The 230,686-nt window shown below is 67.5% G+C and carries 187 protein-coding genes, 5 tRNA genes, 3 pseudogenes and 2 riboswitches (2 of these 197 running past the window's edge); of the genes and pseudogenes, 72 read left to right on the top strand and 123 right to left on the bottom strand.

The window, feature by feature from the left end; all coding sequences use genetic code 11:
* The 4 genes in view from ACJJV6_RS14930 to ACJJV6_RS14915 are tightly spaced (at most 42 nt apart) and all read left to right on the top strand, a layout consistent with a single transcriptional unit that may run on beyond the window.
* A protein-coding gene (locus tag ACJJV6_RS14930) for a LytTR family DNA-binding domain-containing protein (protein ID WP_009357878.1) crosses the window boundary here: on the top strand, nucleotides 1-681 show its 3' portion. Its footprint begins 36 nt before the window's first position; only the last 681 of its 717 coding nucleotides appear in the window; its start codon lies beyond the left edge, outside the window; the stop codon is at nucleotides 679-681.
* Nucleotides 678-1,028 carry a hypothetical protein gene (locus tag ACJJV6_RS14925; protein WP_009357879.1) on the top strand — a complete coding sequence of 117 codons (351 nt, stop codon included), beginning with the start codon at nucleotides 678-680 and terminating at the stop codon, nucleotides 1,026-1,028. The genes ACJJV6_RS14930 and ACJJV6_RS14925 overlap by 4 nt, the downstream gene beginning before the upstream one ends.
* A 42-nt stretch (nucleotides 1,029-1,070) precedes the next feature.
* The gene (locus tag ACJJV6_RS14920) at nucleotides 1,071-2,537 is read left to right on the top strand and encodes a cation acetate symporter (protein WP_009357880.1); all 1,467 of its coding nucleotides are present in this window, start codon (nucleotides 1,071-1,073) and stop codon (nucleotides 2,535-2,537) included.
* An 18-nt stretch (nucleotides 2,538-2,555) separates the two neighbouring features.
* Complete coding sequence (locus ACJJV6_RS14915) at nucleotides 2,556-3,245, top strand: hypothetical protein (RefSeq protein ID WP_035752671.1); 690 nt, start codon at nucleotides 2,556-2,558, stop codon at nucleotides 3,243-3,245.
* Nucleotides 3,246-3,264: 19 nt separating this feature from the next.
* Here ACJJV6_RS14915 and ACJJV6_RS14910 read toward each other — a convergent pair whose 3' ends face one another.
* The 6 genes from ACJJV6_RS14910 to rpsB all read right to left on the bottom strand — a co-directional run bounded on the left by ACJJV6_RS14910 (nucleotide 3,265) and on the right by rpsB (nucleotide 8,220).
* On the bottom strand, nucleotides 3,265-3,849 hold the full coding sequence (locus ACJJV6_RS14910) for a DivIVA domain-containing protein (protein ID WP_035752651.1): 585 nt from the start codon (nucleotides 3,847-3,849) through the stop codon (nucleotides 3,265-3,267).
* Nucleotides 3,850-3,924: 75 nt separating this feature from the next.
* A complete protein-coding gene (locus ACJJV6_RS14905) occupies nucleotides 3,925-4,848 on the bottom strand; it encodes a phosphatidate cytidylyltransferase (protein WP_009357883.1) in 924 nt (307 codons plus the stop codon).
* Nucleotides 4,848-5,405, bottom strand: a complete 558-nt coding sequence (gene frr / locus ACJJV6_RS14900; protein ID WP_009357884.1) for a ribosome recycling factor — start codon at nucleotides 5,403-5,405, stop codon at nucleotides 4,848-4,850. The genes ACJJV6_RS14905 and frr overlap by 1 nt, the downstream gene beginning before the upstream one ends.
* Before the next feature lie 127 nt (nucleotides 5,406-5,532).
* Nucleotides 5,533-6,270, bottom strand: coding sequence for a UMP kinase (gene pyrH / locus ACJJV6_RS14895; RefSeq protein WP_009357885.1), 738 nt, complete (start codon nucleotides 6,268-6,270; stop codon nucleotides 5,533-5,535).
* A gap of 134 nt (nucleotides 6,271-6,404) precedes the next feature.
* Nucleotides 6,405-7,241 (bottom strand): translation elongation factor Ts, encoded by an 837-nt coding sequence (gene tsf / locus ACJJV6_RS14890; RefSeq protein WP_133349998.1) that lies wholly within the window; start codon nucleotides 7,239-7,241, stop codon nucleotides 6,405-6,407.
* A 127-nt stretch (nucleotides 7,242-7,368) separates the two neighbouring features.
* On the bottom strand, nucleotides 7,369-8,220 hold the full coding sequence (rpsB, locus tag ACJJV6_RS14885) for a 30S ribosomal protein S2 (RefSeq protein WP_009357887.1): 852 nt from the start codon (nucleotides 8,218-8,220) through the stop codon (nucleotides 7,369-7,371).
* A 449-nt stretch (nucleotides 8,221-8,669) separates the two neighbouring features.
* On the opposite strand from rpsB, the gene ACJJV6_RS14880 reads away from it, so the two are divergent.
* Entirely contained in the window at nucleotides 8,670-9,248 is a 579-nt protein-coding gene (locus ACJJV6_RS14880; protein WP_009357888.1) for a M23 family metallopeptidase, read from the top strand.
* A 46-nt stretch (nucleotides 9,249-9,294) separates the two neighbouring features.
* On the opposite strand, the gene ACJJV6_RS14875 is transcribed toward ACJJV6_RS14880, so the two are convergent.
* The 6 genes from ACJJV6_RS14875 to ACJJV6_RS14850 form a co-directional block, all read right to left on the bottom strand.
* Nucleotides 9,295-10,485 (bottom strand): acyl-CoA dehydrogenase family protein, encoded by a 1,191-nt coding sequence (locus tag ACJJV6_RS14875; protein ID WP_407709325.1) that lies wholly within the window; start codon nucleotides 10,483-10,485, stop codon nucleotides 9,295-9,297.
* 138 nt (nucleotides 10,486-10,623) lie between these two features.
* A tRNA-Ile gene (locus ACJJV6_RS14870) sits at nucleotides 10,624-10,697 on the bottom strand.
* Nucleotides 10,698-10,770: 73 nt separating this feature from the next.
* A complete protein-coding gene (locus ACJJV6_RS14865; protein WP_407709324.1) occupies nucleotides 10,771-11,967 on the bottom strand; it encodes a glycosyltransferase in 1,197 nt (398 codons plus the stop codon).
* Nucleotides 11,968-12,072: 105 nt separating this feature from the next.
* Entirely contained in the window at nucleotides 12,073-12,981 is a 909-nt protein-coding gene (locus ACJJV6_RS14860; protein ID WP_009357891.1) for a DMT family transporter, read from the bottom strand.
* On the bottom strand, nucleotides 12,981-13,604 hold the full coding sequence (locus tag ACJJV6_RS14855; RefSeq protein ID WP_407709323.1) for a CDP-alcohol phosphatidyltransferase family protein: 624 nt from the start codon (nucleotides 13,602-13,604) through the stop codon (nucleotides 12,981-12,983). Before ACJJV6_RS14855 ends, ACJJV6_RS14860 begins: the two co-directional genes overlap by 1 nt.
* An 80-nt stretch (nucleotides 13,605-13,684) precedes the next feature.
* The gene (locus tag ACJJV6_RS14850) at nucleotides 13,685-14,539 is read right to left on the bottom strand and encodes a phage holin family protein (RefSeq protein ID WP_407709322.1); all 855 of its coding nucleotides are present in this window, start codon (nucleotides 14,537-14,539) and stop codon (nucleotides 13,685-13,687) included.
* Nucleotides 14,540-14,714: 175 nt separating this feature from the next.
* Between ACJJV6_RS14850 and ACJJV6_RS14845 the strand changes: the two genes are divergently transcribed.
* The 3 genes from ACJJV6_RS14845 to ACJJV6_RS14835 all read left to right on the top strand — a co-directional run bounded on the left by ACJJV6_RS14845 (nucleotide 14,715) and on the right by ACJJV6_RS14835 (nucleotide 16,663).
* Nucleotides 14,715-15,938: a multidrug effflux MFS transporter gene (locus tag ACJJV6_RS14845; protein ID WP_133350012.1), complete on the top strand. Its 1,224-nt coding sequence runs from the start codon at nucleotides 14,715-14,717 to the stop codon at nucleotides 15,936-15,938.
* Nucleotides 15,939-15,993: 55 nt separating this feature from the next.
* A complete protein-coding gene (locus ACJJV6_RS14840; protein WP_009357894.1) occupies nucleotides 15,994-16,185 on the top strand; it encodes a hypothetical protein in 192 nt (63 codons plus the stop codon).
* 70 nt (nucleotides 16,186-16,255) lie between these two features.
* The gene (locus ACJJV6_RS14835) at nucleotides 16,256-16,663 is read left to right on the top strand and encodes a hypothetical protein (protein WP_133350014.1); all 408 of its coding nucleotides are present in this window, start codon (nucleotides 16,256-16,258) and stop codon (nucleotides 16,661-16,663) included.
* A 52-nt stretch (nucleotides 16,664-16,715) separates the two neighbouring features.
* Here ACJJV6_RS14835 and ACJJV6_RS14830 read toward each other — a convergent pair.
* The 6 genes from ACJJV6_RS14830 to ACJJV6_RS14805 form a co-directional block, all read right to left on the bottom strand.
* Nucleotides 16,716-16,788: transfer RNA gene (locus ACJJV6_RS14830), tRNA-Asn, on the bottom strand.
* A gap of 146 nt (nucleotides 16,789-16,934) precedes the next feature.
* Nucleotides 16,935-17,007 (bottom strand) — tRNA-Asn (locus tag ACJJV6_RS14825).
* A 77-nt stretch (nucleotides 17,008-17,084) separates the two neighbouring features.
* Complete coding sequence (gene dnaG / locus ACJJV6_RS14820) at nucleotides 17,085-19,010, bottom strand: DNA primase (protein ID WP_407709321.1); 1,926 nt, start codon at nucleotides 19,008-19,010, stop codon at nucleotides 17,085-17,087.
* 82 nt (nucleotides 19,011-19,092) lie between these two features.
* A complete protein-coding gene (locus ACJJV6_RS14815) occupies nucleotides 19,093-20,391 on the bottom strand; it encodes a deoxyguanosinetriphosphate triphosphohydrolase (protein ID WP_407710512.1) in 1,299 nt (432 codons plus the stop codon).
* Between the two features lie 7 nt (nucleotides 20,392-20,398).
* Nucleotides 20,399-21,580, bottom strand: coding sequence for a tRNA dihydrouridine synthase DusB (gene dusB, locus ACJJV6_RS14810; protein ID WP_407709320.1), 1,182 nt, complete (start codon nucleotides 21,578-21,580; stop codon nucleotides 20,399-20,401).
* A gap of 65 nt (nucleotides 21,581-21,645) precedes the next feature.
* Nucleotides 21,646-23,031, bottom strand: a complete 1,386-nt coding sequence (locus ACJJV6_RS14805) for a YibE/F family protein (RefSeq protein WP_407709319.1) — start codon at nucleotides 23,029-23,031, stop codon at nucleotides 21,646-21,648.
* Between the two features lie 186 nt (nucleotides 23,032-23,217).
* Here ACJJV6_RS14805 and ACJJV6_RS14800 point away from each other — a divergent pair, with 186 nt between their 5' ends.
* On the top strand, nucleotides 23,218-23,997 hold the full coding sequence (locus ACJJV6_RS14800; protein WP_407709318.1) for an alpha/beta hydrolase: 780 nt from the start codon (nucleotides 23,218-23,220) through the stop codon (nucleotides 23,995-23,997).
* A gap of 57 nt (nucleotides 23,998-24,054) precedes the next feature.
* The gene (locus tag ACJJV6_RS14795; RefSeq protein WP_407709317.1) at nucleotides 24,055-24,882 is read left to right on the top strand and encodes a lysophospholipid acyltransferase family protein; all 828 of its coding nucleotides are present in this window, start codon (nucleotides 24,055-24,057) and stop codon (nucleotides 24,880-24,882) included.
* Between the two features lie 66 nt (nucleotides 24,883-24,948).
* Here ACJJV6_RS14795 and ACJJV6_RS14790 read toward each other — a convergent pair whose 3' ends face one another.
* The 3 genes from ACJJV6_RS14790 to ACJJV6_RS14780 all read right to left on the bottom strand — a co-directional run bounded on the left by ACJJV6_RS14790 (nucleotide 24,949) and on the right by ACJJV6_RS14780 (nucleotide 28,497).
* Nucleotides 24,949-25,983, bottom strand: coding sequence for a GNAT family N-acetyltransferase (locus tag ACJJV6_RS14790; RefSeq protein ID WP_407709316.1), 1,035 nt, complete (start codon nucleotides 25,981-25,983; stop codon nucleotides 24,949-24,951).
* A 2-nt stretch (nucleotides 25,984-25,985) separates the two neighbouring features.
* Entirely contained in the window at nucleotides 25,986-27,371 is a 1,386-nt protein-coding gene (locus tag ACJJV6_RS14785) for a glycine--tRNA ligase (RefSeq protein ID WP_009359370.1), read from the bottom strand.
* 130 nt (nucleotides 27,372-27,501) lie between these two features.
* On the bottom strand, nucleotides 27,502-28,497 hold the full coding sequence (locus ACJJV6_RS14780) for a DMT family transporter (RefSeq protein ID WP_407709315.1): 996 nt from the start codon (nucleotides 28,495-28,497) through the stop codon (nucleotides 27,502-27,504).
* Nucleotides 28,498-28,529: 32 nt separating this feature from the next.
* Here ACJJV6_RS14780 and ACJJV6_RS14775 point away from each other — a divergent pair, with 32 nt between their 5' ends.
* Nucleotides 28,530-28,760 carry an RNA-binding S4 domain-containing protein gene (locus ACJJV6_RS14775; protein ID WP_407709314.1) on the top strand — a complete coding sequence of 77 codons (231 nt, stop codon included), beginning with the start codon at nucleotides 28,530-28,532 and terminating at the stop codon, nucleotides 28,758-28,760.
* A 58-nt stretch (nucleotides 28,761-28,818) separates the two neighbouring features.
* Here the strand turns inward: ACJJV6_RS14775 and ACJJV6_RS14770 are convergent, their stop codons facing one another.
* Entirely contained in the window at nucleotides 28,819-29,469 is a 651-nt protein-coding gene (locus ACJJV6_RS14770; RefSeq protein WP_009359373.1) for an alpha/beta hydrolase, read from the bottom strand.
* Nucleotides 29,470-29,547: 78 nt separating this feature from the next.
* On the opposite strand from ACJJV6_RS14770, the gene ACJJV6_RS14765 reads away from it, so the two are divergent.
* From ACJJV6_RS14765 to ACJJV6_RS14755, 3 genes are read left to right on the top strand one after another with little or no spacing between them, the layout of a single operon-like run.
* Complete coding sequence (locus tag ACJJV6_RS14765; protein WP_354175505.1) at nucleotides 29,548-30,420, top strand: SGNH/GDSL hydrolase family protein; 873 nt, start codon at nucleotides 29,548-29,550, stop codon at nucleotides 30,418-30,420.
* 46 nt (nucleotides 30,421-30,466) lie between these two features.
* Nucleotides 30,467-31,645, top strand: coding sequence for a winged helix DNA-binding domain-containing protein (locus ACJJV6_RS14760; protein WP_407709313.1), 1,179 nt, complete (start codon nucleotides 30,467-30,469; stop codon nucleotides 31,643-31,645).
* Between the two features lie 22 nt (nucleotides 31,646-31,667).
* Nucleotides 31,668-32,174 (top strand): hypothetical protein, encoded by a 507-nt coding sequence (locus tag ACJJV6_RS14755; RefSeq protein WP_407710511.1) that lies wholly within the window; start codon nucleotides 31,668-31,670, stop codon nucleotides 32,172-32,174.
* A gap of 3 nt (nucleotides 32,175-32,177) precedes the next feature.
* Here the strand turns inward: ACJJV6_RS14755 and ACJJV6_RS14750 are convergent, their stop codons facing one another.
* Both ACJJV6_RS14750 and mmsB read right to left on the bottom strand, forming a co-directional pair.
* Nucleotides 32,178-33,662: a CoA-acylating methylmalonate-semialdehyde dehydrogenase gene (locus ACJJV6_RS14750; protein ID WP_009359376.1), complete on the bottom strand. Its 1,485-nt coding sequence runs from the start codon at nucleotides 33,660-33,662 to the stop codon at nucleotides 32,178-32,180.
* Nucleotides 33,663-33,697: 35 nt separating this feature from the next.
* The gene (gene mmsB, locus ACJJV6_RS14745) at nucleotides 33,698-34,600 is read right to left on the bottom strand and encodes a 3-hydroxyisobutyrate dehydrogenase (RefSeq protein WP_009359377.1); all 903 of its coding nucleotides are present in this window, start codon (nucleotides 34,598-34,600) and stop codon (nucleotides 33,698-33,700) included.
* A gap of 140 nt (nucleotides 34,601-34,740) precedes the next feature.
* Between mmsB and ACJJV6_RS14740 the strand changes: the two genes are divergently transcribed.
* A complete protein-coding gene (locus ACJJV6_RS14740) occupies nucleotides 34,741-35,640 on the top strand; it encodes a LysR family transcriptional regulator (protein ID WP_407709312.1) in 900 nt (299 codons plus the stop codon).
* Between the two features lie 23 nt (nucleotides 35,641-35,663).
* On the opposite strand, the gene ACJJV6_RS14735 is transcribed toward ACJJV6_RS14740, so the two are convergent.
* From ACJJV6_RS14735 to ACJJV6_RS14720, 4 genes are all read right to left on the bottom strand, one after another.
* Nucleotides 35,664-36,782 carry an alcohol dehydrogenase catalytic domain-containing protein gene (locus ACJJV6_RS14735; protein WP_009359379.1) on the bottom strand — a complete coding sequence of 373 codons (1,119 nt, stop codon included), beginning with the start codon at nucleotides 36,780-36,782 and terminating at the stop codon, nucleotides 35,664-35,666.
* 100 nt (nucleotides 36,783-36,882) lie between these two features.
* Nucleotides 36,883-38,265, bottom strand: coding sequence for an MFS transporter (locus ACJJV6_RS14730; RefSeq protein WP_133350042.1), 1,383 nt, complete (start codon nucleotides 38,263-38,265; stop codon nucleotides 36,883-36,885).
* A 213-nt stretch (nucleotides 38,266-38,478) separates the two neighbouring features.
* Complete coding sequence (locus ACJJV6_RS14725; RefSeq protein WP_407709311.1) at nucleotides 38,479-39,594, bottom strand: homoserine O-acetyltransferase; 1,116 nt, start codon at nucleotides 39,592-39,594, stop codon at nucleotides 38,479-38,481.
* Between the two features lie 12 nt (nucleotides 39,595-39,606).
* Nucleotides 39,607-39,723, bottom strand: a riboswitch (SAM riboswitch).
* 152 nt (nucleotides 39,724-39,875) lie between these two features.
* Nucleotides 39,876-41,201 (bottom strand): bifunctional o-acetylhomoserine/o-acetylserine sulfhydrylase, encoded by a 1,326-nt coding sequence (locus tag ACJJV6_RS14720; RefSeq protein ID WP_009359381.1) that lies wholly within the window; start codon nucleotides 41,199-41,201, stop codon nucleotides 39,876-39,878.
* Nucleotides 41,202-41,243: 42 nt separating this feature from the next.
* A riboswitch (SAM riboswitch) is annotated at nucleotides 41,244-41,359 on the bottom strand.
* Between the two features lie 167 nt (nucleotides 41,360-41,526).
* On the opposite strand from ACJJV6_RS14720, the gene ACJJV6_RS14715 reads away from it, so the two are divergent.
* Together ACJJV6_RS14715 and ACJJV6_RS14710 are read left to right on the top strand one after the other, a co-directional pair.
* Nucleotides 41,527-42,165 (top strand): VOC family protein, encoded by a 639-nt coding sequence (locus ACJJV6_RS14715; RefSeq protein WP_407709310.1) that lies wholly within the window; start codon nucleotides 41,527-41,529, stop codon nucleotides 42,163-42,165.
* Between the two features lie 312 nt (nucleotides 42,166-42,477).
* Nucleotides 42,478-44,634 (top strand): HNH endonuclease signature motif containing protein, encoded by a 2,157-nt coding sequence (locus tag ACJJV6_RS14710; RefSeq protein WP_407709309.1) that lies wholly within the window; start codon nucleotides 42,478-42,480, stop codon nucleotides 44,632-44,634.
* Between the two features lie 3 nt (nucleotides 44,635-44,637).
* On the opposite strand, the gene ACJJV6_RS14705 is transcribed toward ACJJV6_RS14710, so the two are convergent.
* The 6 genes from ACJJV6_RS14705 to tdh all read right to left on the bottom strand — a co-directional run bounded on the left by ACJJV6_RS14705 (nucleotide 44,638) and on the right by tdh (nucleotide 51,027).
* Nucleotides 44,638-45,417: a CPBP family intramembrane glutamic endopeptidase gene (locus ACJJV6_RS14705; RefSeq protein WP_009359557.1), complete on the bottom strand. Its 780-nt coding sequence runs from the start codon at nucleotides 45,415-45,417 to the stop codon at nucleotides 44,638-44,640.
* An 84-nt stretch (nucleotides 45,418-45,501) separates the two neighbouring features.
* Nucleotides 45,502-46,290, bottom strand: coding sequence for a DeoR/GlpR family DNA-binding transcription regulator (locus ACJJV6_RS14700; RefSeq protein ID WP_009359556.1), 789 nt, complete (start codon nucleotides 46,288-46,290; stop codon nucleotides 45,502-45,504).
* Between the two features lie 97 nt (nucleotides 46,291-46,387).
* Nucleotides 46,388-47,599, bottom strand: a complete 1,212-nt coding sequence (hutI, locus tag ACJJV6_RS14695; protein WP_407709308.1) for an imidazolonepropionase — start codon at nucleotides 47,597-47,599, stop codon at nucleotides 46,388-46,390.
* A gap of 11 nt (nucleotides 47,600-47,610) precedes the next feature.
* On the bottom strand, nucleotides 47,611-48,717 hold the full coding sequence (locus ACJJV6_RS14690) for an NAD(P)/FAD-dependent oxidoreductase (RefSeq protein WP_407709307.1): 1,107 nt from the start codon (nucleotides 48,715-48,717) through the stop codon (nucleotides 47,611-47,613).
* A gap of 55 nt (nucleotides 48,718-48,772) precedes the next feature.
* Nucleotides 48,773-49,969 carry a glycine C-acetyltransferase gene (locus ACJJV6_RS14685; RefSeq protein WP_407709306.1) on the bottom strand — a complete coding sequence of 399 codons (1,197 nt, stop codon included), beginning with the start codon at nucleotides 49,967-49,969 and terminating at the stop codon, nucleotides 48,773-48,775.
* Nucleotides 49,970-49,980: 11 nt separating this feature from the next.
* Nucleotides 49,981-51,027, bottom strand: a complete 1,047-nt coding sequence (gene tdh, locus ACJJV6_RS14680) for an L-threonine 3-dehydrogenase (protein ID WP_407709305.1) — start codon at nucleotides 51,025-51,027, stop codon at nucleotides 49,981-49,983.
* Between the two features lie 132 nt (nucleotides 51,028-51,159).
* Here tdh and ACJJV6_RS14675 point away from each other — a divergent pair, with 132 nt between their 5' ends.
* Complete coding sequence (locus ACJJV6_RS14675; RefSeq protein ID WP_407709304.1) at nucleotides 51,160-52,071, top strand: LysR family transcriptional regulator; 912 nt, start codon at nucleotides 51,160-51,162, stop codon at nucleotides 52,069-52,071.
* A 14-nt stretch (nucleotides 52,072-52,085) separates the two neighbouring features.
* Here the strand turns inward: ACJJV6_RS14675 and ACJJV6_RS14670 are convergent, their stop codons facing one another.
* The 5 genes from ACJJV6_RS14670 to ACJJV6_RS14650 form a co-directional block, all read right to left on the bottom strand.
* Entirely contained in the window at nucleotides 52,086-52,715 is a 630-nt protein-coding gene (locus tag ACJJV6_RS14670; RefSeq protein ID WP_407709303.1) for a hypothetical protein, read from the bottom strand.
* A gap of 202 nt (nucleotides 52,716-52,917) precedes the next feature.
* Nucleotides 52,918-54,426 carry an Asp-tRNA(Asn)/Glu-tRNA(Gln) amidotransferase subunit GatB gene (gatB, locus tag ACJJV6_RS14665; protein ID WP_354175497.1) on the bottom strand — a complete coding sequence of 503 codons (1,509 nt, stop codon included), beginning with the start codon at nucleotides 54,424-54,426 and terminating at the stop codon, nucleotides 52,918-52,920.
* Nucleotides 54,426-56,000, bottom strand: a complete 1,575-nt coding sequence (gene gatA / locus ACJJV6_RS14660; protein WP_354175495.1) for an Asp-tRNA(Asn)/Glu-tRNA(Gln) amidotransferase subunit GatA — start codon at nucleotides 55,998-56,000, stop codon at nucleotides 54,426-54,428. Before gatA ends, gatB begins: the two co-directional genes overlap by 1 nt.
* Before the next feature lie 3 nt (nucleotides 56,001-56,003).
* Nucleotides 56,004-56,300: an Asp-tRNA(Asn)/Glu-tRNA(Gln) amidotransferase subunit GatC gene (gatC, locus tag ACJJV6_RS14655; RefSeq protein ID WP_009359679.1), complete on the bottom strand. Its 297-nt coding sequence runs from the start codon at nucleotides 56,298-56,300 to the stop codon at nucleotides 56,004-56,006.
* A 145-nt stretch (nucleotides 56,301-56,445) separates the two neighbouring features.
* Nucleotides 56,446-57,948: a CitMHS family transporter gene (locus ACJJV6_RS14650; RefSeq protein ID WP_407709302.1), complete on the bottom strand. Its 1,503-nt coding sequence runs from the start codon at nucleotides 57,946-57,948 to the stop codon at nucleotides 56,446-56,448.
* A 202-nt stretch (nucleotides 57,949-58,150) separates the two neighbouring features.
* On the opposite strand from ACJJV6_RS14650, the gene ACJJV6_RS14645 reads away from it, so the two are divergent.
* Together ACJJV6_RS14645 and ACJJV6_RS14640 are read left to right on the top strand one after the other, a co-directional pair.
* On the top strand, nucleotides 58,151-59,971 hold the full coding sequence (locus ACJJV6_RS14645) for an ATP-binding protein (RefSeq protein ID WP_009359466.1): 1,821 nt from the start codon (nucleotides 58,151-58,153) through the stop codon (nucleotides 59,969-59,971).
* Complete coding sequence (locus ACJJV6_RS14640) at nucleotides 59,964-60,629, top strand: response regulator (RefSeq protein ID WP_009359465.1); 666 nt, start codon at nucleotides 59,964-59,966, stop codon at nucleotides 60,627-60,629. Before ACJJV6_RS14645 ends, ACJJV6_RS14640 begins: the two co-directional genes overlap by 8 nt.
* Nucleotides 60,630-60,636: 7 nt before the next feature.
* On the opposite strand, the gene ACJJV6_RS14635 is transcribed toward ACJJV6_RS14640, so the two are convergent.
* From ACJJV6_RS14635 to ACJJV6_RS14530, 22 genes and pseudogenes are all read right to left on the bottom strand, one after another.
* Nucleotides 60,637-61,020: a RidA family protein gene (locus ACJJV6_RS14635; protein ID WP_009359464.1), complete on the bottom strand. Its 384-nt coding sequence runs from the start codon at nucleotides 61,018-61,020 to the stop codon at nucleotides 60,637-60,639.
* 49 nt (nucleotides 61,021-61,069) lie between these two features.
* Nucleotides 61,070-61,573, bottom strand: coding sequence for a GNAT family N-acetyltransferase (locus ACJJV6_RS14630; RefSeq protein WP_407709301.1), 504 nt, complete (start codon nucleotides 61,571-61,573; stop codon nucleotides 61,070-61,072).
* 201 nt (nucleotides 61,574-61,774) lie between these two features.
* Complete coding sequence (locus ACJJV6_RS14625; RefSeq protein ID WP_009359462.1) at nucleotides 61,775-62,584, bottom strand: inositol monophosphatase family protein; 810 nt, start codon at nucleotides 62,582-62,584, stop codon at nucleotides 61,775-61,777.
* A complete protein-coding gene (gene ligA, locus ACJJV6_RS14620) occupies nucleotides 62,581-64,869 on the bottom strand; it encodes an NAD-dependent DNA ligase LigA (protein WP_407709300.1) in 2,289 nt (762 codons plus the stop codon). Before ligA ends, ACJJV6_RS14625 begins: the two co-directional genes overlap by 4 nt.
* 37 nt (nucleotides 64,870-64,906) lie before the next feature.
* Complete coding sequence (locus ACJJV6_RS14615; RefSeq protein ID WP_407709299.1) at nucleotides 64,907-65,527, bottom strand: hypothetical protein; 621 nt, start codon at nucleotides 65,525-65,527, stop codon at nucleotides 64,907-64,909.
* A gap of 142 nt (nucleotides 65,528-65,669) precedes the next feature.
* Nucleotides 65,670-66,284 carry a hypothetical protein gene (locus ACJJV6_RS14610; RefSeq protein ID WP_407709298.1) on the bottom strand — a complete coding sequence of 205 codons (615 nt, stop codon included), beginning with the start codon at nucleotides 66,282-66,284 and terminating at the stop codon, nucleotides 65,670-65,672.
* Nucleotides 66,285-66,403: 119 nt separating this feature from the next.
* A complete protein-coding gene (locus ACJJV6_RS14605) occupies nucleotides 66,404-70,849 on the bottom strand; it encodes an FtsK/SpoIIIE domain-containing protein (protein WP_407709297.1) in 4,446 nt (1,481 codons plus the stop codon).
* Nucleotides 70,846-71,550, bottom strand: coding sequence for a hypothetical protein (locus ACJJV6_RS14600; protein ID WP_009359457.1), 705 nt, complete (start codon nucleotides 71,548-71,550; stop codon nucleotides 70,846-70,848). The genes ACJJV6_RS14605 and ACJJV6_RS14600 overlap by 4 nt, the downstream gene beginning before the upstream one ends.
* Nucleotides 71,551-71,611: 61 nt before the next feature.
* A complete protein-coding gene (locus ACJJV6_RS14595; RefSeq protein ID WP_407709296.1) occupies nucleotides 71,612-73,336 on the bottom strand; it encodes a serine/threonine-protein kinase in 1,725 nt (574 codons plus the stop codon).
* On the bottom strand, nucleotides 73,333-75,252 hold the full coding sequence (locus ACJJV6_RS14590) for an FHA domain-containing protein (RefSeq protein ID WP_407709295.1): 1,920 nt from the start codon (nucleotides 75,250-75,252) through the stop codon (nucleotides 73,333-73,335). Before ACJJV6_RS14590 ends, ACJJV6_RS14595 begins: the two co-directional genes overlap by 4 nt.
* Nucleotides 75,239-76,183, bottom strand: coding sequence for a PP2C family protein-serine/threonine phosphatase (locus ACJJV6_RS14585; protein WP_407709294.1), 945 nt, complete (start codon nucleotides 76,181-76,183; stop codon nucleotides 75,239-75,241). Before ACJJV6_RS14585 ends, ACJJV6_RS14590 begins: the two co-directional genes overlap by 14 nt.
* Nucleotides 76,180-77,457, bottom strand: a complete 1,278-nt coding sequence (locus ACJJV6_RS14580) for an RDD family protein (protein WP_407710510.1) — start codon at nucleotides 77,455-77,457, stop codon at nucleotides 76,180-76,182. Before ACJJV6_RS14580 ends, ACJJV6_RS14585 begins: the two co-directional genes overlap by 4 nt.
* 243 nt (nucleotides 77,458-77,700) lie before the next feature.
* Nucleotides 77,701-77,766 (bottom strand): annotated as a pseudogene (locus ACJJV6_RS14575) (zinc-ribbon domain-containing protein); the annotation flags it as partial.
* Between the two features lie 11 nt (nucleotides 77,767-77,777).
* The gene (locus ACJJV6_RS14570) at nucleotides 77,778-80,348 is read right to left on the bottom strand and encodes a transglutaminase domain-containing protein (protein ID WP_407709293.1); all 2,571 of its coding nucleotides are present in this window, start codon (nucleotides 80,346-80,348) and stop codon (nucleotides 77,778-77,780) included.
* Nucleotides 80,345-81,667: a DUF58 domain-containing protein gene (locus ACJJV6_RS14565; RefSeq protein WP_407709292.1), complete on the bottom strand. Its 1,323-nt coding sequence runs from the start codon at nucleotides 81,665-81,667 to the stop codon at nucleotides 80,345-80,347. The genes ACJJV6_RS14570 and ACJJV6_RS14565 overlap by 4 nt, the downstream gene beginning before the upstream one ends.
* Before the next feature lie 58 nt (nucleotides 81,668-81,725).
* Nucleotides 81,726-82,697 carry a MoxR family ATPase gene (locus ACJJV6_RS14560; RefSeq protein WP_009356297.1) on the bottom strand — a complete coding sequence of 324 codons (972 nt, stop codon included), beginning with the start codon at nucleotides 82,695-82,697 and terminating at the stop codon, nucleotides 81,726-81,728.
* 78 nt (nucleotides 82,698-82,775) lie between these two features.
* Nucleotides 82,776-88,886 carry an Ig-like domain-containing protein gene (locus ACJJV6_RS14555; protein ID WP_407709291.1) on the bottom strand — a complete coding sequence of 2,037 codons (6,111 nt, stop codon included), beginning with the start codon at nucleotides 88,884-88,886 and terminating at the stop codon, nucleotides 82,776-82,778.
* Nucleotides 88,887-89,040: 154 nt separating this feature from the next.
* Complete coding sequence (locus ACJJV6_RS14550) at nucleotides 89,041-95,208, bottom strand: Ig-like domain-containing protein (protein WP_407709290.1); 6,168 nt, start codon at nucleotides 95,206-95,208, stop codon at nucleotides 89,041-89,043.
* 117 nt (nucleotides 95,209-95,325) lie between these two features.
* Nucleotides 95,326-96,450, bottom strand: a complete 1,125-nt coding sequence (locus tag ACJJV6_RS14545; protein WP_133350094.1) for an adenylate/guanylate cyclase domain-containing protein — start codon at nucleotides 96,448-96,450, stop codon at nucleotides 95,326-95,328.
* A pseudogene (locus ACJJV6_RS14540) lies at nucleotides 96,440-97,040 on the bottom strand (PH domain-containing protein). Before ACJJV6_RS14540 ends, ACJJV6_RS14545 begins: the two are co-directional and overlap by 11 nt.
* On the bottom strand, nucleotides 97,033-97,941 hold the full coding sequence (locus ACJJV6_RS14535; RefSeq protein WP_009356294.1) for a biotin--[acetyl-CoA-carboxylase] ligase: 909 nt from the start codon (nucleotides 97,939-97,941) through the stop codon (nucleotides 97,033-97,035). Before ACJJV6_RS14535 ends, ACJJV6_RS14540 begins: the two are co-directional and overlap by 8 nt.
* An 89-nt stretch (nucleotides 97,942-98,030) precedes the next feature.
* Nucleotides 98,031-98,918 (bottom strand): SDR family oxidoreductase, encoded by an 888-nt coding sequence (locus ACJJV6_RS14530; protein ID WP_407709289.1) that lies wholly within the window; start codon nucleotides 98,916-98,918, stop codon nucleotides 98,031-98,033.
* Between the two features lie 226 nt (nucleotides 98,919-99,144).
* Here ACJJV6_RS14530 and ACJJV6_RS14525 point away from each other — a divergent pair, with 226 nt between their 5' ends.
* The 4 genes from ACJJV6_RS14525 (at nucleotide 99,145) to ACJJV6_RS14510 (ending at nucleotide 104,355) form a co-directional block, all read left to right on the top strand.
* Nucleotides 99,145-100,728 (top strand): acyl-CoA carboxylase subunit beta, encoded by a 1,584-nt coding sequence (locus ACJJV6_RS14525; protein ID WP_009356292.1) that lies wholly within the window; start codon nucleotides 99,145-99,147, stop codon nucleotides 100,726-100,728.
* Nucleotides 100,725-100,973: an acyl-CoA carboxylase subunit epsilon gene (locus ACJJV6_RS14520; RefSeq protein WP_009356291.1), complete on the top strand. Its 249-nt coding sequence runs from the start codon at nucleotides 100,725-100,727 to the stop codon at nucleotides 100,971-100,973. The genes ACJJV6_RS14525 and ACJJV6_RS14520 overlap by 4 nt, the downstream gene beginning before the upstream one ends.
* 63 nt (nucleotides 100,974-101,036) lie before the next feature.
* Nucleotides 101,037-102,728, top strand: coding sequence for a DUF885 domain-containing protein (locus ACJJV6_RS14515; RefSeq protein WP_407709288.1), 1,692 nt, complete (start codon nucleotides 101,037-101,039; stop codon nucleotides 102,726-102,728).
* A gap of 178 nt (nucleotides 102,729-102,906) precedes the next feature.
* The gene (locus ACJJV6_RS14510; protein ID WP_407709287.1) at nucleotides 102,907-104,355 is read left to right on the top strand and encodes a dicarboxylate/amino acid:cation symporter; all 1,449 of its coding nucleotides are present in this window, start codon (nucleotides 102,907-102,909) and stop codon (nucleotides 104,353-104,355) included.
* A gap of 96 nt (nucleotides 104,356-104,451) precedes the next feature.
* Here ACJJV6_RS14510 and ACJJV6_RS14505 read toward each other — a convergent pair whose 3' ends face one another.
* A complete protein-coding gene (locus tag ACJJV6_RS14505; protein WP_035751576.1) occupies nucleotides 104,452-105,006 on the bottom strand; it encodes a hypothetical protein in 555 nt (184 codons plus the stop codon).
* 161 nt (nucleotides 105,007-105,167) lie between these two features.
* Here ACJJV6_RS14505 and ACJJV6_RS14500 point away from each other — a divergent pair, with 161 nt between their 5' ends.
* From ACJJV6_RS14500 to ACJJV6_RS14475, 6 genes are all read left to right on the top strand, one after another.
* Nucleotides 105,168-105,839 (top strand): TetR/AcrR family transcriptional regulator, encoded by a 672-nt coding sequence (locus tag ACJJV6_RS14500; RefSeq protein WP_407709286.1) that lies wholly within the window; start codon nucleotides 105,168-105,170, stop codon nucleotides 105,837-105,839.
* Between the two features lie 16 nt (nucleotides 105,840-105,855).
* Nucleotides 105,856-108,390, top strand: coding sequence for an MMPL family transporter (locus ACJJV6_RS14495; protein WP_407709285.1), 2,535 nt, complete (start codon nucleotides 105,856-105,858; stop codon nucleotides 108,388-108,390).
* Between the two features lie 9 nt (nucleotides 108,391-108,399).
* Nucleotides 108,400-109,047: a Maf family protein gene (locus tag ACJJV6_RS14490; protein WP_407709284.1), complete on the top strand. Its 648-nt coding sequence runs from the start codon at nucleotides 108,400-108,402 to the stop codon at nucleotides 109,045-109,047.
* 130 nt (nucleotides 109,048-109,177) lie between these two features.
* Entirely contained in the window at nucleotides 109,178-110,986 is a 1,809-nt protein-coding gene (locus tag ACJJV6_RS14485) for a biotin carboxylase N-terminal domain-containing protein (RefSeq protein ID WP_133350112.1), read from the top strand.
* A 15-nt stretch (nucleotides 110,987-111,001) separates the two neighbouring features.
* Nucleotides 111,002-111,442, top strand: coding sequence for a YybH family protein (locus tag ACJJV6_RS14480; protein WP_407709283.1), 441 nt, complete (start codon nucleotides 111,002-111,004; stop codon nucleotides 111,440-111,442).
* A gap of 31 nt (nucleotides 111,443-111,473) precedes the next feature.
* A complete protein-coding gene (locus ACJJV6_RS14475) occupies nucleotides 111,474-112,205 on the top strand; it encodes a glutamine amidotransferase (RefSeq protein WP_407709282.1) in 732 nt (243 codons plus the stop codon).
* Nucleotides 112,206-112,343: 138 nt separating this feature from the next.
* On the opposite strand, the gene ACJJV6_RS14470 is transcribed toward ACJJV6_RS14475, so the two are convergent.
* On the bottom strand, nucleotides 112,344-113,756 hold the full coding sequence (locus tag ACJJV6_RS14470) for an MFS transporter (RefSeq protein WP_407709281.1): 1,413 nt from the start codon (nucleotides 113,754-113,756) through the stop codon (nucleotides 112,344-112,346).
* 278 nt (nucleotides 113,757-114,034) lie between these two features.
* On the opposite strand from ACJJV6_RS14470, the gene ACJJV6_RS14465 reads away from it, so the two are divergent.
* The 4 genes from ACJJV6_RS14465 to ACJJV6_RS14450 all read left to right on the top strand — a co-directional run bounded on the left by ACJJV6_RS14465 (nucleotide 114,035) and on the right by ACJJV6_RS14450 (nucleotide 119,745).
* Nucleotides 114,035-115,504 (top strand): MFS transporter, encoded by a 1,470-nt coding sequence (locus tag ACJJV6_RS14465; protein WP_133350120.1) that lies wholly within the window; start codon nucleotides 114,035-114,037, stop codon nucleotides 115,502-115,504.
* Between the two features lies 1 nt (nucleotide 115,505).
* Nucleotides 115,506-117,731 carry a molybdopterin oxidoreductase family protein gene (locus ACJJV6_RS14460; protein ID WP_407709280.1) on the top strand — a complete coding sequence of 742 codons (2,226 nt, stop codon included), beginning with the start codon at nucleotides 115,506-115,508 and terminating at the stop codon, nucleotides 117,729-117,731.
* Nucleotides 117,728-119,290, top strand: coding sequence for an FAD-dependent oxidoreductase (locus ACJJV6_RS14455; RefSeq protein ID WP_407709279.1), 1,563 nt, complete (start codon nucleotides 117,728-117,730; stop codon nucleotides 119,288-119,290). Before ACJJV6_RS14460 ends, ACJJV6_RS14455 begins: the two co-directional genes overlap by 4 nt.
* A 140-nt stretch (nucleotides 119,291-119,430) precedes the next feature.
* Nucleotides 119,431-119,745, top strand: a complete 315-nt coding sequence (locus ACJJV6_RS14450; RefSeq protein WP_009356282.1) for a hypothetical protein — start codon at nucleotides 119,431-119,433, stop codon at nucleotides 119,743-119,745.
* A 49-nt stretch (nucleotides 119,746-119,794) separates the two neighbouring features.
* On the opposite strand, the gene ACJJV6_RS14445 is transcribed toward ACJJV6_RS14450, so the two are convergent.
* The 3 genes from ACJJV6_RS14445 to ACJJV6_RS14435 form a co-directional block, all read right to left on the bottom strand.
* On the bottom strand, nucleotides 119,795-119,980 hold the full coding sequence (locus ACJJV6_RS14445) for a PspC domain-containing protein (protein ID WP_133350128.1): 186 nt from the start codon (nucleotides 119,978-119,980) through the stop codon (nucleotides 119,795-119,797).
* A gap of 8 nt (nucleotides 119,981-119,988) precedes the next feature.
* Complete coding sequence (locus tag ACJJV6_RS14440) at nucleotides 119,989-120,246, bottom strand: hypothetical protein (RefSeq protein ID WP_009356280.1); 258 nt, start codon at nucleotides 120,244-120,246, stop codon at nucleotides 119,989-119,991.
* 136 nt (nucleotides 120,247-120,382) lie between these two features.
* Nucleotides 120,383-121,798 carry an NAD(P)H-quinone dehydrogenase gene (locus ACJJV6_RS14435; RefSeq protein WP_009356279.1) on the bottom strand — a complete coding sequence of 472 codons (1,416 nt, stop codon included), beginning with the start codon at nucleotides 121,796-121,798 and terminating at the stop codon, nucleotides 120,383-120,385.
* Nucleotides 121,799-121,901: 103 nt separating this feature from the next.
* Here ACJJV6_RS14435 and ACJJV6_RS14430 point away from each other — a divergent pair, with 103 nt between their 5' ends.
* A complete protein-coding gene (locus tag ACJJV6_RS14430; protein ID WP_009356278.1) occupies nucleotides 121,902-122,720 on the top strand; it encodes a purine-nucleoside phosphorylase in 819 nt (272 codons plus the stop codon).
* Nucleotides 122,721-122,788: 68 nt separating this feature from the next.
* Complete coding sequence (locus ACJJV6_RS14425; protein ID WP_407709278.1) at nucleotides 122,789-124,540, top strand: phospho-sugar mutase; 1,752 nt, start codon at nucleotides 122,789-122,791, stop codon at nucleotides 124,538-124,540.
* Between the two features lie 63 nt (nucleotides 124,541-124,603).
* Here the strand turns inward: ACJJV6_RS14425 and nirD are convergent, their stop codons facing one another.
* Nucleotides 124,604-124,990 carry a nitrite reductase small subunit NirD gene (gene nirD, locus ACJJV6_RS14420; protein ID WP_009356276.1) on the bottom strand — a complete coding sequence of 129 codons (387 nt, stop codon included), beginning with the start codon at nucleotides 124,988-124,990 and terminating at the stop codon, nucleotides 124,604-124,606.
* A 269-nt stretch (nucleotides 124,991-125,259) separates the two neighbouring features.
* Between nirD and nirB the strand changes: the two genes are divergently transcribed.
* The 6 genes from nirB to ACJJV6_RS14390 all read left to right on the top strand — a co-directional run bounded on the left by nirB (nucleotide 125,260) and on the right by ACJJV6_RS14390 (nucleotide 132,308).
* Nucleotides 125,260-127,890 (top strand): nitrite reductase large subunit NirB, encoded by a 2,631-nt coding sequence (gene nirB, locus ACJJV6_RS14415; RefSeq protein ID WP_009356275.1) that lies wholly within the window; start codon nucleotides 125,260-125,262, stop codon nucleotides 127,888-127,890.
* A gap of 2 nt (nucleotides 127,891-127,892) precedes the next feature.
* Nucleotides 127,893-128,927, top strand: coding sequence for a uroporphyrinogen-III C-methyltransferase (gene cobA / locus ACJJV6_RS14410; protein ID WP_407709277.1), 1,035 nt, complete (start codon nucleotides 127,893-127,895; stop codon nucleotides 128,925-128,927).
* Between the two features lie 14 nt (nucleotides 128,928-128,941).
* A complete protein-coding gene (locus ACJJV6_RS14405; RefSeq protein WP_009356274.1) occupies nucleotides 128,942-130,090 on the top strand; it encodes a uroporphyrinogen-III synthase in 1,149 nt (382 codons plus the stop codon).
* Nucleotides 130,091-130,301: 211 nt separating this feature from the next.
* Entirely contained in the window at nucleotides 130,302-131,159 is an 858-nt protein-coding gene (locus tag ACJJV6_RS14400; RefSeq protein ID WP_009356273.1) for an FAD-dependent oxidoreductase, read from the top strand.
* 116 nt (nucleotides 131,160-131,275) lie between these two features.
* A complete protein-coding gene (gene deoC, locus ACJJV6_RS14395; RefSeq protein ID WP_009356272.1) occupies nucleotides 131,276-131,992 on the top strand; it encodes a deoxyribose-phosphate aldolase in 717 nt (238 codons plus the stop codon).
* Nucleotides 131,993-132,047: 55 nt separating this feature from the next.
* Nucleotides 132,048-132,308 carry a hypothetical protein gene (locus tag ACJJV6_RS14390; protein ID WP_133350138.1) on the top strand — a complete coding sequence of 87 codons (261 nt, stop codon included), beginning with the start codon at nucleotides 132,048-132,050 and terminating at the stop codon, nucleotides 132,306-132,308.
* 55 nt (nucleotides 132,309-132,363) lie between these two features.
* Here ACJJV6_RS14390 and ACJJV6_RS14385 read toward each other — a convergent pair whose 3' ends face one another.
* A complete protein-coding gene (locus ACJJV6_RS14385; RefSeq protein ID WP_009356270.1) occupies nucleotides 132,364-133,176 on the bottom strand; it encodes a metal-dependent hydrolase in 813 nt (270 codons plus the stop codon).
* 6 nt (nucleotides 133,177-133,182) lie between these two features.
* The gene (mfd, locus tag ACJJV6_RS14380; protein ID WP_407709276.1) at nucleotides 133,183-136,872 is read right to left on the bottom strand and encodes a transcription-repair coupling factor; all 3,690 of its coding nucleotides are present in this window, start codon (nucleotides 136,870-136,872) and stop codon (nucleotides 133,183-133,185) included.
* A gap of 261 nt (nucleotides 136,873-137,133) precedes the next feature.
* Between mfd and ACJJV6_RS14375 the strand changes: the two genes are divergently transcribed.
* Genes ACJJV6_RS14375 through ACJJV6_RS14365 form a run of 3 tightly spaced genes read left to right on the top strand, consistent with a single transcriptional unit; the run spans nucleotide 137,134 to nucleotide 139,407 of the window.
* Nucleotides 137,134-138,639, top strand: coding sequence for an SDR family oxidoreductase (locus tag ACJJV6_RS14375; RefSeq protein WP_407709275.1), 1,506 nt, complete (start codon nucleotides 137,134-137,136; stop codon nucleotides 138,637-138,639).
* 44 nt (nucleotides 138,640-138,683) lie between these two features.
* Nucleotides 138,684-139,181, top strand: coding sequence for a DUF2505 domain-containing protein (locus tag ACJJV6_RS14370; protein WP_009356268.1), 498 nt, complete (start codon nucleotides 138,684-138,686; stop codon nucleotides 139,179-139,181).
* A gap of 4 nt (nucleotides 139,182-139,185) precedes the next feature.
* A complete protein-coding gene (locus tag ACJJV6_RS14365; RefSeq protein ID WP_407709274.1) occupies nucleotides 139,186-139,407 on the top strand; it encodes an SCO4848 family membrane protein in 222 nt (73 codons plus the stop codon).
* A gap of 66 nt (nucleotides 139,408-139,473) precedes the next feature.
* Here ACJJV6_RS14365 and sufU read toward each other — a convergent pair whose 3' ends face one another.
* The 9 genes from sufU to ACJJV6_RS14320 form a co-directional block, all read right to left on the bottom strand.
* Nucleotides 139,474-139,923, bottom strand: coding sequence for a Fe-S cluster assembly sulfur transfer protein SufU (gene sufU, locus ACJJV6_RS14360; RefSeq protein WP_407709273.1), 450 nt, complete (start codon nucleotides 139,921-139,923; stop codon nucleotides 139,474-139,476).
* 21 nt (nucleotides 139,924-139,944) lie between these two features.
* Nucleotides 139,945-141,270: a SufS family cysteine desulfurase gene (locus ACJJV6_RS14355; protein ID WP_009356265.1), complete on the bottom strand. Its 1,326-nt coding sequence runs from the start codon at nucleotides 141,268-141,270 to the stop codon at nucleotides 139,945-139,947.
* A 487-nt stretch (nucleotides 141,271-141,757) separates the two neighbouring features.
* The gene (locus tag ACJJV6_RS14350; RefSeq protein ID WP_407710509.1) at nucleotides 141,758-144,415 is read right to left on the bottom strand and encodes a LuxR C-terminal-related transcriptional regulator; all 2,658 of its coding nucleotides are present in this window, start codon (nucleotides 144,413-144,415) and stop codon (nucleotides 141,758-141,760) included.
* Complete coding sequence (locus ACJJV6_RS14345; RefSeq protein ID WP_407709272.1) at nucleotides 144,402-147,137, bottom strand: LuxR C-terminal-related transcriptional regulator; 2,736 nt, start codon at nucleotides 147,135-147,137, stop codon at nucleotides 144,402-144,404. The genes ACJJV6_RS14350 and ACJJV6_RS14345 overlap by 14 nt, the downstream gene beginning before the upstream one ends.
* Nucleotides 147,138-147,258: 121 nt before the next feature.
* A complete protein-coding gene (pth, locus tag ACJJV6_RS14340) occupies nucleotides 147,259-147,849 on the bottom strand; it encodes an aminoacyl-tRNA hydrolase (RefSeq protein ID WP_407709271.1) in 591 nt (196 codons plus the stop codon).
* Between the two features lie 109 nt (nucleotides 147,850-147,958).
* Entirely contained in the window at nucleotides 147,959-148,576 is a 618-nt protein-coding gene (locus ACJJV6_RS14335; RefSeq protein ID WP_009356262.1) for a 50S ribosomal protein L25/general stress protein Ctc, read from the bottom strand.
* A gap of 302 nt (nucleotides 148,577-148,878) precedes the next feature.
* A complete protein-coding gene (locus ACJJV6_RS14330) occupies nucleotides 148,879-149,859 on the bottom strand; it encodes a ribose-phosphate diphosphokinase (protein ID WP_009356261.1) in 981 nt (326 codons plus the stop codon).
* Nucleotides 149,860-149,861: 2 nt separating this feature from the next.
* The gene (glmU, locus tag ACJJV6_RS14325; RefSeq protein ID WP_407709270.1) at nucleotides 149,862-151,340 is read right to left on the bottom strand and encodes a bifunctional UDP-N-acetylglucosamine diphosphorylase/glucosamine-1-phosphate N-acetyltransferase GlmU; all 1,479 of its coding nucleotides are present in this window, start codon (nucleotides 151,338-151,340) and stop codon (nucleotides 149,862-149,864) included.
* Nucleotides 151,341-151,441: 101 nt separating this feature from the next.
* Nucleotides 151,442-151,513: transfer RNA gene (locus ACJJV6_RS14320), tRNA-Gln, on the bottom strand.
* Nucleotides 151,514-151,647: 134 nt separating this feature from the next.
* Here ACJJV6_RS14320 and ACJJV6_RS14315 point away from each other — a divergent pair.
* Complete coding sequence (locus ACJJV6_RS14315; RefSeq protein ID WP_407709269.1) at nucleotides 151,648-152,274, top strand: TetR/AcrR family transcriptional regulator; 627 nt, start codon at nucleotides 151,648-151,650, stop codon at nucleotides 152,272-152,274.
* A gap of 157 nt (nucleotides 152,275-152,431) precedes the next feature.
* On the opposite strand, the gene ACJJV6_RS14310 is transcribed toward ACJJV6_RS14315, so the two are convergent.
* From ACJJV6_RS14310 to ACJJV6_RS14290, 5 genes are all read right to left on the bottom strand, one after another.
* On the bottom strand, nucleotides 152,432-154,261 hold the full coding sequence (locus tag ACJJV6_RS14310) for an ABC-F family ATP-binding cassette domain-containing protein (RefSeq protein WP_009356258.1): 1,830 nt from the start codon (nucleotides 154,259-154,261) through the stop codon (nucleotides 152,432-152,434).
* A gap of 40 nt (nucleotides 154,262-154,301) precedes the next feature.
* Entirely contained in the window at nucleotides 154,302-155,267 is a 966-nt protein-coding gene (locus ACJJV6_RS14305; protein ID WP_009356257.1) for a 4-(cytidine 5'-diphospho)-2-C-methyl-D-erythritol kinase, read from the bottom strand.
* Nucleotides 155,264-156,136, bottom strand: a complete 873-nt coding sequence (gene rsmA / locus ACJJV6_RS14300) for a 16S rRNA (adenine(1518)-N(6)/adenine(1519)-N(6))-dimethyltransferase RsmA (protein ID WP_407709268.1) — start codon at nucleotides 156,134-156,136, stop codon at nucleotides 155,264-155,266. The genes ACJJV6_RS14305 and rsmA overlap by 4 nt, the downstream gene beginning before the upstream one ends.
* Nucleotides 156,137-156,290: 154 nt before the next feature.
* Nucleotides 156,291-157,457, bottom strand: coding sequence for a ubiquitin-like domain-containing protein (locus ACJJV6_RS14295; protein ID WP_407709267.1), 1,167 nt, complete (start codon nucleotides 157,455-157,457; stop codon nucleotides 156,291-156,293).
* 282 nt (nucleotides 157,458-157,739) lie between these two features.
* Entirely contained in the window at nucleotides 157,740-158,645 is a 906-nt protein-coding gene (locus tag ACJJV6_RS14290) for a TatD family hydrolase (protein ID WP_407709266.1), read from the bottom strand.
* 163 nt (nucleotides 158,646-158,808) lie between these two features.
* On the opposite strand from ACJJV6_RS14290, the gene ACJJV6_RS14285 reads away from it, so the two are divergent.
* From ACJJV6_RS14285 to ACJJV6_RS14275, 3 genes are read left to right on the top strand one after another with little or no spacing between them, the layout of a single operon-like run.
* A complete protein-coding gene (locus ACJJV6_RS14285) occupies nucleotides 158,809-159,930 on the top strand; it encodes a MoxR family ATPase (protein WP_009356254.1) in 1,122 nt (373 codons plus the stop codon).
* Between the two features lie 8 nt (nucleotides 159,931-159,938).
* Nucleotides 159,939-161,405 (top strand): DUF58 domain-containing protein, encoded by a 1,467-nt coding sequence (locus ACJJV6_RS14280; protein ID WP_407709265.1) that lies wholly within the window; start codon nucleotides 159,939-159,941, stop codon nucleotides 161,403-161,405.
* Nucleotides 161,402-163,873, top strand: a complete 2,472-nt coding sequence (locus ACJJV6_RS14275; protein ID WP_009356252.1) for a DUF3488 and transglutaminase-like domain-containing protein — start codon at nucleotides 161,402-161,404, stop codon at nucleotides 163,871-163,873. Before ACJJV6_RS14280 ends, ACJJV6_RS14275 begins: the two co-directional genes overlap by 4 nt.
* Nucleotides 163,874-163,933: 60 nt before the next feature.
* Here ACJJV6_RS14275 and ACJJV6_RS14270 read toward each other — a convergent pair whose 3' ends face one another.
* Together ACJJV6_RS14270 and rsmI are read right to left on the bottom strand one after the other, a co-directional pair.
* Nucleotides 163,934-165,433: an NAD-dependent succinate-semialdehyde dehydrogenase gene (locus ACJJV6_RS14270; RefSeq protein WP_009356251.1), complete on the bottom strand. Its 1,500-nt coding sequence runs from the start codon at nucleotides 165,431-165,433 to the stop codon at nucleotides 163,934-163,936.
* A 185-nt stretch (nucleotides 165,434-165,618) separates the two neighbouring features.
* Complete coding sequence (gene rsmI / locus ACJJV6_RS14265) at nucleotides 165,619-166,494, bottom strand: 16S rRNA (cytidine(1402)-2'-O)-methyltransferase (RefSeq protein ID WP_009356250.1); 876 nt, start codon at nucleotides 166,492-166,494, stop codon at nucleotides 165,619-165,621.
* 53 nt (nucleotides 166,495-166,547) lie between these two features.
* Here rsmI and ACJJV6_RS14260 point away from each other — a divergent pair, with 53 nt between their 5' ends.
* Together ACJJV6_RS14260 and ACJJV6_RS14255 are read left to right on the top strand one after the other, a co-directional pair.
* The gene (locus ACJJV6_RS14260; RefSeq protein WP_407709264.1) at nucleotides 166,548-168,299 is read left to right on the top strand and encodes a dolichyl-phosphate-mannose--protein mannosyltransferase; all 1,752 of its coding nucleotides are present in this window, start codon (nucleotides 166,548-166,550) and stop codon (nucleotides 168,297-168,299) included.
* Nucleotides 168,300-168,365: 66 nt separating this feature from the next.
* On the top strand, nucleotides 168,366-170,195 hold the full coding sequence (locus ACJJV6_RS14255; RefSeq protein WP_407709263.1) for an AMP-dependent synthetase/ligase: 1,830 nt from the start codon (nucleotides 168,366-168,368) through the stop codon (nucleotides 170,193-170,195).
* On the opposite strand, the gene ACJJV6_RS14250 is transcribed toward ACJJV6_RS14255, so the two are convergent.
* Together ACJJV6_RS14250 and ACJJV6_RS14245 are read right to left on the bottom strand one after the other, a co-directional pair.
* A complete protein-coding gene (locus tag ACJJV6_RS14250) occupies nucleotides 170,186-171,370 on the bottom strand; it encodes a TIGR01906 family membrane protein (protein ID WP_407709262.1) in 1,185 nt (394 codons plus the stop codon). The two genes, ACJJV6_RS14255 and ACJJV6_RS14250, sit on opposite strands and share 10 nt — an antisense overlap.
* 127 nt (nucleotides 171,371-171,497) lie before the next feature.
* Nucleotides 171,498-172,490 carry a stage II sporulation protein M gene (locus ACJJV6_RS14245; RefSeq protein WP_200859116.1) on the bottom strand — a complete coding sequence of 331 codons (993 nt, stop codon included), beginning with the start codon at nucleotides 172,488-172,490 and terminating at the stop codon, nucleotides 171,498-171,500.
* 69 nt (nucleotides 172,491-172,559) lie between these two features.
* Here ACJJV6_RS14245 and ACJJV6_RS14240 point away from each other — a divergent pair, with 69 nt between their 5' ends.
* Entirely contained in the window at nucleotides 172,560-173,360 is an 801-nt protein-coding gene (locus ACJJV6_RS14240) for an RDD family protein (RefSeq protein WP_407710508.1), read from the top strand.
* A gap of 2 nt (nucleotides 173,361-173,362) precedes the next feature.
* On the opposite strand, the gene ACJJV6_RS14235 is transcribed toward ACJJV6_RS14240, so the two are convergent.
* The 4 genes from ACJJV6_RS14235 to ACJJV6_RS14220 all read right to left on the bottom strand — a co-directional run bounded on the left by ACJJV6_RS14235 (nucleotide 173,363) and on the right by ACJJV6_RS14220 (nucleotide 176,960).
* Nucleotides 173,363-174,601: an Ig-like domain-containing protein gene (locus ACJJV6_RS14235; RefSeq protein WP_407709261.1), complete on the bottom strand. Its 1,239-nt coding sequence runs from the start codon at nucleotides 174,599-174,601 to the stop codon at nucleotides 173,363-173,365.
* Between the two features lie 63 nt (nucleotides 174,602-174,664).
* Nucleotides 174,665-176,143 (bottom strand): adenosylhomocysteinase, encoded by a 1,479-nt coding sequence (gene ahcY / locus ACJJV6_RS14230; protein ID WP_133351011.1) that lies wholly within the window; start codon nucleotides 176,141-176,143, stop codon nucleotides 174,665-174,667.
* A gap of 99 nt (nucleotides 176,144-176,242) precedes the next feature.
* A complete protein-coding gene (locus tag ACJJV6_RS14225) occupies nucleotides 176,243-176,491 on the bottom strand; it encodes a Trm112 family protein (protein ID WP_009356243.1) in 249 nt (82 codons plus the stop codon).
* 79 nt (nucleotides 176,492-176,570) lie between these two features.
* Nucleotides 176,571-176,960, bottom strand: coding sequence for a DUF3499 domain-containing protein (locus tag ACJJV6_RS14220; protein ID WP_035751569.1), 390 nt, complete (start codon nucleotides 176,958-176,960; stop codon nucleotides 176,571-176,573).
* 119 nt (nucleotides 176,961-177,079) lie between these two features.
* On the opposite strand from ACJJV6_RS14220, the gene ACJJV6_RS14215 reads away from it, so the two are divergent.
* Entirely contained in the window at nucleotides 177,080-177,592 is a 513-nt protein-coding gene (locus ACJJV6_RS14215) for a metallopeptidase family protein (protein ID WP_354175457.1), read from the top strand.
* A gap of 58 nt (nucleotides 177,593-177,650) precedes the next feature.
* Here the strand turns inward: ACJJV6_RS14215 and ACJJV6_RS14210 are convergent, their stop codons facing one another.
* The 3 genes from ACJJV6_RS14210 to ACJJV6_RS14200 are packed head-to-tail and all read right to left on the bottom strand — an operon-like array spanning nucleotide 177,651 to nucleotide 183,212.
* Nucleotides 177,651-179,297, bottom strand: a complete 1,647-nt coding sequence (locus tag ACJJV6_RS14210) for a DUF5719 family protein (protein WP_407709260.1) — start codon at nucleotides 179,295-179,297, stop codon at nucleotides 177,651-177,653.
* Nucleotides 179,290-182,649, bottom strand: coding sequence for a glycosyltransferase (locus ACJJV6_RS14205; RefSeq protein WP_407709259.1), 3,360 nt, complete (start codon nucleotides 182,647-182,649; stop codon nucleotides 179,290-179,292). The genes ACJJV6_RS14210 and ACJJV6_RS14205 overlap by 8 nt, the downstream gene beginning before the upstream one ends.
* 29 nt (nucleotides 182,650-182,678) lie before the next feature.
* Complete coding sequence (locus ACJJV6_RS14200; RefSeq protein ID WP_009356239.1) at nucleotides 182,679-183,212, bottom strand: WhiB family transcriptional regulator; 534 nt, start codon at nucleotides 183,210-183,212, stop codon at nucleotides 182,679-182,681.
* Between the two features lie 388 nt (nucleotides 183,213-183,600).
* Between ACJJV6_RS14200 and ACJJV6_RS14195 the strand changes: the two genes are divergently transcribed.
* Nucleotides 183,601-184,299, top strand: a complete 699-nt coding sequence (locus tag ACJJV6_RS14195; RefSeq protein WP_009356238.1) for a TIGR03089 family protein — start codon at nucleotides 183,601-183,603, stop codon at nucleotides 184,297-184,299.
* A gap of 20 nt (nucleotides 184,300-184,319) precedes the next feature.
* On the opposite strand, the gene ACJJV6_RS14190 is transcribed toward ACJJV6_RS14195, so the two are convergent.
* Entirely contained in the window at nucleotides 184,320-184,877 is a 558-nt protein-coding gene (locus ACJJV6_RS14190; protein WP_035751567.1) for a GtrA family protein, read from the bottom strand.
* 174 nt (nucleotides 184,878-185,051) lie between these two features.
* On the opposite strand from ACJJV6_RS14190, the gene ACJJV6_RS14185 reads away from it, so the two are divergent.
* From ACJJV6_RS14185 to manA, 4 genes are read left to right on the top strand one after another with little or no spacing between them, the layout of a single operon-like run.
* Nucleotides 185,052-186,248 (top strand): 5-(carboxyamino)imidazole ribonucleotide synthase, encoded by a 1,197-nt coding sequence (locus ACJJV6_RS14185; protein WP_407709258.1) that lies wholly within the window; start codon nucleotides 185,052-185,054, stop codon nucleotides 186,246-186,248.
* Nucleotides 186,245-186,817 (top strand): 5-(carboxyamino)imidazole ribonucleotide mutase, encoded by a 573-nt coding sequence (gene purE / locus ACJJV6_RS14180; protein ID WP_009356236.1) that lies wholly within the window; start codon nucleotides 186,245-186,247, stop codon nucleotides 186,815-186,817. Before ACJJV6_RS14185 ends, purE begins: the two co-directional genes overlap by 4 nt.
* Before the next feature lie 10 nt (nucleotides 186,818-186,827).
* On the top strand, nucleotides 186,828-188,474 hold the full coding sequence (locus ACJJV6_RS14175) for an LCP family protein (protein WP_407709257.1): 1,647 nt from the start codon (nucleotides 186,828-186,830) through the stop codon (nucleotides 188,472-188,474).
* A 36-nt stretch (nucleotides 188,475-188,510) separates the two neighbouring features.
* On the top strand, nucleotides 188,511-189,761 hold the full coding sequence (gene manA / locus ACJJV6_RS14170) for a mannose-6-phosphate isomerase, class I (protein ID WP_407709256.1): 1,251 nt from the start codon (nucleotides 188,511-188,513) through the stop codon (nucleotides 189,759-189,761).
* Here manA and ACJJV6_RS14165 read toward each other — a convergent pair.
* A complete protein-coding gene (locus tag ACJJV6_RS14165) occupies nucleotides 189,758-190,798 on the bottom strand; it encodes a lipid II:glycine glycyltransferase FemX (RefSeq protein WP_407709255.1) in 1,041 nt (346 codons plus the stop codon). The genes manA and ACJJV6_RS14165 overlap by 4 nt on opposite strands.
* A gap of 80 nt (nucleotides 190,799-190,878) precedes the next feature.
* Nucleotides 190,879-191,901 (bottom strand): class II fructose-bisphosphatase, encoded by a 1,023-nt coding sequence (gene glpX / locus ACJJV6_RS14160; RefSeq protein WP_200859118.1) that lies wholly within the window; start codon nucleotides 191,899-191,901, stop codon nucleotides 190,879-190,881.
* Between the two features lie 224 nt (nucleotides 191,902-192,125).
* Between glpX and ACJJV6_RS14155 the strand changes: the two genes are divergently transcribed.
* The 3 genes from ACJJV6_RS14155 (at nucleotide 192,126) to ACJJV6_RS14145 (ending at nucleotide 194,945) form a co-directional block, all read left to right on the top strand.
* The gene (locus ACJJV6_RS14155; RefSeq protein WP_407710507.1) at nucleotides 192,126-192,806 is read left to right on the top strand and encodes a DUF4245 domain-containing protein; all 681 of its coding nucleotides are present in this window, start codon (nucleotides 192,126-192,128) and stop codon (nucleotides 192,804-192,806) included.
* Nucleotides 192,807-192,815: 9 nt separating this feature from the next.
* Nucleotides 192,816-193,430, top strand: a complete 615-nt coding sequence (locus ACJJV6_RS14150) for a carbonic anhydrase (protein ID WP_009356230.1) — start codon at nucleotides 192,816-192,818, stop codon at nucleotides 193,428-193,430.
* Between the two features lie 87 nt (nucleotides 193,431-193,517).
* Nucleotides 193,518-194,945 (top strand): class II fumarate hydratase, encoded by a 1,428-nt coding sequence (locus ACJJV6_RS14145; protein ID WP_407709254.1) that lies wholly within the window; start codon nucleotides 193,518-193,520, stop codon nucleotides 194,943-194,945.
* Nucleotides 194,946-195,126: 181 nt separating this feature from the next.
* On the opposite strand, the gene ACJJV6_RS14140 is transcribed toward ACJJV6_RS14145, so the two are convergent.
* Together ACJJV6_RS14140 and ACJJV6_RS14135 are read right to left on the bottom strand one after the other, a co-directional pair.
* Nucleotides 195,127-195,597, bottom strand: coding sequence for an NUDIX hydrolase (locus ACJJV6_RS14140; protein WP_407709253.1), 471 nt, complete (start codon nucleotides 195,595-195,597; stop codon nucleotides 195,127-195,129).
* Between the two features lie 24 nt (nucleotides 195,598-195,621).
* Complete coding sequence (locus ACJJV6_RS14135; protein WP_035751564.1) at nucleotides 195,622-196,164, bottom strand: A24 family peptidase; 543 nt, start codon at nucleotides 196,162-196,164, stop codon at nucleotides 195,622-195,624.
* Nucleotides 196,165-196,223: 59 nt separating this feature from the next.
* Between ACJJV6_RS14135 and ACJJV6_RS14130 the strand changes: the two genes are divergently transcribed.
* Nucleotides 196,224-197,018, top strand: coding sequence for a hypothetical protein (locus ACJJV6_RS14130; RefSeq protein WP_407709252.1), 795 nt, complete (start codon nucleotides 196,224-196,226; stop codon nucleotides 197,016-197,018).
* Between the two features lie 41 nt (nucleotides 197,019-197,059).
* Nucleotides 197,060-197,701: pseudogene (locus ACJJV6_RS14125) on the top strand (GNAT family N-acetyltransferase); the annotation flags it as partial.
* Nucleotides 197,702-197,919: 218 nt separating this feature from the next.
* Here the strand turns inward: ACJJV6_RS14125 and ACJJV6_RS14120 are convergent.
* A complete protein-coding gene (locus ACJJV6_RS14120; protein ID WP_035751562.1) occupies nucleotides 197,920-199,338 on the bottom strand; it encodes a PhoH family protein in 1,419 nt (472 codons plus the stop codon).
* Between the two features lie 238 nt (nucleotides 199,339-199,576).
* Nucleotides 199,577-200,338 carry an isoprenyl transferase gene (locus ACJJV6_RS14115; RefSeq protein WP_009356222.1) on the bottom strand — a complete coding sequence of 254 codons (762 nt, stop codon included), beginning with the start codon at nucleotides 200,336-200,338 and terminating at the stop codon, nucleotides 199,577-199,579.
* A gap of 152 nt (nucleotides 200,339-200,490) precedes the next feature.
* On the opposite strand from ACJJV6_RS14115, the gene ACJJV6_RS14110 reads away from it, so the two are divergent.
* On the top strand, nucleotides 200,491-201,234 hold the full coding sequence (locus tag ACJJV6_RS14110; RefSeq protein WP_407709251.1) for a hemolysin III family protein: 744 nt from the start codon (nucleotides 200,491-200,493) through the stop codon (nucleotides 201,232-201,234).
* 69 nt (nucleotides 201,235-201,303) lie between these two features.
* Here the strand turns inward: ACJJV6_RS14110 and ACJJV6_RS14105 are convergent, their stop codons facing one another.
* Nucleotides 201,304-201,639, bottom strand: coding sequence for a hypothetical protein (locus tag ACJJV6_RS14105; protein ID WP_407709250.1), 336 nt, complete (start codon nucleotides 201,637-201,639; stop codon nucleotides 201,304-201,306).
* A gap of 90 nt (nucleotides 201,640-201,729) precedes the next feature.
* The gene (gene mca, locus ACJJV6_RS14100) at nucleotides 201,730-202,635 is read right to left on the bottom strand and encodes a mycothiol conjugate amidase Mca (protein WP_133351043.1); all 906 of its coding nucleotides are present in this window, start codon (nucleotides 202,633-202,635) and stop codon (nucleotides 201,730-201,732) included.
* Between the two features lie 112 nt (nucleotides 202,636-202,747).
* On the opposite strand from mca, the gene ACJJV6_RS14095 reads away from it, so the two are divergent.
* Nucleotides 202,748-203,206: a DUF4307 domain-containing protein gene (locus ACJJV6_RS14095; protein WP_035751560.1), complete on the top strand. Its 459-nt coding sequence runs from the start codon at nucleotides 202,748-202,750 to the stop codon at nucleotides 203,204-203,206.
* A 151-nt stretch (nucleotides 203,207-203,357) separates the two neighbouring features.
* Entirely contained in the window at nucleotides 203,358-203,852 is a 495-nt protein-coding gene (greA, locus tag ACJJV6_RS14090; RefSeq protein WP_009356217.1) for a transcription elongation factor GreA, read from the top strand.
* Between the two features lie 72 nt (nucleotides 203,853-203,924).
* Here the strand turns inward: greA and ACJJV6_RS14085 are convergent, their stop codons facing one another.
* From ACJJV6_RS14085 to ACJJV6_RS14070, 4 genes are read right to left on the bottom strand one after another with little or no spacing between them, the layout of a single operon-like run.
* Nucleotides 203,925-204,536 carry a rhomboid family intramembrane serine protease gene (locus ACJJV6_RS14085; RefSeq protein ID WP_009356216.1) on the bottom strand — a complete coding sequence of 204 codons (612 nt, stop codon included), beginning with the start codon at nucleotides 204,534-204,536 and terminating at the stop codon, nucleotides 203,925-203,927.
* Nucleotides 204,537-204,544: 8 nt separating this feature from the next.
* Nucleotides 204,545-205,783 carry a threonine ammonia-lyase gene (gene ilvA / locus ACJJV6_RS14080; protein WP_133351045.1) on the bottom strand — a complete coding sequence of 413 codons (1,239 nt, stop codon included), beginning with the start codon at nucleotides 205,781-205,783 and terminating at the stop codon, nucleotides 204,545-204,547.
* Nucleotides 205,784-205,786: 3 nt separating this feature from the next.
* On the bottom strand, nucleotides 205,787-207,115 hold the full coding sequence (locus ACJJV6_RS14075; RefSeq protein WP_407709249.1) for an AI-2E family transporter: 1,329 nt from the start codon (nucleotides 207,113-207,115) through the stop codon (nucleotides 205,787-205,789).
* A 39-nt stretch (nucleotides 207,116-207,154) separates the two neighbouring features.
* On the bottom strand, nucleotides 207,155-208,114 hold the full coding sequence (locus ACJJV6_RS14070; RefSeq protein WP_407709248.1) for an aldose 1-epimerase family protein: 960 nt from the start codon (nucleotides 208,112-208,114) through the stop codon (nucleotides 207,155-207,157).
* A 99-nt stretch (nucleotides 208,115-208,213) separates the two neighbouring features.
* On the opposite strand from ACJJV6_RS14070, the gene galT reads away from it, so the two are divergent.
* A complete protein-coding gene (gene galT, locus ACJJV6_RS14065; protein ID WP_407709247.1) occupies nucleotides 208,214-209,368 on the top strand; it encodes a galactose-1-phosphate uridylyltransferase in 1,155 nt (384 codons plus the stop codon).
* Nucleotides 209,365-210,552, top strand: a complete 1,188-nt coding sequence (galK, locus tag ACJJV6_RS14060; protein WP_407709246.1) for a galactokinase — start codon at nucleotides 209,365-209,367, stop codon at nucleotides 210,550-210,552. Before galT ends, galK begins: the two co-directional genes overlap by 4 nt.
* A gap of 101 nt (nucleotides 210,553-210,653) precedes the next feature.
* On the opposite strand, the gene ACJJV6_RS14055 is transcribed toward galK, so the two are convergent.
* Nucleotides 210,654-211,541 (bottom strand): Bax inhibitor-1/YccA family protein, encoded by an 888-nt coding sequence (locus ACJJV6_RS14055; protein WP_407709245.1) that lies wholly within the window; start codon nucleotides 211,539-211,541, stop codon nucleotides 210,654-210,656.
* A 481-nt stretch (nucleotides 211,542-212,022) separates the two neighbouring features.
* On the opposite strand from ACJJV6_RS14055, the gene ACJJV6_RS14050 reads away from it, so the two are divergent.
* The 4 genes from ACJJV6_RS14050 to ACJJV6_RS14035 are packed head-to-tail and all read left to right on the top strand — an operon-like array spanning nucleotide 212,023 to nucleotide 216,121.
* Nucleotides 212,023-213,306: a branched-chain amino acid ABC transporter permease gene (locus tag ACJJV6_RS14050; protein ID WP_009356211.1), complete on the top strand. Its 1,284-nt coding sequence runs from the start codon at nucleotides 212,023-212,025 to the stop codon at nucleotides 213,304-213,306.
* A 9-nt stretch (nucleotides 213,307-213,315) separates the two neighbouring features.
* Nucleotides 213,316-214,284: a branched-chain amino acid ABC transporter permease gene (locus ACJJV6_RS14045; protein WP_133351053.1), complete on the top strand. Its 969-nt coding sequence runs from the start codon at nucleotides 213,316-213,318 to the stop codon at nucleotides 214,282-214,284.
* On the top strand, nucleotides 214,281-215,348 hold the full coding sequence (locus ACJJV6_RS14040) for an ABC transporter ATP-binding protein (RefSeq protein WP_009356209.1): 1,068 nt from the start codon (nucleotides 214,281-214,283) through the stop codon (nucleotides 215,346-215,348). Before ACJJV6_RS14045 ends, ACJJV6_RS14040 begins: the two co-directional genes overlap by 4 nt.
* Nucleotides 215,345-216,121, top strand: coding sequence for an ABC transporter ATP-binding protein (locus ACJJV6_RS14035; protein ID WP_133351057.1), 777 nt, complete (start codon nucleotides 215,345-215,347; stop codon nucleotides 216,119-216,121). Before ACJJV6_RS14040 ends, ACJJV6_RS14035 begins: the two co-directional genes overlap by 4 nt.
* 70 nt (nucleotides 216,122-216,191) lie before the next feature.
* Here ACJJV6_RS14035 and ACJJV6_RS14030 read toward each other — a convergent pair whose 3' ends face one another.
* The 15 genes from ACJJV6_RS14030 to ACJJV6_RS13960 all read right to left on the bottom strand — a co-directional run.
* Complete coding sequence (locus tag ACJJV6_RS14030) at nucleotides 216,192-217,547, bottom strand: ABC transporter substrate-binding protein (protein WP_009356208.1); 1,356 nt, start codon at nucleotides 217,545-217,547, stop codon at nucleotides 216,192-216,194.
* Between the two features lie 218 nt (nucleotides 217,548-217,765).
* Nucleotides 217,766-217,839 (bottom strand) — tRNA-Leu (locus ACJJV6_RS14025).
* A 20-nt stretch (nucleotides 217,840-217,859) separates the two neighbouring features.
* Nucleotides 217,860-218,804: an N-acetyltransferase gene (locus ACJJV6_RS14020; RefSeq protein WP_407709244.1), complete on the bottom strand. Its 945-nt coding sequence runs from the start codon at nucleotides 218,802-218,804 to the stop codon at nucleotides 217,860-217,862.
* Nucleotides 218,805-218,942: 138 nt separating this feature from the next.
* A complete protein-coding gene (locus ACJJV6_RS14015) occupies nucleotides 218,943-220,421 on the bottom strand; it encodes an FAD-dependent oxidoreductase (protein ID WP_354175442.1) in 1,479 nt (492 codons plus the stop codon).
* Between the two features lie 59 nt (nucleotides 220,422-220,480).
* Entirely contained in the window at nucleotides 220,481-221,857 is a 1,377-nt protein-coding gene (locus ACJJV6_RS14010) for a S8 family serine peptidase (RefSeq protein WP_407709243.1), read from the bottom strand.
* Between the two features lie 6 nt (nucleotides 221,858-221,863).
* Nucleotides 221,864-222,811 (bottom strand): exopolyphosphatase, encoded by a 948-nt coding sequence (locus tag ACJJV6_RS14005; protein ID WP_407709242.1) that lies wholly within the window; start codon nucleotides 222,809-222,811, stop codon nucleotides 221,864-221,866.
* Entirely contained in the window at nucleotides 222,808-223,479 is a 672-nt protein-coding gene (locus tag ACJJV6_RS14000) for a DUF501 domain-containing protein (RefSeq protein WP_407709241.1), read from the bottom strand. Before ACJJV6_RS14000 ends, ACJJV6_RS14005 begins: the two co-directional genes overlap by 4 nt.
* Nucleotides 223,480-223,507: 28 nt before the next feature.
* Entirely contained in the window at nucleotides 223,508-224,167 is a 660-nt protein-coding gene (locus ACJJV6_RS13995) for a septum formation initiator family protein (RefSeq protein WP_407709240.1), read from the bottom strand.
* Nucleotides 224,168-224,321: 154 nt separating this feature from the next.
* Nucleotides 224,322-225,602: a phosphopyruvate hydratase gene (gene eno, locus ACJJV6_RS13990; protein ID WP_009358042.1), complete on the bottom strand. Its 1,281-nt coding sequence runs from the start codon at nucleotides 225,600-225,602 to the stop codon at nucleotides 224,322-224,324.
* A gap of 91 nt (nucleotides 225,603-225,693) precedes the next feature.
* Nucleotides 225,694-226,305 carry a MazG nucleotide pyrophosphohydrolase domain-containing protein gene (locus ACJJV6_RS13985; protein WP_407710506.1) on the bottom strand — a complete coding sequence of 204 codons (612 nt, stop codon included), beginning with the start codon at nucleotides 226,303-226,305 and terminating at the stop codon, nucleotides 225,694-225,696.
* A 73-nt stretch (nucleotides 226,306-226,378) separates the two neighbouring features.
* Nucleotides 226,379-227,509 (bottom strand): adenosine deaminase, encoded by a 1,131-nt coding sequence (locus ACJJV6_RS13980; protein ID WP_407709239.1) that lies wholly within the window; start codon nucleotides 227,507-227,509, stop codon nucleotides 226,379-226,381.
* Between the two features lie 74 nt (nucleotides 227,510-227,583).
* Nucleotides 227,584-228,306 carry a DedA family protein gene (locus ACJJV6_RS13975; protein ID WP_133351079.1) on the bottom strand — a complete coding sequence of 241 codons (723 nt, stop codon included), beginning with the start codon at nucleotides 228,304-228,306 and terminating at the stop codon, nucleotides 227,584-227,586.
* 124 nt (nucleotides 228,307-228,430) lie between these two features.
* On the bottom strand, nucleotides 228,431-229,060 hold the full coding sequence (locus tag ACJJV6_RS13970) for a DedA family protein (RefSeq protein ID WP_407709238.1): 630 nt from the start codon (nucleotides 229,058-229,060) through the stop codon (nucleotides 228,431-228,433).
* 6 nt (nucleotides 229,061-229,066) lie between these two features.
* Nucleotides 229,067-230,383, bottom strand: coding sequence for a thymidine phosphorylase (locus ACJJV6_RS13965; protein WP_407709237.1), 1,317 nt, complete (start codon nucleotides 230,381-230,383; stop codon nucleotides 229,067-229,069).
* On the bottom strand, nucleotides 230,376-230,686 hold the 3' portion of the coding sequence (locus tag ACJJV6_RS13960; RefSeq protein ID WP_133351083.1) for a cytidine deaminase. Its footprint extends 109 nt past the window's final position; the window shows 311 of its 420 coding nt (coding positions 110-420); its start codon lies off the right edge, out of view; it ends in the stop codon at nucleotides 230,376-230,378. The genes ACJJV6_RS13965 and ACJJV6_RS13960 overlap by 8 nt, the downstream gene beginning before the upstream one ends.

The following is a 230,686-nucleotide window of genomic DNA, read 5'->3' as shown; positions in this document are numbered from 1 at the left end:
GCCTTGGAAGAACTCGCGTTCCTGCTGGGCAGGGACGGCCGGATCGGCAAAATCCTCCGCGCGACATCCGGGACCGAAGCCCTCCGGGCCCTGTCCACCGGGTCAGTGGACGCCGTCTTCCTGGACATCCACATGCCGGCGGTCTCCGGGCTGGACATCGCCCGCGCCATTTCCAGGAGCAGCAACCCGCCGGCGGTGGTGTTTGTCACCGCTGACGAGGAACATGCCCTCGCGGCCTTCGAACTCGCCGCAGTCGACTATCTCCTCAAGCCCATCCGGGCGGAGCGCCTGGCCCGTTCGGTGGGCCGGATCGCAGAGCTGCGCGACGGCGGCGGCTCGCCGGAGATGATCACCGTGGACCAGGGCGGATCCACCAAAATGATCAGGCGCGACGACGTCACGTACGTGCAGGCGCAGGGAGACTACGCCCGGCTCCACACAGCCGACGCCAGCTACCTCATCCGGGTTCCGCTGGCCGATCTTGAGCAGCAGTGGGCGGAAGCCGGTTTCATCCGCACGCACCGTTCCTACCTGGTATCGCTCAAGCACGTCGCCTCCATGAAGCTCGCGGCCGACGGTCCCTGCGTCATGGTGGCAGGTGCCAGCCTTCCCATCAGCAGGCGCCACCTGCCCCTGGTGCGGGAAAAGCTGGAGGCCACCCGGATCAGGCCCAGCGCATGACCAGGGTCCGCGTGACAGCTCCCGCCACCGCCGCCCGGGCCACCCAGGAGAGCCGCGAAGCCGCCCTGGAATCGGACGTTGGCCAGGTCTTCGTCCGGTCCCTGATCAGGTCGCAGCTGCGGCTGGCGCTGGTGGTGGCCTTCGGCTTCCTGCTGATCCTTGCCGCATTTCCGCTGCTCCTGGCAACAGTTCCGGGCCTGGCCGAAGCCCGCATCGCGGGCATCCCGTTCGCCTGGCTCCTGCTGGGGGCCGGCATCTACCCGGTGATCGGGCTCAGTGCGTGGCTGTACATCCGGACGGCCGCCCGCAACGAGGCCCGCTACCGGGACCTGGCCGGTGACCAGTGAGCGCGGTCATCGTGCCGGCGGGCGGGGACAGGTGACGCGGCAGTGAACCCCGGCGTGGCAATCACCGCACTGGCCGTGGTTTCCGTGGCCACAGCTGTGATCGGCTTCTACGGCCTGCGGATTTCCCGCACCACGGGGGACTTCTATGTGGCGTCGCGGACGGTGCGCCCTTGGTGGAACGCCTCGGCCATCGGCGGCGAATACCTGTCCGCAGCGAGTTTCCTTGGTGTGGCCGGCCTCATCCTGCTGTCCGGCACCGACGCGTTGTGGTTTCCGGTGGGATACACGGCGGGGTACCTGATGCTGCTGCTGTTCGTCGCGGCGCCGCTGCGGCGCTCCGGCGCGTATACGATCCCCGATTTCACCGAGGCCAGGCTGGACTCCCGGGCCGTCCGGAAGGTCACCAGCCTGGTGGTGGTGCTTGTGGGCTGGCTGTACATCGTCCCGCAGCTGCAGGGCGCCGCCCTGACCATCCGGATCACCACCGGCCTGCCGTCGTGGGTTGGCTCCGTGGCCGTGGTGGTGGTCGTCTGCCTCACCGTGGTGGCGGGCGGAATGCGGTCCATCACCTTCGTCCAGGCTTTCCAGTACTGGCTGAAGCTGACAGCCCTGGCGGTGCCCGTGCTGTTCATCGTGTTCATGCTGGCCGGCAGCGGCACCCCCGAACTGTCGCCGCCGGCTGTGAATCCCACCGGTGCGCCTCCCGCCGGGCTCTACCAGGGTGTGTCCCTGATGGTGGCGCTGCTGTTCGGCACGCTGGGGCTGCCGCACGTGCTGGTCCGGTTCTACACCAACCCGGACGGGCAGTCCGCACGGCGGACCACCCTGATCGTCCTGGGGCTGCTGTCCGTCTTCTACCTGTTTCCCACCGCCTGCGGCCTGGTGGCGCGGATGTTCGCCCCGGACCTGGCACGTTCCGGCCAGGCCGACGCAGTGGTGCTCCTGCTCCCGGGGAAACTGGTGGGCGGGACGGCCGGCGAGCTGCTCTCGGCGCTGGTGGTGGCAGGCGCGTTCGCCGCGTTCCTGTCCACCACATCGGGCCTGGTGGTCTCCCTCGCCGGCGTCATCAGCCAGGACGTCCTGGGCGCCGGCGTCAACGGATTCCGGCTCGCGGCGGTGGTGTCCGCCGTCGTGCCGCTGGGATTTGCCTTTCTGACCGATTCCTTCACCCTCGCCGGCAGCGTCGGCCTGGTCTTCGCCTTTACCGCCTCCACCGTGTGTCCCGTCCTGCTCCTGGGGATCTGGTGGCGGGGCCTGACCGACGCCGGTGCCATCGCCGGGATGGTGACCGGCGGGCTCCTGTGCGGCGGGGCCATGATCACCAGCGCGGTGGCAGGGGCCGGGAATACCCCGGGATGGCTGGCGCAGCCGGCGGCGTGGAGCGTTCCCGCAGCCTTCGCCGTGATGGTGGTGGTTTCACTCGCCACGGCCGGGCGGGTGCCGCAGACCATGGCACGGGTCATGACCCGCCTCCACACCCCGGAGCGGCCGCTGGCCACGGAACGCTGATGGGTGGACAATGACGCCATGTCCACCGACGGCGGAAGTCCGTTAGGCCGGCAGGAGCCGGTGCCTCCGGCTGTGCGGGCGCAACTGCTCGCCACTGAGCACTGGGGGCTGCTGGCATCCCGCAGCACCACCCAGAGCGAGGTGCTGACCCGGATCAGCATGTTCCTCACCTTTACCTCGGCCAGCATCGTCAGTGTGGCCCTCGTGGGCCAGGCCACCAGGTTTTCGGAGGCGTTCGTCCTGCTGGCCGTGGTTGTCCTCTTCATTGACGTGGCGATGGGCCTGCTCACCCAGGTGCGGGTGATGAACGTCGGCAACGAAGACCTCATGTACGTGACCGCGATGAACAGGCTGCGGGCTGCCTACGTTGACCTCGACCCCGGCGTGGCGCCGTACCTCCTGGCGGCACACCACGACGACGAGGCAGGCTCGGCGCGCACGTACTTCTTCTTCGGAAACCGCAGTGCGCTCAGCCACGTGGCCGGGAGCAGCATGATCTTCATGACCACCGCCAACGCGGCCCTGATCGCCATCCTGTCCGGCCTGCTGCTTACGTTGTTCGGGGCGGGGATGACCGCGGCGATCATCGTGGGAGCAGTGTGTGGCGTCGCGTTCGTGGCTGCCTGGTCCGTCTACGGCTACCGCAGCTACGCCGGAATCTGGCGCAGGTTCGCGCCGCTGTCCCCCACCCCGCCGGGCGAAAGCTGAGCCCTGGTGGCCCGGCCGGTCAGTCGATGGCGGCCATCAGTTCCACAACGCGGTCCAGGAACGCATCCACCTGGGCTTCCTCGTAGCCTTCGCGGCCGACGGCGGGCCGGAATACCGCGCGGCGGACACTGTCCACGCTCAGCGGCTTGTCCTGCTCCAGGTACGCCACGAGTTCCCGGCAAAGGCGGTCCACGTCTGCAGTGTTGTAGCTGCGCGCCTTCTTTTTGGCGGGGCGCCGGAAACGCTCGCCGTCGGGCCGGTGCAGCCGCCCGCGGAGGATTCCGGAGAGGTTCCCGATCTCCCGCAGCCAGGCTTCCTCGCCCTGGGCTGCAATCAGTTCGTCCCGTTCCCGCCGGGCGAAGGCGTCCTCGAGCCGGTCCAGGGCAGCATCCACCACGGCGGCCGAGTAGCCGCCCTTGACCGGGTCAAAGGAGACGGCGCGGACGTCGGCGCTGTTGACCGGATGGGTTGCGGCTTCGGGGGTTTCCAGGGATACCCGCGCGCGCTGCAGGAACTGGTCCACCTGCCGGGCGTTGTATCCGTACTCGCCGCGCTGCACGCGCTCAAAGGACCCGGGGATCTGCCGATGAATGTCCAATGCCACTGTGATTCCTTCAATGCTCTTCGGCCGGAGCGCCGCTGCACCAGTTTAGGGGTGCCGGTCCGGCCGGGGTGTGTGTCAGGCTCCGGCGACCAGTCCGTAGAGGACAAAGACCACCGGCGATGCAAACACGATGGAGTCGAGCCTGTCCATGACTCCACCATGGCCGGGCAGGATGCTGCTCATGTCCTTGACGCCCAGTTCGCGCTTGACCATGGATTCGGCGAGGTCGCCGGCGGTGGATGCGGCCACGGTACCGACTGCCAGCACCACCCCCACCCACCAGGGCTTGTCGAGGATGAACAGGCAGGCCAGGATGCCGATGAGCATGGCGCCGCCCACGGAGCCGGCGAACCCCTCCCAGGACTTCTTCGGGCTGATCTTGGGCGCCATGGGATGCTTTCCCAGGGATGCGCCCACGAGGTAGCCGAAGGTGTCGTTGGACACGACCAGCAGGAGCATCACCGCAATCTGCCAGGCGCCTTCGGGAATGGTCCCCCCGGGCCAGAGCCCCAGCGGGGAGGCCCCGCCGGTGGCGTGCAGCGGCAGCGCGGCAAAGCTGATGAAGAACGGGACCCAGCCCAGGGTGAAGACGCCGGCGAAAATACTGTTGGCCGAGCCTGCGGCGCTTTCGATGGACCGCCACAGGAGCACGGCCACGGAACTGAGCAGCATGCCGAACAGCAGGCTTTCGATGCCGCCGAAGTAGGCCACGAACGGCATGGCCACCGTGCCGGTCATCACCGGGACGATGGGCATCCTTGTTCCGTTGGCTTCAAGCGCCCGGTAGATTTCCCAGACGCCGAAGACGGCGAAGGCCGTGGTGACGGCAACGAAGGCGAGCGGGAGGAACAGCAGTCCGCCCAGCACCGCAAAGAGCATGGCAAGGCCCACCACGACGGCGGCCGGCAGGTTACGGCCGGCCTTCGGCGTCGGATTGCTCCTGGGCTGCTTCCCCCGTGTGCGTGCCCGTGGTGCGGGGGCCTGATCTGCCTGGCCCATCAGACTTCGAGCAGCTCTGCTTCCTTGCGCTTCAGCAGCTCGTCGATGCCATCCACGTGGGCCTTGGTGATGCTGTCCAGTTCCTTCTCGGCGCGGGTGCCTTCGTCCTCGCCGGCCTCGCCGTCCTTGACCAGCCGGTCCAGGGTTTCCTTGGCCTTGCGGCGGATGTTGCGGATGGAGATCTTTGCGTCTTCGCCCTTGGTCTTGACGATCTTGACGTATTCCTTGCGGCGTTCCTTGGTCAGTTCCGGAATGGTGATCCGGATGACGTTGCCGTCGTTGGACGGGTTGGCGCCGACCTCCGAATCGCTGAGCGCGCGTTCGATATCGCGCATCGCGGTCTTGTCGAACGGGGTGATCAGGATGGTCCGTGCATCCGGGATGGCGAACGAAGCCAGCTGCTGCAGCGGCGTGGGGGAACCGTAGTAGTCCACCAGGACCTTGTTGTAGAGGCCCGGGTTGGCCCGGCCGGTGCGGACAGCGGCGAAGTCTTCCTTGGCCACTTCTACAGCCTTGTCCATCTTCTCTTCGGCTTCGAGCAAGGTTTCTTCTATCACGGTCTCTCCTGACGGTTGTGGTGCAGTCCGGGGCGCCGGCTCCGTGCACGTGGTTCTCGGTTGCTGTTTCCGTCCCCCGCCCGGAAAGGCAGGGGGCGGAACTGTCCTGAAAACATCCTAGCCGCAGCTAGGCAGTGACCAGCGTGCCCAGCTTTTCGCCGAGGATGGCACGGGTGACGTTGCCTTCACCTTCCATGCCGAAGACCACCATGGAGAGGTTGTTGTCCTTGCACATGGTCATGGCCGTCTGGTCCATGACGCGGATGTCGCGGCGGAGCGCGTCGTCGTAGCTGAGGGTTTCGAGCCGCTCGGCAGAAGGGTCCTTCTTGGGGTCGGCCGTGTAGACGGCGTCCACTCCGCTCTTGGCCATCAGGACGACGTCGGCGTGCACTTCGAGCGCGCGCTGCGCGGCCACGGTATCGGTGGAGAAGTAGGGCAGGCCGGCTCCGGCGCCGAAGATCACCACGCGGCCCTTTTCCATGTGCCGGATGGCGCGGCGGGGAATGTAGGCCTCGGCTACCTGGCCCATGGTGATGGCGCTCTGGACACGCGTCTCCACGCCGGCCTGCTCGAGGAAATCCTGGAGCGCCAGGCAGTTCATGACGGTTCCCAGCATGCCCATGTAGTCGGCGCGGGAGCGGTCCATGCCGCTCTGGGACAGCTCTGCCCCGCGGAAGAAGTTGCCGCCGCCAACCACGATGGCCACTTCAACCTCGGGGACGGCCGCCGCGATCTGTTTGGCGACGTCGCGGACGGTTTCCGGGTCGACGCCCAGTTTCCCGCCGCCGAAGACCTCGCCGGAAAGCTTCAGGAGGACCCGGCGCCTGCTTTTCTCTGGCTGGATTACAGTGTTGACGGCTTCCATGATGCCTTCCCGTTGATGACTCTGAAAAAAGGTTATCCTGCCGGCACCAAAGGCCGGTACCGGCGGCGTTTCGCACAGATTGCGTGCATGCAAAAGGGGCGGCCACCGAAGTGGCCACCCCCTTGCAGTTTCGACTAGGAGCCGACGCGGAAACGCGTGAACGCGGTTCCCTTGACACCGGCCTCTTCGAGGACCTGTGCCACGGACTTCTTGGCGTCCTTCGCGAATGCCTGGTCAACCAGGACCTCGCCCTTGTAGAAGCCGGTCACGCGGCCTTCCACGATCTTGGTGAGGGCGGCTTCCGGCTTGCCTTCGGCCTTGGCGGTTTCTTCGGCGATGCGGCGCTCGGACTCCACCAGCTCGGACGGAACGTCCTCGCGGGTCAGGTAGTTCGGGGCCATCGCGGCGATGTGCACGGCAACGTCGTGGGCGGCGGTGGCAGCGGCTTCGCCTTCACCGTCGACTGCGAACAGCACGCCAACCTGGGCGGGCAGGTCCTTGGAGGTCTTGTGCAGGTAAGCGTCGACCGTGGCACCCTCAACGCGGGAGATGCGGCGGACAACAACCTTCTCGCCCAGGACGGCGCCTTCTTCGACGACGACCTCGGACAGCGGCTTGCCGTCGACCTCGGTGGCGAGCAGGGTCTCCAGGTCGGCAGCGCCGGACTCGACGGCAACGGCCAGGACCTTGTCAGCCAGCTGGATGAACTTGTCAGCCTTGGCAACGAAGTCGGTCTCGCAGTTGACCTCGATCATGACGCCGACGCCGTTGCTGACCTTGGCAGCAACGAGGCCTTCGGCGGTGGAGCGGCCTTCACGCTTGGTGGCGCCCTTGAGGCCCTTGATGCGGATGATTTCGATGGCCTTCTCGGCGTCGCCGTTGGCTTCGTCAAGAGCCTTCTTGACGTCCATCATGCCGGCGCCGGTGCGCTCGCGCAGGGCCTTGATGTCCGCGGCAGTGTAGTTCGCCATGTGAACCCCTCTGTCTAGAAATTTGTTGTGGTGTACGGACCGACAGGACGGCTGCCCATTTTCATGGGCGGCCATCCTGTCAGCAGCTCCGGCTGCAGGCAGCGCGGAGAATCCGGATTTAGTTGTCTTACTTGGCGTCGTCGGCGGGAGCCTCGGCAGCAGCCGGAGCTTCAGCTTCTTCGGCCGCGGCAGGGGCAGCAGCCTCTTCGGCCTTGCTGCCTTCGAGGAGCTCGCGCTCCCACTCGGCCAGCGGCTCTTCCGGAGCTTCGGCAGCACCCGAGCCGCGGTTGTTGCGGGCGATGAGGCCCTCGGCAACAGCGTCGGCAACAACGCGGGTCAGGAGGTTCACGGAGCGGATGGCGTCGTCGTTGCCCGGGATCGGGAAGTCGACTTCGTCCGGATCGCAGTTGGTGTCCAGGATGGCCACAACCGGGATGTTCAGCTTCTTGGCCTCGTCAACGGCGAGGTGTTCCTTCTTGGTGTCCACGACCCAGAGCAGGGACGGTGCCTTGGTCAGGTTGCGGATACCGCCGAGGTTGGACTCGAGCTTGGTGAGCTCGCGCTTGAGGAGCAGCAGCTCCTTCTTGGTGTACGCGGAACCGGCGACGTCGTCGAAGTCGATCTCTTCGAGTTCCTTCATGCGCTGGATGCGCTTGGCGACGGTCTGGAAGTTGGTCAGCATACCGCCGAGCCAGCGCTGGTTGACGTAGGGCTGGCCAACGCGGGTTGCCTGCTCGGCAATTGCTTCCTGGGCCTGCTTCTTGGTGCCGACGAAGAGCACGGTACCGCCGTGGGCAACAGTGGCCTTGACGAACTCGTAGGCGCGGTCGATGTAGGACAGCGACTGCTGCAGGTCGATGATGTAGATGCCGTTGCGCTCGGTGAAGATGAAGCGCTTCATCTTCGGGTTCCAACGGCGGGTCTGGTGTCCAAAGTGGACGCCGCTGTCAAGCAGCTGGCGCATGGTTACGACGGGCATGCCGACGCTCCTTCCGGCAGGTCATTCATGAGAGAGCCCTCAGGCTTCTTACCCTGCCAATAGTTGACGGTTGATTTAGCGTGGCCCGGTTCGGGCCGTGCTCCTGGCATCCATCACGCTTCCCATCCGCGCCGGAGGGCACGGACCGCAGGAGGCATGATCCGCCAAAGGCTGGGCCGGGGCTTTCACCTTGTGGAGGGCTGGATGCGCGTAGTCAGCTGCCGCTCCCCCACACTCCTGAATGGGGCGTGCCGACGCAATCCGGACAGGCAAATGCACCGCAGGGGTGATCCACTGGTACGGGAAGCGTTGAGGGCGCAGCAAACTGCTCCACCAAGTGTACTACAGGGACCCGCTTCCGCCGGACAGGGGCGGCCCGCAGGAACGGCTTATCCACATAGGTCCCGCCACGCCTGCCCGCCCCGCTTTTCCGGGCGCATGCTGGCCAGATGAAACCCCAGCTCCTCCTGGCCGCACTGCTGATGCTCCCCGCTTCGGTGGGGTCCGCAGCACAGCCCCCGCCGTTCAGCCCCGGTTCCCCCTCGACTGCGCTGGGGACGATTGCGGAGACGACGACGGCCGGGGGCATTGGCCCCGATGTCGCCGCACCCTCCTGGCAGTGGCCGCTGGCTCCCCGGCCGCGTGTGCTGCGGGCTTTCGATCCTCCCCCGAAGCCATGGTTGAGCGGACACAGGGGCGTGGACCTCGGGGCAGCGCACGACGGCGCGGCGGTCACCTCCCCGGCGGCCGGTACGGTCAGCTTCGTGGGCGTCGTGGTTGACCGCCCGGTGATCACCATCGACCACGGGAACGGGCTTCGCAGCAGCTTCGAACCCGTGGCGAGCACCTTGGCTGCCGGGGCCGCAGTGGGTGCCGGCCAGGTTGTCGGCACGGCGCTTCCCGGCCATTGCGGAACTGCAGCCTGCATCCATTGGGGCGTGCGCCGCGGCGACGCCTACGTCAATCCCCTGCAGTTTGTCACGGATATGAGGCCTTCCATCCTCCTGCCCCTGGGCGCCCCACCCTAGCGCCTCCGGGTCACGCAAAGGCGACCGGCCATGGAAAGCAGCCGGGTCAGACGATGGCGGAAATGCCGGTGACGGCCCGGCCGGTGACCAGCGTGTTGATTTCTGCGGTTCCCTCGTAGGAGTAGATGGCCTCGGCGTCGGCAAAGATCTTCGCCATTCCGTAGTCCGTCACGATCCCGTTGCCTCCCAGGATGCTGCGGCCGATGGCCACGCTGTCACGCATCCGCTCTGTGGTGAAGGCCTTGGCCAGCGCGGACTGCTCGTCCCTGGCCATGCCTGCGTCTTCCAGCTGGGAGAGCCGGACCATCATTCCCATGGAGCTGACGGCGTTGCCCAGGATCGTGACCAGCTGGCTCTGTACCAGCTGGAAGGATGCCAGCGGCCGGCCGAACTGGTGCCGCTCCACCGCGTAGCGCCGGGCGACGTCGAAGGCTGCCAGCTGCTGGCCCACCGCCTGCCAGGCAACCCCGAGGCGGGTGACCTTGAGGACCTTGTTGACGTCGCGGAAACTGTTGGCGTGCTCCAGCTTGAAGAAGTCGGGCACCACCACGTTGTCCAGGGTGATGTCGGCGTTTTGGACGGTGCGGAGGGAGATCTTGTTCTCAATTTTTTCGGCGCTGAACCCGGGGAGCGAGGTGTCCACCAGGAAGCCCTTGACCTGGTTGTCATCCACGTCGCGGGCGTAGAGAACCACCCAGTCGGAGAAGGTGGCGTTGCCGATCCAGCGCTTGGCACCGTTGAGGATCCAGCTGCCGCCGTCCTGCCGCGCGGTGGTCCGCGTACCGCCTGCCACGTCGCTGCCGCCCAGCGGCTCGGTGAGCCCGAAGGCTCCGATCTTCTTCATGGCGTAGATATCGGGAAGCCACGCGTCCTTCTGTTCCTGCGAGGCGAGGGTTTCGATGGACCCGGTAAAGAGCCCGTCGTGGACGCCCATGAAGGTGGCGATGGAGGCGTCGGCGCGGGTTACTTCGGCGTGGAGCAGGCCGGCGAACAGGTTGGAGCAGCCCTGCCGCCGGACCGGGCTGACCAGGTCAATCTCGGCGAGCTTGGGAATGAGGTCCATCGGGAACTCGCCCCGGTTCCAGAAGTCCACGGCGATAGGCCGCACTTCCCGGGCCAGGAAGTCCCGGACTTCGGCCAGCCGGTCCTGTTCCTTGGCGGTGAGCAGCTGCTCAAAGGCGAAGAAGTCGCCGTCGGCGTAGGGAAGGTCAAAGGGGTCTGCAGCAGGCGTGGACATGGTTGCCCTCCAGGTGTTCAGCGGCCGGTACTCTCCGAAGCGGAGCGGGATAAGTTACTGGTCAGTAACATACCGCACATTGGGCGCTTAACAAAGGAAACCGCGGCCGACGTGGATCGTCGGCCGCGGTTTCTGGAGTAGGGCTACTCGGACTTGAACCGAGGACCTTAGGATTATGAGTCCCGCGCTCTAACCAGCTGAGCTATAGCCCCGTGCTGCCCGGCCGCAGCGAAAACGAACTGCGGCGGCAGGGCAAAAACACTCTAGCAAAACCCGGGCGCGGTTTTAGACCACCTTGTCCTCATAGCTGGCGCCACGGTAGAGGTCCTCGAAGGTCTGCAGGGTGCCCTGGATGCTGTGGGGTTCCACCATCGCCCGGCTGGCCTTGCCCATGGCCTGCTGCTGGTCCTTGGGCAGCTGGAGGATCTGGGTGATCTTCTTGGCCAGGTCATCGCTGTCGTTGGGGGTGAAGAGGTAGCCGTTCTCGCCGTCGCGCACCAGGTGCGGCAGCGCCATGGCGTCCGCCAGAACAACCGGGGTGGAGGCGGACATGGCCTCGAGGGTCACCAGCGACTGCAGCTCGGCAGTGCCCGGCATGCAGAAAAGGTCTGCCTTGATGTAGGCCTTCCGCAGGTCCTCGTCGCTGACCAGGCCCAGGAACTTCACCCGGCTGCCCAGGCCCAGCCGCTGCACGAGTTCCTCCAGGGCGGTCCGGACCTCGCCGCTGCCCACGATCTCCAGGTGCACGTTCAGTTCCGCCGGGGTCTTGCCGATGGCCCGGATGAGGACGTCGACGTGTTTCTCTTCCGCGAGCCTGCCGGCGAACATGACGGTGGGGTACGGGTGCGGTTCGATCACCTCGCCGGGCTGCAGCTCATAGGCTGCGGAGTCGATGCCGTTGGACAGCGGCAGGACTTTGCGGAGGAACGCATGCTCGTGCATGGCCTTGGCCGCCAGCGGCGTGGGGGTGGTAATCACATCCGCCTGGCCCATCACCTTGCCCATGTCCTTCCAGGAGATGCGGCCGATGATGTCCTTGAACCACTGCGGGAACGGCAGGAAGGGGTTGAGGTTTTCCGGCATGAAGTGGTTGGTGGCCACGATCCGCACACCGCGCTTCACAGCCTCGTACAGGACGTGCTCACCGATCATGTAGTGGCTCTGGATGTGGACCACGTCCGGCTTCACGCGGTCGAACAGCAGGCTGATTTCCTTCTTGATTTCCCAGGGAAAGCAGATGCGGAAGTATTCATGGGTGGGGGCGGCGTGGGAGCGCAGGCGGTGCACCGTGGCCTCGTCACGGAATTCCGTGTAGCTCTTGCCCTTGCTGTCCCGGCAGGCCAGCACGTGCACGTTGTGGCCCCGGCCTGTCATGCCCTTGGCCAGGCGGTAGCCGAACTGGGCTGCGCCATTGATATGGGGCGGATAGGTGTCCGCGGCGATCAGGATGGTCAGTGGCGGCTGGTCGGCTGGCGTGGTCACGTGGAAAGCTCCTGATGGTCACGGTGCGGACAGCGATGACTGGCAGCACGGCTGGCCCGGCGTGGTTGTACCCGGCTTCGTGGACTTGCTGGATCGGTGGACGGTCTAGTGTGAGGGCCTGCCCGCGGTCTTCCGCGCGTCCTTCTTGCGCTTGGTGACCTCGGGGTGGTGGCGGGAAAGGGCGATAACCCCAACGATAGCAAGGGAAGCGGCGGTTCCCATGGCAATTGCCATAACGGCGTGCACATCCGGCCGGAGTTCGCCGAGGATAACAATGCCGATGGCAATGCCCACGATGGGGTCGATCACAGTCAGCCCGGCGATCACCAGGTCCGGCGGCCCGGTGGAGTATGCGCTTTGGACGAACCAGGACCCCAGTCCGCCGGCGGCGATAATCGCGACCACCGAATACCAGGGCACGTTCAGCAGGAACAGCCCGTTGGGATCCAGCAGGTGCTTGCCGATGATCCGGGTCAGCACCGCCACGAATCCGAACAGCACACCGGCTCCCAGGATGTACACGAAAGCGTTCATCCGGTGCCGGAACATGACCGCCAGGGTGCCGAACAGTCCCACGGCCAGCGCCAGCAGCAGCACGATGGTGAGCTCGTCCTCCACGCTGACATGGTGGTTTTCCTGGGTGACGGTGACCGCCAGCAGGACGAAGAGCGCGGACCCGGTGACGCAGGCGGTGATGGCCACCACCGTGGCGCGGTTGATGGTGAGGTCCTGGTCGCGGGCGTTGACGATGGTGGTGATCACCAGGGCAATGGCCCCGATGGGCTGCACGACGGTCAGCGGGGCGGAGACGAGGGCGACGGCGTTCATCGCCATGCCGGCCCCGAGCAGCAGGAGCCCGAAGACCCAGCGGGGGTTCCGCAGCAGGCGGAGGAAGCCGTTGGAACTCAATGCCAGGCCGCCGGTGTCCGCCTTGACGGCGCTGCCCTGGCGCTGGGCACCGAGGGCGAGGCAGAAGGCGCCGAGAACCGCGAGGGCGACGGCCACCCAGACCATCAGGCGGTCCCGTCGTCGTGGCTGCTGCGCGCCCTGCCCTTGCGGAGCATTGCCCAGAAGTAGTTGTAGGCGGCAATCCAGTGGCCCAGCAGGCCCAGGCCCAGCACGATCCAGGCGGCAATAAACAGCCCGTCAGAGAACCCGGTCTCCAGCCGGGAGAGGAGCAGCATCGGCGTCCCCAGCAGCAGCAGCCCCGTGCGGACCTTCCCCACCACGCTGACGGGAAGGTCCGGGTGGCCGTGGAAGAGGGAGAGGGTCAGGACCAGCAGGACGGCGTCCGGAACCACCAGCGCGGCCAGGTAGAGCCAGTGCACGACGCCGGCAATCACCAGGGTGACGGCGACGGCGATCATGGCGAGGCGGTCGGCGATCGGGTCCAGGACGCGACCCAATTTCGACGCCTGGTCAAACCGGCGGGCCACATAGCCGTCTATCCAGTCGGTTCCTGCCATCACGGCAAGGACCACCACTCCGGCACCGTATTCCTTCTGCGCCAGGACCAGCCAGATGAAGAGCGGAACGCCCATGAACCGCACCACGGTGAGCAGGTTGGGGATGGTGAAGACCACGTCGTGGTCCACCTGCGGGCGGCCGGGACGGGAGCCGGCACCAATGAACTTCACCCGTCCCCCTTCCTTCCTGCTGCCTGGTTGGCGCGGTCTTTTCGTGGCCGGCGGGCACGCCGGCGCCCGGCTGCCGAATGCTAGTAAGTCCGGATCAGCTTCCGGAGCAGGACCAGCAGCACTGTCCCGGCGGCAGCCAGGGCCGCCAGCGGCTTCCAGCGTTTTTGCAGTCTCCCGGTGGAGCCGGAGAGCGCGGCCAGCCGTGCACCGGCGGCGTCCTTCGCGCGGAGGGCGAGGACCTGGCCCTGCCGGACCTTGCCTTGGGCTGCGGCGAGCAGGTACTGCGCCTGCGTCTTGACGTCCAGCTCGCTGCCGAGCTCGTCGCGGACCTCGGTGAGGTGGTGGCGGCGCTGGTTGAGGCGGCGCGCCAGCTCCGGTTCGGAAGCGTGCGGGAATTCCTTGTCGTGCTCTGCCGCCTTCGCCGCCTTCTCGGCCTTGGCCTTGGCGGCGGCCTGCTCCTTGGCGGCCTTGGCAGCCTTTGCCTCGGGGCTGTCCGGGTCGAGGACCGCGGCGTTGAAGGCGGAGCCTTCCTTGGCGACACCGACGTCGTGCCTGATGCCCCGGATGGTTTCTTCCGGAAGCAGGGGCATGGCCTTCTTGAACTTGCGCAGCCCGATGAGGCCGCCGATGAGGGCTATGAGCAGGAACGCCGCGGAGACCAGCAAGGCTGCCAGCCAGGCGGGCATGATGGTGGCCAAACCCATGATGGCCGCGACGATGAGCCCGACCACCAGGAAGGACAGGAAAACCAGTGCAACGGCGAAGAAGGCGGCAGCGACGCCCACCTGGACGCCTTTGCGCTTGAGCTCGAACTTGGCGAAGGCGATCTCGTCGTTCAGCTGGCGCGGGGCCAGCCGGAAGAGGAGTTTTAGCGTCCTGGGCAGCGCGGTGATGCGCAATCCGGGGCTGGTGCCCCCGCTGTGACGTCCGCTCATCGGTTCCGCCTTACTGGTTTTGTTCGATCCGGCTTCCGTGTCCTGCAGGAAAGTGCTCGGCACAGTCCCCGGCACAAAACTATCATTCAGGTTCAGGGCGAACTTTCGGGGCTTGCCGGGCGGCGCGGCCTACAACGCTGAAAATCACTGCCCGCCGGGCCTAGGATTGACATCCGTGACCACTCCCTCCAATCCGGGCGATTTGCTGAGCCGACGCCGGAAGCTTCTGTACATCCTCCTTCTCGGTGCGCTGACGGCCCTGGGTCCGTTCACGATCGACCTCTACCTGCCGGCGTTTCCCGCCTTGGAGGCGAGCCTGGGGGTTACCGAGGCGCAGGTCCAGCTGACCCTGGCCGGGACGACCGTGGGCTTTGCCTTCGGGCAGCTGGTGGTGGGACCGTTCAGCGACAAGTTCGGCCGGAGGTATCCGCTCATCCTGGCCACGGCCCTGCACATCGCCGCGTCGCTGGGAGCGGCCCTGTCCACGGACATCACCACACTGGGCATCTTCCGGGTGCTGATGGGCGTCGGCGCTGCCGGCGGCGGCGTGGTTGCGATGGCCATGGTGCGTGACCTCTTCTCCGGGTATGCCATGGTGCGGATGTTCTCCCGGATGAGCCTGGTCAACGGCCTGGCACCGATCCTGGCACCGGTCATCGGATCGCAGCTGCTGCTGGTGATGGAGTGGCCCGGGATCTTCGTCTTCCTTGCCTCCTACGGCACCCTGGTCATCATCGCCGCGCTGTTCCTGGTCCGCGAGACCCTCCCCCCGGAAAAGCGCGGCCAGAGCGGCATGACCGTCCGGCAGCGTTACCGCGTGCTCTTCAGCGACCGGATCTTCGTGGGCCTGCTCATGGTGGCGGGGCTGAATTTCGGCGGGCTCTTCACGTACCTCTCCGCTTCACCCTTCCTGTTCCAGGACGTGTTCGGGTTCTCCGCGCAGGAATACGGCCTGCTGTTCGGCATCAACTCCCTGGGCATCGTGGCCGGGGTGCAAACCAGCTCCCGCCTCATCCGCCGGGTGCCCCCGCAATGGATCCTGGCCGGAGCCACGGCCTGGCTGTTCCTCATGGCCATGCTGATCGTGCTGTTCGACCAGCTGGGCTTTGGCCTGTGGGGCGTCATGGTGCCGCTGTGGTTCTACATCATGGGCACCGGATTCATGTTCCCCTGCGTCCAGGTCCTGGCGCTTGCCGGCCACGCCTCCCAGGCAGGCACCGCGGCGTCCCTGCTGGGTGCAGCCACCTTCATGATGGCCGGCCTCATTTCGCCGGTGGTGGGCTGGCTGGGCATCACCAGTGCCACGCCCATGGGGGCTGTGCAGGCCGCCTGTATCCTGCTGGCCATCGCGGCCCTCTGGCTGGTGGTCCGCCCGCGCACGGTACCCTCAATCCACTGAAGCACTCCATGGACTGCACCTCCGGCCAGTCCGGCCAGGTACCGGGAAGGAAGCCATGACCCGCACACCGCACCGCAACGGCCGCGGGCTCTTCCTCGGCGTGGTGCTGGGCGCCGTCGTGGGCTATTTCGCGGGGCGTGCCCTCGGCAACCCCGCCATGGGCATCGCGCTCGGCGCGGTGGCCGGCGCGGCACTGCTGTACCGCGTCAACCCGGGGCCCTGGCGCCGGGACCGTGACCGGCCTTAGCCCGCAGCCACCGGAGCGCCACCTGCCCGGCATCTGCCCCGCTGCGCCCCTCCCGCGATAAAATGTGTCCGTGCCCAGCTGGCAGGATCAACCGCCGCTTCCGGCCACATGGCAACGGTGCGACGCCGGGATCCTGCCATTGTGGTGGGAGCGGCTGTGCGCCCAGATGGGACAGCAGTCGGCCGCCCTGTACGCCGCCGGACTCTTTACCGAGGACCGCCGCCGGCCGATCGCCCAATGGTTCAACCCCGCGTTCAAGGCGGCCCTGCTGGTGGCCCCGGAAACCTCCCCGGAATGGCCCGTGCAGCGGTTCGGAATCTTCTACGCGCCGCCGGACGCAGGAGTTGTGCGGATCCACTCGGCCCCGCACGAATGGAGCCCGCGGCAGCCGCGCCGGTCCCCCACGGAAAAGGAAGCCTTCGAGGCCGCCATCGCCGAGGCCGAGAGGTTCCTGCAGGTGGAAATGGATTTCGTCTGACATAAAAAAGTCCCCGTCCTTCCAGCTGGAAGGACGGGGACTTTTTGGTGAGCTCCTCCTGCTGGACTTGAACCAGCAACCCTTCGATTAACAGTCGAATGCTCTGCCAATTGAGCTAAGGAGGAATGAAGCAGGTATGACATTAGCAAAGGTGCCCGGCGAAAGTGAAATCGGCGGATTTCCGCGGCAGAACGGGCTGCTCCCGGACGCACGGCAACCCGCCGGGGCAACAAAAATCCCCGCTCCGGAAGACCGGAACGGGGATTGGAAGCTCCTCCTGCTGGACTTGAACCAGCAACCCTTCGATTAACAGTCGAATGCTCTGCCAATTGAGCTAAGGAGGAATGAAGCGGGTATTAGCCTAGCAAACACTCCGCCGGGAAACGAAATCGGGGAACCGGACCTCTGCCAGGCGGGCGGGCTACGCCTCGGCGCGCAGGGCCCGGCGTTCCATTTCCAGCATCAGCAGTTCCCGGTTGAGCCGCTGGTAGGTTTCCGGATCCGACGCCGGATCCAGCCGCTGCAGCTGGCCCATCTTGTCCGCCTTGACCCGGGTGATCTGCAGCTCGAACAGGCGGGACAGGATGTCCCGGCAGTACTTCTGCACCGCTTCCTCCGTGCTCGCGGGCAATGGCACCACAGCCAGCTCGGATACCAGCGGCCGCAGCGGTTCCGGCACCTCATGCATCACGTGCTCCACCCACCGCACGGGATCAACCACCAGGCCCGGCCCGGTGGCCCGCATGGCGTCGTGGACGGCCTGGAACGCAGGGGTGGCGAACCTGGCAGCCGCGAACCGGTCCCACACGCCTCCTTCCAGCAGGGACGGCATCTGGAGCGCCACCTCGAGCGCCTGGCGCTCCATGGAGGCCACGGGGTCCCGGGGGTCCGGCCGGTGGTAGGACGGCACGGCGCCCGACGGCGGCCCGGCAGCCACGCCTGGTCCCCCGGCTGGAGCCGGCACGGCCTGCTGGCCCTGGGGCTGCGGGCCGGGTGCGGGCGGGCGTCCGGCATCGCCACGCTTGACCGCTGCATTCACGAGCCGCAGCACCTCGTTCGGGTCCGGCATGCCCAGCCAGCCGGTGAGCGCCTGGCAGTAGCCGGTCCGGGTGGAAGTGTCCCGGATAGCCGCCACCACGGGCACGGAGGCTTTCAGGCCCTGCACGCGGCCTTCCACGGTGTCCAGGTTGAACTGCTTCAGCGTGGCGCGGATGGCGAATTCGAACAGCGGCCGGCGGGACTGCACCAGCGCGTGCACCGCTTCATCACCCTTGCTTTGGCGCAGGTCGCAGGGGTCGGCGCCGCTGGGCTCCACGGCCACGTAGGTCTGGGCGGTGAAGCGCTGGTCTTCCTCGAAGGCCCGCAGTGCGGCCTTCTGGCCGGCGGCGTCACCGTCGAAGCAGAAGATCACCTCTCCCCCGGAGCCGTCATCGGACAGCAGCCGGCGGGCAATCTTGATGTGTTCGGTGCCGAAGGCGGTGCCGCAGGTGGCCACCGCCGTCGTGATTCCTGCCAGGTGGCATGCCATGACATCGGTGTAACCCTCCACCACCACCAGCTGCCGGTCCTTGGCTATGCTGCGTTTGCCGAGGTCGATGCCGTAGAGGACCTGGGACTTCTTGTACAGCGCCGTTTCCGGGGTGTTGAGGTACTTGGGCCCCTGGTCGTCCTCGTAGAGCCTGCGGGCACCGAAGCCGATGGTGTCGCCGGCGATGTCCCGGATGGGCCAGATCAGGCGGCCACGGAAACGGTCGTAAATCCCCCGGTTCCCTTCGGAAAACATGCCCGTCAGCTTCAGCTCGGCGTCGGTGAAGCCGCGCCCGCGCAGGTGTTTGAGGAGCGCGTCCCAGCCTTGCGGGGCGTAGCCGCAGCCGAAGTGCTCCGCCGCCGCGCGGTCAAAGCCGCGGCCGTGCAGGAAGGTCCGGGCCTCAGCCGCCCCCGGAGTCAGCAACTGGGCGCGGAAGAATTCGTCCGCGATCTTGTGGGCGTCCAGCAGCCGCTGCCGGCGGCCCACTTCCTCCCGGTTGGGGCCGGTGCCGCCGTCCTCGTACCGCAGCTCGTAGCCGATGCGGGCCGCGAGTTTCTCGACGGCCTCCTGGAACGAGCTGTGGTCCTGCTTCTGGACGAAGGCGATGACGTCGCCGTCCTCGCCGCAGCCGAAGCAGTGGTAGCGGCCCACCTGGGGCCGGACGGTGAAGGACGGCGAGCGCTCGTCATGGAACGGGCACAGGCCCTTGAAGGTCCCCAGCCCGGCGCCCTTGAGCGTGACGTAGCCGTCAACAACTTCCTTGATGTCCGTGCGCTGGCGTACTTCGTCAATATCTTCGCGTTTGATCAGGCCGGCCACAGGGTAATCCTAGTGTCGGGGTACGACGGCGGCCGGCAGGCCGAGACGAACGTCACCACAGCGTTCATCACCACAGCGTTCATCACCACAGGGACGGCAGGCTCCCCACCAGGCGCTCGTACATGGCCAGGGCCGAACCGTCCGTCAGCGACGCCACCTGGTCGATGACCACGCGGAGCCGGGCGCCGTCGTCGGCTGCGTCCCGCCAGTCGGCGGCGAACATCGGTTCCAGGTGCCGGTCCCCCGTGGCGCTGAGCGCGGTGACGAGGGCGTGCAGCACCTCCCGCTGCCGCTCGTAGATGGGCTGCCGGTGCTCGGTGGTCATCACGAACGTGGTGGCCAGGCCCTTCATGACGGCGATCTCCATGACCGTTTCGTCCGGGACCATGAGCTGGGCGCCGTAGCGGGTGAGCCTGCCCGGTCCGTACACGGCGCGGGTGGTTTCCAGCGCGCTCTGGCAGAACCGGCCAATCAGCTGGCTGGTCATGTTCTTCAGGGCGGCCATGGACTTGCGGCTGCCGTCAGCCTCCCGGACCCACACGTCCGTGGCCTCGAGCCGGGCCAGGGCGGCATCAATTGCCGCGGGGTCGTTGTGGGGCAGGTACCACTGCTTGGCGTAGCCCACCACCCGGGCGCGGTGGTCCGGGTTGTCCATCCAGCGGAGCTGGAAGTGCCCGGCCACGATGGCGTCCTCCACGTCGTGGACGGAATAGGAGATGTCGTCCGCGAGGTCCATGACCTGCGCTTCCAGGCAGGAGCGGCGCTCGGGTGCGCCCTGGCGGATCCAGTTGAAGATGGGAAGGTCATCCTCGTAGGCACCGAACTTGCTGGTGCGCTGGCCGTGGATGACCGGGGCTTCCAGCGCGGACCACGGGTACTTGGCGGCCGCGTCCAGGCTGGCGCGGGTGAGGTTCAGTCCGGCCGGCTGTCCATCCGCGGTCAGCACCTTGGGCTCGAGGCGGGTCAGGAGCCGGAGGGTCTGGGCATTGCCCTCGAAGCCGCCGATGGCATGCGCCACCTCGTTGAGAGCCGACTCGCCGTTGTGCCCGAACGGCGGATGGCCCAGGTCGTGGCTCAGGCATGCGGTGTCAACCACATCGGGATCGCAGCCCAGGGCGCGGCCCAGTTCACGGCCCACCTGGGCCACTTCCAGGCTGTGCGTCAGGCGGGTCCGGACAAAGTCGTCGGTGTCCGGTGCCACCACCTGCGTCTTGGCCCCCAGCCGGCGCAGGGCGGAGGAATGCAGGACGCGGGCACGGTCGCGCTCGAAGTCGGAGCGGTACGTGCTCTTGGGCGGTTCCTCCACCCAGCGGGCGGAATCGTCGGCGTCGTAGGCGGCGCCCGGCACGGCGGCAGGCACGGGCAGGGGACTCTCGGCCACGGGAGTTTCAGCCACCGGAAACGTCCAGCTCCGCGGCGGCGATGTCCTGCGACTGTGCGTCGTTGAGCGCCCGCGAGTCCAGCCAGTCCTTGGGCAGCGCCGGCTTCTTCGGTGATCCTGCGCGGCCGCGCGGGCCCTCGGAATCGACGCCGGGATAGGGCACCTCAGGGTCAAGCTCGTCCAGGAGCGAGCGCAGGACCTCAAGCGTCGGCACCGTGGCGAGCTTGGCGCGCAGGTCCCCGCCCACCGGGTACCCCTTGAAGTACCAGGCCATATGCTTGCGGATCTCCCGGAGGGCCTTGTACTCGTCGCCGCCGAAGGTTTCGATCATGAGCTGTGCGTGGCGGTATACGCCGTCGGCCACCTGGCGCAGGTTGGGCCGGTGGCGCTCGTCGCTGCCCTCGAACGCGGCCTGCAGGTCACCGAACAGCCACGGCCGGCCCTGGCAGCCGCGGCCCACCACCACGCCGTCCACGCCGGTTTCGCGGACCATCCGGACGGCGTCCTCCGCGGACCAGATGTCCCCGTTGCCGAGCACGGGGATGTCCGGCAGGGCTTCGCGGAGCCGGGCGATGGCGGACCAGTCCGCCTGGCCGGAATAGAACTGGGCGGCGGTGCGGCCATGGAGCGCGACGGCGGCGACGCCGGAATCGCGCGCGATCCGGCCGGCGTCGAGGTAGGTGAGGTGGTCGTCGTCGATGCCCTTGCGCATCTTGATGGTCAGCGGGACGTTGCCCTTGGCGGCTTCCTTGACAGCGGTCTGCACGATCGAGGTGAAGAGGTCGATCTTCCAGGGCAGGGCCGAACCCCCGCCGCGCCTGGTGACTTTCGGGACGGGGCAGCCGAAGTTCAGGTCGATGTGGTCGGCACGGTCCTCTTCCACCAGCATCCGCACCGCGGCGCCCACGGTGACGGGGTCCACACCGTACAGCTGGACTGACCGGACCTTCTCGTCGTCGTCGTGGGAGATGATCCGGAGGGATTCGGGGGTCCGTTCGACCAGTGCGCGGGAGGTGACCATCTCCGCGACGTACATGCCGCCGCCGTACTCACGGCAGAGCCTGCGGAACGCGGAGTTGGTGATGCCGGCCATGGGCGCCAGGATCACCGGCGTGTCCACGGTGATGGGACCCAGCTTCAGGGGCGGGAGTTCCAGCTTGGGGGCGGGAGGAGTTGCTGCAACAGTCACCTTTCCATTGTTGCAAAGGCGGGCAAATCGGCTCCCCCGACGCCTTCAACCGCCGCCGGCAGCGGTCAGCCCCTGTCCGCCGCCCGCCGGCCGCGGCGCGTCGTTGGCGCCCCGTTATCCCCTTCGGCGCCGTCCATCCCGTCAGCGGCGCGCCTGGTCCGCCCTTCAAGTGCCGCGGCCGCGAGCGAACCAGTGTCGTCGACGTCGTCCGCCAGTTGCCGGCCGCCGTCGGCTGTCCCCGGTCCCGGCACCGGGGTTTCGGTTATTCCGGCGGCGGGCGCCGCGGGCCGGACGCCGGTCGCCTTGACCACCAGGACAGCGATCAGGGTGGTGACCGGGATGGCCAGGACAAGGCCGATGGAGCCCACCAGGGTGCGGATCACTTCCTCGGAAAGTTCGGCGCTGGTGAGTGTCTCCCCCAGCGGCCGGTCGTAGAGCATCACGATGATGAGGATGGGCAGCGCCGCGCCCGCGTAGGCAAACGCGATGGTGTACACCGTGGAGGCGATGTGGTCGCGGCCGATCCGCATGGCGGAGGTGAACAGCTTGCGTGCACTGCTGGCCGGCGCGAGTTCATAGAGCTCCCACACCGCGGACGACTGGGTAATGGTCACGTCGTTGAGCACGCCCAGGCCGGAGATGATGAGCCCGCACAGGATCACACCGGTGATGGAAATGTTGGACGACGTGTTCACCAGGGTGGTGGCATCGTGGTTGCCCACCCCGGCCAGGTTGGCGGCATCCGTGGCCCAGGCCGCCAGCAGTGCCGTAATGCCAAGGCCGAAGATGGTCCCCAGCAGCGCCGTGGACGTCCGGGCCGAGAATCCGTGGGCAAAGTACAGGACCCCGATCATGATCACCGTGGACCCCACCAGCGCCAGCAGCAGCGGCGGCTTGCCTTCAACCAGGCCGGGAAGCATGAAGCTGGCCAGGACGAAGTAAGCGCCAACCAGCCCGATCAGGGCCCTCAGGCCCCGCCAGCGTGCGACGGCGATGACCACCACCGCGTAGAGCAGTGCCAGCAGGACAATGGGCAGGGTGCGGACGAAGTCCACGAAGATGTAGGCCGGGGCGCCCTGCGAGGACGCCGCGCCCTGCGCGTTGGACAGGTTCAGGTAGCGGATCTGGTCCCCCGCCTTGACCCCGTGCGACTTGGCGACATCCGGGTTGATGACCACCTTGACCGGGCTTCCGCCCTTGTCCGGCTCAGTGTAGGCGAAGGTGCAGTCTGAGCCCTGCTGCCCCGGATTCTGCTGTGTTTGGCCTTGCTGTGTTGGGCCTTGCTGTGTTGGGCCCTGCTGTGTTGGGCCCTGTTGGGCCGCCCCCTGCATGCAGTTCTCGGTCACCACGCTTTGGATGGTGCCGGTATCGAACGTCACGCCCGGGGCCGCGGAGTACGGGTTGGCCAGGGAAATGCCTTCCTTGCTTCCCGAAGGCCAGAGCATCGCCATGCCCGCAAGTGTCAGCAGGGTGATGGGAATCAAGACCGCCGCCAGGATCCTGTTGGCTTTCCGCCGGGCAGCCATCGCCTCCGGCGTCGGCTCCGAATGACCTTGGGAAGCGTGGGAGTGTCCGGCGCCCATCAGCAGTGAAACCTCATACGTTGAACTCTACGTCCGGCACCGTAGGGTTGATAAATGGATCAGTGGGAGGTACCAGGAGTGGCCAACCGAAGCACCGATGACACCAGTGGGCAGGCGGCCGGAAGCGGTCCTGAGCCCGTCCACCAGGCCGTGCTGGGCGTCCTGGAAGCATCCGGGCCCACCCGGGGCGTTGCCCTGGTGCTGCATGGCGGCAAGTCCCACAGCCGGGAGCCGGTGGAGGCCCGGCACCTGAGTCCTGCGCGGATGGTGCCGTTCGCCAGGCACCTGCACCGGGCGGGACGGAAACACGGCCTGGCCGTATGGTCGCTGCGGAACAGCGTCCGCGGCTGGAACGGGCCGGACATGGCTCCGCTGCAGGACGCCCGCTGGGCCCTGCGGCAGATCGAGGAGCAGCATCCTGGGGTGCCCGTCTACCTGCTGGGCCATTCAATGGGCGGGCTGACGGCTGTCTGCGCGGCGGACCATCCGCAGGTGGAGGCCGTGGTGGCCCTGGCGCCGTGGCTCAGCCCGCAGACTCCCGTGGTCAACGTGGCGGGCAGGAAGGTCCTGATTGTGCACGGCACCAACGACCGCTGGACCAGCCCTTCCCAGTCGCTGGCGTTTGCGCGGCGGGCCTCTGCGGAAGCGGCCAGCATGCAGTACGTGGCGCTGCAGGGAGCAGGGCACTTCATGCTCCGGAAGGTCCGCCTTTGGCAGACCCTTGCCACCGGTTTCGTCATCAAGTCCTTCAGCGAGGGCACCGGCGCGGAGGTCCGGCCGTCCCGCGCCTTCAGCGAACTGTTGCCGGAATCGTCGGTCCAGGTCACCCTGTGACCCCGGTCCCGGTACCAGCAGCCTGACGTTTGCCTGACCCCTCCAAAGGAACCCCGCATGCCCTGGCGTCCCCCACCCAGCGACCGGTTTTACCGCTTCCTGGTGCGCACCGGCCTGTTCCTCCGGTGGGCCCTGCAGGTCAGGATCATCACTTCCGGAACGGAGCATCTGCCGGGCCCCGGACCGCATCACGGCGCTTCCCGCGCGGTGGTCCCGGGAGGCGGGGCCGTCTTCGCCATCACCCATTTCGGCTACCTGGACTTTGCCGCGGCGGAGCTCCTGCTGTGGAAACGCGAACGCGGCCAGCTGCGGTTCCTGATCCACCAGGGCGCCGCGGACCACTGGCTTGCGGGGCCGGCCATTGCAGCATCCGGGCATGTGGTGGTGGGCTACGCGGAACGCTCCGGCGCCTACGACAATGCGGTGGCCAGGCTGCGGGCCGGCGAATACCTTGCCGTGTTCCCGGAGGCAGGGGTGAGCCGGAGCTTCGTGGTCCGTGAATGCAGGACCGGCGCAGTCCGGATGGCGGCGGAAGCAGGCGTCCCGGTCATACCGGTCTCGGTGTGGGGAACGCATCGGCTGCTGACGCGGGGGCGCGGGTTTTCGCTCCGGCGGGGCTGGCGGGCACCGGTCCGGGTCCACGTGGGTGCGCCGCTGCGGTTTCCGCCGGACGTGGACGCAGAGCGCGAAACCCTGCTGCTCCGGCGCCTGCTCCAGGCCGGCGTGGACCGGTGCATCGCGGACTTTCCGCTGGCACCGGAGCCGGGTGCCTGGTGGATGCCCTCGCACCTGGGCGGCGGTGCGCCGTCGGAAGCCGAGCGGCAGGCGCTGGACGCCGGCGACGCAGCCCGCGGCCGCCGTCGTGGGCGCCGCAGCGCCGGCTGACCCGCACCTCGGCAGCGCGGAACTGCGCCGCGAGCTTTGGCTGCGGGGTCAGCCGCGCTGGCGGGGTCAGTCCGAGACGACGAGCGTTTCGGCTGCCGCGAGGCGCGCCTTGCCACTCTCCAGGAGGGGTTCGACGGCGGCGCGCAGGGCCGTCATGGAGTCGTCCAGTTCCAGCATGACCGGGTGCTGGTATGCGATCAGCGCAAGGATGTCGCGCACCGCCTCGGCAGCGTCACCGGCATCAAGGGCCGGCTCATGGCCGACAAACACGTCGGTGGGAGCCTCCGCTGGTGCCGGCTCCGGCTCCTGCCCGGGTTCCGGCGTGGCCGGTGCCGCATAGCTCACGGCGAAGGCCCGGATCCGGCCCTTCTTTCCCGGCGCGACTCCTGCACCGAAGGCCGACTCCGGCTGCGCCCGCAGCACGATGGCGCCGTGGGCGCCGGTGAGCTCGTCCAGGAACAGCTTCTGAACCTGCCCCACGGACAGCACGCCGGGCGAATCCCAGCCGTGGATGGACGTGTAGTACCTGCCCACAACGTCCGTCAGCTCCACGGATCCGGTGGCCAGGTCCATCACCACGTCGGATCCGGCGTTCTCGCCGCTGACCGGCCGTCCGCCGTAGTCCTTCTCCGGAAAGACGGGAAGCCGAAGGGCACCCGGCTCCACGATGACCAGCCGGGACCGCTGGATGGGCGACAGCCCGGCCGCCTCCGCGAAGGCCGCACCGGGGGTGCCGGGCTCCACCTTGGCGCGCAGCTTCGTCACGCCCGACGGCGCGTGTTCGGCTTCCCGCCGCAGCATGGCCAGCAGGCTGGCACCGATGCCGGCGCGCCGGTGGTCCCGGGCCACCTCGATGTAGGTCCACAGCCGCTCGGGGTGCAGCGAGGCTTCGTAGACGACGCCGGCCGCCACGGGGATGCCGACGCCGTCAAGAACGTCCTCGGCCACGATGCAGCGGCGCCACGGGGTGCCGGCTCCCCCGTTGGAGGAGACCGCGAGGGCGCCGCGGAACTGGCGGGCCTGAGCGGTTTCCGGGCCACCCCAGATCTCCAGGAGCGCCAGGTCGTCGCCTTCGCGCCATTCGCGGTATTCGATGGCCATGGCTAGGCCCCGATCAGGCGTGCGGCCAGGTAGCCCTCCACCTTGTCCAGGGAGACGCGTTCCTGGCTCATGGTGTCCCGTTCGCGGATGGTCACTGCCTGGTCCTCGAGGGTGTCGAAGTCGACGGTGATGCAGAACGGGGTGCCGATCTCGTCCTGGCGGCGGTAGCGGCGGCCGATGGCGCCGGCGTCATCGAAGTCGATGTTCCAGTTCTTCCGCAGCTGGGCGCCCAGGTCCTTGGCCTTCGGGGACAGGTCCTCGTTGCGGCTCAGCGGCAGCACGGCGGCCTTGACCGGGGCCAGGCGCGGGTCAAGCTTAAGGACGGTGCGGACGTCCACGCCGCCCTTGGCATTGGGGGCCTCGTCCTCGGTGTAGGCATCAATCAGGAAGGCCATGAAGGACCGGGTGAGCCCGGCGGCGGGCTCGATCACGTACGGGGTGTACCGCTCGTTGGTGGCCTGGTTGAAGTAGCTCAGGTCCGTGCCGGACGCCTTGGCATGGGTGGAGAGGTCAAAGTCGGTGCGGTTGGCAATGCCTTCCAGCTCGCCCCACTCCGAGCCCTGGAAGCCGAAGCGGTACTCGATGTCCGTGGTGCCCTTGGAGTAGTGGCTGAGCTTCTCCTGCGGGTGCTCGAAGAAGCGGAGGTTCTCCTCGCGGATGCCCAGGCCGGTGTACCAGGCCATGCGCTCCTTCATCCAGTACTGGTGCCATTCCTCGTCCGTGCCGGGCTCGACGAAGAACTCCATTTCCATCTGCTCGAACTCGCGGGTGCGGAAGATGAAGTTGCCCGGGGTGATCTCGTTGCGGAAGGACTTGCCGATCTGGCCGATGCCGAACGGCGGCTTCTTGCGGGACGTGGTGAGCACGTTGTTGAAGTTCACGAAGATGCCCTGGGCGGTTTCCGGGCGGAGGTAGTGCAGGCCTTCCTCGCTGGCCACGGGGCCCAGGAAGGTCTTGAGCAGGCCGGAGAATTCCTGCGGCTCGGTCCATTCGCCGCGGGTGCCGCAGTTGGCGCAGGCAATGTCCTTGAGGCCGTTTTCGGCAGGACGGCCCTTCTTTTCCTCGTACTCTTCCTCGAGGTGGTCCGCGCGGTAGCGCTTGTGGCAGGACAGGCACTCCACCAGCGGGTCGGAGAAGACCTCCACGTGGCCGGACGCTTCCCATACCTGGCGGGGCAGGATGACGGAGGAGTCCAGGCCCACCACGTCCTCGCGGCCGCGGACCACGGACTGCCACCACTGGCGCTTGATGTTTTCCTTCAACTCGGCGCCAAGGGGCCCGTAATCCCAGGCAGAACGCGAACCTCCGTAGATTTCACCGGCCTGGAACACGAAGCCCCTCCGCTTGGAGAGGGAGATGACCTGGTCGAGAACGGATTTTGCTGCCATGGGGGTAACTCCAATTTCTACCGGGCCGCTGGGTGCGGTCCGCGTTATTCAGGCCCCGGGCAACACCAGAGGTATGGCACGTCCGGCGGCCGGGCGGGGCGGATGAAGGGATGCGAAAAAGCTGCGTGTCCTAGCCTACCGGCCGCCGCCCGCGGAGCGCGCCCCGCGGCCACGGCAGGGTAGCGAGGATGATGGCGCCCAGGGTCAGCACGGTGCCCAGGACGGTGGCCGGTGCCACCACGCTGCCGGGGGCCGGCAGCACCACGTCGAGTGCGAGGGACCCGAGCAGCTGGCCGGCGATCATGCCCAGCCCGGTCACCAGCACGCCCAGGCTCCTGACCAGCAGCGCGCCCAGCCCGATGAAGACGCAGCCCATGGGCCCGCCCAGGTAGTACCACCACTCCCCCGGCAGCGGATTGCCCGGGCCCGCCACCAGCAGCTTGACGCCGAGCGCCGCCCAGAGCACCAGGCTGCCCGCCACGAAGTTGACCAGCGTGGCCGCGATGGGTGTTCCGTAGTGCATGGTGGCGGTCCCGTTCATGGCCTGCTGGAAGCTCATCAGGAACCCTGCCGCCACGGGGAGCAGGAGGGGAAGGAGAAGTCCGGCCGGGCCGCCGTCGCCGGTTGCACCGGAGCCGGCGAAGCGGGGCGATACAGCCCAGGCGACGGAGGCGATGGTCAGCACGCAGCCGATGATCCGGATGCCGGTGACCGGCTTCTTTCCGGCCGGGCCGAGGCCCAGCCGGTCCACGAGGAGCCCGCTCACCGTCTGCCCGGTGACAGTGGCCACCGTGAACAGGGCCACGCCCAGGAGGCCCACCGTGAAGGACTGGGCGAAGACAAAGAGCGCGCCGATGCCCCCGGCCAGGACGTAGATGCGGGGAAACGCCCTGGACCGGACCGCGGGAAGGATCCGGGCCAGTCCGGCGCGGCCGCGCGGCAGGAGGAGCGAGATGAGGATCATGACCAGCAGGCCTGTGCTGAAACTCACTACGGCGGCGGCAATGCCGTCATCAAGGCGCGCCCCGAGTGCACCGTTGATCCGGCCCTGGACCGGGATGGCAAGGCCGGCGCCCACCGCCAGCGGAAGGCCTGCGAGGACAGGCAGGCGGGAGGTGGAGGTCATTGAATCCACCTTACGTCAGGCATTATTGCTCTATGAGCAACCCCGTTGAGGACGTCCCCATCCGCGACAGCATGATCCGCCTGGGCCAGCTGCTGAAGCTTGCCAACCTCGTGGAGGACGGCGTGGAGGCCACCGAGCTGATCAAGAACGGGCTGGTCAAAGTCAACGGCGAGATCGATGACCGGCGCGGCCGCCAGCTGCGCAACGGCGACACCGTCACGGTGAACAACCAGACCATACGGGTCGTCGCACCGGAGGCCTGAGGCGCCGGAACGGCAGCAGAGGTGGCGGCGTAGAAGCCGCCGCCCGCCGTCGTACGCCTTACTTCTTCAGGACCTCGTGGGTGAGGAACTCGCCGACGTGCCCGATTTCCTGCTGGTTGATGCCGTGCCACATGCCGGTGTACAGCACCTTGGTCAGCTTGACGTGCTTGCGGACCCACGCCATGGTGAAGTCGATCTTGTCCGGGGTGATGACCGGGTCCTGCTGGTCGCGGCCCCAGAACATGGGCACGGTGCCGTCCAGTTCATCGTCCCGGAAGGTGGGGTCGCCGTCGGCGTCCACCACGAAGCCTGACAGGCCGACGACGGCTGCGAAGTCCGTGGGCCGCTGCCGCAGGAGGGTGGTGGCCATGGCCATGCCCATCGAGAAGCCAAGAAGCGTCACCGACGGGTGCCCCACCCGGATGGCGTCGATCCACTCCAGGACGTAGGCAGAGGCCGCCTTGACCCGCTCCAGGGAGTAGTCGATGGACGCGGTGAGCGGGAACCAGGTGAAGCCGGGGCCCATGGCGATGGGCGCGCGCACGGAGGCGACGGCGAAGTCCCCCGGCAGCAGGTCCGCGAGGCTCAGCAGGTCCTGCTCGTTGGCGCCGTAACCGTGCAGCAGCACCAGCAGCGGCTTCCCGTCACGCTGGTCCTCAGGGTGGGACCACAGGACAACAGGGGCAGGAAATACTTCGGCTTCAGTCATGGTTTCCATTCTTACAGGTAGCCGAACGGAGCAAACCTACGTTCGCGTAGCCAGCAGGCCGGAAGGCAGGATAGGACCGTGACCGACGCAAGTGCCATCCAGACTCCGCCCGCACACGCCGGATCCCACCCCTGGACCCGGTATGTGGCCATGGGTGATTCCTTTACCGAGGGCATCGGCGACCCCGAACCCTCCAGTCCTGGTGGCTACCGCGGCTGGGCCGACCGGGTGGCGGAGGAGCTGGGGCGCAGCCAGCCGGACTTTGCCTACGCCAACCTGGCTGTCCGCGGCAGGCTGCTGCAGCAGATCGTGGACCAGCAGCTGGCCCCGTGCCTGGCGCTGAAGCCGGACCTCGTCACCCTGTCCGCCGGCGGCAACGACCTGATCCGGCCCGGCGGCGATCCCGACGCCCTGGCGGAGAAGCTCGATTCCGTGGTCCAGATCCTGGCCATGGGCGGCGCCACCGTTGTCCTCTTTAATGGCCCTGATACGGGTTCCTCGGTGCTCGGCCGGATCCGGAGCAAGGTGGCCATCTACAACGAGAACCTGCGCACCGTCGCGGCTCGGCACGACGCCATCATTGCGGACATGTGGTCCCTCCGGCAGCTCAGCGACCCCCAGATGTGGGACCAGGACCGCCTGCACTTCTCACCACTCGGCCACCACACCATTGCGGCGATGGTGCTGGACGCCCTGAACGTGGAGCACGGCCTGGAACCGCTCCAGCCCAAGCCGCTTCCGCCCCGGTCGTGGCGGGAGGCGCGGTCCGGGGACCTGGTGTGGGCGCGCGAATACTTCGTCCCGTGGGTGCTGCGCCGGCTGCGGCAGCAGTCCTCCGGTGACGGCATCACCGCCAAGCGTCCGACGCCGGGTCCCGTCTTCGGCCCGGGCGTCCCCCTGGGCTCCGGCGAGGGGCCGCCGGGAAACACCGGGGCAGCCCTGCGGTCATAGGGCCGGGAAGACCGATCCCGACGGCGGCCAGTCCAAGGCGGTGGGCATGGAACCTGATGAGGTGGTGCGGCTAAGGCTGCAGGCCCAAATGCTCCGCGAGCCGCGCGCAGGGTCCCCCGGGACGGCCCTCCGCAGGCTCCTGGCGGTGCAGGCACAGGAGTTTCCCTATGCCCGCTGGAGCCTGGCTCAGCGCGTCTCGTCCACCGGACGTGCCGCTGTAACGGCCGCAGACATCGAGCAGGCCGTGGCCGACGGGACGGTCCTGCGCACCCACATCCTCCGGCCCACCTGGCACTTCGTGCACCGCGAGGACCTGCGCTGGCTTTCGGCCCTCTCCGCCCCGCGGCTCCACGGGCTCAATGCCTTAACGTACCGGCGCACCGGGATCGACGCCGCCACGGCCGGCCGGACAGCCGAAGTGCTGGCCGGCGCTGTCGCCGGCGGCAACCACCTGACCCGCGAGCAACTCGCCGAAAAGCTGCTGGCGGCCGGCTTCGAGGCCAGTGGACTGCGGCTTGCCTACATCATCATGCAGGCCGAGGTCAGCGGCATCCTGACCAGCGGGACACCTGTCCGCAGCCCGGGCGGGGCGCTCAAACAGACCTACGCCCTCTTCGACGAACGGGTTCCGGCCGGTCCGCAGCCGGCACCGGACCGGGAGGAAGCCCTGGCTGAACTCGCCTTCCGCTATTTCACCAGCCGCGGCCCTGCCACGGCCAAGGACTGCGCCGGCTGGTCGGGACTGACGGTGACGGACGTCCGGAAGGGGGTGCGACTGGCCAGGGAGGCACGGCCCAATGCGCTGGCCGCAACGATGATTGACGGCGTCGAGCATTATTTCGCGGCCGACGGCGCGGATCCGGGGAGTCAGGCCGGCGGGACTCCGGCTCCGGGACCGCGGATCGACCTGGTCCAGTGCTACGACGAATACATCATGGGCTACTTCGCCACCCGGCACTATATGGGCGGCGGCGCCCCTGCCTTTCCCGCCGCCGGCGAGCCCATCCACGTGGTGCTGCTGGATGGCCGGGCGGCAGGCTCGTGGCGGCACCGGCTGCTTCCGGACCGCTGCGAACTGGATATCCGCCTGCATGATCCCGCCGCTGCCACCACTGGATCACCGCTGGCCACCGCAGTCCAGGAAGCCGTGGACCGGTACGCCGCCTTCACCGGGCTCCCGGCCGTCCGGGTACCGTCCGGGACTAAGCTTGAAGGACACACATGAGAGGCGCAGCACCGTGAGCAACATGTTTTTCTGGATCATCATCCTGTCACTCCTGATCCCGGTGGCCATGCGGATGTACCGGAAATCGGTGGCCCGCCGGAACTACGACCAAAGCTTCCCCGGCCGCTACCCCGAACAGTTCCCCGGCGCAGGGCCGTTCCCGGGTTCCGGGCAGTTTCCCGGCTCCGCCGGTCCGCAGAGCAAGCAGCCCCGTGACGGCTACACCCAGCAGGACTACTTCGCGGGCGGGTTCCGCCAGCTGGACCGGCCGCAGCCGCTGGACAACCCGCAGCCCTTGGACAACCCGCAGCCGTTCCCCAACCAGCAACCGCTGCCCAACCAGTACGGCCAGCCGCCGGCGCAGCAGCCCGCCCCTGAACAGCCGGCTGCGCCCGCCACTCCCCCGCCGCCGTCGGCACCGCAGGGGTTCCGGGCCCGCAAGCTCGCGGAACTGGACCAGCAGTACAGCAACGGCGAACTGTCCATGGAGGAGTACATGGTCCGCCGCGGCGAGATCATGAACGGCTAGGAGTCAGTCCACCTGCGGGAATCCGAGATCGACCACCGAGGTGGACGGGTCGGGCCACCTGGTGGTCACCACCTTTCCGCGCGTGTAGAACCGGATGCTGTCCGGACCGTACATGTGGGTGTCGCCGAACAGGGAGTTCTTCCAGCCGCCGAACGAGAAGGTACCCACCGGCACGGGGATGGGCACGTTGACACCCACCATCCCCGCCTCAACGTCGAACTCGAACTGCCGCGCCGCACCGCCGTCGCGCGTGAAGATGGCGGTACCGTTGCCGAACTCGTTTTCATTGACCAGCCGCACGGCGTCGCTGTAGCTCTCCGCCCGGACCACGGACAGGACGGGGCCGAAGATCTCGTCGTCGTAGACCTTCATGCCCGGCTTGACGTGGTCTATCAGGCTGACGCCGAGGAAGAAGCCGTCCGAGTCAAACTGCTGCTCCCGGCCGTCCACCACCACGCTGGCGCCTTCGCTTTCCGCTCCGGCCACATAGGAGGCCACACGGTCGCGGTGTTCTGCGGTGATCAGCGGCCCCATCTGTGAGGACGGGTCCGTGCCGGGACCGATCTTCAGGTCCGCCATCCGGCTCTTGATGGCTGCCACGAGGTCGTCGGCGATGTTGCCCACCGCCACCAGGACGCTGACCGCCATGCACCGCTCGCCTGCCGAGCCATACGCGGCGGACACCGCAGCGTCGGCGGCCATGTCCAGGTCGGCGTCGGGCAGGACCACCATGTGGTTCTTTGCACCGCCGAGCGCCTGGACACGCTTGCCATGATCCGCAGCGCGCTTGTAGATGGACTGGGCAATGGGGGTGGAACCTACGAAGCTGACGGCCTTCACGTCACGGTGCTCCAGCAGGACGTCCACCGCTTCCTTGTCGCCCTGGACCACGTTCAGCACCCCGGGAGGCAGGCCTGCCTCCGCGAAGACCTCCGCAATGAACACAGCTGATGAGGGATCCTTCTCGCTCGGTTTGAGCAGGACCGTGTTGCCGCAGGCGAGCGCGCTGCCGATCATCCACAGGGGAACCATCGCGGGGAAGTTGAACGGCGTGATGCACGCCACCACTCCGACGGGCTGGCGGACGGAGTGCACGTCCACCCCGCCCGAGACCTGCTCGGAGTGCTCGCCCTTGAGCATGTGGGACAGCCCGGTGGCGAACTCGATGTTCTCCAGGCCGCGGGAAATCTCGCCTTCGGCGTCGGACAGCACCTTGCCGTGTTCGCTGGTAAGGATCGCGGCCAGCTCCGGCTTGCGCTTGGTCAGGATTTCGCGGACCTTGAAGAAGATCCCGCTGCGCCGGGCCAGGCTGGTGGCCCGCCAGCCGGGAAGTGCCGCCTTTGCTGCCGCAATGGCTTCCTCCACCCGGGCGCCGGACGCGAGCACCACCTGCTTTTCCTGCCGGCCGGTGGCGGGGTTGAAGACGGGGCCAAAGCGCTCTGCGTCGGTGATCCGCTGGCCGTTGATGATGTGGGGAATGGTCTGCATGGATGCCTCTTTCGAAATGGTCGTCGTGCGGGGTGTCAGTCAGCGGTGCGGAGCGAGCCGTCCACCAGCTTGATGATCATGGAGCAGTCCTTGCCGGCCTCCCCCGCATCGACGAGGCGCTGGAAGAGCTGCTGCACGTGCCTGCCGATCTCCAGCGGGGTGCCGGTGTCCTCGGCGGCACTGATGGCCAGGCCAATGTCCTTGTTGGCCAGTTCCGTCGTGAACGTGGGCGCGAACCCGTTGTTCGAGGCGGCGGTGTCCACCACGCCCGGGACCGGGTACCAGGTGCGCAGGGCCCAGCTGTCCCCGGATGAAACAGAGGCAATGTCCCAGAAGACCTGCTTGTCGAGGCCGAGCCGGTCCGCCAGCACCGCCCCCTCGGCCGTTGACGCCAGGTTGATGAACAGCATGAGGTTGTTGCAGATCTTGGCTGCCTGGCCTGTCGTGGCGCCGCCGGTGGGGATGATGTTGGCGGCCATCGGCCGGATGTACTCCGTGGCATCCGCCACCGCACCATCCTCGCCGCCGACCATGAACGTCAGCGTCCCGGCCTTCGCCCCGCTCATGCCGCCCGAGACCGGCGCGTCGACGAACCGGAAGCCGGCGGCAGCAGCGGCGTCGTGCAGTTCCTGCGCCGAGGCGATGTCGATGGTGGAGGAATCCACCAGCAGGGTGCGGGTGTCTGCGTGGGCAAGGACGCCGTCCGCGCCGAGGTAGACGGCCCTGGCGTGCTCGCCCTTGGGGAGCATGGTGAAGACGGCGTCGGCTCCCTCCACTGCCTCGGCAATGCTGCCGGCAGGCTTGACCCCGCCGGCTTCAGCCGCGGCGAGGGCTGCCTGGTTGAGGTCGAAGCCGCGCACCTCATGTCCGGCCTTTGCCAGGTTCACTGACATGGACCCGCCCATGTTCCCCAGTCCAATCCATCCGATTACTGCCATCGCCCAGGCTCCTTTGCTCTGTGGCCGGCCGCCATGGCCGGAACGTCCAGTGACTACCGTCACATGCTGCTAGAGTGCAATCAAGGGGAAAAATCACAGACGGTATGTGCATTCATGCACATCGACGGAAGGTTTCACCAGTGGCCCGGCTTCCCAGCCCAGACGACCTGCTGATTCTCCTGACCGTGGCACGGCTGGGACGGTTCAACGCCGTCGCCGAGAGCCTGGGAACCACGCACACCACCATTTCGCGGCGCATCCTTGCCCTGGACCGGCAGCTGGGCGGCAGGACGCTGGAACGGAGCCCGCACGGCTGGGAACTGACCGATCTGGGAGCCTCGGCAGTGGCCGCCGCCGAGGCCATCGAGGAGACACTGGGTTCACTTGCCGGCACCATCGGCCAGGAACGGGATGCGCTGTCCGGCATGGTCCGGATCAGCACGTCGGACGGTTTTGGTGCCGAATTTGTGGCCCCGGCACTGGTCCGCCTCCAGCAGCGCCATCCCCTGCTGAATATCGAGATGCTCAGCGCAACCCGCAAGGTCAGCCGCAACCGGTCCGGGGTGGACCTGGAAGTGGTGGTGGGCGGAACCGACGTCAGCAACGCCCAGACGATCTTCCTCACCAACTACTACCTCAGGCTTTACGCCAGCCCCGCCTATGCGGCCCGGCACGGACTGCCGGAAACGCCCGACGGCGTGGGGCAGCACGGCTTCGTGTCCTACGTTGAATCCGCCTTGCAGGTGGCAGAGCTCGGCCACCGGTCCTCGCAGTTGCCCGCGCCGAAATCCAGCTTCCAGGCCACGAGCATCTTCGCCCAGGTGGAGGCGGTACGCAGGGGCGCCGGCATCGGGCTGCTCCCCAATTTCATGGTGGCGCGCGACTCCGGGTTCGTCCCCGTCCTTCCGCACGATTTCGAGCGCCAGCTTCCCATTTGGGCAGTGGCGCGGCCGGAGTCGATGCGGTCCGCACGCGTCCAGGCGGTTATTGCCGCGCTCAAGGAAGAGGTGGCGGCGCGGCAGGACCTGCTGGCCGCCTGAACGCTGCCGCGGCGCGGCAGCATTCAGGGACGGAAGAGCCTGCGCACTACCTTTCCTGCCGCCAGGGCGTCCAGGCCTTCGTTGATCTCGGCGAGCGGGCGCGTGTCCGAGTGCAGCAGTTCGACCGGCAGCCGGCCGTCCCGCCAGTACTCCAGGTAGCGCGGGATGTCCCGGTCCGGGACGGCATCGCCCATGTACGAGCCGAGCAGCCGCTTGCCCGCACCGGCGAACTGCAGGGCCGGAACCACCAGTTCCGCCGACGGGTGCGGCAGTCCCACCGAAACCACGGCGCCGCCCCTGGCCACCAGTTCCAGGCAGGAGGCGATGACACGGGCAGAGCCCACGGCCTCCACGGCAACGTCCACCCCGTCCCCGGCGGCCCCTGCAATCAGCCCGGCTGCTTCCTCTGGAGTACCGGCAGCGCTGGCACCGCAGTCGAGGGCCAGCTGGTGCTTGCCGGGGTTCGGATCGATGGCGATGATCGAGGCAGCGCGGGCAATGCGGGCGGCCATGACTGCCGAAAGGCCGACGGCGCCGAGGCCAAACACGGCAACTGATTGCCCGCCGTCGACCTGTGCCGTGTTGAACACCGCTCCCATGCCCGTCAGCACAGCGCAGCCGAACATCGCGGCAACCGTGTCCGGAATGTCGTCGTCGACCACCACTACCGATTCGCGCGCCACCACCGCATAGTCTGCAAAGGCCGAAACGCCAAGGTGGTGGTTGATGCGCTCCCCTGACCGGGTCCGCAGCAGAGCCTCACCGTGCAGGAGGTCGCCGGACCCGTTGACGTCGGCAGCGCGGTGGCACAGGGCGGGCCGGCCTGCCCGGCACGCACGGCAGTCGCCACAGCTGGGAACAAAGACCAGCACCACGTGGTCGCCCGGGGAGACGTCCGTGACGCCGTCGCCCACCGAGACCACCCTGCCCACCGCCTCATGCCCGAGCGCCATCGGCAGGGGCCGGACGCGTGAACCGTCCACGACGGAGAGGTCGGAGTGGCACAGGCTCGAATAGGTGATGGAGATTCCCAGCTCGCCCGCCCGGGGCTCGGGCCGTTCCAGCTCCTCCACGGTCAGGGGGCGCGCCTCGGAGTAACTGGTTCCCGCAGGAACGGTGTTGTAAAGGACAGCGGCTCGCATGAAGGTTCCTTGCTGTGGTTATGGGGTGGTGGTCATGCGGCTGCCCGGACCCGGAATCCGGGCCCGGGCAGCTGCCTAGCCTGTAGTGCCTGGCTGCGTCCTACTTCTTGCTGGCAGCCAGGAGGTCCGCGGTGCCCTTGGCGTCCGCGGCATCGACGTCGTGCAGTGAAATACCCCTGGTCTCCTTGAGGAAGAGCACGGACACAGCCGTCACGACGCAGGCGGCAAGGAGGTAGAGGGCTACCGGAAGGGACGACTTGAAGTTGCCCAGCAGGGCGGTGGCGATGATCGGAGCCAGCGAGCCGGCAACGATCGAAGTCACCTGGTAGCCCAGGGACACGCCGGAGTAGCGCATCCGGGTGGGGAACATCTCGGCCATGATGGACGGCTGGCCGGCGTACATCAGCGCGTGGAAGAGCAGGCCGATGGTGATGGCGGCCAGGATGACCATGTCGTTGGCTGTGTCCATCATGGGGAAGGCGAAGAAGCCCCAGGTTCCGCCGAGGATGGCGCCCGCCATGTAGACGGGCCGCCGCCCGAAGGCGTCGGAGAGCTTGCCGACCAGCGGGACGGCGCAGAAGTGGATGAAGTGCGCCACCAGCAGCAGGAGCAGGATCCGCGAGGTGTCCGTCTGGACGACCACCTTCAGGTACGTGATGGAGAACGTGACCACCAGGTAGTAAAGGATGTTTTCGGCGAACCGGAGGCCCATGGCGGTGAAGACGCCGCGAGGGTAGCGGCGGAAGACTTCGGCAACGCCGTAGCCCTTCTTTTCCGCAGTGACTTCCTTCCGGGCTTCGATGAAGATCGGAGCGTCCTGGACCTTGGTGCGGATGTAGTAGCCGATGATGACGATGACGGCGGACAGCCAGAACGCCACGCGCCAGCCCCAGCCGAGGAAGGCTTCCTGCGACAGGGTCGAGGACAGGGTGAACAGGACGCCCGTGGCCAGCAGGTTGCCCATGGGAACAGCGGACTGCGGCCAGCTGGCCCAGAAGCCGCGCGAGTGGCTGGGGCTGTGCTCTGCCACCAGCAGCACGGCGCCGCCCCATTCACCGCCGACCGCGAAGCCCTGCACGAACCGCAGGAAGACCAGCAGCGCCGGTGCCCAGTAGCCGATTTGGGCGAAGGTGGGCAGGCAGCCCATGAGGAACGTGGCAACGCCCACCATGATGATGCTCAACTGGAGGAGCTGCTTGCGGCCGAACTTGTCCCCAAAGTGGCCAAAGACAATTCCGCCGATAGGCCGGGCAACGAAGCCCACGGCGTAGGTGACGAAAGCGGCAATAATGCCGTCCAGTTCCGTGCCCGAATTGGGGAAGAACGTTTTGCCGAACACCAGTGTGGCGGCAGAGGCGTAGAGGAAGAACTCATACCATTCCACCACCGTGCCGGCCATAGAGGCCGTGACGACTTTCTTCAGCCCTGAGGCCTTGACGTCGGTTTCCTCAAGCCGCCCTGCGGCGGAGTGTTCCGTACTCATGAATGAACTCCTTTGGCGTCTCCGTCGACACCACAATGGGACCGGATGGCGGCTTTGTGATTTGCATAACAAAACCGCAGGTTCACACGAGTATTGCTTGGTACAGCCGGGAGCTCAACGCCGAATAGTGCAGAAAGCATCTGCAAAAATGCACACTTGGCGCGGCGGCACACCGCGTGCCACGGCGTGAAAGCGCCCGGGCTGCGCAGTGGTTCAGGGCAGGAGGTGCTGGCGGAGCTGGTTCCCGAGCTGACCGATTTCCGTCAGGAAGCCATCGTGGCCGATCGGCGCCTGGATCAGGTGCACGTCCACGTCCCCCGGCAATGCCCGTGCCAGTTCCTGCGACTGGGACGGGAAGTAGAGCCGGTCCGAGTCGACGGCCGCGATGAAGAACCGGGCCTCGGAGCGGGCCAGCGTCTCGGCCAGCGTTCCGCGCCCCCTGCAGACGTCGTGGCTCATCAGCGCCTCGGTGATGGCGATGTAGCTGTTGGCGTCGAAGCGCTGGACCAGCTTGTTGCCCTGGTGGTCCAGGTAGCTCTCCACCTGGTAGCGGCCGCGGGCCGACAGGCAGTCAGCCTGCAGCGGCGATTCGGGGGCCTGCGGCTCCCGGCCGAACCTGCCCTCCAGTTCGGCGGCGGAGCGGTAGGTGATGTGGGCAATGCGCCGCGCAAGGGCTAGGCCTTCCTCGGGGAACGGCCCGCCGTAGTAGTCGCCGCCGTTGAATTTGGGGTCCTGGCGGATGGCGAGGGTCTGGGCCTGGGCAAACGCGATTTGCTCAGCCGTGCTGGCGGCGCCGACCGAAATCACGGCGCAGCGCTTTACCCGCTCCGGATAGGTGACGGCCCATTCCAGGGCGCGGGCACCGCCCATGGAACCGCCGAGGACCGCGTACCAGCTGGTGATTCCAAGCTGGTCCGCCAGCCGGGACTCCGCCACAGTGCTGTCCCGCAGCGTCACCAGGGGGAAGCGGGAACCCCACGGCGTCCCGTCCGGGGCGGGCGACGACGGCCCGGTGGACCCGTAGCAGCCGCCCACGATGTTGATGGACACCACGAAGAACCGGTCCGTGTCCACGGGGGCGCCGGGACCGGCGAGCTGTTCCCACCAGCCGGGTTCGTCGCTGTCGCCGCGGGTGACGTGGGTGCTGCCGGTCAGGGCGTGCTCGATCAGGATGGCGTTGCTGCCGTCCGCGTTGAGCGTGCCCCACGTTTCGTAGGCGAGCGTGACGTCCGGCAGGTAGCCGCCGGCTTCCAGTTCCAGGCCCCCGATTGAGGCGTAACGGACAATTCCGTGCTCGGGAACGGTGGTACGGGTGACGGTAACCGTCATGGCAAGACCTCTTCTACGCGCTTGCCCACCGGCGGAATGACCGGCAGGCCAGGTCTTCACCCGGGGCACCCCACCGCGGAAGGAGGGTTGCCGGCCAGCAAGCCGGGGCTGTCACTGGCACTCATGACCTGGTTCGAGTGTACGAAACACCACCCGCCCCGGGCCAAGAGTGTGACTGGTTGTGACTTCCCCGGACGTGCGCACCCGGCCGGCCCCCGCCGTCGGGCGTTGCTCCCGGCCTTGCCTCCCGGACCGTGCGCTCAGCTCCCCGGGCCGTGCGCTCAGGCGCCTGAGGCCTCCTTTGCCGCGCGGAAGCCGGCCTCGAGGTCGGCGAGGATGTCGTCGATGTGCTCCAGGCCCACGGAGAGGCGGACCAGTCCCGGGGCGACGCCGGCCGCGGCCTGCTGCTCCGGGGACAGCTGGCTGTGCGTGGTCGACGCCGGGTGGATGACCAGCGAGCGGACGTCGCCGATGTTGGCAACGTGGGAGTGCAGTTCCAGGGCGTCCACGAACCGCTTGCCCGCCTCTGCGCCGCCGGCCAGGTTGAAGGCGACGATCGCGCCGGTGCCCCTGGGGCCGTACTTGCGGCCGCGCTCATACCAGGGGCTGGAGGGCAGCCCGGCGTAGGCGACGGATTCGACGTCGTCCCGTGCTTCCAGCCACCGCGCAACCTCCTGGGCGTTGGCCACATGGCGCTCCACGCGCAGGCTCAGGGTCTCCAGTCCCTGCGAGATCAGGAAGGCGTTGAAGGGCGAAACGGCCGAACCGAGGTCACGCAGGAGCTGGACCCGGGCCTTGAGGATGTAGGACAGGTTGGCTCCCAGTGCTCCGCCTTCCCCCAGGTCGCGGCCGTACACGAGGCCGTTGTAGGTGGGGTCCGGGGTGTTGAAGCCGGGAAAGCGTTCCGGGTCCTTGCTGAAGTCGAACTTGCCTGAATCGACGATGACGCCGGCGATCGCTGCGCCGTGGCCGCCCAGGTACTTGGTGGCCGAGTGGACCACGATGTCCGCGCCCCATTCCAGCGGCCGGATCAGGTACGGCGTGGACAGCGTGTTGTCCACGATCAGTGGTACGCCGGCCTCATGGGCGGTCCGGGAGACGCCTTCGATGTCCAGCACGTCCTGTCGCGGGTTGGACACCACCTCGGCAAAGAACAGCTTGGTGTTGGGCTGGACCGCCTCGCGCCAGTGGTCCAGGTTGTCCGGGTCCGCCACGAAGGTGACGGAGATGCCGAACTTCTTCAGGGTGTGGGCAAACAGGTTGTAGGTGCCGCCGTAAAGGCTGGGGCTGGCCACGATGTGGTCACCGGCCTCGGCGATGTTCAGGACGGCGAACGTCTCTGCCGCCTGCCCCGAGCTGAGGAGGAGCGCGGCGAGGCCCCCTTCAAGGCTGGCGATCCGCTGCTCCACGGCGTCCTGGGTCGGGTTGCCGATGCGCGTATAGATCGGGGCAAGCTCGGCGAGGGCGAAGCGGTTCGCGGCGCTCTCGGCGCTGGGAAAGACGAAGGAGGTGGTCTGGTAGATAGGCAGGGCGCGGGCGCCGGTGGCAGCATCCGGTTCCTGGCCGACGTGGATCTGGCGGGTTTCGAAGGACCATCCGTTGGACATTCAAGGCTCCTTTGACTGGGCCCGGCATGCTGGAAGCACCACGGGCCGCGCTTGCCATCCGGCCTTTTGCCGGACGGCCAGGTCCTCACCCGGGGCACCCCACCGCGGATGGAGGGTTGCCGGCCAGCGAGCCGGGGCTGTTGCTGGCACTCATGACCTGGGCCCAGTGTAGGAGTGCGCCCGGCCGGGCGGACACCATTGTGACGAACATGGTCCTGGGCCGCTTTCCGCCCGTGGAGCAGGTTTCGAGGGGTGCTGAAATCGAAAAATCCCAGTAAGGGTACCCTTAGCTGAGAGCCCGATCACAAAGTGCCAAGATGATGGCATGCGCATGGATCACGTCTCTTACGCCTGTGAACACGATGGCCTCGCGGCCACCACCGAACGTATTTCTTCTGCCCTCGGCGTTGAGGCAGTGAAGGGCGGGGTACACCCCCGGTTCGGTACCCGGAATATGATCATCCCGCTCGCGGGACACAAATACCTTGAGGTCGTGGAGGTCCTGGACCACCCGGCGTCGGACAAGGCTCCCTTTGGACAGGCCGTGCGGGCCCGCTCCGCAGCGGGCGGCGGCTGGATGGGCTGGTGCGTCGAAGTTGACGACCTTGCTCCCTTCGAGGAACGCCTGGGACGGGCCGCCGTCAATGGCAACCGCAAGTTCCCCGACGGCCGCGAGCTGGTGTGGAAGCAGATTGGAATCCTGGGCCTCATCGCCGATCCTCAGGTGCCCTACATGCTGAAGTGGGAGGGCGATCCGTCGCTCCACCCGTCTAACGCCTACGAGAGCAACATCAAGATGAGCTGCCTGACCATCGCCGGCTCGGCCTCCCGGGTTACCGAATGGCTGGGCGAGCCGGTGGAAAAGCCGCTGGAGGATGTTGCCGTTGAGTGGGTTGCCCCGCACGGTACGCCCGGCATCCTCTCAGTGACCTTCGAAACCCAAAACGGAGCGGTCACCATCTGACCTTCCCCTGACCGGGCATTTGGCCCGAGCGGGCTTCGGCCGCCATCAGGATGTGACAACGGCGTCACCTCCTGATGGCGGCCGAAGTTGTTTACCCCGCGGGTGTTGTTTTCCCGTGGCTTAGGTCTTTTGGCATCAGCCACTCAAAATGTCACACCCTCCCGCGATGATTCTTGTATGGGAAACGGCATGGGCAGCGGAGCTAAGAGGAAGGCGCTGTTTCCTGCCATCGCGGCTCCCGGCGCCGGGCAGGGAGAAGCATGCGGAACAGCTCCAGCGCAAATTGTCAGTGCCTCCCGCGATGATGTGGGTATGGGAAACGTCTCAGGGACAGCAGCGGCGATGGAAGGCTTTTATGCCACCGCGGCCGCGCTGAATGGGCTGTTCCTTGAGGAAGAAGCCTTGAAGACCGTGCATGCCAATAGAGATGCGGACGGAACCGGGGTTGATGTTCTCGGCCGACTGTATGAGCTTCGGTTGGAACGGCTTGGCCTGGAATCCAAGCTTGAGGCACAAACCACCGCACTCAAGGCCAGGGACGCTGCCCAGTGCCTTGACCTGCAGCAGGCCATGACCCCGCCCGATGCCTCCGCCCACGACCGCACGTTCACGGAAATATCAACAGTGGAAGAAATCGCCGGAGTCCTGACCATCAGCTCCGGAGCAGCAGGGGCATTCATCACCCAGTCCCGTCGGGTCTGCGCCCTCCCCTCGGTCTACGGGAACCTGTCTTCCGGGGCGTTGTCGTGGCAGGGCGCCAGGATCATCGCCGACGAAACCGAGGCCCTGGACCACCCCGCCGCCGTAGCCTTGGCGGACCACTTCCTGGACCCGGACGCGCCGAACCCGGCCCGCGGCTGCCCCGCCGCGAACCTTGTGCCGTCCCGGCTGCGGGCCAAGGTCCGCGCCTGGCGCGAACGCCACCACCCCGAATCCATCGAAAAACGCCACACCAAATCCGCAGCCGACCGGCGGGTCGAATTCACCCCCGACCGCGACGGCATGGCCTGGTTCGCGATCTATATGCGGGCAGACTGCGCGTTGGCGGCCTGGAACAAAACTACAGCCATCGCCCGCGGCCTCCAGGGCCCCAACGAAACCCGCACTCTTTCCCAAATCAGGGCCGATGAAGTCGCCCGACGCCTCCTCACCCCCGCCCAAGCCATAACTACCACCACAGACGCCAGCACCGGCACCGGCTCCGGCTCCGGCTCCGGCTCCGGTCCGAGCATGGCCTCCCCGGCCGGCGGCGGGGACACGGAAGGCACCGGTGGACAACGCGGCAGCCAACCCGGCACCATCAACGCTGCAGCCGGCGACGGCAACAGCCACCCCGGCACCGGCGATCAGGTTCAAGGCGCCGCGGAGGACCAGTTCCCTGATGAATTCCTCGGGCTCGCCACCCTCTTCGGATCCGACGAACCAGCAGCGGACCCCGGCATCCCGGACAGCACTCACCTCGAAACCAACGATCACATCGACGCAACCAGTAACCCCGGCACCAAAGACAACAGCACCGGCGACACCTGCAGCCAAGCGGGAACCAGCATCACCACCGCGTCCCCCGGCGCAACCAGCCCCGGAGCCGGGAAAGTCCCCACACCCCGCACCGACGTCCTCGTCACCGTCCCCGTGTTCGCCCTGCTCGGCCTAACTGACGAACCGGCCACCCTGGACGGCTACGGCCCAATCCCCGCGTCCATGGCCCGTAAACTCCTCGCCGACGGAGCAGAGTCCTTCACCCGCGTCCTCATCGACCCGCGCGACGGAGCACCCCTGGAAATCGGCCGCACCAGCTACCGGCTCACCAAAGCCATGAAACAAGCCCTGACCCTCCGCGACGGCAAATGCACCTTCCCCGGCTGCAACAACAACGCCTTGGACAACGAAGCCGACCACCTCCAGGCCTGGCAACACGGCGGAACAACCGGACTCAGCAACCTGGCACAACTCTGCCCGAAGCACCACCGCCTCAAACACAACAGCGGCTGGACACCCACCCAAGCAACGGAAACCGAACCACCCGGCTGGAAATCACCCACCGGCCGCCAATACTCCAGCGAACAACCTGACCGCAAACCAACCATCTGGCCGGACAACGTCCTGGTTCAGGAAATCAACACCGTGCCGCACCTAAAGGGACAAACTGGAGCAGATGACTCCCCCGCCGAGGCATGGTGCCCTCCGGAATGGCTGGAATCAGCACCACCCTGTGCCAAACCACCATGGGAAGAACCACCCTGGGAAGAACCGCCCTGTGAAGAACCGGGGGACGACAACCTCATCGACGCCGACGACATCGCACCCTACGACCCCGTATGGGACGACTTCTACGCCATGCCCATCGTCCTCCCACCGGACCCGGAAAAGGACCTGACCCTCAGCGGCTGGGCCTTTAGCGATTGGGCCCTCAGCGACCCTGCACTTAGCGGTCCGGCCCGGAGTGACTCAGCCCTGCTCCGTACGTAGCCGCTACCCCAGCCCCACGGCCCGGCCGAAGAGGCTGAAGCCGACAAATGCCACGATATCCAAAAGCGCGTGGGCAATAACAAGGGGCATAACCCGCTTGGTCCGGGTGTACAGCCAGGCAAACACGATGCCCATCACCACATTGCCGATAAAGGGACCGAAGCCCTGGTACAGGTGGTAGGTGCCGCGAAGGAGCGAACTCGCCGCGATCGACAGCGGAACGCTCCAGCCGAACTTGCCGAAACGGTTCATCAGGTACCCCACCACGATGACCTCCTCCACCACCGCATGCCGGAGGGCGGACAGGATGAGCACCGGCACGGTCCACCAGTAGGCATCCAGCGCACTGGGGATGATGGCGGTGGTGATGCCTAGGGCCCTGCCCGCGGCATAAAGGCCCAGGGAGGGAATTCCAATCAGGGCCGCAAGCCCCAACCCCTGCAGCAGGTCCTTCCCGGGGCGGGCGAAATTGAAGCCGAGCTTCCGGAAGGCAGAGCCCGGATTGCCGCCGTCATCCGTTGCCGCCTGCCGCTGGTCCGTCAGGAAGTAGATCACCAGCAGCACCGGCACCAGGGCGAACATGATGTCCAGCAGCTGGTACGTCAGGTCAAAGTACTCACGCGTGCTCTGGGAACGGTTGAGTGTCGAGGTCCCCTCGGCAAGCGGAGCACGGGTCATCTTGTCCAGCAGCTGCACCACGGAGTACACGGCGGACTGCCCAAGCGAGAGGCCCAGGACGATCCAGACTTCGACCTTCAGACGACGGCGGGAGGGAACCAGCATGTACCCATCTTGCCTGCAGTTTCTGGATCCTGTCTGATTGCCTGAACGCCGGCCGCCCCAGCTGCGCACAGTCAGCCAGGGCCGCTACGCAGGCGCGACGATAACTTCCGTGCCCTTGGCTTCGAAGGCAGCCTTGTCCTTCGGCGAGATGCCTGCGTCCGTTATGAGCCGGGTGAAGTGATAGCCGTCCATGGTGGCAAAGGCACGCACGCCCACCTTGGAGGAGTCGGCAATGACATAGGACACCCGTGCGCGGCTGGCCAGCAGGGCGTTGACCGACGCCTCACCCTCGCCGGTATTGGTGGGCCCCACTTCCGGGTCGATGCCGTTGACGCCGATGAAAGCGATGTCGAGCACAACCTTCTGCATGATGATGTCCGTGTATGGGCCCACCAGTTCGTAAGACCGCGGATTGAGGATGCCGCCGGTGACCATCACCTTGATGTTGGGCCGCACCGCCAGCTGGCCCGCGATGTTGATGGCGTTGGTGACCACCGTCAGGGTGGGCTGGTTCGACGGTGCGTTCAGGTCCTCGCGGGTGGCGAGGATCTGGGCGAGGGCCGTGCTGGTGGTGCCGCCGCAGAGCCCGATCACTGCGCCGGGCCTGATCAGGGCGGAGGCGGCCTGGGCAATCTGCTCCTTGGCCTCGGCGTGGTCGTCGCGGTTGTAGCGGCCGGGAAGATCGTACGCCAGGGCACCGGTGGTGGCTCCGCCGCGGGTACGGGTGAGAAGCCGGCGCTTGGCCAGGCTGTCCAGGTCCCGCCGCGCCGTTGCCGGCGATACCCCGAGGGTGCTGACAATCTCGTCGACTTCCACCTGGCCGGTCCTGGCCAGCAGGTCGAGAATGGCGGTCAGTCGGTCGGTGCGGGTCATGCAGGGCCTCTCAAGACAACAGCCACCGCTTCGGATGACGCTTTCTGATCATAACAGACCCTAAACAATCAACTAACGTCATCTAGTGTCGAGTGGCCTATCGTTCCCGCACTCCGGCCCGCCACACAGCGTACGTCAACGGCATCCCGGGACGGTAGGCGAGGTGGGTGGCCGAGGGCGCGTTGAGCATGTGCAGGTCCGCGCGGTGTCGGACGGCGATGGAGCCCACCGCGCGTTCGCCGTCGGCATCCCTGCCGGCTTCCCTGCGCAGGGCCAGCGCACCGCCGTAAGTCGCGGCCCGTACTGCTTCGTGCACGCTGAGATGCATCTGCAGGACAGCGGTGGAAACGCAGAACGCCATGGAACTTGTATAGGACGTCCCCGGGTTGCAGTTGGAGGCGAGCGCCACCTGGACGCCGGCGTCCAGCAGCGCGCGCGCCGGGGCCAGCGGCTGGCGGGTGGAGAGGTCGCAGGCGGGCAGGCAGGTTGCCACCGTACCCCGTTCCCCGGTTCCGCGGGCTGCGTCCCAGCCGGACCAGGTTCCGGCCAGGGCCTCCACGTCCCCGGCGGAAAGGTAGTTCACGTGGTCCACGCTGGCCGCCCCGAGCTCCACCGCCAGCTGGACCCCGGGGCCCTCACCGAGCTGGTTGCCGTGCACCCGCAGCCCCAGGCCGGCGTCCCGGCAGGCCAACAATACCCTGCGGGACTGTTCCGCCGTGAAGGCTCCTTCCTCGCAGAACACGTCTGCCCACTGCACAAAAGGGCGGACCGCAGCCAGCATGGGGCCGCACACCAGGTCCGTGTAGGCTTCCGGATCCTGGCCCGCGGGAACCAGGTGGGCGCCGAGGTAGGTCACCTGGTCCGCCGCAGTGGAGGCGATCCGGGCGCTGCGGGCCTCGTGCTCCACGTCCAGCCCGTAGCCGGTCTTGGTTTCAAGGTAAGTGGTTCCCTGCGAGACCGCTTCCGCCACCCTGCCCAATGCCAGGCGGGTGAGGTCGAAGTCAGAGGTGGCGCGGGTGGCGTTCATGGTGACGGCGATGCCGCCGGCAGCATACTGCTCCCCTGCCATGCGCGCCTCGAACTCGGCCGTCCGGTCGCCGGCAAACAGCAGGTGCGTGTGCGAATCCACCCAGCCCGGAAGGACGGCCCGCCCGCCAGCGTCGACGGCGTCGTCGGCTGCGGGCGCATCGACAGCCGGCCCGATCCAGGCAATGCGCTCCCCCTCGATCACTACCGCCGCGTCTTTCAGGACCCGGTGTTCCAGGTCCTGGGTCATCAGCTCGGCAATGTTCGTGATCAGGGTGCTCATGCAACCATTCTTCAGCGCCGGATGGACCAACGCGTGGCTGCCAGGGCCTGTGCTGTCCGGGATACCGGACCTGCTGCGCCGGCCCCGGCCTGGCCGGCAAGGATCTGCTCCGCCGCCAGTTCGGCCATGGCCGAGGACGTTTGGAACCCGTAGCCGCCCTGCCCGGCGAGCCAGTAGAAGCCGGGCGCCTCGGCGTCGAAGCCCGCCACCGGAACCCCGTCGGCCGCTTCGGTACGGAGCCCGGTCCAGGCCCGGCGCACCGCCGTGATACCGAGGGTGGTCACGGTGTTCAGCAGCTCCACCAGGCGTTCGACGTCGCCCGGCCTGGGGCGGGCATCCTCGGGCCCGCTGGGCACCGCCTCCGACGGCGAAATCAGGACGTCGTTCCCCTCCCGCCGGAAGTAAAACGTGTTGTCGGCGGCCGCCACCATGGGGCACCCCTCAGGCAGGGGACGTTCGACGGCGGCAATCGCCGCGGTGCGCCGGTACGGCTGCAGGCCCAGCTTCTCCACGCCGCTGATGACGGCGAGCTCGTCGGCCCAGGCTCCGGCGGCATTGACCAGCACGCCCGCCTGGAAGGCTTCCGTGCCCGCGCCGATTTCCCAGCCGGACCCGAGCCGCTGCGCGGAATGGACCCGGGCACCGGTATAGATATCCGCCCCGGCGGCCACTGCCCGCTGCCGGTGGTCGTCCAGCAGCAGCGGGGCATTGGAACCGAACGATCCGGTGTCCAGGCCCGCGGCGGCAAACGACTCCGGAACCAGCGCCGGGCAGAGCTCCAGCGCTTCGGCATGGGTGATGGGCTTCATGGAGCCGCTGGCCTCCGCCGCCACGCCGGCCTCGCTGCCGACCAGCATAAAGCTCCGCGGCGTGAGCACCGGCTCCGGCAGCTCGGCATCCCGGGCGGCGATCAGCTCCAGCGTCCTGGCGGTGAGCTCCTGGACCACCGGCGGGCCGTAGCTGGGAATAAGCTGCCGGGCCGACCGGGAGGACGTGTGGTACGCCAGCTCCTGCTCGGCCTCCACCAGTGCCACGCTGCATTTGCCCGCCAGCGCGGACGCCAGGGACAGTCCGGCGATGCCGCCGCCCACAATCAGGACATCGTAGTGTGCTGCCATGCGTCCATCCTTGCAGAGTTGCTGCGGAAAGGGCGGGCCGGAAACAACGGCCGGATCAGGCTGCCACCTCGGTGCGGCTGGCGACGAAGGCCTGAACGCACGCCTCGACGTCGTCCGCGGAGTGTGCGGCCGAAAGCTGCACCCGGATGCGGGCGGCACCGCGCGGCACCACCGGGAAGCTGAACGCAGTGACGAAGACGCCATGCTGCAGCATCCGGTCAGCCACCTTGGCGGCCAGGACGGCGTCGCCGAACATGACCGGGACGATGGCGTGCTCGCCGGCCAGCAGGTCGAAGCCTTCCTCCGTCATCCGGCGCCGGAACAGCGCGGCATTGTCGAAAAGCTGCCGCCGCAGGTCCGCCGAGTTCTCCACCAGGTCCAGTGCCTTGATGGTGGCGGCGACGATGGCAGGAGCCAGCGAATTGGAAAAGAGGTACGGCCGGGCCTTCTGCCGCAGCATGGCCACGATCTCGGCGCGCCCGGAGACGTAGCCGCCGGAGGCCCCGCCCAGCGCCTTGCCGAAGGTGCCCGTGTAGATGTCCACCCGGTGCGAAACGCCGGCATGTTCCGGTGTTCCCGCGCCGGTGGCGCCCATGAAGCCGACGGCGTGCGAATCGTCCACCATCACCAGCGCGCCGTGCTGTTCGGCGAGGTCGCAAATGGCCTCCAGCGGGGCGAGGTAGCCGTCCATGGAGAACACGCCGTCGGTGACGATGATCTTCCGGCGGGCGTCCTTCGCCTCCACGAGTTTCGCCTCAAGGTCCGCCATGTCCTGGTTGGCGTAGCGGTACCGCCGGGCCTTGCACAGCCGGATGCCGTCAATGATGGAGGCGTGGTTGAGCGCGTCCGAAATGACCGCGTCCTCGGCACCGAACAGGGACTCGAAAACACCGCCGTTGGCGTCGAAGCAGCTGGAGAACAGGATGGTGTCCTCGGTTCCGAGGAACCGGGAGACGCGGCCTTCGAGTTCCAGGTGCAGGTCCTGCGTGCCGCAGATGAACCGTACGCTGGCCATGCCGAAGCCGCGCTCATCCATGGCCGCCTTGGCCTCGCTGATGATGTCCGGATGGTCCGCAAGGCCCAGGTAGTTGTTCGCGCAGAAGTTCAGGACGTCCGCGCCCGGTGAGCCGATCTGCCCGGCGGTGATGTGGCTTGACTGGGGTGACCTGATGCTGCGCTCCGTCTTGTAGAGCCCTGCGGTGCGGATGTCCTCCAGCTCGCTGCTGAGCTGGTCCTTGATGGAGGTATACATGATGGTGATCCTTAGAGTCGGGTCCAGTCGAGGACAACTTTGCCGCCGCTGCCGCTGCGGGCCAGGTCGAAGCCCTTCTCCCAGTCCGATGCGGGGAGCGTGTCCGTGACCACGGCGGAGATCCCCGCGTGGAGGACCGGGTTGGAGGAGAGCATGGCGCTCATGGCGTACCAGGTTTCGTACATCTCCCGGCCGTAGATGCCCTTGAGCGTGAGCATGTGGGTGACCACCTTGCCCCAGTCGATGGTGATGTCCTGGCTGGGCAGGCCCAGCATCGCAATCCGGCCGCCGTGGTTCATGTTGTCGATCATCTCCGGCAGGGCGGTGGGGTGTCCGGACATTTCCATGCCGATGTCGAAGCCCTCGCGCATGCCCAGTTCACGCTGGGCGTCGCGGACGCGGGTGGTGGAGACGTCGATGGCAAGGTCGGCGCCGAGCCGTCGGGCCAGGTCCAGCCGGGGCCGCGAGACGTCTGTGATGGCGATCTTGCGGGCACCGGCGTGGCGGGCGACGGCGATGGCCATGAGCCCGATGGGCCCGGCGCCGGTGATGAGCACATCCTCGCCCACCAGCGGGAAACTCAGGGCGGTGTGCACCGCGTTGCCGAAGGGATCGAAGATGGCGCCGAGTTCGGGCGTGACCGACGGATCATGGTGGACCCAGACGTTGGTTTCCGGGATCACCACGTACTCGGCGAACGCCCCGTCACGCTGCACGCCCACGCTGACGGTGTGGATGCACATCTGCCGGCGCCCGGCGCGGCAGTTACGGCAGATGCCGCAGACAATGTGGCCTTCACCGGATACCCGGTCACCCACTTTGACGTCCCGGACATCCCCTCCGGTCTCCACAACCTCGCCGTAGAACTCGTGGCCCGGTATCAGGGGAGCTTCGATGATCCCCTGGGCCCAGGCGTCCCAGGACTGGATGTGGAGGTCCGTGCCGCAGATGCCGGTGGTCATGACGCGGATCTTCACGTCGTCCGGACCCACCGTGGGCTCCGGGCGGTCCACCAGCTCGAATCCGGCCTGGGGGCCGGCCTTGTAGAGAGCCTTCATCGGCTTCCTCACTCTTGGTTGTCACATCGTTGGCAGGTGCTGCCCTCCCCATTACAGCCCCGGAAACCGTTTAGCACAATCGGCCTTTCCTCAATCGACGATGTAGCTTTTGCTAATGCTTAGACTGGGTCCATGGAGATCCACCAGCTTGAGATCCTTCGCGAGCTCGGCGCGCTGGGCAGCGTCAAGGCTGTGGCCGACACCTTGATGGTCACCCCGTCCGCCGTCTCCCAGCAACTGGCCCTGCTCCAGCGCACGGTGGAGGTTCCGCTGACCCGGAAGGAGGGCCGGAACCTGGTGCTCACCGAGGCGGGCCAGGTCCTTGCGGACGCGGGCGCCGCCGTCGTCAGCGCGATGGCCGAGGCAAAGAGCGCCATCGGCACCTACCACGGCTCCCCCGCCGGGCGGGTGACCCTGAGCGGCTTCCACAGCGCTGGCCAAGCGGTCTTCGCACCCCTGGCGAGGATGCTGGACGAGCCGGGACGCCCGCGGGTGGAACTGTCCGACGAGGACGTGGCCCAGCAGGACTTCCCTGCCCTGACCGCCCGCTACGACCTGGTCCTGGCCCACCGGATGGACCACAGCCCCCGCTGGCCGGACGAACGGGTCACCGTGATCCCGCTCGCGCACGAGCCGCTGGACGTCGCGCTTCCGGCCGGGCATCCGCTCGCGCAGAAGCGGGCGGTGGCCGCGGACGACGTCGCCGGTGAAGCTTGGGTGACCAGCCATGCCGGCTACTCCCCCGCGGACGTGCTGTCCGCCGTCGCTGCCGTGTCCAGCCGGGAACTGAACATCGTCCACCGCATCAATGACTACTCCACCGTGGCGGCCCTGGTGGCCGCCGGCGGTGTGGTGGGGCTGCTGCCCAGGTATACGGCCCGGCCCGTCCTGAATCCGGACATCGTCCTGCGTCCGCTCGAGGGCATCAGCACCCGGCGGCGGATCGACCTGCTGGCACGACCGGAAAACCTCAAGCGCCGGTCGGTGAGGATGGTGTGCGAGGCGCTGCAGGAGATCATGGCGGGGCTGGTGGAGCAGGGCTGATCCTCCGGGCCGGGCTATTGTGATTGCCCTCTGGCGTGCCCGTGGCCCATGCCGTTCCCTCTGCCCAGCCCGAGCCCGGGCACATCCCCGGCACCTTCGGCAATCCGCACGGCCGTGGCCTGGTCCCCGCTCTTCACCCCGGAGATCCGGACTTCTTCACCGGGGGTGATGTCCGCAATGGTTCCGTCGCCGGGCCGGACCAGCTTGCCGTCCTCGCCTGTTGCCGGCGCCTTGGTGATGCGCGTTTCGGCGTTGACGGCGTAGGACCGGCTGAAGCCGTCCTCACTCGTGACGGTGATGGACGTTTCGCTGACGGCCTCCACCGTGCCGCGCTGCTCCACAATGGTCTGGAACGTGCCGTCGGCGTTCTTCACCACGCTTTCGCTGTGCTGCAACTGCGGCCGCTGGGACTTATCCGGCTTGCCGGGCTTCCCGGGTTTGGCGGACTTGTCCGGCTTGCCCGGCTTGTCCTGCTTTTTCTCCTGCCCGGGCGCGGACTGGCCTGGCGCGGACTGCGACGGCGATGGCGAGGGGAACGGTGAGTCGGCGGACCACGCGATGGCGGCCCCCGTCCCGCTCAAGGCAAGGGCGACCGCCCCCGCAATGAAGGCCTTCCGGATCCGTGGCTGATCCTGCAGTGGCATCGCGGCCCCTTTCGCGTCGCTGTCCGGGGCCTGCGTCCGGCGGCCTCCGTGCGCTCAAGTGTAGGACCGGCCCCGCCGGGTGTGAACGCGTACTTTCCGCCGCCCACTACCTGAGTACTTAAAAGCAAAACCGGGCAGTGTCCCTTGCCGTGATGCAATGCAACGGCAGGGGGCACTACCCGGTTGTAGGGGTGCTCGGCAGTTAGACGGTGACGCCCAGCTTCTCGAGGATCAGCTCGCGGACGCGTCCGGCGTCGGCCTGGCCGCGGGTGGCCTTCATGACCCCGCCCACGATGGCGCCGATGGCCTGGACCTTGCCGCCGCGGATCTTGTCGGCGACGTCGGGCTGCGCGGCGAGGGCGGCGTCGATGGCTTCCAGCAGGGGCCCGTCGTCGGACACGACGGCGAGGCCGCGCTTCTCGACGATCTCCGCCGGGGTGCCTTCACCGGCAAGCACGCCGTCCAGCACCTGGGACGCCATCTTGTTGTTGATCTTGCCGTCCTCCACCATGCGGGCGAGCTCCACGATGGTGGCGGGCTGGACGCCCAGCTGGCCGGGGTCCACGTCGGCGGCCTTGGCGCGGCCCACGATTTCGCCCATCCACCACTTGCGCGCCACGGAGGCGCTGGCGCCGGCGGCGATGGTTTCCTCGATCTCGTCCAGGACACCGGCATTCACCACGTCGCGGAATTCAAGGTCCGAGTAGCCCCAGCTGGCCTTGAGCCGCTTGCGGCGCTCGGCCGGCGGCTCCGGCAGGGTGGCGCGGAGCTCCTCCACCCATTCGCGGGAGGCGACCACCGGAACCAGGTCCGGTTCCGGGAAGTAGCGGTAATCGTCGGCGTCGGACTTGGCCCGGCCGGATGTGGTGGTGCGGGTGTCCTCATGCCAGTGGCGGGTTTCCTGGATGACCGGCTCACCGGAGTCCAGGACCGCCGCGTGGCGCTGGATCTCGTAGCGGACGGCGTGTTCGACGGCGCGCAGCGAGTTCACGTTCTTCGTCTCGGAGCGGATGCCGAAGCGTTCGCGGCCGTGCGGGCGGAGCGAGACGTTGGCATCGCAGCGCACGTTGCCGCGTTCCATCCGGGCGTCGGAAACGCCGAGGTTCTTCACGATCTCGCGGACCGCCGCGACGTAGGCCTTGGCGAGTTCGGGGGCGCGGGAACCGGCGCCCTGGATCGGCTTGGTGACGATCTCCACCAGCGGGACGCCGGCACGGTTGTAGTCCACCAGGGAGAAGTCGGCGCCCTGGATGCGGCCGGTGGCCCCGCCCATGTGGGTCAGCTTGCCGGCATCCTCCTCCATGTGCGCGCGTTCGATTTCCACGCGGAACACGGTGCCGTCCTCGAGTTCGACGTCCAGGTAGCCGTCGTACGCGATGGGTTCGTCGTACTGCGAGGTCTGGAAGTTCTTGGGGGTGTCCGGGTAGAAGTAGTTCTTCCGGGCAAAGCGGCAGCTCTCGGCGATCTTGCAGTTGAGCGCCAGGCCGATCTTGATGGAGGACTCGACCGCCGTCTTGTTCACCACCGGCAGGACGCCGGGCATGCCGAGGTCCACCTCGTTGACGTTGGTGTTGGGCTCGTCACCGAAGACGTTGGGCGCGGAGGAGAACATCTTGGTCTTGGTGTTGAGCTCCACGTGGACCTCGAACCCCAGGACGGGATCGTACTTCTCCATGGCCTCTTCGAAGCTGAGGATTGCGTCGGTGGTCATTATTTTGCCTCCTGGGTTTCGAGGGCCGCGGTACCGGCAAGGTCGGGGGCCTGGGCAAGCAGCGGACCGCCCCACTTGGCCTCGAGCAGGGATTCCAGGACGGCGCCCACGCGGTACAGGCGGGCGTCCTCCCTGGCGGGTGCGAGCAGCTGGATGCCCACGGGCAGCCCGTCCTCGTCCGCCAGGCCGCCGGGCAGCGACAGGCCCGGCACGCCGGCCAGGTTGGCCGGGATGGTGGCGACGTCGTTCAGGTACATGGCCAGCGGATCGTCCAGCTTCTCGCCGAGGCGGAAGGCCGTGGTGGGCGCCGTGGGGGAAATCAGGACGTCGGCCACGGTGAACGCGGCGTCGAAGTCCCGCTGCACCAGGGTGCGGACCTTCTGCGCGGAGCCGTAGTAGGCGTCGTAGTAGCCGGCGCTCAGGGCGTAGGTGCCCAGGATGATGCGTCGCTTGACCTCGTCGCCGAAGCCTGCGGCACGGGTGGCACCCATGACGCGTTCGATGGTCATGGGACCGTCCTCGGGCAGGACGCGCAGGCCGTAGCGGACGCCGTCGAACTTCGCGAGGTTGGAGGACGCCTCGGACGGCATGATGAGGTAGTAGGCACCCAGGGCGTACTGGAAGTTGGGGCATGAAACCTCGACGATTTCCGCTCCGGCTTCACGCAGCAGCTCCAGGGAATCGTTGAAGCGGTTCTCAACGCCGGCCTGGTAGCCCTCGCCGTGCAGTTCCTTGATGATGCCGATCCGCAGGCCTTCGACGTTGCCGGTCTTCGCGGCGGCAACAAGGTCGGCCAGCGGGTCGGGCAACGAGGTGGAATCGCGGGCGTCGTGCCCGCCGATGACCTGGTGCAGGAGTGCCGAGTCCAGGACCGTCCGGGATACCGGGCCGATCTGGTCCAGCGAGGAGGCCATGGCGATGGCACCGTAACGGGAGACGCTGCCGTAGGTGGGCTTGACGCCAACGGTTCCGGTGACGGCGCCGGGCTGGCGGATGGATCCGCCGGTGTCCGTGCCGAGGGCCAGGGGCGCCTCGAAGGCAGCGACGGCGGCAGCGGACCCGCCGCCGGAGCCGCCGGGGATGCGGTCCAGGTCCCACGGGTTGCGGGTGGGGCCGTAGGCCGAGTGCTCCGTGGAGGAGCCCATGGCGAATTCATCCAGGTTGGTCTTGCCCAGGATCGGCATCTTCGCGGCGCGCAGGCGCTCCACGACGGTGGCGTCGTACGGGCTGTGCCAGCCCTCGAGGATCTTGGAGCCCGCCGTGGTGGGCTGGCCGATGGTGACGATGAGGTCCTTGACCGCGATGGGCACGCCGGCCAGGTAGTGGAGGGCCTCGGCCTCCGGGCCGCCGGCGGCGCGGATGGCATCCACTTCGGCTGCGACGGCGAGCGCTTCCTCGGCGTTGATGTGCAGGTACGCGTTGACGCCGCGTTCGCCGCCGTCCACTTCGGCGATCCGGTCCAGGTGCGCCTGGACGACGTCGACGGCCGTAACTTCGCGGGCGCGCAGCTTCTCGGCCAGCTGGGCGGCGGAGAGCCGGATCAGGGTGGCGGCGCTGGTGTTCTGTTCAGTCATTGTTTAGTCCTCATCCAGGATTGCCGGAACCTTGAAACGGTTGTCGTCGGAATCCGGAGCACCGGAGAGTGCCTGTTCCGCCGTGAAGGTGTGGCCCACAACGTCCTCGCGGAAAACGTTGCTCAGCGGGATGGGGTGGGACGTGGCCGGCACGTCGTCTCCGGCGGCTTCACTGACCGACTTGATCGCATCAACGATGACGGCGAGTTCTCCGGCCATCCTGTCCAGCTCATGAGCACTCATCTCGATGTGAGCGAGCCGCGCGAGATGCGCAACGTCGTCACGGTTGATCGCAGCCATGGATCTCCCCTGCAAAGTTCGGATTGGTTTCCGATCCATTCTAGTGGGCAAACAAAGATGCCCGTCTGACGACCCCCAGCGGGCGTCAGACGGGCACCTTTATGCCGGGGTCCCTGCCGAGGCAGTGACCGCAGGCAGCTACAGACTAACCGATACCGATGGCTCCAGTCAGCATCCCGATTCCCAGCATGACCAGGGACACCACGGCGCTGCGCCACAGTACCTTCTTGTGGTGGTCGCCCAGGTCCACCTTGGCCAGGGACACCAGCAGCAGGATGGCCGGAACCAGCGGGCTCTGCATGTGGAACGGCTGGCCGGTGATGGAGGCGCGGGCCATTTCGGCGGCGCTGATGCCGTAGTGCGCGGCGGTCTCGCTGAGGACGGGCAGCACGCCGAAGTAGAAGGCGTCATTGCTCATGAAGAACGTCATGGGGATGCTGAGGACGCCGGTGATGACGGCCATGAACGGGCCCATGCTGGACGGGATGATCTGCACCAGCCAGGCGGACATGGCTTCCACCATGCCGGTGCCGGTCAGCACGCCGGTGAGGACGGAGGCGGCCATGACCATGCTGACGACGGCGACGATGGACGGGGCGTGGGCCACCAGCTGGGTGCCCTGGTCCTTGACCTTGGGGAAGTTCACCAGCAGGGCGATGGCGGAGCCCACCATGAAGACGTAGGGCAGCGGGACGAGGTCGGCGATGAGCATGCCCATGACGGCGACCGTGAGGGCCAGGTTGAACCAGAACAGCTTGGGGCGCAGGGTGCTGCGGTTGGGGTCCAGGGCGGTGTCCGCCATGGCCGTGTCGCTGTCGTCCACCAGGTCTTCGGGCCGGTCCAGCACCGCCACGGATGAACCTTCCGGGGAAAGGCCGCCGGTGGCGGGGGCTGCTCCGCCAGGCGCGGTGACGCCGGGGGTGCCGCCGGTGCGTCCGCGGCCGGTTCCGGAACCGCCGCCCGCGGAGCCGGCGGAAGCGCCGCCGTCGAACTTCTCGGCAGTATCCGGGACGCCCCAGATTTCAGGCTGGGTGGCGCGGAGCCGGTTGCGCTCCTGCAGGCCGAGGAGCCAGGCAAAGGCGAGGACCACGGCAACGCCGGCGATCAGTGACGGAAGCATGGGGACGAAGACGTCGTTGACGTCGATTTCCAGTGCGGTGGCGGCACGGGCGGTGGGGCCGCCCCAGGGAACGATGTTCATGGTGCCGTTGGCGAGGCCGGCCACGCAGGTGAGGACCACCGGGCTCATCTTGAGACGCAGGTAGATGGGCAGCATGGCTGCGGTGGTGAGGATGAACGTGGTGGAGCCGTCGCCGTCCAGGGACACGGCGGCTGCCAGCAGGGCGGTGCCCAGCACAACCTTGGCGGGATCGTTGCCCAGCTTGCGGAGGATGAACTTCACCAGCGGGTCGAACAGTCCGACGTCGATCATCAGGCCGAAGTAGATGATGGCGAACATCAGCAGCGCCGCGGTGGAGGTCATGGACTTCATGGAATCCAGGACCATGTCCCCGATGCCCAGCCCGGCACCGGCGAAAAGACCGAAAACGGTGGGGACGATGATCAGCGCCAGCACTGGCGTCAACTTTTTCGTCATGATCAGCACCATGAATACCGCGATCATGGCGAATCCAAGTATTACCAGCACAGCCGGCTCCTTCTTGTGAACGGCACCACAGCGTTGTGATGCGTGCTACAGACTGTAGGGTGGCCGCCGTCACGGCAGTGCCTTTGGCTCAATTGATTGGCATACTGCTTATTGGGAGCATTTTGCTCATTCTGCTCACAGGCTGCCGCCACTGGTTCCGGTAGCCCCTGAGGGCACCGACAGCCCGTCATCAAGGAGGATCATGCAGCGTTCCGCGCCCCGCCCGCCGCTGCGGTTCTCCACCCAGACGCTGCTGCTGCAGGTGGCCGTGGTGCTGCTGGTGGTCCTGCTCAGCGCCGCCGTCCATGCGTGGCTGACCTATGACAGGGTGGGCAGCGAGGCCGAGAACCAGGCGCTGACCCTTGCCCGGACCGTCGCCTCGGACCCCTCGGTCCGGGCCGACGTGCAGGCCATCAGTGCGCGGGAGGGCACTCCCCCGCCTGCCGAACTCGCGGCCGGGCCCCTGATGCAGGCGGCCGAGGCCGCGCGGACCAGGACCGGAGCCTTGTTCGTGGTGATCACCGATGAGACGGGCCTGCGGCTGGCGCATCCCGAACCGGAGCGGCTCGGCGGGAAGGTCAGCACCGACCCCTCGGAAGCCCTGGCCGGACGCGAGGTCACCACCCGGAACACGGGGACGCTGGGCCCGTCCGCCGGAGCCAAGGTGCCCGTGTACGCGCCGGGCAGCTCCGCCGTCGTGGGCGAAGTCAGCGTGGGGTACTCGATGGAGACGGTAGGGCAGAGCGTGGCCCGGGACATCGGCCCCGTGGCCGGGACGGCGGCGGGTGCCCTGCTGGCCGGCGTGCTGGGCTCCTTCCTGCTGCGCCGCCGGCTGCAGCGGCTGACGCTGGGCCTGGAACCGGAGGAGATCAGCACGCTGGTCCACGACCAGGTGGCGGTGCTGCAGGGCGTGGACGACGGCGTCATCGGCGTGAGTGCCGACGGCCGGATCAGCGTGTTCAACGCCGCCGCGCAGCGCCTCCTCGACCTGCCCGACCTGACCGGCGGGCGCTGGGAGGACGCCCCCGTCCCGGACCAGGTGAAGTCCCTGACCAGGCCCGGCACCGCAGGCAGCGACGCCCTGGAAGTCGTGGCGGGCGGGCGGGTGCTGGTGGCCAATGCCCGCAAGGCCCTGCACCGGCGGGAGGACCTTGGCTGGGTGGTGATGCTCCGCGACCGCACCGAACTGCAGGAACTCACCCGCCAGCTGGACGCCGTGGGCACCATGTCGACGGCGCTGCGCGCGCAGCGCCACGAGTTCGCCAACCAGCTGCACACGCTGGCCGGGTTCATGAGCATCGGCCAGCACCGGCAGGCGCGCGAGTACCTGGCGCAGCTTGCCGCCACCGGCCCCCTCACTTTCCCGGTGGAGCAGGCCGAGCTCCTGCAGGACCCCTACCTCCAGGCGTTCGTGGGTGCCAAGGGCGTGGAGGCCGAGGAACGGGGCGTGGCCCTGCGGATCGGCCCCGAAACCCTGGTCCGCGGGCACGTCACGGAGGCGCAGGACGTCACCACCGTGCTGGGCAACCTGATCGACAACGCGGTGAACGCGGCGGTGGCCGGCGCCGCAACGGAACGCTGGGTGGAGGTGGAGGTGCTGGACGAGCCGGGCGGCGACGGCGGCACCCTCCACATCGTGGTCGCGGACTCTGGCGACGGGCTGGCGGAAGGGACGGACGCGGAGGCGATCTTCGCGGAAGGCTTCAGCACGGCGTCCGGGCCGCTGGCCCGGAACGGCAGCGGCGGACAGGGGTTTGGGCTGGCCCTGGCGCGCCAGCTGGCCCGGCGCCGCGGCGGGGACGTCAGGGTGCTGGACCGGGGCAGGCAGGGCGGGCCGGGGGCGGTCTTCATGGCCACCCTGCCGCGTACCACCGCGGGAAGCGCGGAGGCATCGGGAACTTTGGGGACACCAGGAACTTTGGGGACACAGGGAAGTTTGGGGACACCAGGAACTTTGGGGACAGCGCGCAGCGATACAGCGCCGCGAAGCGCGGAGATGAAGGGAGACAACAACGATGGCTGAGGATTTCCGGGTCCTGATCGTGGACGACGACTTCCATGTGGCCAAGCTCCACGCCGCGTACGTGGACTCGGTGGCCGGGTTCCTGGCGTTGGCGCCGGTGGGCACGGCGTCCCTGGCGCTGCAGGCCATCCACAGCCTGCGGCCCGACCTGGTGCTGCTGGATGTCTACCTGCCGGACGCCTCCGGCCTGGACCTGCTGCAGCAGCTCGACGTCGATACCGTCATGCTCAGCGCCGCCTCGGATGCCCTGTCCGTCCGGACGGCCTTCCGCCGCGGCGCGCTGGGATACCTGCTGAAGCCGTTCACTGCTGACGCCCTGTCGCAGCAGCTGCGGTCCTACGCCCGGTACCGCCGGCTGCTCTCCGCCCCGGGGGCACTGGACCAGGACGCGGTGGAACGCGCCAAGAGGTCACTGATCCCCGGGGACGTGACGCCGTCGGCGAAACCGCGCTCAGCCACTGAGGCGGCCGTACTGGAGTCCCTGGTTCCCGGCGAGCAGTATTCGGCAGCCGAAGTGGCCAGCCGGGTGGGCGTTTCCCGGGCCACCGCGCAACGCTACCTGTCATCGCTGGCCGACGACGGCGCCGTCGATATCCAGCTTCGGTACGGGAGCACGGGCAGGCCGGAGCACCGCTACGGCCTGCCCGCCGCGCCCTAGATTTTTCCTAGCTGGCGCTCTTCTGGGCCACGAGCTCGATTTCGACGAGCATCTTGGGGTCCAGGAACGGCAGCACATGCACCAGGGACAGGGTGGGGCGGATCTCGCCGAACACTTCGCCGTGGGCGCGGCCTGCCTCTTCCCACTTGCTGATGTCCGTCAGGTAGAGCTTGGACTGGACGACGTCCTCAAAGCTGAACCCGGCGTCGGCCAGGACCTTGCCGAGCTTCTGCAGGATGAACTGGGTCTGCGTGTAGAAGTCATCGCCCACGATGCCGTCCTCGCCGCTGGCAGCGGTGGCCGAGATGTACAGGGTGTTGTCCACCTGGACGGCGCGGGAGTAGCCGAGCGTCTGTTCCCAGACGGAACCGGTGCCGAAGGTTTTGCGCATGGTGGGGCCTTTCAAATGCCGGAATGGGGTCGGCACCACTGTAGGGCTGCTACAGGTCCAGCCGGTAAACCAGCAGCTTTGTGTCGGTTCCGGGGACGAACCAGTCACGCTCCGGCACCCGGCGGAACCCGGCTTTGCGGTACAGTCCGTGCGCGCTCTCCCATGTCTCCCCCGTGGTGAGGGCGACGCCGGTAATCCCGGGCAGGGACCGGGCGTGGTTGATGATGGCATCCACCATGGCCTTCCCGGCTCCGCTGCGCTGCACGGCGGGGTCCACCACCAGCATGCGGAACTCGAGCTCATCCGGCAGCGCGATGTCCGCGTACGGTTCGCCGGCGGTGGCCAGCGTCACCGATCCCACCACCTCGCTGTTCCGCTCCGCCACCCAGATGGTGGCCTGCCCGGCGCGCAGCGCAACATCCTGGATCTTGCGCATGTACGGGTGTTCGGCGTCGTCGAAGTAGCCCGCTGCGAGGTAGGAATCGCGCGTAATGCGGGCAACGGCGTCGTAATCGGCCTCGACGGCGGCACGGATGGTGATCTGCGGTAGCACCCGTCAATGGTAGTGGCGGCTGCCGCTTCCCCGGCCCGAAAGGGCGCTTTCCGTGACTGAACTATCACTACCAACTATCACTACCGGCGGAAGCCGGGCTGCCGGGCCGCCTGCCCGGTCCGCCTAGAGCGGGAACCTGCCGGGCCGCCTGCCCGGGTCCGCCTAGAGCGGGAACTTGCCGGGCCGCCTGCCCGGGTCCGCCTAGAGCGGGAACTTGCCGGACAGCTCCAGGCCGGCGGCGCAGGTCCAGGCGTCCAGCCGTTCGGCATCCGAGGGACCGCCGTCGAGCGGACTGGCCAGCCGCGGCCGACGCACCCAACAGCCGGCTTCTTCCGCGATGAGCGCACCGGCGGAGAAATCGTGCTCGTTGAGCCCGCGCTCGCCGTAGGCGTCATGGGTGCCGTCGGCCACCATGCACAGGTCCAGGGCGGCCGAACCCAACCGCCGGACGTCCGCGAACCCGTCCATGAGGCCTGCCAGCGCGGTGGCCTGGTCGGCGCGGACCGCAGGATCGTAGCTGAAGCCGGTGGCCAGGATCTGCCCCTTCCGGCCGGGGACCGGCCCCTCCAGCCGGGTGACCCTGCCGCCCTCCTCCAGCCAGGCGCCCTGGCCGCGGGAGGCGTAGTAGGTGCGGCCCAGCGCCGGGGCGTTGACCACGCCGGCCAGCCACGCGCCGTCGGCGTCGGCAACCGCCACCGACGTGGCGTAGTAGACGATGTTGCGGATGAAGTTGGTGGTGCCGTCCAGTGGATCGATGGACCAGCGGTAGCCGCTGGGCGCCTCGGGCCGGGTGGTTCCGTGTTCCTCGCCGGTGATGCTGTCGTTCGGGCGGGACGCTTGGATGACCCCGCGGACGGCGTTCTCGGCAGCGACGTCGAACGCGGTGACCCAGTCCCCCGCGGCGCCCTTGTTGCTGGGAGCCAGGGTGTCCCCGTTCCTGGCGGCAAGCACCTCGGCTCCGGCCGCGGCGGCGGCCTTTGCCACGGCCAGAAGTTCTGCAGGGGTGGTCATGCCGTTGCCTCCACGGTGTCCTCGTCGGTTTCCGTCCCTGCCGGCGCCCCCGCACCATCACCTGCCAACGCGTCAGGGCCGCCTTCCAGCAGTTGCCGGAAGCCGTCCTCGTCAAGCACCGGAATCCCGAGCTGTTCGGCCTTGTCCAGCTTGGTGCCGGCGCTTTCGCCGGCCACCAGGTAGCTGGTGTTCTTCGACACCGAGCCTGCTGCCTTGCCGCCCCGGACCAGGATGGCTTCCTTGGCCTCGTCCCGGCTGAAATTGGGCAGGGACCCGGTGACCACCACAGTGAGGCCCTCGAGGGTGCGCGGGGTGGATTCGTCGCGTTCGTCCGCCATCCGGACTCCTGCCGCAGCCCAGCGGTCCACGATCTCCCGGTGCCAGTCCTCCGCGAACCATTCCTTGAGCGCCGCGGCGATGGTGGGCCCGACGCCGTCCACGTGGGCAAGGTCCTCCTCGGAGGCTGCCCGGATGCCGTCCATGGTGCCGAAGGCCTGCGCGAGCGCCCGTGAAGCCCGCGGCCCCACGTGCCGGATGGACAGCGCCACCAGGACGCGCCAGAGCGGCTGGGCCTTTGCCTTTTCCAGTTCCTTGAACAGCTTTTCAGTGGTGGCCGTGGGCTTGGACGGCGACTTGGCCGTGCCCTTGCTGTAGAAGTACGGCACCAGTTCGTATTCGCCGGTGCCCACACCCTTGGAGCGCTTCTCGCGGCGGATCTTCACCGGGGCGAGGTCTTCCGGGGCCAGGTCGAACAGGCCTGCCTCGGAGGTGAGCGGTGGAACCTCCGGCTCGGCCGGCTGTGTCAGCGCTATGGCGGCCTCCCAGCCAAGCGCCTCGATATCGAACGCGCCGCGGCCGGCGAGGTGGAACACCCGCTCACGGAGCTGGGAAGGGCAGGATTTCGCGTTGGGGCAGCGGATGTCCACGTCGCCCTCCTTGGCCGGGGCCAGGGGCGTGCCGCAGGAGGGGCATTCGGTGGGCATCACGAAGTCCCGCACAGGTGGGTCCTGCTGGTCTCGCAGGGCCAGGACCGGGCCGACTATTTCCGGAATGACGTCCCCGGCCTTGCGGAGGATGACAATGTCGCCGATCTTCACGCCCTTGGCCTTGACCACGTCCTGGTTGTGCAGGGTGGCCATCTCCACGGTGGAGCCGGCAACCTTGACCGGCTCCATCATGCCGAAGGGGGTCACCCGGCCCGTGCGGCCGACGTTGACCTGGATGTCCAGGAGCTTGGTGTGCACTTCTTCCGGCGGGTACTTGTAGGCCACGGCCCAGCGCGGCACGCGGGTGGTGTAGCCGAGGGCCCGCTGGGTGGCGAAGTGGTCCACCTTGATGACGATGCCGTCGATCTCGTGGAGCAGTTTGTGGCGCTGGGCGCCGTACTTTTCGATGAACGCCAGGACGTCCGCGCGGCTTTCCAGCACCTCGAAGTAGGGGCTGACGGGCAGGCCCCAGCCCTTGAGCAGGTCATACGTTTCGGACTGGCTGCGGGCTTCAAGCCCCTCGCGGGCGCCGATGCCGTGGACGAACATCTTCAGCGGGCGCTTGGCGGTTTCGGCCGGGTCCTTCTGGCGGAGCGACCCGGCGGCGGCGTTGCGCGGGTTGGCCAGCGGCGCCTTGCCCGCCTCGATCAGTGCCTCGTTGAATTCCGCGAACTCCTTGGACGGGATGAACACCTCGCCGCGGACTTCCATCTCTGCCGGGAAGCCCCCGCCCTCAAGCTGCTGCGGGATTTCCTTGATGGTGAGCACGTTGTGGGTGATGTCTTCGCCGGTTGTTCCGTCGCCGCGGGTGGCTGCCCGGACCAGTTTCCCGTCCCGGTACAGCAGGTTGACGGCCAGGCCGTCGATCTTGAGTTCGGTGAGCCAGGCGGCCCTGGCCGCGCCGTCGCCAAGCTTTTCGATACTTGCCTCCGCCCTGTTCAGCCAGGCTTCGAGCTCATCGATGGAAAAGACGTCTTCCAGGCTGTACATGCGCTGCAGGTGCTCGACTGCCGCGAAAGCGGCGGACACCTCGCCGCCCACTTCCTGGGTGGGTGAATCGTTGGCGACCAGTTCGGGGTGGAGCGCCTCAATCTCCTCGAGGCGGCGGAAGAGGGTATCAAACTCGGCGTCCGATACCAGGGGCGCGTCCTCCTGGTAATAGGCGAACCGGTACTTCCGGACGAGGTCCGCCAGGTTCTCGTATTCCTCGCGGAGGGAGTCCGAAGGGATGGCGTCCGGGCTGCCGGGGCTGCTGTTCCTGGGGGCTGTCTTTTCTGCGGGGCCTGGTCCTGTGCTCACAGACCTATCTTGCCTTACACGTGTGACAGGACGCCGGTTAGTGCGCCCGGAGGCGGGTCCTGCCCCACCAGATGAAGGCCGCACCGCCTGCTCCCATCAGTAGGGTACCGGCTGCGATGGGAAGCAGCTCGGGACCTCCGGCGCCGGGTCCGGCGGCCGGGGTTATGCCGGCTGCCCGGGTTGCGGTGGCAGACCGGGTGATGGGCGTATTCCAGTCCGGCGCTCCGGACGCCACGGCCGGCGCCGCGGAGCCGGTGACCGCGGCGGCAGTTTCTGTGACTGCTCCCTCCGGTGCCGCGTCTTCGGTTGCATCCGTCCCGGAGGACACGGCGGCCTGCGCCGCAGTGGCCGGGGATGCAGCGGGTTGTTGGGGCCCGGCGGGTGCTTCCGCAGCGGGATTTCCCGGCTGCGCAGGGGCCTCGGCCGGAGCTTGGGTGGGGCGTTCATCGCCGGTGGGCTCCGGCCTGCCGCCGCCCAGGACGGGCAGGCACACAAGGCCGCAGTCTTCGGCCGGGGCGTCCGTTCCCGGTGTGGTGGCAGGCGATGGTTCGGGGGAATCGGCACCTGCCGGTCCTGCCGGGAAGAGGATGGCCATGGCCAGGACTAATGCCGCTGCGGTGGTGGACACAACGCGGAGGGCCGGGAAAGTCGGGGTCATTGCTACCTTTCGATGCGCGCAGTCCCCCACCGCGGCTTTTCTGGTGTCCCCGGCAGTCTTCTACAGCCGGACCCGGGGCCGCAAATCCGCGCTCTGCCCTGGACTGTGCCCGGGCGGCCGCCCGCCTGCTGCCCGGCAGGTGTCAGTGCGCGCGGACGCGGTTCCTGCCCCACCAGGCGAATGCTCCCCCGCCGGCGCCCACCAGGAGCACTCCGGCCGCGACGGCCGGGAGGTTGGCACCGTCGGACCCTGCGCCCTGCCGGGTGACAGCGGCTGCCTGGGTGGCTTTCGCGGACCGGGTGACGGGCGTGTTCCAGTTTGAGGACGACGACGGCGTGCCGCTTGAGGGGGCCGTGGCGGACGGAGTGGCTGACGCCCCGGTTTCCGTTGGCCCGGCTGCCGGCTCGGCCGGCATCAGTTCCACGGAGGCAGTGGGGGCCGCAGGGTTCGCGGCCGGCGTGGAGGGGGCTGCGGTACGGGGCGCGGCTGGCGCCGCGGGATCGGGTGCGGCCGTTTCCGAGGGATCGTCCTCGGGCTTGGCCGTCCGGGTGGGGCGCGCTTCCGGGGTCCAGGTTTCTGTGGGTTCCTGCGCACATTCCTGTCCGCAGCCGGGGGCAGTGGTGGAGGTTTCCGAGCCTGTCGGTTCGGGGGATTCTGCCAGTGCTGCGCCCCCTGTGGGCAGCGTTATCGAGAGTGCCAGCACGGCTGCGGTGGCTGTTGCCGAGGCGGCGCGGATCAGCGGAGTGGACGGGGTCATGGATACCTTTCGGTGCGCGCAGTCCCCCGTCTGCGGCTTTCTGGTCTCCCAGCAGTCTTCTACAACACGCCGGAAGGCCGCAAATCCATCGAATGTGCGGCCCTCCTGCGTAAGGCGTGCTAGTCGCGGTTTTCCGGCGGCAGCGCCACCTGGATTTTGCGGGCTTTTCCACGTCCCACCACGTAGCCCCTGCCGGGGATGAATTCCGGGCTGACCCGGCCCAGGGAGGTGTTCAGGAGGCTGTCGCCCTCAATGTCGCCCGGGTTGAGGAGCAGGCCCCGCCGGCCGGATTTGAACGGCTGGGCGAGCTGCCAGGCGGAGGACCAGGTGGACGTTTCGGATTCGCCCACCACCCACTGGTCAGCCTTGATGGAGGCTGTGACCAGCTGGGCAACGCCTGATTCGGCGAGCGTGTCCGTGAATTCGGTCAGCCCCTCGATGAAGATGGCCAGCCTGCCCGGATTGCCGGAGGAATGCTCCACCAGCTCCTCCACCACCTCGGCCAGGTCGTCGGGTCCCACGACGGACCGGTTCCACAGGGGCAGCGATGCGACGGCGGAGCGCCGCGATCCGAGGTAGATCAGCTCGGTATCCGGATTGGACCGGCGGAGGGCGTAGGCCAGGGTGACCAACGCCACGGTCCGGCCGGCGCCGGGAGGACCTGCCAGCAGCAACGGCCCCCGGGCCATGACCGCCGCCGGCTCCAGGGTTTCGTCGTCGACGCCGATGACGGGCATGTCGGGACCGCCGGCCGGCAGGACGTCCAGGTCCACCTGTTCGGGGAGCCGTTCGATGCCGGGTGCGGTGTCCAGGCCCTGGCGCAGCATTGCCTCGCTGAGCTTGTGCACCTCGCGCGCCTGCAGGGCGAGGTTGGAGTTCCCGCCGAGCACGGCCAGCTGGACCTCCAGCCCGTCCAGCAGTCCGCGGCCCGGGGGCGAGCCGGCATTGAGGACGTCGCGCGGCACGTCCATGGAGATGTAGTCGTCCTCGGAGGACAGGCGCAGGACCAGGCGGCGCTGGATGGAGGCAAGCAGGGACGCCGGCACCGAGTTGGGCCGGTCTCCGGTGACCACCAGGTGGATGCCCAGGGTACGGCCGTCGGTGGCCAACTGCAGGAAAATGTCCCACAGCCCGGACAGTTTGCTGTGTTCGTAGGCTTCCCGGAAGGCGGACATGCCATCCACCAGGACGAAGATCCGCTTTTCGTCGGGCCGGTTGGCCAGCCTGCGGTACTCCACGATGGTGGAGGCCCGGACTTCGGCGAAACGGGCAGAGCGCTGCTCCGCGATGTCGCGCAAAAGGCGCAGCAGCCTGCCCACGCGTTCCACGTCGTCGCCGTCGATGACTTCGCCCACATGGGGCAGTTCTTCCAGCATGCTCAGCCCGGACGAGCCGCAGTCGATGCCGTACACATGGACGGGCCCGCCCCGCGGCGTCACCGCGGCGGCGATGGCGATCCCGCGGAGGGCGGCCGACTTTCCGGAACCGCCCGTCCCGTAGATGGCCATGTTGCCGTCCTTGTCCGGCTCGTAGAAGACCGTGGGCTGGTCCTGCCGGGCGGGGTCGTCGGCCACGCCGAGCAGCAGGCGTTCATCGGTGCGCGGGTTGGGCAGCCTGGAGAAGTCGTAGGTCTTGGCCAGTTCGTCCAGCCACGGCTTCCGCGGCGGCCGGATGCCCAGGGTGCCGGCCGCCCGGACAATGTTCGCGGTCATCCGGGCGATGTCGTTCGGCCCCGCGGGTTCGGCCACCACCGGCTTTTCCGGGGCGGGCGGTTCCCAGCTGGGTCCGGACCCGAACGCCATTTCGACGATGTCGATCTGGGGCCGCTGAGGTTTGTCGGTGGTCCAGCCGCCGGCGTAGCCGGTCTGGAAACCCTGGATCCGGCCCGGGCCGGTCTTTGCGGCGCCGCGGCCGGGGATGCCGGGGTCGAAGTAGGCGGCGTCGGGGACGCCGAGGATGTCGGTGGCGTCGTCCTCGTCGGCCATGCGCAGGGCCACGCGGAGGTTGGTGTTGGCCCGCAGGCTGTCCTTGATCACGCCGGCGGGCCGCTGGGTGGCCAGGATGAGGTGCAGGCCGAGGGACCGTCCGCGCGCGGCAACGTCCACCACGCCGTCCACGAACTCGGGAACGTCGTTGGCGAGCGCCGCGAATTCGTCGACGATGATGATGAGGTACGGCGGAGCCTCGGGGTCTGCCTCGCGCTGCAGCGCGAGCAGGTCCTTCGCCTTTTTCCGGTTGAGGAGCTGCTCCCGGTAGTGCAGTTCGGCGCGGAGGGACGTCAGGGCGCGGCGCACCAGGTGCGGCGAGAGGTCCGTGACCAGCCCCACCGTGTGCGGAAGGTTGATGCAGTCCGCGAAGGCGGCGCCGCCCTTGTAGTCCACGAACAGGAAGCTGACGCGGTCCGGGCTGTAGGCGGCCGCCATGCCCATGACCCAGGACTGCAGGAACTCGGACTTGCCGGCGCCGGTGGTGCCGCCCACCAGGGCGTGCGGGCCCTCGTTCTTCAGGTCCAGGTAGAGCGGCTCGACGCCCTTGGAACCCACCAGGGCGCGGAGTGTGCCGTTGTCCTTGCGGTTGGCCACGGCGGTGGCGTGGACGGAGTTGTTCTCGGTCCAGCGTTCGGCGACGGCCTGGGGGTTGTCCAGGAAGTCCTTGCCGATCAGGGTGGCGTAGGAGACGGCCCTTGGGAGGTCGGAGTCGTCGTTGACGGGCTTGCCCACATCCAGGACGGGGGCGAGCATCCTGGCCAGCTGCCCGGCGAGTTCGGCGTCCACGCTTTCGCAGCTGACGGGGTAGGTGTGCCGGCCGAGGCGGACCTGCCCGGTGGTGGTGCCGTGGTCGCCGTCCACCACCATGAAGTCGCGGCAGGCCGCCGGAAGGGCCTGGATGTCCGTGGCCACCCAGAGCACGTGGACGCCGGAGTCCGGTCCGCGCTCGGCGAGCCGGGTGAGGCGGCCCCGGTCCACGGGCGCGTCGTCCTCGACGATCACCAGCACGGACGGCAGGACCGGCGCGTCCACCTCGTGTTTGGCCGGATCCACGTCCGGCCGCAGGTCCGGGCCGGAGCGCCTGGCGGCGGCTTCCCGCGCGTCGAGCAGGTCCTCAAGGCGGGCCAGGAGCGAGGACCCGCCCGCGGACCCTGCGGCCAGGTGGTCGCCGGAGAGCGGACTGTGGCCGGAACCAACGTGGGGCAGCCACTGGAGCCAGTTCCAGCGTTCCCGCGACTGGGCGGAGGTGATGGCGGTCAGGATGACTTCCGCCGGCGAATGGAGGCCCACCAGCTGGAGCACCATGCCGCGGGCAACATCGTCCACCAGGCCGCGGGCGCCGGCGATGCCCAGGGACCCGGAGGTACGCAGCTGGGACACCACCGGGACGCCCTCGATGTCCCGGAACTGCTTCAGGCAGTCCTGGATCTCCCGCGTGTACTCCACCTCGGTGTCGTTGTTGGACGGCTCCTCCAGCTGCAGGCGCGAGGGCGCCGTCCCCATGCCGAACCTCAGTCCCAGGAATGAGGCATGCTCCGGGCGGTGGGTCCACAGCAGCGGGCCCAGTTTGTAGATGGCGTCCACGGTGTCGCTGACCGAGGGCGCCTCTTGGAGCCGGACGGCGCGTTCCACCTTCTGCAGCTCGGTGATGTCCTCACGGAATGCCGCCATCGAGGCCCGGAAATGCTTGAGCCCGTCCTTGCGGAGGCGCCGGTTGCGCATCTTCTGGTCGACGTAGTGGCCCACGATGAACAGCGGCATCATCAGCATGAACGCCACTGAGAGGGCGTTGCGCGTCACGGCGAAGATGACCGCGCCCATCATCAGCGGGGCGATCAGCATGATGTACGGGAAGGGCTGGTCCTCCGGGCGTTTCGGCCCGGCCGGCACCACCCGCTTGGGTTCCTCGAACCGGGGCACCACGCGCGGTGAGCGGTTGAAGTCCACCATGGGCGACGTCGGCGCTGCCGCATGGTTGTGGCCCAGCGGAACCACCGTCACGGTGGTGTCGCCCAGGGTGACGGTGTCCGAGGAGTTCAGGGTTGCGCGGGTGACGGGGAGCCCGTCCATCAGGAGCCCGTTGGCGGAGTTGGTGTCAACGATCTCCACGCCCTCGCCCACGGTGATGCGGGCGTGGCGTTTGGAGGTGAGGGGATCCGTGAGCCGGATGTCCACGTCCCGGTCCCTGCCGATGTAGCTGGTGCCGGTGGGCAGCGGGAATTCCCGTCCGACGTCGGGCCCCGACAGCACGCGCAGGGTCGCCGCGGCGGGGCCGCGGCTGGTTCCGGGTTCGTGGAACTGTTCGCTCACCTGGGCCAGCGAAACGACGGAGCCGGGGCGCAGGCCGGATTCGAGGAGGTTGTCCGTGCGGGTCAGGACATTGCCGCTGATCCCGGCGCCCACGAATGCCTCGTCGATGCGCAGGGACAGGTTGTCCGGTGCGGGGGTGCCCTTGCGCTCCGGGTCCGCGGCCCACAGCACCGCGGCGATGTCCGCCACGGTGGCGAGGCCGTCCACGGTGACGGCAAGGTCCTTGGCCTCGGCCGGCTCGCGGCGGAGGGTCAGCCGGATCCTCATCCTTCGTCCACGCCCCTCATCTTCTCCAGGAGGTAGAGGTCGTCAGGCGTCACCAGGTGCGAGGTCACGGCATGCTCCACCAGCCGGGCGCGGCGGTTGGTGGCGAGCTTGCCGCCGCCGCCGCGCAGCCCCGCCACGCCCACGCGGTCAAGTTTGTCGCACACGTTGTCCAGCTTCCGGTTGAAACGCGTCAGTGCCCAGCCCAGGGTCTTGGCTGCCGCAGCCGACGACGGGATGGCGCTGAAGCCCGTGCCTTCCCGGCGGAGCATGGGTTCGGCGAGCGCCACGATGAGGGCCTTCTGGGAATCGGTGAACACCACCGGCCCGATGGTGGTGTCGCCGCTGACGCCGCCCTCGCGCGCCTCCTGGCGGAAGGACGGGGTTTTCAGGTGCACGGCGAACTCGTAGGTGGTGGGTCCGGCCGTGAAGATGATGTTGGTATGGCTGAACACCAGCGGGATCCTGGCCCCGGGCGAAAGCCACGCCTGCATGCCGCCGGAGGCATCCGCCACTGTGGCGGACAGCATGCTGCCCACGTTACTCAGCCACCAGATGCCGTCGTAGCGGGCCACCTGCAGGAACTGCCGGTGCAGGTACGGGTTGTCGTCGACTTCCAAATCGCCTTCGCGGCCGATGTTGAAAACGTCCTCGTCCGACGGTTCGTACCATTCCCCACAGAAATCTATTGCTAGATCCCCCATGTTCCGTGTCTCCTTCCGGGCAGTCCCCGCGTGAACAGGATCGCCGGTCCGTTGTGCCGGGTCATTTGTTGATGCAGGCGATGGAGTCATCCTCCAGCGGGGAGAATGCCCCGTCGCTGCGGACGATCATCACCTGGAGGCAGGTGGGCACGGCAGGATTGAGGGCCACCTGGACAGTGGTCCCCGTGGTGGCCTGGTACTCGCTGCTCTCCCCCACCGCGTAGACACGCCACTTATACGTGTCGCCGTCCTTGGGCTGCGGGTTCTCCCAGGTGAACGTTGCTTTCCCTTCGGCGTCCACCACTCCCTTGAGGCCTGCGACATCCGGCACGGTGCCGTTGTCCAGGGCGTCCGCCGGCGGCTTGCTGGCCTGCTGGGTCTCGGCCGCCCGGGGCGTTTCCGGGGCGGCGTTGGCCACCACCAGGCCCACGACGGCGGCCAGGGCAAGCAGGGTGCCCCCGGAAATGGCCAGCCAGAGGTTGCGCCTGCCGTGGTCGGGAGCCTGTGCCGCTGTAGGGTCGTCCGCTCCGGGCGGCGGCGTGGCCGCCCGCTGGATAGTGGCGTCGGCTGCACCCGTGTAGCCGGCCTCCGCAGCATGGGCGGGCGGGGCTGCCGGGCCGGTGTGGTCCTGGTTGCCGCGCAGGACCGTGGCCTGCGCCCAGTCCTGCGGGCCGCCGTCGGGCGCTGCGGCGGTGCCTGTCCCGGCACCGGAGCGAGTCCCGGCGGCGGTGGAAAAATGCTGCCGGGCAGCGGTGGCGGCAGCATCGGGGACCGGTCCGGCGGAAGCGGGCTGGGGCCGGGTGCGTGCCGGGAAGGTGGGCGCGCTGCCCGTCCGTTCCGGGTCGATGGCGGCGATGCTCCGGACCCGCGTCTCCTCGACGCCTTCGTCCGGATGGCTGTCCTCCTGGTGCGGCTCCTCGAGTACCTCGAAGGGAGTCACGGACAGGTTCAGCTCGGCCTGGATGCGCTGCAGGGCCAGGGCGAACGCGTGCGCCGACGAGTAGCGGGACTGCGGCGACTTGGCCATGGCTGTGGCGAGGGCAAGCTCCAGCGATTCCGGAACATCCGCCCGGCCGAGGCGGGGCAGGGGGATGTTGCTGATCCTGTTGATCAGCTCCCGCTGGGAGTTGTCCGCCCCGGGCAACACGAAGGGCGACCGGCCGGCCAGGAGCGTGTACAGCGTGGCGCCCAGGGCCCAGACGTCCACCATCACCCCGTCCACGCTGCCGTCCCTGAACTGCTCCGGCGGGGACCACGGGATGGACATGCCCGAATCGTCGTCGGAATCCCCGGCCAGGGTGCCCGAGATGCCGAAGTCGGTGAGCGCGGGCCGGTTGTAGTCCGTCACCAGGATATTGGCGGGCTTGATGTCGCGGTGCGCGATGCCGGCGCGGTGGGCTGTCTCGACGGCGGATGCCACCTGGATGCCGACGGCCAGGACCTCGTCCACGCTGAACCGCTGCCGGCGGTAGCGGACGTCCAGGCTGGGCCGGGAGCAATACTCCATGGCCAGGTAGGAGTGCCCGTCATCGGTCACTTCCGCCTCGAAGATGGTGACGATGTAGGGGTGCGAGGACAGCTGGGCCATCAGGTTGGCCTCGGACTCGAAGCGGCGGCGCGCGCCTTCGGTCTTCAGGTCCGAGACGAGCACCTTGACGGCGACCTTCCGGCGGGGCCGGTCCTGCTCGTAGAGGTAGACGTCGGAGAACCCGCCGGAGCCGAGCAGGCTGATGTACGTGAACCCCGGGATGCGGGGCGGCGGCGCTACAGGCCGTTTGGAACTCAAGGAATCTCCTCAAAACGCAACGAGATGTTGTCGCCGAGCTCGGCGATGTCGCCGTCCAGCAGGATGGCCATCTCGTTCTGGGCAAGGCGCCGCGGCGGCTGGCCCTCCCGGACCAGGACGGTGCCGTTGGTGGCCTTCAGGTCGCAGAGCATGACGTGCCAGCCCTCCAGGCGGACCTCCACGTGGGAACGGGAGATGTCGCCGCCGGGGCTTGCCACCTGCACCAGGCGGGGCATGACGCCGCCCTGCACCCGGGACACCGACGGCTGGCGGCCGATCACCAGGGATTGGTCCAGGTCCAGCAGTTCGCCCGTGGACATCCGGACCCGGCCCAGCCGGGGACGCGCCACCTGCACGGCATCCGGCAGCAGCACCGCACCGCAGGCCGAGCACTGGGCGCGGGTGGGCGGATTCGCGTGGCCGTGGCCGCACACCCGGGCCAGCACCATGGGACCGTCCGGCTCCTTACCCTCGGCATCCTCCACCGGCATGGCTGGCGCAGGCCGGGCCGCAGTGCCGGCGAGGCTGCTCTTCATGACTGTCTGGCCGTCGTGGTCGCCGTCGAAGCCGGCCCCGGCGGCCTCCGGGGCATCCCCGGCCGGTCCGGGTGCGGACGATGGCGGGACTGCGCCGAAAACGGGCGCCGGCGCCACAGCAGACCCGGCGTCCGGGGTCCGCCACGGTACGGAGTCGATCAGGACGCCGCCTGGGACAGGATGAACCGGGACGGGAGGAACCTGGACAGGAATAACCGGGACGGGAGGAACAGGGGCGGGAGGACCAGGGGCAGGCGGGGGTGGAGCAGGCTCCGCAGGGCCAATCCCGGCGGTTTCCAAGGAAGGACGGCCGGCAACCGGACCCAAGGCGGGCGCCAGGGCGGGTCCGTTCCCGGCGTGTTCCTCCTCCGGGTCCTCCCGCACGGCGGCATCCTCGATGTTCCGCATCACGGTGCGCTCCCACAGATGGTCGTAGGAACTGGTGTGGTCGGTGGCAGGCGCGGACGCCGGCATTCCCGCTGGTTCCTGGCCGGAGTCCGGCCCTTCCAGGGGGTCCGACTCATCGTCAATCACGCCAAGGACCGTTTCCGAGGACACTCCCTGGTCCGGAAGGATTGTCACATCGGGATCGATGGGGTCAGGGTCGACGCGGTCAAGACTGACGGGGTCAAGATTGACGGGGTCAAGGTTGATGGACCCAGGGTCGACGCGGCCAAGGTTGATGGGTTCAGGGTTGATGGACCCAGTGTCAGCCGGTTCAGGGTCAGCCTGCTCAGGGTCGACGGCGGCCGGGGCCGGTTCGTCAGTGACAACCGGCTCGGCGGCTACCGGCTCACTGTCGGCAGGTTCTTCGACAACCGGTTCGGCGGCGGCGGGCGCGGGAACATCCTTGATGGTCTGCCGCACATCCGCGTTGCCGTCCGGGTCCACCACAAGGGCCGTCGCGGAGGTCCCGGTGGCGAGGGCCGGCTGGTCCGCCCCCAGCCCCAGGCTCAGCGACTGCAGCAGGACCACACCTTCGCGCAGCGGGAGTTCAGGCAGGCCGGCGGCCCCGGCACCGGGAATGGTGAGGGTGCAGGGTCCCGGCAGCGCGAAGCGGCGCTCGGTCCAGGTGGTGACATCGCGCCCGTCGAGTTCCACCGGCCCCTGCGGCTGGCTGACGGTGAGGTCCAGCCCGCCGCGGAGGAAAACCCGCAGGGACCCGTTGAAGTCCAGGATTCCGAAGGAGGGGATGCTGGCCAGTGACCCGCCCGAGCTGCTGGTGACGGCGTGGAGCACTTCGTGGACCTCGGGACCGTCCGCCAGCAGGTCCCAGAGGGCCCCGGCGAGGGCAGGCGGGGTGTCGGGACCCAGGAGGACAGCGGTGCCGGAACGGACAACGCCGAACCAGGAACCCGGGATGTAGCTAGTGCCGGCCATCGTGGCGTTCCCCTCCGTCAGCCGCATCCTGTCCTTCACCGGTGTTCGTGGCCGGCGCGGTGTCCGTCTGGGGTGCGGGTGCCTGGTCCCGCGGGAGTGTCACTTCGTCCTCTGCCGCGGTGTCGTGCCGGGGCGCGGTGGTGGCGGCACCGGCGTCGTTCAGGACGTTCCGGGCGTCCACCACGATCACCGTGACGTTGTCCCGGCCGCCGTTGCGCAGGGCTGCCTGGATGAGGGCATCCACCGCATCCTGGGGCTGGCCTGCGGTGCTGAGGATGCGGTGGATGTGTTCGTCGCCCAGTTCGGAGGTGAGCCCGTCGGAGCACACGAGGATCCGGTCCCCCTCCTCGACAGGAAGGAGCCAGTAGTCGGCCTCGGTCTCGTCGCCTGTGCCCAGGGCGCGGGTGACCACGTGGCGGCGCGGGTGGACAGTGGCCTGCTGGGGCGTGATCTCCCCCGCATCTACCAGTTCCTGGACCTCGGAGTGGTCAACGCTGATCTGCTCGAATCGGCCCTGGCTGAGCCGGTACGTCCGTGAGTCCCCGATGTTCATCACCAGCCAGTACGGCACACCCATCTGCTCCACGACGACGGCACCTGTCAGGGTGGTGCCGGCACGGGCGCCGGTGGCTTCGCGGATGGAGAGGTCGGCGTGGACCAGGTATTGCTGGAGGACCGCGGCAGTGGCCGTCCGCTCGCCGGTGGTCAGCTGGGGCATGGCGGCCAGGGCACGCACGCAGATGCCGCTGGCGATCTCGCCGGCTTCATGGCCGCCCATTCCGTCCGCCACGGCGAAAACGGGGTCGGAGGCGATGTAGGAATCCTCATTCAGCTCCCTGCGGAGTCCCCGGTCCGTCCCGTAACCGACGGTTAAGGTAAGGCCCCGTCCCGGTTGCATGGTTGAGGAATCGCTGGCGGGCTGTTGGTTCATGCCTGTCCTAGGTAAAAGGTTCGGTCTCCAAAATGGACGCTGGAGCCGGGGGTAACAAAGCTGGGGACGCCCGGCACCAGTGCCGTGCGGTGTCCGTCGGGGGTGGTCACGGCGCTGCCGTTCGTTGAATTCCGGTCCGTGACCCAGATCCCGGCTCCGTCCGTGAGCAGGTGCAGGTGCGTCTTGGAAATGGAGCGGCCGGGGTCGTCGACGGCGAGCAGCTGGGCGTGCTGTTCCCCCGCCTGGCCCACGGGGTTGCGGCCCACCAGGACGTTGCGGTCCAGCTGGAAGTCACGACCGTCGTCGAGCCGGATCCGCAGGACCGCCACGGGCGCGGGGCCGGAGGCACCGGGGCGCACCTGGGTGCGTTCGACGTCGTCGTCTAGGGAGGGCGGCACCTGGCCCTCGGCGGGCGGCGCGAAGGACGCCGGGGTGGTGTACGGCATGGTCTGCGAGGGCAGCGTCTGGAAAGGCGGAGCCTGGGCCGGCGTCGGAGTTTGTGGAGCCACAGTCTGCCGAGGCGGAGCCTGGGCCGGCGTCGTCTGCGGAGGCAGTCCCGGACCGGAATCGCGCTGGGCCTGCAGCGGCGCCTGCGCATTGATGATCTTGGGGGTCGCGGCACCCGCAACCGGGGAAAGCACCGGCTGCACGGGCGGCAGGTCCAGCGGCGCGAAACTGTAGGGGCCCTGGATGCCGCCGGTGGTGATGGGGTCGCGGCCTGCCTTCACGTCAAAGGCAAGTGTCTTGGCCACGGCGTCATGCCAGCCCCGCAGCCCGCCGTTCTTGTCCCAGCTGTTCGAGACCACCACTGTCACGGCCCAGCCGGCGCCCGCAAGCAGCAGCGGCCCGAGGATGAAGAGGGCAGCGCCGAACCATTGGAAGACCACCACCAGGATGGCCGCGAGGACCGCCAGGAGGATGCCCGCCCCAGTGATGAGGCCGCGCAGGAAGACAGCACCCGCACCGGGTGCGTAGCCGTCGTTATCAGCGCTGCGGATGCCCATCAGCAGGTTTCCCGGCGTTTTCCCGGTCCGGGCCTCCAGGCCCATGACCACCAGCAGGTAGGCCAGGGTCAGCGCCAGCCCGATGCCGCCGAACAACACCAGCGACGCCGTGTCGTAGGTGATGAAGCCGCCGCTGCGGGTACGGGTGATGCCGGCGAAACCGACGGCGAACGTCACCACCAGGACGACCAGCGGCGGGAGCCAGTCGATGACGGCGGCGCCAAGCCGCTTGCCCGCCGTGGCAGGAACCAGCTGAAGGTTTGTTGCCATTCCCGTTCCTCCCCCTGGAGCGGCCCCCACCTGCCCGGTGGAACCGCCGGCGCTCCCCAGCCCCGTGCCCGCGATGCCCGCGGCCTGCTGTGCCGGGGGCGTTTGTACTACCGGGATAGTACCGGGAATCGCCGGCACATGCGCGGCGGGCAGCCCGGTCCTGGGGTCGATGGCCCCGCTGGAACCGTTGGCCCCTCCATGGTCCTGGTTGTGGCGGCTGCGCGCCGCACGGTTGGGAAGGGGCGCCCCGCAGGCGGTGCAGAACGCCGCCCCGGTGCGGACTGTTTGCTGGCAGCGCGGGCAACGCACGGGATCGGAGGTCACTGCTGCTTGGGTCCTTGTGTTGGAGGGATGTCTGTCGGGGACGGGCCTGTTGGGGGTGCTGCGGTGTCAGGCTGGTCCGGTCCGTTGCCGGCGGCGGACGGGCGGCGCCCCGGCAGCTTCAGGGCGGGCAGTGCCAGCCGGGTGCCGCGCAGGCTCAGGAGAGTCCGGGCGTCAGCGAGGAGCGACCGCGGCGAGAACCGTGCCTGCTGCCGCCGCCAGAATCCAACGGTGGCAGTCATTTCCTTCAGCGAGCCGTCCACGATGGTCCAGTATTCCCTGACTTCTTCCTCCGTAGGCTGGCCCGCACCGAAGATCGAGGCGTCCGCGCGCCGCGCGAGCATGGCGGTGGTCCCTTTGCTGGCCGGGAACGCCTCGGCGAGCACGGCCGCGCTCTCGCGGCGGGTGGAGCGGGTATCGACGGCGGCGCCCATGTCGGTGGCAAGGCTCACCACCTCGCTCCATCCTCCGCCCACCCGCTGGGCGGGGTGGCCGTCGCGGAAGCGCGCTTTCCGCCGTCGTGATTTCAGCAGGGCGATCAGCAGCAGCGGCAGCGCCAGGATGGACAGCGGAATCAGGGCAACGCCCAGCGCACCCAGGAGGGCGCCCCAGAACAGCCACGGGTTGTTCTTCTTCTGGTCAGCGTCCAGGGCGTCGGGCGAGGAGTCCGGCGGCAGGTCGGCCGGCTCCTGCGGCGGGGGTGGCGGCTGCAGCACCTGCGGCTTGGGCTTGGACTTGTTCTCCGGGTCCGGCGGAATGGGAACGTTGTCCTTGGGCGGGGTGGGATCGAAGCTGACCCAGCCCACGCGCTCAAAGGCCACTTCCACCCAGGCGTGGACGTTCTTGCCGGTGATCTTGACTTCGCCGGCGCCGTTTTCCGGGCTGGTGGGATCCGGGTAGAAGCCCATCACCACGCGGGACGGGATGCCCAGGTGGCGGAGCATCAGGGACATGGCAACGGCGTACTGCTCATCGTCGCCAAGCATCTGCTTGGCGGTCAGCAGGTTCCGGATCCGGGCCGAACCGTGGCCCGAGACGCTTGGCAGCTGTCCTTCGCTGACCAGGCCGTTACTGAAGGCACCGGTCTTCTGGAAATGGGCTTCGATCTGCCGGACCCGGTCGATGGCCGTGGGCGCGTCCGCGGACAGGTCGTTCGCCTGGGACGCCACCACCGGGGGGACCTCGAGGGCGTCGGGCATGGACATTTTGGCGAAGTCGTACTGCGTCAGCTGCCCGTGTTCCAGCTTGACGGGGTCGGATACCTGGACACTGTAGGAATCGCCCCGGGTCAGGCCGTTGGTGGTGACGGCGGTATCCGTGCCGGAGTTGAAGTACAGTCCGGACGCGGCCGCCGAGGCCCCCTCATCGAAGCTCAAGCCGGTGGTTTTCCGGCCGCCGGGGACAAAGAAGCCCTGGTATTCCTCGATGGTGATGTCAATGGCGTAGTCCCTGGTGGGAACGGTGCCGGAGGTGTCCGCAAGGGTGTTGATGGACTCGGTGTCGCCCACCTTGCTGAAGTTGCCGGAGCCGTTGGGATCCATGGTGTAGTTGGTGCCATTGAAGGCGTCCAGGGCACCCAGCCGCACCCTGCCGTCGCGCGGCAGGCCCCTGACCACGAAGAGCGTGTCGTCCTTCTTGTCCTTGACGTAGGTCCGGAAGCTGGCCAGCGGCGTGATGTAGTCCTTGGGGTCGAACGGCGGCACCACAACGTTGCGGAGCACTTTCCGTTCATTGCCGGCGGACACCAGCGGCGCGGACAGGGCGGTGACGGCGACACTGACGGCGATGACGCCCGCGGCCATGCCCAGCCGGCGGATCCTGGCGCGCCGGGTGGCGGAGGAATCGGCCTGCGGGTTGTTGACCGCAACCCTGCGGGTGCTGTTCCGCCGCAGGGCGTCCCGCCGGAAGGTTGCCCAGGCGATGCCCAGGACCGTGAGGCCGATGCCGCGCTCGAGGGTGAGGAAGGCGGCGTTGGTGCTGAACGCGATGCCGGTGACGAAGAGGACCAGGACGGGCAGGAGCGGGAAGTAGGGGCTCCGAACCCGCCAGGTCAGGACCGCAGCCACGAGGGCGGTGATCAGCGAACTGAGGAAGGGGACGATGAGCACCCCGCCGGCAGTTCCCACCGGAACGCCGACCGTGAGCATGTCCTTCCAGGCGAAAACGATGCCCAACAGCAGGATCCGCAGCGAATCCAGGGTGGGAACGAATCCGGCGATGGCGGAGTCGGGGACGGCCAGCAGCGTACCGAAGATGAGGTACGCCCCAAGGGCCAGGGCCGTGGTGATCAGCAGCCCGAGCCGCAGGTGTGCGTTGGCAGCGCCGATGGCCAGGCCCAGGACGATGCCGCCAAAGCCCGACAGCAGGTAGTAGGGGTCGCCGCCGAAGCTGAGCCCAAAACCGAGCAGGCCCAGCCCGAGCAGGACGGTGAGCGCGCCGGCGTCGAGCACGAAATGCCAGCGCGGCTGGCCGTCGGCGAAGGCGGACTCCTCCCGGGTGGGCGCCGCCGCGCGGCGGGATGTCCTGCGGGGCCCGTGGGTTGGAGAGGTTCTGCCCGGTGCGGAGCTCATGCTGCCGCCTTTCTCAGCACGATGGCAAGGTCGGCCAGGTCGCCAAGCGTCAGCACGGTCAGGTCCGCGATGTTGGCCCTGCTGGGAGCGGCGCCTGCTTCCACCCGGACGGCGAGGCTGCGCACGCCGGGCGGAACGGATACGGCGGCGGAGCGGAGCTGCGTGGCGGTCACGTTGCTGCCCACCACGAAGAACGTCACGGAGGCATTGGGCACGGTGTCGGCGAGGGTCCTGGCGAGGTCGACGGCGGTGCGGCGCATGGGTGCGCCCACGATCCTGGTCATGTCGTCCAGCATGTTGCGGCCCGTTTCGCAGCGGAGGGGGCCTTTTTGGGTGATGATGTCCAGCTCCCGCTGTTCCCGGATGGCCTGGCGGCCGATGGAGGCGGCCGCGGAGATAGCCATTTCGAACTCGGTTTCGGAGGCGTATTCGTCCGTGTTGATGGACAGCGAGATGGCGAGGTGGGCCCGCCTGGTCTCTTCGAACTGGCGCACCATGAGCTTGTTGGTACGGGCCGTGGTCTTCCAGTGGATGTGCCGCCGGTCATCCCCGGGCACGTAGTCGCGCAGGGCATGGAAGGACACATCCGCGCTGGACAGGTCGGTGGTGGGCATGCCCTCGAGGTCGCGGATGAAGCCTGCGGCGGAACCGGCCAGGGCAACCGTGCGCGGATGGACGAAGAGGTCCTCCGGTTCTGTCCACAGGACCTGGCGGCGCAGCAGGTGCAGGGGGTCCGCCCGGACCGACCGCACGGGCCCGACGACGATCACGGCGCGTCGGGCGGTGGGGATGGTGAACAGATCCTCATGGACCTGCCCGGGCTTCATCCGGGGCAGGTGGAACACGGCGGTGGCATTGCCCACGGGCAGTTCCAGGGCGGCCGGCAGCAGGGGGCGGGCGGAGGTGTTGGACACCGCGATGCTGCCCACGGCGCTGTCCCCTACCGCCACGCGGGTGCGCGCGAGGTCCAGCACAACCCCGTAGGACGAGCGGCCAAGGATGAAGCCGACTGCAACCACGAACATGACGAACGCCGCGATGGCCGCCGCCTTGGCCTCCTGCCAGCCGAAGGCCTGCCCGGTCACCCACAGCAGGACAGCGGCGGCCAGCACGGACCAGCCCAGGATGCTGACCACCGAGAGGACCGGCCAGGCGTATTTCAGCCAGACGCCGCGTGCCCTCCGCCAGGCCGGGGCAAGGGCCAAGGCGGCCGTGCTGCTGGCCTCAGCCCAGACGGCGGAGGGGTGGAGGCGGGCGTTCCTGGCGAAGGGTTGCTTCAGACGCTCCGCGAGCCGGATCAACGGGGTGCCGCTGGACATATGTGTGCCTTCGTTATGTTGCGCTGTTTAAGGGTGCTGCGGGACGGGCCGGCGCCGGTCAGGCGTTGGTGCGCTGCTGCGGCGCGGCGACGTCTGCGAGGATCCGGGTGAGGACCGCCTCGGCCGTGGCGCCGGAGAACTCCGCCTCCGGGTCCATGACGAAGCGGTGGGTCCACACCACCGGGGCCAGTTCCTTGATGTCGTCCGGAAGGACGAAGTTCCTGCCCTGGGATGCGGCCCAGACCTTGGCTGCACGCACCATGGCGAGCGCTCCGCGCACCGAGACGCCCAGCCGGGTTTCGGGCGCGCTGCGGGTTTCCTCGCAGAGCCGGGAGATGTATTCCAGGACGGCCGTGTCCACATGCGCGGTGGCGGCGAGGTCGGCCATGTCGGCGACGGCCTGGGTGGTGATCACTGCCGGCAGTTCCTTGGACCGGTCCTTGACGTTGGACCCGGCCAGCAGCCGCACGGTGGACGCGTGGTCCGGGTAGCCGATGGAGGTTTTGATCAGGAAGCGGTCCAGCTGGGCCTCGGGGAGGCGGTAGGTTCCCGCCTGCTCAATGGGGTTCTGCGTCGCCATCACCATGAACGGCCGCCCGGCTGAGTAGGTGACGCCGTCCACGGTGACCCGGGATTCCTCCATGACCTCCAAGAGCGCGGACTGGGTTTTGGGCGAGGCGCGGTTGATTTCGTCGGCGAGGACGATGTTGTTGAAGATCGGGCCCTTGTGGAACTCGAATTTCTGCGTCTTCTGGTCGTAGATGGTCACACCGGTGACGTCCGAGGGCAGCAGGTCGGGGGTGAACTGGATGCGGTTGTTCGAGCCCTGCACGGTGGCGGCGAGGGCGCGCGCCAGGGAGGTCTTGCCCGTGCCGGGCGCATCCTCGAACAGGACGTGTCCCTCGGCGAGCATCGCCGTGAACGTCAGCCTGATGACGTGCTCCTTGCCGAGGACGGCCTGGCCCACGTTGGCAACGAGTTTTTCGAACGTGTCGGCAAACCAGGCGGCCTGCTCGGTGGTCATGGTCATGGGTGGCTCTTCCTCTTCCTGGATTCAAGGTCTTTTGCGGGGCCGGTCCGGCCCCGCTGCTGTGGTGGCGGCGCCGGACTAGCGGTTGGGCATCCCGGCAGGCGGGTTGCAGCCGAGGCTGGAGGTATCGCAGCGGATCCAATTGCCGGCCGCCATGCCGGAGGTCAGGTGGTACCAGATGCCGCTGGGGTTGTTCGAGGTCTTGTACCAGACCTGGTAGCGGTCGGTCGTGGAGGCGGCACCGGCATCAAGCCATTTGCCCTCACCGGTGCACTGGGACGGGTTGCCTGCCACGTAGCTGTCCGTTCCCTTGCGGGGTTCGGTGCAGCTGCGGACCGGGGTGGCCGTGATGTTCCACGAGGTTGGCGGCGGCGGTGTGGGGTCGGCGCCGGACCTGGATGTCACTGGTCCGCCAATGGCACCGTTCACAATGGTCACCGCGCGCACGCGGAGCTGGCGGGCCTGGTCCCAGCCGCCGGCGGAACGGTCGTAGCGGTTCACCTTGCCCACGTTGATCCAGCCTCCTCCCTCGTAGCTGACCTCGTAGTGGCTCAGCGGCCGGCCGTTGGTATTGGGGTCGTTCCAGGTCCAGTGGACCTCGCCGTCGCCCTTGGCTGACGTGCGTCCGTCGATATTGGGGGCGTTCGCCGGTCCGTAGGGGTTGCCGGCGCCAATGGCCTTGGCGTCGCCGGACATGCTGTTCTTGGTGGACGTGGCGATGATGGTGACCGTGATGTCCCTGCCGTTGGTCAGGCCGCCGATGGTTCCTCCCCCGGCATTGATTGGCCCGCTCCTGCCGTCGGCGTTGTAGGAGTAGGTGATTTCAGCCGGGGTGGAGCCGTTGCGCTGGGCATCCGTCAAGGGAGTGAACGTTACTTCCAGCTGTCCGCTGGTGCCCGTGGCCTTCACGGTTCCGCCGTTCACCTGGCCGGGTTTACCCGCAGCCCGGACAGCTGCCGACGGCGCGCTGGTTCCGCTGGTGCCTGCCTTGTTGGTGGCGGAGACCGTGAAGGTGTAGTTGGTCTCCGAGTTGTCCACCGTGACGTTCTGCATGGTGTCCGCCACCTGCTGGGTGGCCACCACGGCACCGCCGCGGAGCGTGGTCAGGGTGTACGCGGAGACTGCGTCGCCGTTGTTGTTGGGCGCCGTCCAGGAAACCCTCATCTGGCTTTGGCTGCCCACCGGCTGGACCTGCACGGCGGTGGGTGCCGCGGGGGTGGCCGGCACCCCCGCCGGCACCTCGGCTGCCGAATAGGGGCTCCATTCTGATGGTTCCTTGGCGTCGTTGCGGGCCAGGACCCGGACTTTGTAGGAAACCCCGTTCTGCAGGCCCTTCCAGACGTAGCTCACGGCGGTCAGGTTCTGGACCTGGGCGTTCTGGCCGGCGGGCGGCGGTGAAATCTCCAGGTCATATGATTTGACCGGCGAGCCCTTGCTGGCAGGCGCCGCCCAGTTGATGGACAGCTCCTTGTCGCCGAACTTCAGCTGCGGCGCGAGCGGAGTATCCGGCTTGACGTCCGGGCGGACCTCCGCGGAGGCCGGTGAACGGTCCGACTCGCCAAACTCGTTGGTGGCCGTGACCTGGAAGTGGTACTTCGTGTTGTTGGTCAGGCCGTTGAGCGTGCAGGTGTTGGCGGGGCAGTCCTGCTGGAAGCCGCCCTCGCCGTACACCGTGTACTTCGTGATTGCCGAGCCCCGGTCTGCAGGTGCCGTCCAGGTCAGGAGCGCGGTCTGGTCCCCCACGCTTTGTGCCTGTGGCGTTGCGGGGGCCTGGGGCTTGTCCTTCACCGTGAGCCGGACCCGTGCAGTAGCCTGCCGGGACGTATCCCCCGTCTTGTCCGCCACCGTGTAGGAGACCACCATGGTGCCGGTGAAGCCCGGGGCGGGGGTCACCACCACGGAATCACCGTTGACGTCCACGTTGCCGCTGCCGGTTTCGGTGCCGGCGGCGATGATCTTCAGCGGCGTTTCCGGGAACGGGTTGGCGTCGTTCGCCAGCACATTGACCGTGACCGGCTTGCCCGCCGCCGCGTTCGGCTCCAGGTCGTCGTTGGCCACCGGCTTGGGCCGGTTGGAGGCCGTGACCGCGAGCTGGTACGTGGCAGTTGCCTCCAGTCCGCGGGGGTCCCTTGCCTTGACCTGCAGGGCGCCGCTGGTGCCAGTGCCGCTGGAATCGGTTGCGGACACCTTCAATGTCCGGCCCTCGATGCTGGCGTTGAAGCCCGCGGGAGCTCCGCCCACCAGCTCATACTTCATCTTCTCGACGTCGTCCTGGTCAGGATCCGAGGTCAGCTTGCCCAGGTCGGTGCTGGCTGAGTCGCCCTTGGGAACATCCAGGGAAGCGCCCAGGAGCTCCGGCGGGTTGTTGCGGTTGGGGTCAGGCAGCACCTTGGTGCGGATGCTGAGGGTGGACTTCAGGCCCGCCGGGTCGTCCGGTCCGGTGCCGTCCGTGACTTCGAAGGTCAGCGAACCAGGTCCCACGTAATCGGTGCCGGCCGTGTACTTCAGTCCGTCGCCGTCGCCGGTCATGGGGTTGCTGCCGTCGGAGCCGATCAGCTTGATCCTGTCGGCCTGGGTCAGGCGGGGTGAGCGGCCCTCACGGACCTTCACCCATTCGTCCAGGTCCACGTCCACGGACTGGCCGGCGATGACCTCCAGGACTTCGTCCTTGGCCAGGGTGGGCACCTGCTGGCCGAGGCCGGGAACCCAGATGACCGCGGTGGACTGCTGTCCGTCCACGTCCTCGACCGTGTAGGGGATGAGCTGCGGCTGCTCGGTGAGGTCCACGATCATGTTGCCGTCGGCACCCGGCCTCGCCGTGGCTGCCTCGGTGCTGATCTTCAGGTTCTCGCCCACGCCGTCGGGGTCTTCGTCGTTTTTCAGGACGGGAACGTCGACGGCGGTCTTGCCCATGGTCTGGGCGGAGGTCACCCTGTCGTCGCGGGCGATGGGGGCCTTGAGCGGCACTTCGGGGTCCACCACCACGCGGATGGTTGCCTGGGCGGAGGCGTCCCTGTCGTCGGCGATGGTGTAGCGGACGTTGACCGTGCCGGCCTCGCCCGGGGCCATGAGCAGGATCCGGCCGCTCGCTTTGCTGACGCTGGCCTGCAGGGCCGGGTCCGCCTCCATGCCGTCCGTGAGGATCCGGATCAGGTCGCCGTCGGGGTCGGTGTCGTTGCCGGTGGCGTCGACGGCGATCTGCCGGCCGGGGCGGACGCGCACCTCGTCGTCGACGGGGGTGGGTTTCTGGTTCACCTCGCCGCGGGGTGCGATGCCCACCGTGACCGTTCCGGTGTTGACAGCTCCCTGGCGGTCCACCACCTTGTAGCGGAAGGTGTCGGTTCCGGCGCCGTCACCGGCCGCCGTGAAATCAATGAAGTTGCTGCCCACCGTGGCGGTGCCCATGGCCGGCGTGCTGTCGATGCCCGTGAGCTGGACGGAATCGCCGTCGGGATCGATGCCGTCCAGGGGGACGGGGATGCGCACGGTACCGGATGCCACCACGCGGGCGGTGAGGTTGCGCGGCTGGGGCCGGGTGTTCTCGGCGCCTTCCAGCGGAAGGATGTGGATGGTCACCGCGGCAGCGCTTTTCTGGCCCTGCGGGTCCACGGCGTTGTAGATGGCGCGCACCGTCTTGGGCTGGCTGCCGGCAATGAAGCGCAGGGTATTTTCGGAGACGAAGCTCTTGCCGTCCACGGGATCGACGCCCTGCGGCAGGACCGGGTCAACGGTGAGTTCCTGGCCTTGCGGGTGGGTGTCGTTGTCCAGCACCGGGATGGTCACCACATCGTTGACGCGGACATTGACCTCGTCCGGTTTGGGCTGCGGAGCCTCCACGACGGCCGGGGCCGGGACGGGGACCACGGACACGCTGCCCGTGGCGGACTTCCTGCCGTTGGACATGGTGTATTCGAAGAGGATGGGGTCCTTGGTGCCGAGGATGTCCGTGATCCGCAGGACGCTGTGGTTGATCACGCTGACCGATGCTGTGGAGTTTTCCGGCAGCTTGACGGACTGCAGCACCAGGACGCCGCCGGAGGGGTCGGAGTCGTTGGCGAGCGGGTCCAGCAGGACGCTGCCGCCCGTGGGCATCAGGGCCACGTCGTGGACTGCCACCGGGTTGCCTGCCTCGTCCCCGGATTCCACGTCCACGCGGATCAGCCCCTGGCTGCTTTGCGGCCCGTTGCTGGCGATGTAGGTCAGGTAGACGGGCCCCGGCGTGGTGCTGCGGAAGGTGAGGGTGCCGCCATCGGTGACGGGTCCCAGATCCGCGGGACCGTTTGCCTCGACCTGGGCGAGCCGGAGGGCACCGCCGTTGGGGTCGACGTCGTTCTTCAACGGGGAAACCACCAGGTCCTGGCCGACGACTGCCGTGACGTGGTCTGCGTTGACCACGGGGGCCAGCGCGCCCGGCGGCTGGACGTTGATGATGACCTTGCCGGTCACCGTTGCCCGGCCGTCCCAGATGGTGACCTCCACCGTCTTCTTGCCGGCTGTGGCGCCCGAGTCCTGGAACGTCAGGAGGCCGTCGCGGCGGACTTTGACCTGGTCCTGGTCGTTGTCTGCCCTGGCGTCCAGGAGGACCAGGTCGTCGCCGTCCGGGTCGATCCAGTCCGTGAGGATGTTCTGGCTGACGGTCTTGCCCTGTTCAACCAGCATGGTGGTGTCGTCGCCGCGCTTGAACTGCGGCGGCTTGTTCTCGTCTGCGCCCACCACGTTGAGGGTGACCTGGCCGCCGGCAGAGAGGCCGCGCCCATCGGAGGCGTTGTAGTTGAACGTCTCAGTGCCGGGCCTGGCGTCAGCAGGCACCGAGATCTGGAATGCGGTGCCGCCGTAGATGTTTTCGAGGGTGCCCGCCTGCGGGCCGGAGTCGGACAGGGCCGCGGTAAGCACGTCGCCGTCGGGGTCCGAATCGTTGTCCAGGACGCTGAGGATGGTGGTGCGTCCGGGACGCACGCCGACGGCGTCGGGCTTGGTTTCCGGCGGACGGTTCGGCTTGGTGCGGTCCGGCAGGACGTTGATGGTGTTGTTGTCCGCGGACTCCTGGTCCTGTTCGTCGGACTCGTTCTTGGGCGGGACGACGTCGTCCCAGTTGTTGACCAGCTGCATGTTCTGGTTGACCAGCCACACGTTGCCGGAGTTCACGTCGTTGAGGACCACCAGGTCCCGGTTCACCCGGAACACGTACGACGGCGACGCACTGGCCTTGGGCACGTCCACGTTCTTGTCATCACCGTCGTTGAGGCAGTCGCGCACGTACTTGTTCGCGCCCGACCACGCCGCATGCAAGCACCCGCCCAACTGGACGGGGGCAGCCGGCACGCCCTCGCCGTCGAACGTCACCGTCTTCGCGGTGCCGCCGTCCAGCGGCTGCTTCAACAAGGCCTTCTGGGTGGCAACGGCAACAAAATCACTGCCCGGGCCCGTCTGCTGCAGCTTCGCATCCCGTGCGTTGTCCAGCTGCAGCCGCTTACCGCCCGGCAGGAACAGGCTCCCCGCCGCCGCATCCAACAGCACCGGCCGGTCCCCCACCACCGTGATCTGCAGGTCCCCCGCGCCCTTCAGGGCATCCCAGGTCTCGGACTCGGACGACGTGACAGCCCCGTTCGCGTCCACTCCGGTGACCGTCACCGTGCCGGCCTCCGGGTCCGCAGAATAGATCCGGTCATCGGCACCCACCGCGGACACCGTGCCCTCCGAACCCACCAGCACAGGCTCGGACGCTTCCTCATCAAATCCGTTGATCGTGGACGGCGATACCGCCCACACCTTGCCCGACGCCGCATCCGTCACGGAAATGACCTCGGAACCAAAACTCACATCCGCAGCCCCCGGCAACTGCTTGTCCCCGCCCAGGCGCATGTTCGCCGGCGAGACCTGGTTAAGCGTCGAACCCGTCTCATCATCAACAAACACATCCCCGGCATCCTGGAGAATGTCGAACGTCGTCGACGCCGGCGTCACCGCACCGTCCAAGACCCGCGACGGATAATTCAACCGCCCCACCGCGTTCTTGGACTTCGACACCACCCAGACGCCGCCGTCGTTCAACTCCACCTCGGTGGTCTTGAACCCCGGATAGAGCACGGCACCGGTCACCACGACGGCCACGGCGGCACCAAAAGCGGTACCGTTGACGATCTTCTTGTGGCGCCGTTTGAGCCCAAGTTTCCCCAGCAGACTTGTCACAGCGTAAATTCCCTCGAATTGATGCGGTGGCCCCCAGGCCGGCACATGGAAGAACCCGGTATCGGACTCTCTCTTCCCCGGGAAAGCCTACCCAACGCGTTAGCTAGCCGCGATGGGTAGGCCTCCCCTACGGCCGGGACGTGCCATCCACTCCTCAGCACAGCGGAATTCCGTGGGAGTAGGGCTGGCCCAGCTGTGAGTGCCCGGCCACCATGTAGAAGCCGACGTTGCGGTTGGATCCCGGTTCGATCCGGTAGAACGGCTGGTCCGGGGTGTTGGTCCATTGGTCATTCATCATCACGTAGCAGCGGACAACGATCCGCTCGCCGGTGTTGACGTAAAACCACGGCGGTGTATCCCCGTTATTGATGCCTTGGCAGTCGAAGTACGGCGCGGGCCGGTAACTGGCCTTGCCATACTCGAACGTGCATGTCCGGACCAGGTCGGTGCCCTTGACGACGGTTGTGATCCATTCCCCCTGCGCACCCGACTTTGCGGACGCCGACACAACACCGCTCTCGGTGCCAAGCGAGTTAACCGTCTTAACGTCGATCCGGTGGGACTCGTTGAAGGCGCCCGTATTGATGACCCTGCTGCCGGACGCCGCGACCCGTTCCCACCCGCCGCCGTCGATGCTGATCAGCGTGGAGGCAACATCGTTCGTCGCGGTGGAAGGAGAGGCCCAACTCAAGGTCAGCGACTTCTGGTTCATGGCGCCGTCCTGGCCGGAAGCAGACGGCGTACCCGGAGAACCGTAAGGTGTGGCTGTTGACCCGGCGCTGGCATCGGAGCTCGGGGCCACCGTGGAGTGGGCAATGACCGTGATGGTGGTGGCCGTCCCGTTGGCGAAACCTCCAACGCTCTGGCCGGGCCTGATCGGGCCACGCTGTCCGGTGCTTGAGTTGTAGCTGTAGCTGACCTCGCCGCGGGCCGAACCGTTCCGTTCGGCTGCCGACAGCTCACGGAAGTTGATGGTCACCTGGCGGCCCGCTCCCCCCGTGTCGGCAGGAGTCGCACTGACGCCGGAGACCTGGCTCAGCTTGCCGGTGGCACGCCGTGGTGCCGATGGCTGGCTGGTTGGCCCTTTCCCGGCTTTGTTTTCGGCCTGTACCGTGAAGGTGTACCCGGATTCGGAGTTGTTGGCGGTGAAGTTGGCAGTACGCACGGTACCGGCGACAACTTGGGTTTGCGGCGCCACGCCTCCTCCGCTCATTGTCACGTAGTAGTTCCTGATGGCGTCACCGTTAGTGCCCGGCTCGGACCAATCCACCCGCAACTGGTTGGTGGTCCCCACGGCGGACGCCACCGCCGACGTGGGAGCGGCCGGAGCCGCGGGAACACCGGCGGGGTTGTCCTCACTGGAGTAGAGGCCCCAGTCGGAGGGTCCAAGTTCGTTGACTGCCTGGACGCGGACTTTATACCGGACACCGTTGGTCAAGCCCGGCCAGGTGTAGCTCAGGCCGGCTACATCGTTTTTTACCGCGATGCCGCTGGAGGGAGGCGGTGAGATCTCCAGGTTGTAGCTCTTCACCGCTGAGCCCTCGGTCCTTGCCGGCGCCCAGCTGACCTCCATGTTCTTGTCGCCTGCCTTGACGGTGGGCGCATCCGGCGCTGACGGCTTTTCGTCCGGCCGGATCTCATTGGAGGCTGGTGACGATTCGGATTCGCCCACTTCATTAGTCGCCGTGACGGTGAAGACATATTTGAGGTCGTTCGTCAGGCCCGTCAAGGTGCAGGTGGTGGTGGGGCATTCCTGGCTGAATCCGCTGGAGCGCACCGTGTATTTGGTGATTTGTGAACCGTTGTCCGACGGTGGCGCCCATTTGAGCACGGCGGTCCGGCTACGGACATCGGTAGCTGTGGGGGCTGAAGGCGCGTCAGGTTTGTCACGTACTGTAACCCTGACCCTCCCGTTTACCTGTCTGGACGGATCGTCCGTCTTGTCAGCGATGGTGTAGCGAAGGACCATCACCCCCTTGAAGCCGTCCGCGGGCGTAAAGGTGATCGCGTCACCGTTGATGGCCGGCTGCCCGGCCGCTGAGCCCGTTTCCACCGCAACCGAGACGATTTTGAGCGGGGCGTCGCTGAAGGGATTGAAGTCGTTTGCCAGGACGTTGACGGTTTCGGTCCGGCCAGCGTTGCCCTTCTCGATCACGTCCTCGTTGGCGGTGGGAAGAGGCCTGATTGAAGCGACGACGGTGGCAGTGATGGCTGCCCTGACCGGTCCGGAACGGCCATCGGTGACCTTCAAAGGGATGGTGCCCTGGCGCCCGGATGCTGTGCCCGGTTCTGCCCTGACCTTTAGGGCCTGTCCCTCGACTGCAGCCGAAAACCCGTCCGGCAGCGCCCCGTCAATATCGAACCTGAGCTTATCCTGGTCTCCAGGGTCCACGTCCTTGGCGAGGTTGCCCAGCTCCAGGATGGCAGTTTCCGCCACTGGTACCTGCAGGTCGGAGCCACTGAAAGTGGGCACATGGTTGGCGTTCGGGTCAGGTATCACTTTGGTGATGATTGTCAGAGTGGACTTCAGGCCCTGGGGATCCTCCGGGCCTGAGCCGTCCGTGACTTCGAAGGTCACGGAGCCCGGACCCACGTAGTCTGGCAGGGCCGCATAGCGAAGCTCGTCCCCGTTGCCTCCAATGACGTTTCCGGGCTCAGCGCCCTGCACCCTGACCTTGTCGGCCTGGGTTATCTGCGGAGTACGGCCGTCCCGCACACGGACGAAGTCGCGCAGCTGTATGGTTTCTTCCTTGCCGGCCATGACCTCAAGAACGTCGCTCCGGGCCAGGCTCGGATGCTGCTCGCCCTGCCCGGGCACCCAGATGACGGCCGTGGCGCTCTGCCCGTCGACGTCGGTGACGGTGTAGGGAATCAGCTGTTCTGCCGGCGCGAGGGTGACCACCACATTGCCGTCTGCTCCCACCCGGGCGTTGGAGTTGCGGTCCGGCAGGCTGATTTCGAGGTCGGCAGCAACCCCATCCGGATCGGAGTCATTCTTAAGGGCAGGAACGTCCACAGCAGACTTGCCGAGCGTCTCTGCCGGGGTCACGACGTCGTCTTTGGCCACCGGAGCCTGGAGCGGGGCGTCCGGACTCACCCGGACGCGGATGACCGCACTGCCTTGGGCCTTCTTGTCGTCCTGAATCGTATAGCCGACGCTTTCATTGGCGGCGGCCCCGGGAGCCGTGAGCAGCACTTTGCCGCCGTCGGCCGTCCCAACGCGTAGCTCAGGCCGGGCCTCGAAGGCGTCGGCCACCAGGCCGATCTGGTCTCCGTCAGGGTCAGCGTCGTTGCCAAGGACCTCCACGGCTACGGTGCGTCCGGGACGGACATCCACAGCATCATCCACCGCGATCGGTTTCTGGTTGTTTGCCGCCGCCGGGGCAATTCCCACGATCACGGTGCCAGTGTTTTCAGCGCCGATACGGTCCCGGACCCGGTACGTGAAAGTGTCGGTGCCGGCGGCGGTGCCGGTGGCTGTGAACTCCAGGTATCCGTCCCTTACCAATGCGGTGCCCATGCCGGGGGCCTTGTCCACACCAATCAGCTGCACAGAGTCACCATCGGAATCGATGCCGTCCAGAGGAACGGGAACGCGGACTGCCATGCCGGCGATTACCCGGGCCGTGAGGTTTCTTGGCTCGGGCCGAGTGTTCCGTTCGTCGTCCCGGGCGCGTATTCGGATGGTCACTTGTTGGGAGTCTGACTGCCCGGATTCGTTGGTGACCTTGTAAATCGCGTAGACCGTCTTGGGTGTCCCGCCCGCCATGAAACGGAGGGTGTTGCCCGAACGGAAGAGCCTGCCGTCGGCTTCATCGGGCCCTTGCGCCAGTTCCGGTTCAAGGGTGAGCCCGCCTCCGTTGGGGTCCGTATCATTTTCGAGGACTGGAATAGTGACCACGTCACCCGTCCGCACGGACACCTCGTCCGGTTTGGCCTGTGGTGCCTGGAGCTTGGCCGGTGCGGGCACCACCAGGACGGCAATGTCGCCGCTGGCCGACGCTTTGCCGTTCGAAGTCATGTACTTGATGTTGAGCTGGCCTTGGGCCCGGACGTCGTTGATCCGGACCACCGAATGGTCCAGCACTGAAACAATGACGGGCTCCCCGTCTGCTGTGGTGACGGACTGGACCACCAGAACGCCTCCCGAGGGGTCCGAATCATTGCCGAGGACGTCCACCAGCACGCTGCCGCCGCTGGGCAGCAGGGCCGTGTCCCGGACTGCCACGGGCGCACCGTCGCCGTTGCCGGGGACAACGTCCACGCGGACGAGCTGCTGTGCGCTGGCAGGACCGTTCGTCACGAGATAGGACAAGTAGTGCGTACCCGGGCTGGCGGAACTGAACGTGAAGGTTTGCTGGTCCGCGCCCATGGTTGCTGTGGAGTTCCCATCCGGTGTCACCTGGGCCAGCCGGAGCCCGCCACCCTGGGGATCCAGGTCGTTCTTCAGCGGTGCGATGACGGTATCTACGCCCGCGACGGCCACGATGTGGTCGGCGTTGGCAACCGGGGGCAGCGCTCCGGGCGGACGGATATCAACAGTCACCCGGCCTTCGGTGGTGGACTGGCCGTCAGAGACCGTAACCGTGACAGTCTTGCGTCCCGGTTCAGAGCCGAAGTCCTGAAAGCTGAGGAGCCCGTCCAGGCGCACTTTGACCTGGTCGCGGGGGTCACTGCCGGTGGCGCCCACTACGTAGAGGTCGTCGCCGTCGGGATCGGTCCAGTCGGGAAGGATGTTCTGGGAAATCGTCTTGCCGGATTGCAGTACCAGAGTGGTGTTGCGGTTCGGCTTCTGCCGCGGGGCAGAGTTTTCCCCCGGCGGAATGATGTTGAGAGTGACGCCGGACGACGCTGAGAGGCCGCGGCCGTCGTCCACCGTGTACTGGAAGGTCTCAGAACCCGTCCTGTCCGCGGGCACTGTCACCTGGAAGCCGGTCGCACCGTAGATGGGAGCCAGCGCCCCCGACTTGATGGGCTCCGCCCGGACCGTCAGGATGTCGCCGTCGGCATCGCTGTCGTTGTCCAGAACGGGCAGGATGACCGTCCTTCCGGCGCGGACACCGAATGTATCCGGGTTTGCCACCGGCGGCGTGTTGGGTTTGGTGCGGTCCGGCAACACCGTTTGCTGGAGCTCGTCGGCGGAGTCCTTATCAGCGTCGTCGGACGTTTCCTTGGGCGGGATGACGTCGTCCCAGTTGTTGACCAGCTGCATGTTCTGGTTGACCAGCCACACGTTGCCGGAGTTCACGTCGTTGAGGACCACCAGGTCCCGGTTCACCCGGAACACGTACGACGGCGACGCACTGGCCTTGGGCACGTCCACGTTCTTGTCATCACCGTCGTTGAGGCAGTCACGGACATACTTGTTCGCGCCCGACCACGCCGCATGCAAGCACCCGCCCAACTGGACGGGGGCAGCCGGCACGCCCTCGCCGTCGAACGTCACCGTCTTCGCGGTGCCGCCGTCCAGCGGCTGCTTCAACAAGGCCTTCTGGGTGGCAACGGCAACAAAATCACTGCCCGGGCCCGTCTGCTGCAGCTTCGCATCCCGTGCGTTGTCCAGCTGCAGCCGCTTACCGCCCGGCAGGAACAGGCTCCCCGCCGCCGCATCCAACAGCACCGGCCGGTCCCCCACCACCGTGATCTGCAGGTCCCCCGCGCCCTTCAGGGCATCCCAGGTCTCGGACTCGGACGACGTGACAGCCCCGTTCGCGTCCACTCCGGTGACCGTCACCGTGCCGGCCTCCGGGTCCGCAGAATAGATCCGGTCATCGGCACCCACCGCGGACACCGTGCCCTCCGAACCCACCAGCACAGGCTCGGACGCTTCCTCATCAAATCCGTTGATCGTGGACGGCGATACCGCCCACACCTTGCCCGACGCCGCATCCGTCACGGAAATGACCTCGGAACCAAAACTCACATCCGCGGCCCCCGGCAACTGTTTGTCCCCGCCCAGGCGCATGTTCGCCGGCGAGACCTGGTTAAGCGTCGAACCCGTCTCATCATCAACAAACACATCCCCGGCATCCTGGAGAATGTCGAACGTCGTCGACGCCGGCGTCACCGCACCGTCCAAGACCCGCGACGGATAATTCAACCGCCCCACCGCGTTCTTGGACTTCGACACCACCCAGACGCCGCCGTCGTTCAACTCCACCTCGGTGGTCTTGAACCCCGGATAGATAACAGCCCCTACAACCAGGAGGGTGAGGGCAATGCTGAAGATGGTGCCGGTAAAGAGGCGGGAACGGACGAGATGCCTGCTGAACGGTACGGCGGAGGATGCAGTTTTGGCGCGGGCATGTCCGCGAAAATTCATGGAAAACTTCCCCCAGTATAGTCCGGCGCCTGCCGGGCTTCCGGCCATGCGGCAGCAGGGCACAACTAATATAGCCCGTAAGGCCAACAAATGGATAAACTCCCGGTGAACCGGCAGTTAGTCGAGCACCAGCCCCTTGCCCAGCCCGCGGGTCAGCCGCACGGGCCTGATCTCGCCAAAGCCGCGGACGTTCTCCGGCGGCTGGGGAACCAGCACGAAACGCTCGTCGTGCTCAAGGGCGGAAGCGGTCATGGAGTCCACGAGCACGGTGCCGGGATCTGCGAGGGTTGTCAGGCGTGCGGCAAGGTTGACGGTGGGCCCGTAGATGTCGCCGAGCCGGGACAGGATCCGGCCCCAGACCATGGCCACCCGGGCCTCGGGAAGGATCTCATCCTCCGTGAACGCCTGGGCGAGGGCCAGCGAGATTTCTGCGCCGGCGGCAGGTGTTTCGGCGATGTACAGGACTTCGTCCCCCACCGTCTTCACCAGCCGGCCGCCGCCGACGGAGATGATCTCGGCGCACTTGTTCTCAAACCGCTGGACCAGGCGCGCCAGGGTCTTCTCGTTCATCCGGCGGGACAGGCTGGTGTAGGAAACGAGGTCGGCGAAGCCAACGGCACGGGCCAGCGGCAGCGGCGCGTCATCCTCGTCACCCTCCCGGCCCTCTTCGCTGGCCTGCAGGCCGGCCTCGGCGCGCACGGCGAGCCGCTGGACGCCGGCGTTGAGCTGGCGCCGCCAGGAGTAGACCAGCACTTCCTCAAGGGCGTCCACCAGGGCGGGAAGTTCGTTGACCAGCCGTTTACGGGCCACTGCGTCGGTGACGCCCTGTTCGTGGACCATGTCCTCCACGAGCGCCTCGATCTGCCACACCACCATCCGGTCCGTCATCTGGCCGATGGCCCGGGTGACGGAAATGGCGGCTTCCTCGGTGAGCTTGCCGGCGCGGACCAGGTCCACGACGGTGGACAGGGCCGCCTGGTCACGTTCGGTGAAGGCGACGTCCTCGTCGCCGAAGTTCGGAAAGCCGAGGGCGCGCCAAAGCTTGCGTGCGGACAGCAGGGACAGCCCGGCGCCGGCGGCCACTTCACGGCGGCGGAGCTTGCGTTCCCCGCCCAGCAGCCGGGCTTCGAGCGCCTTCATGGCGAGTCGCTCCGCGGACATGGTGCCGGTGGCCGGGTTCGGGTCCGTGGCGGGCGGCAGCGTTATGGGTTCGACGCGTTCCTGCTGGTCCTCATCGGTCATCCCGTCCACCTTCATCTCATGTCCCACGGCAAAGCTTCGGCGGGGTAGTGCGTTGCGCCGCCCGGCTGGGCATCACCTTCGTCCGGCAATTCCCCGATGGCATCGAGGATGAATTCCCTGAACCGGGCAACCTCCGGCACGTCCTGAAATGTGACCACGCCCTGGTACCCGGTTTCCAAGGATATATTCCCCGAGCGAAGGAGGCGTTGCAGCACCGTTTCGTGGACGGTCAGGTTGCGGATCCAGGCCAGGTCCACCTGCTGGTCACGCCGCTTGAGCCGGCCGTACCTTGCCACCATCCTGCGGCTGGTCAGGGTGTAGCGCGTGCCGTGCCAGCGCAGCAGGCGGGGCAGGCAATAGCCCAGCCACACCCAGGCCACGGCACCGGCGCAGGCAGCCACCAGCCAGGGAGTCCACTGGGGAGTGAGGAACGGCACATAACGGCGGGCCTCGCCCCGGATAATCCAGGCGGAAGCAAACGCGGCAAGCGCGGGTGACACAACGAAGGCGAGCGCGGCTCCTGCCAGCTTCCTCGGCTGCGGGCGTGTGGTGACAATCACCTGCTCGCCCGGTGCGAGGTCTTTACGCATAGCCGCCTTGGCCGGCGTCGCCAGGGGACGTCCAGGGGCGCAGGTGCACCACGTCCCCGGCGGTCACCACGTGCTCCCGGGAGTCCTTGTCCACCACCAGCAGCGAGCCGTAGTCGTCCAGCCGCGAGGCATGCCCGATGATTTCGTGGTCTCCGGGCAGCTGCGCCCTGACCTGCTTGCCCAGGGTGGCCATCACGGCTTCCACGCGCTTGTGCAGGGACGGCCCGCCGGCCATTCCCGCCGCCGGATCGCCGTCGGCATTGCAGAAACTGCGGTACAGCACAGCGAAATGCGACAGGTAGCTTTTCAGGAGCAGGGTCCGGTCCGTGGTGCGGGCACCTTCCAGGGCAACGGAGGTGGCAGTGGGAACCGGCAGCTCGCCCTCGCGCAGTGTGACGTTCAGGCCCGTACCGAGGATGACCGGCGGCACCGACCCGTCCCCCATGGGACCAAGCTGGGCCAGGATGCCCGCGATCTTGCGGCCCCGGACCAGGACGTCGTTGGGCCACTTGAGTTCGGCGGGAAGGCCGGCGGTTTCCAGCAGGGTCTCCCGCAGGGCAAGCGCGGCGATGAGCGAGAGCCAGGAATAGCTGTGCGTGGGAAGCGGCCTGCCGTCGGCATTGACGGGCCGCAGGACCACCGACACGGAGATGGAACTCAGCGGCGGCGCCTCCCAATGCCTGTCCAGGCGTCCCCTGGCCGCTGTCTGGTATTCCGCGGTCAGGACCGACATGTCCGGCCAGGCCTGGGGTTCCACGGTGACTGCCCGGAGGAGGTCCGCGTTGGTGGAACCCGTGGAGTCAACCACCTCCATCCGGGGAATCCCGGTGGCGGACAGGAAGCGCTGGTCATCCAGGTCCCAGCGGTTGAGGGGGGTGCCCGGGTTATGCGCGTCATCCATGCCTAAATCCTAGCGAGCCAAACGCGCCCGGGAGCAGCGCGGCGCAAACGTCCGCGGCGCGCGCCACGTCCGCTGGACCAGCCCGGCGGCTAGAGGAAGATATCCGGAACCAGCTGGTCCTCGGGCGCGCCGAGGCTGTAGGGGCTGAAATCGCTGACCCCCGCGGCCGCCAGGACCTCCTCATCCGTGTAGAAATTGCCGCTCGGCGAGCCACCTGCGCCCAGGCTGCCGCCGGTGAGGATGGCGTGGGCGGCGTCCGCCATGATGGCCGGTCCCCGGGCTGCCTGGACCATCACTTCGCCGTGGGGCATGTTCCGGATGGCGGCTGTGTCTATGAGTGTGCAGGGCCAGAGCGAATTCACCCGGATCCCGTCGCCCTTCAGCTCTTCGGCAAGCCCCAGGGTGGTAAGGCTCATGCCGTACTTGGCCATGGTGTAGGCCAGGTGTTTACCTGCCCAGAAGGGGTTGAGGTTCAGGGGCGGCGAAAGGGTGAGGATCTGGCCCTGCCCAGACGCACGCAGCGCCGGCAGCGCCAGCTTGGAGAGCAGGAACGTGCCGCGGACGTTGATGTCCTGCATGAGGTCGTACTTTTTCATGTCCACGTCATCAGTCCGCGAAAGGTCGATGGCGGAGGCGTTGTTAATGACGACGTCGATGCCGCCAAACCTTTCGACGGCGGCCGCAACCGCACGGGCAACATCCTCGTCGCGGCGCACGTCCCCCACCAGGGGCAGGGCCTGGCCGCCTGCCGCCTCCAGCTCCCGGGCAGCCGTGTGGACCGTGCCGGCGAGCTTTGGGTGCGGTTCCCCGGTCTTCGCCATCAGGACGATATTGGCGCCGTCCCGGGCGGCGCGGACGGCGATGGCGAGGCCAATGCCGCGGCTTCCGCCGGAGATGAGGACCGTCTGTCCCTGAAGCGAACCCGAAGCGCGATAGGGGCTTGGGATGGCATGCGCAGCGTCATTGCTCGAAGTCATCTGCCTACTGTAACCCAGTCAAGTTACCGGTGAGTAACATAGTGGTGCGGCTGGAGGCACGGCAGAAAATTGTAGGTTCCCTACAGCTGCGGGCGCACAAAGCGTCACTAGACTTTCCTGCAGGGTTCGTCCTTTGTGTGGAAGCTACTTAAGCTCCGCCCCGGCGCAGCCCGCCAGAGACCAGAGCGCCACGAAACAAAATCTGCAACAGAGCCGGAGATACCTGATGAGCCACGATCTGACCACGACAGCGGGAAAGATAGCCGATTTCCGCGACCGCCAGGCCCGTGCCGAACAGCCCTCCGGCCCCGAAGCCATCGAGAAGCAGCACGCACGCGGCAAGAACACGGCCCGCGAACGCATCGGCCTCCTGCTGGACGAGGACTCGTTCGTGGAGTTCGACGCGCTGGCCGTGCACCGCTCCACGGCATTCGGCATGGAGAAGAAGAAGCCCCTGGGCGACGGCCTGGTGTCGGGCTACGGCACCGTGGACGGCCGCCTCGTGGCCGTCTACAGCCAGGATTTCTCCGTCTACGGCGGCTCCCTGAGCCAGGTCAACGGCGAAAAGATCGTCAAGGTGCAGGAGTTCGCCCTGCGGAACGGCTGCCCCGTGGTGGGCATCCTGGACGGCGGCGGCGCCCGCATCCAGGAAGGCGTCGCCTCGCTGGCCATGTTCGCGGACATCTTCCGCAACAACGTCCACGCCTCGGGCGTTGTCCCGCAGATCTCGATGATCATGGGGCCCTCCGCCGGCGGCGCGGCCTACTCCCCCGCCCTCACGGACTACGTGGTGATGGTGGACAAGACCTCGCACATGTTCATCACCGGCCCCGACGTCATCAAGACGGTCACGGGCGAAGACGTGGACATGGAGACCCTGGGCGGCGCCCGCCAGCACAACGCCACCACCGGCACCTCCACCTACCTGGCCTCGGACGAAAGCGATGCGATCGAGTTCGTCCGTGAGCTGCTGGACTTCCTGCCCTCCAACAACCTTTCCGAGGCCCCGGTGGCGGACCACCAGCAGGAGCTGGAGATCGACGACGACGACCTCGCCCTCGACACGCTGGTCCCGGACTCCGCCAACCAGCCCTACGACATGCGCACCGTGATCGAGCAGATCGTGGACGACGGCCACTTCCTGGAAATGCAGGCACTCTACGCACCGAACGTCATGATCGGCTACGGCCGGGTTGAAGGCCACACGGTGGGCATCGTTGCCAACCAGCCGCTGCAGTTCGCCGGAACGCTGGACATCGCGGCCTCGGAGAAGGCGGCCCGCTTTGTCCGCCACTGCGACGCCTTCAACATCCCGATCATCACCCTCGTGGACGTCCCGGGCTTCCTCCCCGGCAAGGACCAGGAATTCCAGGGCATCATCCGGCGCGGCGCCAAGCTGCTCTACGCCTACGCCGAGGCCACCGTTCCCAAGCTCACCGTCATCACCCGCAAGGCCTACGGCGGCGCCTACATCGTGATGGGCTCCAAGAAGCTCGGCGCCGACCTGAACCTTGCCTGGCCCACCGCCCAGATCGGCGTGATGGGCGCCCAGGGCGCCGTCAACATCCTTTACCGCCGCGACCTCGCCGCGGTCGCGGAGGCGGGCGGCGACGTGGAGGCGCGCCGGGCCGAGGTCATCCGGCAGTACGAGGAGGAACTCCTCAACCCGTACCAGGCGGCCGAGCTCGGCTACGTCGACGCCGTCATCGCACCCTCCGATACGCGGGTGCAGATTATCAAGGGGCTCCGCGCGCTGCGTGACAAACGCGCCAGCCTCCCCGCCAAGAAGCACGGAAACATCCCGCTGTGAACAGGGAGAACCCGGTGGTTGAGCCTGTCGAAACCCCTGAACCGCCCGCCGCGCCCCTGTTTTCGGTGGTCAAGGGCCAGCCGGACGCCGAGGAACTGGCGGCGCTGACCGCCGTCGTCCTCGCCCTCGGGGGATCGGCACCTGCTCCGGCGCGCACGCCCTCGGTCCGGCACTGGGTGCGGCGGCAGCAGCTGCGGCTCGCTCCGACGCCGGGGCCCGGCGCCTGGAAACGCAGCCGGGGCTGATCGGCCCGCGGCACTGCCAACCCGGTGCTTTGCTAAGCCCCGGACCCCCGTTAGTCTCGGGAGGTGACTACCGAGACCGCTCCTGCCGCCCGTCCGCAGACCCGCATTGATGCCGTGGCGGATGCCTACACCGACACGCTCGTCAGCCTGAACCCGTCGCTGGCCACCACCCTGGGCGTACCGGGGCATGAGACGGAATTCCAGGACTTCTCGCCCGCAGGGATCGCGGGATTCGCGGAGGCAGCCCGGAAGGCCCTGTCCGACCTGGAAGGCCTGGAGCCCCAGGATGAGGTGGACACCGTCACGCTGGACGCGATGCAGGAGCGGCTCGGCCTGCAGCTTCTGATCCACGCGTCCGGCTGGGACTACGCCGACCTTAACAACATCGCCTCGCCCGCCCAGGACATCCGGTCCATTTTCGACCTGATGCCCACGGCGACGGAACAGGACTGGGCGAACATCGCCGGCCGCGCGCACAACGTGCCCGGCGCCATCGAGGGCTACATCGAATCCCTGCGGTCCGCCCGCGACGCCGGCCGGGTCGCCGCCGCCCGCCAGGTGAAGATCGTTATCGACCAGGCCACCAGGTACGCAGCGGCCGACGGCTTCTTCGCCAAGCTTGCCGGCGGCGCCGCCACGGCAGCCGGCCCGCTGGGAACTGAGGTGCGGCAAAAGCTCGACGCCGGTTCGACCGCCGCCCGCGGCGCCTACATCCGGCTCGTAGAATTCCTCCGCGATGAACTGCTTCCTGCCGCCCCGCAAAAAGACGCCGTTGGCCGGGCACGCTATGCCCTCGCCTCCAGGGCCTTCCTCGGCGCCGTCGTGGACCTGGACGAAACGTATGCCTGGGGCGTGCAGGAACTGGACCGCATCATCGCCGAGCAGGAAGAAGTGGCCGCCGCCATCAAGCCGGGTGCGGGCATTGCCGAGGCGAAGGAGATCCTCAACAGCGACCCTGCCCGCCGGCTCAAAGGCACTGAGGCGCTGAGGGAATGGATGCAGGAGCTCTCGGACAAGGCGGTGGCCGAACTCGCCGGCGTGCACTTCGACATTCCGGACGTCATGAAGAAGCTGGAGTGCCTGATCGCACCCACGGACGAGGGCGGCATCTACTACACCGGCCCTTCCGATGACTTCAGCAGGCCCGGCCGGATGTGGTGGTCGGTGCCGGCCGGCGAGGACTCCTTCACCACCTGGGCTGAAACCACCACCGTCTACCACGAGGGCGTTCCGGGCCACCACCTCCAGGTCGCCACTGCCACCTACCGGCGTGAACTGCTGAACAAATGGCGGCGCAACATCTGCTGGACATCCGGCCATGGCGAAGGGTGGGCACTCTACGCGGAACGGCTGATGCAGGAACTGGGCTACCTCAACGATCCCGGCGACCACATGGGGATGCTGGACATGCAGCGGATGCGCGCGGCACGCGTGGTGTTCGACATCGGCGTCCACCTGGAACTGGCCATGCCGGCACGCTGGGGGTCGGGGACCTGGACACCGGAGAAGGGGTACGGCTTCCTGAAGCAGAACCTGGCCATCAGCGAGGGACAACTCGACTTCGAGTTCGCCCGGTACCTTGGCTGGCCGGGCCAGGCCCCCTCCTACAAGGTGGGGCAGCGGCTCTGGGAGCAGATCCGCGCCGAGCTGGAGGCCCGCCCGGGATTCAACCTTAAGGACTTCCACACCCGTGCCCTGAATGTCGGTTCCGTGGGACTGGACACCCTGAGGCGCGCCCTGCTCACCGGTGATTGAGCTTGTCGGAATCCGGTGCCGGAGGAGATATATGCCACATCCCGGCCGGGAATAAGTAACAATACGCCTCTAAACCCCTGATTTTGCGCGGAAGATGAGACACGCAAGCAAAAGATGGCGCGTAATATTTCTCAACATGCTTTAGACGTGGTATGTGCGGTGGACCTAGCGTATTCGGGTGAGCACATCGACCCGCCCCTCAGATACCGCAGGAAAGACCGGCTTCCAGCTCCCCAAGTGGGCTGGTTCATTCGGCTTCCAGATCATCGCCGCCCTCATCGTCGGCCTCGGACTCGGCCTGCTGGCCAAGTACACCGGCAGCACCAAGGCCGCTCCCAACGGCCTGGGCGCCACGCTGCAGACCATTGGCTCAAGCTATGTCTCCCTGCTGCAGACCGCCGTCGTTCCACTGATCTTCACCGCAGTCGTCAGCTCCATCTCCAACCTGCGCCAGGTGTCCAACGCCGCGAAGCTCGCGTGGAACACCCTGCTCTGGTTCGCCATCACCTCGCTGATTGCCGTGCTGATCGGCATCGGCCTGGGCGTGCTCCTGCAGCCGGGCGCCAACACCGGGATCACCGAGGAGGCGAAGTACTCCGGCAAGTCGGGTGACTGGTGGTCCTTCCTCATCGGGCTGTTCCCCAAGAACTTCCTGGGCCTGGGGGCCACCTCCACGGTGGCTGAATCCGGCGCCGTTACCACGTCCGTCAGCTTCAACGTCCTGCAGATCCTGGTGATCGCGATCGCCGTCGGCGTGGCCGCGCTCAAGGTGGGCAAGGCGGCAGAACCCTTCCTGAACCTGAACGCCTCCGCCCTGGCCGTGATCCAGAAGGTGCTGTGGTGGATCATCCGCATCGCTCCCCTGGGCACCGTCGGACTCATCGGCAACGCCGTCGCCGTCTACGGCTGGGACACCATCGGCTCGCTGGGCAAATTCACCGCCGCCATCTACCTGGGCCTGGCCCTGGTGCTCTTCGTGGTGTACCCCGTCCTGGTCCGCACCCACGGGCTCTCCATCAAGCAGTATTTCTCGGGTGTCTGGCCGGCAGTCCAGCTCGCCTTCGTGTCCCGTTCCTCCGTAGGCACCCTGCCGCTGACGCAGCGGGTCACCGAGCGCAGCCTGGGCGTCCCCCGCGGCTACGCCTCCTTCGCCGTGCCGCTGGGCGCCACCACCAAGATGGACGGCTGCGCCGCCATTTACCCGGCCATCGCCGCCATCTTCGTGGCGCAGTTCTTTGGCATCCAGCTCGACTTCAGCCAGTACCTGCTGATCGCCCTGGTTTCCGTCCTGGGCTCGGCGGCCACTGCCGGAACCACCGGCGCCGTGGTGATGCTGACGCTGACCCTTTCCACGCTGGGACTGCCGCTGGCCGGCGTCGGCCTCCTGCTGGCCATCGACCCCATCCTGGACATGGGCCGCACCGCGGTGAACGTGGCAGGCCAGGCGCTGGTTCCCACCATCGTGGCCAAGCGCCAGGGCATCCTGGACGAGGCGCTGTACAACGCGCCGCGCAACGGCACCCCGTTCGTGGATGACAGCGACGCCGCCGCTCCGTCCGCCGGCACCCCGTCTGACGGAACCAGCACGGACACCGCTCCGCGCGAGCTGCAGGGTGCCAAGGCCTAAGCGCCGGGTGTGATCAAAGGAAGTCCCCGGGAAGAAGAATCCCCGGGGACTTCCTTTTTGCTATGCCGTTCCCGTCATGCCCTGCCGGGCTCCCGGTCAGTGCCTGCCGCCGCCGATCACACCGCTTTCCACGGCTTTGGTGACGGCGTCGGCTTCGGCCTGGGTCAGCTTGCCGTCCGCCACGGCCTGGTCCAGCCGCGACTTCAGCGCCGCGGCCCTCTCCGCCTGCTTCTCGCTGCGCAGCTCCTCCAGCGCGGCGGTCACCTTGGACTCTTCGATGCCCAGTGCTTCCGCCAGGGATGTGGCCAGGGCCGCGTCCCGGGCGGCAGCGTCAGGCTTCTCCCCGTCCGCCGGCGGCGTGGAAGGCTTGTTGGCTTCGCGGAAGGCCTGAAGCGCCTCCGTCACCCTGGCCTCCTCCACGCCAAGCTTTTCGGCCAGGGCGGAAGCCTGCGCGACGCCGCGCTCACCGCCCCGGCCGCCGTGCTTGCCCATGCCGCCGCCGGTGCTGCCGTCCGGAGTGGCGCTGGAACTCACGCTGGGGCTGGGCGCGGGCGTGGTTGTTGCGGAGGCCATGCCGGCCACTCCGATGCCGGCGCCAAGAGCCAGCGCCGTGGCTGACAAGCCTAGGGTCATTTTCTTCGTGCGTGACATTTCTTGTCTCCTGGATCCGCCGTCGTGGGACGGCTGCTGTGTTCGCCTCATTCAGGCATACCAAGCATCGGAAAGCAGGTTCTGTGCAGGCTGTCGGCAACCTTTCATTCAGCTGTGAAAGTAAGTTGCCCGGAGTGCAAACTTGCACGTAGTGTAAGAACATGACTGCTGCCACTCCGACAACCGCTGAACCGGGCGCACCTCCGTCCCGGCGGGAACTCAACAAGGCCGCAACGCGCCAGGCGATCACCGACGCCGCGCTTGGCCTCCTGCGCGCCAACGGTCCGGGCAATTTCACCGCCGAAGACATCGCCGAGGCCGCCGGAATCTCGCGGCGAACGTTCTTCAACTACTTCAGCAGCACGGACGCCGCCCTCGCCTCCATCACGCACGCCTTCCTGGACAACGCCATCCAGCAGCTGAGGCTGCGGCCCGCGGACGAACCCGTCCTTGATTCAGCCCAGGCGGCCCTGATGGCCCTCGCGGATCCGAAGGCCATCGCACCCCTTGCCGAGCTGTTCACGCTGACCCAGCAGAGCCCACTCATGTCGCACACCGAGCTTGAGGCCTGGGACCACTGCAGGGCGCAGGTCTTCGCCATCACCCGCGAGCGGGTGGGTGGCCGGCGCGGCGGGCAGGATGACCTGTACATCCACGCTCTTGCGGGCTCCGTCATCTCCTGCGGCAAGGCGGCTTTGGAGGTCTGGTTCAGCCGCCGCGGCCCGGACCTCTCCCCCGCGTCCCTCGCCGAGCTGCGCCAGCTGCTCATCGATGCCATGGCCCTGCTGGGCGCCGGCTTCAACGCTTCCCCGTCAGACTCCCGTTCCTCCTGATCAGATCGGTTCCCTCATGGCACTGTTCCTCTACCGCCTTGGCAAGTTCTCCTACCGCCGGCGCTGGCTGGTCATCGCATTGTGGCTGGCCGCCTTGGTGGCTGTCGGCGGTTCAGCCGCGGCCTTCCACGGCACCCTTTCCAACAACTTCCAGATCCCCGGCACGGAAACCCAGCGGATCGCGGACAAGCTGAAAGAGGACCTGCCCTCGGCCTCCGGCGGCTCCGCCACTATTGTCTTTGAAGCCCCGGAGGGCGGCTTCACGGACGAGGGCCGGGCCGCCGTCACCGGCGTGCTGCAGAAGCTCGAGACCCTGCCGGACGTCCGCGGGACCGTGGACCCCTTCGCCACACAGGCCCAGGTGGACCAGGCAGGACAGGCCATCTCCGACGGCCAGCAGCAGCTCGCCGCCGGGCAGGCGCAGCTGGACGCCTCCCGCGCCACACTCGAGGCCGGCAAGGCACAGCTCGCGGCGGCCGAGCAGCAGTTGGCCGCGGCTGGCGCCCCCGCAGCCCTGGTGGAAGCCCAGCTGGGGCAGCAGAAAGCGGAGCTGGCGGCGGGCGAGGCCCGGCTGCAGGCCGGCCAGCAGGAGCTTGATGCAAACAAGGCGAAGCTGGAACTGGGCAAGCGCCAGGCCGAGGCATCGTCCGCCATCCGGTTCGTGTCCGGGGACGGCCGGGCCGCCGTCGCGCAAGTGCAGTTCAACACCTCCATCAACGGGCTGAGCCCCGAAACCCGGCAGCAGGTGCAGGACATCGCCCACGAGACGTCCGCCGCCGGCGTCACCGCACTGGCCAGCAAGGAAATCACCGAGGATATCTCCGAACTCTTCGGCGCCGCCGAGATCATCGGCATCGCCGTGGCGGCCCTGGTGCTGATCATCATGCTCGGAACGCTGGTGGCGGCCGGCCTGCCCCTGCTTATGGCCGTGGTGGGCGTTGGCGTCGGCGTCGGCACCACCTTCGCGCTGTCCGGCCTCTTCGACATGAGCTCCATCTCGCCCATGCTGGCCCTCATGCTTGGCCTGGCCGTGGGCATCGACTACTCGCTGTTCATCGTGAACCGGCACCGTACCCAGCTCCTGGCCGGGATGGACCCCGAGGAGTCGGTGGCACGCGCCACGGGCACGTCCGGCAACGCCGTGGTGTTTGCCGGGCTTACGGTCATCATCGCCCTCGCAGCCCTGGTGGTTCCCGGGCTGCCGTTCCTCACGGTGATGGGCCTCGCGGCCGCCGGCACCGTAGCGGTCGCTGTCCTCGTGGCCATCACCCTCACCCCGGCCATGCTGTCCCTGATAGGCCGCCGGATCATTTCCCGGCGGGCCTGGGCCAAGGCAGAGGCCCATAACGCCGAGCCCGGGCACGAAGCAGCGGACGAGGCGGCCGACCGTGAACGCAGCACGCACGGCTGGGGCGGCCTGGTCACCCGGCATCCGGTGCTGGCACTGCTCGCCGGCGTGCTCCTGCTGGGAACCCTTGCCCTGCCCGCTGCGCAGCTGCAGCTTGCCCTGCCCGACGGCGGTTCGGAGCCCGTGGAGTCCGAGGCCTACCAGGCCTACGACCTGACGGCCCGGAGCTTCGGCGAAGGCGTCACCGGCCCCATCGTGGCCGTGGGCGAGTTCCCCGCCAACCTTGACGAGGCCCAGGCGCAGGCCCTGCAGTTCGACGTCGCGGACAAACTGCGCGAGGTCGAGAACGTGGTGGCCGCCGTGCCCGTCGCGCTCAGCGAGGACCGCCGGACGGCCGTCTTCCAGGTCATCCCCGAGGAAGGCCCCGCCAGCGCAAGCACCGTCAAGGTGGTTTCCGAACTGCGCGGCCTGAACGATGAGATCCAGGCGGAGTACGACGTGGCCATGGGCCTGACCGGCCAGACCGCCGGCAACATCGACGTCTCCACCAAGCTCGGCGAGGCCCTGCCGCCCTACCTGGCAATCGTCGTCGGACTGTCCCTGATCCTGCTGCTGCTCGTGTTCCGCTCCATCGTGGTGCCGCTGCTCGCCACCGGCGGGTTCCTGCTCTCCCTCGCCGCGGCCTTCGGCGCAGTGGTGGCCGTGTACCAGTGGGGGTGGCTGGGAAGCGTGTTCGACGTGGCCAACCCCGGGGCGGTCCTGAGCTTCCTGCCCATCATCCTGATCGGTGTCCTGTTCGGCCTGGCGATGGACTACCAGGTGTTCATCGCATCCGGCATGCGCGAGGCCTACATGCACGGCTCATCCGCGAAGGAGGCAGTGCGGGTGGGATTCCGGCACGCCGCAGCGGTGGTCACGGCCGCCGCGATCATCATGGTGAGCGTGTTCGCCGGCTTCATTTTCAGCCACCTCACCATGGTGCGGCCGCTCGGCTTTGCCATGGCCTTCGGTGTACTCCTCGACGCCTTCGTGGTCCGCATGACCATCGTCCCGGCGGTCATGTACCTGCTGGGCGAAAAGTCCTGGTGGCTGCCCCGCTGGCTGGACCGGATCCTGCCGGACGTGGACGTTGAGGGGGCCAAACTGGTGAAGCCGGGCAGCGGCCACCCCAAGCACGCCAAAGCGGCCGAGCCGGTCCACTAGGCTTTATCCGTGGTCCGCCTGATTCTCGCCTCCCAGTCCCCCGCCCGCACCAAGCTCCTGGCCGAGGCCGGCATCCAGCATTCCGTCCTGGTCTCCGACGTGGACGAGGCCGCCGTCCAGGCCCGCTACGGCGTCACCGACCCGCACGATACGGCCTTGCTGCTGGCCCGGGCCAAGGCCGAAGCCGTGGCGGCGCTGCCCGAAGCCGAGGGGGCCTTGGTCCTCGGCTGCGACTCGGTCTTCGAGTTTGACGGCGAGGCACACGGCAAGCCATACACGGCGGACATCGCGCGCGAGCGGATGCTCCGGATGAGCGGCAACGCGGGGGTCCTGCATACCGGGCACTGGCTGGTGGACTGCCGGGACACGGACGGGGACGACGACGGCGGGGAGCCCGGCTCGGGTGCCACGCTGGGGGCGGTTGCCTCCGCGGCAGTCGCCTTCATGGAGATGGATCCTGAGGAGATCGAGGCATACATCGCCACCGGCGAGCCCCTGCACTGCGCGGGTTCGTTCACCATTGACGGCCTGGGCGGGGCGTTCATCCGCAAGGTGGACGGGGACCCGCACGCCGTCGTCGGGCTGTCCGTATCCACGCTCCGGGGCCTGCTCGCCTCCGCGAACGTCCGCATCACCGATCTCTGGCCCGCGCCATAAACCATCACCAATTCGAAGCATCTTGTAGCTTCCCTACAAAGCCGTCCCGGTTTACACGCGGATTCCGCAAGTAATATCGGCGAAACCTCCAAAAGCGCGCTAGGGTTCCTGAAGGAAAGAAGGAGACGCCTTGTCAGCAAATTTGGAGCAGTCCGCAGGAACCACGCAGTCGACCCTCACAAAGGTGCTGATCGCAAACCGCGGAGAAATCGCCGTCCGCATCATCCGCGCCGCCCGCGATGAAGGCATCGCGTCCGTGGCCGTGTATGCCGACCCGGACCGCGATGCCCTGCACGTCCGCCTCGCTGACGAGGCCTATGCCCTGGGCGGCAACACCGCGGCCGAGTCCTACCTGGTGATGGACAAGATCATTGACGCCGCCCGGCAGTCCGGCGCGGACGCCATCCACCCCGGCTACGGTTTCCTGGCCGAAAACGCCCAGTTCGCCGCGCGCGTGATCGAAGCGGGCATCACCTGGATCGGGCCGTCCCCGGAGGCCATCTCCGCCCTCGGCGACAAGGTCCAGGCCCGGCACATCGCCGAAAAGGTTGGCGCTCCCCTGGTTCCCGGCACCGCCGATCCCGTGGAATCCGCCGAAGAGATCCTGGCCTTCGTGGACCGGCACGGACTTCCCGTGGCCATCAAGGCGGCCTTCGGCGGCGGCGGCCGCGGCATCAAGGTGGCTCGTACCCGCGAGGAGATCCCCGAACTCTACGAGTCAGCAGTCCGCGAAGCCACTGCCGCCTTCGGCCGTGGCGAGTGCTTCATTGAGCGCTTCCTCGACGCGCCCCGCCACGTTGAGACCCAGTGCCTTGCCGACGCCCACGGCAACGTAGTGGTGGTTTCCACCCGCGACTGCTCGCTGCAGCGCCGCAACCAGAAACTCGTGGAGGAAGCGCCTGCCCCGTTCCTGACGGAGGACCAGAACCGCCGGCTCTACGAATCCTCCAAGGCGATCCTCAAGGAAGCCGGCTACCTCGGCGCCGGAACCTGTGAGTTCCTGGTTGGCCAGGACGGCACCATCTCCTTCCTCGAAGTGAACACCCGGCTCCAGGTGGAGCACTGCGTCTCCGAAGAGGTCACCGGCATCGACCTGGTCCGCGAGCAGTTCCGGCTGGCCCGCGGCGAGGAGCTCGGCTACGGCGACCCCGAGGTCCGCGGCCACTCGTTCGAGTTCCGCATCACCGGCGAAGACCCGGGCCGCAACTTCATGCCCGCCCCGGGAACCGTGCGCGTTTTGAAGAACCCCACCGGCCCCGGCGTCCGCATCGATTCCGGCATCGAACAGGGTGACGTGATCAGCGGCAACTTCGACTCCATGCTGTCCAAGCTGATTGTCACCGGCGCCAGCCGGCCGCAGGCCCTGCAGCGCGCCCGCCGGGCCCTGGAGGAGATGGTGGTGGAGGGCATCCCCACCGTCATCCCGTTCGACCTGGCAGTGGTTTCCGATCCCGCGTTCGCCCCGGCAGAGGGACCGTTCAAGGTCCACACCCGCTGGATCGAGACGGAATTCACCAACAACCTCCCGGCCTGGACCCCTGACGGCACCGCCGAGGGCGAAGCCGCGGAGGACCGCCAGCGGGTGGTGGTCGAGGTGGGCGGCAAGCGCCTCGAAGTTGTGCTGCCCGCGTCGCTGGCGTCGGCAGGCGCAGGAGCGGCGGTGGCATCCAAGCCTGCCAAGTCCAAGAAGCGGTCCCGCTCCGGCGGCCCGGCCGCCGCGACCGGCAACGCCCTCGCCTCCCCCATGCAGGGCACCATCGTGAAGGTGGCGGTGACCGACGGCGACATCGTGGTGGAGGGCGACCTGGTGGTGGTCCTGGAGGCCATGAAGATGGAACAGCCGCTGACCGCGCACCGCTCCGGCACCATCACGGGCCTCACGGCAGCAGCCGGCGAAACGGTCAGTGCCGGGGCCGTCATCGCCATCATCGAAGACTAGCCGCCGGAGGCAACCATGCTCGCACCCAGCTTTCAGGAAGAAGTGGACCGCTACCACGCCGCGGTTCCCGAGATCACCCGGGGCAACCCGGAACCCATCAAGGAGCTGTACTCGCGGCTCGACGACGTCACCCTGGCCAATCCCTTTGGCGGCATCGCCAGGGGCTGGGCGCAGGTGGAGGCACGGCTCGACCAGGCCGCACGGCAGTTCCAGGACGGCGAAATGCTCGGTTTCGACACCATCACGTCCTACAAGGCCAGCAACACGGCATTCCTGGTGGAAACCGAACACTTCCGTGCCCGCCTGGACGGCGCCGGCGTCGCCGAGGAGTTCGCGCTCCGGGTGACCAGCGTTTTCCGCCGCGAGGAAGGCTACTGGAAGCTGGTGCACCGGCACGCCGACCCGGCTGCCAGGCCGCAGTCGCGCCGCTCCCTGAGCCAGCCGGCCAGCGGCTGACAGCGGGCGCGCAGCAAGGCACACTTAGCAGATGCTGCCATTCCTGCTGCTCGCGTCCAGGGCCGAAGATGCCGCGGCGGAGGACGAGTACGCCGCCTACCTCCGGTACGGCGGCCTGGAACCGCAGGAACTCCACCGGATCCGGCTGGAGGCGGCGCCCATGCCCAGCCTTGACTTCTCCCGCTACTCCGGCGTCATTGTGGGCGGCAGCCCGTTTACGTCCAGTGACCCGCCGGCGGAGAAGACTGCCGTGCAGCACCGGGTGGAACGTGAGCTTTCCGGGCTGCTGGATGAGCTGGTGGCGCGGGACTTCCCCTTCCTGGGTGCGTGCTACGGCGTCGGGACCCTGGGCAGGCACCAGGGCGCGGTCATCGACAGGACCTATGGCGAACCGCTGGGCGGGGTGGAGATTGAACTGACCGAAGCCGGGCTGGCGGACCCGCTGCTCGAGGGCATGCCGCAGAGCTTTCCGGCGTTCACGGGGCACAAGGAAGCCTGCACCGTCCTGCCGCCGCACGCCGTGCTGCTCGCGCGTTCCGCCGCGTGCCCGGTCCACATGTTCCGCATCCGCAAGAACCTGTACGCCACCCAGTTCCATCCGGAGCTGGACGTGGAGGGGCTCATCACCCGGATCGACATCTACCGGCATGCCGGCTACTTCCCGCCGGAATCGGCAGAGGAGCTGATGGACAAGGCCCGGCAGTACACAGTTACGGAACCCATGAAGATCCTGCGGAACTTCGTGGCCCGCTACGCCCGGTAAGCAGCACACCCGCCGTCGTGCATTCCTGCCCGGTTACTGCCCGCCCGGACGCAAAAGTGCCCGGCGCATTCCCCTGTTGGCGGGGAACGCGCCGGGCACTTCAGCCACTCACCGGGCTGGAACGCACGGGACGGGATATCAGGCCACGTTGTTCTCGTAGTCCACGTCGCGGGTTTCCTTGCTCACGAACAGGGCGACGAGCGTGAGCACGGCCATGGCGGTCAGGTAGACGCCCACCAGGACGGGGCTGCCGTCCGCGGCTTCCCACAGCGCGACGGCGATGAAGGGGGCCACCGCTGCGCCGAGGATGCTGGAGAAGTTGTAGCTGACCGCGGACCCGGTGTACCGGACGTTGGTGGGGAACAATTCGGGCAGCAGCGCACCCATGGGACCGAACGTGAGGCCCATCAGGGAGAACCCGATGACCAGCAGCGCCATGGTGCCGACGAACCCGCCGCTGAAGAGCGGGACGAACAGAAGGCCGAACACGAAGATCCCGCCCGTAACCGCCAGCAGCATCTTGCGGCGGCCGTACTTCTCAGCCAGCGGTCCGGAGACGAGCGTGAAGATGCCGAAGAACACGACGCCGGCGATCAGCATCCAGAGGAAGTCGTTGCGGGTGTAGCCCAGGCCGGGGACAAAGGCGGCGGCCGCGGCTTCGGTCATCGGCTTGCCGGCCTTCTCCGCGGCGGCGCGGGCAGCCTCCAGGCTGGCCGGACGGGTGCCGTAGGTCAGGGTGAACGTGGTCATCAGGTAGAAGAGCACGTAGGTGGCGAGCATGATGAACGTTCCCAGGATCAGCTGGCGCCAGCTGGACTTGAACACGCGGCCCAGGGGAAGCTTTGCCACCTCGTTGGATTCGATCACCTTGGTGAAGGCGGGGGTTTCGATCAGCTTCAGGCGGACGTACAGCCCGATGATCACCATGATGGCGCTGAGCAGGAACGGCACCCGCCAGCCCCAGGCCATGAAGTCAGCCGGGGACAATGCGTAGCTGAACACCAGGAAGATCACGTTCGCGATGATGAAGCCGATGGGCGCCCCCAGCTGGGGGAAGGTTCCGTAGATTGCACGCTTGTTCGCCGGTGCGTTCTCGGTGGCCAGGAGGGCCGCGCCGCTCCATTCGCCGCCCAGGGCCAGGCCCTGCGCAAACCGCATGACCACCAGCAGGGCGGGAGCCCAGAATGCCCAGCCGGGCACCAGCGCCGTGGGCAGGCAGCCGATCAGGAAGGTGGCGATGCCCATGGTGAGCAGTGAGGCAACCAGGGTGCCCTTGCGGCCGAACTTGTCGCCGAAGTGGCCGAAGACAATCGAGCCCAGCGGCCGGGCGATGAATGCGACGCCGAAGACGGCGAAGGAGCTCAGGAGCTGGGTGGTCTCGTTCTGGCTGGGGAAGAACAGCTGCGGGAACACGAGGACCGCGGCGGTGGCGTAGACATAGAAGTCATAGAACTCAACCGTGGTGCCGATCAGGCTGGCGACGATCACGCGGCCGCGGGAGTTCACCGGCTGGGGTGCGCCCGGCAGCGTGGACGTATCGGTGGAAGACATAAAAGGTAAACGCTTTCGTGAGAACCCGCCGGACGCAGACAGCCCCCGGCTCGAAATAGTTAGAGTTCAATCTTAGTTCCCGCGGTCCAGTCAATGGACGAAAGGTCCACGATACGGACCCGTGTCGTCCGTCTCATTGGGTGGATCTCCGGGAAGTCCTAACGGTGGCCGCAACGGCCCGATAGGCAAATGTCACAACGCGTTAACATCCGGCGTCGGTCTGTGAAACGCGCCGTCCCTACCTTGGAAGGACAACATCCCCCCGAAGGAGGTAACCCGTGACTGTCGACCGCACCGCAGATGCCGGCACCGGCAATTCCCTGGACCTTGACGATGCACAAGGGCCAGCAGCCGCATCCGCCAGCGCACAGCCCGGCACTACCCGCACCACTGACGCCCCCGCCCTTGAATTCCGTCCCGGCCGCTGGATTGCCAACTGGGATGCCGAAAACAAGGAGCAGTGGGAAACCGCAGGCCGCTCCATCGCCCGGCGCAACCTGAACTGGTCCATCTTTGCCGAATTCCTCGGTTTTGTCGTCTGGCAGCTGTGGTCCATCGTGGTGGTCCAGCTCCCCGCCGCCGGATTCACCTTCTCCACGTCGGAAATCTTCTGGCTCATCTCGATGCCCAGCCTGGTTGGCGCCACGCTCCGCATCCCCTACACCTTCATGGTCCCCCGCTTCGGCGGCCGCAACTGGACCATCGTCTCGGCCCTGCTGCTCCTGATCCCCTCCATCGGCCTGGCCCTGTGTGTCTCCAATCCGGAAACGCCGTTCGGTGTCATGCTGCTGATCGCCGCCCTGGCCGGTTTCGGCGGCGGCAACTTCGCCAGCTCCATGGCGAACATCACCTTCTTCTACCCGGCCCGCGAAAAGGGCTGGGCGCTGGGACTGAACGCCGCGGGCGGAAACGTCGGTGCCGCCGTCGCGCAGCTCGCCGTTCCGATCGCCATCACCCTCCTGGCCGCGGGCACCGTCAACCTGCCCATTGCGGGCTGGATGTGGGTCCCGCTGATCCTGCTCGCCGCCTTCGGCGCCTGGAAGTACATGGACAACCTCACCAGTGCCAAGGGTGACGTGGCCGGCTCCGTCGCGGCGCTCAAGGAACCGCACCTGTGGATCATGGCGCTGCTGTACATCGGCACCTTCGGCTCCTTCATCGGCTTCGCCGGCGTGTTCCCCAAGCTCATCAAGGACTACTTCCCGGAGTTCTCCTCGATCGCCGTCGGTACCGTCGCCCTCTCGCTCGCGTTCCTCGGCCCCCTGGTGGGCTCCCTGGCCCGCCCCTACGGCGGACGCATGGCAGACCGCATGGGTGGAGCCCGGATGACCGTGACCGCCTTCGCCGCCATGGGCGTCATCACCCTGACCATGATCTGGACCCTGCCGCTGAAGAACTTCTGGCTCTTCCTGGTCCTCTTCCTGATGCTCTTCACCGCCAGCGGCTTCGGAAACGGCGCCACCTACCGCATGATCCCGGTCATCTTCGCCACTTCCAGCCGGGCAGCGAAATCCGGGGCAAGCTCGGTGGCCACCCAGCGCCTGGCCTCCTCGGCACTGGGCCTGATTTCCGCCATCGGCGCCTACGGCGGTTTCGTCATCCCGCAGGTGCTGAACGCATCGAACTCGGCCAGCGGCTCCTACACCCCGGCCTTCTACGGCTTCGTCGCGGCCTACGCCCTGATGCTCGCCGTCTGCTGGTTCTGCTACATCCGCAACGCCAACCGAAATGCGATGGGACACGTCTAACATGACCAACAGCGCCGACACGCACTGCCCTTACTGCGCCCTGCAGTGCGCCATGACGCTCACGTCTCCAGCGGAACTGGCCCCGGCTCCCCAGCCGGGGCCAGTCCCCGTGCCGCTCCTGCCCACCCTGCACTCCTCCGCCCCGGCAGCCGCGGCACCTGCCGCCCTTGAGGTCAGCGGACGCGATTTCCCCACCAACCGGGGCGGCCTGTGCCGCAAGGGCTGGACCTCCGCAACCCTCCTGAACCACCCGGGCCGGATCACCGAGCCCCTCCTCAAAGGTCCCGACGGCGTGCACCGGCCCATCAGCTGGGACCACGCCCTGGACCTGGCCGCCTCCGCCGTCCGGGACGCGCGCGCACGCTACGGTGCCGACGCCGTCGGCGTGTTCGGCGGCGGCGGGCTCACCAACGAAAAGGCCTACATGCTGGGCAAATTCGCCCGGCTGGCCCTGCGCACCTCGCGCATCGACTACAACGGCCGCTTCTGCATGTCCTCCGCGGCGGCCGCCGGAATGCGCGCCTTCGGCGTGGACCGCGGCCTGCCCTTCCCGCTGGAGGCCCTGGACACCGCCAGCACCATCCTCATGCTTGGGTCCAACGTGGCCGAAACCATGCCGCCCTTCGTCCAGCACCTCAAGGGAGCGCGCGACGCCGGCGGGCTGATTGTGGTGGATCCGCGCCGATCCGCAACGGCCGCCTTCACGGCGGACGGCGGGGGCCTCCACCTCCAGCCCCTGCCGGGCACCGACCTCACCCTCCTGCTGGGCATCTCGCACGTGGTCATCCACGAAGGCCTGGTGGACACGGCCTTCGTCGAGGAACGCACTGCGGGCTACAGCGCCGTGGTCCGCAGCGTCAACTCCTTCTGGCCCGAACGCGTCCAGTCCCTCACCGGCGTCCCCGCCGACCTCATCCGGGAAACCGCCCGCAGGCTTGCCGCCGGCGCCCGGCAGGGCGGCAGCTACATCCTCACCGGCCGCGGCGTGGAACAGCACACGGACGGTACCGACACCGCCACCGCGGCCATCAACCTCAGCCTCCTGCTGGGCCTGCCCGGGTCCGCACGCAGCGGCTATGGCACGCTCACCGGCCAGGGGAACGGCCAGGGCGGCCGCGAGCACGGCCAGAAGGCCGACCAGCTGCCCGGCTACCGCAAGATCACCGACCCCGCCGCCCGCGCCCACATGGCCCGCGTCTGGGGTGTTCCGGAGGAAAGCATTCCCGGTCCCGGCCTGCCGGCGGTCCAGCTGCTGAAGTCGCTGGGACAGCCCGACGGCGTCCGGTGCCTGTTCATCCACGCCTCCAACGTGGTGGTGGCCTCCCCCGACGCGAACGCTGTGACCGCCGGCCTGCGGAGCCTGGACTTCCTGGTGGTCTGCGATTTCTTCATGTCGGAGACCGCCGCAGAGGCCGATCTCATCCTCCCGGTGCTCCAGTGGGCCGAGGAGGAAGGCACCCTCACGAACCTCGAAGGACGGGTCCTTCGCCGCCGCCGGGCCCTGGCCCCGCCCGCCGGTGCCCGCAGCGAACTGTGGATTATGGCGCGGCTCGCGGAGCGGCTGGACGCCCCGTCCACATACAGCGAGGACCCCGAAACCGTCTTCGAGGAACTGCGCCTCGCCTCCGCTGGTGGCCTGGCCGACTACTCAGGCATCGATTACGCGATGCTGGACCGCGGGGAAGCCGCCTACTGGCCCTACCCTGCCGGCAGCACGGGCACGCCCCGGCTGTTCCGGGACCGCTTCGCCCACCCGGACGGCAAAGCCGTGATGACCGCCGTGGTCCCCCGCCGCCGTCGTACGCCTGCCGCCAGCCCTGACCCGGCAGCGAAAACCATGACCCTCATCACCGGCCGGCTCCTGGAGCACTACCAGTCGGGTGCGCAGACACGCCGTGTCACCGAACTGCTGGCATCCCAGCCCGAGGCGATGGTCCAGGTCCACCCCGCGGCCGCCGAGGCCATGGGCATCATGGCCGGCTCTTTGGTGTCCGTGGCGAACGAGCGCGGCGAGGTGGTGTGCAAGGCCGAGCTCAGCACCGACATCCGGCCGGACACTGTCTTCCTGCCGTTCCACTTCCCCGGCCTGGGCAGCGCAAACCGGCTGACAGAGGCCGCCACGGACCCGACATCCGGAATGCCTGAGTTCAAATTCAACAAGGTTTGGGTGCGGGCCGTGGCTGCACCCCTGTCCAGCAAAATGCTTCAAACGACGGAGGCCTCATGAGCGAGCAGGTTGTCATTGTTGGATTCGGCCCGGTGGCTGCCCGGCTGGTTGACGAACTCCTCCCCGCCGTACGTGCCGGGCACGTGGGACTGACAGTGGTGGGCGAGGAAGCTGAAGCCGCCTACAACCGCGTCCTGGTGGCGGACCTCGGAGTTGGCCGCACCACGGCCGACGCCCTCGCCCTCTCCGACGCCGCCGCCCTGGTGGCCGAGGGCGTTGACGTCCGCCTGGGCGTCCGGGTCCGGCGCGTGGACCGCGCCCGGCAGCAGGTCCTCCTGTCCGGTGGCGACTCCGTCCACTATGACCGGCTGGTGTTCGCCACCGGTTCGCGTCCGGTCATCCCCAACCTGACGGGCATCAACCCGGACCCCACCTCCCCGGTCCTGCCGGCAGGCGTGACGGCCCTGCGCGACCTTCGCGACGCCGACGTGCTCCGGCGGGCGGTGGACGGCGGCAAGCGCGTGGTGGTCCTGGGCGGCGGTGTCCTGGGCCTGGAAACAGCCCTCGCCGCGGCCGAGGAAGGCGCCACCGTGACGGTGGTCCACAACGGCCCGCACCCGCTGGGACGCAACATCGACCGCGGCGGCGGCGCCGTGCTGGCTGCAGGGCTGCGCCGCTGCGGCGTCCGGATGGCCGGAAACGCGCGATCCACCGGTGTTGAACACAACGCGCCCGACGGCGGTTTCTCGGCGTTGCTGCTCGATGACGGTTCGGCGATCGACGGCGACCTCCTGGTCATCTCATGCGGCGTCCGTCCCCGCACCGAACTGGCCGAAGGCTGCGGGCTGTCCACCGCTGCAGGCATCCTCGTGGACCACCGGCTCCGCGCCCACCATGAGCCGCACATCTTCGCCATCGGCGACTGCGCGGAGGTGCGCTGCCCGGACCCGGACTGCTCGGCCTGCCGCAACGCCAAGGGTCCGTCCGGCCTGGTGGGTCCCGGCTGGCGCCAGGCCGAATGGCTGGCGGAGTACCTGACCCTGCTCGCCTCCGGCGCCCTCGACGACGCAGAGGTCCTCCCGGAACTGCCGGCGGAACAGGCCGGCGTGATTGTTTTGAAGGCCCGCGGCCTGAACATGGCCGTGGCCGGCGACAACAGCGCCGATCCTTGGGATGACGAAGCCTTGAACGCTGGCGCCGTGAACGGGCGTCCCCGGCTCCAGGTGGCCCAGTGGGCGGATCCGGAACACGGCCGCTACGTGAAGATGACCACCCGGGGCGGTGTCCTGGAAGGGCTGGTGGCGGTGGGCATGCCCCGGACCGCCGCCGAACTCGTGGGACTGTTTGAGCGTTCGGCCGAACTGCCGGCGGACCGGTCGCTGCTGCTGCGCCTGGACGGCCCGGACCAGTTGCCCGGAGCCGGAACGGCCGATCCTGCAGGCACCGTCTGCCGGTGCGCAGGTGTCAGCGGCACTGCCATCCAGGACGCCGTCGCGGAGGGCTGCTCCACCGTGGCTGAAGTCTCCAAGGCAACCCGCGCCGGAACCGGCTGCGGCGGGTGCCACGAGGACATCAAGGGGCTGATCGAAAAACATTTTCAGGCGGTCTCAGCCGCCTGAGTAAGGTACACCGCCGCGGTGCCAGGCTGCGGGTTTCCACACGGATTTGCTGATCTCATTCCACCGGCTGTCGCCGCTGGATAGAGTCCCCGCACGGGCCCGTCCCGGTTTCGCGGAACTCCTACAGAATGAGGTAAGCAATGCACAAGAAATCCTTGCTTGGGGCTGCCGTCTGCACGCTGGCCCTCGTCGGATCAGTTGCCGCTCCTGCCACTGCCGCGGGGCAGTCCGAGAGGGGCCCCGAACACGCCAACTCCATCTGTTCGTTCTCGGGGCTCAACGACGACCCCAACGAGGAGTACCCCTTCGGGGGCCGCGTGCAGTCCTACGGCCAGCTCATTAAGCTTCCCGAGTTCGATCCCGCTTTCGCCAAGTCCATAGGTGAACACCCAGGCATGGCGTGCAACGGCCATCTGATGCCGTACCCGGAAGCATTCCACCCGCCGGCACCATGAACGCAAAATGGGTTGGCCTCTTTTAGGGGCCAACCCATTGCTTTGTTTGCTATGCCGGCGCCTTCGGGATAATGATCCACAGGGCGATGTAGACCAGTTCGCCGATCCCCACCAGGCCGAAGATCACGAACGCCAGCCGCACCAGGAACTTCGGAAGGCCGAACCGGGCCGAGAGCGCTGCGCAGACGCCGCCGATCATCTTGCCGCGGCGGGGCCGTTCAAGAGCCATTGCCATCGTTCCGCCTACCCCTCGGCCCGGGCTTCGGCGGCGGAGAATTCGCCGCCGGCCACTGCTTCCGCGTACTGGGTGAGGTCCGGTCCCGGCTGGAAGTCCACGAACTGCGGCTTCAGCTTCTCGTACAGGAACTTGTACACCTCGTCCTTGCCGGCGTCGGACAGGGACGATGCTGCTTCACGGACCGCTTCCTGCAGCGCCCTGTCGGCGTCCAGCAGGATTTTCTCGCGTGCCTGCCCGTTCCATTTGACGTCCTGCAGTTCCATGGGATTCTCCTCGCGTCGTCGGCTGATGCAGGGACGGCCGGAAATTCGTTAGGGAATTCCCGGCCGGTCCTTGAAGGAGTCTATGCAGGCGGCAGCGGCAGGGTCCAGACCCCCGCCGCCTCCCGGTTACCTGGCGTTACAGGTGCACGTGCAGGCGCCGGGCCGCCTCGGAAATGGATCCGGTCAGCGACGGGTACACAGTGAAGGTGCTTGCCACATCGTCCACATGCAGTTTCTGCTTCACGGCGATGGAAATGGGGAAGATCAGCTCCGACGCGTTGGGGCCTACCACCACGCCGCCGATCACCGTGCCGGATCCCTTGCGGGCGAAGATTTTCACGAACCCGTCCCGGGCGTTGCGCATCTTGGCCCGGGCGTTGCTGCGCAGCGAAAGCTTCACCACGTCGCCCTGGTACTTGCCCGACTCGATCTCGGCTTCCGAAACGCCCACGTTGGCGATCTCGGGGGACGTGAAGATGTTGGAGGCCACCTGGTGCAGCTTCAGCGGAGTAACGACGTCACCCATGAAGTGTGCGACGGCGATCCGGCCCTGCATGGCTGCCACGGAGGCCAGCGGCAGGACACCCGTGCAGTCGCCGGCGGCGTAGATGTTCGGCGCACTGGTGCGGGAGACGCCGTCGACCTTGATGTGGCCGCTTTCGCTCAGGGCCACGCCCGCCTCTTCCAGCCCGATGCCGGCAGTGTTGGGAATGGAGCCCAGGCAGAGCAGGCAGTGGCTGCCCGTCACCTTGGAGCCGTCGCTGAGGGTGACCACCACGCCGTCCTCCGTGCGTTCCACGGATTCCGCGCGGGAACGTGACATGACCCGGACACCGCGGCGTTCGAACACTTCCTCCAGCACCACGGCGGCGTCCACATCGGAGCCGGGCAGCACGCGGTCGCGGCTGGAGACCAGCGTGACCTTTGAGCCAAGGCCGTTGTAGGCGGAGGCGAATTCCGCGCCGGTGACACCGGAGCCCACCACGATCAGGTCCTCGGGCAGCTCATCCAGGTTGTAGATCTGGGTCCAGTTCAGGATGCGTTCACCGTCCGGCCGGGCGGTGGGCAGCTCGCGCGGATGCGCGCCGACCGCCAGCAGGATAGTGTCCGCCTCCACGATCTCGGTGCCGTCCAGCGTGATGACCTCGATGGTGTGGTTGTCCAGCAGCCGGCCGGAACCGGTCAGGATGCGCACGCCCTGGCCCTCGAGGCCGTCGTGGATGTCCTTCGACTGGCTCCGGGCAAGGTTCAGCAGGCGGTCATTGATGTGCTTCAGGTCGGCCCGCATCACCGGAACGAAATCGCCGCCGTCGACGTCGAACTTCACGCCCAGTTCGCCTGCCTCGGCAACGCGCGTCATCAGGTCCGCCGTGGCGATCAGGGTCTTGGACGGCACAACGTCCGTCAGGACGGCGGAGCCGCCCAGGCCCGCACGCTCGATGATGGTGACCTGCGCTCCCAGCGAGGCGGCCACCATGGCGGCCTCGTATCCGCCCGGACCACCTCCCAGGATTGCGATGCGGGGTGAACTGAAATCTGGATGCGTAGTCACAATCAATCATTCTCGCCCATCACTGCCGCAGCACCAAGAATTCCATGCTCCGCCGCGGCCGCCTGTGGCGGGTGCAACAGGAGCGGCAGGATAACTTGTACTGGTGAGTACAACAGACTTCCTGAACACGGATCCGTTCGCCGCGGCCCGCGCCGCTGCCGATTACATCGCCGAAGAAACAGGGGTGGACCGCCACGACGTGGCGCTGGTGCTTGGCTCCGGCTGGGGCGCCGCCGCCGACCTGATCGGTGAAACCACCGCCACCCTGTCCGCCGAAGAAGTCCCCGGTTTCCACGCACCCGCTGTTGAAGGGCATGTTGGCACCATCCGCTCGGTGCTCGCCAGGGATGGCAAGCGCGCCCTGGTCCTGGGCGCCAGGACCCACTACTACGAAGGCAAGGGGGTGCGGGCCGTTGTGCACGGGATCCGCACCGCGGCCGCCGCAGGCTGCCGCACGCTGGTCCTCACCAACGGCTGCGGCGGGCTCAACGAGGACTGGGCTCCGGGCACGCCGGTACTCATCAAAGATCACATAAACCTCACCGCGGCATCCCCGCTGGAGGGGGCCACCTTCGTGGACCTGACAGATCTCTATTCCTCCCGGGTCCGCACCCTTGCCCGTGAGGTGGACCCCACCCTTGACGAAGGGGTCTATGCCCAGTTCAGCGGGCCCCATTACGAGACGCCGGCGGAAGTGCAGTATGCCAAGCGGATTGGCGCTGATCTGGTCGGCATGTCGACGGCGCTGGAGGCCATCGCGGGGCGGCATGCGGGCATGGAGGTGTTCGGGATTTCCCTGGTCACCAACCTGGCCGCCGGCATCAGCCCGCAGCCGCTCAGCCACCAGGAGGTCATCGAATCGGGACAGGCAGCAGGCCCGCGGATCTCCAAACTCCTCGCCGATATCATCGCCAAACTCTGACAGCGGCGCCGCCCAACCGGGCTCCGCGTTGCGCGATGTAGGGGAACATTGACGATAGCGTTATGCCCATGACGTCTTCCGATGCCGATTTCCGCCTGCTCGACGAAGCCCGCGCCTGGGCCTCCCAAGACCCGGATCCCGCAACGTCGGCGTCCCTCCTTGAACTGGTCAGGCTGGTGGAAGAGGGCGATCCGGCCGCCCGGCAGGAACTCGAAGACAGCTTCCGCGGCACCCTCCAGTTCGGCACGGCCGGCCTGCGGGCCGCCCTTGGCCCCGGGCCGAACCGCATGAACCGCGTGGTGGTGCGGCGCGCCGCGGCGGGGCTGGCAGCGTTCCTGGTGGACGCGGTGGGCCAGACGTCCCCGGGAACCCGGCCGCGCGCCGTCGTCGGGTACGACGCCCGCTACAACTCGGACATCTTCGCGGCGGAGACCGCGGCCATCTTCACGGCTGCCGGAATCGAAACCTTCCTGATGCCGTCGGCGCTGCCCACCCCCGTGCTGGCCTACGCCGTGCGGGCACTGGGGTGCGACGGCGGCGTGATGGTCACTGCCAGCCACAACCCCCCGCAGGACAACGGCTACAAGGTGTACCTGGGCCGCCACGCCGTCCCTGGCAGCGGCAACGGCGCCCAGATCGTCACCCCTTACGACGCCGGGATCGCGGCCCGCATCAGCGCCGTGGGGCCCCTGGAATCAATCACGCTGGCACCGGAAGGCTGGACCGTCCTGGACGGCTCCATCGCCGGGGACTACCAGCGCGCCGCGGCCGCCCTCGCCCTGCGGGACCACTTCCCTGCCCGGGACCTGCGCATCGTGCTCACTCCCCTGCACGGCGTGGGCGGCGGAACAGCACTGGCCGTGCTCCAGGCCGCGGGCTTCACCGACGTCACCCTGGTGGCGGAACAGGCAGAGCCGGACCCCGGATTTCCGACCGTCAGTTTCCCCAACCCGGAAGAACCCGGCGCGCTGGACCTCGCCCTCGAGACTGCAGCCCGGGTGGATGCCGACATCGTGATCGCCAACGACCCTGATGCGGACCGGGCCGCGGTGGCTGCAAAGGACCCGGATACCGGCGCATGGCGGATGCTGCGGGGTGACGAAGTGGGGGCTCTGCTGGGCGCCCATGTGGTGGCCCGGCTGGCCGCCACTGCCCCCGGCGGTGAGGGTCAGGGTGTGACCGGCGTTTTCGCCAATTCCATCGTGTCCTCGCGCCTGCTGGCCCGGATTGCCACGGCCGCCGGCTACGCGCATGAGGAAACACTCACCGGATTCAAGTGGATTTCCCGGGTACCCGGGCTGGTCTACGGTTACGAGGAAGCCCTCGGCTACTGCGTGGCACCGGACCTGGTGAAGGACAAGGACGGCATCTCCGCCGCGGTCCTTATCGCCGAGCTCGCGGCGGCAGCCAAGGCCGGGGGAAAAACCATCTTCGATACCCTCGATGAGCTGTACCTCAAGCACGGCCTGCACGCGAGCGACCAGCTCAGCATCAGGGTCGCCGACCTGGGGCTCCTGGACGCGATGATGAACCGGCTCCGGGTGTCACCCCCGGAATCCTTCGGGTCATCCGCCGTGGAAGTCTTCACCGACCTTTCCCAGGGCACGGACCAGCTGCCGCCCACGGACGGCCTCCTGTATGTCACGCGGGACCTGACCCGGGTGATCATCCGGCCCAGCGGCACTGAGCCCAAGCTCAAGTGCTACCTGGAAGTGATCCACCACGCTGCCTCCGCCGCCGAACTGCCCGCAGCCCGGCAGTCAGCCCGGGCATCACTGGATGCAGTGCTCCGCGACGTCAGCGAGGCACTGGGGCTTTAACCCGCGAAAGGGGCGCCCTGCCTGGGCGCCCCTCTTCCTGCGTGGTTCGAAATCCTGTGCTGGTTACAGCTCCACTTCGACGAAGCCGTCCACGATGCGGCTGCTGAAGGCGGCAAGCTTCAGGCCGGGGGTGCTGAAGCACTCGCCGGTTTCGAGGTCGTAGACCTCTTTGTGCAGGGGCGAGGCGATGGTGGGCCGGGCCCCCTTGGAGCCAAGGATCCCGCGGGCCATGACGTGCGCTCCGGTGGCCGGATCCTCGTGGGCCACGGCGAAGACTTCACCGGGCCCGGTGCGGAAGAGCGCGATCTGGCGCCCGGCGACGAGGGCCGCTTCACCCCAGGAGGGTTCCAGGTCGTCCAGGTGGCAGACGCGGTGCCACCCGGCGGCAGCGGCCGCTCCGGCCTCGGCGGTTGCGGTGTCGAGTGCCCCAAGTTCCAGTGTTGCCGTCATGTCCGGCTCCTTTCCCTGTGCTTGTTGTCCGTGGGTTGCGGCAGCCTGTGCCGCCGGATTCCACGCTAGGCGCGGGGTGTTTCGTAGGGATGCAGCAAATGTGTCCGGCGGGTAAAAGACACCTAACCCGGCCGGAAATGAGTTCGTGATGCAGAAGTTAAGTTCGCGAAACAATTGGGAAACTGAGGCGAAACTGCCTCTACCTAGTCTGGATGGACACTCGTCAGAGAAGGCCGGAGCACCGCTGCGGCCCATGCGAAAGGCCCACAGTGACCGAACAGACTTCAAACACCGAGACAACGCGCCGCATTGTCGTCGCCGGCGGCGGCCCCGCGGCCCACCGTTTTGCGGACGCGATGCATGCCCGTGGCCTCGATGGCTGGCATGTCACGGTCCTCACCGAGGAAGCACACCTCCCCTACGACCGCGTTGCGCTGTCCAAGGCCCTCACCGATACCGGCGTGGACCTGACCCTGGGATCCGCTTCCATGTGGGACCACCCTTCGCTGGAGCTGAAGACCGGCGAGCGCGTTGTGAAGATCAACGCCGCCGCCAAGACCGTGGAGACGTCCACCGGCAACACCTACCCCTACGACGAACTGGTGGTGGCCACCGGCTCGAACGCCGCCCGCCTGCCCATCCCCGGCAACGAGCTCACCCACGTCTACCGCACGCTCGAAGACGTCTGGACCATCAACCAGAAGATTGCCGAACTCACTGAGAAGCTCGGCCGGAAGGTCAACGCCGTCACCATCGGTGGCGGCCTGCTGGGCCTCGAATCGGCCGCCGGCACGGAACAGCTTGGCGCCAACCCCATCGTCATTGACGGCTCGCAGTGGCTGATGGCCACCCAGCTGGACGAAGGCGCGGGCCAGGCGATGGGCCGGCTCATCAAGGCCAAGGGCTTCGAAGTCCACGGTGGCGTCTTCCCGTCCGAGGTGCTCTCCGACGACGACGGCCAGGTCACCGGCGTCCTCATGGCGGACGGCCGCATCATCGAAGCGGACATGGTCATCGTGGCCATCGGCGTCCGGCCCCGCGACGAACTCTTCCGCGCCGCCGAGGGCGAGGAACAGGTCTTCAGCCTGGGTCCCCGCGGCGGCGTGGTCATCAACGACTACTGCGAAACCGAAGTGCCCGGCATCTGGGCCATTGGCGAGGTGGCCAACTACGGCGGCATGTGCCTGGGCCTGGTGGCTCCCGCCAACACCATGGCGGAGATCGTGGCCGACCGCCTCCACGGCGGCGACGCCACGTTCCCCGGCTTCGACACCGCCACCAAGCTGAAGCTCTCCGGCGTGGACGTGGCAAGCTTCGGCGACGCCTTCGCCAAAACCGAGCACGCGCTCGAGATCGTCTACGCCGACCCGGCCCGCGGCGTCTACCAGAAGATCGTCACCACCGACGATGCCAAGACCCTGCTGGGCGGCATCTTCGTCGGCGACGCGTCGCCGTACATGAGCCTCCGCCCTCTCCTCGGCCGCGAACTTCCCGCCGAGCCCGGCGCGTTCCTCAGCGCCGCCGGCGGCGGCGACGCACCCGAGACCGAACTGCCCGACGACGCCACCCTGTGCTCGTGCAACAACGTCACCGCGGGAAGCATCCGCGACGCCATCAACGGCTGCGGCGCCTGCGAGGGCAACGCACCCGTCCAGGAACTCGGCGAGCTGAAGGGCTGCACCCGCGCCGGCACCCAGTGCGGCTCCTGCGTTCCGATGCTCAAGAAGCTGCTGGAAACCGAACTCACCAAGTCCGGCGTTGAGGTCTCCAAGGCCCTCTGCGAGCACATCGAGCTGTCCCGCCAGGAACTCTTCGACGCCATCCGCGTCCTGGAACTGACCTCCTTCGAAGAGATCATGGCCAAGTACGGCAAGGGCGCAGGCTGCGACATCTGCAAGCCCACCATCGCCAACATCCTTGCCAGCCAGAACAGCGCCTACGTGCTGGACGCCGGCCGCGGCACCCTCCAGGACACCAACGACCGCGCCCTGGCCAACATGCAGAAGGACGGCACCTACTCGGTGGTCCCGCGCATCGCCGGCGGTGAGATCACGCCCAAGAAGCTCGGCGTCATTGCCGCCGTGGCCGAGAAGTACAACCTGTACACCAAGATCACCGGCGGCCAGCGGATCGACATGTTCGGCGCCCGGCTGGAACAGCTCCCCGAAATCTGGAAGGAACTGGTGGACGCCGGCTTCGAATCCGGCCAGGCCTACGGCAAGAGCCTGCGCACGGTGAAGTCCTGCGTCGGTTCCACCTGGTGCCGGTTCGGCGTCCAGGATTCGGTGGCCATGGCCATCAAGCTGGAGCTGCGCTACCGCGGCCTGCGCAGCCCGCACAAGCTCAAGATGGGCGTTTCCGGCTGCGCCCGCGAATGCGCCGAGGCCCGCGGCAAGGACGTGGGCGTGATCGCCACGGCGGACGGCTGGAACCTGTACGTCGGCGGCAACGGCGGTGCAACCCCCGCGCACGCACAGCTGCTCGCCAAGGACCTCGATGACGAAACGCTGATCAAGTACATCGACCGCTACTTCATGTACTACATCCGCACCGCGGACCGCCTGCAGCGCACGGCTCGCTGGCAGGAAGAGCTCGACGGCGGCATCAAGCACGTCGAGGACGTGGTGGTCAAGGACACCCTGGGCATCGCCGAGGACCTCGAGGCGGCCATGGCCAAGCACGTGGACACCTACATCGACGAGTGGGCTGACACCCTCAAGGACCCCGAGCGCCTGCGCCGGTTCCGTTCCTTCGTCAACGCCCCCGACCAGAAGGACGACTCCATCACCTTCGTCCCGGACGAGCGCGGCCAGATGCGCCCCGCCACTCCGGAAGAGAAGGGCAAGGTCCTGATCGGGGCCTCCATCCCGGTACGCTCCGGCAACGAGAACGAGGTATAGCCATGCAGCTCAGCATCGACCTCACCGGACGCGACGTCCTGGTCACGGGCTCCGACACTGCCGCCCGGCAGGCGGTGCGCCGCTACGAAGCCGCGGGCGCCGTCGTGTATCGCCTGAGCACCCCGCAGGGCGCGGGCCATGACGGCCCGCTGCCCGAGCGGCCGTTCCTCGTGGCGGCGGTCGACGACGGCCAGCCCGGCTGGGACGCCCTCCTGGACCGCTGCCGGATCACCGGGATTCCCGTGGCCGCCGAACCCGCTGCCGGCGCCGCCGGCCACGTCACCCTGGTGGGCGGCGGCCCCGGCACCACCGACCTCCTGACCGTCGCCGCGGTCAAGGCCCTGCGCGACGCTGATGTGGTCTTTTACGACCGCCTCGCTCCGTACCAGGAGCTGCCGTCCCTCACCTCCGCCGAACTGGTGGACGTGGGCAAGAAGCCGGGCCACCACAAGGTCAGCCAGTCTGACATCGAAAAGCTCATGGTGGAAAGCGCCCTCGCCGGCAACAACGTGGTCCGCCTCAAGGGCGGTGACCCTTACGTCTTCGGCCGCGGCGGCGAGGAAGTGGCCGCATGCGTGGCCGCCGGCGTCAAGGTCCACGTCGTGTCCGGTGTCACCAGCGCCATCTCCGTTCCGGCAGCTGCCGGCATCCCGGTCACGCACCGGGAAGTCAGCCACATGTTCACCGTGGTTTCCGGCCACGCGCCGCTCACTGAAAAGGAGCACCAGCACCTCGCCGGCCTGGGCGGCACCATCGTGGTGCTGATGGGCATCGGCACCCTCCACCAGCTGGCCGCCGGACTCCGCCGGGCAGGCATGCGCCCCGACATGCCGATGGCCGTCGTCGAACGCGGCTACCGACCGGGCCAGCGGACCACCATCGCAGACCTGGGCACCATCACCTCGGCCGCTGCCGGGTGCAGCAACCCGGCCGTGCTGGTCATCGGCGAGGTGGTTCGGGTGGCGGAGGCCAACCGCGGGCATGCTGAGGCCGCCGCCGACCTGGACAGGCTGGCGGCCTCGCTGCTGGGTTCATGAAAGGATTGACCCCCATGACTGCACTTGCACCGGCCGAAACACCGCAGGTCGAAGAAACACCCGATGCTGCAGAATCCCCGCTGGAGGGTTTCCGCATCGGCGTGACTTCGGACCGCAGGTCCCAGGACCTGATCGACGCCCTGGAACGCCGCGGCGCTGAAGTGCTGCACGCCCCTGCCCTGAAGATCGCCCCCGTCCAGGAGGACATGCGCCTCATCGAGGACACCCGGGCCATCATCGCCGCCAAGCCGGACCTGTGCATCGCCACCACCGCCTACGGCATGCGGCGCTGGTGCGAGGCCGCGGATTCCTTCGGCATCGGCGACGAGCTCCTGGAGACCCTGGGCGCCTGCCGGATGTTCGTGCGGGGACCAAAGGCCCGCGGCGCCGTGCGCGCGGCCGGACTCGCCGACGTCGGAATCAGCAGCGACGAGACCACCGCCACGCTGGTGGACATGCTGCTCAACGAAGGTGTCCGCGGCAAGACGGTGGCGGTGCAGCTGCACGGCTACACGGATGTCCGCCAGCTGGAGCGCCTGCGCATGTCCGGCGCCACCGTCCTGACCGTTACGCCCTACCGCTGGGTGAAGCCCGACGGCGAGGACAAGCTTCCGCGCCTCATCGAGGCCGCCTGCAGCGGGAACCTGGACGTCCTCACCTTCACCAGCGCCCCCGCCGTGGATGCGATGTGGAGCACGGCGCACGAGATGGGCGTCTACAAGCAGCTGATCGACAGCCTGAAGACGAACGTCACCACCGCGGTGGTGGGGCCCGTGACTGCGCAGCCACTGATTGACGCGGGGGTGACGCCCCTGGTCCCGGAACGCTTCCGCATGGGTGCCCTGATCCGGCTGGTCTGCGAGCACCTGGCGCTGAACCACGTCCGCCGCCTGGAAACCAGGTCCGGGAACATCGAGCTGCGGGGGCGGAGCCTGCGCATCGACGGCCAGCCCGTGGAACTGGCGCCTGCCCCGCTGCTGCTGCTGCGGGCGCTGCTGGGCGCGGGCGGCGCGGTCCTCTCGCGGGAGTCGCTCTCCGAGCTGCTGGAACTGCGGGGATCCGTCCACGCCCTGGACATGACCGTGAGCCGGCTGCGGTCCTCGCTGCCGGACGGACGCCTGGTGGAAACCGTGGTCAAGCGGGGCTACCGGATCCGCGTCTAGCACCCCGCTGCCGCCCTTTGAGGGGTCCCGTGTGTCGGGCGCCGGCCGAATGAGAGCCGCGTCACCGGTTCTGTTACCGGCCGGTAAAAACTGGCGAACGGGCCCCTTCAAAGCAGCAATGGACGGGAAACACAACGGTAAAGGCGTCCCCCTACGCTGGGTTCCATCACGAACTTCCGGCCGTCCAGGCCGCCAGCGAAAGGGCCAGCACATGTCCGCTCCGGCACCCACCCCGTCCACCTCCGCCACCCGCATCGTCATCGCCGGTGCCGGCCCGGCCGCCCAGGCCCTCGTCAGCCAGCTGGACCGGGCAAGCTTCGCCGGGACCATCACGGTCCTCAGCAGCCGGGACGACACACCAGAGGAGCTGCTGGAGCTCGCCCTGCTCCCCCAGGTTTCGGTGCGGTTCGGCCAGCCCGCCAGCCACATCGACGCCGTGAACCGGACCGTAGCCACGGCCGACGGCCTGGAATTCTCCTACGACCACCTGGTGATCGCCACCGGATCAGCCCCCGTTGCCAACCCCGTGGAGGGTGCGGCGCAGTGCCTGAGCTACTCCACCATCGACGACGCCGCACGGATCGCCGAGGCCGTGGGGAGGGTGACCCGGGAGCTGGGCCGGCGTCCGCTGGGCATCCTGGTGGGCAACGGGACTGCCGCGGGCCAGGCTGAAGCCGTCCTGCGTGCCCGCGGCGTGCGCCCCATCCGCACCACCGCCCGCCCGGCCGCCGTCGTTCCCGGGCAATCCGTGTCCGGACTGGCGGCCTCCGCAGTTGTCTTCGAGGACGGCAGCAGCATGAGCGGGGACCTGGTGGTCCTGGCTGAAGAGCGCGTGGCCCGGGACGGCCTCGCCGCCAGCGCAGGACTGCGGACCGCTGCCAGCGGAGGAATCGTCATCAGCCAGGACTTCCGGACGTCCGTCCCCGGCATCTGGGCCATCGGGGACGCAGCAGCGTACGACGGCGTCCGGCTGGGCCTGCTCGTGGCGGCAGCTTCCGCCGCGGGAGCCTGCGCCACGCAGCTTCTGACCGCCGCCTCGGCCGGGCCGGTCCTGCAGGCGGCCGCCTGACAGGCCGCACTTTGCCGGTGTCCCGGCTGTGACAAGATGGTGCCGAACCGAGTTCCAGGACGTGACCGAGTTCCAGGACGTGCCAGGGCCCACAAGGCCCCCCGGAAAGGACCATCATGAGCAACGAAGCCACCCCTTCCGTTCAGCCAGCCGCCGCTGATGCCGGAAGCATTGCCAGCTACATCGACCACACGCTTTTGAAGCCCGAAGCCTCCGAGGCGGACGTCCTGAAGGTCTGCGCGGAGGCGGCCGAGTACGGCTTTAAGTCAGTGTGCGTCAACCCGATCTGGGTCAAGACGGTCAAGAATGCCCTCAAAGGCTCGGGCGTCCTCACCTGCTCGGTGGTCGGCTTCCCGCTGGGTGCCACGCCCACGGACGTCAAGACGTTCGAGGCGCGCGGCGCGGTGCTTGACGGCGCCGATGAGGTGGACATGGTCATCAACATCGCGGCCGCCCGCGCCGGGGACAAGGGCGCACTCACCGAGGACATCAGTGCCGTGGCGGAGGCGGTGCACGCCAGCGGCGCCATTCTCAAGGTGATCATTGAGACCGCAATGCTCACGGACGACCAGAAGGTCCTCGCCTGCCAGGCAGCCGTTGAAGCCGGCGCCGATTTCGTGAAGACGTCCACGGGCTTCAACGGCGGCGGCGCCACGGCCGGGGACATCGCCCTCATGCGCAGGACCGTCGGCCCGGACCTCGGTGTCAAGGCCTCCGGCGGCGTGCGCTCCCTGGCCGACGCGCAGGCTATGATTGCTGCTGGTGCAACACGTATTGGTGCCAGCTCCGGCATTGCCATCGTCAAGGGTGAACAGGGTTCAGCCGCCTACTGACTGCGGGCCGGACGCCGCCACAGATTGAGCCCTGCGGGGCCGAGGAGGAACGAAATTGTCCAGCAAGATTAACGCGTCCGGCCAGGACTCATCGGACCAGCGCACTGTCCGGACCCCGCAGAACGAGAACAAGCTCTCCGGCAGCATCGTGCTGTTCGTGATCATCATGGCGCTGTTCTTCGGGGCGATCTACTCGCTGTCCTTCCTCACACTCGGCAACCCCTGGCCGATGGCCGCCTGCCTGGTGCTGTTCGCCCTGGCGTTCTGGATTCCGCAGACCATCTGGGGCCGCTCGGACTCCGCCGGCGAGCACTAGAAGCCCGTTTTACGAAAAGGACCCCCGGACGCTGTCCGGGGGTCCTTTTCGTGCGCTAGAACCAGAGCCTGGTCCAGGCCACGGCGGCGTCCGCCACCCGTGTCCACTGGCTCTGCGCAATGGACCAGCCGGCCACCGTCATGCCCACCATGGCGTACGCGCTCACCGGGATCAGCACCAGCCACTCGCGTTTGGAGCCGGCCCGTCCCAGCAGCGGCACCGACAGTGCCCCGTTGGGCCGCCACACCTGCCGGAGCAGCGGAACCCTGCGGAGCGGCTTCGGGGGCCGGACCACCAGCGGCCACAGCAGCGGCACTCCCCCGGTGGTGATGAGGTCGCCCACGATGTGCACCACCACGCCAATGAGCATGGACACGGGAAGCCACGTCCACTGTTCCGGGGCATACACCGTGACCAGTCCGGCCATGGCCAGTGCGAAGGCCCAGTTGGTCAGGAACCCGCTTTTGGGAAAAAGCTTCAGCGCCTTCGCAGCGATGTTGATCAGGAACATGCACAGCAGGCCGGCACCCACGGACAGGAGCCCCCACGGGGTCTCCAGCTGGAACCGGGACGCCAGCGCGGCGAGCAGGACGAAGACCCCCGCGCCCAGGATTGAATGCGTTCCCTGCCGGTGCCCGCCGCTGGCGTTCTCAATGCCCCGGGCAATCGCATTGGACAGCGGCGGCAGGGACTGGGCCACGGTGCTGGACCGGTGGTCCCAGTCGCAGACCAGGGCCGTTCCTGCGGTGGCCAGGCCGCCTATCAGGATGCCGGCGGAATCCAGCGGGTACCAGCCAAGTGTGTACGGCCCTGTGGAGGCAACAGCCACCCACGCCGCGGCTCCCGACGCGGCGTGGTGTCCTCCCATCATCCGTCAGGCCCCCGTCTGCGCGACGGTGACCGGCTGGTCGGAGAAGATGTTGCGGATGACGCCGTCGGCCCATTCCAGGATTTCCGCGTCCTGCAGGTCGCGGCCGCCGATCCGTGCGGTCTTGGGTTTGGGAATCAGCACCGCGTCCAGTGCCGGCTTGGCCTGCGATCCCGGGTACATCCGGTTCAGGCGCATGACCTTTGACTCCGGCAGCTGGGCGGGCGAGAACCTGATGAAGTTGCCCTGCAGCGCCACGTCGGACAGTCCTGCCTCGCGGGCGCCCACCCGGAACCGGGCCACGGCCACCAGGTTCTGCGCCGGAAGCGGCAGCTCACCGTAGCGGTCAACCAGCTCGGCGAGGACCTCGTCGATCGCCTCGTTGGTCTGCGCTGCCGCCAGCTTGCGGTAGGCCTCGAGGCGCAGCCGTTCGCCGGGAACGTAGTCGTGCGGAAGGTGGGCGTTGACAGGCAGCTCGATCTTCATCTCAGCCGCCTTCTCCTCGGCCTCGCCGCGGAAGTCGGCCACCGCTTCGCCCACCAGCCGGATGTAGAGGTCGAACCCGACACCCTGGATGTGGCCGGATTGTTCGCCGCCCAGCAGGTTGCCCGCACCGCGGATTTCCAGGTCCTTCATGGCCAGCTGCATGCCCGCGCCGAGCTCGTTGTGCGCCGCCACGGCCTTGAGGCGTTCCAGCGCCACCTCCCCCAGCGGCTTCTCGGACGGGTACAGGAAATAGGCATAGGCACGTTCCCGGCCGCGGCCCACGCGGCCGCGAAGCTGGTGGAGCTGGGACAGGCCGTACTTGTCCGCGCCGTCCACGATCAGGGTGTTCGCGTTGGAGATGTCCAGGCCGGTCTCGATGATGGTGGTGCACACCAGGACGTCGAAGCGCCGCTCCCAGAAGTCCACAATGATCTGCTCCAGGCGGCTCTCGGACATCTTGCCGTGCGCCACCTCCACCCGGGCTTCCGGAACCAGCTCGCGGATCTTCGCCGCAGTCCGTTCAATGGTGGACACCCGGTTGTGGACCAGGAACACCTGGCCTTCGCGCATCAGCTCCCGCCGGATCGCGGCGGAGGTCTGCTTGTCCGTGTACGGGCCCACGTAGGTCAGCACGGGGTGGCGTTCCTCCGGCGGGGTGGCCAGCGTGGAGGTCTCGCGGATTCCGGTGAGGGACATCTCCAGTGTCCGGGGAATCGGGGTGGCGCTCATGGCCAGCACGTCCACGTTGGTGCGCATCTTCTTCAGCGCTTCCTTGTGCTCGACGCCGAACCGCTGCTCCTCGTCCACGATCACCAGCCCCAGGTCCTTGAACTCGAAGTCCTTGGACAGCAACCGGTGCGTGCCGATCACCACGTCCACCGCGCCGTTCTTGACACCTTCCGCCGTCTCCTTGGCTTCCTTGGAACTCTGGAAGCGGGACAGCGGCTTCACGCGCAGCGGGAAGCCGGAGAACCGTTCGGTAAAGGTTTCGTAGTGCTGCTGGGCCAGGAGCGTGGTGGGCACCAGCACAGCCACCTGCTTGCCGTCCTGCACCGCCTTGAAGGCTGCGCGCACGGCGATCTCGGTCTTGCCGTAGCCCACGTCCCCGGACACCAGGCGGTCCATCGGGATCTCCCGCTCCATGTCCGCCTTGACCTCGTTGATGGTGGTCAGCTGGTCCGGCGTCTCCACGTACGGGAAGGCTTCCTCCAGTTCCCGCTGCCAGGGGGTGTCGGGGCCGAAGGCGTGGCCGCGCGAGGCCATCCGTGCCGAGTACAGCCGGATCAGCTCCCCGGCGATCTCCTTGACGGCCTTCCGGGCCTTGGACTTGGTGCTCGCCCAGTCCGCGCCGCCCATCTTGCTCAGGACCGGCGTGTCTCCGCCCACGTAGCGGGTCACCTGGTCCAGCTGGTCAGTTGGCACGAACAGGCGGTCCCCCGGCGCGCCCCGCTTGGACGGTGCGTACTCCAGGACCAGGTATTCGCGCACGCCGTCGGCACCGCCGGCCACCTTGCGCTGGATGAGCTCGACGAACCGGCCGATGCCGTGCTGTTCGTGGACCACATGGTCCCCCGCCACCAGCTGCAGGGGGTCGACGGCGTTGCGCCGCTTGGACGGCATCCGCCGCATGTCCTTGGTGGAGGCTGCGGAGGTCCGGCCCAGCAGGTCGGCTTCCGTGAGCAGCCCCAGCTTCAGGCCGTCCAGGACGAAACCGCGTCCGACGGCGGCGGTGGTCACCTCGATGATCCCCGGCTGGGGCTCGTGGTCCAGGCTGTCCACCCGGGCACAGGGGATATCGGCGTCGTGGAACAGTTCCGCGAGCCGCTGGGCGGGCCCCGGGCCTTCCGTGGCCACGACGATCCGCCACTGGTCGCGCACGTGCGAGCCGATGAAGTCCATCATCTCCGCGACGTCGCCCTGGTAGCCGCGGGGCTCCCGTGCGTGCAGGTTCAGGACGTCGATCTCCGGGAGCAGTTCCGCGTCCTGGGCCAGCGAGGTGATGGACCACCACGACACGCCGTGCTCCAGCGAGGACGCGCGGGTCTCGCCGAGCGAGCGGAAGCTGGCCGAGTGCAGCGCCGCCGACGCCTGGGAGCTGAGGTCCAAAGGCGCCGTCCCGCCGTCGGACGCTGTGGACCAGGCAGCCTCCAGGAATTCCTCGTTGGTCGCCGCGAGGTCGTGGGCGCGGGTGCGGACCTTCTCGGGCTCGATCACAACGGCGATGGAGTCGGCAGGAAGCTGGTCCACAAACGGGACCATGGCATCCACCAGCACCGGAGCCAGGGATTCCATGCCCTCCACGGCGATGCCGCCGGCGATCTTCTCAAGCATGTCTGCAGCGGCCGGGAGCTGTGACTTGAGCGTCGCGGCGCGGGACATCACCGACGGGGTGATGAGGATTTCCCGGCAGGGCGGCGCATGCAGCTCGGTGGGATGGTGGATTCCGGGGGCTGACAGCGAGCGCTGGTCGGCCACGGCGAACCAGCGCATCTGGTCCACCTCATCGCCAAAGAACTCCACGCGGATGGGGTGGTCCTCGGTGGGCGGGAAAACGTCGATAATGCCGCCGCGGACGGCGAACTCGCCGCGGTGCGTCACCATGTCCACGCGGGCGTAGGCGGCATCGGCGAGGCTCCGCACCACATCCGTGAACGGGATGTCCTGGCCCACCTTCAGCATGACCGGCACCAGGTCACCCAGTCCGGCCACCACGGGCTGGACCACGGCCCGGACGGGTGCCACCACCACCCGGAGCCGGCCCGCCGCCGAAGTCTCCGGATGGGCCAGCCGGCGCAGGACGGCCAGCCGCCGTCCCACCGTGTCCGAACGCGGCGAGAGGCGCTCGTGCGGCAGCGTCTCCCAGCTGGGGAACTCGGCCACGGCATCCGCGGGCAGGTAGGCGCGCAGCGCCGCTGCAAGGTCCTCCGCTTCCCGGCCCGTGGCGGTGACGGCGAGTACTACGCCCGGCCCGCCGCCGTCGGACTCTGCTCCCCCGGCGGCTGCGAGGCCGTCGGCCATCTCGGCGAGCAGCACCGGACGCAGCCCGGCGGGTGCGCTGATCTGGTAGTCCTGGCCGCGGACGCTGAATCCCCTGGCTGCCTCCGCCCGGACGCGCGAGAAGGTCTGGTCCTCGGCGAGGACGCGCCGCAGGCCATCAAGCGACGGGCCTGCAGTTGATGTGCCGGCGGCGGACGGGCCGGGAAGGCTCATGGCGGAAGCTCCTGTGGTGTTCAAGGGGATCGCAGGCAACGCGAAAACCCGAAATTCGCTGCGAATCCCGGGTAACTTCCAGCCTACCGCGCACCGGCGACATTCCGGCCCCCGGAAGTCCCGGAAGCCGCCCCTGCGCTTAGGCTGGCAGGGGGCCACTGATTAACAGGGGCCGCTGATTCAGCAGGGCCCACTGATTTACGGGCGCGGCCGTCCGGACAGGCTGCCGCTCCGAACCGCTGAGGACGAACAGGAGCGAGCATGACCGGAACCAATGCACCGCAGATCCCCAAGACAGTCCTGGTGACGGGAGCCACCGGCTACATCGGCGGCCGGCTGGTGCCCCGGCTCCTCGAGGCCGGCCACACCGTCAAGGTGCTGGTCCGCTCCCCCGACAAGATTGCCGGGGTGCCGTGGCGGGACAAGGTGGAGGTGGTGGAAAGCAGCCTGGACGACGGCGACGCGCTGCGCAAGGCGCTGGACGGCGTCGAGGTCTTCTACTACCTGGTGCACTCCATGGCTGCCGGGGCGGGTTTCGAAGCCAAGGAGAAGGCAATGGCCGGCATCGCGGCCCAGGCGGCGGCTGATGCCGGGGTGGGCAGGATCGTGTACCTTGGCGGACTGCATCCGCAGGGTGTGGAACTGTCCACCCACATGCGGTCCAGGGAGGCAGTGGGCCAGGTGTTCCTTGACGGCCAGGCGGACGCCATCGTCTTCCAGGCCGGCGTGGTGATCGGCTCCGGTTCGGCGTCCTTCGAGATGATCCGGCACCTGTCCGAGACGCTGCCCCTGATGCCGGCGCCCAGCTGGGTCCGGAACCGCATCGAAGCGATCGCCGTGCGGGACGTTCTGTATTACCTGGTGGCCGCGGCATCCCTGGACGGGCCCATCAACCGGAGCTTTGATATCGGCTGCCGCCAGGTGCTCACGTACGCCGCGATGATGAAGGAATACGCCGCCGAGGCCGGCCTGCCCCACCGGGTGGTGCTGGCCCTGCCGGTCCCGGCCCCCAAGCTCGCGGGAATGTGGGTGGCGCTCACCACCCCCATCCCGCTGTCCATGGCGTTCCCCCTGGTCCAGTCCCTGCAGCACGACGCCGTGTCCAGCGAGCATGACATCGACCGGTACATCCCCCAGCCCGACGGCGGCTTGACCCCCTACCGGACCGCCGTCGCGCTGGCACTGGGCAAGGAACGGGACGGGCAGGTGGAAACCACCTGGGCCAATGCCGGCGTGGCGTCCGATCCCCTGCCAAGCGACCCCGACTGGTCCGGCCACACGGTCTACATCGACGAACGCACCTTCCACGGGGATGTGGACCCCGAACACGTGTGGACCATCATCGAGGGAATCGGCGGCCGGAACGGCTGGTACTCCCTGCCCCTTGCCTGGCAGGTGCGCGGCTGGCTGGACAAGCTCACCGGCGGGGCCGGGCTGCTGCGCGGGCGTCGGCACCCCAAGATGCTGGCCGCCGGGGAAGTGGTGGACTGGTGGCGGGTGGAACGGATCGAACGCGGCAGGCTGCTCCGGCTGCGGGCCGAGATGCGGGCACCCGGCCGGGCATGGCTGGAGCTGTCCGTGGAGCCCGACGGCTCCGGCAGCCTGTACCGCCAGCGGGCCATCTTCTTCCCCAAGGGCCTCAGTGGCCGGCTCTACTGGCTGGCGGTCCTGCCGTTCCACAGCCTGATCTTCCCGGCGATGGCCCGGAACATCACCGGGGCGGCACAAAAGCTCATCGATGCGGAGCGGCCGGCCGGGACCCCGTAGGATGTCTTGAGTTAAATCCGTTCCCCAATGTCCCAGGAGGACCCATGGCCCTGAGCGCAACCACTTCCCTTCCGCACTCCGTCGACAGCGTCGCAGCTGTCCTGGTGAACGAGGACTTCCAGCGCCACGTCAGCCAGCTGGTGGGCGGAAACCTGGAATCCTTCACCGTGGACGGTGACGTTGCCGGCGCCTTCAGCGCCACCTCGGTGCGCACCCTCCCCACCACCCGCCTGCCCGAGATTGCCCGCAAGTTCGTGGGCGAGCACCTGAAGGTGACCCAGGTGGAAAGCTGGAACGCCCCCGCGGCAGACGGCTCCCGCCAGAGCAACATTTCCCTGAAGATCGCCGGCGCACCCGTGGACGTCACCGCCGTCCAGCGCCTGGTGGCCGAGGCCAGCGGAACCCGCGTTGAGCTCGAGGGCGAGGTCAAGTCCTCCGTGCCGTTCCTGGGCGGCAAGATCGCCGACGCTGCCGAACCCATGGTGGCCAAGGCGCTGAACCTGCAGGCGCAGCAGGCGCAGGCCTGGCTGGAAAGCCACTGATCCGGTGGAACTGCCGGTTTTCGCAGCCCTGGTCCTGATCGTGGCCGGCGTCTGGTCCCTGGTGGTCTGGCCGCAGTTCCTGCGCCGGGTCATGAAGGACCCCCGGGCCCGGGACGCTGACGGAAAGGCAACCAAGTTCCTTAGCGTCCACGTGGTGCTGGTGACCGTATCCATGGTGCTCGGTGCGGCAACGGCACTCATCGGCATCATGGGGCTGTTCGCCTGACCTCGAACGCACAAAAGGCTCTCCTCCCGGCGGGAGGAGAGCCTTTTCGCGTTGGTGGGCTGGCGGTCAGGCTGCCTGGTTCAAGGCATCCTCGGCGGCCACCCAGGAGATCATGGCGCATTTCACCCGGGCAGCGTAGCGGGCCACACCCTCGAACGCGGCGGCGTCCCCGAGCAGCTCCGGATCGGCATGGATCTTTCCCCGCGAGCGCAGGACTTCCCGGAAGCTGTCGATGACTTCGTGCAGCTCCGCCACGGTCATGCCCTCCGCCAGGTCGGTGAGCACCGACGCCGATGCCATCGAGATGGAGCAGCCGGCCCCGTCCCAGGAGACCTGGGCGATCCGTCCGTCCTCCACCGCAAGGCGCAGGGTCACTTCGTCCCCGCACACCGGGTTGAGCTGGTGGGACTGCCCGGTGGATGCCCCTGCGGGGGCTTCGGTCGCGGCCAGGCCGCTGCCGTGCCGGGCCTTGGAATGGTCAAGGATGATCTGCTGGTACAGCTGGTCAAGGCTCATGGGTTACCTTCCATCGTCAGGCTAGGCGCCGAAGTAGGCCCGCACGCCGGACACGGCATCCAGGAACTGGTCCACGTCATCCGTGGTGTTGTACAGGTAGGTGCTTGCCCGGGTGGTGGCTGTCAGGCCCAGCCTGCGGTGCAGCGGCTGGGCGCAGTGGTGGCCCACCCGCACCGCGATTCCGCGGGAGTCCAGGAACTGCCCCACGTCATGGGCATGGACGCCCTCGACGTCGAACGCCGCCAGGCCGATCCGCTCCTTTCCGGCGTCAGGCCCCAGGACCCTGATGCCGGGGAGCGATTCGAGTCCCGCGACCATCCGTGCACCGAGTTCGGCTTCCCAGCGGTGGATCCGGTCCAGCCCGGTTTCCGTGAGGTAGTTGGCGGCGGCGGCCAGGGCAACGGCCTGTGAGATGCGCTGTGTACCGGCTTCGAAACGCTGGGGTGCCGGCAGGTATTCGGCGCGCTCCATGGTCACGGTGGTGATCATGGAGCCGCCGGTGAGGAAGGGCGGCAGGATGTCGAGCAGTTCCTGCTTGCCGTACAGGACGCCGATGCCCGTGGGGGCCAGCATCTTGTGGCCCGAGAACACGGCGAAGTCCACGTCCAGGTCCTTGACGTCCAGCGGAAGGTGGGGTGCCGACTGGCACGCGTCCAACACCACCAGTGCGCCGGCCGACCGGGCAAGGGCCACGAGTTCGCGGACCGGATTGATGGTCCCGAGGACGTTGGAGGCGTGGGTGAAGGCCAGAAGCCTGGTGCGGCTGCCAATGATCTGCGCCGCCTGGTCCATCCTGAGGCTTCCGGCATCATCGATGGGGATGTAGCGGAGCGTTGCGCCGGTACGGAAGGCAAGTTCCTGCCACGGTATGAGGTTGGCGTGGTGCTCCATCTCGGTGACCACGATCTCGTCCCCGGGAGCCAGCGCGAGGTCCCTGAGCCCGGCATCGCCGCGGCCCTGCGAAGCCCAGAGCCCGGCGTTGGACAGCGCATAGGAGATGAGGTTGAGGCCTTCGGTGGCGTTGGAGGTCCAGATGGTCTCGGAGTAGTCGGCACCAACAAAATCAGCTACGGTCTGCCGGGCGTCCTCGAAGGCCTCCGTGGCCTCCACGGCAAGGTGGTGGGCGCCCCGGTGAACCGCGGCGTTCCGCTGCTCATAGAATTCCTGCTCGGCTTCCATGACGCTCACGGGATTTTGCGAGGTGGCGCCCGAGTCCAGGTAGACCAGGGGACGTCCGTTGACGAGCTGGTGGAGGACCGGAAAGTCGTTCCGGATGCGCATCACTTCGGCGTTATCCATCACCGGCAGGGCCTGCTCCAGTGTGGCTGGCGTTGATACTAGGGCCAAAACGAACTCCTTGAGATGCCAACGGATGACACTCAATTGTCCCACAGCACGGCTGTGGCGGCCGCCCGAGGGGGGCAGCCGCCACAGCCGCTCCGGGCTTCAGCCCGCGGAGCGGAGGGCCGGCGACGGCTGGGGGGAGAGTCTCGGTCTCAGAAGACTCTGACGTCGCCGGCCCCGTCTCGGCCCGGTCCCTTGGGGCCGGAAGTCGAAAGAGGCCTTGATGTCCTGCGGCAATCTCTGCGGCTTCCTTCCCGCCGCTCCTTTGCCTCCTTAAGTAAATCCTGCGGCACCCGTCTATACACGAGTAGGGTGTACTCGTTTTCCTCCGGAAGGCACTACTTGGGCTGCCGCGCGGGACAGGGGCTGCCGGATCGCGCGCCATTCGCCCGCCTCCATCCAGGGCGCGCAGGTTTCGACGTGCGGCAGTCAGGCAGGGGCACGACGGCGGGAGGCAGCTTTTGCGGTTCCAATCGCCCTGAGGCGGCTGCTACTTGGGCAGCGCGGACTCCAGTTCGTCCCTGCTGCGCACGCCCAGCTTGACGTAGGTCCGGTACAGGTGTCCTTCCACCGTCCGGACCGACACCATGAGGCGCTGGGCGATCTCACGGTCGGTGAGGCCCTGGACGGCCAGCTCCACGATGTCCTGTTCCCGGCGGGTAAGGTGCACGGCGGGGGCCGCGGCGATGAAGCGTCCCTCGCGGAACCGTTCCCCGAGTTCGTGGTCGCATTTCTCCCGCTGGGCCACCGCCTGCCGGGACCGGCGGCGTTCCCCGGCCTGCTCCAGGACTGTGCTGGCACGGGCGTACGCCTCACGGGCGAGGTTGACGAAGCCGGATTCCTCCATTGACGCCGCGGTTGCCATCAGGGCATCGCCGTCGGCAGCTTCCCAACTGGTGGCCAGGGTCAGCATCGCAGCAGCCCAGCGTCCCTGCACGGCGCCTGCGGTGTCTTTCACCATGGGGATCACCGAGGGATCCCCCAGGTCCCAGCACACGGCCAACAGCTCGAGCAGGTGTCCGGTCCGCCCGGCGGCTTCCGCGGCAGTCATCATGGTGTGCAGCGAGGCGAGGCCCTTACCGTCGTGGGCCAGGTATTCGCCCGCCGCGGCGGAATAGGCGCCGGCCAGGAGGTCGTGCTGCGGACCGCCGGCAACAGCATCCTTGTAGTCCTGTTCCAGGCGCTTGGCCTGGGCTGCATCCCCCAGCCGCGCCGCGACGTAGAAACCGAGGGAAGACCCAAAGCGGAACAGGTGGAGCGGGTCATTGAGCCTCAGCGCCTCCACGGCCGGCAGCAGCAACTGGTAGGCGCGCTCCATCCTGCCCTGACGCAGCAGCGAGTAGCCCCTGAGCAACTGCAGGCCGCCGTCAAACGTTCCAGCACCGGCGGCGTGGTGGGCGGCATAGCTGTTCAGCTCGCGTTCCGCCGATTCCCATTCGCCCATGGCCAGGTAACTGGCGACCAGCCGGCCCAGCACAAACTCGGGGAAGAAGAACAGGCTGCCGTCCAGGGGCGGCAGCTCGGATGCGGCCAGGAGCGCGGCATCCAGGCCATCGGCAGGGCGGCCGGCGGCGGTGAGGGCATGGGCCAGCAGCGCTTCAGCAACGGCCGCCACTGGCTGGTGGCCGTCATCCAACCGACGGTCCCTGATGGTCTCCACGGCCGCTGCCAGCGCACGGTGGTCCACTTCTGACCCTGCCTTCAGCAGCTGGAGGATATCCTCCTGCCAGGCCCGGATCCCCTCCCCCGATGAACCTGCCTGTTCCCGCACGTCCTCCGCGATGGCAGTCAGCTGGTGACCGGCCGCCTGGTGCGCCGATACCCGCAGCAGCAGGACTGCCGGGCCCTGGGGAAGGTCAGTGAGCGGAAGCCAGCATTCGTCGAGCAGGGCGGCCGCATCAGCATAGGCCCCCTCGTTGTACAGGGCGCGGGCCTGGACCGCCTGGGCCAGCGGCAGGAGGTCCGGGGCATGCACCCGGGCCGCGATGCTTCGCGCGCTGGGGTTGCGGTACCGGGACAGCGCCTCGACGGCGGATTCAAGCAGGTCGGCGTCAGGCACGCGGAGTCCGCACTCCAAAGCCCATTCCACCGAGCGCAGCCGGCCTTCGCCCCGGAGTAGGGTGCCGTCCTGGTGGGCCCGGATTTTTTCCTGCAGCTGGAGGCTGCGCGAGACGGAGATGGTGTTCCTGATGGCCTCGGCGAAGAGGCCGTTCCAGAGGGAAAGTTCAGCCGGAACGCCGGATGTTTCCACCACCATCTGCTGGTCCAGCAAGGAGCGGACCACCGGCGCCCCGCAGATGTCCTCGATGACTTTCCTGCCGACCGGCCCGGCGAGGGCGATGAGTTTGAGTGCTTCCTGTTCTTCGGGCCGCCGCCGGAGGTGGTCCTTGGCCACCACCGCCGTCAGCCGGGCACCATCAGAGGGCAGTGAGCCCAGCAGGACCCAGATGCCGTTGCGCTTGGACAGGATCCCTGCTTCGGCGGCGTCGTGGAGCAGCGCGTCCAGCAGGCGGGGATTGCCGCCGGATGCGCTCCAGGCGGCGTCTATGGTGGCCGCCGGGACCGTTCCCGACAGGAGGTGTTCCAGGACCTCCTCGATCTGTTCCCGGTTCAGTGGCCGCAGGTCAACGCGCTCGGCAAGGCCGTCGTACCACAACTGGTCGAGCGGCTGCGGGAGCCCGGGCCGCGGCCTCGCCGCCGCCACCACGGTGGCCCAGCCGGCCGAAATCAGGTCCGCCAGAACGCCGGCGGAGGCCTCATCCAGATGGTGGGCATCGTCCACCAGCAGCAGGACCGGGTTGCCGTTCCCGGCTTTCAGCTTCTCAAAATACGTCCACATGGAACGCAGGACCGCCACGGGCGAAACTGATTCCTCGGCGGTCAGGTCGGTGGTGTAGGGGGTCAGCACGCCAAATGGCACGGCGGCGAGCGCCGAACTGCCATGGACCTGCAGGATGTTCAACTCCCCCGTGAACCGCTCTGCCACCGTCTCCGTCAGCGACGACTTGCCGATGCCCGGCCCGGCCATGACGAAGACGGCCTGGCTGGTGCGGTTCCGGACAATGTTGCAGATCCTGTCCAGCGGCTCGCGGCGGCCGGTAAGTGACCGGTGCGCGGCGCCGGGCTTGTGTCCATTAGACGAGTCCAGTCAGATCACCCCTGGAAGTTACGCCGAGCTTGGTGAACACCTGGTAGAGGTGCCCCTCAACAGTCCGGACTGACACGCCCATTTCCAGGGCAATGTCGCGGTTCGACGCGCCCCGGCCGGCCAGTCGCGCAATCTGGCGCTCCCTGCTGGTGAGCAGCGGGCTGCCGCTGCTGGGCACGATCGGCAGGTTGGTCACTGTGGCGGCCAGGATGTCCAGGCGGGCCTGGGCGGTCCGGGCGGACATTGAGTCCCCGTCCTGCCGCGCGAAGTCCACGGCGAGGGCCATGCACCGGGCCTCGACGGCGTCCAGTTCCAGGGTGGCGGCGAGCTCTCCGCCGGCGAGGAGTACCTTGGCGTCCCTGGTGCGGCTGCCCAGCGCTATCAGTCGGGACACCTCTGCAAGGGGTCCCTGCCGGTGGCCTGCAATCTCCTCCAGAAGCCGGAAGTCGGCATCGCTCCCGTTCACTGTGGCCGCGAGGAGCTCCACCCCTGCAATCGTGTACCGCCCTGCATCCATGTTCCGGCGGGCCGATTGCTTGAGCTTGCTGACGGCGTCGGGATCGTTCAGCCAGCGCCCCGCCACAAGGGCACAGAAATCGATGAGGCTGTCGGTGGCGAAACCTGATGTGCCGGAGACCCGTTGAAGTTTGGCGAGGTATTTCCTGGCCTGGACCACGTTGCCGATCTGCGCGTGGGCCAGGGCTGTGGCCGAGTATGCGAACCGGAGTGCGGTCTGCACCGGCTGCAGTTCCAGTTGGGCGGCGGCGGACATCAGGGGATCGAGGGCGGCGGCACCACGGCCGGAATAGACATAGGCGATTCCGGCGGCGAGTTCTGCTGCGGCGCTGCCGAACGGCAGCCGGGATGGTTCCTCGGCGTTGTGCGTGCCCAGGAGGTCGATGCACCGCCGCCACTGGCCTGCCATCAGCAGCACCAGGTAGGCCTCACGGTTGTAGCGCTCGCGGAGGCCCACAACGTGGGAGGCATCGCTGATCTGCCCGCCGAGCTGCCGCATCAGGCTCAGGGCATCCATCTCCCGCCCGGTCAGTGCCAGTGCCGTCATCAGGATGATGGCGGCATTCATGCGGTATTCGGCGTCGGGATTCGTTGCCGGGTCCGCGGCGGATTCGAGCGCGGGAATCAACGCCGCGTAATCGCCGGCAAACGCCCGGTATTCGAACTCCGTCAAGGCAACGCGGTTGAGCGCCGCGGCACCAGGTTCAGGCCAGGATGCACCCCTTCCAGCGGAGGCGAGGCGTTCCCTTGCCTCCGCAAGGAGGGCGGGCACCTTGCCTGCCTGGTTCGGAAGCCGCATCATCACCCGGGCCTTCGCAGCCACCAGGTGGGCGTATTCCTCGGCGTCGTCCAGCGCATCGATTTCCGGCCGGGTGATCTCATCCAGGGCTGACAGGGCCTGGACCGGCATGTCCAGCTGAAGGTAAGCGGCAGCTTTCTGCCGCTGTGCGGGTACCCACTGGGGGTCGGTCCTCTTCAGCATGTCGGCGTAGGTGAGGGCGAACTTGGGGTCGAACAGCTGGACCGCCGCTTCCGCGGCCGCGAGGGCGAAGGCCGGGCTCAGCTCAGCCTCACATTCATGGGTCCAGGCGGCGAAGGCCATCAGCTCCTCGACCGTCATTCCAACGGGGTCGGGTTCCTGGCCGCCAAGCAGGACGCTGCGCAGTTCCCGTCGCCGGGCGATGCTCAGCCAGGTCCGTACGACGTCGCCAATGTACTTTTCGCGCAGCGATACCCAGCGGTGGTCGGAGTCGTCAATCCCGAGCAGGCCGCCGTCTTCCATGTCGGCCACCACGTCGGCACTGTAGATGGAGGTAAGCCGGGACAGTTCCACGCGCCGTGCGCAGGAGAGCATCTCGATGACTTCCCGGGTTTCCGGGGTCTCCCGTGACCAGCGGGAACGGACGATGTCATCGAGGCTGGCGGCGCCGTCGAGCACCACCTTGTCGCGGAGGGTCCAGACGGAATCGGACAGCACCAGGTTTCCGGACAGCTGCTGCTCAGTGACCAGGGCCTTGAGCAGGAGCGGGTTGCCGCCCACCATGCGGTGGTAGGTGTTGACCAGTGAGGCCGATACCCGGTGGCCCAGCAGGGACAGCAGGACCTGGCGGGTCTGCAGCTCGTTGAGGTTGCTGAGCCGCACCTCGGTCAGCCGGTGGTCCGTGAGCAGCCAGTGGAAGTCGGCCGGAAGGTCGCTGATGCCCGGTGCCACAGCAATGATTTTGGCGGTACCGGTCAGTAGCACGTTCAACAGCACGCCGGCGCTCATGTCATCGATGCTGCCGGCGGTGTCGAGGGTGATAATGCAGGGCCTGCCTGCCGCGTCGCTGCGGATGAGCGAGGTGATGCCGCGGAGGATGGCTGTGGGCGACCCCATGTAGGCCTGCGGAAGCCTGGCCAGCAGGAAGGAAAGGCACCCATAGGGGGTGGTGGATCCGGCGGGCCCGTTGCGGAGCTGCAACGACCAGACGTCCGGGCCAAGGTCGGCCACGGCCGCGCGGGCGAGGGAGGACTTTCCCACCCCCCGGCTGCCGGTGATGACGGCTCCCAGGGAATTTTCGCTCGTCAACGCTGTGTGGATGGCTTCGAGGTTGGCACTGCGGGCAGGCGCGGACCATTGCTGCTCCGGTGCTTCCGTGGCATGGGCGCGCAGCCCAACGTCGTGAGGTGTTGACCCACGTCCCCAGCTGAGTGGCTCGATTGACATGAACTTATCCCCTACATCCCCGATAGCGGGTTGTAGCCCCATTGCTCCCCCGCATAGCAAGAAGAGTACCCTGTGGCACCCACAGGGAAACAGGTTGAAACGGGTTTAAGTTTCTATATTGCTACCGCCCGGTTTTGGCGGGATGGTACTTCTGCTGCGCTGCCGTGAGGCCCTCGTGCAGCAGCGCCTCCACGGCATCCGCCGCTTCATCGAGCAGGAACGGCAGTTCCTTGAGCTCCGCGGTGCCAAAATCCCGCAGCACGTAGTCGGCGGTGTCCATCCTGCCGGGAGGACGCCCGACCCCCACCCGGACCCGCAGGTAATCCTTGGTGGCCAGCGCTTTCGAGATGTCGCGCAGCCCGTTGTGGCCGCCTTCGCCGCCGCCGATCTTGAGCTTCACAGTGTTAAAAGGGATGTCGATTTCGTCGTGGACGGCAACCACATGGTCGGGCGTGATGCCGTAGAAGTTGGCCAACGCGGACACCGGGCCGCCGGAAACATTCATGTAGGTCATCGGTTTGGCCAGGACAACCCGGGGGCCGCCAATCCCCAGCCGTCCTTCCAGCACCTGGGCACGCGCCTTGTGGGTCTTGAACCCGGCACCGATCCGGCCTGCCAGTTCGTCGAGGACCATCTGGCCGACGTTGTGCCTGTTGCCTTGGTACTGGACTCCGGGGTTTCCGAGGCCGACGATCAGCCAGGTGTCAGTCATGGGTCAATCCTAAGGTGGGCGGTTGGGACAAGCCGCAGGCCAGCGGCGGTGGACATGGCAGTGGCCGGACCCCAGGGGGATCCGGCCACTGGCAAGGGCATAGCGGTTGTTACTCGGCTGCTGCTTCCTCGGCTGCTTCGGGAGCTTCTTCGGAAGCGGCCTCGGCTTCTTCGGGAGCTTCTTCCTCGGCGGCGACTTCCTCGGAGATGTTGACCACGAGGGCCTCGGCGTCGGTCAGCAGGACCGAACCCTTGGGCAGGACCAGGTCGGAGGCGTGGATGTGCTCGCCTGCGGCGCGGCCTTCGATGCTGACCTCAACGGACTCGGGCAGGTGGGTTGCCTCGGCCTCGAGGGACACAACGGTCAGTTCGAGGTTGTGGACGGTGCCGGGGGCGGTTTCACCTTCAACGTGGACGGGGACGTCAACGGTGACCTTCTCGCCCTTGCGGACGGTCAGGAGGTCGATGTGCTCGATGATCTGCTTGATCGGGTCGCGCTGGATGTCCTTGACCAGGGCCAGGTGGCCGTCGCCGTTGATGTCCAGGGACAGCAGGGCGTTGGGGGTGCGGACAGCCAGGGTGGTGGCCTTGGCCGGGAGGGTGATGTGGATGGGCTCTGCGCCGTGGCCGTAGATGACGGCGGGGATCAGGTTGGCCATCCGGGCGCGGCGGGCGTAGCCCTTGCCGAATTCGGTGCGCAGTTCTGCTGCGAGCTTCTGCTCAGACATGGAAATCTCCTTGAAGACTAAACGGTGTTCAGCAAGGGCGGAGGTCTGGTTCGACCTTCAACGCCGGGCGGCCCGGAGGCGGCTCTTCACGAAGGCGCCCTTCGCAATGAAGGGCAGATCAGACCCAGTCGATAACGGAGACTGCAGGCCGTTGCCGGGCGTACACCCAACCGGCTGCTCTCCCTCGCCAAGGTATCGGGGACAAGCCTACCAGCGGCGGGCCGGTTTCCTTAAACCGCGCCCGGCCGCCGGTGGTTGAGCCTGTCGAAACCGGGTTTCGACAGGCCCAACCACCAGGAGTGCTACGCGTTGCCGTCGAACAGGCTGGTGACGGAGCCGTCGTCGAACACCTCACGGACGGCGCGTGCGATCAGCGGCGCGATGGACAGCACGGTCAGCTGCGGGAACCGCTGGGAGGCGGACAGCGGAAGGGTGTTGGTGACAACCACTTCGCGGGCACCGGAGTCCGAGAGCCGCTGGGCGGCGGGCTCGGAGAAGACGGCGTGCGTGGCGGCGATGATGACATCCTTGGCGCCGGCGTTCTTCAGCACCTGGACTGCGCCGGAGATGGTTCCGCCGGTGTCGATCATGTCGTCAATGAGGACGCAGGTGCGCCCCTCGATCTGGCCCACCACGGTCTTGGACACGGCCTGGTTGGGGACGGTCAGGTCGCGGCTCTTGTGCACGAATGCCAGGGGCGCGCCGCCCAGCCGCTCGGCCCACTGTTCAGCCACCCGGACGCGTCCGGTGTCGGGGGAAACAACGGTGATGTTGTCGGCGTCCACCCGGGTGCGGATGTAGTCGGCCAGCAGCGGGATGGCCATGAGGTGGTCCACGGGACCGTCGAAGAAGCCCTGGATCTGGGCGGTGTGCAGGTCCACGCTCATGATGCGGTCCGCGCCGGCGGTCTTGTACATGTCGGCCACCAGGCGGGCGGAGATGGGCTCGCGGCCGCGGCCCTTCTTGTCCTGCCGGGAGTACGGGTAGAACGGCGACACCACGGTGATCCGCTTGGCGGAGGCGCGCTTCAGCGAATCGATCATGATCAGCTGTTCCATCAGGTGGTTGTTCAGCGGGGCCGGGTGCGCCTGGATTACGAACGCGTCCGTGCCGCGGACGCTTTCGCCCGCGCGGACGTAGATCTCACCGTTGGCGAAATCGTAGGCGTCCACCGGGAGGAGGTCCGTCCCGAGCTCCTTGGCGATTTCCCGGGCAAGCTCCGGGTGTGCCCGCCCGGTGGCGAGCACCAGCTTCTTCTCGCCGTGCGCCGTAATTTCGCTCATTATTACTTGCCCTCTTCTGTAGATGCCGGGGTACTTGAGGAGTCTTTGGTGGCCGCCTGGGCCAGTTCGGCCGAACGGGTTCCCGGCCTGTGGGCGGGGACCCAGCCTTCGGTGTTGCGCTGGGCAGCGATGCTCAACGCAAGGGCGCCGGCGGGTACGTCTTTGCGGATCACCGCACCGGCGCCGCTGTAGGCGCCGTCCCCCACGGTGACCGGGGCAACAAAGACCGTATTGGAACCTGTACGCACACCGGAGCCGATGACCGTCCGGTGCTTCTTTTCGCCGTCGTAATTGGCGGTGATGTTTCCGCAGCCGATGTTGGTGTCCTCGCCGATTTCGGCGTCACCTGCATAGCCGAGGTGGGACAGCTTGGAGCCGCGGCCGATGGTCACGTTCTTGGTTTCGTAGAAGGCGCCGATCTTGCCGCTTTCGCCCAGGACCGTGCCCGGGCGGAGGTACGTGAAGGGCCCGACGGCGGCGCCCTTCCCGATCACGGCACCGGAACCATGGGTGCGGACCACCTTGGCTCCTTCGCCGACGGTAACGTCCGTCAGGGTGGTGTCCGGGCCCACGACGGCGTCCCGTGCCACGGTGGTGGCTCCATGGAGCTGGATGTTGGGCAGGAGCCGGACGTCCTCGTCGAGCGTGACGGAGGCATCGATCCAGGTGGTGGCGGGGTCCACGACGGTGACGCCGGCCCGCATCCAGGCTTCCACGGTGCGCCGGTTCAGTTCCGCGCCAAGCGCTGCGAGCTGGACGCGGTCGTTGGCACCTTCCACCTGCCAGCGGTCCGCGGTGACGACGGCGGCCACGCGGCCCCCTGCCTCCCGCGCCAGTCCGAGGACATCCGTGAGGTACTTCTCCCCCTGCGCGTTCTCGGTGGTGACCTTGCCCAGGGCTTCCCGCAGCACCGCGGCGTCGAAGGCGTAGATCCCGGAGTTGACCTCGCGGATGAGCTGCTCGGCCTCGCTGGAATCCTTGTGCTCCCTGATTCCGGTGACAGTGCCGTCCTCACCGCGCAGGATCCGCCCGTAGCCGGTGGCGTCGTCCAGCACCGCGGTCAGGACGGTCACCGCGTTGGCTTCGCGCTCATGGGTGGCAACCAGTTCGGCCAGGAGCCCGCCGGACAGCAGCGGGACGTCGCCGTAGGTGACCACCACTGTGCCGGTGAGCTGCTGCTCCGCGTCAAGGGCCTGGAGTGCCGCTTCGACGGCGCGGCCGGTGCCGGGGATGTCGTCCTGGTCAACGATCAGGGCCGACGGGTCGAGCCGGGAAACGTGCTCCGCCACCAGGTCGCGTTCGTGGCGGACCACGATGGCGAGCTGCTGCGGGTTGATACTGCGGGCCGCCAGGAGCGCGTGCCCCACCATGGACCGCCCACCGATTTCGTGGAGGATCTTGGGGGTACGTGACTTCATCCGCGTACCGGCGCCTGCTGCCAGGACGATGACGGCGGCCGGGCCGGTTTTCTCGGGGATCACGTACGGGCTCTCCTTGCCTGGGTTGCGCTGGCGCTTGCGGTGTCCGGCCAGCCTGTTGGCGCGGTACCGGGTGTCCTCCTACTGAACTCCTCGCACAGCAGTTCCGCCCATAGGATTCGAACCTATACTCCACGGCTCCAAAGGCCGGGGTGCTGCCGTTACACCAGAGCGGACCATGCCCCAGGCGCAAGGCCCGGGCACAAGTCCCTATTTTGCCATGGGTTCGGGGCGCGGCGCGACACGGGCCCGCCGCGCCCGCTCCGCAGCCCCGGAAAGCCGGGCCAGGGCCGTAGGGCATGATGGAAATGTGAGCAACAACCCCCCGCGGACCCGGATGACCGCACTGCAGCGCCGGAGCCAGCTGATCGGCATCGGACGGGGCCTCTTTGCCGTCCGGGGCCTGGACGGCACCACCATCGAGGAGATCGCCGCCTGCGCAGGCGTATCCAAGCCGGTCATCTACGAACACTTCGGTTCGAAAGAGGGGCTGTACACCGAAGTGGTGGACTGCGAATTCCACATCCTCCTGGATTCCATCAGCGCCGCCCTGGCCGAGGAGGCAAAGCCCCGCGTCCTCGTGGAGCGCGCCGCGCTGGCGCTGCTGACCTACATCGAGGACCGCACGGAAGGCTTCCGCATCCTGATGCGGGACGCCCCGCCCTCCCAGCCCGAAGGGGCCTTCTCCACCCTGCTCTCGCACGTCACCGCCCGGGTGGAGCACATCCTCTCCGACGAATTCTCCCGCCGCGGCTTCAGCGGTGAAGACGGCGCCATGTACGCCCAGATGCTCGTGGGCATGGTGGCCATGACCGGCCAGTGGTGGCAGGACAGCCGCCAGCCCGACAAGCACACTGTGGCAGCGCACCTGGTCAACCTCGCCTGGAACGGCCTGACCGGCCTCAAGAAGGACCCGGAGCTGCGGTCTGAGGCGTAACTGCCTGGTTCCGTCCGCGGCACAGGAGCCCTTCGCCGTCGCTTAGACACAACGCATAGGGGCACCTGCGGTCGCTGGGCGACCTCCGGCGCCCGATGCGCCGCGATGCGCGACTACACGAAGGCCTCCTGCACCGCTGGTGCCCGCGTCGCCTTTGTCAGTCGCCCAGGAGCTCCGAGGCTTCGAGCCACTCCATTTCCAGGGCGTCCTTTTCCTCGCCCAGGTCCTTGAGCTGCTTGTTCTGTTCCGCCAGGGCGTCGAAGTCGGACTTCTCCGTGCTCTTGACCATGTCGTCGTGGAGCTTCTTTTCCTGCTGCTCGAGCTTCTTCAGCTGCCGCTCGATCCGGTTGAGGGCCTTGCGGGCCTCCCGCTTTTCGGCCTCGGAGGGGCCTGACTGGGCGGCGGCCGGAGCCGCTCCGCCGGCGCTGGTGACAGGGTTGCCGCCGCCGGTCACCGTGGATCCGGCGAGGGCGGACTCACGGAGCTCAAGGTACTGGTCCACGCCGCCGGGCAGGCCGCGGAGCTTGCCGTCGCCGAGCAGGGCCATCTGGTGGTCCGTCACGCGTTCAAGGAGGTAGCGGTCGTGGCTGACCACCACCAGGGTGCCCGGCCAGCCGTCCAGGACATCCTCAACCGCGGCCAGGGTGTCTGTATCCAGGTCGTTGGTGGGCTCGTCCAGCATCAGGACGTTGGGCTCCCCCACCAGGAGCCGCAGGAGCTGCAGGCGCCGGCGTTCACCGCCGGACAGGTCCTTGACCGGGGTCCACTGCTTCTGGTTGGTGAAGCCCAGCTGCTCCACCAGCTGGCCTGCCGTGAATTCCCGGCCGCCCACGTTGAAGGACCGCTTTTCCCGCTCGATGACCTCAATGACGCGGAGGTCGGAGACGTCGTCGAGTTCCTTGACTTCCTGCGTGAGCACGGCCGTGACTACGGTCTTGCCGCGCTTCAGCTTGCCGGCGTCAGGCGTAATCTCGCCGTTGAGCAGCTTGAGGAGGGTAGTCTTGCCGGCGCCGTTGACGCCCACCAGCCCCAGGCGCTCACCCGGCGCCAGGCGCAGGGTGATGTTGTCGAAAAGCTTCCGGCCGTCGTCGCCGCCGCGGAAGTTGAGCGAGACGTGCTCGAGGTCCAGTACATCCTTGCCCAGCCGGGCCGTGGCCATCTTGTTCAGCGCCATGGAGTCGCGCGGCTCCGGGACATCCTCGATCAGGGCGTTGGCCGCTTCGATCCGGAATTTCGGCTTGGACGTCCGGGCGGGCGCGCCGCGCCGGAGCCAGGCCAGTTCCTTCTTGACCAGCTGCTGGCGCTTGCTCTCCACGACGGCGGCCATCCGGTCCCGCTCCGCGCGGGCAAGGACGTAGGCCGCATAGCCGCCTTCAAAGGGGTCCACGATGCCGTCGTGCACTTCCCACGTCTTGGTGCACACCTCATCGAGGAACCACCGGTCGTGGGTCACCACCAGGAAGGCGCCCTGGTTGGCGCGCCAGCGCGATTTCAGGTGCCGGGCCAGCCAGGCCACACCTTCAACGTCGAGGTGGTTGGTGGGTTCGTCAAGCATGATGACGTCATGGTCCTCGATGAGCAGCTTGGCGAGGGCAACCCGCCGTTTCTGCCCGCCGGACAGGGCATGGACATTGGCGTGCCAGTCGACGTCGGACACCAGCCCGCCCATGATTTCGCGGATCCGGGGATTGCGTGCCCACTCGTAGTCGGCCTGGTCCCCCACGATCGCGGCACCCACGGTCAGGTCGCCGTCGAGCACGTCGCTTTGGTCCAGGTAGCCGATGTTAACGTCGCCGCGCTTGGTGACCCGGCCGGAATCCGGCGTGGAACGCAGGGCGAGCAGCCTCATCAGGGTGGACTTGCCATCGCCGTTGCGGCCCACCATGCCGATCCTGTCGCCCTCCTCGAGTCCCAGGGTGACGCCGTCAAGGACGGTGCGGGTTGCGTAGGAAACCGTCAGGTTTTCGCCGCCAAGAAGGTGTGCCAAAGGGAACTGCTTTCTGCTGCTCGGGTGGGAGTAAAAGGGGTCAGATCAGGGTGTCGGAGACGATGCGCGCCCCCGGAACCGGACCGTGCACGGCCAGGGCCGACAAGCCGTAGCGCTGCAAAGCCTCAGCCAGGGCCTCCGCGGCCACCGAATCATCCGCGAGCAGGGCCACGGTTGGACCGGAGCCGGACACAATGCCGGCAATGGCCCCGTGGGATTCGCCGATGCCCAGCGTATCGCGCAGGGACGGGGCAAGTTCAATGGACGCCCGCTGGAGGTCGTTGACCAGGACCCGGCTCAGCGCTTCAGCGTCACCCCCGCGCAGGGCAGTCAGGATCTGGGGATCGACGCCGGTGGGCTCGGCTGCTTCCACCCCTTCAGCTTCACGCAGCCGGTCCAGGGTCCGGTACACCTCTGGTGTGGACAGGCCGTAGTCGGCGGTGACCAGGACCCAGTGGGTTTGCGCCTTGGCCAGTGCCGGGGACAGCTTGTCGCCCAGGCCCAGGCCGACGGCGGTCCCGCCCAGAAGGGAGAACGGGACATCGGCACCCAGCTCCGCGGCCAGGTGGGCCAGTTCTTCACGGGAGAGGCCGCTGTTCCAGAGTGCGTCGCAGGCCAGGAGTGTCGCCGCGGCGTCGGCGGATCCGCCGCCCATGCCGCCGGCCACCGGGACGCGCTTGGTGATTTCCAGGTGCACTCCGGTGGCATGTTCGGAAACGTCCGCCATGATGGCGGCGGCTTTGTACGCCAGGTTGTTGCCGTCGAGGGGAATGTCGACGGCGTCCAGGTCCAGTGTGCTGTCCGGGCTGATGCTGACCGTGATCCCGGGCGTCTCGGTGCTGGTGGCGGCCACTTCCTCATACAGGGAGACCGCGAGGTAAACGCTGGCCACCGAGTGGTAGCCGTCGGGGCGGAGGGGCCCGACGTCCAGGGACACGTTGACTTTGCCGGGTGCCTTGACCCTGACGGTCCTGGCAGTGAACCGGCCCGGCCGCGCCGCCGTCACGCCCCGGTTTCCTTGGCCTCGGCGATCCGGGCAAACGCGGCGATGTCAATGACTTCACCGCGGGCAGTGGGGTCCACGCCGGCTGCCAGCAGGCAGCGTTCAGCTTCCGGCGCTCCCCCGGCCCAGCTGGCAAGCGCGGCACGCAGGGTTTTGCGGCGCTGCGCGAACGCGGCGTCCACCACCGCGAACACCTGTTCACGGGTTGCCGTGGTGGCCGGCGGCTCGCGGCGGGTGAAGGCAACCAGGCCGGAGTGGATCTTTGGCGCGGGCCAGAAGACATTCATGCCGATGACACCGGCCTTGCGCATGTGGCTGTACCAGGCGGCCTTCACCGATGGGACGCCATAGGTCTTCGAGCCGGGGCCGGCCGCGAGGCGGTCCGCCACTTCGTCCTGCACCATGACCAGCCCGTGCTGCAGGCTGGGGAATTGCTCCAGCAGGTGCAGCACCACGGGCACCGCCACGTTGTAGGGCAGGTTGGCCACAAGTGCTGTGGGCTGGACCGGAAGTCCGGTGACCTTCATGGCATCGGCGTGCACCAGGTGGAAGGCAGCTGCGGCGGCGGGACGCCATTCCTTCACGGTTTCGGGCAGTTTCGCCGCAAGGACGGGATCAATTTCGACGGCGACCACAGCGGCAGCGGCGTCCAGCAGCCCAAGGGTCAGGGACCCGAGGCCGGGGCCCACCTCCAGTACTGTCTCGCCAGGCTTCACGTCAGCGGCAGCGACGATCCGGCGGATGGTGTTGCCGTCGATGACGAAGTTCTGGCCGAGGGTCTTGGTGGGCCTGACCCCTATTTCCTCCGCCAGCCGGCGTATATCGGAGGCACCAAACAGCGGTGCGGGCGCGGCGGGGATGGGTTCAGTCACCTAGGTATCCTATCCCGCGCGGGGATTCCGTCCGGGACAGCCGCACATCCCGGACCTGTCCGGAAAGGGAACTCCGGGCCGCCGGTTAACGGCTGCGGCCGGGCCCGGAAAGTCCGGACCCGGCCGCAGGCGCCAAGGGCGGGGCAGCTGGCGGTCAGCTGGTGGCTGCCCAGCCGCAGCCCCAGGGCTGCAGGCCGCGCTGTGCGTAGACGCGGTTGGCGATGTCGATCTGCTGGGCCTTGGTGGCGAGGCTGGCGTTGGGGGCATAGGCCCCGCCGCCGGCGCCAATCCAGGTCTGGATATCGAACTGCAGGCCGCCGTAATAGCCGTTGCCCGTGTTGATGCTCCAGTTTCCACCGGACTCACACTGGGCAATCTTGTCCCACATGGCCTCGTTCATCATCGCCGGCGCGGCAGCACCGGTGTTGCTGCCGGTGGTTGCCGGGGCAGCCTGGGCGACCGGCTTGGGCTTGGTGCCTACCGTGATCTTTTCCGCCACCGGCTGCACGGTGACCGTCTCGGACACAAGGGTCCGGGAGGCCTCGCGGCCATCCACCAGGACCAGCTTGTAGGTCTTCTCCACCCTGCCGGCGGAACCGGCCTGGGTGACTTCCTTTTCACCCTTCAGCAGTTCGGCGCTTTCGGTGGTCACCGTTTCAAAACCAATGTCCTCGGTGGCCACAGCGGTCTGGGCGTTATCAACACGGGAAACCTTGATCACCATGTTGTTGACCACGTGTGCGTTGGCGGGCTGGGAGGTGCGGTCGTTGGCGCCAAGGGCCAGGCCTGCATCTTCCAGGACATTGCCCACGGTAGCGGCCGTAGTGGTGGTGGTGTCCACCTTGCCGTCGGCGACGATGCTGACGGTCTTGGGCGTGGAGATGGACACGAATGAACCCTCGACGGCGAGCTGGGCGTCCTTGGGAGCGGATACCGATGAGGCACTGGCAACACCGAGTTCGGTCACCAGGTCCTCCACGTCCTGGGCGGTGGTGTTGACGGTCTTTTCCGCCCCGTCCAGGCTCACGGTGACTTCCTTGGCCTGGTTCACGTTGATGACGGTGCCGTTCTGGACGGTGGCGTCAACTGCGGGGGAAACCCGGTCCGTCGGTTTGAGTTCCAGGTTGGCGCTTTTAACCACCTGGCCGACGGTTCCGCCGAAAGTCTGCACGGACGTGACTTTGCCGTCCACGTTCACCGTGACGGTTTTGTTATTGCCCACGAAGGCTACGAGCCCCACCACCAGTGCACAGAGCACCAGCATTTGGGCACCGACCTTGAAAAAGCTGATCTTGCCGTCCGTTGTGAAGAACTTGACCACGTTTGCCCGTAACTTTAGGTCCTTCCGGGCACGGGGATCGCGCAATAAAATGCCCGGCACTACCGTGAATAACAGCAGTCCGGGCACCGTTGCGCCGCCACACTCCGCGCAACGGCCTGGGCGGGACCGAGGCCCACCCGCGCGTGTTGCAAGATGAAGTGAATTACCCGATGGCCTTCCCCGACCCCGGCTAACAGTTTTCCACTGTAACCGTAGCGTTATAAACCGGCCAACAAATCTGCATACCAGGTATTCCCCTGAACACCCAGGATTGCGCAGCTATCACGACCAGGATCCGTATGCCCGCACGGTATTTTCGCTGATTCGTGTACAAAGCGCGCCAAGGTCGGATCCTGTCAATTCGGCCATTGCCCGGACGGTATAGGGCACCATGTAACTCGCGTTCGGGCGCCCGCGGTGGGGATGGGGGGTGAGGAACGGCGCATCGGTCTCCACCAGGACCAGGCCTGGATCCGCAATAGCCAGCGCCGCGCGCAGGTTCGCGGCATTCTTGAAGGTCAGCGTGCCCGCGAAGGACATCCACCAGCCCTCCCGGTTGCAGATTTCCGCAAGCTCTTCGTCCCCCGAAAAGCAGTGGAACACCACCCTCTCCGGTGCGCCCTCCTCGCGCAGGACTTGCACCACCTCGCTGTGCGCATCCCGGTCATGGATTTGCAGCGTCAGGTCCAGGCGCTTTGCGATGTCGATGTGGCGCCGGAAGGAGTACTTCTGGTGGGCCAGGCCTTCGCCCCTGGTCCGGTAAAAGTCGAGCCCGGTTTCGCCGATGGCGCGGATGCGCGGGTGGGAGGCCAGCTTCTCGATCTCGTCAAGGGCCTCCTCCAGTTCGCCCCTGGCCGCATAACGGGGTGCGTCGTTGGGGTGCAGGGCAACGGCGCCGAGAAGCCGTTCGTCCTGTTCCACCGCCTGGACAGTGAAACGGGAGGACTCCAAGTCGCATCCCACCTGGACGGCTCCCTGGACTCCCACCGCGGCAGCAGCGTCAAGGGCCGCCCGGATTCCAACCGGCGCTTTCCCCTCCGGGAAATCAAGATGGGTGTGGTTGTCCATGACCGGCACCGGCAGCGGTTCCGGTGCCGGCGGGAAATCCCTGGTCCGGCCGCCTGCGTCATCCGGGGCTTCCCCGGCGGCGGTGGTGCGGTAAGCGTCGGGAATCAGCGAAGTGCACATCCATCCAGCCTAACCGCGGGAGGGTGCCCCATTTTTGTCGGAACTCTCTGTCTGCCGGTGCAGTTGTGTTAGTAGTCTGGTACGAACAGATGCGAACGCCCACCGAGGGGCGAAGGCAGGCTTGCTGTCACGTCCAGGTGAAACCCGGGCTGAAAGGTTGCCGATGGAACCCCACCGACGTATTGCCACCGAGGGAAGCACTGCCGCCGGTAATTTCAAGGGCGTCGCAGAGCCTGTCAGCCGGCTGAACGGTCACCGGCAGGCGGCCGCGATGGACGGTGAGTCGTTCCACGCCGCCAGCCAGCGCATCCTCACAACAGTCAATACCGTGATCGACGGGAAATCCGATGCCGCCAAGCTTGCTCTGACCGTCCTGCTGGCTCAGGGCCACCTGCTGCTTGAGGACGTGCCCGGAGTGGGAAAGACGCTCCTGGCGAAGACCCTGGCGCGGACCATCGACTGCACCGTCAACCGCATCCAGTTCACGCCTGACCTGCTGCCGTCCGACGTTACGGGTGTGTCCATCTACAACCAGGCCTCCCGGCTGTTTGAGTTCCGGCCCGGGGCAGTCTTTGCCAACATCGTCATCGGCGACGAAATCAACCGCGCCTCGGCCAAAACCCAGTCAGCACTGCTGGAGTGCATGGAGGAACACCAGGTGACGGTGGACGGTACCTCCTACCGCCTGGGCGAGCCTTTCATGGTGGTCGCCACCCAGAACCCCATTGAAATGGAAGGGACGTACCCGCTGCCCGAAGCCCAACGGGACCGCTTCATGGCGCGGATTTCCATGGGCTACCCGGACAAGGACGCTGAGATCGAGATGCTCGAGACGCACCAGGCGGCATCACCGCTGGCCATGGTGTCGGCGGTGGTCAGCACGGCAGAAGTGGCGGCCATGATTTCCACGGTCCAGCAGGTGTACGTGTCCCAGGCCGTCAAGGAGTACACGGTTTCGGTGGGCAGGGCCACCCGGGAAAGCCCGCTCCTGAGGCTGGGCGCGAGTCCACGCTCCATGCTGCAGCTGCTGCGCGCTGCCAAGGCCACTGCCGCCCTTGACGGCCGCGATTTCGTGCTTCCGGACGACGTGGTCCACGTCGGGGAGGCGGTCCTGGCGCACCGGATCATCCTGGACCGGAAGGCCGCAGGCTCGGGCGAGACGCCCCACAGCGTCCTGCGGGGCATCCTGTCGAAGCTGCCGGTTCCGCACGCGCCCTCGGATTCCAACGCTGCTCCGGCCGGCAGGAGTACTGCATCCGTGGCCGGCCTGGGCAGGAACCGCTAGGCGGAACCATGGCGCTGCTGGACAGGCTTCCGCGGCATCTCTTCACCCAGCGAGGCTGGGGGATGCTGGGCGCCGGCGCCGCCGCCCTGGCCGCCGCATACATCATGGGCCGGCGCGACCTGCTCACGCTCAGCGTCCTGCTGCTGGTCCTTCCCCTGGTTTCGCTGGCCGGCATCCGCCTGGTCAAGCCGCGTTTCCGAGTCTCCCGGGAGTTCAACCCCTCCCCCGTGGAAACGTCGGCCCCCACCACTGTGCGGCTGGCCGTTTCCCGGACCGGAAACGGCAGCGGCCGGGCCACCATGGAGGAGCGCCTGCCGCCACGGTTCGGTGAATCCCCCGCATTCCGGTTCCCGTCCCGGTCAGCCACAGGCGGAACCAGCCGCTATGAGTACCACCTGCGCTCTGCCCGGCGGGGCCAGTTCCGCATTGGGCCGGTCACGGCTGAGTTCACCGACCCGTTCGGGCTTTCCCTGCACCGCCAGGCCATCGACGACGGCGACATCCTGACGGTGACGCCTGCCGCCGTCGTACTGCCCCTGACCGGACTCGCCGGGGCACGCGGCAACGACGGCGTCACAGCGACCAGGATCCGGGCCAACCCGAGCGACGACGACGTCATGACCCGCGAATACCGCCACGGCGATCCCATGCGCCGGGTCCACTGGGCGGCCACCGCCCGGCACGGCGCCCTCATGGTGAGGCAGGAGGAATCCGTCACCACGCCCGAGGCGACCATCATCCTGGACCACCGCTTTCCGGCGTTTTCCTCCGGTTCCACGGCCGTGTCTGCCGGGCTGTCCGCACAGGACGGGCCTGCCATGGCCACCAGCGGCACGTTCGAGTGGGCAGTGGTGGCGGCGATGTCCATCAGCGCGCATCTCTCAGAACGCAACTACGGCCTGCGCCTGCTCGATGTCCGCGGGGAACCGGCGTTCCTCCATTCCCCGTCTGCGCCCGACCCGGAAGCGGAGGAATACAGCGGCACCTCCGGTCTCCAGTCGATCGCCGAAAGCCTTGCCGCGATCCAGCTCACCGCGCCACACCACCACCAGCACCGCGACGGCCGGCTCCCGGACGCGGCGCCCCGCGGGTTCTCCCTCCCCGGGCTCTCCGGCCACCGTAACCGCGCCAGCCAGGATTCCGGGCCTCCATCCTTCGACGACCGGCTGATGGACAAGCTGTCAGCCCACCGCATGCGGGGGCCCCTGATTGCCGTGCTGGGGAGGATCTCGCCCGAGGAGGCGCTGTCCCTCGCCCCTGCCGCCGGTTACGGCACGAACGCCTTCGCCATCGTGGTGGCGGACAGGCCTGCGGACTTCGATCCTGTCCTCGAGGCGCTGCGCCAGGGCGGGTGGCGTGCGGTGGCCGTACCGCCGTCGGTCCCGGTGGCCTCGGCGTGGGGACAGTTCGACCAGGACGTGGAGCTCCCGGCACCGGCCGTGGAAGTCAGGCGCGGGGCGGGGGTGGTCCGGTGACCATCGCCCCGGCCCGGTCTCCGGAGACCGGGCAGCATCAGCAGGCTGCGGGAGCCTCCCCCGCCCGGTCCCGCGTTGGTGCCTTTCCCTGGGCGATGGCGCTGGCGGTATCGGTAGCGGTCTGCGGTGCTGCCCTCTCCCTGAACGGTGTGCTGAGGGGCTGGGGCTGGTACTGGCCCGTGCTCACCACGGTGCTGGCGGTAAGCTTCACCCTGGCATCGCTGCGCGCCATCCGGGCCCAGCCGCTGCTGGTGACTGCCGGCGGTTTCCTGTCGCTGGCCGCAATCCTGACCCTCACGTTCTTCCGCGGTTCGAGCGTCCTGGGGTTCATCCCCACCCCTGCCACTTTCACCGAGCTGGGCCGGTTCATCCGGCGCGCCAGCGAAACCGTCCTCTCCGAAACCGCGCCGGTGGCGCCGAACGCCGGAATCGTCATGGTGATGTGCGCCGTCCTCGGCCTGGCCGTCATCCTCGTGGACGCACTAGCCGTACCCCTGGGCATGCCCGCCGCTACCGGGGTGGGTTTGTTCGCCATCCTGGTGGTTCCGGCCGTGATCAAGCCGCAAAGCGTCGGATTCTGGGGCTTCACCGGCGCCGTTGCCGGCTACCTGATGATCCTTGCGTTCAGCCAATGGTTCGCCCCCGACCCGCGCACCCAGGCCGATTCCGCGCGGACCCCCGGGCAGGTCCGGCGGGCAGCGTTGACGGGTGCCGCTGCCCTGGTTGCCGCCCAACTGGTTGCACTGGCCATCCCCGGATTCGACCAGGGGACATTCCCGCAGGGCTCCCGGCTCAATCCGTGGGGCACCTCCACCGGACTGAACCCCATGATCACCCTGGGAAACAGCCTGCGGGCCCCTGACGGCAGCGGCCGGATCACCTACGCCACCAATGCGGCCAGCCCGCTCTACCTGCGGTCGGTCACGGTGGACAACTTCGACGGCGAATCCTGGGGCCCGGACGACCGCAACGCCTCCCGGCTTCCGCTCGTGGGGCAGATCGACCCCGGCTACGCCGCCCCGGCAAGCGACCAGGTGCAGCAGGTGACTGCCATCGATACCGGCTCCTTCAACAGCCCCTACCTTCCGGCACCGTACGCTCCCGAATCAGTGCGGGGGCTGGACGGCCGTTGGACCTGGGATCCGGCCACCCTCAGCATCAAGGGTTCGGACACCACCTCCCGGCGGCAGGAATACGTGGTCACGTCGTCGGTGCCGAACCTTTCCGCCGACCTCCTGGCGCAGTCCTCCGCGCCGCTGCGGAACATTCCCGAGGACTTCACCAGGATCCCCGGCAACGTGCCGGAGATCGTGCGGACCACTGCCGGGACCGTAGCAGGCCCCGGCAACACCCCGTACCAGAAGGCGATGGCCATCCAGCGGTACCTTCGCTCGGCAGAGTTCACTTATTCCCTGCAGTCACCGGTCCAGAACGGCTATGACGGCAACGGCCTGTCCGTCCTGGCTGACTTCCTGGAGCAGAAGAGCGGCTACTGCATCCACTACGCATCGGCCATGGCCGTCATGGCAAGGCTGGAAGGTATCCCCAGCCGGATCGCGGTGGGCTACGCTCCGGGAAGGCTGACCCGAGCCACTGTCACGGTGGCCGGCCAGGGAGCGCTTCCCGAGTTCGAGGTGGATGCGCGCGACGCACATGCCTGGCCGGAACTGTACTTCCAGGGCGTGGGCTGGGTGCCTTTCGAGCCCACCCCCTCCCGCGGCGTGGTTCCCGGCTACGCGAGCGAGTCCTCGTCCCCATCCGCCCCGGGTGCAGTCGACAATGGGGATGACCTGGTTCCTGACGCCACTCCGGCGCCAGCCCCCGCGCCCAGCGCTGCCCCTGTTCCGGTTCCGGGCACGGGCGGCGGCACGGACGCCGGCCTGCAGCTCCTGCCGTTCCTGATCGGCGCCGGCGCAGTCCTGGGTGCGGCCCTGCTGGCCGCGTCACCGCACCTGGTCCGGGCCGCTGCCCGGACCTGTCGGCTCCGGCCCAGGAACCCGGGTGAGGCTGTCCCGCTGGCGTGGAGCGAAGTGGTGGACCTGGGTACCGACTTCGGGGTGGCCCCGGTCCCAAGCGAGACCCCGCGGGCCTATGCCGGCCGGCTTCGCAGCCGCTTTGGGGAACCCGGCGGCATGGATGCGGCTGCCCATCGGGCCGTGGGGGTTCTCACCTCGGATTTCGAGCGGTACAGGTACGGCCGGCCCCAGCCGGCGGGGCCGAACACGGGCGGCCCTGGGCGGGAGCGGCAGGATGCGGGCGGCGCCGACCCGGCGGAACACATTGGAGCCCTGGAGTTCGCCTTGCGCTGCAACGCCACCCGGTGGCAGCGGTTCCGCGCCGCCTGGCTTCCGCCGTCAGTCATGGGCCGGCTGGGACGGATGGTCGCGGCACCTTTCCGGGCGGCGGGACGGCTTCTCGCCGCAACGGCAAAGGCCGCCTCCCGCGCCCTGCCCGTGCGTTCACGGTAAGGGCGGGCGGCGGCCTGCGGCCCGGGCTCGCCTGCCCGGGCCGAAGCACTCCCCTGATTGTTATCCCGCGTAGGGGTCGGCGATGCCGATGTACTGGGTGTACAGGTATTCCTCGATGCCCTCCAGGCCGCCTTCGCGTCCCAGGCCGGACTGCTTGACGCCGCCGAAGGGTGCTGCCGCGTTCGAGATGACGCCGGCGTTCAGGCCCAGCATGCCGGTCTCAAGGCGTTCGCCCATCCGGATGCCGCGGTTCAGGTCCTTGGTGAAGACGTAGGCCACCAGACCGTACTCGGTGTTGTTGGCCAGGCGGACGGCGTCATCTTCCGAGGAGAAGGTGATGATCGGGGCCACGGGTCCGAAGATTTCCTCGGACAGGATGCGGGTTCCCTCGGTGACGCCAGCCAGGATGGTGGGCTGGTAGAAGTAGCCCGGCCCGTCCACCGGAGCGCCACCCAGGACGGCCTTCGCACCGGAGGCCACAGCGTCTGACACCAGCTCGTGGACCTTGTCACGGCTCTTGGCGTCGATCAGCGGGCCCACCTTGGACTCGGGTTCGGTGCCGCGTGCGGTGGTCATTTCCTTCATCTTCGCGGCAAACTTCTCCGCGAATTCGGTGGCCACGGACTCGTGCACGATGAACCGGTTGGCCGCGGTGCAGGCCTCGCCCATGTTCCGCAGCTTCGCCAGCATGGCCCCGGCGACGGCGGCGTCCAGGTCTGCGTCCTCGAAGACGACGAACGGGGCGTTGCCGCCGAGCTCCATCGAGGTCCGCAGGACGGTTTCCGAGGCGTCGGACAGCAGGCGGCGGCCCACCTCCGTGGACCCGGTAAAGGAGAGCTTGCGCAGCCGGGCATCCTTGATCAGCGGCCCGGTCGTGGCGCCTGCAGTGGACGTGGGGATGACGTTCAGGACGCCGGCGGGCAGGCCGGCCTCCTGCATTACCGCGGCGAACAACTGCGAGGTCAGCGGTGTGAGGTTCGCGGACTTCAGCACCATGGTGCAGCCTGCGGCCACGGCGGGGGCGATCTTGCGGGTGGCCATGGCCAGCGGGAAGTTCCACGGCGTGATCAGCAGGCAGGGGCCCACCGGCTTCTTGGTGACCAGCAAGCGGGACTTGCCGTCCGGGGAAACGGAGTAGCGGCCGAAGGCGCGGACGGCTTCCTCGGAGAACCAGCGCAGGAACTCGGCGCCGTACGTCACTTCGCCGCGGGCTTCGGCCAGGGGCTTGCCCATCTCCATGGTCATCAGGAGCGCGAAGTCCTCGGCCCGCTCGGTCACCAGCTCAAAAGCACGGCGCAGGATCTCGCCGCGTTCCCGCGGGGGCACCTTCGCCCAGGATTCCTGCGCGGCCACGGCAGCGTCCAGTGCTGCGGCACCGTCCTCCGCGCCGGCGTCGGCGATGCTCAGCAGGACTTTGCCGGTGGCGGGATCCTCGACGTCGAACGTCTTGCCGGAAGCGGCATCGCGCCACTCGCCATTGATCAGCAATCCGGTGGGAACAGAGGCCAGAAGCTGGCTTTCGCGGTCCGCGCTTACGGCCGGCTGTGCGGTGACAGTCACGATGACTCCCTCGTCAGTAGGGTTGGTGGCAGCCCTCCGCTGCGGCCGGAACGGCCGGACCCATCAGGCTGATTAAGTGCCAGACTACTGCCGGGATTCGCCCGGGGTCTACGCCGCTGCGCACTGCCCGGCCCGCGTTCTGCTGTGCACCTGCACAGCAGAACCTGCAGGCTTCCAGGCGCCTGTCAGCGGGCCGCCAGCACGGCGGAATAGAGCTCCCGTTTGCTTACCCGGACGTCCTCGGCAACAGCGGCCACGGCTTCCTTGAGCCGGATGCCCTGGGCCACCAGGTCGTTCACCGCCGCGACGTGGTCCTCGGGGGTGCCCGCTGCCTGTTCCGGCGCACCGGCCACCACGACGGCGATCTCGCCCCTGACGTCGGAGTTTTCCGCCCACTGCAGGAGCTCGCCGAGCGGGCCGCGGAGGACTTCCTCGTAGGTTTTGGTCAGTTCGCGGCAGACAGCCACCCGCCGGTCCGCCCCGAAACGTTCCTTGAGCGCCCGGAGCATGGCCTCAAGCCGGTGCGGCGCCTCGAAAAAGACCATGGTGCGGCGTTCGCCGGCAAGCTCGGCCAGCCGGGCTGCCCGTTCGCCCGCTTTCCGGGGAAGGAAACCTTCGAAACAGAAACGGTCAGTCGGCAGGCCGGAGAGGGCCAGCGCCGTCAGGACGGCGGAAGGCCCGGGAACCGCCGTTACCGTCAGTCCGGCGGCCACTGCGCCTTCCACCAGCCGGAAGCCGGGATCGGACACGGACGGCATGCCGGCGTCAGTCACCATCACCAGCGTGCTGCCGGTCCTGACCTGGTCCAGCAGTTCCGAGGTCTTGGCCGCCTCATTGTGCTCGTGGTAGCTGATGATCCGCCCCGCCACCGTGATGCCGAGGCTTTGCACCAGCCGGTGCAGGCGGCGGGTGTCTTCAGCGGCAACGATGTCCGCTGTCGCCAGCAGTTCCACCAGCCGGGCGGAGGCGTCGCCCGTGTTTCCGATCGGAGTGGCGGCCAGGATGATGCGTCCTGCCGCTGCCGGGCCGGATTCTGGCGGGGTGCTGGGGTGAGGGTCCACGCCTCCAGCCTACTGCCGGGGGGACTGCCAGCCGCAAAAGGTAGCATGGGCTCGTGACGCAGACCTCGACGCAGCCGCAGGAAGCTGCACGGCTCAGCGCCGGACATCCCGCTCCCCCCGCCCCCGGCCAGGACTCCCCGGAGGCACCAACCAGCGGAGGGGAAACCCCGATGGAAGGCGGCCCGGCGGGCCGGCCATGGATCAGCCGCCCGGCAGAGGCCTTCACACGCGAAGCGCTGTACGCACGGCTCCTCGGGGAAGTGCGCTCCTGGCGGGACTACCCGCCGTCGCTGCGGCTGTGGATGCTGCTGGTTCCGGTGCTGACGGCGGTGGCCGGCGGGATCCTCCGCTTCGTCCGGCTGGACGCCCCGCACAAGCTGGTCTTTGACGAAACGTACTACGTCAAGGACGCGTACTCGTTCCTCATCAGCGGCTATGAGCGCAACTGGCCGGACAAGGCGAACGATTCCTTCAACGCCGGCGATCCGTCGGTGCTGCTCCCCTCCCCCGAATACGTGGTCCATCCGCCGGTGGGCAAGTGGATGATCGCCGCCGGGATGGCCCTGTTCGGCGCGGACAATTCCTTTGGCTGGCGGTTCGCTGCAGCGTTCACCGGCACCCTTTCCATCTTGCTCCTGGCCCTGATAGCCCTGAAACTGTTCCGGTCCCTCCCGCTGGCCGGCGCCGCCGGCCTGCTCCTTGCCGTGGACGGGCACCACCTGGTGATGTCCAGGACTTCCCTGCTGGACATCTTCCTGATGTTCTGGATCCTCGCTGCCTTCGGTGCCCTGCTGCTGGACCGGGACGATGGGCGGCGCCGGCTCGCCGCACGCCTGGCGCAGGCGGCGGCCCGGAACGGCGGACAGCCGCCGCCCCAAATGCTGTTGACCGGTCCCTGGCTCGGGATCCGCTGGTGGCGGCTGGCGGCCGGAATCTGCCTGGGACTCGCTGTGGGCACCAAATGGTCCGGGCTGTTCTTCCTGGCCGGATTTGGCCTCCTCACAGTCATCTGGGACCTCAGTGCCCGGCGCGTGGCAGGAATCCGCGGCTGGATCAGCGGCGGGGCCATCAAGGACGGGATTCCGGCGTTCCTCAGCACCGTCCCCGTGGCATTCCTGGTGTACGGGGCTACCTGGACCGGCTGGTTCCGCTCGGAGGATGCCTACTTTCGCCGCTGGGCGGAGAGCAATCCGTCCGCTGAATGGGGCTGGCTGCCGGACTCCATCAGGTCCCTCGCCCACTACCACCGCGAGGCCTACACGTTCCACCAGGGCCTCGGCTCCGAGCACCCGTATGAGGCAAGTGCCTGGAGCTGGCTGGTACTCGGCAGGCCGACGTCGTTCTTCTATGAATCCCCGGAGCAGGGCACGCCGGGATGTGCCGTAGCGAAATGCACCTCAGCCATCCTGTCCGTGGGCAACCCCCTGATCTGGTGGGCCGCCGTCATATCCCTCGTGGTCCTGCTGTTCTGGTGGGCTGGCCGGCGTGACTGGCGGGCCGGTGCGATCCTCGCCGGCGTCGGCGCCGGGTACCTTCCGTGGTTCCTCTACCCGGAGCGGACCATGTTCTACTTCTACGCCGTCTCCTTCGAGCCGTTCCTGGTCCTGGCCCTCGTCTATTGCCTGGGCCTGGTCCTGGGGCGGGCCGGGGACCCGCCATGGCGGCGCCGCGCGGGCCTGTACCTGGTGGCCCTGTTCGTGGCGGCGGCCGTCGTGCTCTCGTCCTTCTTCTACCCCATCTGGGCAGCCGAGGTCATCCCCTACGACGCCTGGCGGGTGCGGATGTGGATGCCGTCCTGGATCTAGGGCAGGATTGCAATCAGACCCGATCGAAGCCGCTGCCGCGGCCCGGCAGCGGAACGGAGACCTGCTGTGAGAGAAGCAAGCACGGAACTGCTGGTGGAGCTCGATGCCGGCAGCAACGTCACGGACCTGCTCCTGGAGCAGCACGCCGCCAATCCCGCCCACGCCCTCTACCGGCGCAAGGGCCCCAATGGCTGGGTGGATGTTCCGGCGGCAAAGTTCCTGCAGGATGTCAGCGCCCTGGCCAAGGGGCTGATCGCCGGCGGGCTTGAGCCCGGCGACACCGTGGCCGTTATGTCCGCCACGTCCTACGAATGGACGCTGGTGGACTTCGCAATCTGGTTCGCGGGCGGCGTGACCGTCCCCATCTATGAGACCTCATCCACCCGGCAGGTGGAGTGGATCATTCGGGATGCGGGCGTTCGGCGTGTTTTCGCCCAGGACCGGGCGATGGCGGAACTCGTTACCGGGGTTGTTGCCGGCTCACCCCCGCTCCGGGACCGGCTGGTGAACGTGGTACGGATGGACAGCGACGGCGAGGCCCCCAACCTCGCCAGCCTCGCCGCTGCCGGCGCCGGGGTCAGTGACGCCGAGCTTGAGCGGCACCGCAGCCGTGCGGGGTTGGACGACGTCGCGTCCCTCGTATACACCTCGGGCACCACGGGCAATCCCAAGGGCTGCGAGATCACCCATGGAAACTTCGCCCTGGTGGCCAAGAATATTGTCGCGTTCCTTCCGGAACTGCTGGTCCAGGACCAGGCGCGCACGCTCATGTTCCTGCCGCTGGCCCATGTTTTGGCGCGGGCGGTCCAGGTGGTATGCCTGACGGCGGGCGCAACGCTGGGACATACCCCTGGCGCGGCCCAGCTCCTGGAGGATCTGGGGACCTTCAAGCCCACGTTCCTGCTGGTGGTCCCGCGGATCTTCGAAAAGGTCCGGGCAACGGCCGCCCACAAGGCAGTGGTGGCCGGCAAGGGCAGGCTGTTCCAGGCCGCCTCGGCCGCTGCCATTGCCTACTCCCGGGACCTGGACAAGCAGAGCCGCGGCGAGGGTACCGGCCCGGGACTGATGTGCAGGATACGGCACGGATTGTTCGACCGTCTCCTGTATCCCCGGCTCCGGCAGGCCTTCGGTGGGCAGGTGGGGTACACCGTGTCCGGTGCGAGCCCCCTGGCCCACGATGACGCCCACTTCTTCCGCGGCGCGGGCATCCCGGTGCTGGAGGGCTACGGCCTGACCGAGACCACCGCGCCGTGCACGGCCAACACCCCGTCGCGGACACGGGTGGGGTCGGTGGGGATCCCGATCCCCGGCACCACCATCCGGGTGGCCGAAGACGGCGAAATCCTGGTCAAGGGCATCGGCGTCTTCAAGGGCTACCACGGGAATGCGGCCGCCAACGCCGAGGCCTTCGTGGACGGCTTTTTCCGCACCGGGGACCTTGGGGTGCTGGACGCCGACGGGTTCCTCACGGTGACAGGGCGGAAAAAGGACCTGCTGGTTACCGCGGGCGGAAAGAATGTGGCTCCGGGACCGCTCGAGGAAGTGATCCGGGCACACCCGCTGGTGGGCCATGCCGTGGTTGTCGGAGACGGCAGGCCGTTCGTCTCGGCGCTGGTGACCCTCGATCCGGAAGGACTCGAGAACTGGCGTTCCGAGCGCGGCCTTCCGCCCCTGACGGTCCGGGAAGCAACATCCGATCCCGGCGTGCTGGAAGCGGTGCAGGATGCCGTGGACCACGCCAACCAGCTGGTATCCAAGGCCGAATCCATCCGTTCCTTTACACTGCTGGACGCGGAGTTCACGGTCGAGTCAGGGCATTTGACCCCTTCGCTGAAACTGAAGCGGTCCGCCGTCGTGCAGGACTTCCAGGCGGAGATTGCCAGGCTCTACGCCTGATCGGCCGCCGTCTCCTTGGGCGGCAGGCCGCGGCGGCGGCGCGTCGGCCAGGTGAGGATGAGCGTCACCAGCGCCGTCAGCAGCACCAGGCCGGCGATGACGATGCCGGCATCGATCCAGAACTGGCCGGGGAACAGCCGGATCAGGGTGTCGTCCAGGCTGAAGGTCCAGGAGCCATCCGCGAAGAAGATCCGGTGGAACTCGGTGAAGAATTGCTGCCAGCCCAGGAACGCCAGTGTGCCAAGGCCCAGGATGAGGACCAGGGTGACGATGGAGCCGGCGAACAGGCCACGGCGGACTCCCCCCGTGCTGCGCTTCCGGAGGTAGAGGACAGCGATGAGGCCCAGGAGGAGCAGGAGAACCCCTGCACCGAAAGTGGACAGGATGACCAGCTTGACGTCCGCCATGTGGCTGACTTCACCGTCCTTGAACAGCTTGTCCCCGCTGCGGTGCACCAGGTCGCCAAGGTACCGGGGGCCTGACCAGTTGCTCAAATAGTCGACGGCGTAGGAGCCATACGTCATCCGGTCATCCGTGCTGAAACCGTACCCGTCGCCCGGGAAGCCTGGGCGGTTGTATTCCACCCACAGGAACAGCGGGCTGGTCACCGCGCGCACGGCGAGGACCAGGAGCACCACCGGGAAGATGATGGCCAGCAGGACCTGCATGACCCGCGGGGCCACCGGTTTGGCGTTGGCCGCGCTCTCCCGCTCCGCGTTGCGCCGTTCAACCTCTTCCTGCGGCGGACGTACCTGCAGGGCCGACGTTTCGAGGGTTTCCCGGAAGACCGGCGTGCTTTCGCGGCCGGGTGCTTCGGAGTCGTCCGAGGGTTCAGCCCCGGAAGAACGTGCGGTGGCAGGAGAAGGTTCAGTCCCGGAAGGTGCGGTCCTGTCGGAAGGCAGGACAGCCGCCTCGGCCGCTTTCCGGCCGGCCCTGCTGTCCGGCTGGGGATTTCCGGATTCCGGCTCTCCTCCGGAATTCCCCGGAACGGCAGTTGAACCGGCAGCGGCGGACAGGCCTTCAGTGGAGCCGGGTTCGCCCGCGGTCCGGGCAGGGTCCGTACCGGCCGGGGTCAGCCAGGAAAAGGCGGGCTCGTCGGAGTCGCCGGACGTATCCAGGAACGGTTCCGGCTGCGGCGCGGCGCTCTTGGCGCGGGCCGGTGTTTCGTCTTTCACAGCAGCGTCACTTCCGTAGGGTTGACACGCCGCGCCAGGGTCTGCTGGCGCACGTTTTATCTGTTCACGAGCCTACAGTCCGGGGCTAACGCGGAGCGAGGAACCACCCCGGCCGGATTACAACGATTCAGGCAGCGATTTCCGTATACCCGGCATCTTCGCGGCGCAGGTCGCCACGTTCCCCGGCCAGGTAGGCGCGCCGCCCCCACACCAGGACGTACACCCAGTAGGCAGCCAGGACGGCCGCCCCGATGCCGATCTTGGCCCACACCGGAAGCGGGCTGGGCGTGACGTACGCTTCGACGAGGCCGGAGGCAAAGAGGACCAGGACCAGGCCCAGTGCCACCGTGATCAGCGACCTGCCTTCCTCGGCCACCGCCCGGCCCCTGGTCCGGGGACCGGGCGAGACCATGGCCCAGAAGATCCGCAGGCCGGCAGCGCACGCGATAAAGACGGCGGTGAGTTCCATCAGGCCGTGCGGCAGGATGTAGCTGAAGAAGACGTCGGACTTTCCGGCAGCCGCGAATACTCCTGCCGCAATCCCCACGCCCTGCGCGTTGCCGTACAGGATCATGGGTACCCAGATGCCGGTGATGCCCAGCGCCACCGCCTGGGCGCTGATCCAGGCGTTGTTCGTCCACACCGCGCCGGCGAAGGACGCTGCCGGGTTCTCGGAGTAGTAGTCGATGAAGTCCTCCTCCACGTACTGCCTGGCGGCGGCCTCGGAAGCCACCGCCCGCAGGGCTTCGGGGGATGTTCCAATCCAGAGCGCATAGGCGGCACCGATGGCAACGAACGCCAGCCCGCAGGCAAGGGTGAGCCAGGTGAGCCGGTAGAAAGCGGCCGGGAGCGCCACCACGAAGAACCGTGCCAGGTCGGCCATCGGATTGGACCGCGCGCCGGTGAACCTGGTCCTGGCCAGCGCAAGCGTGGCAGAAAGCGAGGCGGACAGGCCGCTTTCGGGGGCAATTGAACGGATCAGGGACAGGTTGGAGGACGCGGACTGGTAGAGGGCCAACAGCTCATCGGCTTCCCGCCCGCTGAGCCTGCCCTTGGCGGCGAGTTCGTGCAGCCGTGCCCACTTGTCCCCGTTCACCGCGGAGAAGGCGTCCATATCCACGCGACCAGCCTAGCGGCACGGCACTAGACTTTGACCGTCCGCACCGTCAGCCGCGAGGGGGTACCTGCTGTGGGGTCGATCGTCACCGGCGAGGCAGTGGTCCTGGAACTGCGCCCCGCCTCGTTTGGCGCGCGTGCGCTGGGGCTTGTCCTCGACGTCCTCTTCCACGCCGTGCTGCTGGTGGTGATCCTCATTGGCGTGGCGGCGGCCGGCGAAGACCTGGATGAGGCAGCCATGCGTGCGCTGGTCCTGTCCAGCGTTATTTTCTGCCTGGTGATCCTCCCGGTGGCAGTGGAAACCCTGAGCCGGGGCCTGTCCCTGGGCAAGCTGGCAGCAGGGTTGCGGGTGGTCCGGGACGACGGCGGTGCCATCCGCTTCCGGCATGCCCTCATCCGCGGCCTCACCGGGTTCCTGGAGGTCTACCTGACCCTGGGCGGGCTCGCGCTGGCGGTGGCACTCTTCAACGACAAATCGCGCCGGCTGGGCGACCTGCTGGCGGGAACCCATGCCATCCGCACCCGGGTGCCGGTGGAAGAAGCAGTTCCCGTCTTCGTCCCGCCGCGGCTGCACGCCTGGGCAGCGCATGCGGATATTGGAAGAATTCCCGACGCAACGGCCCGACGGGCTTCCCAGTTCATCCGCCAGGCCCACCGGATGGCACCTCTGTCACGCGCCGGAATGGCGGCGTCGATTGCCACCGAACTGGCTGCCCATGTGGCCCCTCCCCCGCCGGCGGGGACCAGCGCGGACGACTTCCTTGCCGCCGTCGTTGCCGAACGCCGTTCCCGCGAACTCGCCAGGCTGACGCAGCTGCGCCGCCGCAACGCGGAGGCGGGCGAGCGCCTGCACCGGTTGCCGTTCAGCAGCTGACGTCAGTTGTCGTACTCGCTCCAGGGGATGTTCCAGTCACCGAAGCCGTCGTCGTGCGCTGCATAGTCACCTTCGGTGTTCACGATATGCACCACGTCCCCGGTGCCCATGTTGTCGAAGACCCAGGCAGCGCCGTCGGGAGCGAATCCGATGCAGCCGTGTGAAACGTTCGTGTTGCCGATGAAGGGGTAGGCCGACTCGAGGGCCTGGTGGATATATGCGCCGCTGAGCGTGAGGCGGATGGTGTACTCCACATCCACGTCCCCGTAGTACGCGGGATCGTCCGGCTTCAAGCCGATGCTGGAGGCACGGAAATGGTCGTAGCGCTTCTTCTCCATCAGCACCCCGTAGCCGCGGGCCGACGGGAAGCGCTTGTCCCCCATACTCACCGGCAAGGTCTTGACCGGCTGGTCATTGATGCTGAGGGTGAAGGTGTGGGCTGCGGCGTCAGCCACGGCCACCTTCTTGTCACCGATCGCGATGTTGACCTTCTTGTTGAAGTTCGCGATCTGGCCGTTGCCCAGGTCCACGCCGAACAGCTGCATGTCCATCGAGATGGTGGAGTTGGCAACCCAGAAACCCTCGGCGCGGTACCGGACCATCTTGTCGCTGTGCCAGTGGAACGCACCCACCTGGCCGGCGCTGCTGGTGATCTTGATGGCCTTTTCCACGGCGTCCCGGTTGAGGACGGGTTCGCTGAAGATAATCTGCAGCGGCTGTCCCACGCCCACTTTCATGCCGTCCAGCGGGTAGATGGCGGCGTCGGCCTCATGCGAACTGGAGACGGTGCTGAAGGACTGGGTGGTGCTTGTTTCGCGGCCCGCGCCGTCCTTCACCACATAGGTGTAGCTGTAGTCGGTGTTGAACTTGAGCGGACCGGCAGCGGTCCACCCGGTGCCGGCCGCGTCAATGCTGCCTTCCACCGTTTCACCCGACGTACTGGTCAACGTCACACGCTCGATGGTGCCGTTGCTGACCTTGAGCGATACCGGGGCCGCGGGGTTGACCTGCTTGGCACCGTTCGCGGGCGCCGCGTCCGACTTCACCGGGGCGACGACGGGGGCGGCCAGGCCCGGGGAGGTCCGGACGGCGGAGCCGGCTTCCGATTCCAGCACCGCGCCGGCGAGTCCCGGTGCGACGGCAGCGAAAACGCCGCCCACAGCTGCGAGGAGGCAGACGACGGCGACGATGAGAATCTTTTTTGCTGTCCGCGGGCGGCGCGGCTGGGCTTCCGGCTCCATGTTCCGATCCTAGGGGTTGGAAGTAACGACCCGGGTGCTCGGGGCACCCGGGTACTTTACTTCTTAGTAACGGTAGTGCTCGGGCTTGTACGGGCCGGCGACGTCGATGTCCAGGTACTCGGCCTGGTCCTTGGTCAGCTCGGTCAGCTCCACGCCCAGGGCGTCGAGGTGCAGCCGGGCCACCTTCTCGTCCAGGACCTTGGGCAGGACGTACACCTGGTTCTCGTACTCGCGGCGGCCGTCGGCCTGGTCCTTCTTGGTCCAAAGCTCAACCTGGGCGATGACCTGGTTGGCGAAGGAGTTGCTCATCACGAAGGACGGGTGCCCGGTGGCGTTGCCCAGGTTCAGCAGGCGGCCTTCGGACAGCACGATGATGGAACGCTCCGCGTCGGTTCCGGCCTCGAACACCCATTCGTGGACCTGCGGCTTGATCTCCACCTTCTTGATGCCGGGCGTCCTTGCCAGTCCGGCCATGTCGATCTCGTTGTCGAAGTGCCCGATGTTGCCGACGATGGCCTTGTTCTTCATCCCGGCCATGTGCTCGGCCATGATGACGTCCTTGTTGCCCGTGGTGGTGATGAAGATGTCGCCCTGGGCAAGGACGGTTTCGAGCCGGGCCACCTGGTAACCGTCCATCGCTGCCTGCAGCGCGCAGATGGGGTCGATTTCGGTCACGATCACACGTGATCCCTGGCCGCGCAGCGCCTCCGCGGCGCCCTTTCCGACGTCGCCGTAGCCGCAGACGACGGCGACCTTGCCGCCCATGAGGACGTCCGTGGCCCGGTTGATGCCGTCGGGCAGGGAGTGCCGGATTCCGTACTTGTTGTCGAACTTGCTCTTGGTGACCGAGTCATTGACGTTGATTGCGGGAAACAGCAGCTTTCCCTGCTCAGCGAGCTGGTACAGGCGGTGGACACCGGTGGTGGTTTCCTCGCTGACGCCCTTGATGGTGGAGGCGGTGCGGGTCCACTTCTGCGGGTCTGCTGCGATCGAGCGGCGGATGACGTCGAGGAAGATGCCGTATTCCTCCGAGTCCGTGGGACCGGCGGACGGGACGTTGCCGGCCGCTTCGAATTCCACGCCCTTGTGCACCAGCATGGTGGCGTCGCCGCCGTCGTCGAGGATCATGTTGGGACCCAGCTCGGGGTTGGATTCCGCGCCGGGCCAGGTGAGGATCTGTTCGGCAGTCCACCAGTATTCCTCAAGCGTTTCGCCCTTCCAGGCGAAGACCGGCACGCCCTGCGGGTCCTCCGGGGTGCCGTTGCCCACGACGACGGCTGCCGCGGCTTCGTCCTGGGTGGAGAAGATGTTGCATGAGGCCCAGCGAACCTCAGCACCCAGCGCGGTCAGTGTTTCGATCAGGACGGCGGTCTGCACGGTCATATGCAGCGAACCGGCGATCCGGGCACCCTTCAGCGGCTGGCTGGCGCCGAATTCCTCGCGCAGGGACATGAGGCCGGGCATTTCATGCTCGGCCAGGCGGATCTGGTGCCGCCCTGCTTCAGCCAGGGAGATGTCGGCAACTTTGTAGTCGAAAGTCATGGTGGTCCTTTGCTGTATCCGGTGCTGCTGTGTCCGTGCTGGACGACGCGGTGTTCTGGCGCCTGCGGCGCCAATGGGTGCGGGGGAAGCCGTGCGGCGCTAGACGGCGGAAGCGGCCTGTCCGGGCTGATGACGGTCGGAATCGTGCTGGTCCGAGCCCGCCGACGTAGCCGCGGCCAGCAACTCCGGCGGCAGGAGGAGCGGGATGCCGTCCTCGATGGCGTAGCGGGGCTTTGCGCCGCTTTCCGCGGCGGCGGTGGCCACCAGCTCGTCGCCGTCCTGGACCAGGGGTGAACCCGTCACGGGGCAACGCAGGACGGACAGCAGTTCAGGACTGATCTTTGGCATTGGGTTCATGCTCCCTGGCGGGCGCGCTGGCGCCGGTAGCGGACTGGTGTGCAGGTTCCAGCGTACCGCCAGACCGGCTTCAGGACGGCTCGCGCAGGACGCGCAGGTGGCCCCGGCGGGTACCCTCGGTGCCGGCCGGGGCTTCCAGCGCGGCGTGCGGGCCGCGCTGCGCCGGCTGCTGCTGGGCCTGGACAGGCAGTGCCGCCGCGTCCCTGACCGCGTTGGCGAGGGCGAGCAGGTCATCGGGGCCGGGCTGCTGCGGCGTGGACGGCATGGCCAGCCTCAGCACCTCCCAGCCACGGGGCACTGTGAGCGAATCGGCGTGCTGCTCGCAGAGATCGTAGCAATGCGGTTCAGCGTAGGTGGCCAAGGGACCGAGGACGGCGGTGGAGTCCGCGTACACGTACGTCAGGGTAGCCACCGCTGACTGGCGGCAGGCAGATCTTGAACACTGACGGATAGCTCCCACGACATCCCAGACTACTCGCTGCCGCCGCCAAAACGCCGCATTGCCGCCCCGGACGTGACGCGTCTTCGCCTCAAGGGGAATCTATCGCGTTAATCATTTCCCGGGTTTACAGTCAATGTATGCAGTCATCGAACCAGAAATCAGGCTTTACGGTCCGGTTGGCTGACCCGGATGCCCGCAAGGACCAGGGTGGAGAGTCCGCAGGCAGGAGCTTCATGCAGCGCCGGCGGAACCGCCATGGGCGCGGCCTCCGGGGTGAGGTGATGCTGCCCACGCATCCCGGGTACCGGACCCGCTCGGACCGCTTTGATGACATGGTCCTGGACTCCGCACAGCGGCTGCACGACATCTGGGGGAAGACCCTGGACGGTGTCAGGTTCGGCGTCGACGAGATCCCCCCGGACCTGGAACTCCTGGCTGCCAGTTCGGCGCCGGTCCCCATGGGGTCCTACTCCCCCGCCACCGATGAGGATGGACCGATGATCACGGTGTATCGCCGGGTGGTGGAACAGGCATGCCCCGGGGTTGAGGAACTGCAGGACCTGGTCCATGACGTCGTGGTGGAGCACACCGCTGAAATGCTGGGCGTGGCCCCCGAAACCCTGGACCCTGTGTACCGGCGCCGCTACTGACGCCCGCCCCCTCGGGCGGGCCGCCGCCGTTGCACCGGCGCCGGCCTGGCCGGCACGTCTAGTAGCTGATGGTGACCGGCACGGTTTCCTGCCCTGCGGCTGCCGGCTGGAAGGCGAGGGTGGCGACGTCGTTCCGGCCGTCCTGCTGGACCAGCACTGCGCCGTAGGCGGCATCGCCCGATGCCGACACGACATAGCCCACCACGTCGGCGTCGTCGGCCTTGTCCGGTACGGCAATGGTCGCGGTGGTTCCGCCGGCAATATCGGCCGTGGCCGGCGCGCGTACCTTCCCGTCCGCCGTGATGGCGGAGTAGCTGATGCTGGCCCGGGTGCCCAAGGCGCCAAAGACCAACTGGCGGCTCCCGCCACGGGGAACCGGCACCACGTGCTGGCTGCCCAGCCGCACTCCTGAGGCGGCCCAGGCGACGTCGGCCGGCTGGTCCTCCTGGAGGCCGCGGCTGATGCGCGTCGAGGCAACGAAGGAGACGTCGGACTCCGCCGACACGGTGTAGTGGCCCGCCGGAATGCCCGCCAGGGAAATTTCGGTGACGGCGCCGGCTTTGGCCGTGATTACCCCGCCGGAGGGAAGTGGCTTCTGGCCGTCCCGGCCGTACAGTTTGACCTCCACGACCGCATCAGCGGCACCGGGAACCGTGACGTGCAGGGCGGGCCCCGCGTCCTCGTAGCCTGACTTTCCGGTCAGCGCGGAAATTCCCGCCGGGTCCTGGATATCCACGCCTGTCATGACCTGGCGCACGGCCGGAGCGGCACCGGGGGCGATGAAATCCACGCCTCCGGGTGTCAGCCCGCGCAGGACGCTTTGCTGGATGGCCGCCGCCACGGGACCACCGGCGCTCCGTACCCGGACGCTGAGCTGTTCCTCCCCCGGCGCCAGGCCTGCCAGCACCACGGATCGTGTGGTGCCGGGAGCCACCAGCAGGCCGCGGCTGCCGGGCGCCTGGATCTGTCCGCCACCGCCGAAGAGTTCCAGGCTGACGGTGGCCGGTGTGCTGGAGGCGTTGGTGAGGAGCAATACCGAGGCGCGACCCACCGTGGTGCTGGCTCCGGCCAGCCACTGGTCGTTGGAGGGCTGCTGGCAGTTGGCCGCAGCGGTTCCCTGCAGGTCGCCGTCGGTGGCACTGAACTTCATGGCACCAGCGGCGGAAGCCTGCTGGTTGGCCAGGGCATCGGCACTCAGCACTGTCACCTGGTCCACCGACCGGCTGGCCACGGTGCCTGCCAGCAGTTCCTGGCGAGTCCCTTCGGCCGGTGGCTGTCCGGGGTCTCCGGCGATATCGGCGGCGGTCTTTCCGTCCAGCTGTGACAACCGGCTGGCCGGCAGCACGCCGGATGCGCCAAGGACGGCAGCGGTCACGCTGGTGGCGGCTGTGGCCGATACCGGGCTGAACTGCGGATCGGTTCCTGCCTCCGTGCCTTCCAGCAGCCGGGCCGGCCCGGGACATACCCCAACGCTTTCCCCTGCCGGGACGGCTGCCACCGCAGCCGGAATGGTGCGTGCGGATTCGGGGGCAGGGAGCACCGACCCGGCGGCCACCACTGCGCCGGTTCCGGCAAGGACGAGTGCTGCGGTGGCGGCGCCGGTGAGGGCACCGGGACGGCGCTTGCGGCCGGGACGTTCAGCCTCCGGCCCGCCGGGGATCTGTTCAGTCCCGGCGGTCTCTGCGGACATGGTGTGCTCATGCATTCTGCTGTTCCTTACGCAGGGAACCCTCGTCACGGGAAAGGCCGGTCCGCGGCCGCCGGGCGGGCATGGGTATGGCCAGCATGATGGTCAGCCCGAACACGACGCCCTGGGCAATTCCTGCCCAGGGGGCCCACGGGTTTTCGTACCGGATGGTCAGCTGGCCGCCGGAAGCGGGCAGCGTGAAGGCCTGCGACCATTCGGACGTGGTGGACGTCAGCTTCCGGCCGTCGAGCCATGCGCTCCAGCCGGGGTCCGCCCGCTCCGCCAGGACCGCCAGGCGGCCCTCGGGCCCTGCCGGGACCGGGGCGTCGACGCCGTCGAACGCGGACGGGACCAGCGCGACCGTTGCGCCCTGGGCATTCACGATCCGGACCCGGTGGGCTATGTCAGCGGGCTGCAGTACCGGCTGGTTGAGGGGGGTGACCCGCCAAAGCCATCCGACGTCGGTCTGCCCCACAGCCACCAGGCCGGGTACCGCGTCCATCCTGCTTGCGGTGAGCTGGGCTGCCGTGTCAGCGGACCGGAGGACCACAAAGCCCACACCGAGCTGTTCGAGGTCGCTGCGGGGGTCCACTCCCTGCCCGGCCACCAGCGTTGCGACGGACCGGCGAACCGCTGTGGTGACGTCGTCGTCATCGCGGACCGTTTCGGCCCCGGGCGCACCCAGGATGTTGCGCGCGGCGGCGACAGCAGAAAGGCCGTCCAGCGTGGTACCGGCCCCGCGCATCAGGGCGGCGTCAAACGTGCCGTTTTCGCCCGTGCTGATCAGGAGCGTCCGTGTCTGCTCCGGCCCGGTTCCACGGTCAATGGCCGTCGCGGGAAGGGTGCGCGGGCTGGCAGCCTCGACAAGCCGGTGGGTACCCCAACCGGAATCCCCGGGCTCGGCAGTGCCCGTCACGGCGGGCGGCTCGGCCGGGGACCCGGCGGCCGAAACAGTTGCCGGGCGAAGCAGGTTCCGGGCGGACCAGGCGGCCATCCCGGCCAACGGGCCAACGAGGAGCAGCACCATGCCAAAAGCCAAGGCCGAGCGCACGGCCGTCCTCCGCCTGGCCGGGCCGGCTGCCGCCTTGTCCGCCACGGTGAGGAGTTGTTCGGCACCGAGGAGCGCGGCGCCCAGGAACGCAAACGAGGCAGCAGAAACCACAGGACCCGTAAAGGGCGTCACCAGGGTGTCAGCGTCCATGGCGACGGCGACATGTGAAGCGAGCCAGCCTCCTGCCAAGGCAACCAGGGCTGCGGCCCACAGCACCTTCGCCTTCGTGGCCCGGTGTCCGCTGAACAGCCCGGCGACGGCAAGCGCCAGGACCGGGACGGCCAGGAGGAGTGCCAGCAGCAGGGCCCAGGGCAGGGTCCCGTCCTGGAAGTAGGGCAGTCCATCCAGGCCTTTATCCGGCGCAAACTCCAGCGGCTGGCCCAGGATCTGCTGCCAGAGCGGCGCTGCATCGAAGCCCAGCGGCAGGCCGGGATCTGCCAGGAGCGCCCGAGGCTTGTCCAGTACGGACAGGCCGAACGGGACGAAGAGCGCGGCACTTGGCAGCAGCGCCCACCAGACGGTGCGGCCGCGGCGGCCCAGCACGACCCCGCAGAACACGACTACCGCCGCGGCGGGGACCAGGAGTGAGGGGGCAGCAGCGGTAACGACGGCCATGGCGAGGCCCGCTGCCGCGGCAGCGGTCCACGACGGCGTGCCGTTGATTCCAGGCCTGACCGGGGGTTTATCGCCGCGCCGGTCAGCCGGCGCAGGGAGGGAAAAGCGCCCATGGCCCACGGCCGACCCGGTGGCACGCAGCAGCGCGAGGACAAAGAGCGGGATCATGACATGCGCCACCAGGGCGCCGACGCGCCCCTGGTTCAGGGCTGCCTGCAGCGCAGGCGCGGCCGCCCAGAAAAGGGCTGCGGTGAGGCGGAGCCGGCGGCGGACCGTCAGCCCTCCGGCTGCGAACCAGGCCGCGAGGGCGGACAGCGGCGTACCCAGGAGCAGCAGCCAGGCCATGGCAGCGTTGCCGTCGCCGCCGCCGAGGACGCCGATAAGCCACAGGACGTAGCCGAACGGGTCTCCTTTGCCCGGAAGACCAGCGCCGAGCGTGATCCACCAGTTGGACGCGTGGTTCCAGATATCCCCGAGCGCGGACGATACAGGGATCAGGGCACCGCCGGCTACCGCATCGGCGCGGAAAAGCCCTGCCAGGCCGAGCAGGGATGCCACGGAAGCAATGATGACCGCCGCGAGGGCACCGTTGCCCACCCAACCGCGTTTGGTGGTTGCCAGGGCGGCAAAATCGTCGGAAGCGTCACCGCTGGGCTGGTGTGCCAGCGGGTCCTGCTCGAGGTCGTCAGCCTGGCTGCCGTCCGAGCCGATGGCTTCCATCAGGGACCGCCGGTGGCTCCAGACTTCCCGCCGCGGTGTTTGCAGCTTGCGGATGACAGACCGGCGGATCCGGCGCGTCTGCCGGGCCGTCCGCCGTGCGCGGACCACTGCCCGGGGCCTGCCCAGGGCAGCGATAGTGGCAAGGAACTGGGTAATACCGTGGCCCGGGTCCTTCAGCGCAATACTCACTACCAGCCTGAAGAGGCTGCCAAGGAGTGCGCCAACGGCATGGACGGGAACCATCCATGCCGGGGCGTGCTTCAGCCGCAGGTGGACCTGCGCCTTCCGTGCCGCTGCCGGGTTGCCCAAAGCGTGTGGCCTGTGGCTTACATGGAACATGCGCGCCGCGGGAACCACCACCACCCGGTGGCCCGCCAGGCGGTTGCGCCAGCAGAAGTCGACGTCGTCGCCGCTGCCGGGGAGTGCGGGGTCGAAGCCGCCCAGCTGCTCCCAGATGTCGCGGCGGATCAGCATGCCCGCGGAATTGACGGCGAACGTATCGCTGCGGCCGTCGTACTGACCCTGGTCGAGTTCGTCGGCATCGATCAGGGTGAGCCGCTCGGCCCAGCGGCTGGTGGAGAGTCCGACGTCGATCAGGCTGCGTTCCGAGTGCCAGTCCAGCTGTTTGCAGCCTGCGACGGTGACGGAGGGTGCCCGCTCCACCGCGCCCAGCAGTTCGGCCAGCGCTTCGGGGGCGGGGGCGGCGTCGTCATGCAGCAGCCAGATCCATTCCTGCCTGCCGTCTTCGGTGCTGGCCTTCCGGGCGGCCGGCGCCGCCAGTCCGGCGGACACCGCGGCTCCCATGCCGCCTTTGCCGCGGTCATGGCTGACCACGCTGGCCGCACCCATCGCCCGCTCAAGCAGGGCGCGGGAGTTATCGCGGGAGCCTGTGTCCACGCCAATGGCGCGGTCCACGGGCCGGGTCTGGTCCGCCAGGGCTGACAAGGTTCTGGGCAGGTAGTCACTGCCGTTATGGGCGACCACAACGGCAGTGACAAGGACATCCTGGTGAATTAGATTGCTCGCTTCCTCAGCCGCCGGCGCTCACGCTCGGACAGGCCTCCCCAAATGCCAAACCGTTCGTCGTTGGCCAGGGCATATTCGAGGCACTGGGACCGGACGTTGCACGCACCGCACACCTTTTTGGCGTCGCGGGTGGAGCCGCCCTTCTCCGGGAAGAACGCTTCCGGATCCGTCTGGGCGCACAAGGCGTCAGTCTGCCACCCAAGCTCGCCTTCGTCGTCGAAGTCCTGCTGGAACGGCAGTCCGATCCAGACGGGCTGCACGGTTTCAGGTGCGCGCACTTCCATGGGCGGATCAAGTTCGTCTTCGGGGTCCTGCCCCCCGGCCAGGAGGGCCTCATGCGCCGCAAGGAATGCCGTGGCCTGGTCTTCGAGGAGGCCGCTGGCATCACGGTTGTACCGCTCCGCAGCCCCGGGATCCGCAGGGTCCACGAACCAGTCACCTGGCACCCCCCGTGCACGGTACTTTGCCGTTGCCTGACCGGCCACGACGGCATCTTCCTGGATACGCTCTACATGCCCCACGGCGACCCTCCTGATGTTTCAGCCCCTGCCTGGATACGCAGGCACTCGGTTGTGTGCCGGTATTTACGCAGTCGCTTTAGATACCTAATTACACGCGTGTAACTAGGGCGAGTCAAGCCGCTGCCGGGATAATAATCAGTGAACTTCCCCAACGACCGTCACGCCACGCCCGGGATTTTTCCTCCCCATCCGTGGAGCAGACCGCATGGGACCCCCGTGACTGCGGAAAAGGGCCGAAAAAACCCGCAATTGCGCGAAAAATACCCCGAAACCGGACAAATAGCAAGCACGCTTACCTTCTCCTGTGACAAATATCACTTTAAGCCTTGGCATCTCCTGATGGCATGCACCCGGTGACCGCGTCCTGCGCCAGTGGCAGGATGGTGCCATGACTACACCCGCGCTCGATTTGATGGCAACCCTCCGCTCAGGAAATTCCACCGCTCCACGCCTTACTTGGTATGGACCGGACGCGGAACGCGTGGAGCTCTCCGGCCGGGTCCTGGACAACTGGGTGGCCAAGACCAGCAACCTGCTCCAGGACGAACTCGACGCCGCCCCGGGTATGCGCCTGCGGCTGGAGTTGCCCGCCCACTGGAAGGCACTGGTCTGGGCGCTGTCCGCGTGGCAGCTTGGCCTTGAGGCGGTGCTCGCGGAACCAGACGCCGATTTCCTGGTCACCGCCGACCCCCAGTCAGCAGACGGTAACTACGACGCCGTCATCGCGGTTGCGCTGCCCGCCCTCGCTATGCGCTGGTCGGGGGAGCTCGCACCCGGCTGCATTGACTACGCGGCCGAAGTCCGCAGCCACGGCGACGTCTTCATGTCACACGCCGACCCGGACCCGCGTGCCTGCGCCATCGTGGACAGCCGCGGCAGGGGGCACCTGCACGGGGAACTGTTCGATACCTTCGCTGTTGCCCACGAGGAGGGCGTGCGGCTGCACATTCCTGCCTCTGACGGCCTGGAGAAAGCCCTGGCCCATGCCCTCGGCGCCTGGAAACAAGGAGGTTCTGTCGTGCTGACCCATCCTGATGTGGAACTGACGGACAAGTTGCTGGCAGCGGAACGCATCCACGGCAGCTGACGTGTTGGCCGGACGGAACCCTACTGCTGGGTTGGCCTGTCCGGCGAAGGCTCGCGCTCGGCCGCGGCCGCGTGTTCCTTCTGGTGGTGGTGGATTTCGATGAGTTCGTGGTCGTGCGAGAACTCGGGCTCCTGGTCCAGCTCTTTGTTGAAGACGAGGAAGCGGTAGGCAAAGAAGCGCACCACTGTGGCGACCAGGATGCCGAAAACGCCGGCAAAGAACAGCAGGTTCTTGTCCGTGACCCCCAGGCCGTACTTGGCCAGCGCAGTGAAGCCCGTGGAGATGCCGATCCCGATGCCGTTGATCAGGATGAACATGAGGAATTCGCGCAGGACGTTGTCCTGGCGGCGGTGCCGGAACGTCCAGAACCGGTTGGCAATCCAGGAAAAGACCGTGGCTATTGATGCACCCACGAACCTGGCTTTGGCTTCGCTGTCCGACATGGGGCCATGCATCAGGTAGTACGTCAACCCGTTGTCGATGACGAACGCCACACCGCCGACAGCGCCGAACTTGGCCACTTCGCGCCAAAAAAGCGAGGCCAATCCCCGGATACGATCTGCTAATGCGTTATACATGACCCTCCATGGCCGTCCAAACTATGGGCCACCTGGCCAGAGGCCCATTTTAGCCCCCAAAACATGGAGCCAGCCCCCTAAGGATGCCCGGGGCAGCCCCACGTTACACAAAATCGCTTCCCCAGCCGCTGCCGGAAGCCGGGATACCGGGCGGTCTTCGGTAGGCTGGCCCATGTGACTTTTCCAGTAATAGGTGTGGTTGGCGGCGGCCAACTTGCGCGAATGATGGCCCCAGCAGCAACTGCACTCGGCTTCGAACTCCGTGTCCTGGCTGAAGGCGACGACGTGTCGGCAGTAGCCGCGGTGTCCACGTCCCCGGTGGGCGACTACAAGGATCTGCAGACCCTGGTTGACTTCGCCCAGGGTCTGGACGTGTTGACGTTCGACCACGAACACGTGCCCACGGACCACCTCCGGGCCCTGCAGGAAGCCGGAGTGAACGTCCAGCCGGGGCCCGACGCCCTGGTGCACGCGCAGGACAAGCTGGTGATGCGCGCCGCGATCGACAGGCTGGAACTGCCCAATCCTGCCTGGGCCTCAGTGGACAATGTTGCGGACCTGGTCAGTTTCGGTGACGCCACCGGCTGGCCTGTGGTCTTGAAAACGCCCCGCGGCGGCTATGACGGCAAGGGTGTCCGGGTCATCAATTCGGCGGAGGAAGCAGCCGGCACCGAAGACTGGTTCCAGGCGATGAGCCCCCTCCTGGCCGAAGCCAAGGTTGAGTTCACCCGGGAACTGTCAGCGCTGGTCGCCCGGACTCCCGACGGCGAGGCACGGGCCTGGCCGGTTGTGCACACCATCCAGGTGAACGGTGTCTGCGACGAAGTGATCGCCCCTGCCCTGGACATCCCCGTGGAGGTTGCCGCGGCTGCCGAGGACGCAGCCCTGCGGATTGCCGGCGAACTGGGCGTGACCGGAGTGCTGGCTGTGGAGATGTTCGAAACCCCCGGTGTTGGTGCCGGCTTCCTGATCAACGAACTGGCCATGCGCCCCCACAACACCGGGCACTGGACCCAGGACGGGGCAGTGACCAGCCAGTTCGAGCAGCACCTGCGTGCCATCCTGAACCTGCCCCTCGGTGCTACCGATGCCCTCGCCCCGGTGACGGTCATGAAGAACTTCCTCGGCGGCGGGAACCAGGATCTGTATTCGGCGTACCCGCTGGCGCTGGCCAGCGAACCGGCCGCCAAAGTGCACTGCTACGGCAAGTCCGTGCGGCCGGGCCGGAAGATTGGCCACGTGAACCTGATAGGCGCGTCAACGGCCGACGTCGATTCAGTCCGGCGCCGCGCCACCATGGTGGCAAACATCATCCGCGACGGGCGGGCAGCGGCGGACGAAGCGCCACACACTTTCGAGGAGACTGCATGAGCGCCACAGCAAACCCCGCCGCAAGCCCCCTGGTGGGTCTGGTCATGGGCTCCGACTCCGACTGGCCGGTGATGGAGGCTGCGGCGGATGCCCTGGCCGAATTCGGAATCCCATTTGAAGCGGACGTGGTTTCCGCCCACCGGATGCCGACCGAAATGATTCGGTACGGGCAGACAGCCCATGAGCGCGGCCTGCGGGTGATCATCGCAGGAGCGGGCGGCGCCGCCCACTTGCCGGGAATGCTGGCCAGCGTCACTCCCCTGCCGGTCATCGGTGTTCCGGTTCCCCTGAAGACCCTTGACGGCATGGACTCGCTGCTCTCGATTGTCCAGATGCCCGCCGGTGTGCCGGTTGCCACCGTATCGATCGCCGGCGCGCGCAACGCTGGCCTCCTGGCGGTGCGGATCCTCGCTGCCGGTACCGATGAGTTTGCCGCGTCCCTGCGGACCGACCTGTTGGATTTCGCGTCCGACCTCAACGCCGTGGCCAGCCGCAAGGGGGCCAACCTCCGGCAAAAAGTCAGCGAAGTCTTCGCTGAAGGCAACGGCTCCCAGCGGGGCAGCCGTTAGGACCGCCGGCATGTCCAGCAGCAAAGTTCCACAATCGCCCACCGACACCGCGTTGACGGATCCGGTCCGCTACCCGGTCAGCGCCTCCGGTCCGGTCCGGACCAAGCGCGCCTTCGTCCTGATCCTGCTGACCCTCCTGGTCCCGGGCAGCGCCCAGCTGGTGGCGGGTGACCGTAAACTGGGCCGTGCCGCGCTCCGCGTGACGCTCTGTGTATGGGCCGCCCTGCTGCTGGCCGTCCTTCTCCTCATCGTCAACCGGCCCGCACTGGCCACCCTGGTCACCAACCCGTTTGCCTCGCTGGTGATTGTCGTCGTCCTGGTGGCCCTCGCCGTTGGCTGGGCACTCCTGTTCATCAACACCCTGCGGCTCATCCGTCCCGTGCTGCTGGCGCCGCGGGCCCGGCCCGCCGTCGTCATTGCCCTGGTGCTTGCCCTGGTGGCGGGCAGCGGCTCGCTTGGCTACGCCGCCTACCTGCTCAATGTCAGCCGCAACGCCATCGGCAGCATCTTCTCCTCGGGCCCTGCCATTGACCCTGTTGACGGGCGCTACAACTTCCTGATGATGGGCGGCGACGCCGGCGAGGACCGGACGGGACGGCGTCCTGACAGCCTCTCGGTGCTGAGCGTTGACGCTGAAACAGGCCAGACGGCCATCATCTCCGTCCCCCGGAATTTCCAGAACGCGCAGTTCACTGAAGATTCGCCCATGCGGGCCATCTATCCCGACGGTTATGACTGCGGCGACGAGTGCCTGATCAATGCGATCAACACCGAGGTCACCAACGAATACGCGGACCTCTACCCGGGTGTGGCCGATCCCGGAGCCCAGGCGACCATGGAAGCCGTCTCCGGAACGCTGGGTATGACCATCCAGGCCTATGTCCTGGTGGATATGGAAGGTTTTGCCACGCTCATCGACGCCATGGGCGGCATCAGGATCAAGGCCGGCGGCTGGGTCCCCATGAGCGGCTACTTCGACGATTACAGCCAGACCCACGGCATGCCCCTCGGGTGGATTCCGGCCGGGGAGCAGACACTCGATGGCAACCAGGCCCTCTGGTACGGCCGGTCACGCGAATACGTTGACGACTACGCCCGCATCCAGCGCCAGCAATGCGTCCAGCAGGCCATGCTGAAGCAACTCGACCCGGCCACGCTGCTTGCCAAGTTCGAGGACATCGCCAAAGCCGGCACCCAGGTGGTGGAGTCCAACATTTCCGCCTCGCAGCTTGGCAGTTTCCTGGACCTGGCCATCAAGGCGAAAGGCCAGGACGTCAAGCGGCTCACGATCGGCCCGCCGGACTTCGACGCTTCCTTCTCCACGGTTCCGAACTTCGACGAGCTCCACGAGCGCGTGGACCAGCTGCTGGCCTCCGCGTCCGCACAGGGCGCCCAGTCGGCAGGAGTGGCCGACGACGTCATGGTGGTACCGGCGGCAGGCGCCGGGCCTGTCCAGGCGGCAGGGACACTGCCCGCCACCATCGCCGCCGGCGGCAGCCTGCCGCAGCAGCCCACGCCGTCGGACTTCATCCCGGTGACCACCACACCGGACGGCGAGCCCATCACCGAAGAGCTCCTGACCCAGCTCAAGCGGGCGGGAAACGAAGAGGCGATCCGCCAACTCGTGGCCACCAATGGCCAGTGCGCAGCGCTGTAACCTTCCGCAACCCGACTCAAAGAAACGGAACCGGTCTTGTACGAGATTGAAAATGTCCTCCGGGACTACGCCTGGGGTTCGACGACGGCGATTGCGGCCCTCCTGGGCCGGCCCGAGTCCGGCAGCCCCGAAGCGGAACTCTGGATCGGGGCCCACCCTGACTCGCCGTCCATGGCCCGCGTGCCCGAAGACGGCACATCCACCCCGCTGGACGCGCTGATCGTCCGGGATCCGGATCACTTCCTGGGCGCGGACTCCGTGGCCCGGTTCGGCCCCCGGCTGCCCTTCCTCGCGAAGATCCTCGCCGCCGCCCAGCCGCTGTCGCTGCAGGTCCACCCCAGCCTGGAACAGGCCAAGGCCGGCTTTGCCCGGGAGAACGCCGACGGCGTGGCCCCCGATGCGCCCCACCGCAACTACCGCGATGACAACCACAAGCCGGAAATGATCTTCGCGCTGACGCCGTTTGAGGCACTGTGCGGGTTCCGCCCGGCAGCCGGGACCCGGATGATCCTGCAACACGTGGCGTCCGCCTTTGAGGCAGTGGAGGGGCACGTGCCGGCACTCGTGCCTGCGCTGCTGGCGGACCTGGACGACGCCGATGAGGGGGCGGGCCTGCGGAAGGCCTTCGAACGCCTCATCACCGGGGGCCAGGCCGTGTCCGACGCCACTGCCCAGGTGGTGGCCGCGCTCCTCGCCGACGACGGCTCCCTCTCCCCCTACGAGGCCGAGCTGGGAACGGTCATCAGCCTCAACGAAAAGTATCCGGGCGACCCTGGCGTGCTGATTTCGCTGCTTCTCAACAGGATTTCCCTGCAGCCGGGCCAGGCCGTCTACCTGCCCGCCGGCAACGTCCACGCCTACCTCCACGGGCTGGGCGTGGAGGTCATGGCGTCATCGGACAACGTGCTGCGCGGCGGGCTGACGCCCAAGTTCGTCGACGTACCCGAACTCCTGCGCACCATCGACTTCCACCCGGTGGCGGTGCCGATGCTCGACGCCCAGAAGACTGTCCTTGACCAGGAGCTCTACCGCCCGCCTTTCGCGGAATTCCAGCTTCAGCGCATTGAACTGCAGCCCGGCGCCGCCCCCGTCCCGCTGGCCCAGTCAGGGGCCGCCGTGGTGATCGTGGTTGCGGGCGAGGTGTACCTTGATTCGCCGAAGGGGGACCTGCAGCTCGAGCGTGGCGGCAGCGCATTCCTGGCTGCCGCCGAAGCGCCGGTGAACGTCCACCCGGTGGCAGGCAGCACGGAGCCTGCCCTGGCGTTTGCGGTGACTACGGGCCTTTAGCGGCGGAGCAGGGCACGGGCGCGGCCGGCCGCGGTTTTCGCCAGCCGGCGCGCCGTCTGGATGCCCTTCCGCGCCAGGGGCATGGCTTGGGCGTAGGCCGGGTAGAACGGCGAGAGCGGCTTTTCCCACGTTCCCAGGAGCATGTTTTCGTGCTTGCCGAACTGCTTCTTGAAGTCAGAGATGCCGTCGTTGAGCAGCCCGTTGAAGTCGTACCGTGAGCACCCGTCCTCGCGCATGGCCTGCAGTGCGGCCCACTTGACGCCATAGTTCACGCGCTTCTTCTGTCCCTCTGCGGATACGCCGCCGTATAGCTCGAATGCAGTGGCCCCGCTGCGTGCCAGCCAGACGAACGCCAGCAGCTGCTCGCCGTCGAACGCGCCGATGATGGGTGACCCCTCACCCAGGTTGCGGAAGATGTCCCGGTAGTACTGGTCCTCGTGGATACCGAAGCCCGCCCGCTCAGCCGTCTCGTGGTAGATGCCCAGCACCTGCTCAAGCTCGGATTCGTTCTTGACCTTCCGGAACTCCACGTCGCTGCGCATGGCCTTGCGGATATTCGCGCGGGTGGTCTTGGACATGTCCGCCATCAGCTCGTCATCAGACTTGCCGAGGTCCAGGATGAGGGTCCGCGGGATCAGCACGGTGTTGGTGGTCCCGTGGAAACCTGCGCCCTCGACGGCGGCGGCATACGGGGAATCCAGGTCCCAGTCGGGTTCGATACTCAGGGCTACGCCACGGTGGCGGGAGGCAGCGTGCCCGGCCAGACTGCGAAGCACGGCCGGGGTGTCTTCCACGGAGCACATCGGGCCGCGGGGGATGTACACCAGGGCGCGGAACGGAACCGGGAGGCGCCGGACCAGCAACTGGGCGCAGCCGATGACGGAACCGTCGGCTTCCAGGAGCACCCGGTCAACGGACCAGCCGTGCATCGCCTTGGTCTCGCCCCAGCCCCAGAGCTGTTGCGGATGTCCCTGGAACCGGTCGACATGGTCATCCCAAAGGGCGCGGTCAGTACAGGGAACAACAGCTGGAATCATGGCTTAAACCCTATACCAAGGCTTTAACGCCGGAGTCCCGGAGCACGTTGCTCCGGGACTCCGGCGTTAAAGCCTTGCGGTCAGCTCTTGCGGGCGTAGCCTTCCCACTTGTCTGCGCGGTGCTCACCGTCCACGAAACGGATGGTTCCGGACTTGGAGCGCATCACGATGGACTGGGTGAGGACCTTGTCCTTGGAGTAGCGGACGCCCTTGAGGAGGTCACCGTCGGTGATGCCCGTCGCGGCGAAGTAGCAGTTGTCACTGGAGACGAGGTCGTTGGTGGAGAGGACGCGTTCCAGGTCGTGGCCGGCGTCGATCGCCTTCTGCTTCTCTTCGTCGCTGGTGGGCCACAGCCGGCCCTGGATGACGCCGCCGAGGGACTTGATGGCACAGGCGGCCACAATGCCTTCGGGGGTACCGCCGATGCCCATCAGGGCGTCCACGCCGGTGCCGGAGCGGGCCGCGGCGATGGCGCCTGCGACGTCACCGTCCATGATGAACTTTGTGCGCGCGCCGGCCTCGCGGATTTCCTCCACCAGCGGACGGTGCCGGTCGCGGTCAAGGATCATGACGTTGAGCTGGTTGACCTTTACGCCCTTGGCCTTGGCAATCAGGTGCAGGTTCTGCTTCACCGGCAGGCGCAGGTCCACCATGTCAGCGGCTTCCGGGCCGGTGACGAGCTTCTCCATGTAGAAGACGGCGGAGGGGTCGAACATGGAGCCGCGTTCGGCGACGGCCAGTACGGCGAGGGCGTTGTTGATGCCGAGTGCGGTCAGGCGGGTTCCATCGATGGGGTCGACGGCGACATCCACCTCGGGGCCGGTGCCGTCACCAACGCGCTCACCGTTGAACAGCATTGGCGCTTCGTCCTTCTCGCCTTCGCCGATCACCACGACGCCGTTGAAGTGGACGGTCTGCAGGAAGGAGCGCATGGCATCCACGGCCGCGCCGTCCGCCGTGTTCTTGTCACCGAAGCCCACCCAGTGGCCGCCGGCGATCGCTGCCGCCTCGGTGACGCGGACAAGCTCGAGGGCAAGGTTGCGGTCCGGTTCGTCATTGCCCACCGCCAGGGACGGTGAGATCGTGGAGTACTTCTGGGTCATGGACGCTGGTGACACGTGAACCTCTTCTTCGAGTGGCGATCATTGAACCCGCCCGCCGGAACAGGTGGACGGTGATTCCTCTACTTCCGATCATAGTCGCGGTGCCGCCCGCCGGGCGGCGGATGACGTGGCAGCGCAATGTGCCCTGGAGGGGCGTCCGGCGGCGGGATCCGGCCGAATGGAAGTTGCCCGCCGGCATGGGCGACTATAGAGGGGTGAATGACATGCAGGAGAAGACCAGTCCCAGCCCCGAGCCAGCGGACCCGGCAGGCGGCCCGGAGGCAGCCGGTCCGGGCGGCGAAGCTCCGGTGAAGCCTGTCATTCCGGCTGCCGCCGCCAAACGGGCGAACGCTTCAGCGATCGGCATGATCATCGCACTGGTGGTCAGCATCGCAGCCTTCCTGCCGATCATCCTCATGAATCCGCTGCCCAAGACCGAAGGCTACCGCCCCGACATCGACGTGGCCGCTGTTTCCCGCAACGCCACGGATGTGGCAGGATTCACACCGGCTGCCCCGGAGACCGGTGGCACTTTCCGCCCCAACTACGCACGCTGGGAAGCAGGGACGGGCAGCGGGGTCCCCACCTGGGAGGTGGGTTTCCTGACCCCCAAGGACTCATTCATCTCCCTTGTCCAGACCAGCAAAGCCAATCCCACCTGGCTGCTCCAGCAGACGCGCAACGCACCGGTGACGGGTTCCCGGAACGCGGGAGGCCAGGAATGGGAGATCCGGGACACCGGCAAGGGCGAGAAATCCCTGGTCCTGGACTACCGCGGGACCACCGTCATCCTCTCCGGCGCCGCCCAGCTGGACGAGTTCGCCACCTTGGCGGACGCCGTCGTGAAGTCCATGGAAAGCAGCCCGGCCGTCACAGTTTCACCCTCGGGCACACCTGCACCGTAACGTAGTCGCGTGGCTACTTACCTGACTCCTGCACTTGCCTGGCGCCGTCTGCGCGAAGGAAACGAACGCTTTGTCAGCGGCGAGACGTCCCATCCCAACCAGGACGCGTCGCGCCGCTCCTCCCTCGTGGAGAACCAGCACCCGTTTGCGGTGATCTTTGGTTGCTCCGATTCCCGCCTCGCGGCCGAGATCATCTTCGACGTCGGACTCGGTGACGTCTTCGTGGTGCGGACGGCCGGCCAGGTGATCGATGATGCCGTCCTGGGTTCCCTCGAATACAGCGTGGGGGTGCTGGGAGTGCCGCTGATCGTGGTCCTCGGCCATGACAGCTGCGGCGCCGTCAGCGCCACCAAGTCAGCCGTGGAGACCGGACAGATGCCTGCCGGCTTCATCCGTGACCTCGTCGAGCGCATCACGCCTTCCGTACTGACTTCGCTGCGCAACGACGAAACCGAGGTCAACGACATGGTGGTGGAGCACGTCAAGCAGACCTCGCAGCGGCTGGCGGACAGCTCGCGTGTGATTTCGGACGCAATTGAACAGGGCCGGACGGCTGTCATCGGCCTTTCGTACAGCCTGGCAGAGGGCCGTGCGAACCTTGTTTCGGGAATCGGCGAGCTCTAGAAGGCATCTGTACGGGGCCCGGCAAGGGCCCCGTAGCATGCTGTTCACGGTTTTCGATGGGGTGGCTGGTCGCCATAAGCTAGCCCCATGACTTCCACTGAAGAGTTCCGCATTGAACATGACACGATGGGCGAAGTCCGCGTCCCCGTGAACGCACTGTACCGCGCGCAGACGCAGCGGGCAGTGGAGAACTTCCCGATTTCCGGCAAGACCCTGGAACGCACGCACATTGAGGCGCTCGCCCGGGTGAAGAAGGCTGCTGCCCAGGCCAACGCTGAACTGGGTGTGCTCGACGGCGAGCTGGCCAAGGCGATCGCGGACGCGGCTGACGAGGTTGCTGCCGGCAGGTACGACGGCGACTTCCCCATCGACGTTTTCCAGACCGGCTCCGGCACCTCCTCGAACATGAACACGAACGAGGTCCTCGCCGAGCTGGCCACCCGCGCCCTGAAGGCCGCAGGCAGCGACAAGGTTGTCCACCCGAACGACCACGTCAATGCTTCCCAGTCCTCCAACGACGTGTTCCCCACCTCCGTGCACGTTGCGGCCACCTCCGCGCTGATCAATGACCTGATCCCCGCCCTGGGCTACCTGGCGGAGTCGCTGGAACGCAAGGCCGTTGAGTTCAAGGACGTGGTCAAGTCCGGCCGCACGCACCTGATGGACGCCACGCCCGTGACCCTGGGCCAGGAGTTCGGCGGCTACGCGGCACAGGTCCGCTACGGCATCGAGCGCATCAACGCCTCCCTCCCCCGCGTTGCCGAGGTTCCGCTGGGCGGCACCGCCGTGGGCACCGGCATCAACACCCCCGCAGGGTTCCCGGAGCGCGTCATCGAACTGCTCGCCACCGACACCGGGCTGCCCCTTACGGAGGCCCGCGACCATTTCGAGGCACAGGCAAACCGCGACGGCCTGATCGAGGCGTCCAGCCAGCTGCGCAACATCGCCATCTCGTTCATGAAGATCAACAACGACCTGCGCTGGATGGGCTCCGGCCCCAACACGGGCCTCGGCGAGATCGCCATCCCGGACCTGCAGCCCGGCTCCTCGATCATGCCCGGCAAGGTCAACCCGGTCATCTGCGAGGCCTCCATCATGGTCGCAGCCCAGGTCATCGGCAACGACACCGCCATCGCCTGGTCCGGCACGAACGGCGCCTTCGAGCTGAACGTCGGCATCCCGGTCATGGCCGCCAACCTGCTGGAGTCCATCCGCCTGCTGGCCAACACCAGCCGCGTCATGGCGGACAAGATGATTGACGGCATCACGGCCAACGTGGAGCGCGCCCGCTTCCTGGCCGAGGCCTCCCCGTCCATCGTCACCCCGCTGAACAAGTACATCGGCTACGAGAACGCCGCCAAGATCGCCAAGACCGCTGTCGCGGAGGGCCTGACCATCCGCCAGGCAACCGAGAAGCTGGGCTTCGTCGGGGACGGCGAAGGCAAGGTCTCCGAGGCCGACCTGGACAAAGCACTTGACGTCACCACCATGACGGCGCCCGCCCACAAGGCATAGGGCCGCACCGCCCCTTGGACGCCCGACGGCGGCCGGCCACCTTTCGAAACGGAAGGTGACCGGCCGCCGTCGCACTTTAACCCTTTGGAGTTTCCGTCCAGATATGGCGGCTTAGGAGCTTCAAATGCCGCCATATGTGGACAAAAACAATCCTGGGGGTTGCGGCGTATAAGGCGGCGGGTCAGGGTTCGAAGTGGGCGGCTTCCGCCGGCGCCAGGGCGTGCCGGATACTCGAAAGGTGGCCCGGCATGAGCTCGGGAAGCTCGTCCAGGGCAAACCATCCCACGGCCAGGGACTCGTCATCGTTGACCCTCGCCGTCCCGCTGACGTACCGGCACCTGAAGACCACGTCGAGGAACTCGCACACATCCCCGTTCGGATAGGTGAAGGGGCCCACCGCTCCCACGGACACCACCCGCTCGGCTTCCGCCACGACAGCCGTTTCCTCGAAGATCTCACGCACCATGCCCCGTGCCGGCTGCTCCCCCGGCTCAAGGATTCCGCTGATCAGCGCCCACTGCCGGTTGTCCGTCCGCTGCGCGAGCAGGACGCGTCCCGCGTCGTCGAAGACCACTCCGCGAACCCCCGGAATCCACAGGGGGTCGTTGCCGATCTTATTCCGCAGGCTCAGGATGTATTCAGGCGCAGGCATACGGCCAGCCTACCCGTGGCGCCGTCAGGCGGGCAGGAGCATGGCGGCGGCGGTCCCGGCCAGCATGAAGGGACCGAACGGGATGGAGGACTTCAGCGTCCCACGCCGGGCTGCCAGGAGCGCGACAGACCAGAGACCGCCGAGCAGGAACGCCAGGAAAGTCCCGGCAAACAGATGCCCCCAGCCAAGGTAGCCAAGGTACATTCCCAGCACGCCTGCCAGCTTCACGTCGCCGAACCCCATGCCGGGCGGGTAGGCAAAGCGGAGCACAAAGTAGAAAAGCCACAGCACGGCCGCACCAGCCACGACGCGGAGGGCCGGCACGGCAAACAAGGCTGCACTAAGGTTGCCGCCCGCCGGGGCGGCGGCACCGGCAATGGCGGCGCCCAGCAGCAGGATGCCGGCCACGGCGTAGGACGGGAAGACGATCCGGTTGGGCAGCAGGTGGTGCCGGACGTCGATTACCGTCAGCCGGACTGCCATCACCGCGAAGTACAGGCACGCCGCGAGCACCAGCCAAAAAGCAGCCGGCATGTGCTGCCACAGATCCCCCAGTCGACCAATCACCCCTCGGATGCTACTGGAATTCCCGTCGCCGCCGTACCGTGCCCGCGTAAACTGTGGATATGGCGACATGGGATTCCCGGCACCGGCCGGATCCGGACCGCGGCGCATCGTCCGCAGACCCAATCGCCACGTTCCGCAACCTGTGCCGGTCCTCGCCCTGGAAGTGGCAGTCGCTGCGCTTTGAGTACTGGGACGAACCCTTCACCGAGGCCCCGTCTCCCACGGCTCCCCTGGTGCGGGCATGGCTGCGCCGGCCCGGCGCCCTCCGCCTGGAAAGCCCGGACGGACTGGTCCTCCACAGCACCACCGGAATCAACGATTCCCGCGACGGGATCTACGTCAGCTCCACCCGGAAATCATGGCTGCTGCCCCCGCAGCTGGTCACACCCGTCTATGACGGCTCCGGCCTGGTCAAGCGCCGGCCCGAGGCCGCCTACGGGGAACCCGGTTTCGGAAACGGCCGCTTCTCCGCTGCCTTGGATCCGGTTGAACTTGCCGGTAACTCTCCCGTTCCCCTCGAGTTTCCAGGCAGCAACGCCGTGCTGGTGGAGGAGCACCGTGCTGTTGACCATGAAGGCAGACCAGCTCTGGAGGCAGTGGTAATCCCCACTCCCGCCTACCATCCGGCGGATCCTGCTGCACCACTCTGCCTTGCCGGGCGCAACCGTATCCGGGTGGACGTGGGAACCGGCGTGTGCGTTGCCAGCCAATCCCTGGAACCCGCCACCAGCGAGTACGGTCATTGGCTGCGGATCCTCGCCGTGGACGAATACATGCTCGATGACCTGTTCCTGGCCGAATCCATGAACCTCACGGATGTGCGGCGACATATCAGCTGGGACATCCCCGCCTGATGTGACAGAGCCTGGCAGAACCCATCCGCTAGGCTTCGCTGATGACTACACTGGGTTCCGTTTGGCCACTCTTCGACCTCAGGCTGACCACGCCTCGGCTGGAACTGCGCCCGATCCGGGACGACGACATTCCGGCCGCCGTCGACGCCGCGCGCAGCGGCATCCACGAGCCCGCGAAGAGCCCGTTCAGCACTCCCTGGACCGAGGTTCCCGGGGAGGAACTGGGCACCAACATGGCCCGCTGGTACTGGCGCTGCCGGGCTGAGTGCAGCCCCGAGTCCTGGACGCTTCTCCTGGGCATCTGGCACGAGGGCAAGTTCATCGGCTGCCAGGACGTCGGGGCCAAAGAGTTCGCCCTGCTTAAGACCGTATCCACCGGATCCTGGCTGAAGCAGTCCGTGCAGGGCCGGGGCCTTGGCAAAGAGATGCGCGCCGCCGTCGTCCTGTGGGCCTTTGACTGGCTGGGTGCCGAAGTCGCCGAATCCGAGGCCGCTGCCTGGAACGAAGCCTCTCTCGGAGTCTCCCGCTCCCTCGGCTACGAACTGAACGGAACCACCCGCAAGGCCTGGGGCCCGCAGATCGAAACTGTCCAGCACGTCCGTCTCACCCCAAACACCTTCAAGCGCCCCGACTGGCAGTTACAGGTCGAGGGCCACGAAGCAGCAGCCAAGTTCCTGAAGGTGACTGACCACGAGGCGGGTTACGGTCCTTCGCGTAGGAGCGCATCGCCGACCAGAGCGATGCGCAGGTCGCCCAGCGACCCTAGCGGCGCGCCGGGAGGAAGCGGCGTCCCGAGGGTCCCGAGGCGAGCTTGCGAGCCTTGGGAAGGGACCTCCGCGCTAAGCGACGGCGAAGGGCCGTGGCCCGCCGAACGGAACCACGGCCCTCCAGCCACCCCCGCTTAGCCTTCGAGCAGCTCGGTGACCAGTGCGGCTATCGGGGACCTTTCGGAGCGGGTCAGGGTGACGTGGCCGAAGAGCGGGTGGCCCTTCAGGGTTTCGACGACGGCGGCGATTCCGTCGTGGCGCCCGACGCGGAGGTTGTCCCGCTGGGCGACGTCGTGGGTCAGGACGATCTTGGAGTTCTGCCCGATACGGCTCATGACGGTCAGCAGGACGTTCTTTTCGAGCGACTGGGCTTCGTCGACAATCACGAAGGCGTCGTGCAGGGAACGGCCGCGGATATGGGTGAGCGGCATGACCTCGAGCATTCCGCGGTCCATGACCTCCTCCACCACTTCCTGGCTGACCAGCGCGCCGAGGGTGTCAAAGACGGCCTGGGCCCAGGGGTTCATCTTCTCGGACTCTGAACCGGGCAGGTAGCCGAGTTCCTGGCCGCCGACGGCGTAAAGGGGGCGGAAGACGATGACCTTGCGGTGCTCGCGCCGCTCCAGCACCGCCTCGAGGCCGGCGCACAGGGCAAGGGCCGACTTGCCGGTGCCGGCCCGGCCGCCGATGGACACGATGCCGACGGCGGGGTCCATCAGCATGTCGATGGCCAGGCGCTGCTCGGCGGACCTGCCGTGCAGGCCAAAGACGTCACGGTCGCCCTTGACCAGGCGGACCTGCTTGTCCGGTCCCACCCGGCCAAGGGCGGAGCCGCGGTTGGACAGCAGCACCAGGCCGGTGTTGACAGGCATTTCTGCTGCGGCGGGGATGAAAACGGGTTCGTGGCCGTAGAGGGTGGAGATTTCCTGTTCGTTGGCCTCAACCTCCGCGACGCCCGTCCAGCCGGAGTCCTTGACCAGTTCGTTGCGGTATTCGTCGGCCGTCAGGCCCATCGCCGAGGCCTTGACCCGCATCGGCAGGTCCTTGGACACAACTGTGACGTCCCGGCCTTCGTTGGAGAGGTTCTTCGCCACCGCAAGGATCCGGCTGTCGTTGTCCCCGCTGCGGAAGCCCAGCGGCAGCACCTCCGACGAAATGTGGTTCAGCTCCACCATGAGGGTGCCGCCGTCGTCGCCGATGGGGATTGGCTGGTTCAGTCCGCCGTGTTTGACCCGGAGGTCGTCGAGGAGCCGGAGGGCCTTGCGGGCAAAGTAGCCGAGTTCGGGGTCGTGCCGCTTGGCCTCCAGCTCCGTGATGACCACCACCGGGACAATGACCTCGTGTTCGGCAAAGCGGAGCAGGGCGCGCGGGTCGGACAACAGGACTGACGTGTCGATCACGAACGTGTGGATGAGGGCTTCCCTTCCGGAGACGGCAAAACCGGCCGCAGCATCCGTTGCTGCGCCGGTTTGTGTAGTGGCTCGCGTGGCGCGAGAGGTAGCTTTCCCTCCCTGGTCGAAAAGGACCTCGGGCAGTTGTTCAGAAGTAGCCACATCGACTCCAGCCCCGGGGCAAGCCCGGAATTGTTATTGGTGAGGCGGCTCGGCCACGAGGCCGGGTCCGGCCTCCCATACAACCGGTGCGATGTTTCGCTCCATGTACTGGCCTCCCCGATCAGCCGGCGGTTTTGCCTGCTGATGGATATAACGTAAATCCACTCCAGGTAATTTCCGCAACCATTACGCGGCGATTCCTGTTGCGCCGGCGTGAACTCCCCGTGAACCGGAGATGTCAGGTCCCGAAGCGCCGCTGCCGGCCCGCGTAATCGCGGAGGGCCCGCAGGAAGTCCACCTTGCGGAAGGCCGGCCAGAGCGCCTCGCAGAAATAGAACTCGCTGTACGCGCTCTGCCACATCAGGAATCCTGAGAGCCTTTGTTCGCCCGAGGTGCGGATCACCAGGTCAGGATCCGGCTGGCCCCGGGTGTACAGGAATCGGGAGATGTCATCCACGCAGAGTTCATCCGCCAGCCGGGAAATGTCGGTGCCCTTTGCCACGGCGTCATGCAGGAGTTCGCGGACCGCGTCCACGATCTCACGCCGCCCGCCGTATCCAACGGCCACGTTGACGTGGATCTTCTCCCGGACGGGCGTCCGCGCCGTCAGCTTGTTGAGCCGCTCGGCGAGGTAGCCGGGCAGCAGTTCCGGGGCACCCATCGCATGGACGGAGATGTTGGCATCCTCGTCCAGCCGGTCCAGGGTGTTGGCGATGATCCCCATCAGGAGGTCAAGCTCTTCGCTGGACCGGTTCATGTTGTCCGTGGACAGCATGTACAGGGTGACCACCTTGACGCCGAGCTCCTGGCACCAGCCCAGGAACTCATGGATCTTGTCCGCGCCGGCCTGGTGGCCCTGGCTGGTGGGGGCGTTGAACTGCTTTGCCCAGCGCCTGTTGCCGTCCACCATGACACCGATATGGCGGGGAATGCGGTCGCGGGGCAGGTCTTTGAGGAGCCGCCGCTCGTAGAAGCCGTAAAGGAACCCGGGCAACTCCACGCGTCGACTCACCTGACTTCCTCGCTGTACGTACTTGCACATCCTAGGCTACCGCCCGCGCGGCGGCGGGACGTCCCGTCCCGCGGCCGGCGGCAGCACCGCCGTCGTGTTACCAGCCAGTAACTTACCGGACCGTAGATTATTCTTGGAGGATGAACAGCGACTCCTCCGACGTCCCGAACCTGCCCCGGCCAAAAGGCGGAAACGGACGGAAAGACGCCGGGCAGGGCGCCCTCGACGAGGCAGCGGTACGGCTGGCAGAGCTGTTGATGATTAAGCCGAAATGGCGCGGCTGGATCCACGCCGTGACCGCCCCGCTGGCCCTTGTTGCAGGCGTGGTGCTGGTGGCCCTTGCACCCAGCGTGGACCGTAAAATCACCTCGGCCATCTACGCGGCCACGGGCGTGCTGCTGTTCGGCGTCAGCGCCGTGTACCACCGCGGCAACTGGTCCCCGGCCGTGAAAATGGTGCTGAAGCGACTGGACCACACCAACATCATGCTGGTGATCGCGGGCAGTTATACACCGCTGGCCTGGACCCTCCTGGAGCGGCCGCAGGCTGTTCTCCTGCTATGGGTCATCTGGTCCGGCGCCATCCTTGGGGTGCTTTTCCGGCTGCTATGGACGGATGCCCCGCGCTGGCTGTACGTACCGATCTACGTAGCCCTGGGCTGCGGTTCCCTGTTCTACCTGCCGCAGTTCTTCCAGTCCAGTGTTCCTGCCGCAGTGCTGATCTGCGTCGGAGGCGTCCTGTACATCACCGGCGCGGTGTTCTATGCCCTGAAGAAGCCGAACTTCAGCTACCACCACTTCGGGTTCCATGAACTGTTCCACGCCTTCACCGTCTTCGCCTTTGCGGCCCACTTCACGGCGATCGCCATGGCCGTCCTCAGCTAAGCAGGCGAGGCCTCATCCAGGGCCGGCGGGGCGGGAAGCCGGCGGCACTGTGAAAGCCCGGCGCGGGGCCTAGTCCTGCGGCCGGGGCTGGCCGGGGGCAATGCCGTTGCCATCGCCGTCGGACTGCCTGGGTGTGGACTCCAGCCCGTCCTGCGCGTCGGCCGCCGCCACATCCGCGGCTGCGGCGGCTGCCATGCGGTCCTCTTCCACCTGTGCCCGGTAGCGGACCCTGCGGATCCGGCGGACCATGTCCACGATCAGCAGGGCAGTGGCCACCACGAAGAAAGCGGTCATGATGAAGCCCAGGAGGCCCGGCGTCACCTGGTCCTCAGAGATGCCTTCGCGCAGCGTAGGGGTGGGCAGCGGCGTGGGGGTGGTGGCCAGGCTGAGGAGCAGATGATGCACTATTAAACCTTCTGTGGAACGGGTGGCAGCGGATGGCGCGGCGGGAGGGCCGGCCTATCTTCTACGCGGCATAGAAATTGCCTGCCGCTACTATCTTAGCCCCGCGAACAGATCCTTCTCCGGGAGTTCGGAGGGCACCCGGGAATGGATCAGCGAGTAGTCCTCCCACGGCCAGGCGCGCCGCTGCATCTCCGCCGACACGGCAAAAAAGAACCCCAGCGGATCCACCTGCGTCCGGTGTGCACGCAGGGCGTCCTCGCGCACCTCGAAGAAATCGCCGCAATCGATCTGCGTGGTGGTCGGATGCGCTGCCGGCGGCGGCGTGTGGCCCTCGGCGTCGGACTCCAGCCAGGCGGCCAGCCGCTCGGCATACGGAGACTGCAGGCCGGCCTCCTCCAGCGCGAAATGCAGCGCCCGGAACCGCTCCGGGCTGAAAGCCCTGTCGTAGTAGAGCTTGCTCGGCTCCCACGGCTCCCCCGCACCGGGATAGCGCTCAGGGTCGCCCGCCGCCTCGAAGGCCTCGACTGCCACCCGGTGGGCCATGATGTGGTCCGGGTGGGGATATCCGCCATTCTCGTCGTAGCTCAGGATGACGTGCGGCTTGAAGGAGCGCACCAGCCGCACCAGGGGCGCCGCGGCCCGGTGCAGCGGCAGCGTGGCAAAGGCGCCCGCGGGCAGCGGCGGCAGCGGATCGCCCTCGGGAAGCCCGGAATCCACGAACCCGAGCCATCGCTGCCTGATGCCCAGGATTTTGGCGGCACTCTCCATTTCAAGGCGCCTGGCCCCGGCCATATCCCGCTTGGGGTGCGGTTCACCTTCCACCGCCGGGTTCTGGATGTCCCCGCGGGAACCGTCCGTGCATGTTGCCACCATGACGTCCACGCCGGAGGCGGCGTACTTGGCCATCGTCGCAGCGCCCTTGCTGGATTCGTCATCCGGGTGGGCATGGACTGCAAGCAGCCGTAGCGGTGCCGGGGAGTTGCTGGACGCTGTCATGGAGGGACGGCTCCTCATTCATCTTTGGTTATGGCTGTTTCAACGGCGGGCGGGCCGCTGCCGCCACCGGGTGCAGGACCGGCACCGGCGGAATGGGCACTAAACTGGACGGGTGACTTCCCCGGACCAGCCGGCCCCATCCGCGCCCGCAGACACTAGCCTAGCCAATCGCTATGGTGCTAAAAAGCGGGGGCTCTCCGCCGCTGCCAAGCGGGCCATCGCCGTGGTGGCCCTGGCGGGTGGGATCGGCTTCATGGCATGGGTCTCCACGTCCAACTCGCTGACGGATATCTCGTTCAAGGACATCGGCTACAGCACCCCTGACGGCACGCTGGCCGAGGTGGACTTCCAGGTGACCCGGGAACCGGGGACCGCTGTGCAGTGCGCTGTCAAGGCGCTGGATTCCAAGTTCGCCATCGTGGGCTGGAAGGTAGTGGACATCCCGGCAGACGCCCGGGAGGGAACGTCCGACGGCGGCAGGACAGTGACGCAGCGCGTGGCCGTCCGGACCGAATCGCCGTCCGTGTCCGGTGTGGTGGACGACTGCTGGATAGCGGATAAAGCGGATTAGTGGATGTGACGTGCGCCGCTCCCCTGTTGGGATAAGTCCACAGGATTGACTACAATGGAGCAATACCTTCACCCCGCTGAGCTGGTTACTGTTCCACAAGTGGCCACTGTGGCGGGGTCTTTTGCATGTAGGACCATTAGAGGAGAAGTCCGTGTCTACCACCAACAGCGCAGCTGCAGCCTGGCTTACCCAGGAAGCTTTTGACCGCCTGAAGGCAGAGCTGGACCACCTTTCCGGCCCTGGCCGGGCGGAGATTGTCCAGAAGATCGATGCAGCCCGGCAAGAGGGGGACCTCAAGGAGAACGGGGGCTACCATGCCGCCAAGGAGGAGCAGGGCAAGATTGAGGCCCGCATCCGCCAGCTCACGGTCCTGCTCCGCGACGCCCACGTGGGCGAGTCTCCCGCTGACGATGGCATCGTTGAGCCCGGCATGATCGTCGTCGCCAGGATTGCCGGCGACGAGGAAACCTTCCTGCTCGGATCCCGCGAAATCGCAGGCGATTCCGACCTGGACGTGTTCAGCGAGAAGTCTCCGCTGGGAGCTGCCATCCTGGGGCACAAGGAAGGCGAGACGCTCAGCTACACGGCACCGAACGGCAAGGACATCAAGGTGGAAATCCTGTCCGCCAAGCCGTACGCAGCCTAGTTCCAGACACACACAAAAAAGCGCCGGCACCCGCAAGGGGCCGGCGCTTTTGCGTTCCTTGCCTGCAGCCGGTCAGGCCACGCGGGCCGTCCGCGGCCGCAGCAGCAGCGCCGCCACCAGTCCCCCGGCGGCACCGCCCAGATGTGCCTGCCACGAGACGAAACCGGAAACGATGGGCAGGATCCCGAGCAGGATGCTCCCGTACCCCATGAAGAGGACCACGGCCAGGAGGATCTGCCGCCAGCTGCGGTTGAAGAAACCCCGGACCAGGAGGAACGAGAACAAGCCGAAAACGAGGCCGGACGAGCCCACGGTGACGCCGCTGTCGCCGATCAGCCAGACCGTAAGTCCGGACCCCAGCCAGCTGAAAGCCAGGGCGGTCATGAACACCCGGAGGCCGGAGAGGAACACCAGGAATCCGAAAATGATCAGCGGCAGGCCGTTGGAGAGCAGGTGGTTCAGGTTCGCGTGCAGGAGGGGAAAGGTGAAGATGTCCAGCAGCCCGTCAGCGCTGCGGGGCCGGAGCCCGAACGTCGCGTTGAGCGAGCGGAGCATCACCATGTTGAAGAGCTCGATGACAAACAGCAGGACCACGAAAGCGCCAAGGACCAGCAGGCCGCCCTTTGCCCTCGCCGCCACGGTTTGGCGCTGCCTGATGCCCCCGTCCCCGGTCAGCCCTTCCATGGCACCTCCTAGTGCACCACGATCGGCTGGAAGCCCTCGGCGCGGAGGGCGCTGAGGACCTGCGCTCCGTGCTCATGGCCTTTGGTTTCCAGGTTCACCGTGATGGAGACGTCTCCCATGCTGATGGAGCCGCCCACCCGTGTGTGGTCCAGGCCGGTCACGTTGGCATCGTTCTCGGCGATGATCCTGGCGATGGTGGCCAGCGAGCCCGGCCTGTCGTCCAGCATCATCCGGACTGTCATGTAGCGTCCCGCCGCGGAGAGGCCGCGCTGGATCACCTTCAGCATCAGCATGGGGTCGATATTGCCGCCGGACAGGACCACGGCCGTGGTTCCCGGGTTCTCGATTTTGCCGTCCATCAGCGCTGCCACGCCCACGGCGCCGGCGGGCTCCACCACCATCTTGGCCCGTTCCAGCAGGAAGATCAGGGCCCGGGCCAGGGAGTCTTCGCTGACGGTGACCACGTCATCCACCAGCTCGCGGATGATGCTGAACGGCAGCTGGCCGGGGCGGCCCACGGCGATGCCGTCCGCCATGGTGGATACCTTCTTCAGGGGCACCAGGGCGTCGGCGGCGAGCGACGGCGGGTAGGCAGCGGCGTTTTCAGCCTGCACACCGATGATGCGGATTTCCCGGCCCAGTTCCTTTGCCCGGGCTTTGATGGCCACGGCAACACCGGCCAAAAGCCCGCCCCCGCCGACGCCCATCAGCACAGTGTCCACGTTGGGCACCTGTTCGAGGATCTCCAGGCCTAGCGTGCCCTGGCCGGCAACGACGTCAACGTTGTCGAAGGGGTGGACAAACACGGTTCCCGTCTCGTTACTGTACCGCTGGGCTTCCGCGAGCGCTTCGTCGACGTTGTGCCCGTGCAGGACAACTTCCGCGCCGTGGCTGCGGGTGGCAGCCAGCTTCGGCAGCGCCACACCGAGCGGCATGTAGATGCGGGCTTTGATTCCAAGGCTCTTGGCGGCTACGGCCACGCCCTGGGCGTGGTTGCCTGCCGAGGCCGCCACCACGCCGCGCTTTTTCTCTTCCGGGGACAGCCTGGCCATCCGCACGTAGGCTCCGCGGACCTTGAACGATCCCGCACGCTGCAGGTTTTCACACTTGAAGTAAACGTCGCCGCCCACCATTGTTCCCAGCGCCCGCGACGATTCAACAGGAGTGCGCGCAATAATCCCGTCAAGCAGCTTCTGCGCCTCCAGGACATCGTCCAGTGTGACGGGAAGGGTTTCAAGGATATTCACGGACTATTCTCCTCTTGATTCGTCCCCGGCGCCCGGCTTGGGAAAGCTGCGGACATCGGGATCTTTTGCTGTGGTGCCGGCTGCGGCGTCCCTGCCGTGCCGGCGCATGGCCGGCCGGGCAACGTCCTTGATGGTGTTGTCCGCCGGGGCGCCGGCCGCCAGCGGCATTACCGGCACCTGTTCATGTTCCCACGTTCTGGCGGCAATGTAGCGAATGGCGGAATTTGCGACGGCGAGAATGGGCACCGAGAACAGGGCACCGGGGATGCCGGCGAGGTATGAACCGGCAGCAACGGTGAGGATGACGGCCACCGGATGCAGTGCCACGGCCTTGCCCATGACCAGGGGCTGCAGGATGTGGCTCTCGAGCTGCTGGACCAGCAGGACGATTCCCAGCATGATGAGGGCGTTCACCGGCCCGTTGGCCACCAGCGCGAGCAGCACGGCGATGGCACCGGTCACCAGGGCACCCACCACGGGGATGAATGAGCCGATGAAGACGAGCACCGCCAGCGGCAGCGCCAGGGGAACACCGATGATTGCCGCGCCGACCCCGATGCCCACCGCATCCACGAACGCAACGAACATCTGGATGCGGGCGTAGCTGACCATTGAGGTCCAGCCCTTGCGGCCGGCTCCAAATGCGGCCGCCCGTGCCTTCCTGGGGAGGAGCCGCACCAGGAATACCCAGATCCTGTCGCCTTCCAGCAGGAAGAAGATCAGGATGAAGAGGGCAAGGATCAGGCCGGCGGCAAAGTGGCCGGCGGTGCTGCCGAAGGAGAGGGCGCCGCTGACGATGCTGCTGGTGTTGTCCTGCAGGGCCGACGTGGCTTCCTTCAAGTACTGGTCCATCTGGTCGGCCGTGAGGTGGAGCGGGCCGTCCGAAAGCCAGTCCTGGATCTGCTTTACCCCGGCCAGCGATTCGGACCAAAGCTCTCCGAAGCCTGCCCAGAGCTGCCTGCCCACCAGAGCCAATGCACCGGCAATGAGTCCGATAAAGCCCAGCACAGTCATGGCCACGGCCAGCCCGGACGGTATCCGGTAGCTCTTGAGCCAGCCCACCACCGGGTTGAGGAGTCCGGCAAGGAGCGCGGCCACCAGGACCGGGATGATCAGGAAACTGATGTGGCTGAGCAGCCACACCAGGGCACCGCCCACCAGGAGGATCAGGCCCAGCCGCCAGGCCCATGATGCCGCGATGCGGATCCCGTAGGGAATGTCGCGGTCCAGTTCACGGTCAGCAAGAACCCGCAGCGTCGGTGGTGATGGAGCGGTTTTTTGCTGCAAGGAGGCTGCGGTTGAAGGCGGTTCGGCATCCCCGGTTGGCGTCATAGCCTAATACTTCCGCAGCCGTGCCCTAATGGGAAACCGCTAGCCTTGCGCCCCGGCGCTGTAGTCGATCCCCCACTCGATGGTGAAGGCCTCGCCGGGTGCCAGCCAGCGGAGCCCGTCGCCGGAATTGAAAGCGTTTGCCGGGCCGGTCATTGGCTCGACGGCAACGGCGCGGCTGCGGCCGGGGTACTCGGTGCTCACGAAGACGTGGACATACTCGCAGGCTTCATCCTGCCAGAGGCTGACGCTGCGTCCATCGGCGGCACTCAGGGTATGCCGGGCCTTGCCGTCAACGCGCTTCAGGCCGGTGAGCGCGACGTCCACGCTGAGTTCGGCGATGTGCCGGCCGGACCGGAAGTCGGTGTCTCCCGCCACGGGTGCTGCGCTGCGGGGAATGAGCCGGTCATCGGCCACCAGCCGGGTGTCCGCGGCCACCGTCAGCACCAGGTCCTCGATGAGCGCATCGCCCAGGCGGAGGTACGGATGGGCGCCGAGCACGAACGGGGCCGGAGCTTTGGAATGGTTGGCAAGGGTCTGCCGGACCACCAGGCCCAGGGTGTCGTCCAGAAGGTATTGGACGCGGTGCCGCAGCAGGAAGGGATAGCCGTGCTGCGGAAAAATGGTGGCCTCCAGGGAGACCGAGTGTTCCGACTCGTCAACCAGGGCGTACGCGGCATTGCGCAGCAGGCCGTGGCTGGCGTTGTTCCGGCCAACCTCGGTGATGTCCAGCTGCTGCTTCTTGCCGTCCAGGAACCAGGTGCCGTCCTCCACCCGGTTGGCCCAGGGGGCAAGCGTGATTCCGGTGGCCCCGGGCGGGATCTGGTCGTCGCCGTACGTCTCCGTGAGGAGCACTCCGGCGCGGTGGAAGGAGCGGAGGCCTGCGGCCAGTTCGGTAACCACGGCCAGGGCATCGCCGCGCCGCAGCTCATATTGCCGCCCCGTCGCGTAAGCCTGGGGAGTCGGACCGGCCGGGGATTCCTGGTGTGGAGACGATGTCATGGGCATACGGTACCCCGGCCATCGCCGGCGGCACCAATAGTCAATGTTATTTTTTGTTCTTAACTATTCTTTTTTGATCGGATATGCGAGACTTTTTGCATGACAGGGATCACCAGCACCAGACTCTCCGACGGCCGGGAGCTGATTTATTTCGACGACGCCGGCACTACTGTTTCGCGGGCAGCCGAACTGACCACGGACCACCGCGGCCTTCCCCCGCGGGGTGAGTCGGGCGAAGTCCGGTTCGATGCCCTGACGAACGAGTGGGTGGCAGTCGCAGCGCACCGCCAGACCCGGACCCACCTCCCGCCGGCAGACCAGTGCCCCATCTGCCCCACCACAGACAGCAACCCCTCCGAGATACCGGCCGCGGACTACGACGTGGTGGTTTTCGAGAACCGCTTTCCCTCCCTGGGACCGGCGCTCGGCCCCGTGCCGGAGGATGCGGCGTGGGGAACGAAAGGTCCGGCGTACGGCCGCTGCGAGGTGGTGTCCTTCACACCGGAGCACACCGGGTCCTTCAGCGGGCTCAGCCGGACCCGCTCCCGCACCGTCATTGAGGCATGGGCACAACGGACCGCCGCCCTCAACGCCCTGCCCGGAATCCAGCAGGTGTTCCCGTTCGAAAACCGCGGCGCGGACATCGGGGTCACCTTGCACCATCCGCACGGGCAGATCTACGCCTACCCGTACGTCACGCCCCGCGCCGCCGTGATGGGCAACGCGGCCCGGAAGTTCCACGACGCCTGTGACGGCCGGGAGACCCTGACGGGGTCGCTCCTGCGTGCTGAGCGGGAGGACGGGAGCAGGATGGTGATGGAAGGCCAGAACTTCAGCGCCTACGTCCCCTTTGCCGCCCGGTGGCCGCTGGAGATCCACCTGGTTCCGCACCGCCATGTACCGGACCTCGCGGCCCTGAGTGGTGAAGAGAAGGACGAACTGGCGGACGTCTACCTGGATCTGCTCAAACGGGTGGATGCCCTGTATCCCACCCCCACCCCGTACATCTCCGCCTGGCACCAGGCTCCGCTTGACCCTGCCCTGCGGCCGTCCGGCAACCTGCACCTGCAGCTGACATCGCCCCGCCGCGCTGCCGATAAGCTGAAGTACCTTGCCGGGTCCGAGGCGGCCATGGGTGCGTTCATCAACGACACCACCCCGGAAAGCGTGGCGGAGCGCCTGCGTTCGGTCATCGTTCCGGCGTCGCCCGCGTCCCCGGCCCTGGCCGGCCTCTCCGAAGGAGCCCCTGCTTGAGCACCGCACCTGATCCCGCCACGGCGCCGGCCCCTGCCCCGGCAGGGGACCTGGCTGCCCGTTTCACCCAGAAGTTCGGGAGCGATCCCGCCGGCATCTGGCAGGCGCCCGGCCGCGTGAACCTCATCGGCGAACACACGGATTACAACGAAGGCTTCGTCCTGCCCTTCGCCATCGACCGGACAGCCCGCGTGGCCGTCGGAGTCCGCACGGATTCGACCGTCCGGCTGCTTTCCACCTACGGCGACCAGGGTGTGGTAACCACCACCACCGGATCCCTTGAGCCGGGGTCGGCCAAAGGCTGGACAAAATACCCGCTCGGCGTCATGTGGGCCTTGCGGCAAAGGGGCATCGACGTCCCGGGAATTGACCTGCTGCTGGATTCCGACGTCCCCCTGGGCGCCGGCCTGTCGTCGTCGCATGCCATTGAATGCGCCGTCATCACGGCGCTGAACGACCTCACCGGGGCCGGCCTGGAAGCCCAGGACATGGTCCTGGCCACCCAGCAGGCAGAGAACGACTTCGTGGGAGCCCCCACCGGCATCATGGACCAGTCCGCCTCGCTCCGCGGCGCCCGCGGGCACGCGGTGTTCCTGGACTGCCGGGACCAGAACGCCACCCTTGTTCCTTTCGAAACGGAGCCCGCGGGGCTGGTCCTGCTGGTCATCGATACGAAGGTGTCGCACTCCCATGCCGACGGCGGTTATGCCTCCCGGCGGGCGGCCTGTGAGCTGGGCGCTGAAGTGCTGGGGGTCAAAGCCCTGCGCGACGTGCAGGTGGGCGACCTTGCGGAAGCCAGCGGGCTGCTGGACGAGGTGACGTTCAGGCGCGTGCGGCACGTGGTCACCGAAAACGACCGGGTGCTGCAGACCGTGGAACTCCTCGGCGACCGGGGACCCGCTGCCATCGGCCATCTGCTGGACGCCAGCCACGCGTCCATGCGGGATGACTTCGAGATCTCCTGTCCGGAACTTGACCTCGCGGTGGATACCTCGCGGGCAGCCGGTGCCATCGGCGCACGCATGACCGGAGGCGGGTTCGGCGGTGCAGCCATCGCACTCACCCCCGCCGCCAGCGAACACAAGGTGCGCGACGCCGTCGTGCGGGCGTTTTCCGAGGCCGGCTTCACGGAGCCGGACATCTTCACCGTGTCACCCGCCGCCGGGGCGATGCGCATCGCCTGAGCCGCAGGACGCCCGGGCGCAGGCAGACGGAGGGCCCCACCAGGAATCTGGTGGGGCCCTCCATTGCTGTTCGGGTTCCGGCGGCGGTACCGCCTTGCCGGTTACTCCTCGCCGCGGAGGATGGCCAGCAGGCGGATGATTTCCACGTACAGCCAGACCAGGGTGACAGTCAGGCCGAACGCGGCCGTCCACGAGAAGCGCTGCGGGGCGCCGCTGCGGACGCCGGCTTCGATGCTGGTGAAGTCCATGACCAGCGAGAATGCCGCGAGGCCGATGGCCAGGATGCCGATGACGACGCCGATGATGCCGCTTCGCAGCCCGAAGGGTTCCGAGGTAAGGCCGGTCAGCATCATGACGAGGTTGACCACGGAGAAGAGCGCGTAGCCAATGAGGGCGATCATGAAGAACTTCATGGCCTTGGGTGTGGCGCGCACCTTGCCGCTCTTGAACAGGACAAGCGTCACGGTGAAGACGGACAGGGTGCCGAGGACGGCCTGGAGGCCAACGCCCGGGTACATGGTGTCAAGGACGCGGGTGAGGCCGCCGAGGAAGAGGCCTTCGAGGCCTGCGTAGGCAAGAATCAGGGCCGGGGACGGCTGCTTCTTGAACGTGTTGACGAGCGCCAGGACGAAGCCGCCGAGCGCACCGACGACCATCAGCAGGGATGCCAGGCTCAGGCCCACCACCATGGTGACAGCGGCACCGGCGAGCAGCACTCCCAGGCAGGCCGCCGTCTTGACGATGACGTCGTCGAACGTCATCCGCCCGGTGTCAGCAGGGCCGGCGGAGGGCCGGCTGTACATCTGCTGCAGCTGCTCGTCCGTCATGCCCTGCGGCTGGGCGTTCCAGCCCTGCTGGCCGTAAGGGGCCTGGCCGTAGGGAGCCTGGCCGTAAGGAGCTTGTCCATAGGGAGCCTGCGGGACAGGCGGTGCCTGGGTGGCTCCACGGAAATTCTTTCCGTTGAAGATCGGGTTGCCGCCAAGTGCCATTGCTGGATTCCTCCGTGTGGGTGTGATGTGAACCTTAAGGTTTACGGTACCAATTACCACGCCAATACACCCCTGAAAGTTCCCGAACGGGCGGCTATGCAACGCAACCGTGACGATGACCGGCGCCGCTGCCCAAGCCCGGCTGCACCCTGCCGCCTGGAAAATACCGTGGCTCAACAAAGGTTTCTTGGGGCGCTCCTCCCGTTTGCCGCGCCCGGGCCGCCGGAGTTGTTACCTGATCGCTACCAACAAGGCCTGGACCTCGGCATTTGCGGCATCCCGCGCGCTGTAGCATAAGCCAAGCAGGGTGACGGAACTCACATGCGTGAAGGTGCCGGGCGAGATGGCGCCTCCCCGCCCTGCATCCGTTCGCAGCGGCTGCAATGGCGCAGCCGAGACCGCCCCCAAGTGGAGGTTTTTCATTTTGAGAAGTACACCCCACGGCCAGCCGGCCGGACGACGCCGGGGGTTGCCGGGAATCATGGGAGCCATCAGTGCAACCATCCTGGCGATCCTCCTCCTCGCAGCACCGGCAACCCAGGCCGCTTCCCCAGCACCGACACCATCCCCGTCGAACCAGACCTTCCAGAACAACATCAGCGGCTTCCTCCGCGACGACACCCGCGCACCCCTGGCGGATGTGACCATCACGGCAAAGAAGGGCGACTTCACCGGCACGGCCAAGTCGTCAGCGAACGGCTCCTGGAACATCGGCGTGCCCGAGCAGGGCACCTACACCGTGGAACTGGACGAATCCACCCTGCCTGAAGGCATCAAGCTCGCCGAGGGGCAGGAAAACCCGCGTGAGGTCACCTTCAGCCAGACCTCGAACCTGTCAGTGATCTTTGCCTTCGGCAAGGGCATCGTGGTCCAGGAGCAGGATTTCGGGCAGAACCTGCTCAACCGCCTCGTGGCAGGACTGAGCTTCGGCCTGCTCCTCGCGCTGGCGTCGGTGGGACTGTCCCTGATTTTCGGAACCACCGGGCTCACCAACTTCGCCCACGGTGAGATGGTGACGCTGGGCGCGGTGCTGGTGTTCGCGTTCAACGCGGCCGGGCTGCCTTTCTGGCTGGCACTGATCCTGTCCCTGCTGGGCGGTGCCCTGTTCGGGTATGCCCAGGACAGGGGCCTGTGGCGGCCGCTGCGGCGCCGCGGGACCGGCCTGGTGCCCATGATGATTGTCAGCATCGGCCTCGCGCTGGCCGTCCGCTACGTCATCCAGTTCTACTTCGGCGGCGCCACGCAACAGCTTCCGTATGCCCAGAGCCCCGAAATCCAGCTGGGCCCGGTATCCATCTCGCCCAACAACCTCTGGTCGCTGGGCATCAGCGCGGTGGTGATCGCCCTGATCGGCATCGTGCTGCTCAAGACCAGGCTGGGCAAGGCCACCCGCGCAGTGGCGGACAACCCGGCGCTGGCCGCCGCTTCCGGCATTGACGTGGACGCCGTGATCCGGCTCGTGTGGATCACCGGCGGCATGCTCGCTGCGCTCGGCGGCATCCTTTGGGCCTACTACCGGCCCGGCGTCACTTTCGACATGGGCTCGGCCATCCTCCTGCTCATTTTCGCCGGCGTCACGCTGGGCGGCCTCGGTACCGTGTTCGGAGCCCTGATCGGTTCGATCATCGTGGGCATTTTCGTGGAGCTGACCACGGTGTTTGGCCTTGCCGCCGACCTGAAGTACGTGGGCGCCCTGTTCATCATGATCGTTGTCCTCTTGTTCCGGCCACAGGGCATCCTGGGCCGTCGCGAGCGCGTGGGTTAGGAAACAGACATGGATTTTGGATTCATTTTTGCCAGCGCCGCGGGTGAAATCTTCAGCCCCACCACGGCCGCCTATGCACTGGCCGCGCTCGGCCTCGCAGTCCACTTCGGCTACTCCGGCCTGCTGAATTTCGGGCAGGCCGGCTTCATGGCGGTGGGGGCCTACGGGTTCGCCATCTCCACCCTTACCTTCGGAGTGCCGTTCTTCGTCGGGCTGCTGATAGCAATCACCGCCTCGGCAATCTTTGCCCTGCTCCTGGGCATCCCCACCCTGAGGCTCCGGGCGGACTACCTGGCCATCGTCACCATCGCGGCCGCGGAAATCGTCCGCTACATCGTCACCACCAACCAGCTCACATCCGTCACCGGCTCCGCCAACGGCCTGGCAGCGTTCGAGGGCGGCTTCTACGCCATGAACCCCTTCCCCGAGGGGTCCTACTTCGGCATGAACAACCGCGACTTCTTCATCCGGGTTATCGGCTGGGGGCTGGTGGTCGTGTGCTGCACGCTGGTATGGCTGCTGATGCGCAGCCCCTGGGGCCGTGTCCTGAAGGGCATCCGCGAGGATGAGAACGCGGTCCGTTCACTGGGCAAGAACGTCTACGCCTACAAGATGCAGGCACTGGTCATCGGCGGTGTGCTCGGGGCTCTCGCCGGAATGGTCTTCACCCTCCCCCGCGGAGCGGTGCAGCCTGCCAACTACGGCACGGAACTGACGTTCTTCCTTTACACGTGCCTGCTGCTGGGCGGCCTGGCCACAGTCCTGGGACCGGTCATCGGCGCCATGATCTTCTGGGTGGTCCTGTCACTGACCCAGGGCATCCTCTACGGCCTGATCGAATCGGGCACCATTACGTGGCTGAACACCGTCCAGGCGGGCCAGCTGCGCTACATCCTGGTGGGCGTCGCACTGATGCTGCTGATGATCTTCAGGCCCCAGGGCGTCTTCGGAAACAAGAAGGAGCTGGCGTTCGCATGAGCATGCACAGCGAAGTACCGGCAGCCGCCGGGAGCACCCCGGACTTCATGACCGATACCCGGCCGATCGCCGCCGGTGAAGTGGGTCCCGGCTGCAAGAAACGCGACCCCATCGTCGTCGCGGAAAACGTGACCCGCAGCTTCGGCGGCATCAACGCCGTGGACGTGGAGTACCTCGAAATCCCCAGGCACAAGATCACGGCCCTGATTGGTCCCAACGGGGCGGGCAAGACCACCCTGTTCAACCTGCTGACCGGATTCGATACGCCCAACAGCGGAAAGTGGCAGTTCGAGGGCAAGAGCATCGCCGGGGTGTCACCGTACAAGGTGGCGCGCATGGGCATGGTGCGGACCTTCCAGCTGACCAAGGTTATGGGCAAGCTGACGGTCATGGAGAACATGCGGCTCGGCGCGGCCAACCAGCCCGGCGAGCGCCTGTCCAGGGCCTTGTTCAAGGGCATCTGGGGCGGCCGGGAGAAGGAGATCACTGCCCAGGCAAACGTGCTTCTGGAGAAGTTCAAGCTTGACGCCAAAAAGGATGACTACGCGGCATCCCTCTCCGGCGGCCAGCGCAAGCTCCTGGAAATGGCACGGTCCCTCATGGTGCAGCCGAAGCTGGTCATGCTTGACGAGCCCATGGCAGGCGTCAACCCGGCCCTGACCCAGTCGCTGCTTGACCACATCAAGAACCTGAAGGCCGAAGGCATGACCGTCCTGTTCGTGGAACACGACATGCACATGGTCCGGCACATTGCCGACTGGGTGGTGGTCATGGCCGAAGGCAAGGTGGTGGCGGAAGGCCCGCCCGGCGAGGTCATGAAGAACCCTGCAGTCATCGACGCGTACCTGGGCGCCCACCACGACGTCGATCTCGGCGACTCCGAGGGCATCAAGGAGCTTGCCGCAGAGCTTGTGGCGGATGAAGAGTCGATCGTTGGCACCGAAAACGCGGGCATCATTTCGCTTGACACCGTGGCGGAAGAGGAAGCCCGCCCCCGGACCACGGAAGGCCCCCACGGGGACCACAGCGGCCGGCACGGCAGCACGGAAAGGGACACCAAATGAGCAGCAGCACGAGCGCGGCCCCGGCCGCCCAGCCTGTCAGCAGCGGTGACGCCGTTGTAAAAGTCACCGACCTGGTGGCGGGGTACCTGCCCGGGGTCAACATCCTCAACGGCTGCAGCATTGAGGCCCGCAAGGGTGAGCTGATCGGCATCATCGGGCCGAACGGCGCCGGCAAGTCCACCCTCCTGAAGGCCATGTTCGGCCTGGTGAAGGTCCACTCGGGCACGGTAGTGGTCCGGGGCCAGGACATCACCGGGTTGAAGGCCAACAAGCTGGTGACGCGCGGCGTCGGATTCGTCCCGCAGACCAACAACGTGTTTTCCACGCTGACCATCGAGGAGAACCTCCAGATGGGCATGTTCCAGCGGCCCAAGGACTTCGCGCAGCGGTTCGACTTTGTCACCAGCCTCTTCCCCGAGCTGGGCAAGAGGCGTGCCCAGCGCGCCGGTTCGCTGTCCGGTGGTGAGCGGCAGATGGTGGCCATGGGCCGCGCCCTGATGATGGACCCGGCCGTGCTCCTCCTGGATGAGCCCTCCGCAGGCCTCTCCCCCGTCAAGCAGGACGAAACGTTCCTGCGCGTGCACGAGATCAACCGTGCGGGGGTGTCCGTGATTATGGTGGAGCAGAACGCGCGCCGCTGCCTGCAGATCTGCGACCGCGGCTACGTCCTGGACCAGGGCCGCGATGCCTACACGGGTACGGGCCGTGAATTGATGAAGGACCCCAAGGTCATCCAGCTCTACCTCGGAACCCTGGCCGACACCGTCGAGTAGCGGGCGACAGGACACAAAGGAGCCCCCGTCCGGCAGGACGGGGGCTCCTTTGTGTGCGTCTAGCCGATTACTAGAGCTTGCCGAATTCCGACTGGACCGGCTTCAGCTTGTTGTCTGCGGTGTACTCGTAGATACCGATGTAGGCCTCGGTGGGGTCACCGGCGTCGGAGAAGGTGATGGGGCCCGACTGGCCGTCGTAGTCGATGTCCTTGCCTTCACGCAGCAGGGTGACGCAGGAGGCGAAGTCGTTGCACTTCTCGCCCGACTCGGAGACCGCCTTGAGCTGCTTGGCGATTTCCGGGCCGCTGGTGCTGCCGGCGGCTTCGGAAGCCAGGGCGATCAGGTTCACGGCATCGTAGGATTCGCCGCCATACGTGAAGTCCTTCAGCGCCGGATCGACTTCCAGCAGCTTCTTCGTGAAGGCCTCGTTGGCGAAGGTTCCGGGGAAAGTGCCGTGCGCCCCGAGCATGGTGCCGGGCTGGAAGTCCTTGCTGTAGTCGGACGTGTTGCCATCGACCATGAACAGCTGGTTGGGGTTCACTCCCTTGCCGGAGATCAGGGGCACGATGCTCTTGGCCTGGTCGAAGGTGATCAGGGCGATTGCGTCCGGCTTGGCCGCGATGACCTTGTCCACCTGGCTGCTGAACTGGGTGTCGCCCTCGTTGAACAGCTCCTCGGCAACAACCTTGCCGCCTGCTGACTCGAAGGCAGCCTTGATGTTCTTGGCCAGGCCGGTTCCGTAGGCGTCATTCAGGACGATCATGCCCACTGTCTGGGCACCGCAGGTAGCCATGTAGTTGCCCAGGACCTTGCCCTGCAGCACATCGGAAGGAGCCGTGCGCCAGTACAGGCCCTTGTCATCCCAGGTGGTGAAGTCCGGAGACGTGTTGGCCGGGGAGAACTGCAGGACCCCCGCACCGGTGATCTGGTTGATCACCGTCTTGGACACACCGGATGAGGCTGCACCAATGATGGCGCTGACTCCCTGGCCCAGCAGGGCGGTGGTGGACTGCGTGGCGATATCGGTCTTGGTATCGCCGGAATCCCGGTGGACCACTTCGATAGGCTTGCCCAGGACACCGCCGGCGTCATTGACTTCCTTCACGCCAAGGTTCACACCGGCGATTTCCGGCGGGCCGAGGTAGGACAGCGAGCCGGTGGTGGGAAGCAGCGAGCCCAGCTTCAACGGCGTTTCGGTACTGCCGGTCGACGGCGGAACGGCCCCGCCGCCGCTGGTGGGCGCCGCGCTGCTTCCGCCGGTTGACCCCGGCGCCGGGCACGCGATTCCGGTCGCCGCTGCTCCAGTGGTGGTTTCGGTCGCCGTGGGTGTGGACGAACCGCCGCAAGCCGTTGCCATGAAGGCAACGCCGATGCCAAGCGCTGTCAGCTTGGCAGCGCGGGCTCCCGCCTGGGGGAATAAAGTCATTTACGAGCTCCTCGATCTAAAGGTGCGAACGGCCTTCGACACGAAAAATCAGGGATTCCTGATGTAGCTTCAAGCTAATGCAAATCACAGGCGAAGATAAGTGAGTGAGGTCACATCCTTATAACAGTCGTTGCATATGTGGAATTAAACGTCGGAAGCCGCCCGTAGGATACGGGCGGCTTCCTGCCGGAGACCGCGAAGTCTCCTGCTTCTCTAAGTACCCCAGGTGGGACTCGAACCCACAACACGCGGATTTTAAGTCCGATGCCTCTGCCAATTGGGCTACTGGGGCGCCGGGTCAATGGTATCCCGTCAGATGAGTGAGAATGGTGCGGCGTACCGGAACGTGCCGTGGGCGCCGCCGGACCATAGCGCGAGCGGCAGGAACTGGAAGTAGTCGCCCCACGCAGGGTCGGGCGCCTGGATACCGAAGGTGGACGCCGGGACAAAGCCGAACCTGGCATAGTAGTCGGGGCTTCCAAGCAGGACAATGCCGTGTTCCCCCGCGGCGTTTGCCCTGTCGATTGTCTCCCGCATGAGTGCCGAACCGATGCCCTGCCGCTGCAGCCGGGGAGTGACACCGATGGGGCCAAGGCCGAGGAGTCCCTGGTCCCCCACCCAACCGCGGGTGCTGATGACGTGGCCCACGATCTCCCCGTCCTGGACGGCCACTACGCTGAGGTGGGGGAGGTACTCCTCCGCATCAAAGAGTGCACGCAGCAAACCCACTTCCACCGGCTCACCTCCTGCCGGCAGTCCGGTGGCCGGAGAAATGGCGAAAGCCTCGGCCGTCAAGGCAAGGATGGCCTCCCTGTCTGAGGGATTCTCGCTGCGCAGCATCAGCTCCCGGGCCGGTGCATCCCGGTTCCTGGCAGCAAGTTCGGCCAGGACTTCAAGGGCACGGGGCGCATCCGCCACCGGCACCAGGAGGTGGTCGTGGTGGAACCCCGCCAGGACGTTGCAGCTGATCCGGGCTTCCGTAAGGGCCCTGCTGACTGCCGCGGTGAGGCCCACCGCTTCGAGGTCCGAGTGGATCTGCAGCGTGATCCACGCTCCGACAAAGTCATAGCTGAGCCCCTGCCGGTCCGCCTCAGCCCGCGGCAACACAACTGTCAGGCCCTCAGCCTCGCGTACTGCAGCCTCGATGCCGGCTGCCAGTGGCCGTCCGTGCGGCCAGAGGACGTAGACATATTCCCCTTCGCGCTGAACGGGGTGCATGCCCGCCAGAAGCGCCTGCAGGTTCATTTCGGCAGTCATGAGCCCAGTCTAGGAGGCAGGCGTCCCGGCAGCAGGACCAGGCGCAGGAATGGGGCGCGTCCGGGCCGGACGGCCGCCGGGACATAAAACGGCGGCCGTCCCCGCGAAGGGGACAGCCGCCGTCGGGCGCTGCACGTGCTACTTGGCCTGTGCCGTCACAGATTCCTTGGACTGCACCGCTGTGGAGCCGTTACCGCCGGCTGCCGGCGCGGCCGGCGGCGCAGGGGCGGCCGCAGCAGCCGGCTTGGGGGCCGGGGAGGCGGCGGCAACGAAAGCGCCGCGCGGGTTGTCCAGGTCCATGAGCTGGGTGGTGTCGCGGCCTGCGAAGAAGCTGATGATCCAGTTGAAGATCACCCGGAACTTGCGTTCGAACGTGGGCATGGCCATGCCGTGGTAGCCGCGGTGGGCCAGCCAGGCGAGCCCGCCCTTGAGGCCGATGCTGCCGATCAGGTTAATGTTGGCAACGCCCTTCCATTCGCCGAAGCCTGCCACAGCACCCAGGTTCTTGTGCTTGTAGTCCTTCAGCTGCTTCTCCCAGCGGGAAGCCCACAGGTTCTTGGCAAGGCGCTTGGCCTGGCGGAGCGCGTGCTGGGCGTTGGGGACGCAGGTGCCATCCGGCAGGCCCTTGCCCGTGAGGTCAGGCACGGCGGCGATGTCGCCGGCAGCCCAGGCGTTGTCCACAATGCCTTCGTCGCCGGCGACGCGCAGGTCCGGAAGGACGCGGACGCGGCCGCGGGGTTCCAGCGGGAAGTCGGTGGAGCGGACCATCGGGTTGGCCTGGACGCCGGCCGTCCACACGAGGGTGTCGGCTTCAAACTCCTGGGCAGGGGACTTGTCCGGGAGGTTGATGAGCTTGAGGGTGCCCTCCGCGCTGTCCAGCGAGGTGTTCAGCAGGACCTCGATGCCGCGGCTGCGCAGGTGCTCAACGACCCATTCGGCCTGCTTGGCCGTAACCTCGGGCATGATGCGTCCCATGGCTTCCACCAGGACAAAGCGGACTTCTTCCTGCTTGATCCTCGGGTTGTTGCGGACCGCGGCGCGGGCCAGGTCCTCCATCTCGGTGATGCACTCGATGCCGGCGAAACCGCCGCCGACCACCACGAAGGTGAGGGCCTTGGCGCGGGCGGCGGGATCGGTCATGGTGGAGGCAACCTCGATGCGCTCCAGGACCTTGTTCCGCAGCGCAACGGCTTCCTCGATGGTCTTCAGGCCGATGCCCTTGTCCGCGAGGCCCTTGATGGGGAAGGTTCGGGTGATGGCACCTGCGGCCAGGACAACGTCGAAGTAGGGGATCTCGAAGTTTTCGCCGCCGTCGGACGGAGCGATGACCGCGGTGCGGTTGGCGTGGTCGATCGAGGTGACGCGGCCCTGGATCAGTTCAGTCTGCTTGAGGTGCTGGCGGTGGGACACCACCGCGTGGCGGGCCTCGATGTTGCCGCCGGCCACCTCGGGGAGGAACGGCTGGTAAGTCATGTAGGGCAGTGGATCCACGAGGGTGACGATGCCACCGGCATTCGCGATCTTCTTCTGCAGTTTGAGTGCTACGTACAGGCCGACGTACCCGCCGCCGACGACGAGTACCCTGGGACGGTCCTGGAGCTCTGGGGTGGTTGCCATAGTTTAAGGATAGCGCAGTTTGTGAAAATCTTCACTAACTGCTCGAAGGGCCCGTTACGCTAGGGTTTCCGCACCGAATGCACCTTTTCCAGGGCACCTGTTTCCGGCTCCTCCCCCTTCAGCGCGGGGTCCCGCGCCGCCCGGCGCAGCTGGATGACCGCCGCGGCGATGATGGCCACGAACAGCAGTGCGAATCCGATGACAACAGCACCTCCGATGGCAGTATCACGCTGTGACGGCGGCTCCGCGGCGGGGACGGTTGCTTCCGGAAGCGCCGGGGCAGCCACCGGCGCCTCCGCCGTGGGGACCGGGGTGGGGGTGGCCAGGTTGCCGCGCCGGTGCACCCGGATCCACTCGGCAATGGTTCCCAGGGGATTGCTTTTCGCTTCGGGAACGTCATCCTTCAGGGCCGCTTCCGCGTTGAGGATGCCGTACCCGTACAGGGGATCCTTGCCCGGCGCCCCCGCATCCCTGGCGGTGGAGACGATCCGGTTAATGACCTGCTCGGCGCTCATGGAAGGCCACTTGGAGCGCATCAGTGCCGCCACGCCGGCCACGATGGGCGTGGATCCGGAAGTCCCCGCCCACTCGGCGTATCCGCCGCCCGGCAGGCCGCCCAGCAGGTTCTGGGCCGGTGCTGCCACGCCGATGCTGATGCCTTGCGAGGACGCGTCAACACTTGCCGTTCCAGAGCGGTCCAGGCCGGCGACAGTGAGGACGCCGGGAATGGTGGCCGGGGCGCCCACCTGGGTGTTGCCGCCGATCCGGTTCCCTGCAGCCGCGACGATCACAACGTCCTTCTGCTCGGCGTACAGGAAGGCGGCGTCCCAGCTTTGCGGCCACTGCGGGGTGGTGCTGCCGAGCGAGATATTGATGACTTTTGCCCCGTTGTCCACTGCCCAGCGGACCGCTTCGGGGATCTGGTCCTGGTCGCTCTTGCCGGAGGGGTTCGGTGAGCCGAGCCAGGTGGACACGGACAGGATCTGGGCCTCGGGGGCCACGCCGATGATGCCGTCCGGTGCCGGCGCAGCGGGGCCCGGCGTGGGGGAAGCAGTCTTGTCGGCGGGCTGGTGCCCCCGGCCGGCAAGCATGGTGGCCACCAGGGTGCCGTGTTCGGGCTTGGACCCGACGCTCTTCTGGCCGTCCGGCTGGCCGGATCCGGACGCGTCGTAACCGCCGGCCACCGCTCCCTTAAGATCCGGGTGCTGCGCGTCCACGCCACTGTCGATGACGGCCACCTTCACGCCGGCGCCCTTGGATACTTCCCAGGCCTTGGTAATGCCGGAGTCTGCCAGCCAGTACTGCTTGTCCCGCCACTCGTCCGCGCGCGCCGCCGGAGCCGTGATGAGGCCGGTAACAAGGCAGCAGGCGGCAAGGACCAGGGCAAGCGCGGCGGCCGCTGTCCTGTGCAGTGCCGGGTGGGTTAGGGATCGCATCCGGGTTCAGCCGATGCTCAGGGCAATGCCGTCGAGGATGTCGTGCTCGCTGGCCGTCGCCGTAGTGATCCTGCCGCCGGTGAGTTCCCCCATGCGCTCGAGGATCCTGCGCCACACCAGTCCCCCGGCGCCGATCACGTCCACGCGTCCCGGGTGCATGTAGGGCAGCCCGGCGCGCTCGGACCGGTCCATCTCCAGGAGGTCCGTGGCGGCGGCGCGGACCGTGTCCAGCGGCAGTTCAGCGCCGTGGATGTCGTCCGGCCGGTATTCGGGCAGCCGGAGGGCATGGGCTGTGATGGTGGTGATGGAACCGGCAACACCGACGACGGCGGTCGCCTGCTCCAGCGGAACGTCCCGTTGGGCAAGGGCCATGGCTGCGTCCACGTCCGCTTCCGCGGCCGAGATCTGTTCCGCGGTGGGCGGATCGTTCCGCAGGTGCCGTTCGGTCAGCCGGACGCAGCCGACGTCCACGGACTTCGCTGCGGTGACGCCCTGTGCGGTGCCGAGGACGAACTCCGTGCTGCCGCCGCCCAGGTCCACCACCAGTACCTGGTGGCCGTCCAGGATGGGCAGGACACTGCTGGCGCCGGCAAAGGACAACGCAGCTTCCTCGTCGCCGGAGATGACTTCAGGTTCCACGCCGAGGAGGTTGCGGATCCCGTCCACGAAGACCTCCCGGTTCCGGGCATCCCGGCTGGCTGAGGTTGCAACAAACCGGACGGCCTCAGCGCCATGTTCCCGGATCAGCTCTGCGTAATCGGCCGTGGCAGCGAATGTGCGCTCCAGTGCGGCGGGGGCGAGCTCGCCGGTGGCGTCAACGCCTTCGCCCAGCCGCACCACGCGCATCTCGCGCACTACGTCGGTAAGGCTGGTGGTGCCGTTGCTGCGCTCGATATCGGCAATGAGCAGGCGGATGGAATTGGTGCCGCAGTCGATGGCGGCTACCCGGGTCACTGGGCGGCCTCGGCAGGATTGGCCGACTTTCGCACCGGGGCGGGGCGGCCCACGATGTCCGGCAGGCCCTGCGGTCCATGCCGGCTGAGGTCCCGGGAAGGAGCTTCGCCGGTGGTGTCCCAGGCACCCTCGCAATAGCACCTGTCCGTCGTCCACCATTCGCGGATCTGTCGCAGTGCCTCGTCCCCCAGCGGATTCACGCCCGGTCCGGCAGCAAGCGAGTGCCCCACCAGGACATGCAGGCACTTGACGCGCGTGGGCATGCCCCCGGCGGAGACCCCGTCAATTTCCGGAACAGCACCGATGCCGGACCGCCGGCCGATTGCATCCCGGGCGGCCAGGTAGGCTTCGTGCGCAGACCGGTAGGCGGCGGACAGTTCTGCGTCGCCGGCCAGCTGCTCGTTCATGGTGTTCATGACCCCTGCCGCCTCAAGCCGGGATACCGCGGAGGTGATCACGGGGTGGGTCAGGTAGAAGGTGGTGGGGAACGGCGTGCCGTTGCTCAGCCGCGGAGCCGTTGCCGCCACCAGCGGGTTGCCGCACACGCAGCGGGCGGGGATTTCCACCACATCGCGGACCGGACGTCCCAGCTGCCGGCTCAATACTTCGAGATCGTGTGCTGATGGTTGGCGGGAGTCGTCCCGGGCGGCTGCCGTGTTGTGTTCCACTGTCGCGGGCCGTCCTTCCTTTTGCGGTTCAGTCTGTGGCCGCGCGCTCGATGGACTCCCACAGGGAATCCACCCACGGCAGATCGGCGGGGTCTTGTGCTGCTGCACCGGTCTGGCTGCTGGTGTCTCCCGCGGGCAAATCGCTGCCGAAGACCCAGTAGCCGGTTTCGCCCGGCATAACCATGTTAATGCGGTCGCGGGCCTGTTGTTTCACGTAGTTGGGGTCCTGCCAGCGGGAGACCTGCTGGCGGAGCCGGTCGCCTTCGGCCTCTCGCGCGGCGATATCGGCATTCAGCGCGTCGATTTCGGCCTTCTTGTCGAAGAAGATCTTCACCGTGGGCGCCAGCATGATGGTAATGGCCACCATCACCACGGCCAGTGCCAGCATCCGCCCGGAAAATGCCTTCGCCGGAACAGGCTGCTGGTCCTCCTCGGCGGGATGGTCAGCGGCACCGCTGGTTGCGCTGCTGCCCTTTCCGGGCCTGGCCCGCCCTGTTGATGCGCCCGGTGCCGGCGCCTTGCCGGCGGGAGCCTTCGGGGGCTTGCTGTCGGCGCCGGGCCGTCCTGCCGGGCCCGGGTTGTCCTTGGCCGAGCCGAAATCCGCCTGGATGACGTCGGCGCCGTCGGAGGCTTCCCTTTCCGGACGGGCGGGGCTGACCTTGGGGACTTTGGGACGGCGGGTAGCCATGACACTCCTGAACGCGGCCTGCCTGCGGCCGCCACTGTCTGTGCTGAACAACAAAACGGCGCTGGTCAACAACCGGGCTGACGGATGCTGCCGAAACAACAACGGTGGCTATGGTCTTTCAACCATAGCCACCGTTTAATGCTTTACGCGGCTACTAGCCCTTGAAACGCGGGAACGCGCTGCGGCCTGCGTAGCGTGCGGCGTCGTCGAGTTCCTCTTCGATGCGCAGCAGCTGGTTGTACTTGGCAACGCGCTCGGAACGGGCCGGTGCGCCGGTCTTGATCTGGCCGGCGTTGGTTGCCACCGAGATGTCGGCGATGGTGGTGTCCTCGGTCTCGCCGGAGCGGTGGGAGGTGATGGTGGTGTAGCCGGCGCGCTGCGCCAGACTGACGGCGTCCAGCGTCTCGGTCAGGGAGCCGATCTGGTTGACCTTCACCAGCAGCGAGTTGGCGGTGCGGGTGTCGATGCCGCGCTGCAGGATGGAGGGGTTGGTGACGAAGAGGTCGTCACCCACCAGCTGGACCTTGTCGCCGATGGCGTCGGTGAGGGTCTTCCAGCCGTCCCAGTCGTTCTCGTCCAGCGGGTCCTCGATGGACACCAGCGGGTAGTCGGCCACGAGTTCGGCGTAGTAGGCGCTCATCTCGGCCGAGCTGAGGGACTTGCCCTCGAACTGGTAGGCGCCGTCCTTGAAGAATTCGGAAGATGCCACGTCCAGGGCCAGGGCGATGTCCTTGCCCGGGGTGTAGCCGGCGTTCTTGATGGCTTCCTGGATCAGGTCCAGTGCGGCCCGGTTGGAGGGCAGGTTCGGGGCGAAGCCGCCCTCGTCGCCCAGGCCGGTGGACAGGCCCTTTTCCTTCAGGACGGACTTGAGGTTGTGGTACACCTCAACGCCCCAGCGCAGGCCCTCGGAGAAGGTTTCGGCGCCGATCGGGGCGATCATGAATTCCTGGATGTCAACGTCGGAGTCCGCGTGGGAGCCGCCGTTCAGGATGTTCATCAACGGCACGGGCAGGACATGCGCGTTGGGGCCGCCCAGGTACTTGTAGAGCGGCAGGTCGGCGGAGGCGGCGGCTGCGTTGGCCACGGCCAGGGAAACACCCAGGATGGCGTTGGCGCCCAGCTTGCCCTTGTTCGGGGTGCCGTCCAGGTCCAGCATGGCCTGGTCGATGGAGCGCTGGTCGGTGGCGTCGAAGCCGGTCAGGGCCGGTGCGATCTGGTCGATGATCGCGTCGACAGCCTTCTGGACGCCCTTGCCGAGGTAGCGGCCCTTGTCGCCGTCACGCAGTTCGACGGCCTCGTGCTCGCCGGTGGAAGCGCCGGACGGTACTGCTGCGCGGCCGATCTGGCCGTCGGAAAGCAGGACCTCGACTTCTACGGTGGGGTTGCCACGGGAATCGAGGATCTCGCGGGCGTGGATGGCATCGATAAGCGCCATGAATTTGCTCCTTATGGGCGATTAACGGGGGGATCTTGCAGAAAGACTCGACGTACTCGTCAGGGACCAGCGTAGTCGAGAGTGGTCCGGGTTACGGAAAACTGTCCGGGCCCCGGACGTCATGATGGGGTTGGGACGCGGATTTCTCCTGCTGGTAGCGCCGCACAGCCCCGCGCAAGGCACGTTCGGCGTCGAATCCGGCGTCATGCGCGGAGCGTACGACGCCGAGGAGCAGCTCCCCGAGTTCCTCCTCCGTTGCGGGGGCGGTGGCCCCTGCGGGCAGGGGCGCCCCGGCGCGGGCTGCGCGGTCCACCGACTTCTGTGCCCGGGCAAGCGCGGGCAGATTCTGCGGGATCCCTTCGAAGTGGCTGGTGCGGGCGGGCCGTTCCTCCCGCTTCACCGCGTCCCATTTCTGCACGATCTCGTCCACCGTGGCCGGGAAGGTGTCCTGCAGCGAGCCGTCGGGCCTAAAGACATGCGGATTCCGCCGGACCATCTTGGCAGCCAGGCCGCGGGCGACGTCGTCGAACCTGAAGGCCCCGCGCTCCTCGGCGAGACGGGCGTGCAGCACCACCTGGAGCAGCACGTCGCCCAGCTCGCCCTGGAGCTCGGCATCGGGATGGCCCGACTCGATGGTTTCGGCCACTTCGTAGGCTTCCTCGAGGAGGTATTCCACGAGCGACGCGTGTGTGAGCGCGCCCATCCAGGGGCAGTGCTCGCGGAGCGCAGCAATCACGGACAACAGCTCCCCCACGGGGGTGCTGTTGTCCTGCTGCTCAGCCAAGGTTGGCGTAGGCGTCGTTGATGTACTCCACCAGCGCCTCCTTCTCCTCCAGGGGCAGGAAGGAAGCCTCGGCGGCGTTCAGGGTGAGCTCGAGCAGGTCGTCGAGGTCGTAGTCGAACGTCTCCACCAGCAGCTCGAACTCGTCCGTCAGGGTGACGCCGCTCATCAGCCTGTTGTCGGTGTTGATGGTGACGTTGAAGCCCAGCTGGTACAGCATGTCCAGGGGGTGGCTTTCGATGCTTTCGCCGAACGGTTCGATCGCACCGGTCTGCAGGTTGGAGGAAGGGCAGATTTCCAGGGCGATGCCGCGGTCGCGGATCCAGCTCGACAGGTCGCCCAGGGTGACCAGGCCGATCGTGTCCTCGGCGTCGTCGTCGAATTCCACCATGATGTCCTCGGCGATCCGCACGCCGTGGCCCAGGCGGAGCGCGCGGCCGTCCACGAGCGCCGACTGGATGCTTTCCAGTCCGGCAGCTTCGCCGGCGTGGACCGTGGCGGGGAAGTTCTGCTGGGCCAGGTAGGTGAAGGCGTCCCTGAAGCGGGACGGCAGGAAGCCGTCTTCCGCACCGGCGATGTCGAAGCCCACGGCGCCGCGGTTGCGGTGGCGGACGGCGAGCTCGGCGATCTCCTGGCCGCGGTCGGCATGGCGCATGGCCGTAATCAGCTGGCCCACCTGGATTTCGCGGCCGGTCTCCCCTACCGCCTCAACGCCGGCCTCGAGGCCTTCCTGGACAGCCTCCACGGCTTCATCCAGGGTGAGGCCCTTCTGAAGGTGCTGTTCGGGCGCCCAGCGCACTTCGCCGTAGACGACGCCGTCGTCCGCCAGGTCCTCGACGAATTCCTTGGCCACCCGGTACAGGCCCTCGGAGGTCTGCATGACCGCCACGGTGTGGTCGAAGGTTTCCAGGTAGCGGACCAGGGAGCCGGAGTCGGCCGACTCCCGGAACCACTGGCCCAGTGCCACCGGATCGGTGGACGGCAGGGTATGCCCGACGGCCTCGGCCAGTTCGATGATGGTTGCCGGGCGGAGGCCTCCGTCCAGGTGGTCGTGAAGCGAAACCTTGGGCAGGTTCTTCAGGTCAAAATCGATGGCAGGGGCAGCGTCAACAATAGGCTCAGTCACGTTCCCACCTTAGGGTGGGCCGGGACGCAAAGCCAGCGTTGCAGGGGGATGGCACCGGACGCATAGTCCACGAACTAGGGTGCTGCCGGGCCGCCGTCGGCGGACGGGGCAAGGACGCTCGACCCGGGCTTGCCGTTGCGGGCGCCGGAGGGCCCGCCGTCGAGCCATTCATCCACCTCTTCGGCGTCGTTCCGGGCCAGGTGCTTGTGCCACCAGCGGAGCAGGTGGTCGATCAGGATGCCCAGGATGATGGCGAAGACGACGGCGATGACGGCGCTGAGCAGCGGGTTGTGGTGCAGCCACGGGAAGGAACTGGCCAGCAGCCCGATCCCGATGGAGTAGCCCACCCAGGTGATGCAGGCGAAGGCATCGAGGAGGAAGAACCTGCGGTGGCCGAAGCCGGTGCTGCCCGCCACGTAGTTGACGGCGACACGTCCCCAGGGGATGTAGCGGGCAGTGAAGATCAGGACCGCACCGCGCTTGTCCAGCTCGTAGCGCGCCCAGCTGAAGGCCTTCCTGACCTTGGGCCGTCGCATCCATTTCCACCGGTCCAGCCCGATCCGGCGTCCCAGCATGAACGCCATGTTGTCCCCGGCGATGGCCCCGACCAGCGCGGTGGTGCCAAGGATCCAGAGGTTGGGTTCGCCGCTGTGCCGGGCGAAGGCTGCCAGGGCCACGATGAGGGTTTCGCTCGGCACCACCATGGCGAAGCCGTCCACGAAGAAAAACACGAGCAGGACGGGGTAGATCCACCACTGGCCCGCTGCATGGAGCACGGCCTCATTAATAAACTCCACGCGGTCTTGCTCCTAGACAATGATGACGCAGCTATAGCGACGCTGCCGTAGCGGAAATCGTTCCTAAGTGTCCCATGGCGGGACGGGATTCGCTATGACTTGACTTTGTTGCACAACGGTTCACCTACGCTTCGGGTTCCCGCATCCGTTCGACCACCGGTGTCTGCCGCCGGAGGCGGTTGATCACCACGTCCACCACGATGCCGAGCGCCACGGCGCAGACGATGGCGATGACGGCTCCCAGCAGGTGGTTCTCCTCGAACCACTGGCCGAAGAACAGCCCTATTCCCACCGAGTACGCCGCCCAGAGCACGGCCGAGAGGGTTGTGAGGGCGATGAAGCGGAGGTGGTGGTACTGGGTGGCGCCTGCCGTCAGGTTCACCGCGACGCGGCCGATGGGCACGAACCGTGCAACGAGGATGAGTGAGGCCGGGCGTTTCCGCAGTTCCCCGCCGGCCCAGCGGAAGGCGCTTTGCATGCGTGGACGCCGCATCCAGGACCAGCGGGTGGTGCCTACGCGGCGTCCGATGAGGTAGGCGATGTTGTCCCCCGAGAAGGCACCCAGCGCCGCTACGAGCATCAGGAGCCAGGGGTTGGGGACGTCCGCCGTGGCGGCCACGGCGGACAGCCCCACCACTACGGACTCGCTGGGAATGGGCGGGAAGAAGCCGTCAATGACGCAGCATGCCAGCACCAGGAAAAGCACCCAGGGCTGCCCGGCTGCGGCGAGGATGAAGTCATTGATGGCTTGCATGATCCCCTATGCTATGCGGTCCAGGATCAGCCGCTGCGCCGGCCTTGATCCTTCCGGGGCGATCACCACAGCGTGTTCCAGGGCCTCCTTGGCCCGTGCGAATTTCTCCGGGGTGTCGGTGAGCAGGGTCATCAGCGGTTCCCCGGCCCGGACCACCGCGCCGGGCTTCGCGTGCATCCTGACGCCGGCGCCGGCCTGCACCGCGTCCTCCTTGCGGGCACGTCCTGCTCCCAGGCGCCAGGCGGCAATGCCCACGGCCAGGGCGTCCAGCTGTACGAGGACCCCGTCAGCCGGGGCGTACACCGTTTCGGACTCCCGCGCCGCCGGCAGCTTCGCCCGGGGATCCCCGCCCTGCGCCTGGATCATCCGGTTCCACACGTCCATGGCACGGCCGTCCTTGAGCGCGGCCGCCGGGTCGGCGCCGTGCACCCCTGCGGCGGCGAGCATCTCCTCCGCGAGCCGGACCGTCAGCTCCACCACGTCCTCCGGGCCGCCCCCTGCCAGGACCTCCACGGATTCCTCCACCTCGATGGCGTTTCCGGCCGTGAGGCCCAGCGGGGTGTCCATGTTGGTGAGCAGGGCAACCGTGTTGACCCCTGCGTCCTTGCCCAGCGCCACCATGGTTCCGGCCAGCTCGCGGGCCGAGGCCTCGTCCTTCATGAACGCGCCGCTGCCCACCTTCACGTCCAGGACCAGGGAGCCGGTGCCCTCGGCGATCTTCTTGCTCATGATGGACGAGGCGATCAGGGGGATGGCTTCCACGGTTCCGGTGACGTCGCGCAGCGCGTACAGCTTCTTGTCCGCCGGTGCCAGGCCGGCACCGGCGGCGCAGATGACCGCCCCGACGTCCTGCAGCTGTGCCATCATTTCCTCGTTGCTGAGGGAGGCACGCCAGCCAGGGATGGACTCCAGCTTGTCCAGCGTCCCGCCGGTGTGGCCGAGGCCGCGGCCGGACAGCTGGGGCACTGCCACCCCGAACACCGCGACCAGCGGGGCCAGGGGCAGGGTAATCTTGTCCCCCACGCCGCCGGTGGAGTGCTTGTCCGAGGTGTATTTCAGGCCGCCGTCGGGCCGCCGAAGGCCGGAGAAGTCCATGGTCTCGCCGGAGGCGATCATGGCCGCCGTCCAGCGGGCAATCTCCGTCCGGTTCATGCCGTTCAGCAGGATGGCCATGTTCAGCGCGGCCATCTGCTCGTCGGCGATGGCGCCCCGGGTGTAGGCATCGATGGTCCAGTCAATCTGTTCCGGACTCAGGGTGCCCTTGTCCCGCTTGGTGCGGATGATGTCAACGGCGTCGAATGCTTCGGCTTTGCTGTCAGTCACCGGTTTCCTCCAGGTGTTCGGGACCGAAGGCGTCGGGCAGTACCTGGTCCATGGTCTTGATGCCCCGGGTTGTCATGAGTTCCATGTTTGGGGCGCGGAATTCGTAGAGCAGCTGCCGGCAGCGGCCGCAGGGCATCAGGATGTTGCCGCTGCCGTCCACGCAGTAGAACGCGCGCAGCAGTCCGCCGCCGGTCATCTGCAGGTTGCCTACCAGGACGCACTCGGCGCAAAGGGTCAGCCCGAAGCTGGCGTTCTCCACGTTGCAGCCGCTGACGATCCGCCCGTCACCGGTGAGGGCCGCCG

The sequence above is a fragment of the Arthrobacter nitrophenolicus genome, from assembly GCF_045833485.1.
GTDB classification, from domain to species: Bacteria; Actinomycetota; Actinomycetes; order Actinomycetales; family Micrococcaceae; genus Arthrobacter; species Arthrobacter nitrophenolicus.
Note: the sequence above shows the minus strand (reverse complement) of the source record. Positions and strands in the feature narration are given on the sequence as shown.

Excerpts from the sequence above, each read along its gene's own strand:
- ACJJV6_RS14925 (WP_009357879.1), top strand. The coding sequence starts at position 678 with ATGACCAGGGTCCGCGTGACAGCTCCCGCCACCGCCGCCCGGGCCACC.
- ACJJV6_RS14915 (WP_035752671.1), top strand. The coding sequence starts at position 2,556 with ATGTCCACCGACGGCGGAAGTCCGTTAGGCCGGCAGGAGCCGGTGCCT.
- ACJJV6_RS14905 (WP_009357883.1), bottom strand. The coding sequence starts at position 4,848 with ATGGGCCAGGCAGATCAGGCCCCCGCACCACGGGCACGCACACGGGGG.
- pyrH (WP_009357885.1), bottom strand. The coding sequence starts at position 6,270 with ATGGAAGCCGTCAACACTGTAATCCAGCCAGAGAAAAGCAGGCGCCGG.
- tsf (WP_133349998.1), bottom strand. The coding sequence starts at position 7,241 with ATGGCGAACTACACTGCCGCGGACATCAAGGCCCTGCGCGAGCGCACC.
- rpsB (WP_009357887.1), bottom strand. The coding sequence starts at position 8,220 with ATGCCCGTCGTAACCATGCGCCAGCTGCTTGACAGCGGCGTCCACTTT.
- ACJJV6_RS14880 (WP_009357888.1), top strand. The coding sequence starts at position 8,670 with ATGAAACCCCAGCTCCTCCTGGCCGCACTGCTGATGCTCCCCGCTTCG.
- ACJJV6_RS14875 (WP_407709325.1), bottom strand. The coding sequence starts at position 10,485 with ATGTCCACGCCTGCTGCAGACCCCTTTGACCTTCCCTACGCCGACGGC.
- ACJJV6_RS14860 (WP_009357891.1), bottom strand. The coding sequence starts at position 12,981 with ATGGTCTGGGTGGCCGTCGCCCTCGCGGTTCTCGGCGCCTTCTGCCTC.
- ACJJV6_RS14850 (WP_407709322.1), bottom strand. The coding sequence starts at position 14,539 with ATGAGCGGACGTCACAGCGGGGGCACCAGCCCCGGATTGCGCATCACC.
- ACJJV6_RS14840 (WP_009357894.1), top strand. The coding sequence starts at position 15,994 with ATGACCCGCACACCGCACCGCAACGGCCGCGGGCTCTTCCTCGGCGTG.
- ACJJV6_RS14805 (WP_407709319.1), bottom strand. The coding sequence starts at position 23,031 with ATGGCGATGCTCTGGCCTTCGGGAAGCAAGGAAGGCATTTCCCTGGCC.
- ACJJV6_RS14800 (WP_407709318.1), top strand. The coding sequence starts at position 23,218 with ATGGATCAGTGGGAGGTACCAGGAGTGGCCAACCGAAGCACCGATGAC.
- ACJJV6_RS14795 (WP_407709317.1), top strand. The coding sequence starts at position 24,055 with ATGCCCTGGCGTCCCCCACCCAGCGACCGGTTTTACCGCTTCCTGGTG.
- ACJJV6_RS14790 (WP_407709316.1), bottom strand. The coding sequence starts at position 25,983 with ATGGCCATCGAATACCGCGAATGGCGCGAAGGCGACGACCTGGCGCTC.
- ACJJV6_RS14785 (WP_009359370.1), bottom strand. The coding sequence starts at position 27,371 with ATGGCAGCAAAATCCGTTCTCGACCAGGTCATCTCCCTCTCCAAGCGG.
- ACJJV6_RS14780 (WP_407709315.1), bottom strand. The coding sequence starts at position 28,497 with ATGACCTCCACCTCCCGCCTGCCTGTCCTCGCAGGCCTTCCGCTGGCG.
- ACJJV6_RS14775 (WP_407709314.1), top strand. The coding sequence starts at position 28,530 with ATGAGCAACCCCGTTGAGGACGTCCCCATCCGCGACAGCATGATCCGC.
- ACJJV6_RS14770 (WP_009359373.1), bottom strand. The coding sequence starts at position 29,469 with ATGACTGAAGCCGAAGTATTTCCTGCCCCTGTTGTCCTGTGGTCCCAC.
- ACJJV6_RS14760 (WP_407709313.1), top strand. The coding sequence starts at position 30,467 with ATGGAACCTGATGAGGTGGTGCGGCTAAGGCTGCAGGCCCAAATGCTC.
- ACJJV6_RS14755 (WP_407710511.1), top strand. The coding sequence starts at position 31,668 with ATGTTTTTCTGGATCATCATCCTGTCACTCCTGATCCCGGTGGCCATG.
- ACJJV6_RS14750 (WP_009359376.1), bottom strand. The coding sequence starts at position 33,662 with ATGCAGACCATTCCCCACATCATCAACGGCCAGCGGATCACCGACGCA.
- mmsB (WP_009359377.1), bottom strand. The coding sequence starts at position 34,600 with ATGGCAGTAATCGGATGGATTGGACTGGGGAACATGGGCGGGTCCATG.
- ACJJV6_RS14735 (WP_009359379.1), bottom strand. The coding sequence starts at position 36,782 with ATGCGAGCCGCTGTCCTTTACAACACCGTTCCTGCGGGAACCAGTTAC.
- ACJJV6_RS14730 (WP_133350042.1), bottom strand. The coding sequence starts at position 38,265 with ATGAGTACGGAACACTCCGCCGCAGGGCGGCTTGAGGAAACCGACGTC.
- ACJJV6_RS14725 (WP_407709311.1), bottom strand. The coding sequence starts at position 39,594 with ATGACGGTTACCGTCACCCGTACCACCGTTCCCGAGCACGGAATTGTC.
- ACJJV6_RS14720 (WP_009359381.1), bottom strand. The coding sequence starts at position 41,201 with ATGTCCAACGGATGGTCCTTCGAAACCCGCCAGATCCACGTCGGCCAG.
- ACJJV6_RS14715 (WP_407709310.1), top strand. The coding sequence starts at position 41,527 with ATGCGCATGGATCACGTCTCTTACGCCTGTGAACACGATGGCCTCGCG.
- ACJJV6_RS14710 (WP_407709309.1), top strand. The coding sequence starts at position 42,478 with ATGGGAAACGTCTCAGGGACAGCAGCGGCGATGGAAGGCTTTTATGCC.
- ACJJV6_RS14705 (WP_009359557.1), bottom strand. The coding sequence starts at position 45,417 with ATGCTGGTTCCCTCCCGCCGTCGTCTGAAGGTCGAAGTCTGGATCGTC.
- ACJJV6_RS14700 (WP_009359556.1), bottom strand. The coding sequence starts at position 46,290 with ATGACCCGCACCGACCGACTGACCGCCATTCTCGACCTGCTGGCCAGG.
- hutI (WP_407709308.1), bottom strand. The coding sequence starts at position 47,599 with ATGAGCACCCTGATCACGAACATTGCCGAGCTGATGACCCAGGACCTG.
- ACJJV6_RS14690 (WP_407709307.1), bottom strand. The coding sequence starts at position 48,717 with ATGGCAGCACACTACGATGTCCTGATTGTGGGCGGCGGCATCGCCGGA.
- ACJJV6_RS14685 (WP_407709306.1), bottom strand. The coding sequence starts at position 49,969 with ATGTATACCTCCATCAAGGACCAGCTCAGCAGCGAGCTGGAGGACATC.
- tdh (WP_407709305.1), bottom strand. The coding sequence starts at position 51,027 with ATGAAGGCTCTCTACAAGGCCGGCCCCCAGGCCGGATTCGAGCTGGTG.
- ACJJV6_RS14675 (WP_407709304.1), top strand. The coding sequence starts at position 51,160 with ATGGAGATCCACCAGCTTGAGATCCTTCGCGAGCTCGGCGCGCTGGGC.
- ACJJV6_RS14670 (WP_407709303.1), bottom strand. The coding sequence starts at position 52,715 with ATGCCACTGCAGGATCAGCCACGGATCCGGAAGGCCTTCATTGCGGGG.
- gatB (WP_354175497.1), bottom strand. The coding sequence starts at position 54,426 with ATGACCACCGACGCAATCCTCAGCTTCGAAGAGGCCATGGAGAAGTAC.
- gatA (WP_354175495.1), bottom strand. The coding sequence starts at position 56,000 with ATGACTGAACAGAACACCAGCGCCGCCACCCTGATCCGGCTCTCCGCC.
- gatC (WP_009359679.1), bottom strand. The coding sequence starts at position 56,300 with ATGGCTGCGATCAACCGTGACGACGTTGCGCATCTCGCGCGGCTCGCT.
- ACJJV6_RS14645 (WP_009359466.1), top strand. The coding sequence starts at position 58,151 with ATGCAGCGTTCCGCGCCCCGCCCGCCGCTGCGGTTCTCCACCCAGACG.
- ACJJV6_RS14640 (WP_009359465.1), top strand. The coding sequence starts at position 59,964 with ATGGCTGAGGATTTCCGGGTCCTGATCGTGGACGACGACTTCCATGTG.
- ACJJV6_RS14635 (WP_009359464.1), bottom strand. The coding sequence starts at position 61,020 with ATGCGCAAAACCTTCGGCACCGGTTCCGTCTGGGAACAGACGCTCGGC.
- ACJJV6_RS14625 (WP_009359462.1), bottom strand. The coding sequence starts at position 62,584 with ATGACCACCCCTGCAGAACTTCTGGCCGTGGCAAAGGCCGCCGCCGCG.
- ACJJV6_RS14615 (WP_407709299.1), bottom strand. The coding sequence starts at position 65,527 with ATGACCCCGACTTTCCCGGCCCTCCGCGTTGTGTCCACCACCGCAGCG.
- ACJJV6_RS14610 (WP_407709298.1), bottom strand. The coding sequence starts at position 66,284 with ATGACCCCGTCCACTCCGCTGATCCGCGCCGCCTCGGCAACAGCCACC.
- ACJJV6_RS14605 (WP_407709297.1), bottom strand. The coding sequence starts at position 70,849 with ATGAGGATCCGGCTGACCCTCCGCCGCGAGCCGGCCGAGGCCAAGGAC.
- ACJJV6_RS14600 (WP_009359457.1), bottom strand. The coding sequence starts at position 71,550 with ATGGGGGATCTAGCAATAGATTTCTGTGGGGAATGGTACGAACCGTCG.
- ACJJV6_RS14590 (WP_407709295.1), bottom strand. The coding sequence starts at position 75,252 with ATGGCCGGCACTAGCTACATCCCGGGTTCCTGGTTCGGCGTTGTCCGT.
- ACJJV6_RS14585 (WP_407709294.1), bottom strand. The coding sequence starts at position 76,183 with ATGAACCAACAGCCCGCCAGCGATTCCTCAACCATGCAACCGGGACGG.
- ACJJV6_RS14580 (WP_407710510.1), bottom strand. The coding sequence starts at position 77,457 with ATGGCAACAAACCTTCAGCTGGTTCCTGCCACGGCGGGCAAGCGGCTT.
- ACJJV6_RS14570 (WP_407709293.1), bottom strand. The coding sequence starts at position 80,348 with ATGAGCTCCGCACCGGGCAGAACCTCTCCAACCCACGGGCCCCGCAGG.
- ACJJV6_RS14565 (WP_407709292.1), bottom strand. The coding sequence starts at position 81,667 with ATGTCCAGCGGCACCCCGTTGATCCGGCTCGCGGAGCGTCTGAAGCAA.
- ACJJV6_RS14560 (WP_009356297.1), bottom strand. The coding sequence starts at position 82,697 with ATGACCATGACCACCGAGCAGGCCGCCTGGTTTGCCGACACGTTCGAA.
- ACJJV6_RS14550 (WP_407709290.1), bottom strand. The coding sequence starts at position 95,208 with ATGAATTTTCGCGGACATGCCCGCGCCAAAACTGCATCCTCCGCCGTA.
- ACJJV6_RS14545 (WP_133350094.1), bottom strand. The coding sequence starts at position 96,450 with ATGACCGATGAGGACCAGCAGGAACGCGTCGAACCCATAACGCTGCCG.
- ACJJV6_RS14535 (WP_009356294.1), bottom strand. The coding sequence starts at position 97,941 with ATGGATGACGCGCATAACCCGGGCACCCCCCTCAACCGCTGGGACCTG.
- ACJJV6_RS14530 (WP_407709289.1), bottom strand. The coding sequence starts at position 98,918 with ATGACTTCGAGCAATGACGCTGCGCATGCCATCCCAAGCCCCTATCGC.
- ACJJV6_RS14525 (WP_009356292.1), top strand. The coding sequence starts at position 99,145 with ATGAGCCACGATCTGACCACGACAGCGGGAAAGATAGCCGATTTCCGC.
- ACJJV6_RS14505 (WP_035751576.1), bottom strand. The coding sequence starts at position 105,006 with ATGTCACGCACGAAGAAAATGACCCTAGGCTTGTCAGCCACGGCGCTG.
- ACJJV6_RS14500 (WP_407709286.1), top strand. The coding sequence starts at position 105,168 with ATGACTGCTGCCACTCCGACAACCGCTGAACCGGGCGCACCTCCGTCC.
- ACJJV6_RS14495 (WP_407709285.1), top strand. The coding sequence starts at position 105,856 with ATGGCACTGTTCCTCTACCGCCTTGGCAAGTTCTCCTACCGCCGGCGC.
- ACJJV6_RS14480 (WP_407709283.1), top strand. The coding sequence starts at position 111,002 with ATGCTCGCACCCAGCTTTCAGGAAGAAGTGGACCGCTACCACGCCGCG.
- ACJJV6_RS14475 (WP_407709282.1), top strand. The coding sequence starts at position 111,474 with ATGCTGCCATTCCTGCTGCTCGCGTCCAGGGCCGAAGATGCCGCGGCG.
- ACJJV6_RS14470 (WP_407709281.1), bottom strand. The coding sequence starts at position 113,756 with ATGTCTTCCACCGATACGTCCACGCTGCCGGGCGCACCCCAGCCGGTG.
- ACJJV6_RS14460 (WP_407709280.1), top strand. The coding sequence starts at position 115,506 with ATGACCAACAGCGCCGACACGCACTGCCCTTACTGCGCCCTGCAGTGC.
- ACJJV6_RS14455 (WP_407709279.1), top strand. The coding sequence starts at position 117,728 with ATGAGCGAGCAGGTTGTCATTGTTGGATTCGGCCCGGTGGCTGCCCGG.
- ACJJV6_RS14450 (WP_009356282.1), top strand. The coding sequence starts at position 119,431 with ATGCACAAGAAATCCTTGCTTGGGGCTGCCGTCTGCACGCTGGCCCTC.
- ACJJV6_RS14445 (WP_133350128.1), bottom strand. The coding sequence starts at position 119,980 with ATGGCAATGGCTCTTGAACGGCCCCGCCGCGGCAAGATGATCGGCGGC.
- ACJJV6_RS14440 (WP_009356280.1), bottom strand. The coding sequence starts at position 120,246 with ATGGAACTGCAGGACGTCAAATGGAACGGGCAGGCACGCGAGAAAATC.
- ACJJV6_RS14425 (WP_407709278.1), top strand. The coding sequence starts at position 122,789 with ATGACGTCTTCCGATGCCGATTTCCGCCTGCTCGACGAAGCCCGCGCC.
- nirD (WP_009356276.1), bottom strand. The coding sequence starts at position 124,990 with ATGACGGCAACACTGGAACTTGGGGCACTCGACACCGCAACCGCCGAG.
- cobA (WP_407709277.1), top strand. The coding sequence starts at position 127,893 with ATGCAGCTCAGCATCGACCTCACCGGACGCGACGTCCTGGTCACGGGC.
- ACJJV6_RS14405 (WP_009356274.1), top strand. The coding sequence starts at position 128,942 with ATGACTGCACTTGCACCGGCCGAAACACCGCAGGTCGAAGAAACACCC.
- ACJJV6_RS14400 (WP_009356273.1), top strand. The coding sequence starts at position 130,302 with ATGTCCGCTCCGGCACCCACCCCGTCCACCTCCGCCACCCGCATCGTC.
- deoC (WP_009356272.1), top strand. The coding sequence starts at position 131,276 with ATGAGCAACGAAGCCACCCCTTCCGTTCAGCCAGCCGCCGCTGATGCC.
- ACJJV6_RS14385 (WP_009356270.1), bottom strand. The coding sequence starts at position 133,176 with ATGGGAGGACACCACGCCGCGTCGGGAGCCGCGGCGTGGGTGGCTGTT.
- mfd (WP_407709276.1), bottom strand. The coding sequence starts at position 136,872 with ATGAGCCTTCCCGGCCCGTCCGCCGCCGGCACATCAACTGCAGGCCCG.
- ACJJV6_RS14375 (WP_407709275.1), top strand. The coding sequence starts at position 137,134 with ATGACCGGAACCAATGCACCGCAGATCCCCAAGACAGTCCTGGTGACG.
- ACJJV6_RS14370 (WP_009356268.1), top strand. The coding sequence starts at position 138,684 with ATGGCCCTGAGCGCAACCACTTCCCTTCCGCACTCCGTCGACAGCGTC.
- sufU (WP_407709273.1), bottom strand. The coding sequence starts at position 139,923 with ATGAGCCTTGACCAGCTGTACCAGCAGATCATCCTTGACCATTCCAAG.
- ACJJV6_RS14345 (WP_407709272.1), bottom strand. The coding sequence starts at position 147,137 with ATGTCAATCGAGCCACTCAGCTGGGGACGTGGGTCAACACCTCACGAC.
- pth (WP_407709271.1), bottom strand. The coding sequence starts at position 147,849 with ATGACTGACACCTGGCTGATCGTCGGCCTCGGAAACCCCGGAGTCCAG.
- ACJJV6_RS14335 (WP_009356262.1), bottom strand. The coding sequence starts at position 148,576 with ATGTCTGAGCAGAAGCTCGCAGCAGAACTGCGCACCGAATTCGGCAAG.
- ACJJV6_RS14330 (WP_009356261.1), bottom strand. The coding sequence starts at position 149,859 with ATGAGCGAAATTACGGCGCACGGCGAGAAGAAGCTGGTGCTCGCCACC.
- ACJJV6_RS14290 (WP_407709266.1), bottom strand. The coding sequence starts at position 158,645 with ATGTGCACTTCGCTGATTCCCGACGCTTACCGCACCACCGCCGCCGGG.
- ACJJV6_RS14285 (WP_009356254.1), top strand. The coding sequence starts at position 158,809 with ATGGAACCCCACCGACGTATTGCCACCGAGGGAAGCACTGCCGCCGGT.
- ACJJV6_RS14280 (WP_407709265.1), top strand. The coding sequence starts at position 159,939 with ATGGCGCTGCTGGACAGGCTTCCGCGGCATCTCTTCACCCAGCGAGGC.
- ACJJV6_RS14235 (WP_407709261.1), bottom strand. The coding sequence starts at position 174,601 with ATGGAGCCGGAAGCCCAGCCGCGCCGCCCGCGGACAGCAAAAAAGATT.
- ahcY (WP_133351011.1), bottom strand. The coding sequence starts at position 176,143 with ATGACTTTCGACTACAAAGTTGCCGACATCTCCCTGGCTGAAGCAGGG.
- ACJJV6_RS14225 (WP_009356243.1), bottom strand. The coding sequence starts at position 176,491 with ATGCCAAAGATCAGTCCTGAACTGCTGTCCGTCCTGCGTTGCCCCGTG.
- ACJJV6_RS14215 (WP_354175457.1), top strand. The coding sequence starts at position 177,080 with ATGCAGTCATCGAACCAGAAATCAGGCTTTACGGTCCGGTTGGCTGAC.
- ACJJV6_RS14210 (WP_407709260.1), bottom strand. The coding sequence starts at position 179,297 with ATGCATGAGCACACCATGTCCGCAGAGACCGCCGGGACTGAACAGATC.
- ACJJV6_RS14195 (WP_009356238.1), top strand. The coding sequence starts at position 183,601 with ATGACTACACCCGCGCTCGATTTGATGGCAACCCTCCGCTCAGGAAAT.
- ACJJV6_RS14190 (WP_035751567.1), bottom strand. The coding sequence starts at position 184,877 with ATGTATAACGCATTAGCAGATCGTATCCGGGGATTGGCCTCGCTTTTT.
- purE (WP_009356236.1), top strand. The coding sequence starts at position 186,245 with ATGAGCGCCACAGCAAACCCCGCCGCAAGCCCCCTGGTGGGTCTGGTC.
- ACJJV6_RS14175 (WP_407709257.1), top strand. The coding sequence starts at position 186,828 with ATGTCCAGCAGCAAAGTTCCACAATCGCCCACCGACACCGCGTTGACG.
- ACJJV6_RS14165 (WP_407709255.1), bottom strand. The coding sequence starts at position 190,798 with ATGATTCCAGCTGTTGTTCCCTGTACTGACCGCGCCCTTTGGGATGAC.
- glpX (WP_200859118.1), bottom strand. The coding sequence starts at position 191,901 with ATGACCCAGAAGTACTCCACGATCTCACCGTCCCTGGCGGTGGGCAAT.
- ACJJV6_RS14155 (WP_407710507.1), top strand. The coding sequence starts at position 192,126 with ATGCAGGAGAAGACCAGTCCCAGCCCCGAGCCAGCGGACCCGGCAGGC.
- ACJJV6_RS14145 (WP_407709254.1), top strand. The coding sequence starts at position 193,518 with ATGACTTCCACTGAAGAGTTCCGCATTGAACATGACACGATGGGCGAA.
- ACJJV6_RS14140 (WP_407709253.1), bottom strand. The coding sequence starts at position 195,597 with ATGCCTGCGCCTGAATACATCCTGAGCCTGCGGAATAAGATCGGCAAC.
- ACJJV6_RS14130 (WP_407709252.1), top strand. The coding sequence starts at position 196,224 with ATGGCGACATGGGATTCCCGGCACCGGCCGGATCCGGACCGCGGCGCA.
- ACJJV6_RS14110 (WP_407709251.1), top strand. The coding sequence starts at position 200,491 with ATGAACAGCGACTCCTCCGACGTCCCGAACCTGCCCCGGCCAAAAGGC.
- mca (WP_133351043.1), bottom strand. The coding sequence starts at position 202,635 with ATGACAGCGTCCAGCAACTCCCCGGCACCGCTACGGCTGCTTGCAGTC.
- ACJJV6_RS14085 (WP_009356216.1), bottom strand. The coding sequence starts at position 204,536 with ATGGAAGGGCTGACCGGGGACGGGGGCATCAGGCAGCGCCAAACCGTG.
- ACJJV6_RS14075 (WP_407709249.1), bottom strand. The coding sequence starts at position 207,115 with ATGACGCCAACCGGGGATGCCGAACCGCCTTCAACCGCAGCCTCCTTG.
- ACJJV6_RS14070 (WP_407709248.1), bottom strand. The coding sequence starts at position 208,114 with ATGACATCGTCTCCACACCAGGAATCCCCGGCCGGTCCGACTCCCCAG.
- galT (WP_407709247.1), top strand. The coding sequence starts at position 208,214 with ATGACAGGGATCACCAGCACCAGACTCTCCGACGGCCGGGAGCTGATT.
- ACJJV6_RS14055 (WP_407709245.1), bottom strand. The coding sequence starts at position 211,541 with ATGGCACTTGGCGGCAACCCGATCTTCAACGGAAAGAATTTCCGTGGA.
- ACJJV6_RS14050 (WP_009356211.1), top strand. The coding sequence starts at position 212,023 with ATGGGAGCCATCAGTGCAACCATCCTGGCGATCCTCCTCCTCGCAGCA.
- ACJJV6_RS14045 (WP_133351053.1), top strand. The coding sequence starts at position 213,316 with ATGGATTTTGGATTCATTTTTGCCAGCGCCGCGGGTGAAATCTTCAGC.
- ACJJV6_RS14040 (WP_009356209.1), top strand. The coding sequence starts at position 214,281 with ATGAGCATGCACAGCGAAGTACCGGCAGCCGCCGGGAGCACCCCGGAC.
- ACJJV6_RS14035 (WP_133351057.1), top strand. The coding sequence starts at position 215,345 with ATGAGCAGCAGCACGAGCGCGGCCCCGGCCGCCCAGCCTGTCAGCAGC.
- ACJJV6_RS14030 (WP_009356208.1), bottom strand. The coding sequence starts at position 217,547 with ATGACTTTATTCCCCCAGGCGGGAGCCCGCGCTGCCAAGCTGACAGCG.
- ACJJV6_RS14020 (WP_407709244.1), bottom strand. The coding sequence starts at position 218,804 with ATGACTGCCGAAATGAACCTGCAGGCGCTTCTGGCGGGCATGCACCCC.
- ACJJV6_RS14015 (WP_354175442.1), bottom strand. The coding sequence starts at position 220,421 with ATGGCAACCACCCCAGAGCTCCAGGACCGTCCCAGGGTACTCGTCGTC.
- ACJJV6_RS14010 (WP_407709243.1), bottom strand. The coding sequence starts at position 221,857 with ATGCGATCCCTAACCCACCCGGCACTGCACAGGACAGCGGCCGCCGCG.
- ACJJV6_RS13995 (WP_407709240.1), bottom strand. The coding sequence starts at position 224,167 with ATGGCTACCCGCCGTCCCAAAGTCCCCAAGGTCAGCCCCGCCCGTCCG.
- eno (WP_009358042.1), bottom strand. The coding sequence starts at position 225,602 with ATGGCGCTTATCGATGCCATCCACGCCCGCGAGATCCTCGATTCCCGT.
- ACJJV6_RS13985 (WP_407710506.1), bottom strand. The coding sequence starts at position 226,305 with ATGGGCGCGCTCACACACGCGTCGCTCGTGGAATACCTCCTCGAGGAA.
- ACJJV6_RS13970 (WP_407709238.1), bottom strand. The coding sequence starts at position 229,060 with ATGCAAGCCATCAATGACTTCATCCTCGCCGCAGCCGGGCAGCCCTGG.